Origin of the sequence: Leptolyngbya sp. FACHB-671 (genome assembly GCF_014695745.1) — a bacterium.
Lineage (GTDB): Bacteria > Cyanobacteriota > Cyanobacteriia > Elainellales > Elainellaceae > JAAUTN01.
Map to the genome: position 1 here is coordinate 1 of NZ_JACJOV010000080.1, position 167,252 is coordinate 167,252.

The 167,252-nt window shown below is 49.7% G+C and carries 152 protein-coding genes; 81 read left to right on the plus strand and 71 right to left on the minus strand.

The annotated features are described in order from the left end of the window. Nucleotides 1–90: 90 nt before the first annotated feature. The 5 genes from H6F93_RS09850 to H6F93_RS09870 all read right to left on the minus strand — a co-directional run bounded on the left by H6F93_RS09850 (nucleotide 91) and on the right by H6F93_RS09870 (nucleotide 2,946). On the minus strand, nucleotides 91–360 hold the full coding sequence (locus H6F93_RS09850; RefSeq protein ID WP_190680287.1) for a hypothetical protein: 270 nt from the start codon (nucleotides 358–360) through the stop codon (nucleotides 91–93). Then, complete coding sequence (locus tag H6F93_RS09855; RefSeq protein ID WP_190643603.1) at nucleotides 357–719, minus strand: VOC family protein; 363 nt, start codon at nucleotides 717–719, stop codon at nucleotides 357–359. The genes H6F93_RS09850 and H6F93_RS09855 overlap by 4 nt, the downstream gene beginning before the upstream one ends. Before the next feature lie 296 nt (nucleotides 720–1,015). Further along, nucleotides 1,016–1,396, minus strand: a complete 381-nt coding sequence (locus H6F93_RS09860) for a DUF2834 domain-containing protein (RefSeq protein ID WP_190680288.1) — start codon at nucleotides 1,394–1,396, stop codon at nucleotides 1,016–1,018. Nucleotides 1,397–1,498: 102 nt separating this feature from the next. Next, nucleotides 1,499–2,242, minus strand: coding sequence for a Uma2 family endonuclease (locus H6F93_RS09865; RefSeq protein WP_190680289.1), 744 nt, complete (start codon nucleotides 2,240–2,242; stop codon nucleotides 1,499–1,501). 80 nt (nucleotides 2,243–2,322) lie between these two features. After that, complete coding sequence (locus H6F93_RS09870) at nucleotides 2,323–2,946, minus strand: TetR/AcrR family transcriptional regulator (protein WP_190680290.1); 624 nt, start codon at nucleotides 2,944–2,946, stop codon at nucleotides 2,323–2,325. A 401-nt stretch (nucleotides 2,947–3,347) separates the two neighbouring features. Between H6F93_RS09870 and H6F93_RS09875 the strand changes: the two genes are divergently transcribed. Genes H6F93_RS09875 through H6F93_RS09890 form a run of 4 tightly spaced genes read left to right on the plus strand, consistent with a single transcriptional unit; the run spans nucleotide 3,348 to nucleotide 7,695 of the window. Then, nucleotides 3,348–4,577 (plus strand): HlyD family efflux transporter periplasmic adaptor subunit, encoded by a 1,230-nt coding sequence (locus H6F93_RS09875; RefSeq protein ID WP_190643600.1) that lies wholly within the window; start codon nucleotides 3,348–3,350, stop codon nucleotides 4,575–4,577. A 12-nt stretch (nucleotides 4,578–4,589) separates the two neighbouring features. Next, on the plus strand, nucleotides 4,590–5,735 hold the full coding sequence (gene devC / locus H6F93_RS09880; protein ID WP_190680291.1) for an ABC transporter permease DevC: 1,146 nt from the start codon (nucleotides 4,590–4,592) through the stop codon (nucleotides 5,733–5,735). Then, entirely contained in the window at nucleotides 5,732–6,901 is a 1,170-nt protein-coding gene (gene devC, locus H6F93_RS09885; RefSeq protein WP_190680292.1) for an ABC transporter permease DevC, read from the plus strand. The genes devC (H6F93_RS09880) and devC (H6F93_RS09885) overlap by 4 nt, the downstream gene beginning before the upstream one ends. Continuing rightward, on the plus strand, nucleotides 6,901–7,695 hold the full coding sequence (locus H6F93_RS09890; RefSeq protein ID WP_190680293.1) for an ATP-binding cassette domain-containing protein: 795 nt from the start codon (nucleotides 6,901–6,903) through the stop codon (nucleotides 7,693–7,695). The genes devC (H6F93_RS09885) and H6F93_RS09890 overlap by 1 nt, the downstream gene beginning before the upstream one ends. Before the next feature lie 99 nt (nucleotides 7,696–7,794). Here the strand turns inward: H6F93_RS09890 and H6F93_RS09895 are convergent, their stop codons facing one another. Then, complete coding sequence (locus H6F93_RS09895; RefSeq protein WP_199313608.1) at nucleotides 7,795–8,034, minus strand: hypothetical protein; 240 nt, start codon at nucleotides 8,032–8,034, stop codon at nucleotides 7,795–7,797. Between the two features lie 409 nt (nucleotides 8,035–8,443). On the opposite strand from H6F93_RS09895, the gene H6F93_RS09900 reads away from it, so the two are divergent. From H6F93_RS09900 to H6F93_RS09910, 3 genes are all read left to right on the plus strand, one after another. Beyond that, nucleotides 8,444–10,303, plus strand: a complete 1,860-nt coding sequence (locus H6F93_RS09900) for an EamA family transporter (protein WP_190680295.1) — start codon at nucleotides 8,444–8,446, stop codon at nucleotides 10,301–10,303. Nucleotides 10,304–10,345: 42 nt separating this feature from the next. Continuing rightward, nucleotides 10,346–10,636, plus strand: a complete 291-nt coding sequence (locus H6F93_RS09905; protein WP_190643594.1) for a hypothetical protein — start codon at nucleotides 10,346–10,348, stop codon at nucleotides 10,634–10,636. A 247-nt stretch (nucleotides 10,637–10,883) separates the two neighbouring features. Beyond that, a complete protein-coding gene (locus H6F93_RS09910) occupies nucleotides 10,884–12,509 on the plus strand; it encodes a hypothetical protein (protein ID WP_190680297.1) in 1,626 nt (541 codons plus the stop codon). A gap of 164 nt (nucleotides 12,510–12,673) precedes the next feature. Here H6F93_RS09910 and H6F93_RS09915 read toward each other — a convergent pair whose 3' ends face one another. Further along, nucleotides 12,674–13,813 (minus strand): DegT/DnrJ/EryC1/StrS family aminotransferase, encoded by a 1,140-nt coding sequence (locus H6F93_RS09915; protein ID WP_524537923.1) that lies wholly within the window; start codon nucleotides 13,811–13,813, stop codon nucleotides 12,674–12,676. A 327-nt stretch (nucleotides 13,814–14,140) separates the two neighbouring features. Between H6F93_RS09915 and H6F93_RS09920 the strand changes: the two genes are divergently transcribed. Then, entirely contained in the window at nucleotides 14,141–14,920 is a 780-nt protein-coding gene (locus tag H6F93_RS09920) for an ABC transporter permease (protein WP_190643592.1), read from the plus strand. Nucleotides 14,921–15,005: 85 nt separating this feature from the next. Here H6F93_RS09920 and H6F93_RS09925 read toward each other — a convergent pair whose 3' ends face one another. Continuing rightward, nucleotides 15,006–15,701 carry an aldehyde oxygenase (deformylating) gene (locus tag H6F93_RS09925; protein WP_190643591.1) on the minus strand — a complete coding sequence of 232 codons (696 nt, stop codon included), beginning with the start codon at nucleotides 15,699–15,701 and terminating at the stop codon, nucleotides 15,006–15,008. A 213-nt stretch (nucleotides 15,702–15,914) separates the two neighbouring features. On the opposite strand from H6F93_RS09925, the gene H6F93_RS09930 reads away from it, so the two are divergent. Then, entirely contained in the window at nucleotides 15,915–16,772 is an 858-nt protein-coding gene (locus H6F93_RS09930; protein WP_190680299.1) for a carbohydrate ABC transporter permease, read from the plus strand. A 44-nt stretch (nucleotides 16,773–16,816) separates the two neighbouring features. Here H6F93_RS09930 and H6F93_RS09935 read toward each other — a convergent pair whose 3' ends face one another. Continuing rightward, nucleotides 16,817–19,483 carry a PAS domain-containing hybrid sensor histidine kinase/response regulator gene (locus H6F93_RS09935; protein WP_190680302.1) on the minus strand — a complete coding sequence of 889 codons (2,667 nt, stop codon included), beginning with the start codon at nucleotides 19,481–19,483 and terminating at the stop codon, nucleotides 16,817–16,819. 35 nt (nucleotides 19,484–19,518) lie between these two features. After that, nucleotides 19,519–22,929, minus strand: coding sequence for a DUF1574 domain-containing protein (locus tag H6F93_RS09940; RefSeq protein ID WP_190680304.1), 3,411 nt, complete (start codon nucleotides 22,927–22,929; stop codon nucleotides 19,519–19,521). Between the two features lie 527 nt (nucleotides 22,930–23,456). On the opposite strand from H6F93_RS09940, the gene H6F93_RS09945 reads away from it, so the two are divergent. The 5 genes from H6F93_RS09945 to H6F93_RS09965 all read left to right on the plus strand — a co-directional run bounded on the left by H6F93_RS09945 (nucleotide 23,457) and on the right by H6F93_RS09965 (nucleotide 34,221). Beyond that, complete coding sequence (locus tag H6F93_RS09945) at nucleotides 23,457–23,663, plus strand: hypothetical protein (protein WP_190643587.1); 207 nt, start codon at nucleotides 23,457–23,459, stop codon at nucleotides 23,661–23,663. Between the two features lie 222 nt (nucleotides 23,664–23,885). Next, nucleotides 23,886–26,996 (plus strand): phosphoenolpyruvate carboxylase, encoded by a 3,111-nt coding sequence (gene ppc, locus H6F93_RS09950; RefSeq protein ID WP_190680306.1) that lies wholly within the window; start codon nucleotides 23,886–23,888, stop codon nucleotides 26,994–26,996. Nucleotides 26,997–27,116: 120 nt separating this feature from the next. Beyond that, complete coding sequence (locus H6F93_RS33335) at nucleotides 27,117–27,776, plus strand: hypothetical protein (RefSeq protein WP_199313609.1); 660 nt, start codon at nucleotides 27,117–27,119, stop codon at nucleotides 27,774–27,776. Between the two features lie 160 nt (nucleotides 27,777–27,936). Continuing rightward, a complete protein-coding gene (locus H6F93_RS09960; RefSeq protein ID WP_190680308.1) occupies nucleotides 27,937–30,585 on the plus strand; it encodes a DEAD/DEAH box helicase in 2,649 nt (882 codons plus the stop codon). Between the two features lie 750 nt (nucleotides 30,586–31,335). Further along, nucleotides 31,336–34,221, plus strand: a complete 2,886-nt coding sequence (locus H6F93_RS09965; RefSeq protein WP_199313610.1) for a glycoside hydrolase family 10-like protein — start codon at nucleotides 31,336–31,338, stop codon at nucleotides 34,219–34,221. Nucleotides 34,222–34,346: 125 nt separating this feature from the next. Here H6F93_RS09965 and H6F93_RS09970 read toward each other — a convergent pair whose 3' ends face one another. Together H6F93_RS09970 and H6F93_RS09975 are read right to left on the minus strand one after the other, a co-directional pair. Further along, nucleotides 34,347–34,766 carry a hypothetical protein gene (locus H6F93_RS09970; RefSeq protein ID WP_190680310.1) on the minus strand — a complete coding sequence of 140 codons (420 nt, stop codon included), beginning with the start codon at nucleotides 34,764–34,766 and terminating at the stop codon, nucleotides 34,347–34,349. A gap of 12 nt (nucleotides 34,767–34,778) precedes the next feature. Next, entirely contained in the window at nucleotides 34,779–36,233 is a 1,455-nt protein-coding gene (locus H6F93_RS09975; protein WP_190680313.1) for an ammonium transporter, read from the minus strand. A 340-nt stretch (nucleotides 36,234–36,573) separates the two neighbouring features. On the opposite strand from H6F93_RS09975, the gene H6F93_RS09980 reads away from it, so the two are divergent. After that, the gene (locus tag H6F93_RS09980) at nucleotides 36,574–37,155 is read left to right on the plus strand and encodes a TIGR04376 family protein (RefSeq protein ID WP_190680314.1); all 582 of its coding nucleotides are present in this window, start codon (nucleotides 36,574–36,576) and stop codon (nucleotides 37,153–37,155) included. On the opposite strand, the gene H6F93_RS09985 is transcribed toward H6F93_RS09980, so the two are convergent. Together H6F93_RS09985 and H6F93_RS09990 are read right to left on the minus strand one after the other, a co-directional pair. Continuing rightward, nucleotides 37,133–37,591: a type III secretion system chaperone family protein gene (locus H6F93_RS09985; protein ID WP_190680315.1), complete on the minus strand. Its 459-nt coding sequence runs from the start codon at nucleotides 37,589–37,591 to the stop codon at nucleotides 37,133–37,135. The two genes, H6F93_RS09980 and H6F93_RS09985, sit on opposite strands and share 23 nt — an antisense overlap. A gap of 268 nt (nucleotides 37,592–37,859) precedes the next feature. After that, nucleotides 37,860–38,102, minus strand: a complete 243-nt coding sequence (locus H6F93_RS09990) for a hypothetical protein (protein WP_190643580.1) — start codon at nucleotides 38,100–38,102, stop codon at nucleotides 37,860–37,862. A gap of 682 nt (nucleotides 38,103–38,784) precedes the next feature. Between H6F93_RS09990 and H6F93_RS09995 the strand changes: the two genes are divergently transcribed. From H6F93_RS09995 to H6F93_RS34605, 3 genes are all read left to right on the plus strand, one after another. After that, nucleotides 38,785–39,318 carry an REP-associated tyrosine transposase gene (locus H6F93_RS09995; RefSeq protein WP_190680316.1) on the plus strand — a complete coding sequence of 178 codons (534 nt, stop codon included), beginning with the start codon at nucleotides 38,785–38,787 and terminating at the stop codon, nucleotides 39,316–39,318. Nucleotides 39,319–39,683: 365 nt separating this feature from the next. Beyond that, nucleotides 39,684–41,264 (plus strand): GUN4 domain-containing protein, encoded by a 1,581-nt coding sequence (locus tag H6F93_RS10000; RefSeq protein WP_190680318.1) that lies wholly within the window; start codon nucleotides 39,684–39,686, stop codon nucleotides 41,262–41,264. Between the two features lie 133 nt (nucleotides 41,265–41,397). Next, nucleotides 41,398–41,520 (plus strand): hypothetical protein, encoded by a 123-nt coding sequence (locus tag H6F93_RS34605; protein WP_277882837.1) that lies wholly within the window; start codon nucleotides 41,398–41,400, stop codon nucleotides 41,518–41,520. A gap of 4 nt (nucleotides 41,521–41,524) precedes the next feature. On the opposite strand, the gene H6F93_RS10005 is transcribed toward H6F93_RS34605, so the two are convergent. Together H6F93_RS10005 and H6F93_RS10010 are read right to left on the minus strand one after the other, a co-directional pair. Continuing rightward, a complete protein-coding gene (locus H6F93_RS10005; RefSeq protein WP_190680320.1) occupies nucleotides 41,525–41,728 on the minus strand; it encodes a hypothetical protein in 204 nt (67 codons plus the stop codon). Between the two features lie 182 nt (nucleotides 41,729–41,910). Then, complete coding sequence (locus H6F93_RS10010) at nucleotides 41,911–42,207, minus strand: nucleotidyltransferase family protein (protein ID WP_190643576.1); 297 nt, start codon at nucleotides 42,205–42,207, stop codon at nucleotides 41,911–41,913. A 155-nt stretch (nucleotides 42,208–42,362) separates the two neighbouring features. On the opposite strand from H6F93_RS10010, the gene H6F93_RS10015 reads away from it, so the two are divergent. Further along, the gene (locus H6F93_RS10015) at nucleotides 42,363–42,794 is read left to right on the plus strand and encodes a hypothetical protein (protein WP_190680322.1); all 432 of its coding nucleotides are present in this window, start codon (nucleotides 42,363–42,365) and stop codon (nucleotides 42,792–42,794) included. 69 nt (nucleotides 42,795–42,863) lie between these two features. Here the strand turns inward: H6F93_RS10015 and H6F93_RS10020 are convergent, their stop codons facing one another. Next, on the minus strand, nucleotides 42,864–46,034 hold the full coding sequence (locus tag H6F93_RS10020; RefSeq protein ID WP_190680324.1) for an AAA family ATPase: 3,171 nt from the start codon (nucleotides 46,032–46,034) through the stop codon (nucleotides 42,864–42,866). Between the two features lie 104 nt (nucleotides 46,035–46,138). On the opposite strand from H6F93_RS10020, the gene H6F93_RS10025 reads away from it, so the two are divergent. Continuing rightward, entirely contained in the window at nucleotides 46,139–46,957 is an 819-nt protein-coding gene (locus tag H6F93_RS10025) for a phosphate/phosphite/phosphonate ABC transporter substrate-binding protein (RefSeq protein WP_190680326.1), read from the plus strand. A 93-nt stretch (nucleotides 46,958–47,050) separates the two neighbouring features. Here the strand turns inward: H6F93_RS10025 and H6F93_RS10030 are convergent, their stop codons facing one another. Further along, a complete protein-coding gene (locus H6F93_RS10030) occupies nucleotides 47,051–47,254 on the minus strand; it encodes a hypothetical protein (RefSeq protein WP_190643572.1) in 204 nt (67 codons plus the stop codon). A 94-nt stretch (nucleotides 47,255–47,348) separates the two neighbouring features. Between H6F93_RS10030 and H6F93_RS10035 the strand changes: the two genes are divergently transcribed. Both H6F93_RS10035 and H6F93_RS10040 read left to right on the plus strand, forming a co-directional pair. Then, on the plus strand, nucleotides 47,349–47,912 hold the full coding sequence (locus H6F93_RS10035) for a Uma2 family endonuclease (protein ID WP_190680327.1): 564 nt from the start codon (nucleotides 47,349–47,351) through the stop codon (nucleotides 47,910–47,912). 12 nt (nucleotides 47,913–47,924) lie between these two features. Next, nucleotides 47,925–48,356, plus strand: coding sequence for a DUF29 domain-containing protein (locus tag H6F93_RS10040; protein WP_190643570.1), 432 nt, complete (start codon nucleotides 47,925–47,927; stop codon nucleotides 48,354–48,356). 191 nt (nucleotides 48,357–48,547) lie between these two features. On the opposite strand, the gene H6F93_RS10045 is transcribed toward H6F93_RS10040, so the two are convergent. Both H6F93_RS10045 and H6F93_RS10050 read right to left on the minus strand, forming a co-directional pair. Further along, complete coding sequence (locus tag H6F93_RS10045) at nucleotides 48,548–49,825, minus strand: tetratricopeptide repeat protein (RefSeq protein WP_190680329.1); 1,278 nt, start codon at nucleotides 49,823–49,825, stop codon at nucleotides 48,548–48,550. 342 nt (nucleotides 49,826–50,167) lie between these two features. Further along, nucleotides 50,168–50,359, minus strand: a complete 192-nt coding sequence (locus H6F93_RS10050; RefSeq protein ID WP_190680331.1) for a hypothetical protein — start codon at nucleotides 50,357–50,359, stop codon at nucleotides 50,168–50,170. Between H6F93_RS10050 and H6F93_RS10055 the strand changes: the two genes are divergently transcribed. Next, nucleotides 50,352–50,567: a hypothetical protein gene (locus H6F93_RS10055; RefSeq protein WP_190680333.1), complete on the plus strand. Its 216-nt coding sequence runs from the start codon at nucleotides 50,352–50,354 to the stop codon at nucleotides 50,565–50,567. The genes H6F93_RS10050 and H6F93_RS10055 overlap by 8 nt on opposite strands. A gap of 211 nt (nucleotides 50,568–50,778) precedes the next feature. Next, a complete protein-coding gene (gene mnmG / locus H6F93_RS10060; RefSeq protein WP_190680335.1) occupies nucleotides 50,779–52,698 on the plus strand; it encodes a tRNA uridine-5-carboxymethylaminomethyl(34) synthesis enzyme MnmG in 1,920 nt (639 codons plus the stop codon). 119 nt (nucleotides 52,699–52,817) lie between these two features. On the opposite strand, the gene H6F93_RS10065 is transcribed toward mnmG, so the two are convergent. Next, complete coding sequence (locus H6F93_RS10065) at nucleotides 52,818–54,311, minus strand: SPOR domain-containing protein (RefSeq protein ID WP_190680337.1); 1,494 nt, start codon at nucleotides 54,309–54,311, stop codon at nucleotides 52,818–52,820. A 459-nt stretch (nucleotides 54,312–54,770) separates the two neighbouring features. Between H6F93_RS10065 and H6F93_RS10070 the strand changes: the two genes are divergently transcribed. Next, nucleotides 54,771–55,328, plus strand: a complete 558-nt coding sequence (locus H6F93_RS10070) for a DciA family protein (protein WP_190643565.1) — start codon at nucleotides 54,771–54,773, stop codon at nucleotides 55,326–55,328. Between the two features lie 484 nt (nucleotides 55,329–55,812). After that, nucleotides 55,813–56,130, plus strand: coding sequence for a hypothetical protein (locus tag H6F93_RS10075; protein WP_190680340.1), 318 nt, complete (start codon nucleotides 55,813–55,815; stop codon nucleotides 56,128–56,130). A 151-nt stretch (nucleotides 56,131–56,281) separates the two neighbouring features. Here H6F93_RS10075 and H6F93_RS10080 read toward each other — a convergent pair whose 3' ends face one another. Beyond that, nucleotides 56,282–57,460, minus strand: coding sequence for a TonB family protein (locus H6F93_RS10080; protein WP_190680341.1), 1,179 nt, complete (start codon nucleotides 57,458–57,460; stop codon nucleotides 56,282–56,284). A 210-nt stretch (nucleotides 57,461–57,670) separates the two neighbouring features. Between H6F93_RS10080 and petN the strand changes: the two genes are divergently transcribed. From petN to H6F93_RS10095, 3 genes are read left to right on the plus strand one after another with little or no spacing between them, the layout of a single operon-like run. Beyond that, on the plus strand, nucleotides 57,671–57,760 hold the full coding sequence (gene petN / locus H6F93_RS10085; RefSeq protein ID WP_190643610.1) for a cytochrome b6-f complex subunit PetN: 90 nt from the start codon (nucleotides 57,671–57,673) through the stop codon (nucleotides 57,758–57,760). A 41-nt stretch (nucleotides 57,761–57,801) separates the two neighbouring features. Beyond that, nucleotides 57,802–57,975, plus strand: coding sequence for a hypothetical protein (locus H6F93_RS10090; protein ID WP_190643562.1), 174 nt, complete (start codon nucleotides 57,802–57,804; stop codon nucleotides 57,973–57,975). Beyond that, on the plus strand, nucleotides 57,972–58,511 hold the full coding sequence (locus tag H6F93_RS10095) for a GAF domain-containing protein (protein ID WP_347277271.1): 540 nt from the start codon (nucleotides 57,972–57,974) through the stop codon (nucleotides 58,509–58,511). Before H6F93_RS10090 ends, H6F93_RS10095 begins: the two co-directional genes overlap by 4 nt. 193 nt (nucleotides 58,512–58,704) lie before the next feature. Here the strand turns inward: H6F93_RS10095 and H6F93_RS10100 are convergent, their stop codons facing one another. The 3 genes from H6F93_RS10100 to H6F93_RS10110 form a co-directional block, all read right to left on the minus strand. Then, nucleotides 58,705–59,952, minus strand: coding sequence for a sugar ABC transporter permease (locus tag H6F93_RS10100; RefSeq protein WP_190680344.1), 1,248 nt, complete (start codon nucleotides 59,950–59,952; stop codon nucleotides 58,705–58,707). Nucleotides 59,953–59,984: 32 nt separating this feature from the next. Then, a complete protein-coding gene (locus H6F93_RS10105; RefSeq protein ID WP_190680346.1) occupies nucleotides 59,985–60,791 on the minus strand; it encodes an ATP-binding cassette domain-containing protein in 807 nt (268 codons plus the stop codon). Nucleotides 60,792–61,061: 270 nt separating this feature from the next. Further along, entirely contained in the window at nucleotides 61,062–62,204 is a 1,143-nt protein-coding gene (locus H6F93_RS10110) for a sugar ABC transporter substrate-binding protein (protein WP_190680348.1), read from the minus strand. 1,085 nt (nucleotides 62,205–63,289) lie between these two features. Here H6F93_RS10110 and H6F93_RS10115 point away from each other — a divergent pair. Together H6F93_RS10115 and H6F93_RS10120 are read left to right on the plus strand one after the other, a co-directional pair. After that, nucleotides 63,290–65,224 carry a primary-amine oxidase gene (locus H6F93_RS10115; protein WP_190680350.1) on the plus strand — a complete coding sequence of 645 codons (1,935 nt, stop codon included), beginning with the start codon at nucleotides 63,290–63,292 and terminating at the stop codon, nucleotides 65,222–65,224. A 183-nt stretch (nucleotides 65,225–65,407) separates the two neighbouring features. Then, nucleotides 65,408–65,635, plus strand: coding sequence for a hypothetical protein (locus H6F93_RS10120; protein WP_190680352.1), 228 nt, complete (start codon nucleotides 65,408–65,410; stop codon nucleotides 65,633–65,635). 13 nt (nucleotides 65,636–65,648) lie between these two features. Here H6F93_RS10120 and H6F93_RS10125 read toward each other — a convergent pair whose 3' ends face one another. Both H6F93_RS10125 and cysS read right to left on the minus strand, forming a co-directional pair. Beyond that, complete coding sequence (locus H6F93_RS10125) at nucleotides 65,649–66,128, minus strand: nuclear transport factor 2 family protein (RefSeq protein ID WP_190643555.1); 480 nt, start codon at nucleotides 66,126–66,128, stop codon at nucleotides 65,649–65,651. A gap of 231 nt (nucleotides 66,129–66,359) precedes the next feature. Then, complete coding sequence (cysS, locus tag H6F93_RS10130; RefSeq protein WP_190680354.1) at nucleotides 66,360–67,865, minus strand: cysteine--tRNA ligase; 1,506 nt, start codon at nucleotides 67,863–67,865, stop codon at nucleotides 66,360–66,362. 222 nt (nucleotides 67,866–68,087) lie between these two features. Here cysS and H6F93_RS10135 point away from each other — a divergent pair, with 222 nt between their 5' ends. The 5 genes from H6F93_RS10135 to H6F93_RS10155 all read left to right on the plus strand — a co-directional run bounded on the left by H6F93_RS10135 (nucleotide 68,088) and on the right by H6F93_RS10155 (nucleotide 73,007). Further along, nucleotides 68,088–69,257: a CobW family GTP-binding protein gene (locus tag H6F93_RS10135; RefSeq protein WP_199313611.1), complete on the plus strand. Its 1,170-nt coding sequence runs from the start codon at nucleotides 68,088–68,090 to the stop codon at nucleotides 69,255–69,257. Nucleotides 69,258–69,272: 15 nt separating this feature from the next. Beyond that, nucleotides 69,273–69,725: a D-aminoacyl-tRNA deacylase gene (gene dtd, locus H6F93_RS10140; RefSeq protein ID WP_190680356.1), complete on the plus strand. Its 453-nt coding sequence runs from the start codon at nucleotides 69,273–69,275 to the stop codon at nucleotides 69,723–69,725. A gap of 108 nt (nucleotides 69,726–69,833) precedes the next feature. Then, nucleotides 69,834–70,625, plus strand: coding sequence for an HAD family hydrolase (locus H6F93_RS10145; protein ID WP_190643553.1), 792 nt, complete (start codon nucleotides 69,834–69,836; stop codon nucleotides 70,623–70,625). A gap of 224 nt (nucleotides 70,626–70,849) precedes the next feature. After that, nucleotides 70,850–71,626 carry an MBL fold metallo-hydrolase gene (locus H6F93_RS10150; protein ID WP_190643552.1) on the plus strand — a complete coding sequence of 259 codons (777 nt, stop codon included), beginning with the start codon at nucleotides 70,850–70,852 and terminating at the stop codon, nucleotides 71,624–71,626. 67 nt (nucleotides 71,627–71,693) lie between these two features. Continuing rightward, nucleotides 71,694–73,007 carry an aminopeptidase P family protein gene (locus H6F93_RS10155; protein WP_524537924.1) on the plus strand — a complete coding sequence of 438 codons (1,314 nt, stop codon included), beginning with the start codon at nucleotides 71,694–71,696 and terminating at the stop codon, nucleotides 73,005–73,007. Between the two features lie 166 nt (nucleotides 73,008–73,173). On the opposite strand, the gene H6F93_RS10160 is transcribed toward H6F93_RS10155, so the two are convergent. Further along, nucleotides 73,174–74,985 carry an N-acetylmuramoyl-L-alanine amidase gene (locus H6F93_RS10160; RefSeq protein ID WP_242043381.1) on the minus strand — a complete coding sequence of 604 codons (1,812 nt, stop codon included), beginning with the start codon at nucleotides 74,983–74,985 and terminating at the stop codon, nucleotides 73,174–73,176. A 100-nt stretch (nucleotides 74,986–75,085) separates the two neighbouring features. Between H6F93_RS10160 and H6F93_RS33965 the strand changes: the two genes are divergently transcribed. The 4 genes from H6F93_RS33965 (at nucleotide 75,086) to H6F93_RS10180 (ending at nucleotide 79,317) form a co-directional block, all read left to right on the plus strand. Continuing rightward, the gene (locus tag H6F93_RS33965; RefSeq protein WP_190680358.1) at nucleotides 75,086–75,910 is read left to right on the plus strand and encodes a sigma-70 family RNA polymerase sigma factor; all 825 of its coding nucleotides are present in this window, start codon (nucleotides 75,086–75,088) and stop codon (nucleotides 75,908–75,910) included. Nucleotides 75,911–75,949: 39 nt separating this feature from the next. Continuing rightward, nucleotides 75,950–76,411 (plus strand): cupin domain-containing protein, encoded by a 462-nt coding sequence (locus H6F93_RS10170; RefSeq protein ID WP_190680359.1) that lies wholly within the window; start codon nucleotides 75,950–75,952, stop codon nucleotides 76,409–76,411. A gap of 316 nt (nucleotides 76,412–76,727) precedes the next feature. Further along, a complete protein-coding gene (gene pyrG / locus H6F93_RS10175) occupies nucleotides 76,728–78,374 on the plus strand; it encodes a CTP synthase (RefSeq protein ID WP_190680360.1) in 1,647 nt (548 codons plus the stop codon). Nucleotides 78,375–78,390: 16 nt separating this feature from the next. Next, nucleotides 78,391–79,317, plus strand: a complete 927-nt coding sequence (locus H6F93_RS10180; protein WP_242043382.1) for a phosphate/phosphite/phosphonate ABC transporter substrate-binding protein — start codon at nucleotides 78,391–78,393, stop codon at nucleotides 79,315–79,317. A 202-nt stretch (nucleotides 79,318–79,519) separates the two neighbouring features. Here the strand turns inward: H6F93_RS10180 and H6F93_RS10185 are convergent, their stop codons facing one another. From H6F93_RS10185 to H6F93_RS10230, 10 genes are all read right to left on the minus strand, one after another. Beyond that, nucleotides 79,520–80,425, minus strand: a complete 906-nt coding sequence (locus H6F93_RS10185; protein WP_190680361.1) for an alpha/beta hydrolase — start codon at nucleotides 80,423–80,425, stop codon at nucleotides 79,520–79,522. 161 nt (nucleotides 80,426–80,586) lie between these two features. After that, complete coding sequence (gatA, locus tag H6F93_RS10190) at nucleotides 80,587–82,044, minus strand: Asp-tRNA(Asn)/Glu-tRNA(Gln) amidotransferase subunit GatA (RefSeq protein ID WP_190680362.1); 1,458 nt, start codon at nucleotides 82,042–82,044, stop codon at nucleotides 80,587–80,589. Nucleotides 82,045–82,306: 262 nt separating this feature from the next. After that, on the minus strand, nucleotides 82,307–82,699 hold the full coding sequence (locus tag H6F93_RS10195; protein ID WP_190680364.1) for a type II toxin-antitoxin system VapC family toxin: 393 nt from the start codon (nucleotides 82,697–82,699) through the stop codon (nucleotides 82,307–82,309). Next, a complete protein-coding gene (locus H6F93_RS10200) occupies nucleotides 82,700–82,948 on the minus strand; it encodes a DUF2281 domain-containing protein (protein WP_190643542.1) in 249 nt (82 codons plus the stop codon). Between the two features lie 74 nt (nucleotides 82,949–83,022). Continuing rightward, entirely contained in the window at nucleotides 83,023–83,364 is a 342-nt protein-coding gene (locus tag H6F93_RS10205) for a hypothetical protein (RefSeq protein WP_190643541.1), read from the minus strand. A gap of 143 nt (nucleotides 83,365–83,507) precedes the next feature. Further along, on the minus strand, nucleotides 83,508–84,836 hold the full coding sequence (locus H6F93_RS10210; protein ID WP_190680366.1) for a DUF58 domain-containing protein: 1,329 nt from the start codon (nucleotides 84,834–84,836) through the stop codon (nucleotides 83,508–83,510). After that, nucleotides 84,833–85,783: an AAA family ATPase gene (locus tag H6F93_RS10215; RefSeq protein WP_190643539.1), complete on the minus strand. Its 951-nt coding sequence runs from the start codon at nucleotides 85,781–85,783 to the stop codon at nucleotides 84,833–84,835. The genes H6F93_RS10210 and H6F93_RS10215 overlap by 4 nt, the downstream gene beginning before the upstream one ends. A gap of 28 nt (nucleotides 85,784–85,811) precedes the next feature. Continuing rightward, complete coding sequence (locus H6F93_RS10220) at nucleotides 85,812–87,032, minus strand: DUF4350 domain-containing protein (protein WP_190680368.1); 1,221 nt, start codon at nucleotides 87,030–87,032, stop codon at nucleotides 85,812–85,814. Next, the gene (locus H6F93_RS10225; RefSeq protein ID WP_190680370.1) at nucleotides 87,029–87,637 is read right to left on the minus strand and encodes a DUF4129 domain-containing protein; all 609 of its coding nucleotides are present in this window, start codon (nucleotides 87,635–87,637) and stop codon (nucleotides 87,029–87,031) included. The genes H6F93_RS10220 and H6F93_RS10225 overlap by 4 nt, the downstream gene beginning before the upstream one ends. A gap of 15 nt (nucleotides 87,638–87,652) precedes the next feature. Then, on the minus strand, nucleotides 87,653–88,150 hold the full coding sequence (locus H6F93_RS10230; protein WP_190680372.1) for a GNAT family N-acetyltransferase: 498 nt from the start codon (nucleotides 88,148–88,150) through the stop codon (nucleotides 87,653–87,655). A gap of 90 nt (nucleotides 88,151–88,240) precedes the next feature. Between H6F93_RS10230 and H6F93_RS10235 the strand changes: the two genes are divergently transcribed. Together H6F93_RS10235 and H6F93_RS10240 are read left to right on the plus strand one after the other, a co-directional pair. Further along, entirely contained in the window at nucleotides 88,241–88,399 is a 159-nt protein-coding gene (locus tag H6F93_RS10235; protein WP_190680374.1) for a hypothetical protein, read from the plus strand. Between the two features lie 303 nt (nucleotides 88,400–88,702). Beyond that, on the plus strand, nucleotides 88,703–91,336 hold the full coding sequence (locus H6F93_RS10240) for a PAS domain S-box protein (RefSeq protein WP_242043383.1): 2,634 nt from the start codon (nucleotides 88,703–88,705) through the stop codon (nucleotides 91,334–91,336). Between the two features lie 28 nt (nucleotides 91,337–91,364). Here H6F93_RS10240 and H6F93_RS10245 read toward each other — a convergent pair whose 3' ends face one another. Next, on the minus strand, nucleotides 91,365–92,354 hold the full coding sequence (locus tag H6F93_RS10245) for a stage II sporulation protein M (RefSeq protein WP_190680376.1): 990 nt from the start codon (nucleotides 92,352–92,354) through the stop codon (nucleotides 91,365–91,367). 106 nt (nucleotides 92,355–92,460) lie between these two features. Between H6F93_RS10245 and H6F93_RS10250 the strand changes: the two genes are divergently transcribed. Both H6F93_RS10250 and H6F93_RS10255 read left to right on the plus strand, forming a co-directional pair. Beyond that, the gene (locus H6F93_RS10250; RefSeq protein ID WP_190680378.1) at nucleotides 92,461–93,420 is read left to right on the plus strand and encodes a glycerophosphodiester phosphodiesterase family protein; all 960 of its coding nucleotides are present in this window, start codon (nucleotides 92,461–92,463) and stop codon (nucleotides 93,418–93,420) included. 122 nt (nucleotides 93,421–93,542) lie between these two features. Next, nucleotides 93,543–94,346 carry an RDD family protein gene (locus H6F93_RS10255; RefSeq protein ID WP_190680380.1) on the plus strand — a complete coding sequence of 268 codons (804 nt, stop codon included), beginning with the start codon at nucleotides 93,543–93,545 and terminating at the stop codon, nucleotides 94,344–94,346. 138 nt (nucleotides 94,347–94,484) lie between these two features. Here H6F93_RS10255 and H6F93_RS10260 read toward each other — a convergent pair whose 3' ends face one another. After that, nucleotides 94,485–95,945 carry a glycoside hydrolase family 13 protein gene (locus H6F93_RS10260; RefSeq protein WP_190680381.1) on the minus strand — a complete coding sequence of 487 codons (1,461 nt, stop codon included), beginning with the start codon at nucleotides 95,943–95,945 and terminating at the stop codon, nucleotides 94,485–94,487. 196 nt (nucleotides 95,946–96,141) lie between these two features. Here H6F93_RS10260 and H6F93_RS10265 point away from each other — a divergent pair, with 196 nt between their 5' ends. Together H6F93_RS10265 and H6F93_RS10270 are read left to right on the plus strand one after the other, a co-directional pair. Continuing rightward, entirely contained in the window at nucleotides 96,142–96,591 is a 450-nt protein-coding gene (locus tag H6F93_RS10265) for a DUF3531 family protein (protein WP_190680384.1), read from the plus strand. A gap of 137 nt (nucleotides 96,592–96,728) precedes the next feature. After that, the gene (locus tag H6F93_RS10270) at nucleotides 96,729–97,157 is read left to right on the plus strand and encodes an NUDIX hydrolase (protein WP_190680385.1); all 429 of its coding nucleotides are present in this window, start codon (nucleotides 96,729–96,731) and stop codon (nucleotides 97,155–97,157) included. 28 nt (nucleotides 97,158–97,185) lie between these two features. Here the strand turns inward: H6F93_RS10270 and H6F93_RS10275 are convergent, their stop codons facing one another. Both H6F93_RS10275 and H6F93_RS10280 read right to left on the minus strand, forming a co-directional pair. Beyond that, nucleotides 97,186–97,950, minus strand: a complete 765-nt coding sequence (locus H6F93_RS10275; RefSeq protein ID WP_190680387.1) for an anti-sigma factor — start codon at nucleotides 97,948–97,950, stop codon at nucleotides 97,186–97,188. 8 nt (nucleotides 97,951–97,958) lie between these two features. After that, a complete protein-coding gene (locus H6F93_RS10280; protein WP_190680389.1) occupies nucleotides 97,959–98,549 on the minus strand; it encodes a sigma-70 family RNA polymerase sigma factor in 591 nt (196 codons plus the stop codon). Between the two features lie 340 nt (nucleotides 98,550–98,889). On the opposite strand from H6F93_RS10280, the gene H6F93_RS10285 reads away from it, so the two are divergent. From H6F93_RS10285 to H6F93_RS10300, 4 genes are all read left to right on the plus strand, one after another. Further along, the gene (locus H6F93_RS10285; RefSeq protein ID WP_190680391.1) at nucleotides 98,890–99,072 is read left to right on the plus strand and encodes a hypothetical protein; all 183 of its coding nucleotides are present in this window, start codon (nucleotides 98,890–98,892) and stop codon (nucleotides 99,070–99,072) included. 61 nt (nucleotides 99,073–99,133) lie between these two features. After that, on the plus strand, nucleotides 99,134–99,418 hold the full coding sequence (locus tag H6F93_RS10290; protein WP_190680393.1) for a Uma2 family endonuclease: 285 nt from the start codon (nucleotides 99,134–99,136) through the stop codon (nucleotides 99,416–99,418). 61 nt (nucleotides 99,419–99,479) lie between these two features. Continuing rightward, nucleotides 99,480–99,611 carry a helix-turn-helix domain-containing protein gene (locus H6F93_RS10295; RefSeq protein WP_190680395.1) on the plus strand — a complete coding sequence of 44 codons (132 nt, stop codon included), beginning with the start codon at nucleotides 99,480–99,482 and terminating at the stop codon, nucleotides 99,609–99,611. 97 nt (nucleotides 99,612–99,708) lie between these two features. Beyond that, the gene (locus H6F93_RS10300) at nucleotides 99,709–102,474 is read left to right on the plus strand and encodes a WD40 domain-containing protein (RefSeq protein WP_206755720.1); all 2,766 of its coding nucleotides are present in this window, start codon (nucleotides 99,709–99,711) and stop codon (nucleotides 102,472–102,474) included. A gap of 168 nt (nucleotides 102,475–102,642) precedes the next feature. On the opposite strand, the gene H6F93_RS10305 is transcribed toward H6F93_RS10300, so the two are convergent. Further along, nucleotides 102,643–104,016: a YciI family protein gene (locus H6F93_RS10305; protein WP_190680400.1), complete on the minus strand. Its 1,374-nt coding sequence runs from the start codon at nucleotides 104,014–104,016 to the stop codon at nucleotides 102,643–102,645. Between the two features lie 359 nt (nucleotides 104,017–104,375). On the opposite strand from H6F93_RS10305, the gene H6F93_RS10310 reads away from it, so the two are divergent. After that, entirely contained in the window at nucleotides 104,376–105,263 is an 888-nt protein-coding gene (locus tag H6F93_RS10310; RefSeq protein WP_190680403.1) for a pirin family protein, read from the plus strand. 9 nt (nucleotides 105,264–105,272) lie between these two features. Here the strand turns inward: H6F93_RS10310 and H6F93_RS10315 are convergent, their stop codons facing one another. The 5 genes from H6F93_RS10315 to H6F93_RS10335 form a co-directional block, all read right to left on the minus strand. After that, nucleotides 105,273–106,691, minus strand: coding sequence for a hypothetical protein (locus H6F93_RS10315; protein WP_190680405.1), 1,419 nt, complete (start codon nucleotides 106,689–106,691; stop codon nucleotides 105,273–105,275). A 288-nt stretch (nucleotides 106,692–106,979) separates the two neighbouring features. Further along, nucleotides 106,980–108,095, minus strand: coding sequence for a Vgb family protein (locus H6F93_RS10320; RefSeq protein ID WP_190680408.1), 1,116 nt, complete (start codon nucleotides 108,093–108,095; stop codon nucleotides 106,980–106,982). A 429-nt stretch (nucleotides 108,096–108,524) separates the two neighbouring features. Beyond that, nucleotides 108,525–108,983 (minus strand): hypothetical protein, encoded by a 459-nt coding sequence (locus H6F93_RS10325; protein WP_190680410.1) that lies wholly within the window; start codon nucleotides 108,981–108,983, stop codon nucleotides 108,525–108,527. A gap of 514 nt (nucleotides 108,984–109,497) precedes the next feature. Beyond that, nucleotides 109,498–110,061, minus strand: coding sequence for a DNA starvation/stationary phase protection protein Dps (dps, locus tag H6F93_RS10330; RefSeq protein WP_190680413.1), 564 nt, complete (start codon nucleotides 110,059–110,061; stop codon nucleotides 109,498–109,500). 183 nt (nucleotides 110,062–110,244) lie between these two features. Beyond that, nucleotides 110,245–110,478: a hypothetical protein gene (locus tag H6F93_RS10335; RefSeq protein WP_190643520.1), complete on the minus strand. Its 234-nt coding sequence runs from the start codon at nucleotides 110,476–110,478 to the stop codon at nucleotides 110,245–110,247. Between the two features lie 150 nt (nucleotides 110,479–110,628). Between H6F93_RS10335 and H6F93_RS10340 the strand changes: the two genes are divergently transcribed. The 6 genes from H6F93_RS10340 (at nucleotide 110,629) to H6F93_RS10365 (ending at nucleotide 118,250) form a co-directional block, all read left to right on the plus strand. Beyond that, entirely contained in the window at nucleotides 110,629–112,797 is a 2,169-nt protein-coding gene (locus tag H6F93_RS10340) for an NAD(P)/FAD-dependent oxidoreductase (RefSeq protein WP_242043384.1), read from the plus strand. Nucleotides 112,798–112,917: 120 nt separating this feature from the next. Beyond that, entirely contained in the window at nucleotides 112,918–113,202 is a 285-nt protein-coding gene (locus H6F93_RS10345) for a DUF3303 domain-containing protein (protein ID WP_190680415.1), read from the plus strand. A gap of 466 nt (nucleotides 113,203–113,668) precedes the next feature. Further along, nucleotides 113,669–115,015: a GAF domain-containing protein gene (locus H6F93_RS34610; protein ID WP_190680418.1), complete on the plus strand. Its 1,347-nt coding sequence runs from the start codon at nucleotides 113,669–113,671 to the stop codon at nucleotides 115,013–115,015. 95 nt (nucleotides 115,016–115,110) lie between these two features. Continuing rightward, nucleotides 115,111–116,103 (plus strand): aldo/keto reductase, encoded by a 993-nt coding sequence (locus tag H6F93_RS10355; RefSeq protein ID WP_190680420.1) that lies wholly within the window; start codon nucleotides 115,111–115,113, stop codon nucleotides 116,101–116,103. Between the two features lie 109 nt (nucleotides 116,104–116,212). Further along, nucleotides 116,213–116,812, plus strand: coding sequence for a TetR/AcrR family transcriptional regulator (locus H6F93_RS10360; RefSeq protein ID WP_190680423.1), 600 nt, complete (start codon nucleotides 116,213–116,215; stop codon nucleotides 116,810–116,812). A gap of 127 nt (nucleotides 116,813–116,939) precedes the next feature. Continuing rightward, nucleotides 116,940–118,250 carry a serine hydrolase gene (locus H6F93_RS10365; protein ID WP_190680425.1) on the plus strand — a complete coding sequence of 437 codons (1,311 nt, stop codon included), beginning with the start codon at nucleotides 116,940–116,942 and terminating at the stop codon, nucleotides 118,248–118,250. Between the two features lie 114 nt (nucleotides 118,251–118,364). Here H6F93_RS10365 and H6F93_RS10370 read toward each other — a convergent pair whose 3' ends face one another. After that, nucleotides 118,365–118,904: a phycobiliprotein lyase gene (locus tag H6F93_RS10370; RefSeq protein WP_347277272.1), complete on the minus strand. Its 540-nt coding sequence runs from the start codon at nucleotides 118,902–118,904 to the stop codon at nucleotides 118,365–118,367. A gap of 247 nt (nucleotides 118,905–119,151) precedes the next feature. On the opposite strand from H6F93_RS10370, the gene H6F93_RS10375 reads away from it, so the two are divergent. Further along, nucleotides 119,152–119,877, plus strand: coding sequence for a M15 family metallopeptidase (locus tag H6F93_RS10375; RefSeq protein ID WP_190680427.1), 726 nt, complete (start codon nucleotides 119,152–119,154; stop codon nucleotides 119,875–119,877). A 5-nt stretch (nucleotides 119,878–119,882) separates the two neighbouring features. Here H6F93_RS10375 and H6F93_RS10380 read toward each other — a convergent pair whose 3' ends face one another. Further along, on the minus strand, nucleotides 119,883–120,353 hold the full coding sequence (locus H6F93_RS10380) for a hypothetical protein (RefSeq protein ID WP_190680429.1): 471 nt from the start codon (nucleotides 120,351–120,353) through the stop codon (nucleotides 119,883–119,885). Between the two features lie 117 nt (nucleotides 120,354–120,470). After that, entirely contained in the window at nucleotides 120,471–120,947 is a 477-nt protein-coding gene (locus tag H6F93_RS10385) for a TspO/MBR family protein (RefSeq protein ID WP_190643268.1), read from the minus strand. Between the two features lie 389 nt (nucleotides 120,948–121,336). Here H6F93_RS10385 and H6F93_RS33645 point away from each other — a divergent pair, with 389 nt between their 5' ends. Further along, nucleotides 121,337–121,486: a hypothetical protein gene (locus H6F93_RS33645; RefSeq protein WP_206755721.1), complete on the plus strand. Its 150-nt coding sequence runs from the start codon at nucleotides 121,337–121,339 to the stop codon at nucleotides 121,484–121,486. Nucleotides 121,487–121,707: 221 nt separating this feature from the next. On the opposite strand, the gene H6F93_RS10390 is transcribed toward H6F93_RS33645, so the two are convergent. From H6F93_RS10390 to H6F93_RS10420, 7 genes are all read right to left on the minus strand, one after another. Continuing rightward, nucleotides 121,708–122,970: a SufS family cysteine desulfurase gene (locus H6F93_RS10390; RefSeq protein WP_190680432.1), complete on the minus strand. Its 1,263-nt coding sequence runs from the start codon at nucleotides 122,968–122,970 to the stop codon at nucleotides 121,708–121,710. 37 nt (nucleotides 122,971–123,007) lie between these two features. After that, nucleotides 123,008–124,372 carry a Fe-S cluster assembly protein SufD gene (gene sufD / locus H6F93_RS10395; RefSeq protein WP_190680434.1) on the minus strand — a complete coding sequence of 455 codons (1,365 nt, stop codon included), beginning with the start codon at nucleotides 124,370–124,372 and terminating at the stop codon, nucleotides 123,008–123,010. Beyond that, entirely contained in the window at nucleotides 124,369–125,160 is a 792-nt protein-coding gene (sufC, locus tag H6F93_RS10400) for a Fe-S cluster assembly ATPase SufC (protein WP_190680436.1), read from the minus strand. Before sufC ends, sufD begins: the two co-directional genes overlap by 4 nt. A gap of 68 nt (nucleotides 125,161–125,228) precedes the next feature. Beyond that, nucleotides 125,229–125,849, minus strand: coding sequence for a restriction endonuclease subunit R (locus tag H6F93_RS10405; protein WP_190643263.1), 621 nt, complete (start codon nucleotides 125,847–125,849; stop codon nucleotides 125,229–125,231). Between the two features lie 9 nt (nucleotides 125,850–125,858). After that, a complete protein-coding gene (locus H6F93_RS10410; RefSeq protein WP_190680438.1) occupies nucleotides 125,859–126,278 on the minus strand; it encodes a retroviral-like aspartic protease family protein in 420 nt (139 codons plus the stop codon). A gap of 15 nt (nucleotides 126,279–126,293) precedes the next feature. Beyond that, the gene (gene sufB, locus H6F93_RS10415) at nucleotides 126,294–127,730 is read right to left on the minus strand and encodes a Fe-S cluster assembly protein SufB (protein ID WP_190643261.1); all 1,437 of its coding nucleotides are present in this window, start codon (nucleotides 127,728–127,730) and stop codon (nucleotides 126,294–126,296) included. Between the two features lie 26 nt (nucleotides 127,731–127,756). Next, on the minus strand, nucleotides 127,757–128,119 hold the full coding sequence (locus tag H6F93_RS10420) for a ferredoxin-thioredoxin reductase catalytic domain-containing protein (protein ID WP_190643260.1): 363 nt from the start codon (nucleotides 128,117–128,119) through the stop codon (nucleotides 127,757–127,759). A gap of 152 nt (nucleotides 128,120–128,271) precedes the next feature. Here H6F93_RS10420 and sufR point away from each other — a divergent pair, with 152 nt between their 5' ends. Further along, nucleotides 128,272–128,922 carry an iron-sulfur cluster biosynthesis transcriptional regulator SufR gene (gene sufR, locus H6F93_RS10425; RefSeq protein WP_190643259.1) on the plus strand — a complete coding sequence of 217 codons (651 nt, stop codon included), beginning with the start codon at nucleotides 128,272–128,274 and terminating at the stop codon, nucleotides 128,920–128,922. 4 nt (nucleotides 128,923–128,926) lie between these two features. Beyond that, on the plus strand, nucleotides 128,927–129,343 hold the full coding sequence (locus H6F93_RS10430) for an NDH complex assembly factor CRR9 (RefSeq protein WP_190643258.1): 417 nt from the start codon (nucleotides 128,927–128,929) through the stop codon (nucleotides 129,341–129,343). 55 nt (nucleotides 129,344–129,398) lie between these two features. On the opposite strand, the gene H6F93_RS10435 is transcribed toward H6F93_RS10430, so the two are convergent. Next, complete coding sequence (locus tag H6F93_RS10435; protein WP_190680440.1) at nucleotides 129,399–133,286, minus strand: PAS domain S-box protein; 3,888 nt, start codon at nucleotides 133,284–133,286, stop codon at nucleotides 129,399–129,401. 543 nt (nucleotides 133,287–133,829) lie between these two features. Between H6F93_RS10435 and H6F93_RS10440 the strand changes: the two genes are divergently transcribed. Beyond that, nucleotides 133,830–134,567, plus strand: coding sequence for a Uma2 family endonuclease (locus tag H6F93_RS10440; RefSeq protein WP_190680443.1), 738 nt, complete (start codon nucleotides 133,830–133,832; stop codon nucleotides 134,565–134,567). 68 nt (nucleotides 134,568–134,635) lie between these two features. Here H6F93_RS10440 and H6F93_RS10445 read toward each other — a convergent pair whose 3' ends face one another. The 4 genes from H6F93_RS10445 to H6F93_RS10460 all read right to left on the minus strand — a co-directional run bounded on the left by H6F93_RS10445 (nucleotide 134,636) and on the right by H6F93_RS10460 (nucleotide 140,129). Beyond that, nucleotides 134,636–136,981, minus strand: a complete 2,346-nt coding sequence (locus H6F93_RS10445; protein ID WP_190643255.1) for an amylo-alpha-1,6-glucosidase — start codon at nucleotides 136,979–136,981, stop codon at nucleotides 134,636–134,638. Between the two features lie 531 nt (nucleotides 136,982–137,512). After that, nucleotides 137,513–138,601: a glycosyltransferase family 4 protein gene (locus H6F93_RS10450; protein WP_190680445.1), complete on the minus strand. Its 1,089-nt coding sequence runs from the start codon at nucleotides 138,599–138,601 to the stop codon at nucleotides 137,513–137,515. 541 nt (nucleotides 138,602–139,142) lie between these two features. Further along, nucleotides 139,143–139,547, minus strand: a complete 405-nt coding sequence (locus H6F93_RS10455; protein ID WP_190680446.1) for a BON domain-containing protein — start codon at nucleotides 139,545–139,547, stop codon at nucleotides 139,143–139,145. Between the two features lie 87 nt (nucleotides 139,548–139,634). After that, on the minus strand, nucleotides 139,635–140,129 hold the full coding sequence (locus H6F93_RS10460; protein ID WP_190680448.1) for a hypothetical protein: 495 nt from the start codon (nucleotides 140,127–140,129) through the stop codon (nucleotides 139,635–139,637). A gap of 250 nt (nucleotides 140,130–140,379) precedes the next feature. On the opposite strand from H6F93_RS10460, the gene H6F93_RS10465 reads away from it, so the two are divergent. From H6F93_RS10465 to H6F93_RS10480, 4 genes are all read left to right on the plus strand, one after another. Continuing rightward, nucleotides 140,380–140,661: an acetyltransferase gene (locus H6F93_RS10465; RefSeq protein ID WP_242043385.1), complete on the plus strand. Its 282-nt coding sequence runs from the start codon at nucleotides 140,380–140,382 to the stop codon at nucleotides 140,659–140,661. A 47-nt stretch (nucleotides 140,662–140,708) separates the two neighbouring features. Next, nucleotides 140,709–141,449 carry an LmeA family phospholipid-binding protein gene (locus H6F93_RS10470; protein ID WP_190680450.1) on the plus strand — a complete coding sequence of 247 codons (741 nt, stop codon included), beginning with the start codon at nucleotides 140,709–140,711 and terminating at the stop codon, nucleotides 141,447–141,449. Nucleotides 141,450–141,520: 71 nt separating this feature from the next. Continuing rightward, nucleotides 141,521–142,042, plus strand: coding sequence for a DUF2231 domain-containing protein (locus tag H6F93_RS10475; protein ID WP_190680452.1), 522 nt, complete (start codon nucleotides 141,521–141,523; stop codon nucleotides 142,040–142,042). A 247-nt stretch (nucleotides 142,043–142,289) separates the two neighbouring features. Continuing rightward, the gene (locus H6F93_RS10480; protein WP_190680453.1) at nucleotides 142,290–142,790 is read left to right on the plus strand and encodes a hypothetical protein; all 501 of its coding nucleotides are present in this window, start codon (nucleotides 142,290–142,292) and stop codon (nucleotides 142,788–142,790) included. A 64-nt stretch (nucleotides 142,791–142,854) separates the two neighbouring features. Here the strand turns inward: H6F93_RS10480 and H6F93_RS10485 are convergent, their stop codons facing one another. Further along, a complete protein-coding gene (locus H6F93_RS10485) occupies nucleotides 142,855–143,796 on the minus strand; it encodes a PAS domain-containing protein (RefSeq protein ID WP_190680454.1) in 942 nt (313 codons plus the stop codon). Nucleotides 143,797–144,161: 365 nt separating this feature from the next. Between H6F93_RS10485 and H6F93_RS10490 the strand changes: the two genes are divergently transcribed. Then, on the plus strand, nucleotides 144,162–144,410 hold the full coding sequence (locus H6F93_RS10490) for a YlcI/YnfO family protein (protein WP_190680455.1): 249 nt from the start codon (nucleotides 144,162–144,164) through the stop codon (nucleotides 144,408–144,410). A gap of 98 nt (nucleotides 144,411–144,508) precedes the next feature. Here H6F93_RS10490 and H6F93_RS10495 read toward each other — a convergent pair whose 3' ends face one another. Together H6F93_RS10495 and H6F93_RS10500 are read right to left on the minus strand one after the other, a co-directional pair. Further along, nucleotides 144,509–144,925, minus strand: a complete 417-nt coding sequence (locus H6F93_RS10495) for a hypothetical protein (RefSeq protein WP_190680456.1) — start codon at nucleotides 144,923–144,925, stop codon at nucleotides 144,509–144,511. Nucleotides 144,926–145,035: 110 nt separating this feature from the next. Next, the gene (locus H6F93_RS10500; RefSeq protein ID WP_190680457.1) at nucleotides 145,036–146,325 is read right to left on the minus strand and encodes an inorganic phosphate transporter; all 1,290 of its coding nucleotides are present in this window, start codon (nucleotides 146,323–146,325) and stop codon (nucleotides 145,036–145,038) included. 640 nt (nucleotides 146,326–146,965) lie between these two features. On the opposite strand from H6F93_RS10500, the gene H6F93_RS10505 reads away from it, so the two are divergent. The 6 genes from H6F93_RS10505 (at nucleotide 146,966) to H6F93_RS10530 (ending at nucleotide 155,000) form a co-directional block, all read left to right on the plus strand. Next, nucleotides 146,966–147,817 (plus strand): WecB/TagA/CpsF family glycosyltransferase, encoded by an 852-nt coding sequence (locus H6F93_RS10505; RefSeq protein ID WP_190680458.1) that lies wholly within the window; start codon nucleotides 146,966–146,968, stop codon nucleotides 147,815–147,817. A gap of 16 nt (nucleotides 147,818–147,833) precedes the next feature. Beyond that, nucleotides 147,834–148,946 (plus strand): glycosyltransferase family 4 protein, encoded by a 1,113-nt coding sequence (locus tag H6F93_RS10510; RefSeq protein WP_190680459.1) that lies wholly within the window; start codon nucleotides 147,834–147,836, stop codon nucleotides 148,944–148,946. A gap of 66 nt (nucleotides 148,947–149,012) precedes the next feature. Next, on the plus strand, nucleotides 149,013–150,032 hold the full coding sequence (locus H6F93_RS10515) for a glycosyltransferase family 2 protein (protein ID WP_190680461.1): 1,020 nt from the start codon (nucleotides 149,013–149,015) through the stop codon (nucleotides 150,030–150,032). Nucleotides 150,033–150,172: 140 nt separating this feature from the next. Then, the gene (locus H6F93_RS10520) at nucleotides 150,173–152,242 is read left to right on the plus strand and encodes a GumC family protein (RefSeq protein WP_190680463.1); all 2,070 of its coding nucleotides are present in this window, start codon (nucleotides 150,173–150,175) and stop codon (nucleotides 152,240–152,242) included. A gap of 10 nt (nucleotides 152,243–152,252) precedes the next feature. After that, entirely contained in the window at nucleotides 152,253–153,644 is a 1,392-nt protein-coding gene (locus H6F93_RS10525) for an O-antigen ligase family protein (protein ID WP_190680464.1), read from the plus strand. A 342-nt stretch (nucleotides 153,645–153,986) separates the two neighbouring features. Beyond that, nucleotides 153,987–155,000: a glycosyl hydrolase gene (locus H6F93_RS10530; protein WP_190680466.1), complete on the plus strand. Its 1,014-nt coding sequence runs from the start codon at nucleotides 153,987–153,989 to the stop codon at nucleotides 154,998–155,000. Nucleotides 155,001–155,109: 109 nt separating this feature from the next. Here H6F93_RS10530 and H6F93_RS10535 read toward each other — a convergent pair whose 3' ends face one another. Beyond that, complete coding sequence (locus H6F93_RS10535) at nucleotides 155,110–155,355, minus strand: hypothetical protein (protein ID WP_190680469.1); 246 nt, start codon at nucleotides 155,353–155,355, stop codon at nucleotides 155,110–155,112. A 224-nt stretch (nucleotides 155,356–155,579) separates the two neighbouring features. On the opposite strand from H6F93_RS10535, the gene H6F93_RS10540 reads away from it, so the two are divergent. Genes H6F93_RS10540 through H6F93_RS10560 form a run of 5 tightly spaced genes read left to right on the plus strand, consistent with a single transcriptional unit; the run spans nucleotide 155,580 to nucleotide 161,795 of the window. Then, nucleotides 155,580–156,608, plus strand: a complete 1,029-nt coding sequence (locus tag H6F93_RS10540) for a glycosyltransferase family 2 protein (RefSeq protein ID WP_190680471.1) — start codon at nucleotides 155,580–155,582, stop codon at nucleotides 156,606–156,608. 4 nt (nucleotides 156,609–156,612) lie between these two features. Beyond that, the gene (locus H6F93_RS10545; protein WP_190680472.1) at nucleotides 156,613–157,662 is read left to right on the plus strand and encodes a glycosyltransferase family 4 protein; all 1,050 of its coding nucleotides are present in this window, start codon (nucleotides 156,613–156,615) and stop codon (nucleotides 157,660–157,662) included. After that, nucleotides 157,662–159,197: a lipopolysaccharide biosynthesis protein gene (locus tag H6F93_RS10550; protein ID WP_190680475.1), complete on the plus strand. Its 1,536-nt coding sequence runs from the start codon at nucleotides 157,662–157,664 to the stop codon at nucleotides 159,195–159,197. Before H6F93_RS10545 ends, H6F93_RS10550 begins: the two co-directional genes overlap by 1 nt. 37 nt (nucleotides 159,198–159,234) lie before the next feature. Then, nucleotides 159,235–160,554: a polysaccharide pyruvyl transferase family protein gene (locus H6F93_RS10555; RefSeq protein WP_190680478.1), complete on the plus strand. Its 1,320-nt coding sequence runs from the start codon at nucleotides 159,235–159,237 to the stop codon at nucleotides 160,552–160,554. Further along, nucleotides 160,551–161,795, plus strand: coding sequence for a glycosyltransferase (locus tag H6F93_RS10560; protein WP_242043386.1), 1,245 nt, complete (start codon nucleotides 160,551–160,553; stop codon nucleotides 161,793–161,795). The genes H6F93_RS10555 and H6F93_RS10560 overlap by 4 nt, the downstream gene beginning before the upstream one ends. A 345-nt stretch (nucleotides 161,796–162,140) precedes the next feature. On the opposite strand, the gene H6F93_RS10565 is transcribed toward H6F93_RS10560, so the two are convergent. After that, entirely contained in the window at nucleotides 162,141–162,356 is a 216-nt protein-coding gene (locus H6F93_RS10565) for a hypothetical protein (protein WP_190643235.1), read from the minus strand. 114 nt (nucleotides 162,357–162,470) lie between these two features. After that, nucleotides 162,471–162,695, minus strand: a complete 225-nt coding sequence (locus H6F93_RS10570) for a DUF4926 domain-containing protein (protein ID WP_190643234.1) — start codon at nucleotides 162,693–162,695, stop codon at nucleotides 162,471–162,473. Between the two features lie 30 nt (nucleotides 162,696–162,725). On the opposite strand from H6F93_RS10570, the gene H6F93_RS10575 reads away from it, so the two are divergent. Both H6F93_RS10575 and H6F93_RS10580 read left to right on the plus strand, forming a co-directional pair. Next, nucleotides 162,726–163,964: a glycosyltransferase gene (locus tag H6F93_RS10575; RefSeq protein ID WP_190680480.1), complete on the plus strand. Its 1,239-nt coding sequence runs from the start codon at nucleotides 162,726–162,728 to the stop codon at nucleotides 163,962–163,964. A 43-nt stretch (nucleotides 163,965–164,007) separates the two neighbouring features. Next, complete coding sequence (locus tag H6F93_RS10580; RefSeq protein ID WP_242043387.1) at nucleotides 164,008–165,069, plus strand: glycosyltransferase family 2 protein; 1,062 nt, start codon at nucleotides 164,008–164,010, stop codon at nucleotides 165,067–165,069. A gap of 94 nt (nucleotides 165,070–165,163) precedes the next feature. Here the strand turns inward: H6F93_RS10580 and H6F93_RS10585 are convergent, their stop codons facing one another. Further along, nucleotides 165,164–165,382 carry a hypothetical protein gene (locus tag H6F93_RS10585; RefSeq protein ID WP_190680482.1) on the minus strand — a complete coding sequence of 73 codons (219 nt, stop codon included), beginning with the start codon at nucleotides 165,380–165,382 and terminating at the stop codon, nucleotides 165,164–165,166. A 267-nt stretch (nucleotides 165,383–165,649) separates the two neighbouring features. Here H6F93_RS10585 and H6F93_RS10590 point away from each other — a divergent pair, with 267 nt between their 5' ends. After that, nucleotides 165,650–166,813, plus strand: coding sequence for a low temperature requirement protein A (locus tag H6F93_RS10590; RefSeq protein ID WP_190680484.1), 1,164 nt, complete (start codon nucleotides 165,650–165,652; stop codon nucleotides 166,811–166,813). Here the strand turns inward: H6F93_RS10590 and H6F93_RS10595 are convergent. Beyond that, complete coding sequence (locus tag H6F93_RS10595; RefSeq protein ID WP_190680487.1) at nucleotides 166,806–167,021, minus strand: hypothetical protein; 216 nt, start codon at nucleotides 167,019–167,021, stop codon at nucleotides 166,806–166,808. The two genes, H6F93_RS10590 and H6F93_RS10595, sit on opposite strands and share 8 nt — an antisense overlap. Nucleotides 167,022–167,252 lie beyond the last annotated feature (231 nt).

Sequence of the window (167,252 nt, forward strand, 5' to 3'; positions counted from 1 at the left end):
ACTCAAGAGCAGACTGTTATCCCACTATTTGATTGGGCAACTCAAATCACCCACTCTTGCTATGAAATTGGGCTAAGCTGACCACCACATTTAGTACATCTGCGTAAGTCCTGTCAAAATTAGATCGACTTGACCTGAAAGTAGACACACAAACTCCTCACCCGCAGGATGCATTTCCCAAGTATCCCAGTCACGGTCAAAGGTAAAGTGTGAAACCAGTCGCTTTCCCTTGAAGTCACCAAATTGGTTCTCTAAATCTGTGAAGAAGCGATCGCTCACAGCAATTGGAATCGTAGCACCATCTTCCCCAAGCACAACATAGGTAGAACTGATGGTGAATTGGTTAGTTTCAGGGTTCATGAGACTTGGAAATGTGGGTTTTGAATAATTCCAAAAATGTTGCCCCAGGGGTCAGTGACAGTAGCCACTAAGATTTCATCACCGACATCTTGGATATCGGTATGTGGTTTTGCTCCAAGTTCTATTAGACGACTGTGTGTGCCGTGAATATCTTCCACACCCCAATAAGCAAAATTGCTGCCGCCTGGAGTGCTGTTTGATAAGTCAGGATTGAGTCCTAACTCATAGCCACCTACGTTAAAGCCAACATAAAACGGCTGATCAAAGTAGGGTTGATAGCCCAGGATCTGAACGTACCAATCTTTGGCTTTGTCGAGATCAGCAACGTGATAAATGACCGTTCGTAATCCTAAAAGCATTCGCTTTGCCTCACTGTTGATTCAGCTTTCAGGTGAACTCGGGTTGTCTTGTGCTAGATGAAACTAATTCATTTGTACCACTCAGTCGCGGTCGCTTGCTACTTTAATTAATAGACTTGAAGTTCCGTCCTAATGTCTTAAATAAAACTTATGCCCGTCTAAACCTGACTCACATAAGTTTGAAGCTGAGTTGCAAAGGATTAATGCTGAGCCATTAAAACTTACAGCCCTTTTTAGATGAGTAAGTCATAGCGTAGGGGCGGTTCGCGAGCCACCCCTACGCTATGCACTTGACACTAGATCTCCTGCCCGAAAGCGTTTTGCTCCAGAATTTGCTCTCGGCGGTATAGAAAGAAGGGTAGAGAACAAGAGAGCCCTACTCCAAAGGTCAGTCCGACATACAGGATGAGCCAGAGGCGGGCAACATTCAATCGTTTTAACTCTACCCAGGTAAAGCAAAAGAAGGCGATCGCCGAAATAACCAAATCATCGGCCAAGGCAGTCGTAATGTTGTTTGCAAAGGTCGCCTGTAGAAATAAGGTAGGAGACAGGAGTGCATCTAGGTCTTGCAACAGCCAAAACCAGGGACAGATCGAACCCACAATTGTGAAGAGTAAATAGATCGGTTTCAAAGGGCTGGATGAACGTTTTACCGGAACCTCTGTTGATTTCAGCATCGTGACTTACCTCAATTGGGATGCTTCAATCGTGCCAACAGAAGATAATAGAAGCAATTACCTGCGAGGTAATAAGTCACACTATTTATCAAAGATACCGCTTTACACCTGATCAGGGTTGATGCCTTGTGATCGCAAGTATTCAGCTAATCTATTTGCCCGTTGCCGTTCTTGTTCTATCTGTTCAATAGCCCAAGGCAAGAGATGTCCCTTTGCATCCCACCAACGCAACCAATAGCCTCTTCGGTCTGCTTTGTCTCCGTACCAGGTTCCTAAAAACAGTTCCATTTCAGCAATCCAGTGTTGCCCTTCAGGATTAGGCATCTCTAATTCATAGCGTCCAGAATTCAGGCGATACAATTCCAATAACCCACTTTCAGGTTCAAAGATTGTGTAAGTGGGAATTTTCAAAATTTGTTCATAGAAGAACCATTTACCAGGAGGAAAGGTACGTTTGATGGAGTATTCAGCGCCATCCTCGTCAGAGAGAAATTCAATCACCAGGATGGGGAGATCTCCCTCCAAATGAGGTGTGTAGCTGCGTCGTGTTAGGGTCGCGTTAGGAGCATTGACGGCAGGCACATAGAGCCAGTCAGGTGCTTTAACTACGAGTTCACCATTGACTGTGGCGCAGAGTCCAAAGTTGGAGGCAATCAGCATTTGAGGTTGAATGAAACCCTTAATTTCAAGGCTCTCGCGCAAAGCTGCTGCTAGAAGGGGTTGTCCGCTATTGTCCACGGGTTTTTCTTCAAATTTATAGTCCTTCGGTGGCTTTTCCCAGGTGATTGTAGGAGGAGCGATCGCCCGCGAAATCTTCTGAACCGAGGGGAATGGAATGACGGCCATGAGAACTGCGTTAAGCGCAACGATGGCTTTATTCTATGATGCTTCTGTAGAATGCGCCTTAGCCTGTTCCCTTGAAGTAATTACGTCTGTGTCTGTTTGTGGTAGTCAAGCACCAAACCGACTAGGTAATGAATCAGCCGTTCTTTAGAGGCGGGTATGATCAGTTTGCCGTGCAGGACTTCCTGACTGAGGATAAAGGAAATGAGAGAGCCGAAGAAAACCTGACAGGTCATCGCTGGGTCAGGTACGTCTAGTTCAGGACTTGACTTGAAATAGGCGCTCAAAACTTCTGTACCATGCTGAATCACTTCTCGTACGTAGAGTTGAGCCAGGTCAGGAAAGCGCCCTGATTCTGCGATCATCAGCCGCACAAAGGCAATGTATTCCGGGTCATCCATACGGGCCAGGAGGATTTCGGCAAATCGCCGCAAAACTTTTTCGGGTGGTGCAGTCTCAGGCAAACCGCAGCCAAATTCCACCTGAAAATGACGCAGCACTAACCGCTCGATTAAGGCAATAAACAGTCCTTCTTTTCCCTGGAAGTGATTGTAGATGGTGTGTTTGGAAACGCCTGCCTGAGCGGCGACCCGATCCATGCTGGTTCCGGCGTAGCCGTGCTGGAGAAACACCTGAAAAGCACCTTGCAAAATCTGCTCGGGTTTGCAACTAGTCTCGGTTTCGTTGGTTGATTGATTGCTCAGCATGATTTTGAAGGCGATTTGTAAAAATCTTGAGGGCTTGGGGCATCAGAAGGAGCGATCGCCAGTCATTCTGGCAGCGGCAATTGTTAGTTGCTTTGCAGTGCAACAACTCTTCCAAGAAAACCAGTGCAGGAAGATTAATTTACACAGCTAATCTACAAAGTTTTATAGACAGAGCCAGACTGCACGGTGTAGTCTAATGGAAGGAAAGAATTACACTATACCGTGCAGTATACTCGCCTGAAGTTAGGAATCTCGTCCTCCCAGGCAAGAGACTCTCAATATTTCCTTCACAAAGAGCAAATCGCTCAAAGGTTGTACACCGTCATACGTCACTCCATCTAGCCTCAAAGAACGTAAGCCTTAATTGACGTAGCAATTAGATTGGAAAAATCTATAAATTTATGAGTGCAAGTAATGCTCAGCGCCCCTGGCAGGGACGGGGGCTATGGTTAGGAATTGCTGCATTAGTTTTGCTAGGAACAGGTTTTCTTGCCGTCAGGATGTTTCAGCAGTCTGCCCAGCAAGCCGCGATTGAGGAAACGGCTCCTGCTCCTCGTCAAGTGACAGTGGCAGCCTTGGGGCGGTTAGAGCCAGAAGGAGAAGTCGTTAACGTCAGCGGACCGCAGGGCGATCGCATCAGTGAGTTGCTGGTGGCAGAAGGCGACTACGTGCGTCAGGGTGAGATTTTGGCTTACCTAGAGAGCCATGAAGAACGGCTGGCAGAGCGTAACTACGCCGCCAGTCAGCTTGCTGAAGCTCAGACCCGTCTAGCTACCGAAGCTCAATATGGCACTGCTCAGGTCGAAGAAGCCCGCACCCGTTTAGGGCAAATTGACCGCCCGCAATCACTAGAAATTGAGGCGCAGCAAGCAACAGTGCGCCAGCTAGAAGCAGAGCTAGACCTGGCAGAAACTGATCTGGAACGATCTCGAAGCTTACGAGCAGAGGGAGCAATTTCTCAGCAGGAGTTAGACCAGCAATTTACCGAAGTTCGGCGATCGCAAGAAGAACTGAACAACGCCAGAGCTAGCCTAGTACGTCTGGAAACAGCTCGCACTCGCGATTTAGAAAATGCGCGGGCACAGGTGCAGTCTACTCAAGCCGAATCGACGCGATCGCAAGCTCAAATTGAAGTAGATTCAGCCGCGCGTAACCTGGAACTGGCAAATGCTAGCCTTGATCGCACAATTATTCGCGCTCCCAGTGACGGAGAAGTTTTGCAGATCATTACCCAGACCGGGGAAGCGATCGCTGAGACAGGCATTTTAGAGATGGGCGATACTCGCCAAATGTATGTGGTTGCTGAGGTGTATGAAACTGATGTGGGTTTGGTAGAGCTGGGGCAAAAGGCAACGATCACCAGCCGCAACGGAGCCTTTGACGAAACCCTAACGGGCACTGTTGAGCGAATTGGCACTCAAATTTTCAAAAATGATGTGCTGGATGATGACCCCGCTGCCAATGCTGATGCTCGTGTGGTTGAGGTGAAGATTCGCCTCGATCAGAGTGAACCCGTTGCCCGACTCACGAACTTGCAAGTTGACGTGCGAATTGATGTGGATGCATCCAATGGCAACTCAGCCCCATCCGTTGCCCCTGTAACCCCAACCCCCTCTCCCACAGAAGAGTAACTTGCACTACCCATGAGAACGCCTCTCGCCTGGTTAAACCTGCTGCATGAAAGGACTCGTCTGCTGGTGGCGATCGCTGGAGTCGCCTTTGCGGTACTGCTGATTTTTATGAATCTGGGCTTTTTGGGGGCACTCTCACTCACGGCAACCCAAATTTATAACCAGATGAATGCAGAAATTTTTCTGCGCTCGCCCCAAACGCTAGAGATTAGCACCACAGAACCCTTCCCCATCGAGCGGCTGTATCAGGTAGCGGGTGTGGAAGGGGTTGATCAAGTGATGCCGGTGTATGTGGGCTACCAGCAGTGGCGCAACCCTGAAACGCGGCTGAGTCGTGCCATGTTTGTCTACGGCATCAATCCTCGCGATCCGGTGTTTCGCCTACCAGAGTTGCAGACTCCAGAGGCGATCGCTGCCCTTCAGCGTCCCAATACTGTTCTGATTGACCAGCTTTCGCGGCCAGAATTTGGACCGCAAACGATCGGACTGGAAACAGAATCCGACCGCAGGCGCGTAGAGATTGGCGGACAGTTTACTCTGGGAGGCGGTTTTGCCTCTGATGGCACGCTGATTGTGGGCGACCAAAACTTCTTGCGACTCTTTACGCCCCGTACCTTAAACCGAATTGATATCGGTTTGATTAAGCTTCAGCCTGGAACGAATATAGAAGCTGTTGCTAAGACTTTGCGGGGAATGCTGCCGCAGGATGTGGAAGTGTTGACTCAAGAGGAAATTATTGGGCGCGATCGCGACTTTTGGATTGGCACCACTTCCACTGGATTCATCTTTAGCATGGGGGTAGTGGTTTCCTTCATTGTCGGCACGGTGATCGTTTATCAGATCCTTTACACCGACATCTCTGAACACATGCCTGAATATGCCACCCTCAAGGCAATGGGCTACCGCAGCCGTTACTTATTTCAAGTGGTGTTGCAAGAAGCGGTCATCTTGGCAGTGATGGGCTATGTTCCCGGTTTGATTCTTTCTTTGGGGCTGTATGAACTCACCACTAACGCCACGAATGGGGGTTTGCCAATGGCAATGAACCTTGGACGACTGGTGTTTGTGTTACTCCTGACGGTGACGATGTGTGCGGTTTCAGGATTGATTTCTGTGCGTAAAGTGATTACGGCTGACCCAGCGGAGGTGTTCTCATGAGTCTTTTAAAGCGTACTCCGCTAGCCTGGCTAAACCTGACTCACGATCGCCGTCGATTACTCACTTCTCTAGGTGGAGTAGCCTTTGCGGTGTTACTCATGTTTATGTTCAACGGCTTTAAAAATGCCCTATATGACAGTCAGGTACAGCTTTTACAGCTTTTGAATGCAGATATCATTATTACCAACACGCAAAAGTACAACATGTTTGTACCAGAGCCGTTTGCCCGTAGGCGGCTCTATCAAGCACGAGCTTTTGAAGGGGTTGAGGATGCTTACCCGCTCTATATCAATACGGCAAACTGGAAGAACGCGGAGACGAAAGCTACCCGCCCGGTTCGAGTTTTAGCCTTCAACCCACAAGATCCGGTGTTGCGCTTACCCGAAGTGCAGACACAACTTGCCAAACTCCAAGCGCCTGAAACGGTATTAATTGATTTGAAGTCCCGTCCAGAGTTAGGTCCAATTACCGCAGGTGTTGAAACGGAGTTGGGCGATCGCCATGTACGGGTAGTCGGCAACTACAGTCTGGGAACGGACTTTGCTTCCGGCAACGGCAACCTGATCATGAGTGACCAAAACTATCTCCGATATTTTGCTCAGGTTGACCCAGAAGATGAGGAACGTGATCTCAGTACGGTAGATGTTGGGCTGGTCAAAATTGCCGAAAATGCAGACCCCGAGAGAATTGCAGCAATCCTCAGTGAGAACTTGCCCAAAGATGTAAAAGTGATTACCCAAGAAGGGTTTGTACAGCAAGAACTCACTTATTGGCAAGAAAACACCAACATTGGCTTTGTGTTTAGCCTCCTAACTACAATGGCATTTATCGTTGGAATTATTCTGGTCTACCAGATTCTCTACACTGACGTATCTGACCATTGGGCAGAATACGCCACGCTCAAAGCAATGGGCTACCGAAACTTCTTTTTACTCGGTGTAGTTTTGCAGGAAGCTACAATTCTCTCGATTCTGGGCTTTATTCCAGGCTTTTGCATTAGTGTGTTGCTCTACAACGCGACTGCCGATGCAACCGGACTGTTGATGCAAATGACGACCGATCGCGCTCTTTCAACCCTGGTGGCGACATTTATCATGTGCTTGATCTCAGGGGCGATCGCCGTTCGCAAGGTTCAAGCTACTGACCCAGCGGAGGTGTTTGGATAATGGAAGCCAATGGCGCAAAACCAGTCACGCAGAAGGGAAGTGTTGCGATCGCCGATAATTCTGATCTAGCGGTACAAATCCGTCATCTCAACTACTACTTTGGTCAGGGGGAACTTCGCAAACAGGCTTTGTTTGACATCAGCCTCGATTTTCCGCGTGGGCAAATCGCAATCATTACCGGACCTTCCGGTTCTGGTAAAACAACTTTCTTGAGTCTAATTGGGGCACTGCGGACGCTACACGAAGGGAGCCTCAAAGTCATGGGACGCGAACTCGTTGGCATGAACAATAGCCAACTGGTAGGGGTGCGGCGTGGCATCGGCTTTATCTTTCAGGCACACAATCTGTTTGAATCACTCACCGCCTGCCAGAATGTCGAAATGGCCGTTGAGCTGACGGGTAGTGGCTCCAAACGAACACAGGCGATCGCCGTTTTGGAACAGCTTGGTTTAGGGCAACGAGTGGACTACAAACCCAATTCTCTCTCTGGTGGGCAAAAACAGCGGGTGGCGATCGCCCGTGCCCTAGTCAACCAACCCCAACTCATTCTCGCAGATGAACCAACCGCCGCCCTTGATAAACAGTCTGGGCGCGATGTCGTCAACCTGATGCAACAGCTAGCCCGCGAACAGAAATGCACCATTCTTATGGTGACGCACGACAACCGCATTCTCGATGTCGCTGATCGCATCATCAACCTGGTAGACGGTCGGCTTGAGTCAGATACCAGCATGACTGAGTTCGTCAGTACCCATGATCCTAAGAACCTTGATCCTCGCATGTTCATGCTTTGAGGATGGGCAAGAGGAATAGGCTGCCGTAGGGGTGGGTTTTGGCGTTTAATCTCCGCTTCATTCAGGTTTTGTCTGCTAAACCCACCCCTACCGTGTTGCTTACGCATCCAGATTGGTGAGATCAACTTGACGATTTCCTCGGTTTGGGTAGGTGCGTTCTGGCAGCAGTCCCCAAGCGGCGGCATCAGCAGCCCAGTTGCGAAAGATTTTTTGGCGAGCAAAACATTGAGCAAAGTGCCAGTTGTAAGCCTGCTTTAAAGTCGGTGACCAGTCGGACGTGCGATCAGTGGACTGAAGCGATCGCACTTCTGCCTCCAGTGCCGCTGCGTGCCGCTGCATAATTTCCTCCAGCTGATGGAAATGATCTTGAGGAACCGTCAATTTTTCAAACCTCCAGGTACAAGGGACTAAATCGGCTAAAATCCTTTAGGAGTTGCTGCAAAAGCTGATAGATTGCGGATCGTAGCTGTTTAAAACTATTAACTAAATCCCATAACTAGAATTTGGACGAGCAGAATTCACAAATCAGAGATATCATCACTTCAAATCTGGTATGAAAACCATTACAGACAAGAATTGCATCGAGCAATTGCTCCCGCTTCTATATAAAGCTTCATATTTTGAAACCTTGAAGAAAATGGGTGTAAAAGGTTTTAGCAAAGTGGCAAAATAGCTGGGCAAAGCGATAGCAGGGTTTGTAAGATTTACCCAACGCGGTTTTTGGTCAATACGCTAGAGGTTGCAACTGATGGGGCGGCTGGACAATCTACCCGAAAATTCTGGCGCGGCTGATCCGAATGCAGCGCAGGACATCCTGAACACGGTGACACAAGATTTGCGTCAGCTTCAGCAGGAGTTAGTTTCTCAATTGCATCAGGACGTGCAGCGGCTTCAGGCTGAAAAAGCGCGGCTCCAGGGCGACATCGACAACTTGCAATCTCAACAGCAAGTGGCCCTATCGCAGCAGCAGCGTGCTCAACAGCAGCTTTGGGCCAAGCAACTGGCGCAAGCACTAGCCCAACACCTCCAGGGGGCACTGGTGCAGCGAATGGAGCAAACCAACTTACCCCAGCGCGTTGGGACAAATTTGCCTGCCGCTCCAGCCGCCAATAGTCATCATGAAAATGCTTATCGGCTGTTGGCTTCTCTAGACGCAACGCTAAACCGTACCCTGACCTCATTGCGGCAAGACCTGACGAGCTATCAAAGCTCTCTATCCCAGCAAATTAGCCGGATGCACAATCTGGAGCAGCAGGGAGAAGCAATTTTAGAAGCGCTGGTCAGTCGGCTCAGTCAGCAGCTTCAGGCAGAAATTGTCAGGGAACAAACGGGAGAATTTCAACCGCCGACTGGAGGAGCGGGAACAAACGGAGACCATAGACCCCCTTCCGGTGAGCAACTTGCTCAAGGAAATGGGACTCAAGGAAATGGGAATAGTGCAGCGGGGTATCCTCGTGCCAATTTGCGCTCCTCCCATGAAGTCATGCAGTCCCCTCGGCAGCGCCCACCGTCAGTTTTGCCAGTTGCGCCATCAACTGCACCTGATCCGGCGGTTGCCCCGATGCGTCTGACGAGTCCGATGGGTCTGTCTCAGTTTCAAATTGGGCTGGCGTTGATTTTGCTCTCGACGATCGCCCTTTCCCTCCACAATGTTGTCGTTGGTGTAATCGGCAATCCAACTAGCGTTCTGGGAAGCTTTGAGCTTGGCGGATTTCTAAAGCTAGGCTTGGGCAATGCACTGCTGATTTTGCTGTTGCGGATGATGATCGTTGTGCCGCTGATGATCTGGATGGCGCAGAGGCTCTATCCGTCTGTGTGGCAGGACATTAAGAATTTTCTAACCTCTAACGATCGCCGCTTGCTGATGACGGTGATTGGCAGTGGTGGCTGTTTGTTTTTGTCGCAAGTGCTGATCTATATTGCGATCGCCGAAATTGGTCCTGGTGTTGCCGTGACAATCCTATTCATGTATCCGCTGATCACGGTGCCGCTAGCCTGGTTGTTCTTTGGCGATCGCCCTACCCTGTTGCGGTGGGTCGTGATGCTGGTCATCTCTATCGGCATTGTTCTGGCTGCGCTACCCCGAATTACTCAAACCAGTAGCGTGTCTGGAGCAGGAGTGGCGATCGCTGTTGGGTCAGGGATTGCCTTCGCCTGCTACCTGATTTCCATGCAGATTTGCTTTAGAAAGCTGCATCCTGTGCCTGTCAGCCTGGCCCAATTTTTGACCATTGGCTTTCTAGCAGCCGTCAGTCTGATTTTTCTGCCCGCTCTACCGTTGCCCGATCGCTGGTCTGCCCAAGTGAGCATCGACCAACCGTTGGGCTTTGCCATTGGCGGCATTTTTCTGGGTGTTTTAACTCTGGTTGGCTATCTTTCAAACAACTTTGGGGTGAGGTTTTTGGGAGCAGCCCGCACTTCGATTATTGCCTCAACAGGTCCAGTGCTGACTGCGCTTCTGGCTTTTCTGCTTACCCCTGGACCCTTCACCCAACTTCAAGTCGTGCAATGGCTAGGAATTATCGTGGTGACCTTTGGGGTGATTGCACTGAGTTTTGAGAGAATGTCTACGGCTCAAGCCAAATCTGTAAGACCTGTCAAAGGCTAGATTGCTGCAAATTAGGCGAAACCTGACCTCATTCGCACCTCAATGAATTTTTCTCCTGACTTTAATTCAGCCCCTTTACCTACAGCCGATACGCTCATGTTTTGGGGCTTCATTATCGGTAGCGGTATTCTGGTTGCTCAAATTTCTACAAAGCTGAGTGAACGGTTCTTTCAAGACGAAGACGAAGAGCTTGAGGATGTTACCGAAGCAGATGAGATAGGTGAAGCAGAGCAGCAAGCGGATCAGGAAAGTGAGAACGAAGAAGATGAGAATGAAGAAGAGACCCCTCAAATTGAAAGTGTTGGGGAAGATGGACTAGACAAGGATGCCTAGTGCTCGACCGCTTCTGTAAAGTTGTGCTGCGATCGCCTTGCAGATTTCCAATAATCGAAGGGGGCGTCAGTGTCATCCCGAATTCCACCGAGTTGAAGTGCTAAATTTAGCAAACAAATCCGGAGAATTACAGCGCGAAGTCGTAGCCTCTGTTAGATCAAATAGATGCGGCTGATGGGATTGGTGCAAACTACCGCAAATGTCAATCATCCTCAGTCCGAACGTTCTTACTGTTAGAGGAACACCCATGACTTCATTCAATGATAAGTTGTCTGCTTTTGAACCGCCTATCACACCTGGGACTCCTGCCCCACCGCCCCAGACTGGTTCATCTGCTGATAACCCCTCAGTGCCAGCATCGCCCGATTCGGAAGTGGCTGCCCCCCACACCACTGCTTCAGTGCCGTTACGATCTGCAGCAGAGATTGACCTACAGAAGTTTAACCAACTGGTTGGCGATTGGGCTGGAAAACCCGTCGATGATTTGAAGCGGCTGTTCACCAAGCAGGTCATCTTGGATGATCAAACAACCGTCAACTCTGAAACGATTAAAGTGCCTGGATTCATCGGCATTACAGATGATTTACAAGTACAAAATGCCAATGGACAAACCGTCTCCGGGCATGAAGATATTGCCAAGTTCTTAGATCGAGATGGGCTGTACATCTGCACCTACCAGTGGCATAAAGAACGGTATGGTGTGCCGCTAGATTTGCGTCAGCCCTTAGCCCAAGACATTTTTACCGAAGCGTTCATCAAGAATGAGGGACACCACTCTGGTGCAGTGGTACCTGCTCAGCGCAAAGACTCAAGCGGCAACTTGACCAAGTCCTACGCGACGTACAATGAGCCGGACAGCTATCACGGTGGGCTATACGGCAGCGATGGCTATGTTGCGGTGGCTCAGCGGCTAGTGTTTCCTGAATTTGTCACACCCAAACAGGCACGCGGTTACACGGATTCGATCGTTTGCTGGATGGGGCTGTTAAATCCCTTTACCCAGTTTCCTAGCAATTACAATGGCGGTGACCCGACTCGTGTTTCTAATCGGGCAGCACTGACTGAAATTTTAAAGAATAGTCTGCTGGCAGCGTTGGGAGATCCAGGGGCGATCGCCTTCTTCAAAAATCCTGCCAATCTGACCTATTGCGCTGAGTTCATATTTGTCAACCTGAACACGCCGGTCTATCCTTTCAACAAACGCGGTCTGGCAAAATTGTTGAATGGAGACGAAGCAAAAGCAGCCAAGATCTTAGAACTGCGCGATCAGCACAATAGAGGACAGTCAACTGTTCTAAGTCGTCAAACGGGCAACCCAGAATTCAAGAAGTTCCACATTCAAATGCCCGTTGTGCCAGAAGATCTGCTGCCTCTGGATGAATTGCTGGCAGCAAATGGGCAAAACGTTAAGCCAGACACGATTCCCGTGCCGCCTTTCAAAGTGTCGCAACTGATTCGCCGTGCTTTCCGCGTATTGCTCAAGCCCGAAGAGGTCAACAACGACCGGAAGCTGTCCGAAGCACGGGCAAAATTGTTCAAATCAATGGAGCCAGCCATCATTCAGCAGCTTGGGTTGGAAAACCTGCCGCCCAGCGCGCCTGAGTTGGTTGCAGTACGCCAGTTTCTTGACATCGTGGTGCAAACTCTGTCCCAGCCAGCCTCTAACCGTGAGGAATTTGACCAGCAAATCAACGGGCTGTTGGCTAAAGCGGATGAGATGTTGGTGGGAGCAGGCGATCGCGCCTACTTCGTGCCCCCTCGCATCTACGTTGATTTGGGTCAACGGGATGGCGATCAAACCATGCCCAAGGGCTGGGGCTTCCGTTTGGAGACAGTCGGTGCTTTGGTTGCTAGAGGTGTAATTAAGGGTTGATTCTGATCCGTTGAGGACTGCCGAGATCTGCAAGTTCTTATAACTTCCTGCATGAATCGTTGCGCGGCGGAGCCGCGCAACGATTCATGCTTTTAAAACAGGATTCATGCAGGAAGTCTTCTAAGAAGTTGAGGACCTTGACCTGGTCAGTTTTGGAGCAGGCGTTAATCAACCAGGCAGTCTTTGAGTGCGTAGACAACCTGATCCTGCTGCTCGCTGGAAAGCTCTGGGAACATGGGCAGCGAGAGAACTTGCTGCGCCACCTGCTCTACAATCGGAAATTTTCCAGTCTGGTCGTTTAACCTGGCAAAAACGGGTTGCAGATGCAGCGGTACAGGATAGTAAATCATCGAGCCAATGCCCTGCTGCTGAAGCTTTTGACGCACCTGATCTCGATAAAGCAACTCTGAACTAGTAGCTGAATCTTGGGTTAGCCGGATCGTGTACTGATTCCAAACATGCTGCCCACCTGCGAGCGGTTGGGGCGTAATAATTCCTGGCAGGTGTTTAAGCAGTTCGGTGTAGCGGTTGGCGATCGCCCGTCGCTTTTCATTCCATTCGTCTAAATAACGTAGCTTCAGCAGCAATATGGCTGCTTGCACCGCATCCAGACGGCTGTTTACGCCAATCTCCTCGGAGACATAGCGCTGCCGCTGTCCGTGATCGCGCAGGACACGAATTTTCTGAGCGATCGCTGCATCATTGGTTGTCACGGCTCCACCATCGCCACAGGCTCCTAGATTTTTGGTGGGGTAAAAGCTAAAACAGCCAATATGCCCGATGCTGCCAGTCTTCACGCCTTGCCATTCGGTTCCGGTGGACTGGGCACAGTCTTCAATCACAAAAAGATTGTGGGACTGGGCGATCGCCATGAGCCGAGTCATGTCTACAGGCTGACCAAACAAGTGAACTGGCATAATCGCTTTGGTGCGATCGGTGATTGCTGCCTCAACCTGATCTAAATCCAGGTTGAATGTGTATGGATCAATATCGACGAAAACCGATTTTGCTCCGGCTGCGCTGATCATTTCAGCCGTTGCGATGAATGTGAACGTCGTAGTAATGACTTCATCGCCCGCGCCAATGTCGAGCGATCGCAGCGCCAGGTAAAGCGCATCTGTACCAGAATTGCAGGCTATGCAATCCGCAGCACCAATGTAACTGGCAAACTGCTGCTCAAATTCTTTGACCGCCGGGCCATTGATGTACTGCCCAGAAGCCAGCACGTCCGAAACCGCTGTACTGGCTTCAGCTTGAAGCATTTTGTACTGCTGCGTTAAATCAAAAGGGGGAATGTGGGTCACTCGCTTACACCAGAAAATCCAAGAATTTTACGTAGAGGCGAGGTTTAGCTGCCCCTACAGCCAGAAATTAGACAAAATCTAAGTCTATTTAGAAAAGACTTGAATATCATCTTCCCTCAACTCCTAAGATTGATGAAGCCCTGTCGTTGTTTCAGGTGAAAATCGACCTAGAAGATGAAGAGAGGTCGGTGGGCAATGCCTCCCACGTATCCGACTCCCAGGTATTGGAGAGTTCTCAAGCAAGGTTGAACCCTTGTAGGGGTGAACGGAGTTTGCTCCTACCAAAGCCTTGCTAGTTGTGCGCCGTCACTTTATAGAGCTTTAACTGTGAATTCACTCATTCAACTGGATTTGGTTCAACTCAGCTGGGCGTTAGGAATGATGGCGGTCGCAATTGGTCTGTCAGCATGGCAAAAGCTGGGTTTGGAAGGCAGTTTGGCGATCGCCACTTTCCGCACGGTGGTTCAGCTTCTAGCGGTGGGTTACGTTCTCTCTTTTGTCTTTGAACTGCGCGATCCCTGGTCGGTGCTGGCAGTGGTGCTGGTGATGCTGACGATTGCTGCTGTCGTTGCCCGTAACCGCATCAGCAAAAAGGTGCCCAATCTGCTGCCAATGGTGGGCGGCTCAATTTTCGTTGGGGCAGCGCTAACCCTGGCTTACACTAACCTGGTCGTGATTCGCCCTGAAACTTGGTACGAACCGCAGTACGTGATTCCCCTAGCGGGAATTCTTTTGGGCAACGCAATGAATGCGGCGGCTGTTGCCGGAGAACGGTTTGTCAGCACGCTCAACAACAGCCAGCTTGAAATCGAAACGCATCTGAGTTTGGGTGCAAAACCCTCGCAGGCGATCGCCCACTATCGTCGAGATGCAATCAAAGCAGGCTTAATTCCTACGATTAACTCCATGATGGTTGTCGGCGTGGTGACGCTACCTGGCATCATTACCGGACAGATTTTGAGCGGAGTTAGTCCTTTTGATGCAGCGCTTTACCAGATCTTGATTATGTTTATGCTGGCGATCGCTACCCTGATCACAACGCTACTAACCATTCAAGGAATATACCGACAGTTTTTCAACCAAGCGGCTCAACTCGTGCTGCATTAACGGAGGCAGGATGAAAAAAGAAGCAGTACAAATCAAATTTGCACTGCTTCTTCACAAGAATATGATTAACGAAAGTCAATTCAATCTAAGCTGCTGCCAAACCATAAGCAGACATTCTCATGATGTCGCGGGTCGTAAAGCCAATATTGCTTAGGGCTTCGCCATAACTGATCATGAAGTCTTCGACTAACGCTTCTTTCTCCATGCCGAGTACATGAGCGTCGTCTTCAACCTGGCTCAGCATTCGCCAAACTAGAGGCAGATTTTGCCGATTCGCTTCTTCCAGTTCAGCTCTAGCAGTTTCAAAATTTGCCTTAAGCCACTCTTCTCCGAAGTTGAGGTGCAGATATTCATCCTTCACCACACCTTCAGTGATTTTGCGGGCAAAGTCATCTGCAACCGGAATGTAGATGTTGTAAGCCGAAATTGCAAAGCACTCAATAATCAAGGACTGAATCAACAGGCAGGTGACAACTCGCCCTGCCGCTGCTGCCTTCTGGAAGTTGCCATGCAATTCAGCAAAGAACTGCTGCCCAAACTCCATATCAGCAGTTACGGCTAAATTGCGACCGCAAGCCTGAAAGCCTTTTTTGTGGCGGTTTTCCATCTTTGCCAAGCTTAAAAGCTGATCTTTTAGCTCAGGCAGCATTTCAGCAAGCCGCTGGTAGTTGGCGTAGGCTTCTTCCTCGCCTTCAATTACAATCGCATTAATTCGGCTGTATGCGTCTTTATAGGTTTCGCTACGAAAATCAAGTTCTGGGCTGACTTCAAGCTGCTGCATAAGTCGGTCATCTCCTCGCTGCTGTGGATGAGTCGATCATAATTTATCGACCTCAATCAAGTCGTGAGGGCACACACGACTTGGTAACTTCTAATCTACACCCTACTGTTTTCAAATAGGAATTTACAAGCGATCGCTCCCAAGAATAGGAACATTCCATCTTTGGACAGAATTTTAGGGGATGCTTGTTATCAGTGCCCAATTCTATCACCCATGCTAGATTCAACCCCAAAGGAAGCTCAACCTAGTCTGACTAGTCTGAATGATTGGCTATCCTGGCTAAACCCTCTGCTGCTGCTCGTTGGGGCAGGAGTGGTACTGGCTCCGCTGCTGATTGTGTTCCTCACCTCGCTAACGCCACCGGGCAGCGTTGCAGGCGTAAATTTAACTCAGAGCGAGTGGACTTGGGCAAATTACCAGGAAGCCTGGAGACGCGGCAATTTCTTACTGGCGTTTGCAAACTCTACGCTGGTGGCATTGGCAGTGACCGCCTTTCAGATTTTCACATCAGCTCTGGCAGGTTACGCGCTGGCGCGGCTCCAATTTTGGGGACGACGGGCAGTTTTGCTGATTGTGCTAGCAACGCTGGTGCTGCCGTTCCAGATTTTAGTCGTGCCAATTTTTTTGGTGCTGCGCTGGGGCAATTTAATCAACACCTATGGAGCGCTGATTTTGCCGACTGCGGCAAATGGGTTTGGCATTTTTTTACTACGGCAATATTTTCAAACCATTCCGGTAGAGCTAGAGGAAGCGGCAGCGCTAGATGGGGCAAATCGGCTGCAAATTCTTTGGCGGGTGATTTTGCCGCTGGCTCGTCCAGCACTGGTGACGCTATTTTTGTTTACCTTTATCGGCGAGTGGAATGATTTGTTTAAGCCACTCGTGTTTACGACCCGACCTGAACTGCGAACCGTGCAGTTAGCGCTGGCAGAATTTCAGGAGCAGTTCACTAATGAATGGGCGCTGTTGATGGCGGCAGTGGTGATTGCGACGGTTCCAGTTGTGGTGCTGTTCTTAGTTGGTCAGCGTCAGTTCATTCGTGGCATTGCCGCAACGGGAATTAAGAATTAGGGCTTGTACTGTGTTGATGTTCAGCTTCATATAGAAGCTGAACATCAATCCTCTCTAGTCATGAGCTGGAGCGCAATTGAGACTCTTCTGTACTCAGAGATAAGCTGTACAAGCTGAGCTTCTGTGTTTTCTGTGGTACCCTGACGAGCAAGTTTCTCTAATTCTGCACACAGCTTGGGCAGCCGAATTGCACCCAGGGTTGCACTACTAGACTTGAGCGTGTGACTCGCATGACGGAGCACGATCGCATCTTTTTGGGCGATCGCCTTCTGGATCTTCTCCAACAGTTTAGGAGCTTCTATCAAATAGCAATTCACTAGCTCTACTAGTAAGTCTGGATCGCCTGCTTCGCTACACAAGGCTTCTAGAGCAGGTTCATCAATTGTTGTAGACAGCTTAAGCGAAGTCGGAAGCTGGGTGGATTGCTCAGCGGCAAGGGAAATTGGGGCGATCGCCTCAAAATAGAGATGGCACTGCTGCAAAGCCTGAACTAGCTGCTCATTCCGAATAGGTTTACTGATGTAATCATTCATACCTGCGGTCAAACAAGCTTCGCGATCGCCCTGCATGGCATTAGCCGTAATCGCAATGATGTAAGGTTGCTGCGCAGCTGACCAGCGCTGGCGAATTTGCTCTGTGGTCATTAGCCCATCCATCTCTGGCATCTGCACATCCATCAACACCAGATCGTAGAGTTGCCGAGATAGCGCATCTAAGACTTCGAGTCCGTTGTTGGCAATATCTGCTTGATATCCCAACCGCTTTAGCAAATGCAAAATCACTTTTTGGTTGACCAGATTGTCCTCCGCCACCAGGACTCGGAGTGAGTGTTGGGGCGATCGCTGAATCGGCTCTAATAGAACCGCTTTGTCGATCTGAGTCGACTCATCTGTTGCAGTGAAAACGTTGACTAACGCTTGATAAAGCTGAGCCTGTTGAATCGGTTTGTTCAGCGTAGCGGCACACTCGACCGTTGTTTCCCATCCCTCCATTGGCTTGCTTGTCGTCATCAACAGCAGCGGCAACTGATTCTGAAGCTGCTGTTGCATCACACCCGCAAGAGCCCAGCCATCGATCTCTGGCAACTGGCTGTCTAAAATTGCCACGTCAAACTGCCTTCCCTGATTGAGCAAAGCCAGAGCCTCTAACCCTGACGCAACTGCACAAACACTCATGCCCCAAGCTCTTGCCTGAAGGGTCAGGTTTTGCCGGTTGGTTGAATTGTCTTCTACAATTAGCAACCGCTTTTGAGCGAGAGGCGTAGGGGAGGGTGACTGAGCCGGGTTGGGGGCGATCGCCTTGACTCGAACCGCGCAATAGAATGTAGAACCGCTGCCCAACACACTATCTACCCAAATTCTGCCGCCCATCATCTCGCTCAAGCGCTGACTGATCGTCAACCCTAAGCCCGTTCCCCCATGCGTGCGGCTAATCGAAGAGTCAACTTGGCTGAAGGGCTTAAACAGGCGAGGCAACCGATCTGAAGGAATACCAATGCCCGTATCCTTGACTGCAAAACGGAGAGCATAGGTTGTCAGAGATGGATCGCTGTCTGACGAGGACGTGTTAGGTAGCGGACGAGCAACCACCGAGACTGTCACCTCTCCCTTTTCCGTAAACTTGACGGCATTGCCCAATAGGTTCACCAGAATTTGACGCAGTCGCGTCACGTCGCTCACGATTACTTCAGGCACCTGTGGGTCAATCAGGTAGGCTAGCTCCAGCCCTTTTTCGTTCGCTTTAGGGGCCAGCAGATTTAGCGCGCTCTCAACGCAAGTCCTCAAATCAAACGGATTTTCCTCCAGGTCGAGCTTAGCGGACTCAATTTTAGAGAAATCGAGAATGTCATTAATAATGCCCAATAGCGCTTCACCACTGTTGCGAATGGTGGCGATAAAATCTTGTTGCTGAGGGGTTGGGTTGGTATCCAGCAGCAGTTCAGTCATGCCGATCACCGCATTCATGGGTGTACGGATCTCATGGCTCATCGTGGCAAGGAAATCACTCTTTGCCCGGTTTGCGGTTTCGGCTTCCCATCGTGCCTGTTCTAGCGCTGCATTTTTCAGGATCAGTTCTGCTTCTGCCTGTTTTCGCTGAGTGATGTCAAAGATAATTCCGTCTAACCACATCAGGTTGCCCGCTTCATCCCAGGCTCCCCGCCCCTTTTCATAAACCCAACGAATGCTACCGTCTGGTCGAATGATGCGGTATTCCACTTCGTAGGGCTGTCGTTGCTGCAAGCTCTGCTGCACCAGTTGACTAATGCGAGGCGTGTCTTCGGTGTGTTCAATGCTGGCAAACGATCGCACCCGATCATCGACAAAATCAGAAGCCGGATAGCCAGAAATTTCCTCGATTACATCGCTGATGAATTCTGTCTTCCAGGTTGGATTCTGCAAACAGCGAAAGACAGCCCCTGGAATATTCGCAATGAGCGATCGAAATCTGGCTTCCTGACGCAATGCTGTTTCATGAAGGGTGTTGGGGTAGCGCCCCTCTTCTTGAGTTTTTGCCTCTGGCTGTTGCCATGCTTGCTCAGTCCGCTGAATTTCACTCATACCATTCATGCTGACTACCTCACTGCTTAGGGTTCCACAAACTGACCCAAAAGCATCGGTGTAGAGTGGATTGCGCCAGCAAATATGTTGATTTTGTGAGTACTGCTGATTTGAAGCATGAATTTTAGTGGGAATGCCGCACGGCACTTCCACTAAAATTCATACCTGGATTAAGCAACGCCAATTTTTTACTCTAAGGCTTGTGCAGGGTTTGCCCAGGGAATGAGTGGGTCTTGGGCAAGTCGCTTAGAGACTTCGTAAGCTCCATAGCGGTTGAGGTGGCTGGGGTCAGAAAAGTAAGCATGTTGCTCTAGCCAGAGTTGTCCCAGATCTCTGAAGATGAATCCGGGTTGAGACACAGATAGCTCTAGCATGTACTGCTTAAATTCTTGCTCGTAGCCTGCCCGAACTGGGTCAAGATACTCCTGAGATAAGGGCAAATTGACAAAAACAATCGGAATACTGCGCGATTGGGTGAACTGTAGTAGGGATTGCAGTGCTTCTGCCTGATTGCCCGCAATTCTAAAGGATTCGTAATCGTTGTCATAGTCTCCAGGAACTCTGGCGTATTCCTGGTAGTAAGTGGCTGGATTAAATTGAATGGAAAGGGGTAAGAAACCATCAAAATCCATCAGCCCTTGAGAATCGGCATTTGCGGTTTGAGGGCTGTTTTGCTGCTCCCCTCCCAAGGGTTCTGTTTCGGTCATCACCCCAATGGCTGTAATGGGTTCGGTTTCTGGCAGGAGGGTGCTGACCTGCTGTTGAAAGAGGGATTTGAGGCGATCGCGTTCCTGATAAACGGTCGAAACGGTTCCTACTCGCTGACTGAGCCAGCGGTCAAATGCCTGATAGTTTGCGGTCAGGGTTGCAGCAATGCCGCCTGCCTGCGGTGTGACTCCAATGCCGTTACCCGCAAATCGATAGCTGCTAGAGGTCGGGCTGGGCAAAGCGCCGCTGATCATCTGGCGATAGCCTTCTGAGGCAACAATTCCGTCGTAGGTGACATCAACGCCGCCGCTGTTGAACGCACGAGCGCCATCTGCCCACAACAGCAGTTTGGGCAATTGGTCTGGGGTTAGCATTTGCTGAAGAATCAGGTTGACCACCTGAGCGGTTGCGCCATTGACACCAAAGTTAAATATTTCAATGTCGGAGTAGCCAAGTTCTGCAAGCGATCGCCGCAGTGCTTCCGGATCAACTCCTCGCAATGCCCTGGAACTGCCAATCACTAAAACATCAGGTGGTCCGGATTCGACCAACCGCTGATGATAAAGCGCAATCTTCTGATCAAACTGTTGACTGTTGAAGGTGGGGTAGGGTGAGCCATCCGCAAAGGTTAGCGCCATGTCTGGACTAATCAGTGGGGCTGGATCGCTACTGGGTAGGTTAGCTGACCCATTGCTGGGTAAGTTGCTGGATAAACGGTTTGGCTCGATTGATTCAGGGTTAGCTTGGGTTGCTGCACTGACAAAGCTGGAAGTATCAAAAATATTCTGAGCATCTTGGTCCTGAGCATCTTCGCCCGCTGCAGGTGAAGGTTCTGCTGCATCCGCTTGTGCGTCAACAGCCACAGTTGGCAGAGTAGATGCAGGAGGAACAGCATCAGGAGATGCGGCAACGGGTGGAGTAACGGGAAGATCTGGGGATTCAAGTAATTCGGGCGATCGCGCTTCTACAACAGACGCAGGAGCCGATTGCAGGACTCGACCCAGCATCCAATCTGCCTGCACCATCAACAGCAAGCCGACCGCTCCCCAAACCAGGGCAATGCCAACTTGCCGGGCTGGGCTGGTGTCATGCAGCGCTGCGCCCTCTTGAGGAATGAAAAACTGAGAGCGCAGGAGTGTCTGCTGAACGGCTTGAACGGCTTCCTGACGTAGCTTTGTCCAGGCGGTTTGAATATCCGTCGGGGTCAGGTCTGGACGGATGATCAGGTCGTCGGAACGGGTAATCAGGTCGCCTACATACGCATCGGTTGCAGCAAACTCTGGAGCCGCTTCGGGCACCAGGCGATCGCGCAAATTAAAGTCAGCCCCATAGCTCCAGCGCGGGCGCTTTTGCCCTGATCGCCGTCCATAGACACGCACTCCGGTGATGCCGGGAATTTCTAACGGACGCAAGAAGCGAGCGATCGCTGAGCCAACCTGTTGCTGCTGTGGGCAAACCGGGGCATCGCTCATAATGTGCAGCAGATCTTGCTTGAGCAAAACCTGGAGCCGAATGCCGCCTGTTGCGAGCTGCTGGTCTAAATCGGGGTTGAGCAAGCGGCTGAGCAAGAAAGCAATTGCGGGGCGATCGCCTTGCTTAGCCAGATCAAGCGTCGATTCAGCCAGGGCAGGATGCTCCGCCGCAGGCAAATTGAGCCAGTTGACCCAGGCAGGAGCCTCCTGTCCTGGCACCTGACCATAAACTGTCGCAGCGTGAATGCCTTGAGGGGCAAGAGTCGCTAACAGGGGTCCAACAGTCGCATTAATCGCTTCCTGGTTGGGAGCCGTTTCGCCAACTGCCACCTGAGACTTCTCAGAATAGCTGAAAGACAGATGCAGCGTTGCCTCTTTTAGCGAAGCCGTCGCAACGTGAATGTTTGACTCTACCAGCGCCCGGTTAACCAGTCGGGTTATCGCCTCGACGTCTCCCCAGCGCGCCCACTCTCGCAGCATTTCTTCGGGCGGAGTCAGGTCTACGCGCAAGACCCAATCTGGTTTCGCTTCTCCCTGCACCTGAATGCTGGTCAGCGCATCTCGATATCCTTCTAGCTGCAAGTCTCGCAGTAGTTTGGCGATCGGTTCGGCAATGAGGGAAGGAGAAGGACTGTAAGCCGCTTCACAGGTAATCCAGAGTCGCTGGGCAGGGTGAGCCGGAATTGCCGTCACTGCAGCAGGAATGGAAGTGGCGGCACGGCTGGAGTAGGGGCTGGCTTTAACGTGAACTTTGACTGCAACCCCTTGAGCACTGAGGGTTTCGCTTAAATAGCGGGCGATCGCATCAGGTTGTCCTTGCTTAGCTAGACTGCGATTTGAAATGGCGATCGCCGAACGCTTTGCAGCAGAAACGGGTGGCTTCAAGACCGTCGAAGTTCGCCCTGATATTCCTGAGCCTGAGTTTGGGCTAGATTTGGCAGCGGAGGACTTGCGAACTGGCTCAGCCAGCTTGCTGGGCAGCGTCGAAAATTCAGGAACAACAGGAGCAGGTTCTAGGGGGACGGGTTGAGAGGGATGCTGCTCTTCGGGAGGGCTTTCTGGGGCAGGGGGATACTTTTCTGCTAGTAGCGCTTCAAGATGCTGGTCAAGCTGATTGAGATGAATCGTAAACGTCCATTCAGGGCGATTTTGTCCTGCAACTCGACCATCCAGTGAGATTTGGTAAATTTGCGGCTGATCAACTGGAACCAGCTTGTTCAGGTCGGTGTGTTTGAGCGATTTGACCAGGCGAATTAGGGTGTCTATTCGTTCGGTCTGAGGCAATCCTTCACAGAGAATATAGAGACTGTTGCCCCGCAGCCGAAACTGAGTCCGAACTGGGATCTCAATCGTCTGATGAAACCACTGAGCCAGGGGCGATCGCCCTTTTGAACGAGATGCGTCTACTGGATGTGCCATCAGAACGTTACGTTAGTCTTACTAGTCTTAACCGATTCAAAACTTCTAATAATCTTGCTCTCAGGGATAGCATACTCTCACGCAGGTCAATTCAACAGTTCTAAACTGACCGAGCCACGAAATCTGTACCGCTCTAGTACCGCTAACCCCCCGTGAAGCCTGGTCTGTTGCAGAATTGTTGTGAAGCTGTGCTCCATTCAGTAATCTCAACTTTTGGCAATGTTCTAGCATAGGTTTAACTACACCTTGTAGTTCCAGTCGCTTGAGCACCAACTCTTCTCTCCTTGAGTTTTCTACAGTCCGATTCCCAAGCCTTGAATAGAGGTTTTGCTTTGCTATCTAGTCTGATCTTATCGATCACGCTTCAGAATCTTGGAGAAGGCAATTGAGAATGCAATTTTTGTAAACTCAGCAGATTAACTCCAGTCGATCAACTTCGTTGACTATTTCGTAGACTAACTTGCGATCGCCCACAAATCTTTCCCTGACCATTCTTCCTCTGATAAACAGTTGGCTTAGATAATAATATGTTGAACCTTAAAATTTCTTCAGAACTTTTGCTTGGGTTAGCTACAGCACCTTTACTAGTCGGTCTATTAGCAGGTAAAGCACTGGCTGAGTTGATGCAAGATCTAGGACAGGCAAGCGAAGAGGTGTTTCGGGGCGATCGATTGCCTGTGCTTGACTTTTCTACTACTGCAGATAAATCTGACGTAGATGTAACAGAAGTCTAAATCTGCGATCGGTCAGTATTGACACATTTGGGATTGCCAAGCCTGAAGAATCTGCTATCAGGCTTGGATTAGCTTTTGATGCAACAAGCTGTTGAGTTCAATCCTCCGAATTCAGGATTAACTTATTTCGGAAAATGGCGTATACCGTTTCTTATGCTGAAAAACTAGAATTTATCCCGCTAAAACCCATAGAATTATCGAGTATTCTTGCCAGGACAGACTATGAGTTCAACACTCCACTCATCTGATGATGCTTTTAGTTCCGGCACAGCAACAGAATCAAAGGCAGAACAGCCCGTTGCGCTGACCTCTACTTCAGATCTGTTTCTACGTCATCGCCTCAAGGTCGTAGAAGATTTGTGGGAGGCTGTTCTCTTGCAAGAATGCGGTCAGCAGCTTGTCGATCTGCTGCGCCAGCTGCGGGACATGTGCTCCCCCGAAGGACAAGCTCCCGAGTCCGTCGAATCTGAAGCTTTAAAGGTCGTCGAAAAGCTTGATTTGAATGAAGCAATTCGGGCTGCTCGGGCCTTTGCGCTTTACTTTCAGTTAATCAACATCGTTGAGCAACACTATGAGCAGCGCGGACAGCAACAGCAATATCGAGCCGCTTATGAAAATGCCAATGGCGCTAGAGAGACGATTCCGGGTTTTGCTGCCGAATCCTCTCTTTTGCCACAAGCCGATGAAACGAAAAGTGGTGGACCCCAGGCAGACCTGTTAGAGAAGAGCCTGCAAGAAATTTCCTCACGGCGAGAATCTGCCAGTCTCCAGGGGCTATTCCCAAAACTGCGGCAGCTCAATGTGCCGCCTCAGCAGATCCAGCGGCTGATCGACAATTTAGATATTCGGCTCGTTTTCACGGCTCACCCGACCGAAATTGTGCGTCATACCATTCGCGACAAACAGCGACGCATTGCTAAAATTTTGCGGCAGCTTGACCAGGCAGAAGAGGGTCTACAGGCATTTGGGGTAGCGTCTTCATGGGAAGCGATAACCCTACGTGAACAGTTGACCGAGGAAATTCGCCTGTGGTGGCGCACGGATGAGTTGCACCAGTTTAAGCCGACGGTCCTGGATGAAGTAGACTACACGCTGCACTATTTCCAGGAAGTGCTGTTTGATGCGATTCCCCAACTCTATCGGCGGTTTCGCCATGCGCTGCACACTACTTTTCCACGGTTACGGCCGCCTAGCTATAACTTCTGCAAGTTTGGCTCCTGGGTTGGCTCTGACCGAGATGGAAATCCTTCTGTCACTCCACAAATCACCTGGAAGACAGCTTGCTATCAGCGCAATCTGGTACTGGAGAAGTATGTTCAGTCGATCAAGCAACTGACGAATTTGTTGAGTCTGTCCCTGCACTGGAGTGATGTTTTGCCAGATCTGCTGGAGTCGCTGGAGCAAGACCAGATGCAGATGCCAGAGGTGTACGATGAGCTGGCAATTCGCTATCGGCAGGAACCCTATCGGCTAAAGCTGGCTTACATTCAAAAACGCCTAGAGAATACGCGCGATCGCAGCCTTCAGCTTTATAAAGGCGACTGTTTCCAGGATGAAATTCCAGAAATCAACCCGGCTGCAATTTACCGCTTTGGTACAGATTTTCTGGCAGAACTGCGGCTGATCCAGCGCAACCTGGAGGAGACGGGGCTAAGTTGCAAGGATCTGGAAAATTTAATCTGTCAGGTGGAAATTTACGGGTTTAACCTGGCTTATCTAGATATTCGTCAGGAAAGCTCACGCCACTCGGATGCGTTGGACGAAATCGGCAACTATCTACAAATCTTGCCTCGCGCTTACAACGAGTTGTCGGAGGAGGAGCGATCGCTCTGGCTAGCTACCGAACTGCAAACTCGTCGTCCCCTAATTCCAACGGAACTGCCCTTTTCTGAAAAGACTTGCGAAACGATTAAAACCTTCCGCATGGTGCGAAAGCTGCATCAAGAGTTTGGAGCAGAAATTTGCCAAACTTATGTCATCAGCATGAGCCACAACGTCAGTGACCTACTCGAAGTGCTGCTGCTGGCTAAAGAAGCTGGACTTTACGATCCCTCAACCGGATCTGGTAATCTTCAGGTCGTGCCGCTGTTTGAGACGGTTGAAGACTTGCAGCGGGCCCCAGGGGTAATGCAACACCTGTTTGAGTTGCCGCTTTACCGATCTTATCTATCAGGAGGCTACAAGCAGAACGAAGAAGAGGAAGAAAGCTCAGCTTCGGTAACCCAGTCACTGTCGCTGCAAGAAGTGATGTTGGGCTATTCTGACAGCAACAAGGATTCTGGCTTTCTCAGCAGCAACTGGGAAATCCACAAGGCGCAACAGGCATTACAGCGGGTGGCTGAGCGTTACGACATCTCCTTACGCATCTTTCATGGACGGGGCGGTTCTGTGGGTCGAGGTGGCGGCCCAGCCTACGAAGCAATTTTGGCGCAGCCCGGACGCAGTATTGACGGGCGAATCAAGATTACTGAGCAAGGCGAAGTGCTGGCCTCCAAGTACAATCTGCCAGAACTGGCTCTGTACAACCTGGAAACGATCGCCACTGCGGTGATTCAGGCTAGCGTGTTGCGAAATGGCTTTGATGATATTCAGCCTTGGCACGAAATTATGGAAGAAATTGCGGCGCGATCGCGTTCTCACTACCGCAACTTGATCTACGAACAGCCCGATTTTATTGACTTCTTCCATCAAGTCACACCGATTGAAGAAATCAGTCAACTGCAAATTAGTTCTCGTCCAGCCCGACGCGGCGGCAAAAAGGATTTGTCTAGTCTACGAGCCATTCCCTGGGTGTTTAGCTGGACGCAGACCCGCTTTTTGTTGCCCTCCTGGTACGGTGTAGGCACTGCAATTCAGTCCTTTCTAGCAGAGGAACCCGAGGAAAACCTGAAGCTGTTGCGCTACTTCTACTACAAGTGGCCTTTCTTCAAAATGGTGATCTCTAAGTGTGAGATGACCCTTTCCAAAGTAGATTTGCAGATCGCCAGTCACTATGTGCGAGAGTTGACTCATCCTGAAGATCGCGATCGCTTCCAGCAGGTGTTTGATCAAATTGCTGCCGAATTTCACCTCACCCGCGATCTGGTTCTGACGATCACGGGACACAAGCGCCTATTGGATGGCGACCCCGAACTTCAGCGATCGGTTCAGCTTCGCAATGGCACCATCGTACCGTTAGGCTTCCTGCAAGTCTCCCTGCTCAAGCGTCTGCGGCAGCACAAAACCCATGCAGCTTCCGGTGTGATTCGCTCTCGCTATAGTCGGGGCGAACTGCTGCGCGGCGCACTACTCACCATCAACGGGATTGCCGCTGGCATGAGAAACACAGGCTGATTCAGATAAACGCAAAATGGATGTGTGCTATGTCAGTCGCGCATCGCACGGCTGATATGGCGATGACATGGCTTAAGATAGAACCGCTAAAATCAATCCAGCGTCATCAGGAGAGAAAAGGTGCCCCTGCCCACTCAGCGAACCTTGATCTGTACCTTTGTGGCTTTGGCATCGGGAGCGTTTGGCTTTTTGATCGGTGGACAGATGAGTGTCAACGCTCAGACCCAGCGCTGTCAAACTCAACCCTGGGGCTTGCGAAACATCTGTGAAGCCTGGGTCACTCCCGGAGCCGCGTGGCAGGGCAGCTTTACCGGACTCTGGACGGGTATGGTTTTAGGTGGCTTTGCAGGTGGGTTGGCAACTCGCAAGCCGCAGCAAGAAGCGCCTATGGATGCTGCAAATCCTTCTGTCCAGGCTAATGAATCTGCTTTGCAGGCTAATGAACCTGACACGACAACTCTAGGAAACACAGGTGTAGAAGTTCCGCTTTCCTCAGATCTGAAGCTGACTCAAATGCAAAGAGAGGTGCTTCAGTGCCTTCTGATTCTGCTGGCGGCAACTTCCGATCACCAAAACCTTCCTAAACTGCCGTCTAGTAGCTCCGCTCACGCGCAGATCCTTTCCCCCGAACTGCAGGAATGGGCTAAAGTGACGGCGCGATCGCATCCCCTAGCAACTCAAAACATCACACTGGCTCAGGCAAAACAGCTTTTGGTCGAACTGGGCTTCTCAGAGAGGGCGATCGAGCAGGCGTGGCGAATTGTGCAGGTGGGAAGTTGAGGGTAAAGACTGATTAATCTGAATCCTTTGTTTAAGTATGCACTTTTGGAGGAAGTCTCTAGAGAATGTCATCATTGAGATGAATTGATATAAGTTAAGAACGCAATTTTGCGATCGCCCCACCTTATTTCTTTGCCATACTGTGCCGGAACTTGAGCCAGTGAATCTTCAAAACTCTGTTGAACTTGATCTAGAAACATTATTTCCGTTTGAGCTGGATGACTTTCAGAAGCAAGCGATCGTCGCCCTAAACGAGGGGCGATCGGTTGTTGTGTGTGCGCCTACGGGTTCTGGGAAAACGTTAATCGGTGAATATGCGATTCATCGGGCGCTAGAGCAGGGTAAGCGAGTGTTTTACACTACGCCACTCAAAGCCTTGTCAAATCAGAAATTGCGAGACTTTCGCGATCGCTTTGGTGCGGAACAAGTCGGGCTGCTGACTGGAGATGTCTCCGTTAACCGGGATGCCCCCATTGTGGTGATGACCACCGAAATCTTCCGCAACATGCTTTACGGTACGCCAATTGGTGAAGTTGGCGTTTCCCTCACCCATGTAGAAGCAGTCGTGCTGGACGAATGCCACTACATGAACGACCGCCAACGCGGGACGGTCTGGGAAGAATCTGTAATTTACTGCCCGCCCGAAGTCCAGCTTGTCGCCCTGTCTGCCACCGTTGCCAACAGCGATCAGCTCACCGACTGGATCGATCGCGTTCACGGACCAACCGAGCTAATTTATTCAGACTTCCGCCCAGTTCCGTTGCAGTTTCACTTCTGCAACCCCAAAGGGCTGTTCCCGCTGCTCAATCGCAACCAGAAGAGCATTAACCCCAACCTTAAGCACAGAGGCAAACAACGAGGACGGCAGGATACTCCTAGTTTGGCGTATGTCGTTAGCCAGCTTCAGCAGCGAGATATGTTGCCTGCTATTTACTTTATCTTTAGCCGCAAGGGATGCGATGCTGCCGTCAACGAGCTACAGCAAATGTCGCTGGTGAATGAGGCAGAGGCACAAGCGCTCAAAACCCAAATTGATAGCTTCCTGCATCGCAACCCAGAAGCCGGTCGTAGCGGGCAGATCGAGCCGCTATATCGCGGAATCGCAGCTCACCACGCCGGAATTTTGCCAGCCTGGAAAGGTTTAGTTGAAGAACTGTTTCAGCAAGGGCTAATCAAGGTTGTGTTTGCCACTGAGACGTTGGCTGCTGGAATCAACATGCCCGCCCGCACCACGGTTATTTCTAGCCTGTCAAAACGTACCGATCGTGGTCATCGTCTGCTCAACGCTTCCGAGTTTCTGCAAATGGCAGGACGGGCAGGACGACGCGGCATGGATGAATTGGGTTATGTGGTGACGGTGCAAACCCGTTTTGAAGGCGCATCTGAAGCGGCTTATCTGGCGACATCAGGGGCAGACCCGCTAATTAGCCAATTTACGCCCAGCTATGGCATGGTGCTAAATCTGCTGCAAACGCACACTCTGGGAGAAGCAAAAGACCTGATTGAGCGCAGTTTTGGGCAATATTTGGCAACGCTACACCTGAAGCCCCAGCAGCAGGCGATCGCTGACCTTTTTGCTGAGCTAGAACACCATCAGGCTCAGCTAGCCGCCTTTGATAGCACTCTGCTTGTCAACTACGAAAAACTTCAGGAACGGCTAAAAGAAGAACGCCGTTTGCTCAAAATTTTGCAGCAGCAGGCGCAGGAAGTGCAGGCAAGTGAACTTGGCACAGCGCTATCCTTTGCGATCGCCGGAACGGTTCTCAGCCTCAAGGGAAAACACGTCCCCGTGTCGTCTCCCTTGCCTGCGGTGCTAGTCACCAAAGTGCCTGGGGCAGGTCAGTTTCCCTACCTGGTTTGCCTGGGTAAAGACAATCGCTGGTATGTGGTTACGGTTGCTGATGTGGTCGGGCTGCACGGTGAATTTCCCCGATTGGCAGGCGTAGACCACCTCAACCCACCCGCTGAAATGCCACCTAAACCGGGGCAGAGCCGCAGTGGCAATGAGGAAACAGAGGCGATCGCCACCAAAATTCCCCAACCCCCCTCTATGCTTGACGTTGCCCCCGAAATCCAGGCACAGCTAGAGCGAGTTCAAATGGTTGAGGCTCAGATTCAAAGTCACCCGGCACAGGAATGGGGTAACCCAACGGCACTGCTCAAACGGCAGCACCGAATTGAGCGAATACAGGATGAAATTGGCGATCGGCAGGGCAAACTCGGCAAACAATCCCAGCGCTACTGGCAAGAATTTCTCAGCTTGCTAGAAATTTTGCGGCACTTTGGCTGTGTCGAAGAAGTTACCCCCACTCCCATGGGACAGGTCGCCGCTGCTATTCGGGGAGACAACGAACTTTGGCTAGGGCTTGCTCTAGCATCCGGCGAACTCGACGACTTAGACCCTCACCATCTGGCCACTGCCTGTGCTGCCCTAGTCACAGAGGTATCGCGTCCTGACAATTGGATTCGCTATGATCTCTCGCCAACCGTTGAAGAAGCACTCAGCGGACTGCGAGGCATTCGTCGTCAGCTTTTTCAGCTTCAGCGGCGCTATCAGATTGCGCTACCCGTCTGGCTAGAGCTGGAATGGATTGCTTTGGTCGAGCAGTGGGCATTGGGTGTAGAGTGGGCAGAGCTTTGCACCAACACGAGTCTGGACGAAGGCGACATCGTTCGAATTTTCCGCCGTACCCTCGATTTTCTTTCCCAAATCCCCCATGTTCCCCACCTTCCCAGTGCGCTGAGAGCCAACGCTAACCGAGCGATTCAGCTAATCGATCGATTCCCTGTGAATGAGGGAATTGAGTAAGTTTGTGGTGATGCCGGATGACGAGGCTTTGCTTTGTACCCCTAGTCGCAAAGCTTTACTCCATTCCTCTTACTTAAGGCAGAACTGATTCCTTCATAGGATTTTTTAATTGCCTAAGCTACAAATTTTTTGCTGTGTGCTGCGCTCAGCAAGGTACACAGCAAAAAACTAAACCTGCTCAAGCGCAAAGCGCGGTAGGTGAAGATTACTCTAAGTGAAGATTATATGTAACGACAGGTTGCAGGGTTTTCAGCACAAAGCGGAAACGATAGGATAAGTGACGACAAGCTCAAGGCTTATTTACTCTGCTGCAATGGGAACAATCAAAAGAATTATTCACTTTGCCGCAATGAAGCGCTTAGCTTCCTGATTAAACTTTCTACCCCAGTAAAATTTTGTATCAGGGACATATCCAACTATGACTTTCCTGAAATAACTTCTCTGCCACCAAGCTACTCACAAATTTCACTGATTGTGGCTAGCTTTGTATGGACTAGTTCACCATCTAGTATTTTTGGCGGATAGACCGGTTGCCTAAATATGAGATCATCCTTTAAGCAACTTCATATTTGGTTCAATCAGTTAACTGAAGCCTAAGACCCTATTCGTGCCCTGCAGATCACCATTCCAAAACTCAATCATTCAAAAGCCCAATTGAGTTTTAGATGGATTCCGAGCGCAGGAAGCCAGCGAATTTAGCCATGCTTCTGCAAGGTGTTGACCGCATTTGGACGTGAGGAGTAAGTTTCATTGATTCATCGCTTTAGTCAGCCGCTCCGTCAAACCCAAGCGCGGCGCAACCATCGTACTGCCAGATGGAAGAGAGTTTTAGCCGGAACCTTATCTGGAACTCTGTTGTACGCTCCCACTCTGTTGTTGAGCGTTCAGGCTGGGACGGCACCCAGTTCTCGTGTAGCACAGGCACGGCGGTCGCAGCCCCTCACACTGGGCGTTGTTCGCAGTCAAGACAATGCATCCCAGTGGAATCAAGTGACAACTCGGCTGCAAGCCGCAGAACTGCCCTATCAAGTGATCGATTTGCAGCAGGTGCAGCGAGCTGCCGACCTGGAAGGCTTTACGGTAATTTTCTTGCCCAACGTCCAGACGATTACGTCGGCGCAGCTTTTAGCCTTAGAGTCCTGGATGAATCGGGGCGGCAGGCTGATCGTCAGCGGCCCGGTAGGTAGCTCTTCGTCTTATGGGGTACAGCAGGCGTTGCGATCGCTCCTGGGAGCCTACTGGGGCTTTCAGCTTGAGCAGCCTGCTGCGCTGGAGCCAACTTCTGACGCAAACCAGGCATGGGTGAATGAAGCGGAAACATCAAGCTCTGTCCTAGGAGCAGCCGTTATTCCCGATGGGTTGTCGAGTCAGACGGTCGCCACCTGGAAGAATGTTGCGGGTAATGGTTGGTTTGAGCACTCCCAATCAACGGGCGGCAGAGATACAGTTCCAGCGGTGGTGATTACAGAGCGAACCACCTTTCTAGGCTGGCACTGGGGCGGGGATAGCTCCGGCTCAGTTGCGTTGGATAGCACCTGGTTGCGGGCGGCACTGGGTCGTCATGGCGATGTCGCCTCGATGTCGGCTGAAGCACTTCCTGCCCCATCAGCCGTTAATCAACCCGATCAGGCTAACTTTCCAGCCGAGTTTTCATCTCGCGCAGAGACTCCAGCTTCCCCTATCGCTGAGATGGCTCCCAACCCCACACGCCCAGGGCGATCGCCTTCTCCTAGTCCTGTCACTCCTAACTCTTTAGACCCGGCTGAACAGGTTGCCCCCGCAGGTGTGCCGGTTGAAATGAGCGCTTTGCCGATTACGACGCTGGAGGAGATCGCCATGCGTCAGGAGCTAGAAAATCTGATTGGTCGATTTGAAAGCGCTTTGCTGTCAGCAAATTCAGCTAACAGCAGCGTCAGTCTGAGAGACGTTGATGCTGCTACGAATAGCGCTGGAAGTAATCCTGTGCTGACTGCCAGCGCCGACAGCACTGTTCTTGCGGAGAGACTGTCTAGCAGCGGTGAATCGGTCAATGAAACGGTGCGTGAAGCGCAGCAAATTCTGGAAGAGTTTCCTCAGCTTGTTGCGGCACGAGACTATGCAACTGCACGACGGCAGTGGCTTCGAGCCAGAGAAATCTTGTGGGAAAACTTCCCCACCGATCGCCCCTCAGCACAGCCCGAAATTCGCGCTATGTGGCTTGACCGAGGCACGATTGTGCGAGCAGGTTCGCGACGTGGGCTAGAGCAAATCTTTGACCGCCTCGCTGCCGCTGGAATTAATACCGTCTTCTTTGAAACGGTGAATGCGGGCTATCCCATTTACCCCAGCGACGTTGCGCCTGAGCAAAACCCACTCACCCGTCATTGGGACCCTCTGGCAGAAGCGGTCGATCTGGCGCACGAACGCGACATTGAGCTACACGCTTGGGTATGGGCGTTTGCAGCAGGCAATCGTCCGCACAACACGTTACTCAACCAACCCGCAGACTATCCCGGTCCAGTAATTTCAGCGCATCCCGATTGGGCAAATTATGACAACCGGGGCAGTATGTTTCCGCCGGGGCAGGGCAAACCCTTTTTAGATCCTGCTAACCCTGCGGTGCGGCGATATTTGCTGCGCCTGTATGATGAAATCGTGACGCGCTATGACGTGGATGGCTTGCAGCTTGACTACATTCGCTATCCCTTTCAAGACCCTAGCGCTGGTCGCAGCTATGGCTATGGACTGGCTGCTCGTCAGCAGTTTCAGCGGTTGACAGGGGTTGACCCAGTTGAGATCTCACCCAGCGATCGCCAGCTTTGGCAGCAGTGGACAGACTTTCGCACCGAGCAGATTAACTCATTTGTTGCAGATACCGCCCGCCAACTGAGGCAACGCAACCCTGACCTGGTTTTATCGGCTGCGGTCTTTTCCATGTCAGAACATGAGCGGGTGCAAAAGATTCAGCAGAACTGGGAAGTTTGGGCGCGGCGCGGCGATGTTGATCTGATCGTGCCTATGAGTTACGCAATGGACACCAACCGTCTTCAGCGGCTAGCTGGCCCCTGGTTAGACACAGACGCAGATCTAGGTTCCATCCTGGTATTGCCAGCAATTCGCCTGCTTAATCTGCCTGAGTCAGCTGCGCTTGACCAGATTCAGGCCTTGCGTGACCTGCCCGCCGGGGGCTATTCCCTATTTGCGGTTGAGAATCTGAACGAGAATCTGCAAGGCATTTTCAGCCGGACTCAGGGCGAAACTGATACCCCCATTCCCTATCGTCAGCCGTTTGCCACAGCAGTAACCCGATATAACGCCTTGCAGCGGGAGTGGAGCTATTTACTAGAAAACGGGCAGCTTTGGATGCGCGACCAGCAGCTTGAGGAATGGCGCACCGAGGCAGAAGCTCTGGAACTAGCGCTGAATGAGCTAGCGGATCAGCCCTCCCGACAAAAGTTAGAACGGGCTAGGTTGCAGTTAAACAGCTTCCGTTCTAATTTCAATCGGTGGATGTATTTGCAGTCGCTAAACCACAGCTACCGGATTAGCACTTGGGAAAACCGACTAGCCGTTTTAGATACGTTGCTGAATTATGGGGAAAGGGTGGTGATTGAGCAAAGAAATTCCTCAACGACTCAGGCTACTTCAACTCCCTGAACTAAAAAGAAGGAGGAAGGCAAAGCTTTCCTCCTTCCCTTTAAAGAATTAGGGATGCACCCCCGCGTCGCGGGGGTGCATCCCTAATTCTTTTAGTGAGAAAGAAGTAAATCAGGTTTACAGAATTAGCGAACTCTACGCTTACGAATAGCAGCAGAAGGGTGAGGACGACGATTTTTGCGGCGACGGGTTGCTGCTCCGCCACTCACTAACCCCAATAGGGCAAGCGGTTGAAAGTTGCGGCTTGCATGAGGTTTTTCAGGCTGGGTGATACTGGCAGTTGGGCGATTGCCCTCCCTCATATGATTGGCATACACCTGATCCGCCAGTGAAAGTGCGCCTGTTGCAATGACAATTCCCAAAAACATGGGATTGTGTCCAGTCGATACTCCTTTCTTGATTACAAAAGAAGCATAGACAAAGTAGAGCGAAATTAATAAACAAATAACCAGCAAAATACCAATGACAGCCGGACTGTTCGCAAAGGTGTAAATTGGACCTTCTGCTGCAGAAAACTCTTCAAAAGTCTCAAAGGGACTAATCATTTTTATTCCTCCTTACTCAGGCGCTAGCTCTGTAGAACCGGAAACTGGTCGTCCTGCGGCAGTTGGAGTAGGTATTTGCTGCGTCACATAAGACATCATGGCGTACTCTGGATAGCCCTCAACGCCTAGATCCGACAGATCTAATCCCTCGATTTCTTCTTGCCGGGAGACCCGCAGTAGATTTAGCTTCTTTAGAATCCAACTTGTGCCATATCCGGGGATGAAACCTAGCAGAACTGTGCAGATAAACGCACCCAGAATTTGTCCACCCAAATTGATTGCTGGAACTGACTCTCCTTGAGGAAATCCTGCCGCTGCAATGCCGACAACTACAGAACCAAACAGTCCAGACCAGGCATGTACCCCAACGGCTCCTACCGCATCATCAATGCCAGCTTTCTCGACGAAAAGCGCTACTTTCGGCATGATGAAGGCACCGATGAAAGCAATGATAATAACCAGAGCTGGGTGGTAGAGATCCATGCCGCCACCTGCCGAGATGATGCCAGCTAAGCCGCCTGAGATGGTGAAAAACGGATCTGCTTTAGAGGAAATGTAGGCAGCTATAATTCCTGCTGCTAGTGCCAAAGTGGTGTTCACACCAATCGATGCCAGTGTCATCGGTGTGCCATAAATAGTTGTCTCTGCAGAGTAGCCGGGTAAGAAAATTAAGCAAGCTGCGAGGAATGCATAGAAACCCACAAAGATGAGTAACAGCCCCACCATTGTTAGCGGTAAGTTGTGCGGCAGAATGGGTCGAGGATTTCCTTGAGCATCATATTTTCCAATTCTTGGACCGAGGTTGATCAACACGCCTAGCGTGAAGAAACCTGCAATCCCATGTACCACGGCAGCGCAGCCAAAGTCGTGATAGCCAAAGGAGTTAAACAACCAGCCAAAATAATTCCAACCCCAGGCGGCTCCCACAACCCAGGTGAAGCCTCCTAAGACAATTGACATGACGATGTATGCGCCAATCTTGACCCGCTCAATCAGGGCACCCGAAAGGATGGAGGCAGTCGTCATGGCAAACAGCGCAAAAGCAAACCAGAATACTCCGGTGAGATGGTCGGCTGTGTTAGGTCCAAGGGCTGGCGACCAGGGGTAAGAAGCCTCTACGTAGACCATTGCTGCGGCGATGGTTTCACTGGCTTCTGGATTTGTCCACGGGCCTAAGATTCCGCCAGTGACTGGAAATAGGGGAAAGGCATTGTAAACCCACCAGCCGAAGAAGAAAAACGCTAAACCTACGCTCGATAGCGTGATCAAGTTTTTGACCATCGTTGCCAAAACGTTTTTGGTTCTGGAGGCTCCCCCTTCGTAGGCAAGGAAACCTGCATGGATAATCAGCATGAATACAGAAGCCCAGTAGTAGTAGGATTCTGCAACAAAGGTTTCTAGAAATTGAGTTGATTTTGGCAAATCCTCAATGGCAACTTGTGCCAGAAGCAATGCATCAGAAAACATCAGCGGTTTCGCTCCTTCAAGAAATATTGGCTGGTCTGGGATTGCCTCATTTGGATATGTTTTCGCCGATGGAGAACCGATACTCCAACACCAAAACATTTCCGAAGTGAGCAAAGTTGCAACTCCAGATAGATGATTTAAAGGTTACGGTGAGTAAGTTTGAGGATTAGTTTGCCGCCATTGTTATAACAAGTTTGTAGCTGCTACTACCGAACCTAGAGAAAAAATTGCACTCTCGGATGCATGAATGGATGTTTATTCTGCTCCATTGGAATTATGTTTCAGTAGGGGTAGCTTGCTAGGATGAAGAGGCAGTTTTGCTAGCAAGGGACTCCTGATAATGAGCGTATTTGAGGATTTCAGTCGGTTTTTAGAAACTCGGCTGGAGGAGTTTCTACGCAACAACCCGCATCTGGAACTGCAAGCGTTAGAAGAAAAATTGCGGGAGCAGGAAGAAGAAACAGTTCGGTTGTTGGCAGATTTGCGATCGCGCGAAAAGCGGCTGCAAGATCAAATCCTGGAAACGGCTCAGGAAGTGCAGCGCTGGCACATTCGGATTGAGAAGGCAAAAAATGCTGGAAGAACTGACCTAGTAAAACCTGCGGAAGAAAGGGAAGCGGCTCTACTGAGTCAAGGAAACCAGCTTTGGGGACAAATGGAAGTACTCAAAGATCGCAGTAAGCAAACCATTGAGCTACAGCGGCAAATTCAGCTTCGGCGTAAGGAAGTGCAGACGAAAGTGGCAGAAGCGCAGGCAACCCGCGCCACTCAGCAAGCTGAGCAACGCTGGCAGACCACTGGATGGAATCAAGATTACAGCTTTAGCAGTACTTCTACGGCGTATGACCCACTAGAAAAAAGTTTTCAACAGTGGGAAACAGAAGAGGAATTGCAGCAGCTTAAGCGGAATATGGGGATGTAGCGGTGATGATGTCGTCGTAGCGGGTGGCGATCGCCGCCACCGACAGCAGACAACTTTCTAACTCCATCAAATCCATGTTTTCGCCACCCAAAATGCTGTGGACAAATAGGATTTGTCCCGCTTCGTCAAGCTGGAATGCACCGAACCGCATTTTGCGATTTTCGGATAGCAAAAACTGAATCAAATCAGCATCTACGGTGCTGCCAACGGTGATATGGCTGGAGGCTCTGACGATCGCCACCTCCGAGTCTTCCCAGGGATGAATCTCCCAGGGCAGCACCTCTACCTCAATCAGCGTTGTTTCTTTGTAGAGCAGATTAAACTTAGGTTCGTCTTCCAGGACATGCATTGAGTCCTTGAACATGCTGGACTTGAGGTAGTCTAAGGTGCGGTTGTAGGTCAACTCTTGGGCGTGATTGACAAATGAGATTGCCATAAGGGTGTGAGGTGCAGAGATTATATTCTTAGTTTACAAATGTTTACTTTGGTTTAACATCGCCTGGGTGGACAGAGTTTCTCACCCTACTAGACAATTTTTGGGCAACAGTTTTGAACTAGGACTGGCGATCGCCAAATAAATCATTGAAGCTCACGGGCAGCTAACCAGTTTCACCTGTGCAGTGAGTTAAGGTTTTACCTTTTGATTAACCTGCCGCTGTAGGCTGTTGTCTTAATGATTAGTGAGGCGATCGCCCTTCCTTTTTTTACCTTTCTGGTCTGCGATCGCGGGTCAAGATGCTCATCACTTCACCGGAACTGGGAGCGGGTAACAGAGGACTCCACGCTCCCGCTTCGGCAAAGCCACGTCCATGTAAATCGTGAATCGTTTCGATTACACCATTGCGTGAGCCGATGATGAGAACTCGCAGTCGTTCGCGCTCAGGGAATTGAGCAGGAGATGTGTTCTCAACGGTTGGTGAGTTGAGATCTAGAAAACACTCAGGCATCAGTTGTGACTCCGTTTAGGGTTTGCAAGGAAACCCCAAAAACCTAGCCACCCCGCACGCGCTGCCGATGAAAGTTAGCAACGCTTTTTTGACATCACAAGTCGGGGTGGCTAGGGGAGTGTTAAAATTCTCCGTTAGCCGCCAGACTGCCGTTTCAGTTTGGGGGTTAGTCGCTCATTGCTGGGCCAACAGCTTTGAGCGGCGCTAGATTTTTGGGCGTAGTGAGGTTGTTTGCGTATAAAAAGACAACCTTAGCGTGACAGCATATCTGAGCAGACGGTATCTCGTCAAGGTGGAAAGTTACAGAGTTTTTGAGGAAATGGTAGTGGCGATCGCCCTTCGCGCAGGTATTTTTGCTTGAAATTGTAAACAAAAACAGGTTTAAGAGTTTAAAACCTTGTTTTTAAATTCAAAACAAGGTTTTGCAAGTTTTAAACCTGATTTTTAAATTCAAAACAAGATTTACAAGTTTTAAATCAAGTTTTGCGACTTTAAAACCTGGTTTTTAAACTCAAAATAAGGTTTTCAAGTTCTAAATCAAGTTTTTGAGTTCAAAACCTAATTCACAAACTCAGAATCAGATTTACGAGTTTGAAATTTCCTCCTATCCCCTCATTCTCAGGCTCCGCCTGGAAATGCTGATCATGAGGCTCTGCCTCATCCTCAATCACTAGAACTGCCAATGGGACGTAGCCGCTACCGCTTTTTAGACAAACAGCCTCATTTCCTGAGCTGTACTGTGGTCAACTGGCTTCCCTTGTTTAGCAATCCAGAGTTAGTTCAAATTCTGCTCGATTCTCTCACTTTCCTACACACTCACCACCGTATTGCGATACACGGTTATGTGATTATGGAAAACCATCTTCATCTGATTGCATCCTCCAGCAACTTGTCAAAAGAAATAGGCACATTCAAATCCTTTACCGCTCGTTCTATTGTTGACTGGCTCAAGGCAAATAACAGACGGCACTGGTTGTCTCAACTTGCGTTCTATAAGCAACTCCACAAAACCGGGCTAGATTACCAGATTTGGCAGGAGGGGTCGCATCCACAAGCCCTGTTGACGGCAGAGATATTTCAACAGAAGTTGGAGTATGTGCATCAGAATCCTATCCGTAGAGGATATATCGATGATCCGGCACATTGGCGCTATTCAAGCTACCGGGATTACCTGGATCAGCAGGGACTTTTGCCGATTGTGCAGTTAGAGATTTGATGAAAGGTGGAGGCAGAGCCTCCGGGTAGCATTTCCAGGCGGAGTTTGGAAACGAGAAAACACACGCGAGTTTGAACGGGTGGAAGGGTTGCAGGTTGAAGATTGGGAGATCGAGATCTAAACGCCCTAGTTAACTTGAGTCAAAGTAGGATGGGTCAAGCAAAGCTTGCCCATCAGGATGAGTCAATTATGAGGGATGGGCATAGGCGATTACCCCAAAGGGGGAACTGCTTCGCATCGCCCTGTGCCCATCCTACATTTAATTCTGCTGCATAGAATCAGGCGACTGCCTTCTTAAACCCCATAAACCAACCTTATAATTAAGTCAAAAGCAGAATTTATCTTCGCTGAAAGAGACTGAGATTGTGGTGGAAGAAGCGCTGAAGCTGTTTTTCTCTTACTCGCATAAAGATGAAGCGTTACGGGATGAGCTTGGCAACCACTTGAAAATCCTGGAGCATCAACAGCTAATTGCAAGCTGGCACGATCGCAAAATTTTGCCAGGGGATGAGTGGGATCACCAGATCACAGTCAATCAAGATACCGCTGATATCATTCTGCTGCTGATTAGCTCAGACTTCATTGCCTCCAAATATTGCTGGGATATTGAGATTAAACGGGCTATGGAGTTGCACGATTCGGGTAAAGCTTGCGTGATTCCAGTCATTTTGAGGAGGGCTGACTGGAGAGGTGCTCCTTTTAGTAAGCTTCAGGCTGTTCCTAAAAATGCCCAACCCGTAACCAGCTTTTCTGATCGGGATGAAGCTTTTGAGTTTGTCACCCAACAAATTCGACAAGTAGTGGAAGGTTTAATCGAACACCGCAGAAAGCTACGAGAGCAGCAGCAAAAAGATATTGCGATCGCGCTCTATCGCCAGGGATTTGAAAAATTTGCAGCTGATGGTGAGATTTCATTGGGTGAGCAATTCTTGCTAGACGAATTGCAGCAAGAATTAGGGCTGACCGATGCAGAGGTACAGGCAATCAAACAAGGCATCCTCAACCCTGTTGCTAATCCTCAACAGTTAGAGCGGTATCGTCAATTGTTGATGAAAGCGATCGCTCAATACGGCTATCCGTTTAATGACAAAGTTCGGGCTGACTTGAAGCTGGTGCAGACCCATCTGAAACTGAGTGACACTAACATTGCTCAGGTTGAAGCACCGATTATTGCCCAAAAAGTAGCAGAACAGCAGGAGCAACAACGGCAACCAGAAGCCCTCAAACAACAATTTCTGGAACAGCAGAATGCAGCAGACCTGAATCTGGGGCAACCTTCTAGTCCGTCACGATTTGTAGATCATGCGGGGTCAGAAGTTGGTACGGCGGAGCTAGACAGTTTAGCTGACCTGTTTAAAGGGGAAGTTCCCGATTTGGGGATGACCTGGCAAGCAGAAGCCCTTAAACAACAATCTCTGAAACAGCAGAGCGCAGCAGTCCTAAAGCACGAGCCAATTGCTCAAGAATCTATAACTGATGACCTCAGCTCAGAACGAGGAATCGACTACACCCTGTTGCGCGACCTGTTGAAAGCCCAGAGGTGGCAAGAGGCAGACCAGGAAACTTACAAGGTCATGATTCGGGCAGTAGGCAAAAATGAGGGTGATTGGTTTGACCCAGATGAGCTTTTGAACTTTCCGTGCACGGACTTGAAGACCATTGACTCTCTCTGGGTGAAGTACAGCAACGGCAAGTTTGGCTTTAGTGTACAAAAAGAAATTTATCTGGAGTGTGGCGGCCTTCCAGACGGACAGTATCATAGGGAGGCATTTAAGAAGTTTGGCGATCGCGTTGGCTGGCGAAAGAACAAACAATGGGTTCGTGTAACATATAGCACCTCATCTGGAGAAAGGGGATACCTCCCATCCTACTGGTGGTTGTGGGTGGGAAAGGGAGGAATAGGGTATTCTTCTCTCGCATCGAGACTTGTAAACTGTAGCAGATAAACGTTTAGCAGATAAACCTAGATAGAGCCAAAGCTCAACGGCAAAACCTACCCTACGGAAGCTCCGTCTCTAAATCATGAGGTAGAGCCTCAAAGGCAGCATCCCTGGTCAGAGTTCGGGAACGAGGAGTTTAATGTTGCGACTAATCGAATTACTTTTGGGCGATCGCCACTCACAAATGAATCAGGCGACCGACCCTCATCAAGCAACCTCAGCAAAAACTGGTGAAGGCGGACTGATACCCTCATGCTCATAGTATTCTAGATAGCTGGCGTTTGCTCTGCCAGTTCCGGGGTTTTTGCTACCGTTGCGATCGCCGCTGCGGTTGCCTGATCCTTTCGCCTCAGCGCACTAAGAAATTTGCTTACCAACTTCCAAACTCCCTCACTAAGCTGCTCACCCGTCTTCTCAAAAGCTTTGGTGGCAATGAGAGTAGCGATTACTGTTGCGGTTAAAGGTTCCATCGCGACTCACATTTTATCCGTAATTTCCGTAGCCAACCTAACTTATCTTCGGGTTAGTTAAGAGCGATCGAGATCACGATATGTTGTGTTTTCAAATTCTAAAAAGGCTAGACGTACCTTACAATTCTTGCCCGTTCTGGTGATGCAATCTCGAATATGAATGATGTAAACTCTTAAATCTTTCATAGCGAGACAGCTTCTTGAAGAATACAGTCTTTCAAAAAGTAGTGCAGCGATTTTGCTGTTACAACATCTACTTTGCGGTGCAGCAGATTCTCCAAATCATGAATTAGCCCAACCGGGAACCAGGGAGTTATTTTCTCCAGTTTATAATCCACTAGAAAGTCAATATCGCTACTTTCTGTTGCTTCTCCCCGTGCAACTGAGCCAAATACCCGCACGTTGTAAGCTCCATGTTTTTCGGCAATAGCGAGAATTTGCGGTGCGAAGCAGTTCCCCTTTGGGTAATCGCTGCTCATCCAGTAATTCTTCAACGCCTAAGCCCATTTTCTCAGTATTACGGAAACTAATTGAGTCAAATTTACATCTATAAGAGTTATCGATGTTGTAATTCACCTCTGGTTTAAGTGGTGCTTCAAGGTAATTTGGTTTTATAGATGACTAGGAGCTAGGCATGAAAAATCGGATGATAGTTGGGTTAGTAGGTGCAGTTGCTTCTCTGACCATTTTGGGTCAAACGGCGATCGCCCAAACAGAATTGCGGAGTGGTGTTGTGCAGCTTGTGCAGCTCAGAGAATTTGCTCAACAAGGCACAAACACTTTGTCATACGGTACCCTGGCTGACCTTCAGGTTGACCCAAACTTTACGGGTGACTTTCAGTCTATGGTGAATACTGCTGCCGCTATTCTCGACGGCTACACGATTGTGAATCGTGGCGGATATTTCCCTGAGAATGCTGGAATTCCCCGCAACCAGCAGTTAACTCCCTCAGAGGCAGTTTATCGAGTTTATTCGCTAGACAATGGCTACGAACTTGTTCTATTTCGTACCCCAAGTGAGAATACGTCTGAGTACTTTATTCGCACGACTAGCAGTAGGTTTTAGGGAAAGGCTAAGCGCTTCTCTCAAGGTTGATTTTTCGTGCGCTTCGGGCACGAAAAATCAACCTTCTCATTAAGCCAACAGGCTTACCTGTGACCCCTGTTGCGTTTTGCAAACCTCAATGCGGGTTTGGAATGCCTCTTTGAAGTGGGGCATGTGGGTAACGGTGAGAATGCAGGCAAAGTCAGGGGCGATCGCTTGGATAGAACTAATGAGGCGATCGCATCCTGCCTCATCCTGAGTGCCAAATCCCTCGTCGATGATGAGCATTTGCAGGGCAGTGCCAGAGCGTTGAGCCAACAGTCGCGCCAGCGCTAGCCGAATTGCAAAATTGACTCGAAAGGCTTCCCCGCCAGAATAGGTTTCGTAGGGGCGAGTGCCCTGCACGTCACCAATCAGAATATCTAGCGTATCGATCAGCTTCGATGGGTTGCGGCTGGTACTTTTACGTCGTCCTGCCCGCTGCGTGACAAACTGGACGTGAAGCTGATTGGCGCTGAGTCTGCCTAGAATGCGGTTAGCTTCGGCTTCAAGCTGAGGCAGCACGTTTTCGATCATGAGTGCCTGAATACCGTTTTTGCCAAAGGCTTGAGCAAGTTCCTGGTAAACGCGATATTGCCGCTGAAGGGTTTTGCACTGCTGTTGCTGTTCCTGCTGCTGCTGTTTCAGTAGGGTGAGCTGCTGCTGTTGCTGTTCTAAGCGTCCCAGGTGCGCCAGGTGTGAATCTAACTGGGCTCGTCGATGCTGCATTTGAGCTTCGAGAGACTGCATTGCGGCGGTGCAATCAGGAATTTGGGTGAGGTGTGAGTTCAGGGTGTTGGTTTGAGTGGCGATCGCTTCTAACGCCTGCATTCTGCCCTGCAAGGTTGCTATCAGTTCACCAATACACTGCTGCACCTGGGGATAGTGCTGCTGTGCTTGCCCCCATTCCTGGTAGCGCAGTTGCCAGGTTTGCGCCTGTCGCAGAGCATTTCGCAGAGCGGTGTGTTGCTCTAAATCGTAAGCAATTTCCGCAATGTGGCGATCGAGATGATTAATTTGTTGCTGAAGAGGCGATTTAGGAATTGCTTGAATTTCACCTTCTAGCGCCGCAAGTTTGGCTTCGAGTTCCGGTTTGCGTTGGGTAAGCTGGAGCTGTCGCCGCTGTGCCTGCTTGATTTCTGCCTGCTTGATTTCTGCCCAACGCCAGCGATCGACCTGCCCCCGTGCCAGAGCATGATCTTTGTCGTCATAGTGAAGCTGCTGCACGCTCTGGTCAAGTAGCCGCAGTTCTTCTTGCAATTCGGCAGCGTAGTCGTTGGTGTGGAGCGATCGCTCGATCTTTTGCTTTTCCTCCATCACTTGCTGTAGCCGAATTTGGCTATCGGCACTGATACTGAGCTGTTCCTGCAACTGCCCTCGCCGCTCTAGCGCTGCCCCGTAGCCTGCTAGCTCCTGATCTAGGTCGCGATATTCTTGCCGCAGTACCTGAATTTCCCGCTCAGAAACCGCCAACTGTTCCCGCACGACCCAAAGCTGGTCGCGCACTTCCTTTTGCTCTGCCAGATGTCGCTCCAGAACGAGTTGAAGGTGGTGTTCATCCAGAGGGCGATCGCAAAGGGGGCAAGGAGGAAAGGGGGATTGGAGATTGGGGATTGGAGATTGGGAGAGCAGAAGGGATGGGGTAGAAGGAGCCGCGTGACCGTTTCTCCGGTCTAATTCCTCCTGGAAGCTGAGTTCTTCTATCTCTGCTACTCCCTCACCTCTTAACTGCCCTACTCCTTCTCGCCTCAGCATTTGAATTTTGTGATCCAGTTCTGCTAGCTGTAGTTCACAGTCGCGCTGGCGTTCCTGAAGGCGTTCTAGGAAGCTGCGTCGCTCCAGTCCTTTTTCGCGAACGCGCTGCTGGTAGGTGCGTCGTCGTTCTAAATGTTCAATTCTTTCGGCAACTGCGATAACAGACTGCTGGAGTTGGGGCTGGCGCTGTTGTTGGGTTTCGAGTTGGCGGGAGAGAGAGTGCAGTTCTTCTAGGCGGGCACTTAGGCGGGTTTGGATGCGGTCAAGCTGGCTCTGAACTTGCTGCCGTCGCTGTAATAAGGGAGCAACTTTGACCTGAAGCTGGTCAAGTTCACTTAACCTTAATCGCGCCTGGTTCAGCTGCTCCACAGCGGCTTTGACATCATTGGCTTTGCTCAGGGTGTGCTGAATTTCCTGCTCCTGCTGTTGCAGGGCTTCCAATTTTGCCTGCACCTGACGCAACTGATCTTTAAGTACATTCAACGCCTCGGCTTGCTGCTGCTGGAGCTTCTGCCGCTGCGATTGGGCTGCCTGGTGCGCTTGAAATTTGGCGGTTTGTCGTTCTTCTTCTGCCTGAAGTGCCTGAAATTGAGTGTATCCGGCGGCGATCGCCTCTCCTTCTGTTAGCACCAGTTCAAGCTGCTGTTGCTGCTGCTGTAAGGTCGTCAAATCTTTCTGCAATCGCTGGCAGTCTTGGCTTAGATGGCGCTGCTGTTGCTGCTGCAAGGTGAGTTGCTGTTGCCAGGTTTGGCGCTGCTGCTGCTGGTTTGTGTAATGCTGCAAACTGTTTGCATCGACTTCCTGCTGCTGCTGCATTTGAGACAGGGTAGCTTCCAGGTTGGCTTGCTCGACCGCCAGCCATTCTCCCGTTTGAAGCTGCGTTTCAATTCGTTCCAAGCTTTGTTCTAATAGCCCTAACTCGGCTTTGATTTGGCGCGATCGCTCCTTCGCCTGCTCTGCCAGGTCATCATACTGGTCTAGCTTGAGCAAGTCCGCCAAAATCTGCTTGCGCTCTCCTGGACGCTTTAACATGAATTCATCGGCTCGCCCCTGCCGCAAATAGGCAGAATTAACGAAGGTTTCGTAGTCCAGCTTCACATGCTGCAAAATCAACTGCTGCGTTGCCCGAACCCCTTTGCAGGTCAGCGCCCGAAAGCCTTCTGGAGTTTGCACCTGAAACTCTAGTGCTGTCGTTTGCCCCCTATAGCGCGTGCGAATGATGCGATAGATCTGCTGCTGACAGTGAAACACAAAATCCACCTGCGCCTCTTGAGTGCCCAGGTGAATCATGTCATCCTCAGCAATGGCGCGGCTTTGCCCCCAAATTGCCCAGGCGATCGCCTCTAGCAGCGAAGACTTTCCGGCTCCATTTGCGCCACAGATACAGGCAACATGCAGACCCCGAAAATCCAGGGTCGCCTCCCGATAGCTCAAAAAGTTTCTCAGCGTCAGTTGTTGCGGAATCATGCCGGTCAAGTGCGTTGCTTGATCTTAAATTAACAGTACGCTCGCACTTTAGTACCTCTGAACTTCAGTACATTCGCACTTTTTCCCATCATTTTCTGCAAATCATGTCAAACTCGATGCCCCATTCACTGCAAATTGCTTCCTATCTGGCTCCCAATTTGATGAGTCTTTATGCAGCGGTAGGGCAACATCTGGAACGGGCATTGAAGGTGAAGACACAGATTTGGCAAAGTGAGTTTGACCCCCTCGAAGACCCAAAATTACTGCACGACCAGATCGATTTAGCTTTCATCTGCGGCTTGCCCTTTGCCAGACGTGCTCAAGTAATGCCCGATCAATTTGTGGCGATCGCTGCTCCAGTGATGCAAGCAGAGCGTTATCAAAATCGTCCTGTTTATTTCTCTGATGTGATTGTGAGTGCTACTAGTGAACTCACTTTGCTTGATCAATTAGCAGGAAAAACCTTCTGCTATAACGATCCTGGCTCTAATAGTGGTTATAACTTGTTGCGCGATCGCCTGATGCAATCGGGATATCCTTCTCACTTTTTCGGCAAAGTAATTCAGTCCGGTTCTCATCAACACTCGATTGCCTGGGTTGCTGAAGGAAAAGTAGATTGTGCCGCGATCGATAGCACCGTGTTGGAGCAAGAATTTCGGAATTCACCGGAGCGATCGCTCCAACTACGCATTATCGAGTCGATTGGCCCATGCCCAATGCCACCCCTTGTTGCCGCCCAACGACTTGGTAACACTTTTCTTGACCAACTCCAATCTGTTCTATTAAATCCTGATGCGGAGTTACAGTCTTACATGCAACAGGTTGGAATTCGTCGTTTTGCAGCAGTGAAGAGTGAGGATTATGAGGCGATCGCTCACATGTACAACGCTGCTCTTGAAGTAGGCTACGAAATAATCTGTTGATGAATTCTAGGCATAGTGTTACGGCTCCAAAGTTTTGACCAGAATGCAAATCAGGCTTTCTAAATCATCTGGCACTCGGTAAAGGGTAAGCCCCTACTCAATCTGCTTTTGCTCTCGGTGCAAAATTCCAAACTGCCAAATATCTCTAGAAATGGCTTCTTGCAGAATAGGTTGAGCCTCATCTGTCCACTTATTTAAATGTATAAGACTGTCCGGGTTGAAGAATGGCAGGTCTAGCCATAGAGAACTCTCTAGATAGCGCTGCTTCCAGCGTACCGAATAAAATGATTGAAGCAAGTTCTCATGAGGTATAGCAATAAAAGATAGACAGCGAGTAAAAAAGCCTTGTTTATCAAAGCTTATCCCTCATTCCTATTTCCCTGGAGGCAAGATGATCCAAACTTCCACCCCCTCCCTCACCCTAGAAGCATTTTTGCAACTGCCAGAAACTAAACCTGCCAGCGAATTTATTCATAATCAAATCATTCAGAAGCCAATGCCCCCGGGAGAACACAGCACTTTACAAGGGGAATTGGTTACTGCAATCAATGCAGTTGCTAAAGCTGAGAAAATTGCGATCGCTTACCCTGAACTACGCTGTACCTTTGGAGGAGCTTCCATCATTCCTGATGTTTCGGTATTTCGCTGGCAAAGAATCCCCCGTTCTCCATCCGGTCGGGTTGCTAACCGATTTGAGCTTCATCCTGATTGGGCGATCGAGATTCTTTCGCCTGACCAGTCGCAGACCAAGGTTTTAGAGAATTTGCTGCACTGTTCTCAAAATGGGACGGAGTTAGGCTGGTTACTTGCCCCAGATGATGAAAGCATTTTGGCAGTATTTCCTGAGTCTCGCGTCAAGTTCTACCGAGGATCAGAAATGCTACCAGTCTTAGAAGGCATTGCCCTTTCTCTATCTCCTGCTGAGATCTTTAACTGGTTAGCCTTACCTGAGTAGAGGCCTCAAACGATGAAGAATCTCTATGAAAGTGATTTCTATGCCTGGACGAAAGAGCAAGCCGAATTGCTTAAGAATAAAACCTGGGAACAGATAGACCTACCCAATCTGATTGAGGAAATAGAAAGTTTGGGACGGCAAGAACGGCAGGAACTCAGAAATCGTCTAGGAGTGCTATTAGGACATTTACTCAAATGGCAATATCAGCCGTCTAATCGAGGAAATAGTTGGTTGTCAACTATCCGAGAGCAGCGCCGTGAAGCTTCTCTTGTGTTGCGAGAAAATCCCAGCCTCAAGCCTTATCTTTCAGAAGCAGTGTGCTTGGGTTACGAATCAGGAGTAGATTTAGCTGTTCGAGAAACCGGAATGGACTACGATGTGTTCCCGGCAGAATGTCCCTACACTGAGGAACAAATTTTAGAAGAGACTTTTTTACCGGACTAACATAGTGCTAGTTCCTGGAAGGTCCTAGTGATCTATTTACTTAGTGCTGATTACTTGGGTGAGAACAAGAAGGAGAGGATTTGGGTATTGAATGAGAGTGCCAATCCTGATGGATACTGGAGTCTTTTTTGCTGCAATATTAACTCATTTCACTTATCACTCCGAGCAGGTATAAATTCCGTTATTGTCATTTATCCAACAGCTTTGCTTACGGTGTATTGGGCGAAGGAGGGAGAGTAGGTAGTGCGGCTTTTTTCTGCTTGGTGCAGCGCGTGCAGGTAAATTTGTTGGAACAGGTGTCTTTGAGCATGACTGCCGCCGACTGACCAGAGGTGAGGCAAAACGGGTTTGAGGAAAGCGATCGCCCCTTCCCAATCTTTGCTAGCGTGAGCTACCATGCCGTGCGCGGCGGGTAGGGTGACATTGAGCCAGGTATTTTGCTGAGTTGGTTCTAGCGTGTGGGCGTGAGCTTCCATACTCAGCAGCATTTCGTGCGTTTGGCTAAACCAGCCGCCTCTTGCCAAAGCATAAATGTAGTGCAAATCCTGAAAGGGTAAGGCGTGTTCGTGAACGCGAGGCAGCAGGTGAGTAACCAATTTCTGCCAGCGATCGCCCACACTCATTCCCTTTAACTCCAATCTGGAGAGTAGTGCGATCGCCCCGACCTGATCTTTTGGAGTTGATTTGCGAGCGCGGCCCCAGATGTGAGTGTCATAGAGCGACAGCACTTTTTGCCTGTCTGCTTTTGCCAAGTAATACAATCCGACGTGCCACCAGTTGTGGGTATAAAGCATCGAGTTGCAATCTTCCCAGGTGTCGGACAGGCTTTCCATCCAAGCAATGCCTTCATCGATTCGCCCCTGCATTTCCATCACATGAGCAACAGCGTGGTGCGCCCAGGGGTTGTGGCGATCAAGAGCAGTTGCCTGTCTGCCAGTTTCCTCAGCTTCTTTCAAGCGATGGCACTGCTCTAGACCAAAGGCAATCATGCTGTAGAGATAAGGATGCTCAGGGTTTGCGGGTAAGGCAGCTTTAGCAATTTGAAGCAAGCCTGCTGTGTCGCCTCGATAAAAGTAGTGATATTGCCCCTGCTGCACGGAGAGTAAGTCTTGCGGAAACTGCTCAGCGATCGCCCAATGTATTGCAATCGCCCGATCGATTGCTCCTTTCGCCCAGGCTGCGATCGCTTGAATGTAAAGCTGTTCTCGCTGAGTGACCTGAGGTAGAAGGTGTTGGGCAGATTCTAGATAGGGTCTTGCCTGCTTACGAGCAGCGGCACTTTCCAGCGAAAGATAATAGGCTGCGCTGTAGGCATGGGCGATCGCACAAGTTGGATCTGCGGTAATGGCGGTGAGAATAGCGGCTTCTGCCTCACGTCCATAGGTGAGAGACTGCTGCACAAATTGGTTGATTGCGGCGATCGCCTCACTAGAATCGGTTGTAACGTCTAGCCCCTGAGCGTCCTTCAATGGTCTAATCCCTCCAAATAGTCCAACAGCAAAAACAAATTTATTAATCTACGGTAAGTCGGTCGATTTTTAGTATTTAACTTAAACTTGAGTATGTCACAGCTTCTTTACACAGGTCAAGAAAGACCAAAAAGGGAGGTAGGAACCTTGTTCCTACCTCCCTTTAGGTCCTAACCAGCAAGGCTAAAGCTACAGAGTTTGACTTAACAGAAGTTCATGAAGGATTGAGGAAGACTTTGGACAATCGACCTAAAATTTCTTGCTTTCTTCATAACGAAACAGATGTAAGCCTTATTTAAAGAGGCACCATAGAAGCAGCCTTTATCCTTACCTTATGAGAATTCAATTATTAATAGTGGGATTGCTAGCGATCGCTTCGACTAGCTGTGCCCCTAGAATTGCTACAAGTGCTACGCCATCTGCTTCAACCACGACTTCATCGGCAACTGCTGCTCTGACCTCTACTACAAATTCAGACAATCTTTCCCTTAAAGAAGAGCTAGAAGGTACCTGGTCAGCAGGCTTTATGACCATTACATTTAATTGGGAGGCTGGCACTTATTCTGGCGTGATGCTAGACGAACCATTCTCCAAAACTTTAGAGTTTGTCAGCGAAACAGGCAATGAAATTGTTTTTAAGGCAGACGGTTCTCTCATGGTGGGGCGATTCGACCCCAATGGAGAAGTGAGGCTGACTGAGAGTGCAGACAGTTCCTCAACGCTGAGACTAAAACGAATTTAGCTTGTAGTGGGTTTCAGTCAATTATCAAAACAAGTTTAAAGAAGCGCACTCTCTTATAGGGTGCGCTTTTCTCATAGCTTAAATTTAAGGAAATGAGTACAAAAGGCGAATGGGAAGAGGGACAAGGCTAATTCAGTGAAATTCCAGATAAGATCGATATCGGACTCCATAGCGATTGCAGCAATAGATTTTTGTACGCGAGACAGATAATATGCCCCATCCTCCAACCGTTGAATTTCAAGATTATTTTGATGTGGTGGTGGTGGGTGCTGGGCACGCTGGCTGTGAAGCCGCTTTAGCGGCGGCTCGCTTAGGCTGTCGTACCCTGTTACTAACGTTGAATTTGGATAAAATTGCCTGGCAGCCTTGCAATCCAGCAGTCGGTGGGCCAGCCAAATCACAGTTGACTCATGAAGTCGATGCGCTGGGCGGCGAAATTGGCAAGATAGCCGATCGCACCTATTTACAAAAGCGAGTTCTGAATAACTCACGAGGTCCAGCGGTTTGGGCTTTACGGGCACAGACGGACAAGCGCGAATATGCCGCTGTGATGAAACAGATCGTTGAGAATCAGGAAAACCTGACCATCCGTGAAGGCATGGTAACGGATCTGGTTTTGGGAGCTAACGATGAGGTAATTGGTGTCCAAACTTACTTTGGCGTAGCGTTTCAGTGCAAATCGGTGGTGTTAACCACAGGAACGTTTTTGGGTGGCGTAATTTGGGTTGGTAATAAGTCGATGCCCGCTGGACGTGCTGGAGAATTTGCAGCAGTGGGTTTAACCGAAACGCTAAATCGGTTGGGGTTTGAAACTGGGCGACTGAAAACGGGAACGCCAGCACGGGTAGATCGGCGATCGGTAGATTACACTCACCTGGAACTGCAGCCTGGGGATGAAGAGGTGCGCTGGTTTAGCTTTGACCCAGAGGTGTGGGTAGAACGGGAGCAATTGCCTTGCTATTTAACTCGCACCACTGCGGAGACCCATCGGCTAATCCGGGAGAATCTGCACCTTTCTCCGGTGTATGGCGGTTGGGTAGATGCAAAAGGGCCGCGCTATTGTCCCAGCATTGAGGACAAAATTGTACGATTTGCCGATAAAGAGTCGCACCAAATTTTTATTGAACCTGAAGGACGAGATATTCCAGAACTTTATATCCAGGGGTTTTCGACTGGGCTGCCAGAGGGGCTGCAGATCCAGATGTTGCGATCGCTTCCCGGTCTAGAAAACTGCGCTATGCTTCGCCCTGCCTACGCTGTGGAATATGACTATTTGCCTGCAACTCAGTGTTATCCCACCTTGATGACTAAAAAGGTAGAAGGGTTATTTTGTGCAGGGCAGATCAACGGCACAACGGGATATGAGGAAGCGTCCGCTCAAGGACTTGTGGCAGGAATTAATGCTGCTTGGTTTAGTCGCGATCGCCCCATGATCATTTTTCCTCGTGAGCAAAGTTACCTGGGTACCCTGATTGACGACCTCTGCACCAAAGATCTGCGGGAGCCTTATCGGATGCTCACCTCTCGTTCTGAATATCGGCTGCTGCTGCGATCGGACAATGCCGATCAGCGGTTAACCCCATTAGGACGAGAAATTGGACTGGTGGACGATCGCCGGTGGGAATTGTTTACTCTCAAGCAGGAAAACATCACCGCCGAAAAGGAGCGCCTGCACGAAACCAGAGTCAAAGAGCACGAAGAATTAGGGCGCAAGATCGCTGCCGACACTCAGCAGGCGATTAAAGGATCGATTACGTTAGCAGATTTACTGCGTCGCCCTGGATTTCACTATGCTGCCCTGGAGCATTATGGACTCGCTAATCCAGCCCTGAATCTGGCGGAAAAAGAAGGCGCAGAGATCGATATCAAATACTCTGGCTATATCCAACGTCAGCAAAACCAAATTGACCAGATCAGCCGTCAAGCACACCGACCCCTGCCTCAAGATTTGGACTATGCCAAGATTGAGACGCTTTCTAAAGAATCACGTGAAAAGCTGGCTCAGGTGAAACCGCTAACGGTAGGTCAAGCGACTCGCATTGGCGGTGTGAACCCAGCGGATATTAATGCGTTGCTAGTTTATCTAGAGATTCGTTCTCGCCAAGAACAACCTGCTGCAACAGGGATCTAACGCCAATTCCAAAAATTAGAGCTAGTTAAAAGAGGCAGGGTTTTGCCCTGCCTCTTTTAATTGATACCTCTGTGTAGCTACAAGCTATGCAGGAGGTGCTGTTGTGCTAATTGATCGAGTTAGGGTTGGTGAACTTCGGCAGAAATGCCCTGTTGCTCTAGCTCACTTGCCAGATCTTCTGCCCCAGCCCGATCGCGAAATGCCCCGACCTGAACTTGCGCCCCACCTTCTGGAGTATTGCGGACATAGGCATCACCGACGGCTTGGCGGGCTTGCTCTAAACTGCGATCGCCATTGTAAGGAGTCGTTACGTAATAGTAGTCGTCTTGGCTGGCGGCAGGAGGGCTCGCAGGAGCGGGCGCTGTCGCTACGGGTGGGGTCGCAGGCTGAGCTTGCACCTGAGGAACAGAAGGCGTTGCGGTATTTGCTTGAGCCGGAGCGCTAGCACGAGCAGGGGCTGGAGCGCTAGCACGAGCAACTGGGTTGGGACGAGCGGGAGCCGGAGCACTAGCACGAGCAGCTGGGTTGGGACGAGTGGGAGCCGGAGCGCTAGCACGAGTAGCCGGGTTGGGACGAGCAGGGGCTGAAGCTTGACTAGGAGCAGAACGCCCATTTGGGCGCATGGAGACTGTCGCAGGCACGACAGTCCTCGGCAGGGTGGGAGCCGACTGCGGGTTAGGCAGGGGTGCGGTTTGGGCAGGAGTTGAAGCTGTTGGAGAGGGGACTGCTCCTGGAGTGACGGGCACTGGAGCGGGAGCTTCACCCGTTGGCAAGGTGCTGAGCGTACTTAAATTTAATTCTCTAAATTCTTCGCTTGCCAGGTCGGGAGAGCCTGGTAGTGCGTTACTCGGCAAATCAGTTGAATCTGGGTTAGTGGCAACTTCGCCTGACAACTCTGAGTTGCGATCGCCCCCCGGTTCACCTTCACTAAAGATTCCAAGACTAGCTGGGTTCATAATCATATAGCCCAGGGTGACGCTGGAGAGCAGCAGCAGCAGCATGGAGCCAATTCCTAGCGGGGTTAACAAGCTTTGAATAAAGCTCGGCTCTTGCGGGGGAACCTCCTCCTGATCGTCCAGGCTTTTAAGCAACTCTTCAGAAGATTCTAGGTAGTCGTCTGGTCCCAGGTTAATGTCATCTGGGTTAACCAGCTTTTGGGTTGTTTCTGCCTCAGCACCAGGAGAAACTAGCCCTGACGGCTCTGCATTGGGGACAGTTGCAGCCGCAGCCGCGATCGCCAATTGGTTAGGAGTTGATGGAGGAGTCGGTGAAGGAGGAGTTGGTGAAGCGACACTCCGTTTGATCTGAGAGGGCGGTGGTGGTGGCACTGGGGAGGGCCTGCCTTTCGCAGTGGAAAGGGCGATCGCTCCAGCAGCGGCAGCCTGCGTCCTTCCCCCTTTCGCCTCCACATAAATCGTGTCCATCGGTTTAGCATCGCGGCTGCGGCTCCGCCGACTTTTAGGTTTTGTCGGTTTGCTCTTACGGGAGCGACGGTAGCGAGACAGTTCCTCCTCTAGCTGCATATCTAAACCACCCAGTGCAGTTTGCAGGACAGCGTGCAGAGGCTTAGAAGGAAGTGAAGTTGAAGATTCTTGTGAGGAACGTTGGCGCATTAAACTACTCCTGCCAGTACGTGAGTGACGACCCAGTAATACGTAAATGACTTATTCAGTGATGATTGGTTCAATGAATAATCGCAAAAGATGCCCCTGAATCTGTCTACACCGAGAAGTATCCCTGAAATAATCATTGTTAGCTTAATCTGAGCCGCTGTCAAAGATGGCGCAGCCTACAGCCCTATCTTGCGCCCAATTCTAATCCGAAATTTGGAGAGTGTTCAGATTTTTGTGTAAGTGCGGGCAGCATGCCCGCACTTACACAAAAATCAAATCAGTCCCGAAATTTGCAGCCGATTCGAGCTTTTCCAGTTAAATTAAAGCCTGATTCTCATGGAAGAAAACCATCCTGAACGGCTTGTGAGACGCATCATACAGGGGTTAAGCTTCTCGCACAGTCCAGTTTAGGGCACCAAAGGTTCAGGACTCTGTAGGCTTTGTATTAGGACTATATATATGTCGCTTAAATCTCTGCATCACGTTTTAGGTGCTTTGCAAAGCCAGGAGGGTTGGCGATCGCGACAGCAGCTTCAACAACTGCTTGCCTGTTGGTTTCAGGTGGTTGGCCCGGCTGTCGCTGCTCAGACTCGTCCAGTTTCAATTCAACGGCGGGTGCTGCATGTGGCTACCTCTAGCTCGGTTTGGGCAAATAATCTTACCTTTGAGCGACAGCGGATTTTAGAGAAATTGAGTGCTCACCTGCCCTACGCTCTTTCTGACATTCGTTTCTCTACAGCTCACTGGCAACCCTACCGGGGCAACAGTTCAATGGAGGAAGATGCATCCGAAATCTGGCAAAGACACCCTAGCCGAGTTGCTGATCCTTTTGCTGCGTCCAGGGCAAAGGCTCAGTCAGAACGTCAGGATGCAGATTCGGCATTTCGACATTGGGCTGAGGTAATGCAGACGCGATCGCAGCACTTGCCGCTCTGCCCTAGCTGCCGCTGTCCAACACCCAAGGGAGAGTTAGAGCGATGGTCTATTTGCTCACTTTGCGCCAGTAAGCAATGGTAAGCCCGTAAATTTACACACCTCTTTTTTGAATAGACCCAGAATTAACCTGCCAATGCTCGATTTTTTGAAGCAACAACCGTATTTTTTCGAGCATTTAAAGCAGAACATTTAATTACAAATAGACATCTTTAACGGTGTGCTCTCATAAAGATTAAATTCAGATGAAGTTTGGTCCTAGATTTAGGCAATTTCCCCTTTTTAGGGTAGGTAATAAATTAAAAATAAGGCTCGTCTTTCTGGTTTCCTATTGATCCCCGTGAGGTTTGAGGAAGAATTGATAACCTTATCTACTCTGTCAAAACTGATACAAAAGTTTTTAATATTTCTGAGTTGTTAACTGGAACCTAAAAATAATCTAAATTCCATTTTTTGTTCGGGATCGCTACAAACATCTCAGGCAAAGGCTTTAGAACTTTTATCTAGCTAAAACCAAACAAATTCAAAGATGAGAATGGGGGTGAAGAATAACCTCACACAAGATCCCATGGGAAAACAGGATTCTGCCATCTCAGCTTGTCGGCACTGCCAAAACTATGTGCCTCAAGGTCGGCGTGGTGGTCAATGTCGGCAGTTGGGTGTACTTGTTCACGGCGCTTGGAAGGCTTGTTCTCTGGCGATCCCACCCTTTTCTCCAGTCTGGAGTTTAGAGGATGTGGCGCTTTGGCAACCGGAGGCTTTTGAGCTCAATGAACTAGAGGCGATGCGAAGCAGTTCCTCCGTTGGGGTAATCGCCCCTGATCCTGTTCTTCCGACTTACGTTGCAAAGGTTGTTGTAGCGCAAGACGTTGTGCTTTCTGAGTAGGAAAGCAAACTTATACCCATTCTCCTTATCCCGTTTCTACATGAAGCTGCATATTTTGGAATGTGCCCCGTGTACGCGGGGCACATTCCAAAATATGCAGCCATAGAGAGAGTCAGTATTAGAGCTATATACTCGCCCGCACCGCTCATGCCTACTGAACCGATTCAGGCTGGCGAATGCTGTAATAAAAAGTCAGCGTGCGGGTGAGTGGTTGCTGATTTGCGGCAGGGGGAAGCGGCTCAAAGGGAGCAGATTGCTGAATTGCTTGGATAGCCGCTTCATCAGCGATCGCCAGTCCAGAAGGCTGCGTTACTTCCCACTCGGTCAGTTCACCTGATTGATCAACTGTAAATCTGACTTTTACAGAGCGCGTTGCATCGACGTTGACCTGAATACGCTGCCACTGTCGTTCAATCTGCTGATTCATCTCAGCCAGATAGTCTCCCCAAATCGGGTCTTGCTCAGCATCAATGCCAAATTCATTAGAGGCTGTGCGGTTTGAATTTGCGATTTGAGCAAACTCTTGTCCCAGATTCAGAGCCGCTTCATATGGGGCTGCAGTCTGATCTGCGGTTTGATCTGGGGAAGTGGGCAAGTCTGATGCGGGTGAGTTTGACGTAGGCAAGTCTGAAGTTTGTGACGGGACTGGCTGATCCGTTAAGTCCGATTCAGACGATACGGTTTGTTCAAGCGGATTGAAGTCTGGATCTGGTGCTGCAGAGTTCGGTGAGAACGAGTCAGCTTCTAGCTGCGGCAATCCTGCAAAGGCGCTGTCATTTGAACTAGCAGGTGCAATATCTGGAGCTTCAGCAGTTTCAGTAGCTTCAGGGTTGGGTGCATCGGATGGCTCTGAAGTGGGCTGTGGCGGGGTTGCTACTGAATCTGGTTTTGCTTCGCTTTCGGTTTCGGTGGCTTTCCCCTGACCGCTATTTGCAGGACTAGAAGCTGGAACAATTCTCCCTGGTGAGACGGGGGGGAGAAGCAGCGGCGCGATTGATTTGTTGTCTGTGGTGCTGTTTTCTTTTAAGGATTCTTCGATTCCGGGCTTTCCGGCTGCTATAGGCAGGTTTGGTTTCGCTTCACCGCCTGCGATCGCATCAATATTAGAGCGGCGATCGCTATTCTGCTTTGTCTCAGTTTCTGACTCTAGATAAACAAACTCAATCGGTTCAATCGGTTCCACAGCCAGGTTTGGCGGCTCAATTGGTTGCCAGGGAAAAATTCCGCCTGCCACTACACCGCCGTGAAAAGCGGCAGCTACTGCCAAATAGATTGTCAAACTCCCCCGCTGAGCGGCAAAGCGATCGCGATATTTCTGGGCTAGGCTCATGAGTTAGTGGGGGAAGCCGGTAGAGAAAACGTGTGTAGCTAACCGCTATGAAAACATGAGTTCTACCCATTTGGCGATAGACGACAGGGACGCTGAACTCTAAGGGAAGCGGCGAAAGGGCTAGCGATTTGAATTATGATAGATTCTGGAGAAATTCTGGATCTAATTCCAGATGTATTGAACCTTCACATTTTGGCTTCACATAACGCTATGGATATTTTGACTTTGGGTTGGGTTTCGCTGCTAGTCGTTTTCACGTTCTCTATCACGATGGTGGTTTGGGGCCGTAACGGATTCTAAGGATTAACAAAATCAACTGAGTTGAAAGCCAGTAATCAGCTATGGGCTTTGAAACGTCTCCTCTGGGGATTCTTGCTGTAACTGCTCTGGGGTTAATGGTTGCATTCACAGGTGGCATTGCTTACCTGACAACGATTGAATGGCGCGATCGCCGCCGCCGAGAGCGAGAAATGCGCGAGAACCAAAGTGTTTCCAAGAAGAAAAAGAAAAAGTGACCCATTCTACCGATTGGGAATTGCCTGAGTATCTGCAAGCCGTTTTTGCAGAAAATTCTAATTTAGATGCGGTGTTCGCAGCGCTAATGCCTGCTTTGTGTCAGGCGTGGCGCTGCGATCGCTGCTTTCTCTATCTTCGTAATCCTCAAACGGGTCAGGGGCGAATCACCCACTGTTGGGGCACCAGTCCTGAGTGGGCTGATTTGTCAGGCTCCGATTGGCTAGAAGAAGGCGATATTGCGAGTAAAGATCCGCTGATGGCGATCGCTTTTCGCACGGCTGAGCCTGTCTTCGTTGAAGATATTGAGACGGCTGGCCCTGAGATTGTCAATCTCGACTATGAGCGAGACGTGTTTCAGCATCGAGCGCTGATTCATGCACCGCTCTATCATGAGGGACTAATGTACGGCATTTTGGAACCCTGTGTCTTTCAGCAGCCAAGGGTATGGACGGAGGGCGATCGCCGTATTACTACCGAAATTCAAGACAGACTTGTCCCGCTAGCCGCAGCCTATGTACGGCAACAAGGGACTTAAGCCCCTTGTTCCATTAATAAGTTTGCTTTAACTCTGTAGTAGCACGTCGAGTTTAAGGTGTTGGGTTCCGCTCTGCTCCACCCAACCTACCAGCTCATCATCTGGCAGTTGTGTAGGTTGGGTGCAGCGCAACGGAACCCAACGTTCAAAGTTTGCTGCGCTACTAAAGCAACTAAACCCACTCTAATCTCAGCTATCGCCCTTTGAGCCCGGTACGACGCACAACTGCATCAGCGGTGACTGCCAGTAACAGCACGGCACCCTGAACAATATTCTTGACGCTTTGATCTTGGTTGAGTAGGTCTAGTCCGTTGTCGAGACTGCCGATTACCAATGCACCTAGAACTACCGCCCAGACGGAACCCCGACCGCCAAATAAGCTGACTCCACCAATGACGGCAGCGGCGATCGCATTCAGCAATAGGGTTGAGCTAATCTGCGTGGCAACGGCTGTACTGCGGGAAGTCATCATGATTCCACCCAGGGCTGCCAACGTGGAAGCCAGCATGAAGACAGTGATTTTCATGCGAACGACCCCAATTCCGGCGCGACGAGCGGCTTCTGCATTGCCGCCAACCGCGTAGAGGTGCCGTCCGAACGGAGTTTTGCGTAGAACGATCCAGAAAACCAGCACCAGACCTAACGCAATCATTACGGCTTGGGGTACGCCCTGGTAAGACTCAAATAGGAAGATCAGAATGATTGTGACGGCTGCTGCTCCAACAAGCTGTAGCGCTGTTTGAGAGGAATGCCGAACGGACAAACCAGCTTGCGATCGCTTGCGTCGTTCGTACCATACGCCCAGCGCATACAGCCCTAAGCACACCAGCGGAATTCCCCAGCCCAAAACTGGGTTGAGATAAGTTGGAGCAAGTGAACGAATCACCGGATCGCGCACGACTAACGTGGTTTGTCGTCCCATTACCACGAGTAGCAACCCTGAATAGGCGATCGACCCTGCTAACGTGACAATAAACGACGGCACTCGCAGCACGGCAATAAAGAATCCGTTAAGCAGTCCAATCAGTGCGCCTGCCAATAGCCCTGCTAGTATTGCTAGCCAAGGATTCCAGCCCTGATATACCGAGACTGTTGCCATGATTGCGGCGCAGGCTTGCGCGACAGCTGCTAAACTCAGGTCAATCTCACCTAGCAATAGCACTAATACTGCTGCAATACTAAGAATGCCAATGGTGACAATTTGCTGGGTTAGATTAGATAGATTTCGGGCTTGTAGGAATACGCCACTGGTAGTGAGCTGAAAGTAAATCGTAATGAGCGCCAACGTCAGAATGACGGGAATAAAGCCCAAATCACCCTGCATTAGCGATCGCAAATTAAACCGGGCACGCGAAGCGGCTGTAGCTGGCTGATGTACCAGGGCATCCTGACTGCCGGAATGATCCTGATCTTGAGGGGTGTCCCGATCCAAGCTTTTCATAAGATTAATATCCTCTGTAAGTCGTGCTATCCCTAAACTGCTGCCTCAGACGTAGCTCCAGTAATCGCGCCAACTACCTGTTCACGGGTAGCGCTGCGGACATCAAATGTGTTTGCTCGCTGTCCTAACCGCATGACGATGATGCGATCGGCGACTTCAAATACGTCATGCAGGTTGTGCGAGATCACTACAACCGCTAGACCCCGCTCTTTTAGCCGCAAAATTAGATTTAAAACTTGTCGAGTCTGAGCCACACCCAGAGCAGCGGTTGGCTCATCTAGCAGCACCACTTTCGGCTGGCGCAAGATTGTTTTGGCGACAGCAATGCACTGACGTTGACCGCCTGACAGAGAAGCTACGGCTGACCGCACTGAAGGAATTTTTACATCCAAAATTTTCAGTACGTCGAGCGTTTGGCGTTCCATCTCGGTTTCATCTAGCACCCGCAGCAAGCCAGGAACCAAATCACGGTAAGCTTCCCGTCCCAGCCAGAGGTTTGCAACCACATCCAGGTTGTCGCACAGTGCTAGGTCCTGATAAACCGTTTCAATTCCTAATCGGGTTGAGTCTTGAGGACTGCCGATGGTGACGGGTTGACCATCAATTAACGTTTCCCCCTCGTCGGGTACATAGGCACCCGACATCGTTTTGATCAAGGTTGATTTGCCTGCGCCGTTGTCACCCACTAGGGCAACCACTTCGCCATCGTAAACCTCAAAATCTACGTGCTTGAGTGCATGAACGCCGCCAAAGGATTTGCTGATATTTCTGAGCTGGAGGCGGGGAACTTTGCTGTTGACAGAAGCGCTATCCGACGTTGCCGACATTGAACTGGTCATTGTTTGTTAACCCTCCTGAGTAAGTTGAAATGAAAAGGCTTTACCCTTGCTGACTGCAAAACATAAATTCCTTCATCCTCAGAGGTAGGTTGGGTGGAGCATAGCGGAACCCAACGTTCGCCTAACCTTGTGGAACCCGACGTTTGCCTAACTTTGATGTTGTTGGGTTCCGCATTCGCTTCACCCAACCTACGGTGCCCGTTCCATAGAAGGTTTGGAAAGTTGCACATCCTTGTGATGAATACAGGAATTGAGGGTGGGGGCGAAGTCTTACGGGCAAACGCCGCCTGCGCCAGAGGGCAATCCGCTGCAAATTTCTTCTTTGCTCAAGAAGCCATCAGCAATCACAGTTTGTTCAACATTGGTGCGATCGACGATAACGGGCGTTGCTAGAACGGAGGGAATCTGTGCGCCGCCAATCACCTCAGTGGTGCCGTTGACGATCGAGCCTGTGTCTTCACCTTTGCTGAGGGCTGCGACCAACCGAGCGGTGGCGCGGGCTTCCTCAATGATTGGCTTGTAGATAGTCATTGCCTGGTCGCCTGTGAGAATGTTTTGGATTCCGGTGAGGGTTGCGTCTTGCCCAGTGACGAGAACTTTCCCGTTCAAATCTTGTGTCCGCAATGCTGCAATTACCGTATTTGCCATACCGTCATTGGCAACGTAAGCGATTTGAACATTATTCTCTTCCTTGGTTAGCACGCCTTCCATTAAGGATTGCGCTCTGGCGTTGTCCCAGTTGGGGGTGTATTGGTCAAACACGAGGTTGAGGTCGCCGCTATTGACCAGCGGTTGCAGTTTTTCGACGGCTCCTTCACGGAACAGCAGCGCATTGTTGTCGGTTTGGGAACCGTTGATCATGACCAGATTGGCTCCCTCTTGCAGACCAAAGTTACCGGCATTGAGCTGGTCTAAGATGTATTGCCCCTGTAGCTCTCCGACGCGCTTGTTATCAAAGGAAACGTAGTATGCGAGGTCGGGATCTTGAATCAGGCGATCGTAGGCGATTACGGGTACGCCGCTTTGTTTGGACTGTTGCACAATGACTGCTGCCTGTTCACTATCATTGGGGTCAACAACGAGGATGCAAGCGCCTTTGGTTAGGGCTGCGTCTGCCTGGTTTTGCTGAGTTGCGGCGTTGTTGTTGGCGTTAGCGTACTGAATGGTGACTCCGGGCAGAGCCGCTTTGATTTCTTGCTCTAACAAGGGGCGATCGTAGGCTTCATATCGAGCGGAGGAGTCTGATTCGGGTAGGAGAATGCCCACGTTCATGCAGTCTTTAGCAGCGGCGAATTCGCTCTCGGCTGCAGTTTCGGAGGTGTCGTCAGCGGGGGTGCCATTACTACAAGCGGCTAGTAAAACTACGCCAACGACAGGCAACCAGCGGCGGAAAAAGGGGTTTAACTTGGGCATGATTTAATTCCTTATTTTGGTGTAGTTTGGTTGGGCGTTTTTACCCGTTTCCTGAGCGCTTCTTGAGGAGAGGTTTGGATCAAGGACTTGGGGAGTTGGTGCTATTCCAAAAGGCTGAATGGGTGCCAATAAATTGGGAAATGCGATCGCCTCTTACAAAAACAATCGCTCAGGTTAAACCCAATCATTCACAGCGAAAACTAGCAGCACAAACTGCTTGCCGTGATGAATTCAGCAGCAAGTTAGCTTAAGCAGCTAAACCAATGCCTATAGCAAATTGCTACGGCATTATTTGCGATCGCCAACATCAGCCCAATAGAAACTACTCGGCTTGAATGAAGGCAAATTAGCAGGTATCAAGTCATCTCGAAAGTTGAAGACGGCAAATAATGCAATCGGTCAACTTAAGCTCAGAAGGGCTATGAGGGGCAGCAATGAGGCGTTGTTAAGGCGTTAAAAAGTGACAATGTTAACGGACAAACATCAAGTGACGATGTTAATGATACTTAGCAGAGTCTCCCATTCTAGCAAAACTTTTACAAACCCACGGGGGGCGGGGATCAGGCAGTTATTGCGATCGCCTCTTAAAGCTCACTTGAGAATCTACAGATTTTTTACAGTTAAAAGAGACGTTGATCTTCTAACCCAACAAGAAATCTGCAATGACAGAATCGAGGGAACCTGACAGCATAAAAACTAAAAAATCTGTATTTCCCTAGTACGAAAAGCTACTGGGATTAGACTCCACACGGCTAATTTTTGTTGAATAAACTAAGATTTTGAATTCGTTTTTTGTTCTCCCCCTTGTTTCTAAAAATGCTCTATGAATATACTTTTACTTTTGCAGATTTGAATTACTCTTGTGATCTAAGTGAAATAAAATGTAACGCGAATTGACGTATTTGGTATTCAAGGCATCAGCAATTTGTAAGCTTTAGGCAGTACCTTTATTTGCTTTTGTCTGCACCATCTCTACAGAACAATGCTGCGTAGACAGTTCTGATAAAGTTTGTAGAATCGCTACAGCAAGAATGGCACTGAAACCTGCCACAGAACGATATCTATTCGGCGAAAGATGACTCAGTATGACTACCACCCATGATCTGGCTAATGTTTCCACTTCATCTACTACACCAGTTCACCCACTGGAGCCTTTGACTCCTGAAGAGATTGCCAGAGCGGTTGCAATTGTCAGGGCAGAACGCCAGTTGAGTGATCAGTTTCGCTTTCCGGCAGTGGTGCTAAAGGAGCCACCCAAGTCAGTGATTCTCAGCTATCAACCGGGTAGCTCGGTTGAGCGAGAAGCATTTTTGATTTTGCTAGACAACGCGACAGGGGCGACCTATGAGGCGATCGCCTCCCTCACTAGCAACACGGTTACCTCCTGGCAGCACATTCCAGGTGTGCAGCCCAACATCATGCCTGATGAACTGTCGGAGTGTGAGGCAGCGGTGAAAGCCAACCCGGAGTTTCAGGCGGCGATTGCCAAGCGCAACATTCCTCTAGAGTCGGTTGTCGTTGACCCGTGGGCGATCGGTCACTTTGGTTTACCGGGAGAAGACGGCATTCGGCTATCGCGCTGTCTCTGCTACGTGCGAACCACGCCCAGCAGCAACTTTTACTCTCGCCCCATTGATGGACTTGTTCCCGTCGTTGACTTGAACAAAATGCAGGTCTTACAGATTGAAGACATGGGCGTTGTGCCTGTGCCGCCAGAGCCAGGGGAATATGCCGCCGAGTTTGTATCCCCAATGCGGATGGATATCAAGCCGTTAGAAATCACTCAGCCGCAAGGCCCAAGCTTTGAGGTAGATGGGCATCATGTGCGCTGGCAAAAGTGGCAATTTCGCATCGGTTTTACGCCGCGTGAGGGATTGGTGCTACATACCATTGGCTATGAAGATCAGGGTAAACTTCGCCCAATTCTCTATCGTGCGTCGCTGGCAGAAATGGTGGTGCCCTATGGCGATCCGCGATCGCAGCACTTTCGCAAAAATGCCTTTGATGTGGGTGAACATGGCGTAGGTGTGCTGACCAATTCGCTTCGCTATGGTTGCGATTGTCTAGGCGAAATTCGCTATTTTGATGCTGCAATGACCGATAGTCGAGGTGAAGTGGCGATCATCGAGAACGCTATTTGTATGCATGAGGAAGACTTTGGTGTGCTTTGGAAGCATACAGATTGGCGATTGGAGAGCGTTGAGGTGAGGCGATCGCGTCGTCTCGTTGTCTCTTTCTTCTGCACCGTAGATAACTACGAATACGGCTTCTTCTGGTATTTCTACCAGGACGGCACGATTCAGTATGAGGTAAAGCTGACGGGCATTCTCCTATGTGGTGCGTTAGGAGATGTTCCCAAATATGGCACGCTTGTTGCGCCACAGGTAAATGCTCTCAACCATCAACATTTCTTTAGTCTGCGGCTAGACTTTGACATTGATGGCGGCAACAACTCCGTTTACGAGGTGAATACTGAAGCCGAGCCGCTGGGAGCAGACAATCCCTATGGCAATGCCTTCTTCGCCACCTCAACCCTATTTAAGACGGAACTGGAAGCACAGCGAATTATTGATCCGCTAGCAGGTCGCTACTGGAAAGTTGTCAATCCTTCTGTGCAAAACCGTTTAGGGCAACCTGTCAGTTACAAAATCATTCCCGGTGACAATATCTTGCCGTTTGCTCATCCCGAATCCCCAATTCTGAAACGAGCTGGATTCATGACGAAACATTTGTGGGTTACGCCTTACGCCGAAGATGAGCGCTTTTCGGCAGGTGATTACCCTAATCAGCATCCTGGTGGTGAAGGTTTACCTAAGTGGACACAGGCAAACCGTTCGATTGAAAATACTGATGTAGTGGTGTGGTACACCTTTGGACATCACCATATTCCCCGTCCTGAAGACTATCCGGTGATGCCGGCTGCTTGCAGTGGTTTTGTCCTCAAGCCAGTCGGATTTTTTGATGCAAATCCTGCACTGGATGTGCCGCCATCTGAATCAAAGCACAGTTCTTGTCATTAGGATTGCGAATTCTCTCGTTACGAGGCTTTGCCTCGTAATGCCATCTAGAGGCTCTGCCTTATTCATGCAAGAGGCAGAGCCTCTGAATAGCATCCCTAGGTAGAACCTGTGGACGAGGCTAAATTTACAAACCTAGATTCAAAGATGCAAGCTCTGTAAGTCCATGGCATTCGGCAGCTATTCTTGAACTTTCAACGCTTTTGCCCGAATACCACGCCCCTACCCATCCAAGGCGATCCTTCGGGGTGCCTGCCACTAAACATTGCTAATGTAAAGGCAAACAATGCTTCTGCATCACCCCACATTGTGAATATGATGAGCAACAATGCTTCTGTATCGCCTCACATTGCTAACGTGACGAACAACAATGCTTCTGTGTCGCCTTGCCTTGCTTCTACGGGCAATAACTAACGACTCGCTAAAACTACCCCTGCCCTTTTGCTGCCATTTGCCGAACAGCGCTGTGCAGATGGGGGTTGCCTTCGTTCCAGAAAACGATTTGCTTGATTTTGCTGATTTTCCAGCCTTTGGGCGTTCTCGTTAGCGTATGGATGTAATAGCCGTGCGTGTTAAAGCGATTCACACCCGTGTAATGGGGGTGAAATCGGTTAATGACGACACAGGACACACAGGTCGCTTCGTCTGTCTCAATCGTCAGGTTGAGGTTAGTTAACTGATGCTGAGTTTTGAGACTGCTAAGGGCAGTGCGTCTTGACGCGACAAAATCGTCGGCTTTGACTCTGATCGCAGGCTCGTTTCGTAAGTCGGAGTAGTCAGCTTCGATTTCATCCAAGAAACAAGAACGAAACTGATTCCAATCTTGTAAATCTAGACTGCTGGCAAACCGATTGACCACATTGCTGATTTCGGCGTGATCGAACATCAGTTCTAGTTTGGTGTCCATTCTTTTTCCCTGAGACAGGCGGTTTAGCAGGACTCACTAGCAGTGTAATCTACTGGCAGCAGATCGTCCTTTCCTTCTCTACGAGTACAGAGTGAGCCTGTCCGGTAAATGTGAAGGGCGGTTGCCCCTCAGAAAGCAAAGTTTGCCAACGATACGATCGCCCCATTTCACTTTGGCAAAAATTCAGAATTCAATGCTTGCTCAGGAGTGTAAGGACAGTTCAGAGGAAATCTAGCTGCGGTGCCAGGTAGTGATACCGCCTGGTTGGTCAACCAGGATGATGCCTTTAGCTTTGAGTTCATCACGGATGCGATCGCTCTCTGCAAAGTTTTTTGCCTTCCGAGCTTCCTGCCGCTGTTGGATCAGGTCCTCAATTTCAGCGTCAGTTGGGGAATCGGCTTGTTGCGGCTCTGCACTGGGTTTTGCTTCCAGTCCTAAAATTTGAGCAAGGCAGACTAATGTTTGCCATTGCTCGCGGATAGTTTGAGCATCGATGCTAGCTTTGCCTTGGTGAACCAGCAAGTTTCCTTCTTTCTGTAGGGCTTTGGCTAGCTCAAAGAGGATGGCGATCGCCCCTGGCGTATTAAAATCGTCGTCCATTGATTCCTGAAAGCGTTGAACAGCTTCGCTTTCAGAAGGAATTCGCATGTACTCTGGGTTGCCAAAAGAAGAATCGTCTGTATCTGTCCAGCCCAGTTGTTTGCCGTACTGGTAGCCAAACAGCAGCCCGTCCTGGAGTGTTTCCCAGCTATTTTTGGCAGAGGCGATCGCCTCCTCCGTAAAGTCAATCGGCTTGCGGTACTGTGCCTGCAACACAAACAGCCTCAGCGCCATCGGGTCTGGTGCATCCGGTGCATCCAAAAGCTGGCGGATTGTGGTGAAGTTGCCCAGCGATTTGGACATCTTTTCGCCGCCCACGTTTACCATGCCGTTGTGCAACCAGTATTGCGCTAGCGGTTTTCCTGTAACTGCTTCTGATTGGGCGATTTCATTCTCATGATGCGGAAACACCAGGTCAGCGCCACCGACATGAATGTCGATTGTGTCTGCTAACGTTCCGTCTGAGGTTCTAAACGCTTCGCGCACCATTGCCGAGCATTCAATGTGCCAACCCGGACGACCTTCTCCCCAAGGAGATTCCCAGGCAGGTTCTCCAGGTTTGGCTGCTTTCCACAACGCAAAGTCAGACGGGTCTTGTTTCTTTTGTGCTTCGGGATCAGCCTCAACTCGACCGCTTGCCCCGGCTTTCATATCTTCGAGCCTGCGTCCCGATAGCCTGCCGTATTCGGGAAAGTTTCGCACGGTATAGTAAACGTCGCCTTCTGCAGGATAGGCATAGCCTTTTTGCTCTAGTTCGTGAATCAGACGTTTGATGCCGTCGAGCGTATGCGTGGCGCGGGGATACGCGTCGGCTTCAAGAATGTTGAGCCGAGCCATGTCTTCAAAGTAGGACTGGGTGTAGCGCTCTGCTACCTCCTGCATGGTGGAACCTTCTTGCCGGGCTCGATTCAGAATTTTGTCGTCGATGTCAGTAAAGTTTTGTACGTAGCGCACGTCATACCCGCGCCACTGCAAATAGCGCCGTACCGTATCCCAGACGATATAAGAGCGGGCGTGCCCCAGGTGGCAATAGTCATAGACCGTCACGCCGCAGCAGTACATCCGCACCTTACCGGGTTCTAGGGGCTCAAAGGATTCTTTGTGGCGGGTGAGGGTGTTGTAAAGCTTTAGGGGCATGGCAGATTAGAGAGTGAAAGGGTGGAGTAGGGAAATTGGGAATGAGGGAGTAGGTATTTTGAGAAGGACTGCAATTTAAGGCTAGCAACCGAGAACAGATCAGTGATAATGATCAGTCATAATGGAGAGTGCAGATCAAACAAAGATTCATAGATTAGTCTTTGGCGATCGCTCAGCTTTTCACCATTCTCCTAACTTTTTGACGTTTTCTACCACTGTGCCATGACATCTGTAGTCACTCCTAACCAATCTGAAACGATGGATGACCTCAAGCGAGGGTTGCCCGTCACCATCATCACAGGCTTTCTGGGCAGCGGTAAAACCACTCTCCTCAACCACATTCTGACCAACCAGGAAGGACTGAAGACCGCGGTCTTGGTCAACGAATTTGGCGAAATCGGCATCGACAACGAGTTGCTGATTACCACAGGCGACGACAACATGGTGGAGCTGAGCAATGGCTGCATCTGCTGCACCATCAACAACGACTTGATGGAAGCGGTCTACAAGGTTTTAGAGCGTCAGGATCAGATTGACTACCTGGTCGTTGAAACAACTGGATTGGCAGACCCGCTGCCTGTTGCGCTGACGTTTTTGGGAACGGAACTGCGCGATTTGACCCGACTTGACTCCATCGTTACGGTAGTTGATGCGGAGAATTACAGCCTTGACCTGTTTAACAGTCAGGCGGCGCACAATCAAATTGCTTACGGTGACATCATCCTGCTGAATAAAGCTGACCTGGTTGATGAAGCTGACCTGGATTTGCTGGAAGTTAAGATTCGTGAGGTTAAGGAAGGCGCTCGGATTTTGCGGACAACTCAGGCGCAGGTGCCGCTACCTCTCATTCTGAGCGTTGGGTTATTTGAATCTGACAAATATTTCAACTCGAATGGTTCAACGTCTGAGCACGACCATGATCACGATCATGGGCATGAAGCTCACGACCATGACCACGCTCACGAGCATCACGACCATTCAGAGTGCGATCACGATCATGGGCACTGCGCTCATGACCACGATCATGACCATCACCATCACTCAGACCATTTGGCGGTAGATGGGTTCACCTCAATTTCTTTCCTGAGCGACAAGCCGTTTGCGATCAGGAAGTTTCAAAATTTCCTGGATAATCAGCTTCCCGCCAGCGTGTTTCGGGCAAAGGGGATTCTCTGGTTTGATGAAAGCCGGGATGAGCAGGGCAAGCCGAAGCGCCATATTTTCCACCTCAGCGGTAAGCGATTCTCGCTAGACGATGATGAGTGGAAGACCGCACCGAAGAATCAGCTTGTGCTGATTGGGCAAGATTTGGATCATGAGAAGTTGCGATCGCAACTCGAAGCTTGTGTTTGTATGCCTTCTACCAATCGCGGTCGCGGTTTTGGCAGGTAGACAATCAGTAAAACTTTGCGAGTCGTCCTTCAGCGAGTTACCCATTCCCAAGTCGTGGTCGATGGTGAGGTCATCGGTCTGATTGGGCGTGGGTTGAACCTGCTGGTTGGCATTGCCGATTCTGATACTGAGGCAGAACTGGATTGGATGGCGCGAAAGTGTCTGGAACTGCGGATTTTTCCAGATGCAAGCGGCAAGTTCGATCGTTCAGTCTTGGACATACAGGGTGAACTGCTGGTCGTAAGCCAGTTCACTTTATATGGAGATTGCCGCAAGGGTCGTCGCCCTTCTTTTGACAAAGCTGCTGCCCCGGCGAGCGCTGAATCTTTGTACAACCAATTCGTAGAAAAACTGCAGCAGAGCGGCTTAAAAGTCGAAACTGGAAAGTTTGGTGCAATGATGCAAGTTTCGATTGAGAATGACGGACCTGTGACGCTGCTGCTGGAAACTCCGTCAGCGCAAGTATAAGACATATTAGAAATACTAATATATTTTTGCTGAAAAATTGTTGACGGCTTATGGATATTCGAATAGTGTGAAGAAGTATTTCACGATGATTGCTATAGGTAACATTAAATGACAGGTGTTGTAGCTTCGGGTTTGTCTCAGTTTCAGCGTTGCCGAGATCAATTCGCCCCAGCGTTAGCACCTGGTTCAACGGTTTTCTGCGATTTTGATGGGCCGATTGTAGACGTATCTGAGCGGTATTACAGCACCTATCAGCTTGGGTTAGCAGAGGTACAGGCAATCTACCAAGCTGAAGGAATAACGCTGCCAATTCGGGTTTTGAGTAAGGTGCAATTCTGGCAGATGAAGCAAGATCGGGTGCCCGACCTGGAAATTGCAATGCGATCGGGTTTGCAGCAGGCGCAGATCGATTTGTTTTTGCAGCGAGTCAGCCAAATCGTAAATCAGCCGACGCTGCTACATAAGGATCAGCTTCAGTTGGGTGTGCGCTGGGCCCTGGCAATGCTTCATGCTAAAGGGATTCGATTAGTGTTGGTGACGCTGCGCTGTCAAACGCAGGCAATTCAGATTTTGCAGAACTATGGGCTGACTCACCTGTTTAGCGCAATCTGGGGTACTCAAGACGAGACAGCAGCTTATCGCAACTACGCAGACGAAAAAACGCGGCTTTTGGTATCGGCTTTGGAGTCTTCCCAGCAAGAGAGAGCGGCTTCAGAGCTGTCGCGGTGTGCCTGGATGATTGGCGATACTGAGGCAGATATTCTAGCTGGACAGGCAACAGGGGTTCCGACGATCGCCCTCACCTGCGGTATTCGTAGTCGCACTTACCTGGAAAAATTTACCCCAACCTGCATTTACAGCGACTTGCTTTCCGCGACTCGCTATTTAATTGGAGAATAAGCAGGTTCTGTTGCTCCACTTTGATAAACAAGTTTGATAGATAAACAAGCTTGATAGATAAGAATGCTCGTCAACGTACCCTTACGCTTGGAGGGGCAAATCTTCTCAACGGCTGGAAAAAGCGATCGCCCTGATTGCTATCTGATAGCGGTAAGCTTAATATTGCTGATTTCAGCTTGATCACCCAGTAAAACCTAGGGTGGCACAGTGTAAGTGAGGAGATTATGAAGCGGCGACAGTTTGTTCGATATACAGGAGCAGTGCTGACAGCAGCAGCGACCACCGGGGCGATCGCTCGGTTTCAGCCTGTTCAGGCTCAGTCTAATGAGGCGCTTTCGGTTCAGTGGTTAGGACATACCTGTTTCCGGTTCACGGGCGGCGGACGACGCATTCTGGTTAACCCATTTCGTCCCATTGGCTGCACGGCAGGATACCGTGCTCCTCAGGTAGACACTGACCTGGTGATGATCAGCAGTCGTTTGCTAGACGAAGGAGTGGTCGAAGGCATTCCTGGAAACCCACGTTTACTAGCTGAACCAGGCGTTTACCAATTTAACGGACTTGAAGTCTCAGGCGTCAGCACTGAACACGACCGCTTAGGCGGACGGCAATTTGGCACTAACGTGGTGTGGAAGTGGAATCAATCTGGAATTAACGTCGTTCACATGGGCGGCATTGCCTCCCCAATCACCGTTGAACAGCAGATTTTAATCGGTCGTCCTGACGTAGCGCTGATTCCGGTGGGTGGTGGACCAAAAGCTTACACTCCCGAAGAAGCTGTGCAGGCAGTGCGAACGCTCAACCCCAAAGTTGTCATTCCGACGCATTATCGCACCCAAGCAGCCGACGCGAATGCTTGCGACATCGTAGCGATAGATGGATTTCTGACTTTGATGGAAGGCTCTACCATTCAACGGGTGAATAGTGACACAACTTCCATTCGTCGCTCTGATTTGCCCGAAAGCGGTACAAGAGTAACAGTCCTGAGCTACAGCTTCTAGTTCACTGACTAATAGTCATACATCACGTCAACCCCTAATTTGCACTTAATCTGCACTACCTCAGCACATGGCAATGCAACAGGAATATGCTCAGCGGCGTGAGCAATTAATGGCACGAATTGGCAAAGGAACGGCGGTGTTTCGCAGTGCGCCGATGGCAGTGATGCACAATGATGTGGAGTACAACTTCCGGCAGGACAGCGATTTCTTTTACCTGACTGGCTTTAATGAACCTCAGGCAGTCGTAGTTTTGGCACCGCACCATGAAGAGCATAAGTTTGTGCTGTTTGTGCAGCCGAAAGACCCGGAGCGGGAAACCTGGACGGGCTATCGGGTAGGGGTTGAGGCGGCAAAGGAACGGTTTGGCGCTGATGAGGTTTATCCGATCGCCGAATTGGATGAAAAGCTGCCCCAATATCTGGAAAAAGCTGACCGAATTTACTATCAGCTAGGGCGCGATCGCCCCTTCAACGACACCATTCTGAAGCACTGGCAGCGCTTGATGAGGAGCTATCCCAAGCGGGGTACAGGTCCAACCGCCATTGAAGATCCGGCTCCAACGCTGCATTCTCTACGGCAAATCAAAAGTCCGGCTGAGCTAGAGCTAATGCGTACAGCAGCAGCTATTTCAGTGGATGCTCACAATCGGGCGCGGGAGTTTACTCAGCCAGGGCGCTATGAATACGAAGTGCAAGCGGAGATGGAACACACCTTCCGCTTGCGAGGTGGAATGGGTCCCGCCTACCCTTCGATCGTGGCCTCGGGAGCGAACGCCTGTGTGCTGCACTACACCGAAAATGAGCGCCAGATGCAGGACGGTGAGCTATTGCTGATTGATGCAGGCTGCGCCTATGACTACTACAACGCTGATATTACCCGCACTTTCCCGGTAGGGGGTAAGTTTACGCCAGAGCAAAAGACGCTGTATGAGATTGTGCTAAAGGCTCAACTGGAGGCGATCGCCCAAGTTCATCCGGGCAACCCCTACGGTCAGATTCATGACACAGCCGTGCGCGTGATTGTGGAAGGGCTGATGGAGTTGGGACTGCTGCAAGGTGACATTGAGGAAATCATTAAGGAAGAAAAATACAAGCCTTTTTACATGCACCGCACGGGGCACTGGCTCGGTTTGGATGTGCATGATGTTGGGGTGTATCAGCACGGTGAAACGCCCCATAACCTGGAACCTGGGCAGGTTCTCACTGTAGAACCCGGAATTTACATTGCACCGGATATCAAACCTGTAGAAGGACAGCCCGAAGTGGACCCTCGCTGGCGTGGAATCGGCATTCGAATTGAGGATGATGTGCTGGTGACTTCAGCAGGACATGAGGTGTTGACGGCTGGTGTACCGAAGGCGATCGAGGAGATAGAGCGTTAGAAATGGGATTGTGAATTAGATCGTGTCAAGTAGGAAAAATTAAATCGGAAACCTGCTTTGGATTAGGTGGAACGCAAGCGATCGCGCACCAAAATCGAACGCCCGTTCACATACAGTAGCTTCTTGAAGGACACGAGTTGATGCTCTTTGCCCATACTACGTTTGATCATTCTTCTGATGTCTGAAACCATCCAGTAATGCCCTCTGCGATCGCCTCCGCCAACTGCTCCTGTTCCTCTGGGTCAACGATCCACTCAAATTCTGTGGGGTTGATCATGAAGCCGAGTTCTAGCAGTACGGAGGGAGCAATGCTGGGACGGGTGAGTGCCAAATTATTCCAGAAGATACCATAAGAGGGGCGATCGCGAGTTTCAACCAGATGGTTGTGCAGAAATACGGCTAGGCTGTGCGCTTGAGGGTGGTACCAAAAGGTGCCGATTCCGGCGGTGTTGGCTGCGTCACCAGAATCGGGTAGGGCGTTGTAGTGAATGCTGAGAGCGATCGCTGGCTCCAATTGGTTAATCAAATCTACTCGGTCTTGCGGATACAAGTCTGCGTCACCTTCGCGGGTCATGTAAACCGTGGCTCCGCGTGCGATTAAGCGATCGCGAATCAGGTTCGCCATCACCAGGTTTATCTCTTTTTCGGGATAGCCCGTTGGCCCACGTGACCCTAAATCTTCAGGTCCACCGTGCCCTGGATCGATTAGGATGCTGATTCCGGCAAGGGGTTGGCTTCTGTTGTTCGCTATCTCAGGTGGATGTCGCAGGGACAAGACTAAACTGGTGCCTTCATACGCCAATTCGTAGCCCCACTGCTGTTTGGTTTTGAGCTGAAAGGTGTATTGGATTTGGTCAGGGGAAATCTGCTGCCAGGCCAGCCGTTCAATTAAGGGATCATCGTTGAGTAGAATGGTGTCCGTCTGAGCAGTGGTGTTGTGGAGCGTCAGGGTAAAGGTGTCGCTGCCCTGGTTGACGCTAACGGGGACGGGCACCTGGAGCGGAAAGGTAATCTGAGTGCGATCGCTAAGCTGTTCAGCCCGAATACTGCGAATCAGCGATCGCGGTGGCACGGGACTCTCGGAAATCTGGATTTCTGTTGCTCGAATCCAGGCTCCGTAGTCGAGGCGATACCATTCGCCTTCTCGTCCGGTGACGGTGGCTCTAGTTCCGGTGGGTAGAGGGGTAAGGCGGGAATGGTCAGTGCTGGGTCCAGTACGGGCGGTGCCGGAAGCGGCAGTTACTTCCACGACCTGAAATTGCACAGGGGAAAGGATTTCTACGGTTCCAGGGGCTTGCTGGCGAACCGTTTCGCCGTTCAGGGTTAGCTCAAATTGGGGTTGCCCTAAGTTGCCTATCTGGGTTGTTGCGCCACATCCCTGATAGGTATTGGCGGTAGCTGTGACAGGCTGGTTTTGCAGCGTTAGAACGGCAGAGTTGGGCGGTAGATCGGTAGTGTTTTGGGGCAAAAGCGGAATGGTTTGATTGCCCAAGCTGACGGAAACGGTGGCGTTGGTGGGGGCGATCGCACTAAAGCAAATCGGTTCGTTGGGCTGTCGGGAAATATCCACGGCAGGGGTAAGTGATCCTTCGGCAAAGGCTGTTCCGACGGGTGCAGGCGGATCGGCGGAAACGCGATTAACCCGAATCACTAATTCCTGATCCTGGTAGCGCAAGGTAAACACGTTTTCGCCAAGCTGTAGCGGCAAGCTGGGGGCAAAGTGTCCGGCGGGGCTGCGGGCGATCGCTTCCCCATTTACCTCAACTTCACCTTCGGCTGGGGCGGTGCCAATGAGAAAGATTTGGTTGGCGGTGGTTTCGTGGTTATTGGGTGGGTAGACGACGGATAAGGGTTGGTTTGTCTGGGCGATCGCCGCTGTTCCTACCATTCCTGCCGTTCCCATGATTGACATGAAGCTGATGCCTGTACTCCACGTGAAGCTGCTGAACCTGCCCATACCTGACCTAACTGAACTCATGAGTCTGGACTATAAACTAAAAACGCACTGCTGAACGGTGAGTAACTTTTTTTTCCCACCCTACCACTATTAATCAGTAGAGTTGTTTAGCGAGAGAAGCGTGTCCGAACAAAGTGATTTGGAGTTAGTTCTTCTTTCACAGCAGGGAAATAAAGCTGCATTTGGTCAGCTAGTGTTGCGTTATCAACCCATGGCACAACGCCTTGCTACGCAAATCATCGGTGATCGAGACTTGGCTCAGGAGCTTGTGCAAGATGCAATGCTACAAGCTTATCTGTCACTACAAAAACTGAATGACCCAACCCGCTTTAAGAGTTGGCTCTATGGCATTGTTCTGAATATTTGTCGGAATGACTTGCGCCGCCGTAAGGTAATCTGTTTTTCCCTTGAGGTGACGGTAGGGAATTTGGTAGATGAGCTGCCAGTGACCGAGGGCAGTTCATCTGACCCTCAGCTAGTAGTAGAACGGGAAGAACTTCAAACTGCGTTGCTAGAAGCAGTTGATACTTTATCCCCGAAGAATCGCTCGGCAATTCTACTCTTCTACCATGAGCAGTTCAGCCTGCAAGAAGTGGCAAATCGTTTAAAGATTTCGATCAGTGCTGTGAAAGGGCGTTTACATAAATCTCGTCATCAACTGAGAGAGCAGTTATCGCTTCTTCAAGATCAAAGTCAACCTAATTCATTCCAGGAGATTCAAACTATGACTACAAATACTTCTTCTCAACCTAAGCTGGAACCCTGCTGTTCGTTTTGTCGCAAAAATAGTGAACAAGTTGATACTCTGATTGCAGGTCCAGGTGTTTTCATCTGCAATGCATGTGTTGATATTTGTAATCAAATTCTTAGTGGCAAGATTCCTCCATCTCCCCTGACGCAGGAGGAAGTTGCGAAACTGATGGATTCAGGCAAGTTGAGTGACTGAATCCAGGTTGCTCTCCCTACCGTTAACCTCAAAATTGCGATGATTATTGACCCGAAAAATGTCCCAATTAGGCAAGGTTCCAATTATCCTGACTTGTTCAAGCCAAGGGTGTCAGGACGACTAAAGCAACGGTTGGGGGATGCAGTGGGTTTGACGAATTTTGGGGTGAATCAGGTGACGCTTCAGCCTGGGGGGCAGTCTGCGCTGCGACATTGGCATACCAAGCAGGATGAGTTTATCTATGTGTTGTCAGGTGAACTGACGTTGATTACAGATGCGGGTGAGCAAATTCTCACGGCTGGAATGGCGGCGGGGTTTCCGGCGGGTGAGGCGAATGGTCATCATTTAGTGAATCGTTCTGATCAGGTGGCGGTTTATTTGGAGGTGGGCGATCGCACGCCTGATGATCAGGGGGTTTACCCGGATGATGATTTGCTGGCAAAGCACAGCGATCGGGGGTGGGTCTTTACACGCAAGGATGGAAGTGTGTTTGAGGATTAAGCTGTTGCTGTTTAGAAATTGTTGACTCTAGCTAAGTCCTTTTTTGGGGGCTAGCCCCCAAACCCCCACTGAGGGACGAAGCGCGTCCCCCAGACCCCCTCCGCAAGGGATTGGAGATGGGTGTCCTGGCGCGCTTCGCATCGGTGGGCGGCAAGGTTTTGCTGTGCTCTGTTGCATAGGTGAATTCAAAGAAAAGCTGTCTGTTTCCTGGCAATCAGAAGCGCCTATGGCACAATGAATGGGTTATGGACATGGTCTGAATTTCTTAAGCTTTGTCTACCAGCTCTGCATTTTTAATTCCTAACTTCTCACTTCTATGACTAGGTTTGTATTTGTTACGGGCGGCGTGGTTTCCAGTATTGGAAAGGGGATTGTGGCGGCGAGTTTGGGGCGGTTGCTGAAGTCGCGAGATTACTCGGTGTCGATTCTCAAGCTTGACCCTTACATTAATGTTGATCCGGGTACGATGAGTCCGTTTCAGCATGGTGAGGTGTTTGTCACGGAGGATGGGGCGGAGACTGATCTAGATTTAGGTCACTATGAGCGGTTTACGGATACGTCGATGTCGCGGCTCAATAGTGTGACGACTGGCTCGATCTATCAGGCGGTGCTCAATAAGGAGCGGCGGGGTGACTATATGGGGGGCACGGTGCAGGTGATTCCCCATATCACGAATGAGATTAAGGAACGGATTCTGCGGGTGGCGAAGAATACGAATCCGGATGTGGTGATTACAGAAATTGGGGGGACGGTGGGGGACATTGAGTCGCTGCCGTTCTTGGAGGCGATTCGCCAGTTTCGGAAGGATGTGGGACGGCAAAATGTAGTTTATATGCACGTGACGCTGATTCCCTGGATTCCGTCGGCGGGAGAGATGAAGACGAAGCCGACGCAGCATTCGGTGAAGGAGTTGCGTTCGATTGGAATTCAGCCAGACATTTTGGTTTGTCGCAGCGATCGCCCCCTTCCACCTGGACTCAAGCAAAAGCTGTCGGAGTTTTGTGATGTGTCAGCCGAGTGTGTGATTACCTCACAGGATGCAGGCAGCATTTATGAAGTGCCGCTGATGATGGAGCAGGAGGGCTTGGCACAACAGGCTTTGAGTTTGTTAAATTTGCCGCAGCGAGAACCAGAACTGACGCAGTGGCAAACGCTGGTCGCTCGGCTCTATCGCCCTAAGCACCCGATTGAGATTGCGATTGTGGGTAAGTATGTGAGGCTGAGCGATGCTTACCTATCGGTGGTGGAGGCGTTGCGTCATGCGGCGATCGCGATGGGCGGTGATCTCAACCTGCGCTGGGTCAACTCAGAAGAACTGGAAACGCATGACGCGGCTGAATATTTGCAGGGTGTTGATGGGGTTATCGTACCCGGTGGGTTTGGCACTCGTGGCATCAACGGCAAGATTGCTGCGGTTGAATATGTGCGCGATCGCAGAATTCCATTCTTAGGATTGTGCCTGGGAATGCAGTGTTCGGTAATTGAATGGGCGCGCCATGTCGTTGGGCTGGAAGATGCCAACAGTGCCGAGTTTGATGCTGAATCTAGAAACAAAGTCATCAACCTGCTGCCCGAACAGCAGGACGTGGTAGACCTGGGCGGCACGATGCGACTGGGGCTTTATGCCTGTCGTATTGCTCCCAATACTTTGGCAGACCGCCTTTACCAGGAAGAGGTAATCTATGAGCGGCATCGCCATCGCTATGAGTTCAACAACGCTTACCGCAATCTCTTCTTGGAATCAGGCTATGCCATCAGTGGCACCTCACCCGACGGACGGCTCGTTGAAATTGTTGAGCTTCCCGGTCATCCGTTCTTCATCGCTACTCAGTTTCACCCAGAGTTTCAGTCACGCCCCAGCCGCCCCCATCCCTTGTTTAGAGGTTTTGTGGAGGCGGCGATCGCCCACACTGGAACAGCCCAACTCTCCTTAGAACCCTCCCTCAGCGCTGAGCTTAGTTAATAAACGAGGTTAAGCTTTGCCGACTCCCCGCCGCCCTTCCAAAATCGATGCTAAAAAGCAGCGCTTGTTTCGTCGTCGCTTGCTGCTGGTGTCTTTGTTGATGCTGGCTCTCACCCTCGGGTTGTGGTTAAGCGGCTGTACCCACGACTCAGCCGATCCGGCTGGCAAATTGGTGGTCGGCATTATTAGCTACGACACAGCCGACACAGTAGAAAAATACGAGCGCTTTAGAGAGTACCTGGCAGGACAAACCCGCGCCATCGTAGAACTAGAACCCGCCTTTAACGAACTTGCTGCCGTTGAGCAGATTCAGCGGCAGGTCTGGTCAATGGTGTTTGCCTCACCGGGGTTGGCAGCGATCGCCATCGGCAGCCAGCAATACGTTCCCCTCTTCACCATGCAGGGCATCAACAACCTGCGATCGGTCATCGTCGTGCGGGACGAAAGCCAGATTCAAACCCTTGGCGACCTCGCCAATCGGACAATCGCATTAGGAGAACCCGGCTCCGCCGCAGGCTATTATCTACCGCTCTACGATCTGTATGGATTAACGCTAGCTGAAGTGCGTCTTGCCCCCACCCCAAAAACCATTTTGGAATGGTTAGATGAAGGGGCGATCGCTGCCGGAGCCTTATCCGAAGACGACTTTCAAAACCTCCGAAGCCAATTTCGCGACACCAAATTTCGAGTCCTGCATACCAGCCGCCCCATCCCCCCCGGCTCCGTTTTGCTAGCGCCCACCGTAGAGCGCAACCAGCAGCAGCAAATCGAAACCGCCATGCAGCAAGCCCCCTCTAACATCATCGGCGACTCCGGCTACATCCCCAACGTCCCCCTACCCGACTACAGCCAACTTATCGAACTCATCGAAAAAATTCAGCCAATCGAATCTCGCATTCGAGAGAAACCAGCAGTTTTGACGGCGGAAGGTATTAGGGGCTAGGGGTGTAGGGTATGAATTCTTAGGTGGGGGCAATGCAAAGGACCCTTGCCACCCACCGATGCGAAGCGCGTCATGCCACCCATCCTAGACCCTTGCGGAGGGGGTCTGGGGGACGAGCCCGTCCCCCAGTGGGGGTTTGGGGGCAAAGCCCCAAAAGCTTAAATCGAGAAACAGAATTCAAAAAATCGACTTCAGAACACCATCAGTCCTGCGACTGAAGACTCACCACACTTGCCCGCTCAACAAACCGCCGCACCACCTGAAGATATTCTGAACCCGCTACATCCGCCACATCATTGTGTCCCGCATTCGGCACTAACCAGATTTGCTTTGGCTCCGGTGCAGCAGCATACAGCGCCTCACTCATCGCAGAAGGCACCTGAGTATCGGCAATTCCGTGAATGAACAATACTGGCACCTGCAGCAGCTTCTCCCCAGATGAGCCATTCGCCTGTAGCTTTTGCAAAGAGTCAAATCGCTGAGTCAACAGCAGATCCAGCGGAAAAATCTCCAAATTTTTGGCATAGCTTGCCATCTGGCGCATTGAAGTAAACGAGCTTTGCACAATTAACCCAGCCGCATTAGAGTTTTGCGTTGCTAAGTTGATGGCGATCGCCCCCCCCAACGAATGCCCATAGATAAAAGTTTGCTCCGGCGAAATTCCTAATTGAATCAGATGATCCCAGGCAGCTTGAGCATCTGTATAAACAGAAGCTTCCGTTGGAAAATCGCCATCACTCTTGCCATAGCCGCGATAGTCAATCAGCAACACCGAAAACCCCAACTCGTGAAACCGGTTTGCCTGAGCCACATTTGCGCCAATGTTAGACCCATTCCCATGCAAATAGAGCAAAACCCGCTCCGACTGCGCCGGAATCCACCAGCCATGAATTCTCTCGGTTTCATCCCCATCCCCAGCAACCGGAATCCAAACCTCCTCGTAGGGCAGGTTAAACTCCCTCGGCGTCGTCTGGATATAGGGCGACGGAAAAAAGATCATACGGGTCTGCCGCATGAACAAATAAACACAAGTCGCAGTGTAGGCGATCGCCACAAGACTCGCCACAGCCAGAAAAACCTTCAGGAACGGTGACAGTGCTTTAACCATGATCCCGATTGTAATGGCTTTGGGTTTAGGGTCCAGATTACAAACTCTTCTAATCTAAAGCGTTCTAGCTGAAATTGGGGATTGGGGTCAAGGATTGGAAATCAAGGATTCCCGGTTCCCAAACCCCAGCTTGGGAACTAGCAAAAATGACCCGTTGCTCCTTAGAGCTGAGGCGATCGCTGATGCCAGGAAGTCGATTGCTCATAGCAGTAAGCAACCTCCAGCAGCAAGTCTTCACGGAGTACATTGCCAATCAGCTGCAGCCCAATCGGCAACCCCTGATCGTCAAATCCACAAGGTAAGCTAATGGCGGGTAACCCAGCTAGATTTACCGGAATCGTCATTAGGTCAGTTAGGTACATGCTCAGTGGATCAGCGGTCTTATCACCAGCCTTAAACGCGGTGGTGGGACTGGTAGGACACACTAAAATATCCACTTTCCCAAACGCCTGTTCAAAGTCCTGTTTGATCAGCGTTCGTACCTTTTGCGCTTTCAGGTAATAGGCATCGTAATAGCCAGCTGAAAGCGTGTACGTGCCGATCATAATTCGCCGCTTTACCTCTGCCCCAAAACCTTGAGCGCGAGTCTTGGTATACATCGACAGCAAGTTATCTGGATCTTTTGTACGGAAGCCATACTTTACGCCGTCATATCGTGCCAAATTTGCTGACGCTTCTGAAGGCGCAATGATGTAATAGGTCGGCAAACCATAGCGAAACTGCGGACAAGAAACAACCTGGATCTCTGCCCCCAGCGATTGCAATTGTTCTACTGCTTTTGTTACTGTCGCCTCGACTGTTGGATCTAAGCCTTGCCCAAAAGTTTCTTGGATTACACCGATTTTAAGCTTGCGTCTGGGCTTTAAGTCAGGCTTCAGCGCACTGGCATAGTCAGGAATGGGAACCTTGAGGCTGGTTGCATCCCTGGGATCATGACCGGCGATCGCCCCTAACAAAATCGCTGCATCTTCCACCGACCGACCAAACGGGCCAATTTGATCCAGCGAAGACGCATAGGCAACCAGCCCATAGCGCGACACCAGCCCGTAGGTTGGCTTCATGCCCACAATGCCGCACAACGATGCAGGCTGGCGAATCGAGCCACCCGTGTCAGACCCCAGCGCTACCACACATTCCCCGCCTGCAACCGCTGCCGCCGAACCACCCGAGGAACCACCCGGTACCCGCTCCAGATCCCAGGGATTCGCCGTCACTTGAAACGCCGAGTTTTCGGTAGAGCTACCCATCGCAAACTCATCCAGGTTCGTCTTACCGACCATCACTGCCCCTGCTGCCGTTAGCTTTTCAGTGACAGCAGATTCGTAAGGCGGCACAAAATTCTCCAAAATTCGAGAGGCGCAAGTTGTTGGAATGCCTCGCGTACACAGGTTGTCTTTGATCCCAATCGGGATTCCAGCTAGCGGCGAAATTTCCTCACCCGCTGCAATTTTGGCATCTACCTTTCGCGCCTGCTCCAGTGCGTGGTCTGCCGTCACATGCAAAAAACTGTGCAGTTTTGGCTCTAGTGCCTGGATGCGCTCTAGAGCTTCCTGCGTAATTTCGACAGCAGAACGTTCCTTATGGGTTAGCTGGCGATGCAGTTCGCGGATCGATGACATGCAACAACCTCAATTAGCGGTTCAGATTTAACAGTTTAGGGCAAGCATTCAAAGCAATTTTGGCTCACGGTCAACTTGCAACAGCAGAGCCAATCGTTTCGCCTATACGGATTCGACCTGTTTTAGCCGAAAATGCCGTATGCCAAACTTCACTCTAGTAGATTTTGAAGCCAATTAGGGGAACTCTGGTTCACGTTTAGAAATTGTTCTTGAGTAGGCGATCGCTCTCCGGATGTCAGAGTTGGAGGAATAGAAACCAAATTCAATACCAATCTGCGATCGCAAGTCCCGGTACTCTGCCAAATTCATTGATGTTGTGAGTGACGAGAGTTGCCTGAAGTGCTATGGCTGTCCCTGCGATTAAAACATCTATTTGTCCAATCGGAATTCCTTGTTGCTCTAACTGAGCGCGAATCGTAGCAGCATAAAGAGCCGCCTCTCGATCGAATGAAATTAAGCTAACGTGACTTAAAAGCTGTTGAAGTTGTTGAATGCGTTTCGTAGGAGAAGTCGATTTTGCAATACCAACTTGCAGTTCAAAGAGAACGATTGTCGGAATACCAATTTGTTGGGGAGCGACTTTAATGAAATTCTGAGCAACTTGCCCCTGACCCTTGAAGTAATAAATCAAGGTATTGGTATCCAAAACATACATTTAGAGGCTCTCCCGCAAGATGTCCTGCTCAGATACAGCACGAATGTCTTCCAGCTTCGGAAAGTCTTCGCCCCAACTTCCAGCAAGAGATTCAACTAGCTCTATCCAAGCATTTTGAGTCGCTGTATCGGTTGATTTGTTGACGTTTAGGTGTCTAGCTTGAACGGATTTAGCGAAATCTAAAATCTCACTGGCTTCATCTGGACGAAGGGCTTTGACGAGTTCGTAAATTTGTTCAGCAATGCTCATAGTTGAAACTTTGAAGGACTGATCATTCTTACTTCGATCCTATCTGCGAAATTGATTGCTGTAAAAGCTTTGCATTATCTGTAGCGCTTGAACTCACTAGTGTGGTCATCTTCTGGCTTTATGTACGGATCAAGACCATTATCCTCCCGCTCTACATTCTGAATCATTCTATCAAGCCAGACATAGGCTTCCTCATCAGGATTCTCGTAAATCACTTGATTTGCCATATCATTTACGAGAGTTAATGGCTGATCAGGTTCAAGTTCTCGATTCTGAATAATTGAGACAAAATCCGCCCATCTTTCTGCAATGATTGGATTATTCTTTATCGATTTTTTGATGCTTTGGATACCTTCTATATAACCAAGAGCGTCAAATCTTATAAGAATTGATACAGCGTTCTGGTAGTTATTCATAGTTTTTTCTCCATATTTTCTTTTTGTTTTGACACTTTAATAGAGCGTTTCGCGAAACGCCCCTACAAGAGTATCTATGTGTAGTTCAATTTGGAGAATTGGTATTACTTCGATCCTATCTGCGATCGCCCACCTTCAACCTTCTACAATTGACTGCGCGCTTTCAGTTGTAGATAGCGATCGACCAGTTGTTCCGTAATCTGATTAGCAGGTGCATCCAGAATTAACACGCCTCTTTGCTTGAGAGTTGCCAATGCTACCTGACGCTGTGCTAGCAAATCTAAAGCAACCGCACGGGCATAGGTGCCAGGAATATCTTGAGTCAAGGTGTGAGCCTGCACATCAATTTGGGGATCGCGCAGCGTGACGCAAAAGGGCAGATAGCGGGGAGCCAAGCGACCCATCGAGAGCAGCAGCTCTGACGAGGCGGTTTTGTCTACCAGATCGGTGATTAAAACGACCAGGGCGCGGCGAGTGTGCTGACTGGTGACGTGGGTGATGGCTCCAAGATAGTCGGGTTCTAGCAACACAGGGTGAATGGGCGTGAGGCGTTCGATGAGTTTGGTGAGTTGGGTTTGTCCACGTTCCGGGGGCACCCAGACCTGCATCTGCCGATCGAATACGCCGATACCGACGCGATCGCCCCGATTCAATCCCGCTAATGCTAGTGAAAGAGCTGCGTTCAGCCCCCAGTCAAATCGAGCCAATCCCTTCACCTGAGCCGTCATCAGCCGTCCCCGGTCAAGCAAGATCATCAGCGTTTGTTCTTGCTCTGGTTCCAATACGCGCAGCAGCAGCCGACTTCGACGAGCAGTCGCTTTCCAGTCAATTAGGCGGGGATCATCGCCTGTGCTGTATTCTCGCAACTCCGCAAACTCGGTGCCCATGCCCAACCGTTTTGCTCGACGAATGTTGCCGCTGTTTTGCAGGGACAGTCGCAGGGAGAGCGATCGCAGCCCTAGCAAATCAGGATAGACGGCTACTGTTTGCGGTTGAGGAATGCGCCAACTGTGCCATGCCAGTCCCCAGGCTCCAAGCTGTCGCACCTGAATATTGCCAAACAGATATTCACCTCGCTTTGCCGGAAAAACAGTGTAGGTGACTTCCTCCTCGCGGTTGGGCGGTAGCGTCAGTTCCAGCAGCGGTGGAGTGGCAGTAAATTCTGGTGGGTAAAAGTCACGGATTTGCAAGGTAGCGGGGCGATCGCCCAACTTCACTGTTAACCGAACTGGATTTTCCTGCCCAATTGAGAGCCGCTGGAGTGACTCACGAGATACCTTCACCTGACTGGATTTGACGCGCTGGCTATCCCAAAAAGCCAAGCCCAGGATCAGGACATCCCAGGTCAGGGTGAGCCCTAATGCAACCAGCAGCAACGCTGGACGGGTATTGCCACTGCCAAAAGCAGCTAGACCCAGCCCTACCCCAGTTCCAAGCAAGAGCAATTGGTAAACGCGAGGAGCAGGGATCATCGCGGCACCGCCACCTGATTCAGCAAAGAAGACACCACGCCATCCAACTGGAGTCCGTCAAGTTGGGCTTCGGGACGCAGGATCAGACGGTGACGCAGTAGGGGAGAGGCGATCGCCTTCACATCATCGGGCGTGACGTAGTCTCTGCCCGACAGCCAGGCCCTTGCCTTGCTTGCCTGAAGCCACGCCACTGCTGAACGGGGAGACGCGCCCAGCGCCAGGTCGGGGTGTTTGCGGGTGCGGTGAACCAGCCCCAGCAAGTAGTCCAGCAAATTCTCAGCGACTTGAATCGAGCGAATTGCCTGACGCGCCGCTAATACGTCTGCCACCGTTGCCAGGGGCTTTAGCTCTACCAGGTCGAGCCGCTTAGTTTGCAGCCCGGCTTGAGCATTGAGCAGCATTTGCTTTTCGGCTTTGGGTTCTGGGTAGTCCACAATTAGCTTAAACAAGAAGCGATCGAGTTGCGCTTCGGGCAAGGGGTAGGTGCCTTCAAACTCCAGCGGGTTTTGCGTCGCGATCACCCAAAACAGATCTGGCAGGGGCAGGCTTTGCCCGTCGAGCGTTACCTGCTGTTCTTCCATTGCTTCTAGCAGGGCTGCCTGAGTTTTGGGCGGAGTGCGGTTAATCTCATCTGCCAGCAGAATTTCGGTAAAAACGGGCCCTTGCTTTAGCGTGAAGTTACGCGTATTCAGGTCAAAGATGTTGGTACCCAGAATGTCAGAGGGCAGCACGTCAGGCGTAAGTTGAATTCGCCGGAAATCTGCCTTTACCAGTCGCGCCAGCGCCCGGACAAGCAGCGTTTTGCCTGTACCGGGTACGCCTTCCAAAATCACATGCCCACCTGATAGGAGTGCAACCATCAGTTCTTGAACCAGATTGGGCTGACCCACCACAATTTGGCTGAGGGCTTTACCGAGACGAATAAAGGTCGTGTTGGAGTCGTTCACAAGCTGGATTCTGATTTGAATAATTGACTTAAATAACTGAATTGGGTAGGTGACGACGCATTGTCCTCACCTTATCCAACCAAACTAGCAACTCCCGTTCGCTGATCTGAGCATGATTATCAGCTAAATCGAAGATTTCTGCTAACTCGGCGGCGGGTCGTCCGGTTTGCTGGGTCCAGGCAGCAGCAACGACCTTTGGCTCCAGTAAATCGTTGCCCAAGCCGAGCGATCGCTGCACATTCAGTTGCTCTGCTTTGCCGACCATTTCTACCACAAACTTACTAGAGTTGGCTTTTTGTAAAACGCCTGCCATTGCTTGAATGTAAGCTGTGCTGTTGTCTAGAGGGGGAGTTTCTAGGGCGATCGCTGGTCCCAACCGCCGATGTCCCAAAAACAACACCAGCAGCATGATCCCTGCCTGTACCGCCAGGAGCAACAGCGGCGTTTTTGCCAGGTAGAGGAGGATGTTTTCTGAATTTTCCTGGGCGATCGCCGCTTCATCTTTGTAGCCGTGAGAATATTCGTCCACCCAAATCGGATTACCAATTTCCGTCAGCAGTTGCGCCAAAAACTCAAAATTTCCTGGCTCATTCTGGTAGGCATTGGCAGCAAGATGGGACGAAGTAGAAAGAATGATGCGCCCCCGTCCCACTGTTTCTTGCCAGACAATGGCTCCGTGGCCATCTCTCAGCAAATCCTCAAATTCCCACTCGTTCATTCCAGGTGCAGAAAAAGATTGGGTTTGCAGCGAACGGCGGCTCGTCTCAACTTTGACACCACCTGCCGAACTTTCCAGCGTCGAACTGAATGGGGCTGCTGTGACCGTTCCCCTCACGCCTAACAGCACCAATACATTGCCCTGAGCGATCCAATCCCCATCAAACAGATTCAGAGGCAACCCACTGCTGACTTGCACCAGCGTCATTGGGGTAGCCGGCGCTGCTTGCGCTAATGTGTTATCCATCTCCGGAGCATCCATCGCTGGATCATCAACTCTGGGGAAACGAATTGGCACCGTATCAGGATTGTCAGTTCCAGGTTGCGGTTCAAGCAATTCCTCAAGCGGTCTTTGCCAACGCTGCACGGGAGTGCCCCGCTCTTGCATGTAGGCATACCAGGCTCCATAGCCATCGGGCGATCGGCTATAGGTTGAGCCTTGCATCAGGCGGCTAGTGCGGGGAGCAAAAACCAGAGTGAGCACAATCAGAACCAGCACAACGCCCAACCACAGCCGATATTTCTTGATCATGGCTGAATCTCCTGGTAAGCCTGCCAGCAGCGCTCAAATGTGTCGGATGAGATCGCAGTGTCGCTAAAGCAGAGTTGTTCATGGGTGCGAATCAGCGTTTGATAGGGCTGAGGTGGGTTGAGCGTCTGCACCAGACGCAAATATTCGCCATCGGTGCGGCTCAACTGCTGCAGGATCAGTTCTTTGTCGTTCAAGTTTTGCAGCATTGCCATGTAGAGACAGCGACAGGCTTCGCGGTAGTCTCCTTGCTGCTGGGCAGTGCGCGATCGCCCCAACCACTCTGAAATGGTTAAGATTTGGGGTTGAGCGTCGGTTGATGGAGCGGGCGATCGCCCCAGTCGCACGGCAGGATAAAGGTAAGGATTGAGCAATTTGTAAAGTTGCCAGCCTGCCCAGCCGACTAGAGCAATCACGAGCAGCCAAAATAGTCCTTCTAGCAACCAGTCAGGTAGTGACCAATCAAGGACTGGCTGACGATTTGGGTCGTTGCCAAACAGCAATCGTTCGATGAATTCTCCAACCCGTTGCTGCGCCTGCTGAAGTTGCCAACCCAGACTATTCTTCTGAAATTCGCCCGCTGTCTCAGTTTCGTTTGCTCCGACCATATTGCAACTGCTAATTTACACTAGGCGCGAGAAATATTCCTGCTCCAGGATAGACATGATGACCAGCGAATCGTAGGACTCCCCTCGCCGAACGGCTTCTCGTAGGAGTCCTTCCTGCTTAAAGCCAACAGATTCATAGACCCATCGGGCACGCTGGTTATCCTCAAACACATCTAACCACAGTCGATGCGCCTGATATTCCTCAAAAACGCGCTTTTGAATCAGCTTCAATGCTGTTTTGCCGAATCCTTTCCCTGGTTCTGCGATCACAATTCGAGTCAACTCAATGTTGCGGTGAGGAGACTGAAGCCCAGACAGGATGGTATAACCTGCGATCGCTTCTATCCCTACATCCAGATCAGTTTTAATAATCAGGTAATGCTTATCCGGGTCTTGTAAATTTTGCAGATGCTTGTCCCGACTCCAACTGAGAATAAATCTGCTAAATTTTTTACGGGCTTCTTGGCTGAGAATGAAGTCAAGGTGGCTTATAGTGCCGGTTTGCAGCTTCATAAGAAAAAGATATTACGAAGAGCGTCCAAATTTTAAGGATATTTACAAAGAGAGTTGGTTTGTATAGTTCCCAGGGGCGGATCTACTACTATGGATAGAGAAAGACAGATAAGTTCCATTCACTTCTCCATCGAAAGATGGCTGCATGAGATGAATCTAAGCATCTCACTCACCGAGTGCCACTTCTCTTCCACTTTTCCTGTGCCACTCGTCCTGTGGTTGAGCGATCGCCCTTTCCCTACAGTTTGACTCACCGTTCTTGACACTTTCTATAGGCTGCATCCAAAACAGCCTTAGAAACGATCAGAGGTCAGTTTGCCCAGCGCTCCTTTGGTTCATTTAAGTCGCAGTAGTATCTGTTTTACTTGGTTTTGTTAATCTCCCGAGTTTGACGGTTTTGCCCCATCTACAAAATTCTCAATTGGGAGAGCAATTGCTATTGAGTTCTGCTGATTTCTAATAGCAATTTCAACTGCTTCTAACCACAAGTTTTTCCAACACAAGCGAATGAAAACAACCCAGCCTCACGCGATAACGGCGAGGCCTAACCCCTTGCTTCAGCATCGCATGTTCAATGAAACTCACTACAGCGAGAAAATTCAGGCAGAAATTCAGCAGCGGTTTGGATTTGTTCCGCCTTTCTTTGCACCAGCGATGCAGAACCCTCTGGTGCTAGAAAATTTGTGGCATCAGACTCTTCAGCTTTATGTCAACAATCCACTGCCTGCCTTATTTAAGGAAAAACTTTCTGCTTATTTGTCTCGCTTTTGTGCGGTTCCGTACTGCATGATCTGCCACAGCTGTTCCCTTTTTGAATTGGGGATGGAGTCGTGCCAAATTCTAGAATTGCTGGAGTCTTCTCCCCCCATCGAAACCGAAGTTGACCAGCATTTAGACTTTTTGGCAAAACAATCTGCTCTATTAGAGTTTCCGGAGCCAAATTCCGGACTGGAAGCTAGCATCCTAACCTGCGCAATTTTTATTGCTCTGCAACATGATCGGGCTGAGTGTTGTCGCACTGAGCTACGCCGATTGTTGGGAGCGACCCTCTATCAATATCTAACTCTTTTTATTGCTTATATTAAAACCTGCCATATTTGGATGGAGTCTAATCCAAACGTGGTTTATGAGGCTGATCGACGAGTCCAGAACTACTTTAAAGATTTAACGGAAGGTGAGCCTGCACTGGCTGACTTCTTTGTGAACTATTGGGAACGGGTGCAGCGCGATCGCCAAACCTGGGCAGCACAGCAAGCGGCGATCGCCGAACGTAAACGCAGTGAGGCTGCGATGCGAGACATAGCAGTCGAAAACCTGCGTCTGGCGCGCGTTGTGGCTGCTACCTCAGAAGGCATTCTAATCACCGATCCCAACCAGCCCGATAACCCAATTATTTACGCGAATCCTGCCTTCTCTCGAATCACAGGATACGAGTCAGAGGAAATCATCGGGCGCAACTGCCGCTTTTTGCAGGGCGCAGACACCGACGCTCAAACAGTTGCTCAGCTCAGGCAGGCAATTCTTCAACAGCAAGAAATTAAAACCACACTGCTGAACTACCGCAAAGACGGACAACCCTTTTGGAATGAGCTAAAAATTTCTCCAGTTTTATCAGAAACGGGTGAACTGCTCTACTTCGTTGGATTCCAAACTGATGTAACTGAGCAAAAACAGGCAGAACAAAAAATTTGTGAACAAGCTGCTCTGCTCGATGTCGCCACAGATGGGATTTTTGTCCGTGACTTAAACCATCAAATTTTGTTTTGGAGTAAAGGTGCAGAACGGCTCTATGGCTGGAAAGCAGAAGAAATTTTGGAGCAAAATGCGATCGAGTTACTCAATCCAGTCACCACACCTCAACTCACTACTGCCTTCAAAACCGTTGTTGAAACTGGGGAATGGCAAGGTGAGTTACAGCAAGTGACTCAAACCGGCAAATCAATCATGGTTGAAAGCCGCTGGACATTGATGCGCGACCAGTCTGGGCAGCCTAGGGCCGTTTTGGTGGTCAACACCGATATTACCGAGAAAAAACAGCTTGAAGCACAGTTTCTCCGAGCACAGCGGATGGAGAGCATCGGCACCTTGGCTAGTGGCATCGCTCACGATCTGAATAATGAACTAACTCCGATTTTGGCCTCAGCACAACTGTTGCTAATGCACTCCAAAATTCAGGAGAACAAACGACAGCAGCTGTTAGAAAACATTCAAAACAGCGCTAAACGGGGTGCAACTTTAATTAAGCAAGTTCTCTCTTTTGCACGAGGTGTAGAAGGCAAGCGAACGGTGCTGCAAATCCGACATTTGATATCAGAAATTCGGCAAATCGTTCAAGAAACTTTTCCCAAGTCGATTGAGGTTCATTTAGATCTGCCGAACGATTTGTGGCTAGTTTCTGGAGATGCAACGCAACTCCACCAGGTGTTGATGAATCTCTGTGTGAATGCTCGAGATGCCATGACGGACGGAGGAATGCTGAGCCTGAGTGCAACAAATCTGTGGATTGATGAAAACTATACACGAATGAACCTAGATGCTCAGGTTGGTGCATATGTGATGGTTTCAGTCGCAGATACGGGAGTAGGCATTTCCCCAGAAGCGCTAGATCGAATCTTTGAACCCTTTTTCACCACAAAAGAGTTAGGTAAGGGAACAGGTTTAGGGCTGTCTACTGTGCTTGGCATCGTCAAGAGTCACGGTGGTTTTGTAGAGGTCTTGAGTTCGGTTGACAGTGGCACCCAGTTTAAGATCTATATTCCTGCAGTGCAGGCGGCTGAGACCCTGTTTGTCCAGGAAGATGAACCTGTGTCTGGTGAAGGTGAGTTAATTTTAGTGGTGGATGATGAGGCTGCTATTCGAGAGGTGAATCAAGCTTCGTTGGAAAGCCACAATTATCGAGTGTTAACCGCTTCTGATGGGATTGAGGCGATCGCCCAATACGTTCAGCGCAAAGATGAAATCAATCTGGTGTTGATTGATATGATGATGCCCTCAATGGACGGCATGACGGCAATTCGCACACTCAAAAAAATTGATCCGCAGGTAAAGATTATTGCAGTCAGCGGGCTTTTGTCTAACACCCAAATTCCTGAACCTGTAAACTCCAATATTCAGGCATTTTTGCCCAAACCTTACACTGCCAAGGAATTGGTGAGAACAATTCATCAAGTGTTGCAGCAAAAATAGGAGCGAAGCATTCGGACAATTACTTCCGCTATTTTCCCAAGTTGCCTGCCGAATGCTTTGCCCCTACAGGGTTTTGTTGCCTGAGATAGATCATTAACCCAATAAATAGCCCCGTCCCCACAATATATTTCAGCAAATCGGGAACTCCAGGATTGGGTGAGAAAAAGCCTTCAATGAACCCGGCAATCACCAGCATCGGCACCACACCAAAAATCAACTCAGCCGATTGCTGAGCGTAGAGCTTCAGTGCATCAACTCGACGATACTGTCCTGGAAATAGGATGGCTCTGGCAAGCAGCAAGCCTGCTGCGGCTGCTAAAAAGATGGCGGGAATTTCTAGAGAACCGTGTGGAAAAACAAATGCCCAAAACGGATAAGCCAAATTGTTTTGCCCCACCAGAGCAGCGATCGCCCCAATCAGCGCTCCATTCAGCAGCAAAATGTAGGTGGTCAGCAGTCCAGCCGTGATTCCGCCTGCCAGAGCCATAAAAGAGACTTGGATGTTATTGATCAGAATATTGGTTGAGGCAAACGGCTCAATTCCAACAATGGAACCCATCCAAAGTTCCTGGCGATCGCGCACCTGTACAATCAAATCCTGCGGCACAATCAGCGATAGAAAAGTTGGGTCTTGCCACGCCAGCCACCAGCTGACTAACCCTGCAAAAATGGCCAAAGCCGCCGCCAGCGCAATGTAACCCGCCGATCGCTGCACCGCAGCCGGAAACCCCCAGCGATAAAACTCTAAAATGGCTTGCCATTCCTGCCGCCGTGACCCCTGATAGATTTGAGCATAGCTACGGGATGCCAAACTCTGTAAATCTTGCAGCAGCAACTGTCCGACATTTTGGCTGCGGGCCCGCGCCAAGTCTGCTGATACTGAACGATAGAGGCTGGCTAACTCTCGAATTTGATGTGCCTCAAGCGTCTTTAGCCCGCGCTTCTCAACCTGGTTAAGCAAGGCATCTAGCTGTTTCCAGCTTTTTTCCCGGCGGGCAATCCAACGCTGAATGTTCATATTTTTTTACTACTGTTGGAGGCTTGTCTCAGCGTAGCTTAGGATAGCGTCAACTTCCGCCTTCACTTCTACATACGACATTATTAAAATTACGGGTAGATTGTTTATGACTGCTAACCCCAATCCTCAAAATCTGGTGCAACCGCTCGACGTCGGTAATGTGGTCAGTGCCGGAATTCAGCTTTACCGAACTCACTTTCAGCAATACATTGGCATTTCTCTAATCGCAACGCTGTGGGCACTATTGCCCTTTTTGTTGATTATTCCAATTATCTTGTTTTACACCGCAGTTCAAGCATATTACGGCACTTTAGGATTAGTGATTCCAGCTTGGATAGTCTTGACGATCTATTGTTCGGCTAAATATTTTGCTGGAGCAGGAGCGATCGCCCGCCTCGCCTTCACCACCTTAGTTAACCAGCCTGAAAGCGTGGAAAGTGCAAAAAGATATGCCAACTCTCGCATGTGGAGCTTTTGGAATATTAACTTTTTGCTGTTGCTAATGTACTTAGGAGTGTACTTTGTGGCAGTGATTGCACTACTCATTGTCTTGGCTGCAACTGGAGCATTCAGTTTACTCACCAACCCTGATCCATTCGCTCTTGCCAGCAATCCAGGACCACTGATCCTCACTGGTTTGTTTGTCTTACTCCTGGTGCTAGCAATTGTGTTTGTGTTCGTCTGGCTCAGTTCTCGACTGGCAGTTGCCGATTTGCCACTTGCAGTCGAAAGCGGCTCGAACGCTACACAATCCCTTGGACGCAGCTGGAATTTAACTCACAAAAGTGCTTGGCGAATTGCTCTAATTCTTTTTATTGCGTTTTTGATTACGATTCCTCTGCAGGCTCTAGCTCAGATATTAGTTAGCACATTTGACTCAATCCTAGCTGCCTCATTTCCACGAGAGTCTCCCACTTTTGCGCTGTTATCCTTCTCGACTAGCTATATTTTAGGGTTGGTTGCAGGTGTGTTAGTGTTACCTCTCTGGCAAGCGATCAAAGCAGTGATTTACAGCGATTTGCGCAGCCGCCGAGAGGGGTTGGGGTTAAAGTTACGCGATTCGTAATAGGACTCCTGCGTGAATGGTAGTGCGGCTTCGCTGCGCTACTATTCACGCCTCAAAAAGTGATTCACGCAGGATGTCTAATTCACTAAAGTCTAGAAATTGCCTATTCAGGACTACACACCATGCGACTTTTTAATCGAATCACACTCTTAACTCCAGAAAGTGTAGAACTGGAGTTTACCCTAGCAGGAATCGGCAGCAGAGCCTTGGCATTGCTGATTGACTATCATATTGTCGCTTTTACGCTGATTGCTTTGTGGCTGCTTTTAGCATTGATTGCAGGGCAACTGCTCGGTTACTTGGATACCTTGGGATCAAATTATGCGGATTTACCCATTTGGCTACTGGCGATCGCCATCCTTATCACTTTTGTGATCGCCACTGGCTATTTTGTCTTCTTTGAGGTGACCTGGCAGGGACAAACCATCGGCAAACGGTTCGCTAAAATTCGCGTCATTCGGGATGATGGCAGACCTGTAGGTTTATCTCAGGCAGCACTGCGTGCTCTGTTGCGTCCGATTGATGACATCCTTTTTATTGGTGCTTTCCTGATCCTATTGGGGCAAAAGGAAAAGCGAATAGGGGATTGGGTTGCAGGAACGCTGGTGGTACAGGAAGTTCGTCCAGTAGTGAAGGCAGCGATCGCTGTTTCTCAAGAGGCAGAAAAACTGGCCGCCGAATTACCTCAAATCACTGACCTATCAAAACTGTTGCCGGATGATTTTGCCGTGATTCGAGAATATCTTCAAAGGCGAAACTTTATGGAGCACAACGCCAAAAGTGAGTTGAGTTTACAGTTAGCCCGACAAGCCAGAAACTTGATTAACCTTGAAACCATTCCTGCTGGACTCACTTCAGATGAGTTTTTGGAAGCCGTTTATTTGGCTTACCAGCAACAGGAGAGAGGAATCAGGGATGAGGGATGAGAGGCTGTCTGCTTTGCTCATTACTTCCAAGTTTTACCTTGAATGCCGTTCAGGAGGCTCTGCCACTCGTTTTCAATAGACAGAGCCTCCACTTTGCATTTCCAGGCAAAGACCTTGGAACGAGTTCTTCCCTAATTCCTAATCCCCAACCCCCAGCACACAGCCACTGCGACCAGCAATCCTTAAAGCAATCCCTTGCTCTGATCGGTTGGTTTCGGCGTTTCCATGAAGTACTCGAAGCTGGTCCGGGGATAGGTTAGTTTCAGCGATCGCCAAATTAACTTCCGCAGGAGTTGTTCCGGTGTTAACCGCAACGATTATGGACTCGTTAACCAGCGATCGCACAAAGGCATACACCATTCCTTCGGTGAGCAAGACCTGATAAGAACCGGTTCGCAAGGCAGGATAGCGATGGCGCAGGGCGACCAATTCCCGATGGTGCTTGAGCAAGTCTAGATCCCAATTTGCTTCTGGGGGAAAGCTGCGGCGAGAATCGGGATCAATGCCGCCTGCCAAGCCCACCTCATCGCCATAGTAAATGCTGGGTGCCCCTGGGAAGGTGAGCAGCAGCAGCGTTGAGAGCTTCACGCTATCGACATCGCCGCCTGCAATCGTCATCAGCCGAGCCGTGTCGTGACTGGCTAGCAGGTTAAGCTGAGTGAGTTGAATCTCCCAAGGATAAAGCTTAAGCAAATCCTGAATCTTAGCCGCATAGCCAGCCGCATCCAGTGCTGGGTAGGGGTGATAGTTGGGCGATTCAACATATTGCCGCTGAACGCGATCGCCTGCTGCAAACGCAATGGTCGGGCCAGTAAACAGATAGTTCATCACGCCATCAAACTGAGTCCCGTCGAGCCACTGGCGTGAATCCTCCCACACTTCACCCACAATGTAAGCTTCAGGATTAACGGCTTTGACGCGATCGCGAAATTCTTGCCAAAAGCCTGGAGTCTTAATCTCAAACGGCACATCCAAGCGCCAGCCATCAACGCCAAATTTAAGCCAGAATTCCGCAATCTCCATGATGTATTCCTTGACGGCTGGATTGTCATGGTTAAACACGGGCAGCGCTCGGTTGCCAACCCAGCCTTCATAGTTAGCGGGGCGATCGCCATCGTAGGGAGCCAGCGGCCAACCCTGTATCTTGAACCAGTCCAGCCAGGGTGAATAGGGCCCATTCTCCAGAATGTCATTAAAGAAGAAAAAGCCTCGACTGGCATGATTAAACACACCATCCAAAACTACTTTAATGTCGCGCTCATGAGCTTTTTGGAGCAAAGTTTTGAGCGCCAAGTTACCTCCCAACAGCGGATCAACCTGGTAATAATCGTGCGTATGATAACGGTGATTACTAGCCGACTGAAAAATTGGGGTGAAGTAAACTGCATTAACTCCCAAGTCTTGCAAATAATCTAACCGCTCAATCACGCCCCATAAATCACCACCTTTGTATCCTTGTAGGGTCGGTTCTGCTTCCCAAACTTCAAACGGAACGGTTTCCAGCACTCGTCGCAAAGGCTGAAGTCCTTTGGCAAAGCGATCGGGGAAAATTTGATAGAAAACAGCGTGCTTAACCCAGTTTGGAGTTTGAATTTGCATACGTTCAATACCAGTAATGCACTGTCCACTTGCGTCACAGCCATAGTACAAAGTCTATGTCCATCAGGCAGCATCCAAGAGGTAGAAGTGGGAAGCGAGTAATTCCCTTACTCTTTCACTCCCCTATTCCCCATCCCTCCCCATTCGCTCTACGATAAACTGACAGGCAGTCTCCCTGTTTCTCCTGGTAAGAGCTATGAAAGTAGAATTTCGCGAATATGATCCGTTCGATGTATGGATTTGGCTGGAATTTAGTACGGTTCCCTCGACAGCGGAGCAGCAATATATTGAGGAAGTGTTTAACTCCTGGTTTTTCCTGGGTAAGTTGGGCGGCTTTAATGCTGAGAATCTTCAGGTACAGGATACGGGCCTGGACATCAGCTACATGGACTATGACGGGGATGTGGCTGACAACAGCATGATGGCACTGATGCACAACATGGCTGAGTTTGAATATCAGGGTAACTGGGCCCGCTGCTGGTTTGACCTGGGGACTTCTGATGCGATCGCCCTCGACATTCTAATCAATACGCTCAACCAATTCAGCAAAGATTACGTTACCATTGAGCGTCTGATCGTTGGTGGTGAAAATATAGATTGGCCCATTCCTGCTACCAAGCGATCGTCATTTGCTGATAACAATTAGATGTCGGTTGGGTAGAACAAAGTGAAGTCCAATACTTGCTGGGATCTTGGCTGAGGTTCTGTCGGGTTTCGCTTTGCTGCACCCAACCTACAACACGGTTGCCATCTACAACAGGGTTAAATGGATGAGTTTAATTAATGAATAAGCCAGGTCGGATTCGGGTGATCACTTTAGGGTTGATTCAGGATGGCGATCGCGTCTTCGTGTCGGAAGGATATGATCCCGTCAAGCAGGAAACCTTTTACCGAGCGTTGGGCGGCGGCATAGACTTTGGCGAAACCAGTCTAGATGCACTGAAACGAGAATTTCAGGAAGAACTTCAAGCAGAGTTGACGAATATTACTTATCTGGGCTGTGTAGAAAATCTGTTTGTTTATGATGGAAAAGCTGGACATGAGGTGATTCAAGTTTATCGCTGTGGTTTTGTTGAACCAAGGTTTTATCAGCTAGAGTCACTCACTTTCTATGAAGGAACTCAGGCTCATCAAGCACTGTGGGTAAAGAGCGATCGCTTCAAAACAGGAGAATTGAGACTCGTGCCGGAAGCATTTGTGGAATATCTGTAAGGCATTCGTCAGCAAGAGCTATGCACCATCAAAGACTGGTGATCATCACCGGTGCGCCCTCATGTCTTTGAGGTGCTGTTGCATCTTCTACTGTGATAGCAACCTTTGAAACCAGTTCTTCAGAACGATAGACTCTAGGTACCGTAATAGTCTGAGAGACATTACCTTGAGCATCGACGTTTAATACCTCTGTTAAAATTGCCGACTTCGCATCCACTGTGAATGGTGCCCCTTGCTCTAGTACTGTCCACAACACATACACCTTTCCGGCAGGCAAAGGCGGCAGGTTCTTGACGGTCAAGGTTGCTTCCAGGGTGTCTGGATTGACCACAACCATTGCTGAAGCATCCTCAACTGTTTCCGTTTGCAGCACATAGGTGAGTGTTTCAGATGGCATTTCGGCTTGCGTTGCCTGGAGCGCTTGCCGTAACTGATAATTGTTGATTCCCAAAGCGACAATCACCATAGCTGCCGCTGCACCCAGTGTTTGATTCCAGGGAAATCGGCTCACTGGTTTTGCCACAGTGGTGCTGGGTCTACGCTGGGCATTCATCCCGGTAGCCTGTGCAGCCATAATTGCCGAGCGCAAATGGGGCGGAGGTTGCACTTCGACTGGCGTATAAGCTGTTTCCAAGGCACTTTGCATCTGTGTTACCTCGGCAGCGATCACAGGGTCATTAGCTAAAAGCTGCTCAAATTCCATTGCCTCGTCTGCATCGAGATCGCCCAGGACATAGCCTGCGATCATTAACTGTAAGTGTTCTGAATATTCTGAAGGCATCGACCTCGCCATAGCTGTGACTATTCCATGTAAGTTGTGAGAGTTTGACGCAATTTAAGCAGTCCTCGCCGCGCTCTAGCCTTGACGGTTCCTAAAGGAATTTCTAGGCGTTCAGCAATCTCTGACTGGCTAAATCCATCGTAATAAGCCATCTTGAGAATTTGCTGCTGGCTCTCTGATAACTGCGCCAGCGCCATGCGAACTTCTTCCGATCGTTCACCCTGAAAGACGTATTCCAATGGAGTATTGGAGTCTGTTTCCTGCGGATTTCCAGATTTCCAACGTCCTAAAAAGGACAGAGTCGTATTGCGCGATCGCACCCGGTCAATCGCTCGCGATCGCGTCAAAATCGCTAGAAACGTCCTCAGCGACCCTCGCCTGGGTTCATAAGAAGTGGATCTAGTCAGGTTCAGAAAAACATCCTGGGTCAAATCCTCAGCCTCTTGAAGATTGCCCAAGACCTTAAACGCCAGCCCGTAGACGAGTCCAGCATGGCGATCGTAGAGAACGCCAAGAGCCTCTGCACGACCTGCCTTCAAAGACAGGTACAGTTCTGCATCGGTCTGACCTGATAGAGATTCTTCTGGGCTACCAGATTGCTCAGAATGCATGACGCATATTAAGAAAGTGGGCTTTGATGGGGCTACAGCTATCCTATGCGAATTGTGACTTCTAGCGATCATTTTGAGTTGTGCAAGCAAACACAACCTTAGTACGCAGTACATAGCAAATTGGACGCACTAATTTTCTAATCTCGCTAATTAGAATGATCTGACCTTCCCTGACTTTTCAATACCGACATTTGAAACTACCTCAATTAATTTAGTAAATATCAGGTTAAAGGATATCCAAAGTTCTTGAACCTGAGTTCATCCAATACATCTCGGTGCTTCAAACGAAAAAAGTTACTCTCTACACTTCGTTTGAGATATCTAATCAAGGAGTTCAATTGTGCAGCTAAACTATCGTCATCAACCTACTTCAGACAACGTTGCTATCCCCGATCGCATCAGCACTTCAGACCTTCACTCAAAACTCATTTCAACTCACTACACCCCATCCAGACGACCCAACTTAACCGCACAGTGGATCGTTGAAGACGGCAAGCTGGTCTGTAAATGGATCGTGAATTAGTTCTGACAGTGACGAAATACCTCTCAGGATAAGTAAGTGATTTAATTAAACGTAGGATGGATTGGCAAAGCGAAATCCATCGCATCACCTTTATCCTGAAAACATCTTTTGGCTAATTGAATACTCTAATTTCAGCTTGACCAAAGATCTGGAAGTGAAAACCACAGCTTATGCTCAGTTAAACATCCCAGAGTATTGGTTAGTTGATTTGCGTGGGGATCGCCTGATCGTATTTCGCTCTCCTAAAGGCAATAAATATAAGCGAGGGATAATGTTAACCTCAGAAACGATTAGCCCATTGGCTTTTCCTGATGTGGCGATCGCAGTTTTACATTTGATAGTTTGAGGCGACAAAGGCAATACAATTGGCAAGATTTACTAAATTGTCGGTTTTCAAAAATTAAGGTATGGGAAAAGCAGAAAAAGCACTCAGGCAAATTCTGGAAACCTACGGAATCAACCAAAATCAATTAGCTGTTGCAATGGGAATCGATCGCTCCAATGTGAGCCGTTGGGTGAGTGAAGAGAGATCCAACTAGGGAAGCGATCGCAAAAGTTAAAGGGAGTTAGTATATTTACTGAAATCGGCGTCAGTTCCATTACATTGAAATGAGGACTGCACGGGGTGAAAACAGCATGACAGATATCTTTATTTCTTATTCCCGCAGGGACACTCACTTTGTCAAAACACTTCATGAAGCGCTGATTCAGCTAGATCGTGAAACCTGGGTGGACTGGCAAGACATTTTGCCTAGCGTGGATTGGATGGCGGCGATTGAGGAGGCGATCGAGGAGGCAAATACCTTTGCCTTCGTGATTAGCCCTCATTCTGTCACTTCAGAAGTTTGTGGTTTGGAAATTGCTCATGCGGTTGCACACAATAAACGATTAATTCCAGTTGTTCGCTGTGAAGCGGATGCTAAAGCGATTCCACCAGCCCTGAGTGCGTTGAACTGGATTTTCTTTCGAGAGGGGGACGACTTCAACATCGGCTTGCAGAAGTTAATTCAAGCGATGGATCTGGATTTGGAGCATGTCCGTACCCATACACGCCTGCTAATCCGGGCAAACGAATGGCATCGCAAGCAGCGAGATGATAGCTTTTTGCTGCGGGGCAGTGATTTAGAAGAGTCAGAAGAATGGCTCTCTGAAAGCACTCACCGAGACCCTAAACCAACGGAGTTACAAACTCAATACATTGTTGCCAGTCAGCAGTCTCAGAGGCGGGAGGCACAACAGTGGAAAGCACTCTATGAAGAGGCACAGCGAGAACGCAAACGGGCAGAAACTGCCGAAGCCGAAGCGCTAGATGCCCTTTCTCAAGCTTTGCTTTTGGCAGGCGATCAGCTTAAAGCATTAGTTGCTAGCGTCAAGGCAGTGAAGCTATCTCAAATGACCGGGCTGCCGCCTGAACTTCAGCGCCGAATTGGGTTAAAACTGCAACGGGTTGTTTTGGAGATGCAGGAGCGCAATCGCCTCCAGGGGCATCAGGGCGATGTGCTTCAAGTGTGCTTTCGCCCTGATGGAAAGGCTCTGGCAACGGCAAGCACAGACGGCACGGTCAAGCTTTGGCAAGTTGATGGAGCTTTGCTTCACACGCTAGAAATTGACGATGTGACGCGTATTTGTTTTAGTCCTGATAGTCGGGCGATCGCCTCAGCTAACAATCAAGGAACCGTCGAGTTGTGGTCACTCAAAGGGCAAAAACTTATTTCTTTTCAAGCCCATGCCGCAAAAATTACGGGTCTTTGCTTTAGTCCCGATGGTCAAACACTAGCCTCAGCCAGCGTAGATAGCACAATCAAACTGTGGGGGATTTACGGCAACCTGATTAATACCCTGGAAGGACATCAGGATTGGATTACGAGCATTAGTTTCAGTCAGGATGGCAGCATCTTAATTTCATCCAGCGCTGACAAGACAATTCGGCTCTGGCAGCCAGACGGAACTTTAATTAGACAACTAACTGCTCACGACACCTGGGTAACCGATGCAAGCCTCAGCCCTGATCGACAAGTTCTAGCCTCAGCCAGTGCTGACAATACCATTAAGCTGTGGAACCTCGATCGCGAACCCAAAACCCTCAAAGGACATACAGCCTGGGTAACCTGTATCGAATTTAGCTCGGATGGTCAAACCCTCGCCTCAGCCAGCATCGATCATACAATTAAGCTCTGGCATCTCAGCGGCAAACTGATCAAAACCTTTCGAGGGCATACAGCGTGGGTGACAAATCTCAGCTTTAGCCCCGATGGTCAAACTCTTGCCTCCGCTAGTGCAGATCGAACAGCAAGGCTGTGGCATTTGGGGCAAGAACTGCACACGCTTAAGGGACACAGTGCCGGAATCACCAGCATTGACATTTCGAGCCAAGAAATTCTCGCATCCAGTGGCACCGATCGAATCATTAACCTCTGGAGGCTTGATGGCTCTCTCTTCAAAACCTTCAAAACCTATAGCGCCAGGGTTATGAACCTCCGTTTTAGCCCTGATGGACAAATTATTGCTTCAGCGAGTGCTGACGGAAAGATTAAACTTTGGAATTTAGAGGGTGCCTTAGTTAAGACTCTGGAAGGACATTTTGATGTAGTAAACAGCATTAGTTTTAGTCCAACAGGTCAATTAATCATCTCTGGCAGTCAAGATGGAACGGTAAAACTGTGGAATCTAGAGGGGGCACTCATTAAAAGTTTCGGAGATCATAAGGGACAAGTTTCCAGTGTATGTTTTAATCACGACGGTCAACTGTTTGCCTCAACTGGTTCTGATGGCACAATTATTCTGTGGCGGGCTGACGGCACGTTGTTGAAAACTTGGAAGGCTCATAACTCTAGAGTGAATGCTGTCTTTTTTAGCCCTGATGGTCGGCTGCTGGGTTCCGTGAGTGCAGACAATACGGCTAAGGTGTGGGTTCTAAAACAAGGTTTACTTAAAACTTTCTCTGGACATACCCAGGAACTCACTTCTGGTTGCTTTAGCCTGGACGGTCGATCGCTTGTTACTGCCAGTGCCGATAAAACGGTGAGAATATGGAGACTTCACAGCAGAAATGTCCAGGTTCTCACAGGGCACCTGTATAGTGTCACGAGTGTTTGTTTTAGCTCAGATGGTCGGATGCTAGCAAGTGCCAGCCTGGATAAAACAGTGAAGTTGCGGACATTTGAATCTGATGAGGTACAGGTTTTGGAAGAGAAGGTCTCGGTAGAAAGTGGCGATCGCCTTTCTCCTTTAGAGGTTCAACCCACTGAAGTTGAACCCTCCATCAATGTAGAGGGTTTATCAGAAACATCTATAAATCGATTGCTGATTCAGGCGAGTAATTGGTTGCAAGATTACTTAAAAACCAATCCCACTGTGGAAGAGGGCGATCGCCATCTGTGTGATGATATCAATCAACCTTGATTGATTACAGGCTTGTAGGTGCGATCGCCGCTATGCATTCTCATGTTCTAAAGCAGAGAGGCGATCGGAGATTCGAATTTCCGTTGCAGGCTCCGAACTAATGAGAGGAAAAGATGATCAGCAAGCTTTTGTACTCCAAAATCATACAAGTCTAGCAGGAAAGCAATCTCATTCTCTTGGATAAATGGCGTTTTGAGGCCATGCAACCCCGTCGAGCGTGTTGCCCAGTAATGTGGTGAAGGGAGTCACTGTACATTCAGAATATACGCCTGCACGATAGTAGGGTGAGTTTTGGATCAGTTCTAGTGCTGCTTCAGGATCTTGTTGCTGAACGAAATACAGGCGATCGCTCGGTGTGTTTGCTCTGCCATTGCCATAGAGCTGTCCTGCATAGCTGATGTGGTCTAAATGCAGTTCAAGATAGCGGAGATATCGGGGTCCAATGGTTGTGCGTAAACTCTCGGTATTAGGGGCAGTCGTACATTGAACCAGTTGAGTTTCAATGGCTTCTACCTGCCTTGGGCGACCCATCCAGTCAAGCGTAGCTTCTTGCGGAATGCCTAATTCGCCAACGTCCAATTGCACCAACTCTGGTTCAACAATATCTTCCTCTGAACTCGCCGAAAAGATGCCCCCATCTCCAACCACATAGATGCTATGGCGATCGCTTTCATTCACTCCAAAAGCTAGCGCCGTACTTCCAGTTACGCCTTGCTCAGCTGTCGCGATGGTGCGGTGGTTACCATCCGGTGACAGCACTACAACTGAGTTGAAAATGTGGGTCGTGCCGTAGAGATTCCCTGTTGCAGAAAAAGCAAAATCATCCAGCACAATTCCTGAAAAAATCACTTCTGGTTCACCTGGAGAACCATCATCCTGAATCGGAACGCGAGTGACTGTTCCCTGACCCGAATTGGTGATATAAACTGCACCCTCAAAAAGTTTAATGCCGTTTGCACCCGGAATTGTCGGCATATCAGGGTTGGGGTTAAGGCTATCATGTCGTAACCAGGGCACAACCTGTTGAGTTTGTCTGTCAAACTGCCAAACCGTCCCGGACGTAGAGTCGGCAATCAGGAAAACTCCCGGACGAAACAAGGCTAACCCATTTAAAAAGCCTGCTTCTGGAACGGCTAACTCATACTCAAGGGTGCCATCTTCTGCAAACTCAAAGATATATTGCTCCCCTGTCTCTGCATGTCCTGTCGCGATTAGGGTTCCGTTGACATCTATACCTAGTCCAGCTAGCCCAACGTCTACTTGGCTAAAGATATCTGCCTCACCATTGAAGGTGCGACGAATAATTTGTCCTGTTTTGTTCTCTGTGATGTAAATCGTGCCGTCTACATCAATAACAATATTTTCAAGAAAGTATCCCCTTGGATAAGTTGCTAATGTCCTGGCAGGAACAAGCTCAACTGGAGGCTGAGCCAAAGGTGGTGAAACATTCTCTTCCGGCTCAGAGGCTAGGGAAAACGGTGATAGCGCGATCGCCAGACCTACTGCGCCTAGCATCAGCACAACATTATTGCGAAAATTCATAGATTTACCTGATAAAAGTTATTTTTGATTACTACAGTGCTGGAAAACCCTGGCGAGATACAAGCTTGGGCTCTAGGTGTGTTTCTTAGCAAAGTAAGTCGAGATGTGGCGATCGCTAAAGTTCTTCAACTTTCCTTAAGGAAGTGAACTCATTTACTTCATTGCGGTTGAAATCCTAATCAAATGATAAGGATGAAAGCTAGCAAAATGATAGAACTCACTGCTGGTTCTAGAGTTAGGTAGAAGCCTGGTCAGGTAGCAGGCATGACGTTTATGAGATTTCCCTATGATGAACCCAGCTTTGCTAACCGTGGGATGATGGTTATGATTTTTATTTGCACCTTTACTCCCTCACTTCCATGTCAATCCTTCAACTGATCGAACCCGAGATTAAAGACTTAGGCGGATTTATTGCTCGTCGCAGTCTGCCTTATCCCAATCATCAAATGGTTGGTCCGTTTATCTTTTTTGATCAGCTTGGTCCGTCTGTATTACCTGCGGGTAAAGGCATTGATGTGCGACCGCATCCCCACATCAATCTAGCAACGGTGACTTACTTGTTTGAAGGAGCGTTGATGCACCGCGATAGTTTGGGCACGGTGCAGGAGATTCAACCAGGTGCAGTGAATTGGATGACTGCAGGAACCGGGATCGTTCACTCAGAGCGATCGCCCGATGCAGATCGTCGCCAGGAAGCTACGATTCACGGTATCCAAACCTGGGTTGCTTTGCCTGCTGAGCACGAAGAAACCGATCCCGAGTTTACTCATTATCCGGCTGAGGTCATGCCCACCTGGGCAGAAAACGGCGTAGTGATAAAACTCATTGCTGGACAGGCATCCGGCTATACCTCGCCTGTGAAAGTCTTTTCACCTATCCTCTACTTGGATATGAACCTGTCTGCCAACACTCACTTTACTATCCCCACAGATTACTCAGAACGGGCAGTTTATGGTGTGACTGAAGGGCTTAGCCTGAATGATGAACCGTTGGCTCCCTATCACCTCGCTATTTTAGAACCAGGAAGTGAAGTAATCATTTCTTCCACAGCTGATGCGCGATGTGTGGTGATTGGAGGAGAACCATTGGGCGATCACTACAAATGGTGGAATTTTGTTTCCAGCCGACCTGAGCGAATTGAGCAAGCTAAAGCCGACTGGCGTGATGGTCACTTTGCGACTGTACCCGATGAGACAGAATCCATTCCTTTACCCGAAGTGGTGACAGAGGCAAATCCTTTCTCCTAAAAGGAACCCTTACTTGGACACTTCCTGCGCCGAAAGTTCTGGCAGTGGGCAAACCCCATTGACTTCAAAGATGGCATTCCAAAACTCGCGAGAGTCGAGTTCTTTACGCTGGTGAGTGGCGATCGCCTGAAATAGCTGAGTCGTCGTCACCAGACAATAACCAAACAATTGCTGGGCTGCGCGAATGCAATTAGAGGGAAAAGGTTCATTCCTTTGCTCAGGGGGTTGAGTGTAGTATGTATTGGCGATCAGAATGCCTTTGCCGCGCCAGTTTTGGTTTAGCATCAGGTCACGCACATATTGGTCAAGCTGACGCAAATCGTTGAGTGGCAATTCGCCTGCTCTGGTTTTCACTAGTAACATTCCTTCTCGACCTGACGGATCGGTCAGGTGCATGATGCCTCCACTAGAAGTGCTATCAGCCCCAATTTTGGCATCGCTCACCTGCGCCCCTAGTTCCCGTAAGGCATCACACACAATTAGCGTCAGTGCTTCCTGGTTTTGCTCATACAGCAATCGGTTAAGGCTAGTGGTAGCTTCAAGCTGCTTTTGCGCTAAGGCGATTTCTTGCTGGAGCCGCTCAATTTCTTTTTGGCGCTCGTTTACTTGGGCAGCGATCGCCTGCTGTTGCGGCAGTTGATAGGTCGCTACCCACTCTGGCGTAGCCACGTCTACCGCTCGTCGATAGCGTTCACGCAAAATCAGGCTAATTGCTTCGTCGGCTGAGATCTCAGTCGGTGGCGGTAGCCAAACCGCAACTCCAGAGGTAAGCAGTGGCTCTACCCCAGCATCCTTTCCTCTACGAGCTGGTAACGCTCGACTGCGATCGACATAGCCTGCCCGAAAAATTAGCTTAAAGGCGATCGCTTGGTTGAAGCGAGTGTGGGCGATCGCTCCCATACCCACCTGCAAATTATTTGCCCAGGGATGCACCACTCGCAGGTAGCCTGCTAATCCCATAAAGTGAGATTTGAATGAAGGCGTAGCGTAAAAAAACCAGCGCCGTACATGCTCAAAATAGTAGGCAAACTCTGGTTTGATATTGCGAATCACCTCTCCAGAATTAAACACAAACTCAGGAGTGACGGGCAACCACCAGCTCGTAGATTGATACAAACTATTGTTGGCATCCACGCCCGGAAGCCCAATGCAAATGACTTCACTATTGGGGCTAAACAACAATCGAGCAATCTGCTGCCAGGTGGGAAGCCGTTCTGCTCTGATGCCAAAGTTAGATTGTTGCTCTAGAAATGAAACCAGGTTGAGGATGATGACATCGTAATCGCCCACGTTCAGATATCCTGGCAAATCATTCCAGGCAAACGCATCAACAGACTGCGTGTGCAGCGCTGAACCGAGTACCAGAATTCGCTTTTGAGCAAGCTGAAGGGTTCGGGGTTGAGTTGGCGCGACTGTCGATACCTGCACCGGAGTAGCTCCAAACGAAGGGTCTTAGCCAACAAATGTTACAGCATAGACTCTAATTTATAAAATTGTGACACTCAATTTTATTTTGTTTATTCAGAGAATTTTTGATATGACAGAGTAGAAGGGACGAAACGCGATCGCCCCTCGCCCCTTCAGCAGCTTTACTCCTTTCCCATTAAAAGACTAGGGATGTACCCCCGCGACGTGAGGGTACATCCCTAGTCTTTTAGTACTTAATCTTTAACCGAGAAGGGAGTAACTATAAGGCGCTATAAAATTACATCTCTACTAGTTGGACTGATGGTGATCGCCTCTCTTCCTTCCCATAAACATTGCACCCATTGCCACTAGCCCAAGGGTCAATGCAGGTTCTGGCACCACAATAGGGGAGTAGGTAATGCCGATCGGACGTTTCAAATTTGGATTTGTGGATACAAAGATAGGTCCAGTTTCACCCATACCAGGCAATGGATCGCCCGTCTCTCCATCAAACCGCAAAATTGCGCCCTGGTTGCCCTTAGTAAAATCAAACCCAACGCTGTATAACGTCCCGTTTGGGTCAAAGGTAAGACCTCCAACGAAATTGTTGCTGGGGGTTGTACCCGTGTAATTGGTTGATAGAGTATCGACTAAACTGCCCGTAAGCAAGTCATAGCGGCGAATATCATTTGCAAAATCGCTGACAAAGAGATCTCCATCTGCGCCAAACTCCAAACCTAGGAGACTCACGAAGCCAAAACTATCTGGCGATGGTGTAGGTTGTGGCACAAACACATCTGGTTCTGGTGCAGCCGCGAAAATGTTGTAGCGCAACACCTGACTTTCAAACAAGAATTCAATTCCACCTTTACCATCGGACACGCTGCCCTGAGTCGTGACGTAAAGGTTGCCATCTTCGTCAAACAACAGATCGTTTGGTCCATTTAGCCCATTCGCTGTACCCGCACCAAAAGCAAACACATCCAGAAACTTACCCGTGGTGCCATCAAAGCGCAGAATTTCATCAGAACGGAAACTGCTGACGTAGAGATTGCCGTCGGGACCAAAAGCATTGCCGTAGGGGCGGAGAAGGACTCCTCCCTGGTCAAATCTGCCTAAGAAATCTCCCGTTTTGCCATTGAACTTCAAAATTGCGCCAGAGGTTTCGGTTCCACTGCTGACATAAAGGTTGCCATCGGGACCATAGGTCAGGTCATCTGGGGACGTTAAGCCCCCTGTACCCGCAGCGATGAACTCGCCGCCAAATCTACCTGTGCGTTCGTCAAAGATGACAACGTTGTTGCCCTCCGTATTGCCAACCAGCAAAGCTGCGTTTGCGCCTGACACACCACAGGTTAGTGAAGCTAAGGTTCCTAAAAAGATAGAAGTTTGGACGCTAAGTAATTTTTGGTTAATTAAACGCATTATTTCTAGAAGGAGACAGCGCCCAATTATCCAAGCCAGTCAAAGTTATAAGTGTTTGTCGAGCTACAAATCTCTAGAAATTTACTGATGCTTCATCTTGTGTGAAGGTTATACCAACCCTCTTTCAAAGCTACATATTTTAGGACTGTCCGTGCACTTCGGAATACGGCACTGCTGATCTGATGTATGAATTTCGTAGGGGCATGGCATTGTGTTACCCGACAGAGGGAATTGAGATCCGTGAATCGTACCCGCATTCAACGACGTCCAAAACACATAGTTTTTACATAGAAACTTGCTCCGTAGATGAGTAGCTTAAAGCCAACTATATGAAGCCGCTAGAAACGTAACGCTAAGAACCCCAGATTCTCCAAGAATCTGGGGTTCTCAAATCTACCCTAGATATAGGATGAGCGTTTTCCCTTCGAGTTATTCGGCATATTCGCTGAGGAACAGCTGATAACGATAGGTACCCTGGCTGGGACCAGCAAAATCGCCAATCCAGATGCGGTAGGTACCAGCGGGCCAGGCACCAGAGACTTCAGGCATCAAGCCATTCACATCATCTGAGCAGTAGCGACCATCTGGGCCTTCAACTAGCATCGTTACATCTCCCGGAGCTTCTACATAGGCACGGAGATAGCTAAATCCTTCGTTGACGGTGAGAACGTGATCTGGAGCGTTATCAGCATCTACATAGCCACAGTCAGAGGTAGAACGACCGCCTCCAGACATGCCTGTACCGATTTGGGGGTCAGGCAAGAAACCAGGAGTCAGGCTGAACGAACCGTAATCCTGAGCTTTAGCTTGTTGTGGTAGAGCGAAAACAATGCCAGCACTCAAAGCACAGGTGGTTAAAGCGATCGCAGAATTCTTGAGGATGTTCATAGTTCGGGAAGGTTGTCTTAAGAATCAGGTGTTCATGATTAATAGCACAGTAAAAAACAGGTGGGTGTCGTTTGTTACAATTGCTGCGTGATGATTTGGTTAAGCAGCTTGAAGCAAACGTGAAGCTGAAAAGTCAAACTGTTGACCATCTTTTTGCAGTTAGAGTTTGAGAATAAGTTGAACTAACGCAATTCGAGATGTTCCTTCTTTTGACTTTTAGTAGATGGTTGATTGTCCTGCTGTGCTATTGATATTGGGAACTACACTGGCTACCAGAGCTTTTCCGGTGGCGTAAAACATCCAATAAAATTGCAGTTTTATGCAATGCATTAGAAGAGATTTAGATATATTTTGGAAGAAGAATTATTTTTTATATAAAGGCTTGTTAAAGTCTTTATCTACATAAAAAAATACTGAGGAAGCGATCGCCCCTCAGTATAGATAAAGTATTGTTCTATTCAGTTAACAGATAAATATCTTGAACTCGGTGTAATTACGGTTAACCGAGAATCGGCTATTTGCTCTTTGCTTTGACTTTCTCTTGGATAGTAGCCCCATCCTTGCTGGTAGTCTCAGAAGCCTGCAGGTGAGCTTCCAGGAACCAAAGGCGCTTATCGATTGTGCGGGAAACCTCGGTGTAAAGGTCAGCTGTATCGGCATCCCCTAAGTCGTCAGTTTGGGCGATCGCTTCCCGCAAAGACTTAGCATAAGGGGCAAAGCGATCAGCCAGCGCCACAATGTGGTCTTTCCCGCTTAGAATGTCAAACGGATATTCTGCCAAGGTTGACTGATTGGCAGCAACGCGAGCCGTTCCAAGCGCCAAACCGCCCAAGGCAGTAACCCGCTCAGCAAACATATCAGTGTACTCTTCCAACTCCGTGGCCATCTCATCAAATAGCTCATGAAGCTGATAGAAGTCCATCCCTTTAACGTTCCAGTGAGCCTGTTTGACCTGAGTCTTGAGATCGAGTGTAGAAGCCAGGGTCTGATTTAGAATGGCAATGACTTGAGTACGAACCTCAACGGAAATATCAATGCGAGTCGGATAGAGAGTCTGGCTACGACCATTAGTACTCATACGCCTGTGTCCTGGTAAGACGGTTAGATCATCAACATTAGTCGAAAAGCAGGCGTTGACGAAACCGTATGCTTAGAGGACGTAGGTCAAGGAGCAATCTTTCTTTTAGTAGGGGCTGATAGGGAGGTGGGAGTGATAGGGTGATGCGTTTATCTACTCCGTTATCCTACTTCCCCACTTTATCTACGGGAGGCTTTCCCAAGCCTGGGCAACAATTTCACTTAGCCACACCCTGCTTTGCCAGTCGAGTAGGCTGTCATCCGCTAAAACTTCGGCTCTCAGATCTTCTAAAGATTGCCCCTTAGATCGAGCCACGCCGATGACTCCAGCGATCGCGGCTGCAATTAATTCTTCATCTACACGCTGCTGTCTAAGAGCAACAACTTCTTGAGGGCTAGCCGGAATGGGATAATTCATAGCTGGTTAATAAAACGTTCACTCCTTTAACAAATATGAGAAACCTGTAAAGTTTTTTAAGCTATTTCATGGTAATCGGAAGTGTAGCGCACTTTCAGACTTTGTCAACCTGCTTTCAGCATTAAACTGATTGGAGTTAATATCAGCGAAATGAAAGAGATTCTTTATATCGAGATCCCCACCCCTAATGTTGCGGCTGTTCGAGCGTGGTTGCAGCAGCAGTTTGAATTTAAATCTGGAGAAAAAGTCATCACTCCAGATGGCTTTTGCCTTCGATATCCTAAAGCTACACTTCAAGCTGCATCCCTTTCAGAAACGACTGAAAAATTACCATCTGAGCTTTCTGTTTTTGTTTGGTCCGTTCAGCGAACGACCTATCTAAAGGTGTTTCGCTGGGCAAGCCAGCCAATCGCGGATGAGCGGCTGATGGTGCAGCAGTTGACGAAAGGATTGCGGGTTCAGTTTCCCAATCAGTATCCGGTGCCTCCGGCGATCGCCCCTGAACAATCTATTTTTGAGGCGTTAGCGGCAAACTACCCCAAAACAGTGAAGTACTTCCAGGACATGCCCAACGGGGAATATGACCTGAACCGAGCCTATTGGTGGGAACAGCGCTGGCGGGAAGGCGTAAAGAATCCGAAACAGCCCAAACAGGTAATCTTTGCAGCGTCAGAAGGACAAGGTCAACAGGATGCTGAAACTGCCCATCAGTCGTCTACAGAATCTCCTCCTTACGATTTAATTTATATTGGCGGTGCGCTTGGGGTGGTTCATGCTGCAGTGATGGCGCGGTTGGGCTACCGGGTGCTGCTGATCGAACGGCTGCCGTTTGGTCGAATGAATCGGGAGTGGAATATCTCCCGCGACGAGTTTCAAAGCCTGATCGACCTGGGTCTGTTTACCCCCGCCGAGTTTGAAAGCATGATTGCGCGGGAGTATGTAGACGGGTTCCACAAGTTTTTTGATGCAAACAATCCGCCCCAGTGTAAAGCCCCCGTTTTGAGAACTCCAACGGTTCTAAATGTGGCGCTAGACACGGAAATACTGCTGCGGCTGTGTGGCGACAAGCTAAAAGCTGCAGCTGGCGAAATTTTGGATGAGACAGAGTTTATTCGAGCAGAGGTGGCGGGCGATCGCGTCACCGTTCTAGCTAAACACCTGCCGACTCAGGCAACCCAAAAGCTAGAAGGACGACTACTCGTAGACGCAATGGGCACAGCTTCCCCGATTGCCTGGCAGCTTAATGGCGGACGAGCCTTTGATAGCGTTTGCCCAACTGTCGGAGCCGTGGTTGAGAGCGGATTTGAGCCGCAGGTCTGGGATGCTCACTATGGCGATGTGCTGAACAGCCACGGCGATATTTCACGCGGACGACAGCTGATTTGGGAACTGTTTCCCGGAGCAAATGATGAGTTGACGATTTATCTATTTCACTACCACCAGGTGAATGCCGAAAATCCCGGTTCGCTCCTGGAAATGTATGAGGATTTCTTCACCATTCTGCCGGAATATCGCCGCTGCGACCTGAGCAAACTGAAATGGCGGAAGCCAACCTTTGGCTATATTCCAGGGCACTTCAGCACGAGTGGCAGCGATCGCCAAATTGCCTTCGATCGCCTCGTTTCGATTGGTGATGCTGCCTCTTTGCAATCGCCTCTTGTGTTTACCGGATTCGGTTCTCTTGTGCGAAACCTGTCCCGCCTCACCGATTTGCTCGATACAGCGTTGCGCCATGACTTGCTCAAAGCCAAACACCTGAACCAGATTCGCGCTTACCAGAGCAACATTTCTGTCACCTGGCTATTTTCCAAGGGCATGATGGTGCCGACAGGTCAATTTCTGTCGCCGCAAAAGGTTAACGCTATGCTGAATACCTTCTTTGGCATTTTGGCAGGCGAATCGCCCACTGTGGCAGACAGCTTCATCAAAGACCGGGGAAGCTGGCTTGACTTTAACCGTATGGCAATCAAAGCTGCCTGGAGAAATCCGTCTCTGCTGCTGTGGATTTGGCAGCTTGCAGGCGCAAAAGACCTGGTGCGCTGGCTTGGCAGCTACCTCAACTTTACGATTAGCGCTTTGATTAGCTGGCTATTTCGCTGGGTACCTGGCTTTGCCCAACAGATTCAACCCTGGCTAGAGCCTCGCTATCCCGCAGTTTGGCTGTGGCTGCTAGCCCAAAGCTATGCCCTTACTTACGGTATGGGGCGACCGCTTGCACGGATTAAGGCGGGGGGAGAAGAGGGGCGATCGCTCACACCTTCCACTTCCCTCAAGTCAGTAGCCGACGTCAGCTCAACCAAAGCTAAATTTGACCCCTAAAAGGTGCCTCAACCTAAGCAGTTCTGAATTAGTTGTGGAATGATGTGTTGTGAGAGATGCACCTGAGAAGGGTGTGCTCACAACACTTTTGAGATCGCTGTAGAACCTGGGAACTACTGAATGCTGTTCATGATTGTTGAGCGATTCAAAGACAACGATATGCTGCCAATCTATAAGCGTGTCCGCGACGAAGGCAGAATGTTTCCTGAAGGACTTAAATACATTGATAGCTGGGTAGAGCCAAATTTCAGCAGATGCTTTCAACTCATGGAATGTAATGATCTGCGGTTGATCCAGGAATGGATTCTGAAGTGGCGTGGTTCAGGCGCAATTTTTGAAATTGTCCCAGTCGTAAGCAGCAAGGAAACTCAACAGGTTGTTAGTCCATTTCTTGATCACTTATGAACCGGTCTGAAATATCAACCCTTCGCCCAAATAAGTCTATCTAAATTGGGCAGCATCCTCGGCTCACGTTAAGCGTTAAGTAAGTATCGCTTCATCGTGAATTTCTTATGAAGTCCTCAGTAATTTTCAGGAGATCATAAGTAATCTAGATAAAATTTTCACAGTGTTTTCCCTTATTCGGTCGATCCTTAATTCTGGTGGCTGTTTAGGTCGTCCTATTAAAGGTAAGTAGGAACGGTTTAGGGAGCTGGTTATCTACTCGTCTAACTCAAATAGGAGCACCGTATCGCGGCACACAACCTGAGTAGCTAATGCCAGGAAAGATTGTGCTGTCTTCAGGGTGTACAGGAAAATCCAAAGCTTTTGCAACAGCAAGCTCAACCATTCGCGGCGAACTTCTTGGGCAAAAGCTGCACATCAGAGCCTTTACGCATTTACCTCTTCAATTCAAAGGAAAGCGATCGCCATGCCTAGAAAAACTATACTCATTCCGCTAATAGGATGGATTCCAAAATCACCAGGCGCGAAGTTGAGAGGTTTACTTTATCGAGGGTTATTTGCTGAATTAGGAAATGGCTGCGCCATTCGAGAAGGCGTAGAGTTCACTGCTCCTGAGAGCATTGAGATTGGTAGTAATGTTTTGATTGAAAGCCGAGCACGTCTTGATGCAGCCGGTGTAGATAGCAAGATTACGATTGGTAAAAAGTCTTACATCAGGCAAGACGTACACATCAAATGTATGGGGGACAATCATCAAATTTTAATTGGAGAACAAGTCAACATTGATCGCGGGGTAGACATCAGAGGAAGTCGGGCAAACTGCCGAATTGAAATCGGTGACAGAACGTACATAGCGCCTTATGTCTGCATTGCTGGTCCTGGTCCAATTAAAATCGGTCGCTACTGCATGATTGCCTCCCACACAGGAATCTATGCTAATCAACATCGATTCACCAATTTGGAGCGCCCAATTCAGGAGCAGGGAGTGACTTGCAAAGGAATTGTAATTGAGGATAATTGCTGGATTGGCAGCGGTGCCAGGATTTTGGATGGGGTCACTATTGGTGAAGGCAGTGTGATTGGTGCCGCGGCAGTTGTGACCAAAGACATTCCCCCCTATTCCATTGCAGTGGGTGTACCCGCAAAGGTAGTTTCTAGCCGCAAGCCCAAGGAACTAGTTGCAGCACCCGCTAGCCAAGACATGCACTATCGTGATCTAAGCTATCTGCCCGCATCGCTCCAAGCTGTGGTGGCTGAGACCGAAGAAGTTTTTAAGTTGATCAGTGCCGATCGCGAGAAAGGTTTTGAGTTGCTTCAGCAGCACATTAAAGCTTCTAGCCATACAGTTTTTGGAGAGTCAGAAGATTTTCTGCTACAGCATTTCCTGCACAACTTGCTGCATAGCGTCTGTCAGATGTTGGAGGTAGAGACGGCAACCGTTCTTTTAATCAGAAAAGATGAGCAACGACTAGCCATTCAAGCCACGCTTGGGTTAGAAGAGGAAATTTTAGAGAAAATTAGAATTCCGTTAGGACATGGCTTTGCAGGACAAGTTGCTGAAACGGGCGAACCTGTCGTTGTGGCAAACTTGTCGGACATTGAGGTTGTCAGCCCTGTGCTCCGCACTAAAGGGCTGATATCTATGCTAGGAGTGCCTTTGCGCATTAAGGATGAGGTTCTTGGAGTCTTCCATGTTGGTACGTCCTGTCACCGTCCGTTTACCGGCGATGAGACGAGGCTCCTGAAATTTGTTGCTGACTACATCGGCTGGGCAATCGACCGTTTACAGACTTTGAAGATTGTTGCTTTGTAGCGATCGCCCTGCTCTGACACTTTAAAAATGACAGATATCGATTTTTGTCAATCGTCATGCGATACTGTTTCTATCACGACAGTGGAGAAATCGCTATGCAAATGCGTCAGATTGGAAACAGTTCGCTATCGGCGATTGGCTTGGGCTGCATGGGCATGTCGGGTATGTATGGTCCCGCAGACCGAGAAGAGAGCATTGCAACGGTTCATGCTGCACTCGATGTAGGAATTACGCTGCTGGATACGGGTGACTTTTACGGCATGGGACACAACGAACTGCTGCTGCACGAGGCTTTGGCTGGACGGCGGCGAGAAGAGGTGTTCATTGCGGTCAAGTTTGGGGCGATGCGATCGCCCGATGGTAATTTCATTGGGTTCGATGGTCGCCCAGCAGCCGTAAAGACTTCGCTTGCCTACACCTTGCAACGTCTGGGAACCGATTACATTGACCTTTACCAACCCGCACGGCTTGACCCAACAGTACCGATTGAGGAGACAATTGGGGCGATCGCCGAAATGGTGCAGGCTGGTTATGTGCGGCAGATTGGCTTATCAGAGGTCGGTGCAGACACAATTCGACGTGCCCATACGGTTCACCCAATTACCTGGCTGCAAATCGAGTATTCTTTGCTAAGCCGCAGCATTGAGGCAGAAATTTTGTCAACGGTGCGAGAATTGGGCATTGGTGTCACGGCGTATGGCGTTCTCTCACGGGGGCTGTTGAGTGGTCGCTGGTCAAAGGAGCGCTCGCAAACAGCACAAGATTTTCGCAGCCACCTGCCCCGCTTCTCTGGCGAAAATCTAGACCGAAATTTAACCCTGGTAGAAGCACTGCGCGAAATTGCTCAGGCTCAAGATGCAACGGTGGCGCAGGTGGCGATCGCCTGGGTCTTGGCTCAAGGCAATGACATCGTTCCGCTGATTGGAGCCCGTCGTCGTGATCGCCTCCAGGAAGCGTTAGGCGCTTTAGATCTAAACCTGAGTGCAGAACAGCTGTCTCAGATCGAGATGGCAATTCCTCCGGATGCAGTAGCGGGCGATCGCTATGATGCAGGACAGATGGCTATGCTAGACAGTGAAAGACGCTAAAAGCAAATTCTTACCAGGCTTGTTCAAGGGAGATAAAACCAGAATGACATTCTGGTTTTATCTCCCTATTTAAGTTCTAATAAAGTTCGCGATCGCATAGAAAAGCAGCATGAACGACTCAGCCTTGACTTCAGATCGAATTCTTGACGTAGCAGAAGATGTGTTGCGCCGCTATGGTCCCAGCAAGGCAACTGTGGTGGATGTCGCACGAGTGCTAGAGGTGAGTCATGGCTCAATTTATCGGCATTTTTCGAGCAAAGTTGCCCTTCGCGATGCAGTCGCCGCACGATGGCTGCACCGAGTCTCTGCACCGCTAGCCGAAATTGTTCAAGAACAAGGAACTGCGGCTGAACGGCTACATCACTGGCTAGAACGGTTAATGTCGCTCAAGCGGCAAAAAGTATTAGATGATCCGGAGCTGTTTGCGACCTATCATGCGATCGCTCAGGAATCACGAGAGGTCGTGCAAGCCCACGTTGATGAGCTAATTGGACAACTCACGCAAATTATTAAACAAGGCATTTCTAGTCAACAGTTTCAGGCTTCTGATCCGCATCAGGTCGCTAGAGCAATTTTTAGTGCGACTGCCCGGTTTCATCATCCGGCTCATGCTGCTGAGTGGAGCGATCCGGGCATTGACGCTGATTTTGCTCAAGTGTGGAGTCTGTTGCTAGCAGGTCTTACATCAAGAGATCTGGCAAAAAGCTAATTTGCAAACAGATTAATTTGTCCGTTTGCTGAAAAACTGCAAACAAGTGCGTAAATACCCTTATATTTAATTTTGATTGAGTTTGCTTGCGTTTGATGCTGCTATCTCTTCGGTGTGAGGTCAATTAATGCGCCGGGTCGCATATCTACTCGTTATTCCAGTGGTTGCCATAGGCATGGTAGCGGGTTTGTCTGTTGCTAACCCCCCCTTAGCGCTGGCTCCCCCGATCGAAACGCCCTATGCTGAGCCACCCGAACTGCCCACGGTCGAGTCGTTGGAGCAACTTTATGAGATGCGCGATCGCCTTCAGGCTGACTTGGATCAGGCTTCGGTCTTTCCCAATGGCGATGAAGCAGGAATCTTTTCGCCACCCACCGCAATGCTGCAAACGCTTCAAGCAGTAGAAATTCGGATTCAGGTTGAGGAGACGGCCAAGCAAAACTGGAACCAAGCAATTCGTCTAGCAAATCAGGCGGTTACAGCGCAGCAGCAGTCTGACGGTTCGCTAGAAGCGACAGAAAAACTTTATTCTCTCTGGAATGATTCGGTTAGCTCGCTCAAGTCGGTGCCAGAGCAATCCTTTTTGTCTCAAAACGCTAGCGAAAAGGCTGAGGAATACGAAAACTACCTGAAACTCGCTTCCTATAACTACGACACGGCTCGTTCTGGCTACCTGGAACCGATCGCTGAAAAGACGGGACTTGGCTCAGATCGAGTTCACATCACGGTCTGTCGTGCAGCCTCGCGAGAATGCCGCCGCTTGAATGGCAGCGCACCGCCCGCCAGTCCCGCCAGCCTAATCAAAGTGCCAGTGGCGATCGCCGTGATGGAAAAGGTCAACTCCGACAACATTGATCTTGATACGCCCATTTCGATTAGCCGAGGAAACTACACCGAAGACGCATCCGACGTTTGGGTGGGGTCAGAATACCCACTGCGACAAGTCCTGTTGCGGATGATCGAACATAGCAGCAACATTGCCACAAATCAGCTCATTGATTACGTGGGACGCGATCGCATCAACCAAATTTTGAGCGATCGCGGTTACCGAGTCACTCGCGTCAATACCAAACTCGTTGGCGAACGCACTTATCCAGCTAATGCCGGCGTTGGCCCAAATCAGATCAACACCGATGAACTGACTGAAATGATGGTGTCGATCTACAACAAGGAGAATCCGGGTGATGATGAGCTGATCAAGACGCTAATGAGCCAGGATGATCTGGTGCTGGGTCATCAGGGCTTACGAAACTCGAAAGCCTTCTGGATGGGCGAAAAAACTGGGCAAAACTCGAAGGCGTTAGGTACAACCGTTGCCTTTATGCTGGACGATGAATACTACGTCGTTAGCATCGTGCTAGATTACAGCGGCAATGAACGTGCTATTCGGGAAACCGTGAATGCGATCGCCAACCACATTGACAAAAACGGACTTTAAGCAAGCTAGTTTCTCGTTCTGCTCGTTACCAGGCAGAGCCTTAAAACACGCATCCCCAGGTAGAACCTGGGGACGAGGGTATAGGGAAAAGATTGGCTTGTTTAAGCGCTCTGCCTAAGCCAATCGCTTTTCCAGGTATTGCCCGATCATCTGTTGCTCACCTGCGCGAGAAATGATCGTTTGGCGAGTGCGATATTGCTGACCAACCAGCTTCAGCTCCTCCTCGAACACAGAGTCTTTGTACTCGGTTCTCAGACAAAGCGTTTCTGGATTTGGGAAATAGAACTCAGCAGTAACGGGCTTAGAGGTGGCAAAGCCGCGATCGCGATATAGCACATCGCCCAGCGCACCAAATAGCGTCAATCCTTTAGACTGCTTCTTACCCGATACGGAGTCCGCACTATCCCACGTTACCTCAGCCCCACAAATCATCGAGTGGCGATCGGACAATTCATGCAAATCTGCCAGGTGAGCCAGTTCATCACAGCCCTGTTCCAGAAAGCGGATGGTGATGTTGCTAACCATCTCCTTCGTTTCGCCATCCGGTAAGGTGTAGTAGCGACGTTCTGAGCGCCACTGACCTACCGAGCGATGAAAAAAGTTGCTGATCAGCGATTCGCCTGTAGTAGTGGTAGACCTTGAAGATACAATCACCTGATTAGTTCCTTCCGTAGAATAATTTGGTCAGAAAGCAAGTACAGTGTTTGGGGACAACTGTCAGCATTCTGTTAATTTTCTTAATGTTAGTCGCACAATTCCATGATAGCAATGGTTCATAGGCAGATGTGCCATCCTCGTACACTATGCCCAGGGGCAAGCTTGAAAGTGAGGTTAAGCTGGACCTCAATGCCCCGTCTGCAGCTCCCTTTGGTCTCGTCCGTGTCGTCCGCACAGGTCATCCATGAAACCTTATCAAAGAATCCCAATTCTGGAATGCGGAGAGCCACTGCTCCCGATTCCAATGGAGCTGTTTGCTGTAGAAGATCCCCACCCCTACGTCAAGTTATCTGCGCCTTATGGCGGCAAGTCTCCCTACTCTGTGCGCCAAGGTGTATTGGAAGGATTGATCAGAGCGCAAGACTATCTGCAACAGCTACATCCTCAGTGGCGTATTCAAATTTTTGATGCTTATCGCCCGATCGCCGTGCAGCAGTTTATGGTGGATTACACTTTTGCTGAAACTGTTCAAGCACAAGGCTTTCGCCTTAATCAGCTAACCCCTGAACAGCGTCAGGCGATTTTAGAACAGGTCTATCAGTTTTGGGCTGTCCCCAGTGCTGACCCAAAGATGCCTCCGCCCCACAGCACGGGAGCAGCAGTGGATGTGACGTTGGTAAACGATCAGGGCCAAGCTGTAGATATGGGTTCTCCGATTGATGAACTGTCTCCTCGCTCTTACCCTGACCATTTCATGAGTGCTTCAACCAAGGAAGATTCACGGCAGCAAAACCTGCGCGAAACCTTTCACCGCAACCGTCAGCTTCTCCGTAATGCAATGATTCGGGCTGGGTTTCGGCAGCATCCTCACGAGTGGTGGCACTTTTCTCAGGGAGATCAGATGTGGGCCTGGCTAATGGGTTTGGAAAGCCTGGACACCATGATAGTGGCTCGCTATGGGTCTGTCTGATTGCCCTATGGTGCTGTCTGATTGCCTTGTTGTGCTGGAGCTCTGCCGCTGCAGTAGCCGTTCACCTCATTGACCAGATTGGGTTCTTCAGCGATCGCCTGCTGGAGTGCATCATAAGCTTGCTGAGCAGCCTGATTGTCCTGCGCGTTTACCGCCTCAACTAGGTTGCGGGTTGAGTCGCCCGTGTTTGTGTAAAGCGTGACGAATCGTTCTTGGTAAGTTTGAAGCTGCTCATCTGTAACCTCAATTGCTTGCAGGTTTGTCTTTGCCTGGTCAGCCGTATCTGCAATTCGCAGAAAAGCGGCCGGATCGTCCGGACTGGCATTCTCGGTGATTGCCTGCACCTCGGTCACCGCTTCATTGGCAACTTCAATCAACTGATTACACTGGGCTATTTTGTTTTGGCTACAGCCGATCGCGAAAACTCCCAGTGCAGTAGACAACACAACAACAGCTCGATTACGCGAAAAGAGCATCTAGATTCTCCTGGGTATGCATCAACGGGGGCTTTAAAAATTAAACCAGGACTTAGGCAGGGATTGGGGATTGGGAATTAGGGATTGAGAATTAAAGATTGGGAATTAGGGATCGAGCTATGCATCTTGCGGATTGAGGCGCATCAGTTCCCAGGTGGTGTAGGTGCCAATCGGGCTCCACAGCAGGTAAGGCAACAACAGAGCAGATGCCCAGACAGAAATAGGCAATACCAAAATTGCCAGAATTAGTCCCAGGAAAAAGCCCGTGCCTCCAATGAAGGTTCCTGCTTTGAGGCTCTTTAGAGTCAACATCACCGAGTTGTAGGACAGGGTCACTAATTCCAACAGCAGATATAGCCCCATGAGCAGCCAAGTTTTGCGGCTACCGGGATCATGTTCCCAGACGATGTAAGCAGACCATGCGCCGCAGATAAAAACAGTCGTCCAAATCAGCGGAATCAACGGTTCAAATGTCAGCCAATAGGGACGACGCAGCCGAGCAAACCATTTAACGCCACTTGGTGGCACGATTGATCCGCCAGCTCCTCCTAAGATCAGTGCAATTCCTCCAATCACCATCCAAGATTTAATCATTATCCTCACCCTTAGCGGCACGATGCTCCGCGTTGTCTAAGCTACTACTGTAGAGATAGCTCGAATTGCACAGCTATCTTTGCAGGTTTGAGAGGTAGCTGTAATCAATCTCTAGAGGTGTCGTAAGGATGCAGCATTGATAGATGATTTTTGTTTAGAAGCAAACTTGGAAGAATGTAACTTCTCACAAATTCAACTAGCACTCCAAGGGAATGACCTCAAAGCGATCGCAGACAGTCTCAGAGCAGCGCAGAATGATTCATACCGAATCCTTCAATGGAGTAGCGGTAGCGGTAGGGACGAAGCATTCGGTCACAATCTCTGCAACTTAATCACAATCTTCCGACCGAATGCTTCGCCCGTACATAGAAATAATAGCTCTTGACAAAGTGGCTTCCGTATCAGCGGCAACAATGCGGAATGACAAAGGAGCAATGCGGAATGACAAAGGAGCAGTCGAAAACGATTGTGGAGAAGTATGCAGCGGATTTGGGGCGATCGCTGAAGTTTTAGAAAGCCGGATAGAGGAGAGGGCGTAGCATTCGGCAAATAAACCCTGAAATAATCCAGAATTTCTGCCCGAACGCTACGCCCCTACGGGTTGCTTGTTTGGAAATAAATTGGAGGCGGATCTTCTCTTAAAAGACTTCTAGTACACAAGATACCTGCAAGAGCAGGTTTAGCATCAGAGCTATCGCTAACTGCAAAGCTTCTGGCAAACCGCCCCTACCCAAGGGTAAATCCCTTCGTAGAAATCTTCTTAGCCAAAAATTCCGCTAAAGAATTCGATCGCTTCCTTGAGGGACGTGATAAAAGTATCAATTTCCTCGCGGGTGTTGTAGAAGTAAAGACTTGCCCTAGCGGTGGACTGTGCCCCGACGTGACGGTGCAAGGGCTGGGTGCAGTGATGCCCGGCTCGGATGGCGATCCCTGCCTGATCGAGAATGGTAGACAGGTCGTGTGGGTGGACGCTTCCGGCAGTAAAGGCAGACAAGGCAGCTCTACCTTCACCTTTTGAATCTGGCTTAGGTCCATAGAGCATCAGTTCAGGAATTTGCTGAAGCTGCTGGAACAGATAGGCAGTTAGCTCGGCTTCATAGGCATGAATTTTATCCATGCCCAGGCTAGAGAGGTAATCTACAGCAGCACCGAGGGCGATCGCCTCAGCAATGGCAGGAGTTCCAGCTTCAAACTTGTGGGGCAGATCAGCATAGGTGGAATGATCAAAAAATACGTCCGCGATCATTTCGCCACCGCCCAAGAAAGGAGGCATGGAACGCAGCAGGTCTAGCTTGCCGTAGAGGAAGCCGATTCCGGTAGGGGCACACATTTTGTGTCCTGATGCGACTAACCAATCACAGTCCATCGCCTGTACGTCTACAGTCATGTGCGGGACGCTCTGGCAGGCATCAATCAAAACTTTTGCGCCGTAGTGGTGCGCCAGTTCCACAATTTCCTTGACTGGGTTGATGCAGCCGAGCGTATTGGAGACGTGAACGACCGAGACTAATTTGGTTTTATCAGACAGCAGAGACTTGAAGTGTTCCAGGTCAAATTCTTGCGTCTCGGTTAGCTCAACAAACTTCAGCACGGCTCCGGTGCGCTGAGCCAACAGTTGCCAGGGAATCAGGTTGCTGTGATGTTCCATGACGGAGAGGATGATTTCATCTCCGCGCTGCAAGTTGCTGTTGCCCCAAGCGTAAGCAACCAGGTTGATTGCTTCGCTAGCGTTGCGGGTGTAGATGATTTCTTGACGAGAGGCAGCGTTGACAAAATTAGCCACTTTGTCTCTTGCGCCTTCGTAAGCATCCGTAGCGCGAGAACTGAGGGTATGCACGCCGCGATGCACGTTGGCGTTGTCATGCTGGTAGTAGTGCTGAAGGGCGTTCAGCACGGCCACTGGTTTTTGAGACGTGGCAGCGTTGTCCAGGTAAACGAGTGGTTTGCCGTGAATCTCTTGGTGCAGGATGGGGAAGTCGGCACGAACCTGAGCAGCGAGGGTCTTTTCTTGGGTGAAGGTCATGGATCGGGTGTGTGAGGTAGGGTGTGGGGTGTGAGGGTTAAGGGATTTGAGTTTTAAGAAAGTGGGTGAGGGTGTCCTGGAGGGAAGCGATCGCCACCTGCTCAACCACTTCAAAAGCAAAGGCGTAGACTAACAGGTTACGGGCGCTGGCTGCGTCGATGCCGCGGCTTTGCAGGTAGAAGACTTCATCGGCATCTAGCTGTCCGACGGTAGCTCCGTGGGTGCACTTGACGTTGTCTGCAACAATTTCGAGTTGGGGCTTAGTGTCTATCCGTGCTCTGGGCGACAGCAGCAGGTTGCGGTTAAGCTGCCCGGCATCGGTAAGCTGAGCGGACTGCGGCACAAATACTTTACCGTTGAAAACGCCGTGAGCCTTGTCGCCAACGATGCATTTGTGCAATTGACGACTGCTGCCATGAGGCTTGCTGTAGGCGATCGCACTATGCGTATCTGATAGTTGGTCTTGCAGGGCGATCGTCAATCCATTTAAGTGAGTTTCCGTCTGCTCCCCAGTCTGGAAAATCTCCGGATTGTGACGAGAAACCTTTCCACCTAAACTGATAGCAGTGCAAGTGTAGCGTGAGTCCCTTGCCTGAGAGACTGCCGTTTTGCCAATGTGAAAAGCGGCTTTGCTTTCACGCTGAATGCGGGAGTGATTGACTTGGGCATTGGCCTCTACCCACACTTCAGTGACGGAGTTAGTGAAATAAACGCCTTCATCCAGTCCAACGTACTCCTCAACCAGCGTTACGGCACTGTTAGGTTCAGCCACGACCAAACAGCGAGGCTGGGAAAAAACTGGGGAAGCGGCTGCGGTTGAGAGAAACAGTAGGTGAATCGGAGTCTCTACCACCAAGTTTTTGGGTGCCCAAATAATCGCAGCATCGGTAAGGTTTGCCGTATTTAGCGCAGTGAAAAGTTCTGCGGCTCCTGGCTGTTTACCTAAATAGTGAGAGAGGCGAGACTGAAGGGCAATCGCCTCTTCCTGCTTCCCTGCCAACAATTCTGATAAGCTGCCCACATACAAATCCTTGGGCAACCCTTTCACCGAGGATAGGTGTGGCTGATACACGCCATTCACAAATACCAGTCGGCTCTCTGCGGCTTCAGGTAATGTAAAAGGTGCAATTTGCTCTGAGCTAACCGAGGACTGAGAAGTGCGTGCCTCAAAGTTAACCTGTAGCAGTGAGGATAGATCCGTAAATCGCCACTCCTCATCGCGAGTTGTGGGAAATGCCTGCTCCTGTATCAGAAGCTTGGATTGAGACCGGAGCGATCGCAACAGCTCTAAATCCGTCTCCGGGCTACCTGTTTGATCTAACAGGCGCAGCAGATAGCCGTCGCGGTTAAGGGGCGATCGCTGCATTACCTCGTTATTACTCGAAGAAACCTGAATACTCATCGTCCTGCCACCTCAGCCGCTTCTGCCTCTAGCACCCAGTCATAGCCCCTGCTCTCCAGTTCATGAGCCAACTCCTTCGTGCCTGTGGTGACAATTCTGCCGCCTTCCATCACATGTACAAAGTCAGGCTCAATGTAGTTGAGCAAGCGCTGATAGTGAGTAATCAAAATCGTTGCATTATCTGGCTTAGCAAGCTGGTTTACCCCATTGGCGACAATCTTTAGTGCGTCAATGTCTAAACCAGAATCAGTCTCATCCAGAATCGCTAGCTTTGGCTCTAGCATTGCCATTTGCAAGATCTCATTACGCTTTTTCTCACCACCCGAAAAGCCCTCATTGACGCTGCGGCCAAGGAAGCTGGGGTTCATCTTGACAACTTCTAACCGCTCTCGCACCAACTCATCAAAGTCAAATGCATCCAGTTCTTCTAAACCTTGATGCTTACGACGGGAATTGTAGGCAACTCGAAGAAAGTCCAAGTTACTCACGCCAGGAATTTCTAACGGATACTGGAATGCCAGAAAAACGCCCGATCGCGCTCGATCTTCTGGCTCTAACTCCAGCAGATTTTCGCCCTGAAACAGGATTTCTCCACCCGTTACGTCATAGCTCGGATGCCCTGCCAACACTTTGGAAAACGTGCTTTTACCGGAACCGTTTGGACCCATGATGGCGTGGATTTCTCCTGCCTTGACTTCCAAATTTAGCCCTTTCAAAATCTGATTGCCATCTACTTCAGCCGTCAGATCTCGCACTGAAAGAATCACTTCACTGTTTTCAATAATCACGCTAAAAACCCCTCATCGACTGCCATTCGTTCAACTAAGTAAATTCAATAAATCTATGACTAGCTCACCTATAGCTGACTAATCCGCTTCAAAATTCTGAATACGTCATAGAGTCCATTTGTCCGATTTAGAATGCCGAATTGATCGGAAGTTGCGTATTGAGGCACTTCTCCTTGCACCAGCTTGACGAACGTAAATGTACTGCCAGTTGCAATTAAACCAAATCCTGGTTTGTCTGGATTGGGGTTAGCTAACATGTAAGCTAAAAGCTGCGCTAAACCTGCGTCTGTGGAGAAGGAAAACTCCTTTGACTCGATCGCCATTAGCCAAAACTGCTCTTTCAGCAGCAAGATATCGATCTGCCCACGAACAATTACGCCTTCATCTTCAGCTTGAATTTCAACTGACTTCTCAGCTTTGATGTGAAAAGGCGGAAGATAAAAATCTGCCAGAAACAATAGCGGACCCAGGACAGAAATTTGAACTGCTTTTTCCAAAACAGGTGGATAGTTTAGCAAGTTCAAATAACCTGCTTTCACCTTGTCTAGAAACTGCCTTTCAACATCTGTAATTTCGGGTAATCCTACTTGCCATTCCCTAAAGAACTGCTCATCTTGAGCTAACTCCAACTTGAAGTGATCAATCAGGTGACGCAGATCAATTGTTCTTGCTTGTAAGGTCTGAACCATCTTGCCAACTCACTTCAGAAACTTTCGGGCAATGTCGGGACTTTTAGGATTGACAATCAGCACTTCTCGTTTTGGGTCAACTAATACATCCAAATCTTGCATCGGGTGCGCTCCAAGTAAGACATCTGGTGAGTTCGGTACTACAATCGCGTACTCAACTGTCTTTCGATTCTCAAACCTGAGTTCTACTGGCCCAACTACATCAAACTGAGCCACAGAGCCATCCGCTAACTCTGCCTGCTGCTCATCGACTTTTGGTAGATCCAAATAGTCTCTAACGGCTGGAGTGATTGACAGCATCGAGGCACCACTATCTACTAAAGCTCTGACGATTATCCGTCTAACTCGGTTCTCTGGGATGTAACCCTCACGAAAAAGAGCCAGATCATCCCCACGAGTCAATTCAATTTCAGCGTAAGTGATGCCCATTGTTGCTGATCTCACTTAGCCAACGCTGCCTTCTAGTTTCAGGCTTAATAGGCGGTCGGCTTCGACGGCAAACTCCATTGGCAACTGGTTAAACACATCCTTACAGAAGCCGCTGATCATCATTGAGATTGCGTCTTCCAAAGAGATGCCCCGTTGAGAGAAGTAGAAGAGCTGATCTTCCCCAATTTTGGAGGTAGAGGCTTCGTGTTCTACTTTGGCGGTGTTGTTTTGCACCTGAATATAAGGGAAGGTGTTTGCTCCAGCAGTATCGCCAATTAGCATCGAGTCGCACTGGGAATAGTTGCGAGCGCCTTCGGCTTTAGGTCCGATTTTGACCAGACCCCGGTAGCTATTCTGCGATCGCCCTGCCGAGATTCCCTTCGAGACAATCGTACTGCGGGTATTCTTGCCGATATGCACCATCTTGGTGCCCGTATCTGCCTGCTGCATATTATTAGTGAGTGCAACAGAATAGAACTCACCGACTGAGTTATCCCCTACCAGCACACAGCTTGGATACTTCCAGGTGATTGCAGATCCGGTTTCTACCTGTGTCCAGGAAATCTTGGAGTTTACGCCCTGGCACAAACCGCGCTTGGTGACAAAGTTATAAATGCCGCCTTTGCCGTTTTCATCGCCAGCAAACCAGTTTTGCACAGTGGAATATTTGATTTCGGCATTATCCAATGCCACCAATTCCACTACAGCCGCGTGAAGCTGGTTGGTGTCAAACATGGGAGCCGTACAGCCCTCCAGGTAGCTCACCGAACTGCCTTCTTCGGCAACGATCAGCGTCCGCTCAAACTGTCCCGAATCGCCGTTGTTGATTCGGAAGTAGGTGGACAACTCCATCGGACATTTAGTGTTCTTGGGAATGTAGACAAAAGAGCCATCGCTGAATACGGCTGAATTCAACGCTGCGTAATAGTTATCGCCTACAGGAACCACACTGCCCAGGTACTTCTTCACCAGGTCGGGATGGTGCTGGAGCGCCTCTGAGATCGAGCAAAAAATCACGCCCTCTTCAGCCAGCTTTTCCTTAAACGTGGTAGCGACAGAAACGCTATCAAAAATTGCGTCAACTGCCACGTTCGACAACCGCTTTTGCTCAGATAAAGGAATGCCCAGCTTCTCAAAGGTTTCCAACAGCGTCGGGTCAACCTCATCCAGACTGCCCAGCTTGTCTTTCTTCTTGGGCGCTGAGTAGTAAACAATATTTTGGTAGTCAATCGGTGGATATTTCACCTGGGGCCAGGTTGGCTCAGTCATCTTAAGCCACTGACGATAAGCTTTTAGGCGAAACTCCAGCATGAACTCTGGCTCTTGCTTTTTCGCTGAAATCAAACGAATCACATCTTCGCTTAGCCCACGCGGAATCGACTCCGACTCAATATCCGTGACGAAGCCGTACTTGTAAGGCTGGTTAACTAAGGATCTAACCGTTGCAGTCATCGGGGGTGTTCTCTCTCAACAAACAATTAGTATTGGCTAGTCGTAGCCCGGATTTCCTCAAAGGTAATTTCTTGTTGGTCGCCTGCGAAGTCGTTATCCGGGGTTAGAAATAACATGCAGTGGCACTCTTTGCGCTCTCGCATGGGCACACAAGGACAGTTCCAGTAGGCGGCAGCGGCTTCTGCCTCTTTATCTTCGTAGTGACGGCACGGACAGAGGGGCGCACCCAGATCATCTTTATGCTTGGCTAGCCCTTCGATCACGACAGCAGTCACACCCAGGTCGGCACAGAAATAGGTGCCAGTCCGTTTTGCATAGGTTTCAGAAAAGTGCCGCATGGCTTCGAGGCTCTTCTCGGTGGCTTGGGTAGGTTTCTCAGATGGATTCATTTGATAAAGCGACAGGTCAGCCGAATAATTCTATAATTAAAACAACATTTTTGTTGCTTAACTTTATTGTAGGGTACTTTAGCAACATCAAAGTTGTCAAAGTCTATTTTAGGCTTTAAATTGATTTGTCTCAGCACTCCGTTAGGAAGACGATGGCAACCACGCAGGAACCTTCCACTAAACAAGACATCCTGAACTATCTGCTAAAGCAAAGTCAGGCTAGCGCTCAGGAATTGGCTGGCGCGCTTAACGTCAGTCCACAAGCGATTCGCCGTCACTTAAAGGATTTAGAGTCCGATGGCTTAATTGAGCATGAGGCGATCCAGGCGAGTATGGGTCGTCCTAATTTTGTTTATCACTTGAGTCGGGAAGGGCGCGATCGCCTGCCTGACCGCTACGACGAATTTGCCCTCTCCCTGCTCAACACCCTGGCAGAAACCGTTGGACACGACCAGGTCGGCACCATTCTACGCAAACAGTGGGAGCGCAAAGCTGAGGAATATCGAGAGCGATTGGGGACAGGCTCGATCGCCGAACGGGTTGCGAACCTGGTCAAGCTGCGTCAAGCAGAAGGCTACATGGCAGAGTGGTATGCCGTTGACGATTCAGAGAGTGCTGCTAATTCTAAATTCATCGTCACTGAATATAACTGTGCAATTTCTCATATTGCCGAGTCCTTCCCCAGCGTGTGTGGGCATGAGCTAGAAATGTTTGCAGCGGCATTGCAAGATTGCATCGTTGAGCGGACTCACTGGTTGGTCAATGGTGAGCATCGCTGTGGTTACTTGATTCAGGGAAAATAGCAGTATGAATGATTCGCCAGAACCAATGCAGTTCTTAACGCCAGAGGAATCGGCTGAGGTCGATCAGGCTTTGCTGACTTCGCGGGATAAGTTTTTGACGCGGGTGGCAATCTATTCACTGCGATCGCTCAAACAGCTTTCTCAACAAACTGGGCTAGCGGTTGAAAACATCACAGCTCAACAAATTGCCGACTGGGTTGAAAACGATGAGAGCCTGCGGCGAGAAGCAGCCGCAAATGAGTCTTTTGGACAGTTTTTTACGCAACTGGTGTTGTCCTCACTCAAACCGTTACGTCAAGTTGCAGAGAGTGAGGGAAAGGCGATCGCCGAGCTCACACCCTCTCAGGTCATTGCCTGGTTTGAGCAAGAAGCAAAAGCCAAAGTTGGACAGGAGCTAAACTCACAACAACCAGACGGTTAGAAGCTGCATTAGCTCAATAACCAATCACCAAAAACCAGTAACCAAAAACTAATGATTAACGATCAGTAACCAATGCCACAATTGCTCCCACCAAAACACCTGGTTCAACAGGTTTAGCGATGTGCTGGTCAAACCCAGCTGAGCGAGCAAGCTGCTGATCTTGTTCGCTGGCGTGGGCGGTGAGCGCGATCGCCGGAAGCTGTCCGCCCTGAGCTGGGGCTAAAGTTCTGACCTGGCGGATCAGCTCATATCCATCCACATTCGCCATACCGATGTCGCTGAGTAACAGATCTGGCTGAACGGCGGCGATCGCATCTAGAGCGGCCCGGGCGGAGGCAACTGCAAACACCGTTGCGCCGTATTTTTCCAGCATGAAGGTCAGAAATTCGCGGGTATCTGCTTCGTCATCCACCACCAAAATTTTTAGGTTTTGCAAACTGGGGAATGGCTCAGACCGTTTAATGGGCGATCGGATTTCTGGGGCAGAAGCCATCAATGGAATTCGCACAGTAAACGTTGCCCCTTGCTCTTCCCCAGGGCTGGCTGCGGTGACGGTGCCACCGTGCAATTCAACCAGGTGCCGCACAATCGCCAATCCGATGCCCAGTCCGCCGTGCCGCCGGGTGATGGAGCCGTCCGCCTGCCGAAAATAGTCAAAAATGTAGGGCAAGAAATCAGCGCGGATGCCCTTGCCCGTGTCGCTTATCTGAATTTGAGCATGAGCGTCACTGCACCCCAGTCGAATCGTCACCCGTCCACCTTCAGCCGTGAACTTAATTGCATTGGACAGCAAATTCCAAATGACCTGCTGAAGCCGATTTGCGTCGCCTATCACCCAATATTGGGAAGGTTGAATGTTGAGTTTTGAGTTTTGAGTTTTGAGGGAATCCAGCATTTCATCCGCCGGATGACTCGCCGTGGACTCCAATCCAAAATCTGTAATCCAAAACCTAAAATCGATCGATTTTGCATCGGCTGCAAGCTGCATCGTTTCCATAGCTGCCTCAATCACAGGCACTAGGTTCACTGGAGAAACATCAAGGCTGAGTTTGCCGCGCAAAATTCGAGAAATGTCTAGCAAATCTTCGATCAGCTGCGTTTGCAGATTGGCGTTGCGTTCAATCGTTTCAACTGCACGGGCCACGGTAGAGGGATCGAGGTGACGGGTTCGCAGCAGTTTTGCCCAGCCTAAAATCGGGTTAAGGGGCGATCGCAATTCATGGGAAAGAATCGCCAAAAACTCATCCTTGGCACGGTTTGCCGCCTCTGCCTCTGCCCGCGCTGCCTGCTCGCGCGCCAGCAGTTCCTCCCGTTCTACCTCCGCCTGCTTGAGTGCGTGAATGTCAGTAGCAGAGCCAATCCACCGGATCAGTTTACCTGCATTGTCTTTGAGCGGCACTGCTCGACCCATAAACCAGCGATATTCACCATCGTGTCGTTGTAGCCGCAGTTCTACCTCAAATGGCTCTTTGGACTGTTTGGCTTGCCTCCACCGTCGTCGATGGGCACGAAGATCATCTGGGTGAATCAGTTGCGCCACAGCACCCGATTGATTGAGTTGATCCAGTCGGGTGCCTGTGTAGTCAACCCAGCGCAAGTTAACATAATCGACCTGCTCATTTGCACCAGCAGACCAGACAAAATCAGGCACTGCCTCTCCTAACGTGCGGTAGAGCAATTCACTTGCCTGAAGCGCCTCTTCTGCCCATTTGCGTTCGCTGATGTCTTCGACAATTCCGGCAATGCGATACAGGTGTCCCTGAGGGTCGTAGATCGGAAAGATTCGTTTATGTACCCAGCGAGTTTCGCCATTTGGTTGGACAACGCGAAACTGTTCGTCAAACTCGGCTCGCGCAAACCCCATCAGTGCTGCTCGAATCCGCGCCTGGTCGTCAGGATGAATGGCATCAAGCCAGCCCTGAGAATTTGCGTAAAGCTGCTGAGGCGATCGCCCCCAAACCTTCTCATAGGAAGGGCTGACGTAAATTACTTGTCCTGGGGAAACATCGTTGAATTCCTCGTAAATAAAGAAGACAACATCAATGTTTTCAGCCAGTTGCCGGAATCGTTCCTCACTTTCTCGCAGAATTTGTTCTGCCTGTTTCCGTTCAGTAATATTTGTCGCGGCTCCGGTCAGCCCTACTACATTCCCCCCTGGACTGCGGAGGGGCTCCAACGCCACATCATAAGTCGTGATTTGCCCGTTGATTTCTATCTCTACCTCGGTACGTGCCCGGATTCCTTGCTCAATCACCGATCGCTTAATTGCTGTAACCCGCTCTGCAGTTTCTAATGGCAAAATCTCTCGATCGGTTTTACCCAGAATGAACTCGGCTGCCATATCCGGGTGAGGATTATAGATCCAGTTGTGACGCAGCTCTAAATCTTGGGAAAAAACAATAATCGAGCTTCCCTGAAGCGCCACCCGAAAACGTTCTTCACTTTTACGCAGCGCCTCTTGAGTCTGTTTGCGATCGGTAACATTTTTGAAATACAGCGAAAATCCATTGTTTGAAGGATAGCCCCGAACGCTAAACCAGGCGTTAAAAGGTGGGTAGTAGCCTTCATCCTCAACGGTAATTCCCTCTGACATGGCTTGCTTGCAAAGCCGACCAAAGTTAGTGTGTTCCAAGTCTGGAAACTCTGCCCAGACATTTTTGCCTAATAGTGCTTCACGAGTGCAGCCGAGATTTCGCGCTCCCTCCGCATTGATGTAGGTAAACCGCCACTCTCGATCGACTGCAACAAACCCGTCCGTAATGCTTTCAAGAATTTGAGAGACTTGCTCTCTGGCACTTTCTGCCTCCGAGCGAGCGGCTTGTTCTCGCCTGAGCAACTCATCCTTCTCTAAATTAGAGTTTTCTAAACAGGCGTTTGCTTCAGAGAGGGAATGATTGAGTCGAATCAACTGCTCAGACATCTGCGCTCGGGCTTCATATTCGCTCAGACGCACCCGCTCAACTGCCAACGCTACTTGACTGGCAGCTCGTTCGGTGATGGCCGTGCCTACCAGTAAACCTACCGCACACTGTACGAGCAGACTCAGCGTGTGAACACTCAACACCTCTTCAGGAATCGGAAACTGGTCTAGCGCGAAGGCATCCCCGTAGCTCAGCAAATAAGACAGGAATGTCACCAGTACACAGAAGCTGGAGGTGAGAATTCCACCTGTTGCCCCAAATCGAGTTGCTGCCCACACGATTGGCACAAAACTGAGAAACGAAAATTGCTGAAACACCAAAACCGCTTCACCCGTTTTCCAAACGGTCAGTAAAGCTGTACTGATCAGCACAGCGAGAATCGGAAGAGCTTCTAGCCAAAAACTCCGATAACGGGGAAGCTGCAAGAGGTGTACGGGTTCAGATGAGTTGGCAGACGAAAGCAATCCCCGTTGCTGCAATAGAGGAGTTAATAAAAGCAGCAAGGCGGGGGTAACTGAGAAAGCCCCCAGTGCGTTACCTAGCCACCACAACACAATGCCCTGGGAGAAGCTAGTTTCTGGCAATCTCTGCAATGTGCCTAAAAGTAAGCTACTGAGTAGGGCTGTAAGAATGCAAGCTGAAAGCGGCACGCTGAGAATGAAGGCAGCTGCATCTTTGAGTCGTTTAAGCGTAAGCGAACCTTGCCAAGCGTAGCGATAAAGCATCCAGGCAACCAGCGGCTCAACTGCATCTGCGGCTCCAACTAAGCTGCTCCAGCCTGTGTGTCCCCACAGCGGCGCAACCATAATGCCGGCTGCACCTGCCAGAATTGCACCAATCGGGCCAAACCAAAAAGTGAGAGCGATCGCCACTCCCGATGGCACAAACCAAAGAGAAAGCGAGGGCTGAACCCGATAAACCAATGCGATCCAGTGAGCCACGAACAACGCCAAAATCCCTACTAAAACTACAATCCACCAGCGGTGCTGATTCGCAGGAGCGGTATTTGGAGAAGAAAGCATAGGATTCCAAGGGGCGCGACTGCTGAGCTAGATTTATTTGGCGATGTTCCGACACAAAGTCGTCAGCGCCTCGCTACCTCTAGCGATCGCGCCGACCTGTGCATAAAGATATATTCCGATGCAAATCGAAAAAAATCTTCCCCACTAGGAAACAATCCGATATGTAGATTAGACAAACTTATCGGTTGGATAATATAGAACGCGATGCTAAAACAAGGTGATAGTGAGTGATGGTGAGAGGGTGGGAAGAGCACCTCTAACCCCTTACCTTTAACAGGTGATGTGTTTGGATATTGGTTTGATTTTGGGGATGATCAGTGGCAACAAATCAATGTTGTTTCAATTACTGAGAAGGCTGGCAAAGGCAAATATCCTAAAATTACTCAACGAGTAGGAGCCCGTCCTCCCCCAATATGTAAACTTTGACTAACGCATGGCACGACTGCATTTAAGGACTGACAGAGCCTGTAGTTCTTGACGAGTACGGGCGATCGCCTTCCGCTAAACTGAGATATACATACACGGATAAAATAACCTGCGCTTATGTCTTCCCCAACTGCTGAATCCGTGCAAGCCGTTCTTGAGGAAGCGAAAACAAACGGTGTTTGCTTTCCTCCAGGAGACCTCTACAGTAACGAACCTCCCTTGGAAAGTGACCTGCACCGCGATCAAATTGATTTGTTGATTCGTCTGCTCCGATGGTATTGGCAGCAGCGACAAGACTTCTACGTTTCAGGCAACCTTACGGTTTACTACAGCCCTTATCAACGCAAGTCAGAAGATTTTCGCGGTCCGGACTTCTTTGTGGTGCTGGGCACAGAACGTAAGCCACGCAAGAGTTGGGTCGTATGGGAAGAGGAAGGTAAATACCCTAACGTCATCATTGAACTGCTCTCAGATTCGACCGCCAAAACCGACCGAGGCTTGAAGAAACAAATTTATCAAGATACCTTCCGCACCCCGGACTACTTTTGGTTTGACCCAAACACACTGGAGCTTCAGGGTTTTCATCTTCTGGATGGGCAATATCAAGACCTTCAGCCTAATCAGCAAGGTCAATTGTGGAGTCAACAGTTAAATCTCTACTTGGGTATTCATAATCGTGAACTACGCTTCTTCACCTCAGAAGGGCAACTGATTCCTACCCCAGAAGAAGCGGCACAGGCATCTAAAGCAATAGCGGAGGCGGAACGGCAACGGGCTGAAGCAGAACAGCAACGCAGTGAAAAACTAGCAGCAAAGCTACGGGCACTAGGCATCGATCCAGATGCAGAAGCTTAAGGCTTATATCGTTTTTATCCAAGGCTTAATTTTGAGGCGTGCCCCCGCACAGGGGGCACGCCTCAAAATTAAGCCTCAATGACAACTCGCAGGTTGCCTCGCTTCTTAATTACCCGGCAGGCGGTCGCACTTCCCGATCGCTCAAACTCTAGATCTAGTAACGTTTGCCCGATTCTGAGGTTGTGCAGTGACAAATGGTTGATCGACTCTGGCAAGTTGGGGTCAATTACCCGCACATAGTTGTTTGCTGCGTCGGGTACCAGGTTAATCATCATTTGTAACAGTTGGAAAATCGTGCCAGTTGCCCATGCCTGAGGTGAACAGGCAACAGGATACTGCACAGGCCCGCTGTCATCGGTGCGATCGTAACCGCAGAATAGCTCTGGCGGACGCTGGTAGGGTTGTTGTAGTGTCATATCTACTAAACCCTGAGCAACTTCTAACGCCTGATCGACGAGTCCTAGCGATCGCAACCCCTGCACGATCATGCCGTTGTCGTGTGGCCAGACAGAGCCGACATGATAGCCCATTGGATTGTAAGCCGGAGAAAGGCTGCTGAGGGTACGAATGCCCCATCCGTTAAACATATCTGGCGCGTGGAGCCGCTCTGCTACACTCTGAGCTTTTTCAGGGGTGAGAATGCCCAAGTTTAAGCAATGACCTGGGTTAGAGGTGATACTGTCTACAGGGTTGCCGTTCCCATCAAGGGCGAGCGCACAGTAGTCCTGATCGGTTAACCAAAAGTCCTGATTAAACCGAGCTTTCAGATCTCTGGCTTCTTCCTGCCAGCGGTCTGCCAGGTCGAGCCGCTTCTTCATGCGAGCAATCTCGCTCAGGCGAACTTTAGCCGCATACACATAGGCTTGAACTTCGCAAAGAGCGATCGCCCCAGTTGCCAGTTCTCCCTTGCGATTGACGATGCAGTCATTCGAGTCTTTCCAGCCTTGATTGGCTAATCCTCGCTTAGACCGACGGTTGTAGCTGAGATAGCCCGTTTCCTGACAATTAATGTCAACCCATTCCATCGCAGCTAATGCGTTTGACCAGAGACGATCCAGGGTTTCCCGATCGTGTGTCCAGGCATAATGTTCGGCATAGAGCATCAGCCACAACGGAGTTGCATCGACAGTGCCGTAGTAAGGCGTATGAGGAACTTCGTGGCAACGAGCCATCTCACCCAGACGTAACTCGTGCAAGATTTTACCGGGTTCCTCTTCACGCCAGTCATCGTCCGTTTTGCCCTGATATTGAGCCAGGATTGTTAGCGTTTCTTTGGCGATCGTGGGGTCGAGGATCAGCGTTTGAGAGGCGGCAATGATTGAGTCGCGCCCAAACAGCGTTGAGAACCAGGGCACCCCAGCTGACAAGATTTTGCCCTTGCCAAAGGTTTGCCGCAACAAGTAAACATCTTGCTCTGCCCGCTCAATCACCTGGTTAAAGCCCCGGTTGTCAGTGCGGATTTGAGTTACTAGCGATCGCCAGCTTTGCTCTTCTAACAACTCTGCAGCCTTGGCCTGCATCAGCGTCATCGGTACACTCACCGTTGAGACATGTCGGTTGTTAGTCAATAGCTGCAGCCGATAGCCTAACCGCTGGGTCTCATGAGACTGAAGCTCTAGCTGCCAAATTGCCGTAAATCCCTTAAAGGAGTCGGGCTGGCGATGGCAAAACTGAATGCGGGACTCCATCAAAGCGCCATCTAGCCCTTGATAGGCGATCGTTAGCTCCTGTGGAGGGCGATCAACATCACCATTCCAAGGAATGTCTTGCGTTCGCGCCAGCTCTTCCAGCATCGCCAACTCTTCAGCAGAAGCCCCCCGAAAGCGATCGCCCACATTCGCTAGCACAGGTAGCTCAGTAGAAACAGTTTTTTCCTCTGGAGTCTGCACCAGACACAGCAACTGTCCCCGGTTTTCTCGGGCAGAACCCCGCACCTCAAACAAGTCAACAAAGTCAGCACCGAAACTCAAAGTCAGTTCAAATTTGACGGGACGGGTGCTGTAGTTAGTAATGGTCAACTCTTCAAACAGACCGCCATTCAGCACAATATCTCGCTGAATGCCAATAGTTTCTGCCCGAATACCGCTATCGAGATTGGGGTTCGCACACAATACTGAAAGGGCAAATCCCTTGCGGGCATCGCTGCTCAGCAAAATGGGTGCCCGTCCTTCAAGCTGCAATTCCAGACGGCTGAGAAATCGCGTGTCTCGACAAAACAATCCCATGCTGGTGGTTTGTTCGTTAACCAAACATCCACCGATGTTGCCGATCGTATCGGTTATTAGAAATAGGTCATCGTCTTTGAGCGTTAACGTTGGCTGAGGACGTTCTACAAGAACGCAAGGCCACTCTGGAACAGCAGCCTGGTCAGCAGGGATAAAAGTTCTACCGTCGATTTCAAGAATATCTGACATCCTTCCTACTTCAATTCTGGGGTCAAGGGAGTGATCGTAGCTTAGGAAGTCAGGCCAGAACTGCACTGTAAACGCTTAAAAATGCTTCTACACATCGCGTTAAGTGACGGGTCCAAACAGAATTAAACCCATCAGCTTTAGAACCATTGACTTATCCCAGGCTGGTCTAGTGAACCACAAAGCAGTGCAATCGTTAGGACATATAATCCCAGGAGATATGGAGATGTCATGCAGGATATGAAAACTGCATGACGGGTGTTGCAAAGTTTGTGAGTGGGTCTGTTGGTTAATACCAAGACGCTCTATCAGGAGTGCCACAAAACCATAGTTCACTCATACCTTATTCTGCCAACTCAGTACACCAGCTGCCACCCTGCATCCCCCTATAGCAAGATGAATTAAATAATTTCTCAAGATCTGAGATTTATAGTGGCTTAAATAGAGTGATTCAAATACAGTGACTCGAACCTTAAAAGGGGCTTGGCATTGCCAACCCCTTAAAGAAAGCCGTCACGTGCTAAGCGTGAATGATTAGCTAACGCTATATTTGCTCAAACGGGGTAAGCTGCGAGATTGCCCATTTTTTGCAAAGCGGACTTCTAGAATCTGCTGATACACCGCTTCGTAACCATCTACCATACGTTGAACGCTAAAGTTGTCTGCGATGTGTTGACGACAATCGGCACGATTTAACTGGGGAACTGAGTCAAGCGCTGCTACACATTCTTCTACTGTGTGACACAGGAAACCCGTTTTGCCATGAGCAATTACTTCTGGAGCTGAGCCAAGATTTATCCCAATTACAGGTGTTCCAGAAGCCATTGACTCAATCATTACCAGCCCAAACGGTTCTCGCCAAGTGATGGGGAACAGGGTCGCGACGGCTCCTCCCATTAGAGCATTCTTCTGAACGTGATTGAGTTCGCCTAAAAATTCAATCTGTTTGCCGTCAATGTGTGGCTTAATCGCTTCTTCGTAATAGTCCACATCTACTCGATCGACTTTTCCGCCTATTTTTAGGTGCCAACCTGTTTGTTTAGCAATGGCGATCGCCAAATGCGTTCCCTTCTCGGGAGAAATTCGTCCTAAAAAGGCCAGGTAAGGCGGGTTATCAGGTTGAGCATAAAATTTGTAAGTATCCAGCGCTACTCCGTTGTAGACGGTAGCGACGTAGTTAAGTCCTAGTCTGGCTTCTCGCTGAGCATTGGAGATGCTGACGTAAGGCTGGTTTTTAGCGTGAGTAAATAGTTTTTCGTTGTCGGGCGTAAAAATGCCGTGAAGGGTATGAACTGTAGGGGTCTTCACCAAACCCGTATAAGGAATAGCACTGCAACCCATGTGAGAGTGAATAACATCAAACTGGTTTGCTTGTTCGTATACTCGCCCCAACTGCATCATCTCGTAAACACCAGGTTCTTTCACGGTCGAGTCCAACCGTAGCGCTCTAGGATGAACAGACTCTAACTGAGCCAAGCTAATAGAATCACCTGATGCGAACAGGGTTACTTCGTGACCCCGACGTACTAATTCATCCGTTAGTAAGCTGACAACCAATTCTGCACCCCCATAAGCGGGGGGCGGCACCCTTTCCCATAAAGAAGCAATTTGAGCAATTTTCATTGAATTAATCTCCTAAAAATAAAGAAAGTTAAAACAAAGTAGCTCTATTCTATTCAGGTCTATCCCTTACCCCATCATGCTCGGGAGCTATAACCATAGACCAAAAGGAATGGAAAAACGGCTTTATGAAAGACTATGCGGCAACTGCATTAAATCCTTGCGCCACCTGCATCAAACTAGACTCTTTATGCCTTGGGATACAGATACGGCTCTTGTTTTTAGCTGACAATTGATAGGCTGTTCTTCTCTAGCAATTCAAGATGAACTCGAACTCGAAAACTGAACAGAGAAAGCCTTCTGAGGCGGCACTTAATACTAACAGTGACAGTTTTGATTTTGATCTATGGTCACGAGAAGTGAGAAGTCAGTTATTGGCATCTCTGCGAAAGAGAACGATGCGAGAGCAAGAAGAGCGGTAGAGTTGCATCACTACTACATTCCTTGCTTAAAGCATTCCTTAATCAGGTAAAGCATTGGGTAACTCTATTTTTATGGAGATGGTAGTTGCTCAAATGCCTTACTTATTTGCTTTTCTAGTGGTTCAAGGGGCGATCGCCACCTGGTCAGTTTCGATTTGTTTCACTCCATCGATCTGAGCCGTGATTTTTACAACTTTCTCTAACACTGACTGATTGGGTGACTCTCCTCGAAACTCGATCATGTTGCCTCGTTGCACGATTTGTAAACTCTCAACATCTGCAACTGAGCTTTGATCCAGCGCTAAAGCCACCCGTTTTGCTAACCCACCCTGGTCAAATTCTCCCTCTAAACCCATGTTTTCTGGTAGGGGTGGCGGGGTGTGCATTCCTGCTTTCTCACGCAAATCGCGGTCATACTGTCCTGTAAGCCCTGGACTCATTTGCCCTTCATAGTGAGCTGGGCGATCGCTAGCAGAGTGCTTATCTTCTGCGACCTTCTCAACGATCAGTCTTTCCATCCAAGTCATGACTTGACCTCCTTTTCAGATCCTTGCGGCATAGCCCAGCGCTTGCTCAATTCCTAGAGGGCATGTCTAGCCGCTTAAGCAGGTTTACTACTGCCGCACTAACTCTTCCGCTTTGGCAAATTCGTCTCTATCACCCACAAACATCAGTAAGTATTTGTGAGAAAGATGATCCCGGTCAGTTGCTACACCTGACTTAGGCACGTTTACTCCAGCGAGGGCAGCGATTAATCCTCCGGCGATCGCTCCGATGCCTGCCCCTGCAAAAATAGCACCCCATGAAAAGGGACCAGAGTTGATAAACGCAACAGGGCTAACCGCTTTCATATTCCCTGCTCCCAAACTTAGTAGCAGACCAACTAGCGCTCCTAGTATTGTCCCAACTAAAGCACCCCCTCCAGCACTTTCAGCGGCTTTAGTGTCTTGAGCCGGAGGATTTGGGTCTAGAGCTTGAGTTTGGATAAAAACCTGATCATTGGAAAAACCTGCTTTGAGTAGTGCGTCGCGAGCAACTTCTGCTGATTGCTGCTGCTGAAAGACCCCCACAGTATGCTGTAGCCTTTCCGTTGGGCTTTGACTCGTCATGATCGTCCCCCTCGTATCCGTACTGATCCTAGTGATCCCGTTCTATTTGTCTTCAGTTTGTGTTTTGTTCGCTACAAAAACTTCAGGCCACAGCAGCAAAAGACAATTCGGTTAATCCTTCTTTGGGTAGAACACATCGCTTTAATTACTAGACAAACTATCACTCAAAAAACCTAGGTGAAGCGCTCTATCTAATCTGTCTTGAGAACGAGGAGAGTTAGATTTAGACATTCTAGACTTGAGCGTAACCTTGGGAATCTATAAAGAAGTATTAGCTTCACTCATTGCTCAAGAAGAACTAGGAATAAATATAGGAACCGTAATGTTTTTAGAGAATAAGCAAACAGGAGATCTGGTTGAAGTGCTTGATCCAGAAGCTTTGTTTAACCCTGTAAAAGATTCAATCTCTGCTCAAGTGCAAGCTGGACAAGAGGAACAAGAGCCGGCTTCAATTAGCAAAGAAAATTTGAAATTTCCTTCTGGTGAAGAGTTGCCTCGCTGCTGGGTCGATGCAGATTACCGAACCAACTAACTGTTTTTGAACTGTACTATTTTTTGAATTGCATAAGGTTAGAACGCGTGACCAAAGATGATAGAAGCCTTGAAGGACAAGCATTAGGCAAGGCTGCTGAGATTGGCATTAAAAGCCAACTAGATGAAGTCCAAGAAGTGAACGTCGATGTCGATGCACAGGCTCTTGGACTCGCTCAAGGAAAGGTAGATTCTGTCTCCATCAAAGGCAAGGGAATGGTGATGGAGAAAGACCTGCGGGTTGAAGATATGGAGCTTCAAACGGACAGTGTTTCAATTAACCCACTTAGCCTTGCTTTCGGTAAAGTCGAATTAACTCGCCCAGTAGATGCTTCCGCTCACGTGGTTTTGTTGGAAGAAGACATTAATCGGGCGTTCAATTCTGAATACATTCAGAGCAAAATGCAAGGGCTGGATGTACATGTAAACGGAAAGGTGACAAAAGTTGATTTTCAACAGGTCGATTTTCGTTTGCCTGATTCTACTAAAGTCGCTCTAAGCGCCACCATTTTAGACAAGGAAACGGGTGAGAGTCAGCCTGTCGCTTTTACAGCAAAGCCAGAAATTGGTGAAGGTGGGCAACGAGTTGTTTTGACACAAGTAGAATATCACGATGGTAAAGATCTTTCACCAGAGCTAACAGAAGCACTTTTGGAACGCTCTGCTGAATTACTAGATTTACGTAATTTCGAACTAGAAGGTATGTCCTTCCAAATTCAAAAGTTAGATATTTCTGAAGGTAAATTAGCGCTTCAAACAGCAGCCCGTGTTGAGCAGTTTCCTTCATAAGCCGTTGTAATTCACTACTGTGAATTTGCAATTCCACGCTTTATCCATCGTTTTACACTAGGAGAATCAGCATGACTCAAACGCCTAACATTCCGCCAATTATTGAGAGCGATGAGAGAGAATATCGTGATAGCGGTGTGCCTAGCACCGTGGCGATCGCCGGACACCCTATTCATCCTGTAATTGTGACTCTTCCAATCGCATTTTTAGTCGGTGCGTTTGCGACGGATGCTGTGTATTGGTTGGTGGGTGATGACTTTTGGGCAAGAGCTTCTTTCTGGCTAATTGCTTCGGGTCTAGTAACTGGAATTGCTGCAGCCATAACCGGAATGTTAGATTTTCTAAGGATTGGACGAGTTCGTAAGCATAGTGCAGGTTGGGCACACATGGTTGCGAATGTGGCCGTGTTGGTGCTGACCATCATTAATCTAGTGCTGCGCTGGAACAATGTAACTGGGGCAGTTCTACCAGCTGGGTTAATCCTGTCGCTGATTGTTGCAGCCCTGTTAGGCATCAGCGGATGGTATGGGGGTGAACTGGTCTATCGCCACAAAATTGCTGTAATTGGCTATGGCGACCCTGAAGGACCATAAAGGCGAGCGGTACGGGAAACACCAAGGTTGAATCAAAGGTTGAGTGGAAAAGGGGAAGGATTAGTCCTTCCCCTTTTTATTTACTCCCTTCCTAGTTAGAGATTAAGTACTAAAAGATTCAGGGATGTACCCCCGCTCAGCGGGGGTACATCCCTGAATCTTTTGGTGGAAAAGGAGCGATTGAAATGACTGGCGCTATAAAAGTACACTTTCTAAAAGTTTAGTGCTGGAGCTTCAGGAAGTTTTTATGGAACTATTTACAGGAGTTTTGAGTGCTGTAATTGCTGCAATTGTGTCTCTCATCATCGCGCTCATTTCCTTTGTGACTAACAAAAATACTTTAAGGTCAGAGCGGGAAAAGTTTGAGCGAGAGCTGCAAAGAAGTATGACTTCTAAGCTATATGATTTAAGACTCGAAATGTATCCAGAAGCGATCGCCATCACCGATGGGTTGCGAAAATCACAAATGGCTGCTCAACAAGCACATTTATCTGAAGCTTATTTCAAAGACATTCTTAAAAAGCTTGATGAATGGCATGGTGCCAGAGCATTTTTGTTGTTATCGCGTAGTGCAGTGGATACCCTTTACACTTTACGTAGAGTTTTGAGAGAAAAACCTGAGATGGAGGGGCAGTATTCAAAAGAGCAGTTAGAGAAAATCTGGAAAGCCAAAGGCGCGTTTCGGAGTGCTTTGCGTTCTGATATTCAGTTTTTGTATGAGGAAGAAACAGAAGTTCGGGATGATTAAATAAAGAGATAAACTTAAGAATTAAGAAATTGCTCCGCTGAGGTACTTCCTTGTTTCAACTGACTTAAAAAGTCAGTTGAAAGGTATTGTTCAGATCGAACGCAGTGCCAATTAAAGCAGGGCGACTGTTGAATTCAGCCCAGGTTGCTATTATCTCTAAACAACGAATTTCGCCCACTTTCGTCATCATTTCTAGCTCATGACGAAGAAATATAGGTTTACCGAGTTGGATTTCTAGCCTGTTTGCATAAGCAAGCAGATCAGGATCAACTAAATCCCAAAGTTTCATAGTGTGGAGTTCTGCTTGGGTGTAGCCCGTCAACTGTTCCGTAGCTGGGTTGACATAGCAGAACTGTTCGTCTTGATAGATAAAAATGGCAGATGTAGCTGTCTCAGCTACTGCCCGAAATTTTGCTTCACTTTCTTGCAGCGTTGCCTCTATTTGTCTGCGCTCAGTAACATCACGTGCTACAACATAGAGCGCCAGCGCCCCTTTAAATGAAATTAGGCTCAGTCTAACTTCAGCTTCTATCCAGAATCCATCTTTGTGACGACACGATTGTTCTGTGATGAGGCAGTGCTGTTCCAGCAGCAGATGATAAATTTGCCGGTCGATTTGCTGGCGATCGCCTTCCACGATATCGTACAAGTTTAAGGGTGATTCCTCAGTCTGGTCATATCCCAACCACCGCTGAAAAGCTAAATTAGCTTGCAAAACTTGCTTGGTATTTAGGTCTACTATGCAAATGCTTTCCGAAGCTGGCTTATCGTCCTGATTTAAAGAATGTTGGTCTGGACATTTCAAGGAGGTCTGATGAGCCCCATACACAAGTTTTGCCAAAGCTTGTTTGGCGGCTTCGGCTGACCGGAGACGCAACAATAGCTGCTCCAAAATCTGGCACTCAGTCTGGAATATGCCTAACTCAATCACGGGTTCTCCTGATGCTGAGATCACGGGTAGTGCAAACTCCTGAAGCCTGTTAAAGGGTTCAAGGGACTGACTCAATAATCTGCCCCGATGTTCCTGAGTCAGAAAGCAAAAGGGGAACAGGAAGACTGTGGGAGGAGGGAGACTGTAACATTTATTCCTTCAGGGCTCATAACAGACAAAGCACGAAGCAGGTAATTCCCGTCCTAACAAGGGGCTTAAGCTCTTTATAGCTAAAGGCTGACGCGTGGGTCTGTTCTTAACAAATTTACAAGCCCATTCGGATTAGGTTGTAGATTCCGTGAAGTCTTTATACAAAGCTGGCTTAGCCCGCTTTGGGCTGATACGTTTTAGGTAGGGGAATCTATCGTCTGGCGCTGTAGGAGCCTACAAGCTGAGCAGAGTAAACGGTTTTAAAGTTTGAACAATAAACTTAAGTAAAAATGGCTAGTAAGTTAGTAGCATTTAGACTGCCAGACGATGTCGTACAGGCGATCGAACTTGAAGCTAAGACAACTGGAAAAGACAAAACAGCAGTTGTCGTACAGGCGCTCCGACATTTCTTTGATTTGCCTTCTGCATCAGAGTCCAACCGGGTAGAAGGACTTCAGCAACAGATGAATGAGCTTCAGCAGAAGGTGGAAAGGTTGACCGAGCAGCTTAGCAATACGACTTTATCTCAACTGAAGTAACTGGCGCTGTTGCTTAACCTACATCCAGGGCTGATTGTTTGAATGAAAAAAGGGAGACGGGGCCTTGCTCCGTCTCCCTTTTTTCAACCTGTTCCTTTCTAGTTCTCTTGCACGATCGTGAGCGTGTATGGATGGTTGGACTGAGTGCGATCGCCCACAAACACGGAGTAAGTTCCCTGTTCCCACACGCCAGGAACTTCGATATTGCCACCAGAATAGCTATCCGCCAAGACACACTGATTGCGTCCACCCGGACCTTGGATTAGTAGGGTTGGCTGTCCTTCACTTTGCAGGGTAAACCGCAGGGAGGCATTTTCCCCGGTCACTCTCACAACCTCGTTGGGTGTGCTAGCAATAAAACCACACTGGCTGGATTGCGAACCGCCTGATGAGCCTTGGCTAACCGCTTGACCAGAGGAGATCGGAGTTTGTACATCTGCACGAGCAACTGTTGCAGCGGTGAGGGTTGCTAGTAGAGCAGCAGGGATAACCAGAGCTTTCATTAGTAGTTTCATGTGTTCAACCCTCCAATGGGGCTTCAATATCTGTATCCTAGCGTTGTAATTTTTATAACCTTGTTCTTTCTGTGACAGTTCCTCAACTGAACAATATTAGCTTTGAAATCTCACAAGTTCAATTTCTGGAGGACCGTAAAAATAGCGATTGATAGTCCAGCGGCAGCAGGAATTGTAACAAGCCAGGCTAAGGCAATCTGGCGCAGGGTGCCAAATTGAATAGAGGAGTCCGGCGATCGCCCTCGTTGTACCAGTCCAATCCCTACGACCGCACCCACTAGAGCATGGGAAGTAGAAATCGGCAAACCCAGTCGAGATGCAAGTAAAACAGTGGTTGCAGTCGATAATTCTGCACAAAAGCCAGCACTGGGCTGAAGCGGAATGATGCCTTCGCCAATGGTTTTGATCACGTTCTTGCCGAATACTGCCAATCCAGCCGTGATCCCAATGCCACCCAGTACCAAAATCCAGGTCGGAACGCTGAAATCGCTAAGAGGAATGCTGCCTGTGCGGTGAATGTAAACGATCGCCGCCAGGGGTGCAACAGCATTCCCTACATCGTTGGAGCCGTGAGCAAAAGCAACGAAGCAAGCGCTGAGAAATTGGAAGCGAGCAAGTTGGGTTTCAACTGGGTTAGGGAATGGGGAGTGGGGAGTGAAGATCGGGGATTGGGGTCCAGGGGGTGCGGATTGGGTGCGGGTTTTGAGTTGGTTCCAGGTGATGAGGGTGAGGCTGGCGGTGGCGATCGCCCCAACCATCAGCGGCAGATCATGGGACGGGAGCGGTAATGCTTGAAATTGTGGTAGACGAAAAATGGGTGGGAGAGCGATCGCGCTAAAAACGCTGACTAGAGCAGCACTGAGCCAGGGAATCCATTCATAAAGCTGCTGGACTGGGTTGGATTGCGCCAGAATCCAACGATAAATCAGGGTGTAAAACAGTGCGCTGACCGAGCCACTAATTGCTGGGGTCAATATCCAGGTAACGGAAATGATACCCAGTGAGCCCCAATCTACGGCTTGAGTGCCTGCTGCTAGCCAACCAAATCCGGCGATCGCTCCTACAACGGCGTGAGAAGAAGCAACGGGTAGCCCAAATGTTGTTGCGACTTGTAGCCAGATGCCACAGGCAATTAACGTTGAAGTCATTCCCAGTAGCAGCACATGGGGATCAGCAGCAAACGTAGCGGGATCAACAACTCCCGTAGCAATTGTGTTTGAAACATTTCTGCCAAATAGGACTGCGCCGGTGAATTCGAGAATTCCGGCGATCGCCAATGCCTGCCGCAGGGTTACTGCCTTTGAACCAACAGACGTTCCCATCGAGTTGGCAACATCGTTAGCACCAAGGTTCCAGGCGACATAAAAAGCGAGAACGGCAGTTAGACCAAGAAACAGCATGTTAAGTGAACCAGACCAGCTTAACTCCCTTCAAACTCTCGCCTGTAGCGCCCCTCGTATAACTTAGCTTCATCAAAAATTTATACTTGAGCCCGATAAAACCTTGTGCTGAAAAGAGTTTGATCCTAATTTCTGCCAATTTTTGCCTTCCCTGAGATTCAGCCTAGGGTAGGATGTTGTGCTTTTTTCCGCTTGTTACAGTGCGGTTGTTAACTTAACGTTACGTGAACGTCATTTGGAAATAATCTGCCTTAGTAGGTTTTGTAGCCCACTCATAGCCCATTGTTAAACGCTGGTCTTGACACTATCTTTACACACGGATACAACCAATGTTATACACGTATAACGCCTTGACTTTGACTGACTGTTAGACCTTGTTTGGTTTTAGGTCAGAACTCAGCCCCCGATTCAGCGTTGTTTCAGTTAGGGAGTTCAGTAGATACAGCGCCAAGGAGTTGCAAAGTCAAAATTCAGTTTGAGAACTGAAATGGCGGTCGGATTTAGGGCAATTATCGCCAGCATTCTTCAGCCCTGATTGGAAGGATAGCTAGTGACTTCTAACCCTAAATCAATCACCTGAAGATTCGTCACAATTGCACACCCCTGACTGCTCACCCTTTAACGAGTGAACTTTTTTCATATGGCTATTTCACACGTTCACCCTACTGTCGTAGCGCTGCCAGATGTGACTGACGCAGAGGCGTTACCAAACCTGGATGTACATCTACTAGGTCGTCGAATTACCTGTATGACAGCGACAGCAATCGTTGGAGCGATTCATAGCGCCTGTGTTGAGCAGAGAAAAATTACGGTGGCGCACTCCAATGTGCATGGGTTCAATTTATCCATGCAGCTACCCTGGTTCTACAATTTCTTGCAAAGTGCAGACATCGTGCATTGTGATGGCACGGGGATTTTAAAGGCAATCCGGATTATGGGAACGGAGCTACCGATTCAGTACCGTGTCTCCTACACTCAGCTATTGCCGAAGCTTTTACAGCATTGTGACCAGCATGGGCTGTCTCTTTTTCTGCTGGGTTCTGAGTGTGAGCATTTGCAGAAAGCATTGGAGAATGTGCGGACTCAGTACCCCAACATTCGGCTGAGCGGTCACGACGGCTATTTCGACATGAATGACCCTGTTGAGAATGATTTAGTGGTTGAGCAGATCAATCGAGTCAAGCCCAACGTTTTGTTAGTGGGAATGGGAATGCCGCGCCAGGAAAACTGGATTCGGCAGAACCGTCATCGGCTTTCGACCAATGCGATTTTGGCGGGCGGTGCAGCAATTGATCGGCTGGCAGGGATCGTTTCAACCTGTCCTACTTATCTCTCTGATGCTGGACTGGAGTGGCTTTATCGGTTGTGGCACGAGCCCAAACGGTTAGCGACGCGCTATTTGCTGGGCAATCCTGCTTTCCTGATGCAGATTGCTTTGGCGAAGGTGCAGGTACGTCCGGCTGAGGTTCTGGTGATTCAGTCTCAGCAATGACTTTCATACACATGAGATGAAAATTCTCCAGGCAATTTATCAGTATCAAACGGGTGGCGGCTCGCTTCAGGTTGTTGCGGACTTAGCAACTGCTGCCCGCTGTAGTGGACATGAGGTGACGGTTTTAGCCAAAGATGCTGATGTGTCGGAGGCGATCGCCGCTGAGCGTTTCTTTACAGGCAACAAACTTCTAGACGGTTGGCGGCTCTGGCAGCGACTACAGCGCGAGAATTACGCCATTGTGCATGTCCACGATCGCTACTGTTCCCTGTTGTTGCGGTTGATCCCCCAGGTGCCTGCTTCTGTGCAGACCAACCACATTGCCTATCGCACTCGCCGTCGCCTCACCCGCTTTGCTGATTGTGTGGTGGGTTGTTCTAAAGCAATGGACCGACACCATGCGGGGTTTTTTCGTCTGCCGCCGGAGCGACGGGCACTGATCCCCAACGGTGTCTATTTCCGTTCACCCAACCTAGAACGCGCTGAAGCACTGCGTCAGGAATTACCTGCATCATTGCGATCGCGTCAAATTTGCTTAACGGTGGCTCGGCTTTCAGAGCAGAAGGGTCATGCTTATCTGTTGGAGGCGATTGCCCAGCTTCCACACTCCCTGCGTGAATCTTGGTGCTTTGTCTGGGCAGGGGACGGTGAACTCAGAGAAACTCTGCAACTCCAGGCAAAACAGCAAGGCGTTTCCCAGGACATTGTATTTTTGGGGCAAACTTCAGAGGTTTCAGAATGGCTCTCTCTCGCCGATGCCTTCGTGCTGCCGTCTCTGTATGAAGGTTTGCCTCTAGCGCTAATGGAAGCAATGGCAGCAGGTTTACCCTGTCTCGCAACAGATATTGACGGTAATCAAGAATTACTACATCAGGGTGAAAATGGCTGGCTATGCCAAGTGCGTGATCCCAAAGCTTTGGCTAATGCACTAGAGCATTTGCTAACGGATGAGGAATTGCGATCGCGCCTCGGCAAGCAAGCTCAAGCCGATTACTGGAGCCAGTGGACCTTTGATCGCACCTGGCAGCAGTACGAAGCGCTTTATCAGCGGTTAGCGTCTAGAAGTCGGGGATTGGGGGTTAGAGGTTGGGGATTGGGAAAGATCTCCAGCCCAACCTCCAGCCCCTAGTTCTTTCTTCACGAAACTTTATTGAGATTTCACCGTCTCTTCAGCAGAAGTATCTGGATCACTGCAATGCCTAATTCATCTGAAGCGTCCAGCGATCGCCTTCCCAAGTTTAGCGTCGTGATCCCGGCGTACAACGCCAGTCCGTTTTTGATAGATTGTCTCAACTCGGTGTTGGCGCAAACCGACCCAGACTTTGAGGCGATCGTGGTCAACGATGGCTCTACGGACAATACGGCTGAGATTGCGGCAGAATTTGCCCAGCGAGATCGGCGGATTGTTCTGGTTAGTCGAATCAACGGAGGGTTGGCGGCTGCCCGTAACAGCGGCATCGCGGCGGCAAAAGGTGAACTGGTGGCGTTTCTAGATGCAGACGATCGCTGGTGTCCTGAAAAATTGGCGGCTCACCGTCAGGCGATGGATAGTGACCCTAATGCATCGGTGAGCTATGACTGGGCAGCGTTTATTGACGTAAAGGGCGATCGCACGGGACTTCACATGAGCCAAGCCCAGATCAACCTGACCCACGAAGCACTGCTGCTCAAAAATTATCTAGGCAATGGCAGTACAGCCGTGGTGCGACGGTATGTGCTAGAGCAAGCCAATGGATTTGACCCCAGCCTGCGCCGGATGGTTGACCAAGAACTTTGGGTCCGCCTGAGTTTTTATGGACATCGGTTTCATCTCGTTCCTCAAACGCTAACCGAATATCGAACGCATCCAGGCAGCTTCACGGCAGACACTGAGCGGATGCTGCAAGGGCTGGAGACGTTTTTGCAGCAGATTGCTGTTTATGCGCCCGATAGCGTTGAGCGGTTAAGACCCCAAGCGATTGCCTTTACCCATCGCTGGATGGCTCGTGCTGCTTTTGTTGCTGGAAACTACTCCGCCGCAAGGCAACACGCCCAAGAATCATTGAAAGCTTCGCCTAAAGTCCTGTGGCATGATCCCCGCGCACCGATTACTTTTGCGGCGATCGCCGTTCAGTCTGTCACGCCTCAACCTGTATTCAACCAATTCCTACAGCTGGGACATCAGCTTACATCACGCTGGTTTCAAATGCGATCAGGAGGGCAGGCAAGGATTTAGGAAATGTTATTGATCGTTGGTTTTGAGTATTCCAACCTAAAAAACAGGAATAAATGCCTATAGCAGGATGTAAAAACTCAAGTTCAATGATTTGATACTGCTCAGTCCTTCTACTCCGAGAGGTGGAATAGGTTGCCGTGATGACAGATTGGTCTTTTTCTCAGCGTCCATCTATCCCAGTTCGGGTGCTGCAAGCGATTAACAAAGAGCGCGTGCCATTTCTGCTCACGCTGACCCTGCTCTTGGGAGTGGGAACCGTGCTAACGCGCCTGCCTGAACGAGTTTATGAGTCAAAGTCTACGCTGCTCATTCAGGCTCCGGCGACGAGTACCCGGTTAATTAGTCCAGGAGAGCAGCCTACGGTGGTAGGCGAACTAGATGCCGTGGGCGATCGCGTCAGTCCAGTCAACAACCAGGTGGCGCTGCTAAAGTCTCGCCCGGTGTACGACCTGGCTTTAGAACGGTTGAACTTGACTTCCTCGGATGCGCCCTATGGCAATCTCCAGGTAAAAGGAGTGGAGGGAACTGACCTGGTCGAGGTGTCTTACCAGTCAGACTCGCCGGAACTCGCTGCCGACGTGGTGAAAGCTGTGGTTGAGGTTTACATGGAGCAAAACCTCAGCGCCAACCGGGAACAAGGTTCTCAAGCCCGCCAGTTTATCCAAAGTCAGCTAGACAGCTTACAAGGTGAGCTAGCCCAAGCCCGCGATCGCCTGGAGAATTTTCAAACCAGTAGCGGATTCCTTGGCACAACGGTTGAGACGGATGCGATCACAGAATCGCTCAGCGAATTTGCCAGTCAGGTCGCCGCAGCACGGGCAGAGCTTTCTGCAACGGAGCAAAGAATTGCCCAAATGAGAACTCAGCTTTCGGGCGATCCGTTGACGACGCTGAATGCAGCCGGGGTGAGCCAAGATCCGGCTTACCAGGAATTGCAATCGCAGTTGGTTGAGGCGCAGGGGCAACTGGCTGACTACGAGAATCGGTTCACCGAGAATGACCCCTATGTGGTCAGCGCCAGGGAAAGACGCGATCGCATTCAAGCCTTGATGAACCAGCGGTCAGAACAGTTATTAGGACAACAGACGCCTCAGCAGCCCGTTGACCCAATTCGCCAACGCTTGGTCGAGCAGTGGTTTACGCTTCAGGCAGAGCGATCGGCTCAGGCGGCACGATTGGCTCAACTAACTCAGCAATATAACCAGCTTCAGGCGCGTTCTCGCCAGTTACCGGAGCTGATTAAACAGCAGTCGCAGCTTCAGCTTGATGCAGAACTAGCAGAACAGGAATATCGCACCTTTGAGCAGCAATACACCGCGACTCGAATTGCCGAACAGCAAGAAGTCAGCAACGTGCGCGTGGTCGAGCCTGCTGCCGTGAACAACAACCCGATCGCCCCCAATGACAAACTGCTGCTAGCGCTGGTGGTAGTCGTGAGTACGGCGATCGCCCTAGCGCTGGTTTGGCTGTTGCGATCGCGCAGCGATTCCCTAGAGGAAACCCGGGATCTGAAGCAAATTTTGCCGCTACCGATTTTGGCAACCATTCCTCGACGTGGCAATGGCAGATTGAACCATGAGGAATCGCTAGACCACCAGCCACTCTCACATAGCTATCGCTTGTTGCAAGCTCACATGCGAATGCTGCCGCAGCAGGTACGGGCGATCGCCATCTGTAGCTGGGCACCGCAGGAAGGGCGATCGTCGGTAGCACACAACCTGGCGCTGGTCGAGGCAAAGTCGGGTCATCGAGTCCTACTGGTTGATGCTCATCGTCGGCCCAGTCCTGCTTATGCTCCATTGCTAGCTGCGAGGGCCAATGACACAAACGGCTCTCCTTCCTGGCAAAGCACTGTGCAAAAGGTGCTGCCTGGGTTTGATGTGCTGCCTCAAGTTACTGCCAGCCTGACGACCAACTATCGAGACTGGCTGGTACTGCTGGATCAGGCACGGGAGCGCTATGACCTGGTGATTTTAGACTGTCCGCCTGCTTGCCAAAACGCCGATGCCGCTTTGCTTGCCTCCCTTTCAGATGGCGTACTGTGGGTGGTTTACCCCGATCTGCTGGGTCGTCAAGGCGTGGAAGCCGCAGCGGAAACCCTGCAAACCTGGAGTACTCGCCTGTTGGGGCAAGTGGTGATTGGGGTAGAAGAACCCTTGCCTACCGCAATGTCCGACTCCAGCCGCTATTTGGTTGGTAGCGAAGTTTGAGGGAGGCACGATGAGGCTTAGCCCAGAAGATCTACCCTCTAAAGCGCTGCTGAGCTCTGTTGCTTCGCCGGTTTGGATACCGCAAGCCAGGGTGGAGCGATCGCACACTGATCTCTTCTCTGAAAAGCTCGTCTTCTGGACGATCGCCCTGGTGCCGCTGTGGTGGATTTTAGGAATTCAGGTATTTGTCTACCCAACGGTGGGCTGGTATTTGCTTTATCGCAGTCTTCAGCGTCCTAGTCGTGTTACCTTGCCATTTGGCTGGCAGATGTGGTGCCTGTATGCGGGCGTTTGGCTGGTGGCGATCGTCCTCAACCTGTGGACGGGTGGCGCAGAACTAGGACGCAGCGTCACCGCAACCGGGTCAATCCTGGGTGTGTGGCTGCTGACGGTAGCAGTCTGGTATGCGATGCGGCAACTGAATGTACGCTATCGCGTCATCGTCCGAGCGATCTGCATCGTCGGTGTTTGTCAGCTTGCAGCGGTTGTGTTTGGCGAGATTTACAAGCAGCTGACAGGCAGCATTCCTGAAACCCAAAGCTTACTGATCACGCTCGTACCGTCCATGCCTGCCGATATCTTTTTTGAAGCACGGCTCTATAACTATGAGCAACTAGAATGGGACGCTGAACCCGTCACGCGATTGCGGTCTTTCTATTATTGGGCACCGTTGGCGGGCACGATGAGCATCTTTGTCTGCATGGGGTCTTTAGTGGAGCGCGATCGCCTGCTCCGCTGGCTCAGCATTGCCGGAGGACTCATCACCATCCTGCTAGCTGCCGGACGCGCTGCCCAGGTGGGCATCGTTCTTGCCGGATTCATTGCCATCTGGCTAGGCAGTCGCGAAGGCAGACGAGCCTTACTGTGGTGTGCTCCCGTTCTGGGAATTGCCTCGCCCATCATTCTCAGCAAGCTGTACGACTACTTCTTTAACTACCGCAGCGACTCCACCTCTGGACGATTAGCCCTCTATGAGGAAACCTTTCAAGCATTCACTAACTCACCCTGGATTGGCTTTGGCGCACAGGGACACTCTCAAGTGCTAGATGTACCGCTGGGGTCGCACTCCCAGCTTTATTCCACGCTTTACCAAACGGGGCTGATTGGCTGCTTTGTCCTAGCCGTTGCCTGGATTGCCATTAGCTTTTCTATCTATCGCCTGGTGCGTCAGCAGCCTAGCCTTTCCCCCACCCTCGGAGCTTGGGCTGGCTTATCCCTCGCCATGCTGACCGGGGAACTAGCCGCCGCCAGCGTCACCGTCTTTGTCTTTGCCGCCTGGCTCGGCTGCGCTTGGAACTGGGCAGATCGACAAGTGCAGCAGGTACCCTGGTCAGCCGCTACCCTTGCTGAGCCGCTGACTCCTTGGGAGAGCTTTAGGCGCTGGTGGGGAGGGAGTGGCTAGGGGCTGGGGGCTAGAGTTGGTTTTTCCCTGGTCAACTCGTAGGTTGGGTTGAGGCAAGAAACCCAACAGCACGGGTTACCATGCGCTCACCCATCCTACTAGTGCGGCAAGTCTAAAGCGTTGGGTTTCGCTTTGCTCCACCTAACCTACAGTTCTTCTCAACTTATGCAGCTTGCGTAGGTTGGGTGAAGCGCAGCGGAACCCAACATCTTAGGCTAGACATGCTACTACGCCTTCCTAACCATCCCTATTCTTCTCCCTAGCCCCCAGCCCCTTCCTCTCCCCCTAGCCCCCAGCCCCCGGCCCCTAACCCCTTTGTAACTACCAACCGGAGAACTCTAAATGATCAAACGTAGAGTAGCCCTGGGACTTTTAGGTGGAGCGATCGCCGGACTGTCGGCTCAGTGCCGTACCAGTCAGCCGCTCGTGCAAAAATCCCTGGCGCAAACTGTTCAATCCCTTTCCCCAACAGCAGAGTTTCTCGGTCTGAATGTGGGTACAGAACTCAACTGGACAAACTGGCGCGACAAACTGCTGCCGCTTTACCAGTCCGCTGGAATCCGCTGGCTGCGGGTGTGGTACAACTGGGCGACGCTAGAATCTGTGCGCGGTCGATATGACAGCGAACTGACGCTGGAGTCTTTGCAGCTAGCCAAAAACATGGGCTTCAAAATCCTGTTTGTCGTTTGGGGAACGCCAGCCTTTGCCGGGAATGGTGAACTGAGTGCCGTACCCAATGCCACCGACTGGGTGCGCTACTGCAACTGGCTGAGAAGCAACATGGCAGGGCTGGTCGATGCCTGGGAAATTGGCAACGAACCAAACCTGGACAAATATCACCAGGGAACTCCCGCTAGCTATGTGCAACTGCTGTCGAGTGCCAATCAGGTGTTGCGTCAGTCAGCCCCGGTGATCGCGGCTGGCCCCAGCGGCGCGTCCACCGAAGAATATTGGCAGGCGTTGCTCGATAGCGGGCTAGAGCAGCATTGCGATCGCGTCAACATTCACCCCTACCGCGTTCGCTCTGACGAAGTGATCGAAGTCGTCGATCGCTTCCTACGTCGCGTCAACAAACCGCTCTGGATTACCGAGTTGGGACGCTCTACTGATGACGGTGGCGAACGGCTCAAAGCGGAATTTCTCACTAATGTCATGCCCCGTTTGTCACAACGGGCGGAGAAAGTCTTCTGGTATCGCAGCATTCAAGGTGAAGGACTGCACCCCATGAGCTACGGCTTGATTGAAGCAGATGAAGACTCCGGCAGGGTCAAAACCTTGCCTGCCTATTCTGCCTACAACCGCTACGCTCAAGCGCTGACGACTAACGCCACACAAGCAAACCTGTCACAGCCATAAAACGACCTCCCTAGCTCTTGTCCAGCCCCGGCTTGAGCAAAACACCCATGCCCTGTCCAGCAGCCCTAATCAGGAAAGAGTTAGGAGATGAAAGCCGATTGCAAGTTCATCAACACAACCTCATCTTTTGACACCACTTGAATCTAAAGATGTTGCGGATTTGCGTAGGGGCGCACCGCAGTGCGCCCTTACAACGAGGAAAAATAACCAACGACCATTGCTGAATTGCTCCCAACCATTGCTGAACCATTCCCGACCATTGCCGAGCTGTTCCCGACCACTGCCGAATCATTCCCAACCCTCGCTGAATCGTTCCTGACCACTGCCGAATCGCTCCCGACCACTGCTGAGTCATTCCCAACCACTGCTAAATCGTTCCTGACTACTGCTGAATCATTCCCCACTACAGAAAGATCATTCTTGATCCCGTGTAGCAGTCCCGTAGGTTGGGTGGAGCGAATGCGGAACCCAACAAATCCCAGACCCATGTTGGGTTTCGCCATGCTTCACCCAACCTACTTCTGAAACTTCCCTATTGATAGATTGAGACGACAGGTTGAGACAACGTAGGTTTCTGTAATGACAATGCCACCCGACCCATTTCCCCATCCTGTGCAGTCCCAGGTAGGTATTTCTATCCAAATGCCGATGATTTCGGTGATTGTTCCGGTCTACAACGGTGAAGTTTTGCTGCCGCTTTTACTCCAGTCACTTTCCCGGTTGGAATATCCATCAGACCATTTGGAAATTTTGATCGTGAACAACAACTCCAGCGATCGCACCGCCGAGATCTTGGCTGAATTCCCGTCTGCTGCTTCCTTCACTGCCCTATTTGAACCGAGTCCCGGTGCCGGAACTGCCCGCAATGCTGGAATTCGACAGGCGAAGGGAGAGTTTTTGGCTTTCACTGATGCTGATTGTGTCGTCGATTCCAACTGGCTCAAGGACTTGTTGGCTGGCTTCACCGATGCCACGATTGGTGCAGTTGCAGGCACGCTCAAACCGCACACGCTGACCCATCCGGTGGAACGCTATGAGGCACTGCGGCTCAACTGTCCGGGACATCGGGCAGTCCATGTGTTTTTGCCTACCGCTGTAACCGCCAATGTGATGTATCGGGCAGACGTGTTTGCCCAAGTTGGGACATTCTTGGAATGTACAGGCGGTGAAGAGACTGACTTGAACTGGCGAATGCAGACCCAAACACCTTACCGAATTCACTTCTTAACGGAAGGCGGACTGGTCTGGCACCGCTACCGGGCTGACCTGAAAGCATTTTGCCGCACCCAGCGCTATAAGGCTCGCACGCTAATTGACTTGCATCGCCGCTGGAACTTGCACGTGCCGACTGGACGAAAGGAGCTATTTAAGGCGGCGATCGCCCTTCCCAACTTCATCCCCAGTGTGATCAAGCACAGCTTGAAGCAGCGCGATCGCCTCTTACAGGAACCGGGGCGTGTACTCTGGGAGGGCATTTGGGAAGCGAGGCTGGATGTCTTAGTGCCGTGGGAGCGCTACCGGGGAACTCGGGAAGGACTGCGGCTTCAGGCACCTCCAAGTCAGTCCACCTCTCAAAACATTCCTATGCAGCAACTGTCAGGAGGGTAAACCGATGGCACTGCCCGTCACACCTACGAAACCCGTAGCGATCGATCGGACAAATCCGAAAATTCTGCACATCGTCGGCGACAAAAAAATGGGTGGCGTGAAGTCTACCTTGGGCGGCTTAGTTAACTCTGAGCTGGCAGAGCTGTTTGACTTCACCGTTTCCTCGATCGCTTCCGAACCAACGCTAAGGGAAAACTGGCGATCGCAGCCCGATTTGATCGTCTGCCATCACCCGCTGCGGCTTAAGGTGTTGCCCCACTTGATCTTGATGAAATGGCTTAACCCTCATGCCAAAGTGCTGATCCATGAACATGGCTATTCTCAAGGCTACGAAACCTATAACGTGAACGCGATCGACCGTTTTCACACCATGCTCAAAATCTTCTACGGGCTGGCTGACCAGGTTGCTGCTATCTCCCAGGCACAGGGAAACTGGATGCTGGAAAATCGGCTAGTCGCTGCCGAAAAGCTCAAAGTGATTACCCAATGTCCGCCGCTCCAGCGCTTCTTTGAAGTTGCACCCAAACCCGTTGGAAAATCTCTGGTTTTAGCTGCCTACGGTCGCTTCTGCGAACACAAAGGATTCGACGTTCTGATCAAAGCGCTTCAGCAAACTTCCGATCTTCCCGTCCAGCTTAAGCTTGCTGGAGAAGGACTGCTCGAAGCCGAATTACGCCAACTGGCAGCAGGGCTACCCAATGTGGAATTTGTTGGACGAGTAGACGATGTCCCTTACTTCCTGCAAACCTGTGATGCAGTCGTGATCCCCTCTCGCTGGGAGGCGTGGGGTAACGTTTGCCTGGAGGCAAAAGCCGCAGGCAGACCTGTAATCGCCTCAGACGTAGACGGCTTAACCGAACAGGTGCAGAACTGTGGACTATTAGTGCCGCCGGATGATCCCATCAAACTGGCAGAGGCGATCGCCCACCTCGTTTCCCTTCCTGCGGAACAGCTTGAAACCTGGGGACGTAACGGTCGCAATGCAGTCCAGGGTAGCAACGAACGCTACCTGGCAGAGTGGAAAGCTCTCTTTCAGGAGGTGCTAGCAGGCTGATGCGAAAAGATGCGGCTAAAACTCCTGAACAGAATCCAAATCAGTACTTTGAAACCGAACACCTGAAAGCCAACATCAAGGGGCGATCGGTGCGGGGCGGGGCGATTACGATGGTGTCGCAAGCCTGCAAGTTTGTTTTGCAAACTGGCTCAACGGTAGTGCTGGCGCGGTTGCTGACTCCCGAAGACTACGGACTGTTTGGCATGGTTGCCGCTGTGACGGGCTTCATTAGCCTGTTCAAAGACCTGGGTTTATCAAAGGCGACCGTGCAGCGGGAAACGATCAACCAGGCGCAGGTGAGTACGCTGTTTTGGGTGAATGTGGGCGTGAGCTTGCTGCTGGCGTTTGTCACGGCTGCTATTGCTCCGGCGATCGCCTGGTTCTATGGTGAGCCGCGACTGATGGGGATTACGCTGGTGTTGGCGATCGGCTACTTCTTCGGTGGGCTAGCCGTACAGCATCAGGCATTGCTCAATCGTCAGATGCAGTTCACCGTCCTGGCGATCATTGACATTGCAGACATGGCGGTCGGCGTTCTCGTCGGCGTAGTTGCCGCCCTGATGGGATATGGCTTATGGGCACTGGTATTCATGCAGTTGGCAATGGGGTTTACCAACACGATCATGAGTTGGGCTGTTTGTGGTTGGCGACCCAGCCTGCCTTCCCGCAAAGCAGGCGTTCGCTCCATGCTCGCCTTTGGCGCAAACCTGACCGGCTTCAATGTGATCAACTACTTTGCCCGCAACGCTGACAATGTTTTGATTGGTCGCTTTTGGGGAGCGCAACAGCTTGGACTCTACACCAAGGCATACCAGCTCTTGCTAATGCCGCTCTATCAGATCAACGCTCCCCTCACCCGTGTTGCAGTTCCCGCCTTGAGCCGTCTAGCCAGCACCCCCGAGCGCTACCGCCAGGCCTACCTGAAGATCCTGGGAGCCGTCTGCATTCTCACCATGCCGCTAATTGTCTATATGATTGGCACCGCTGACTGGCTGATGACTGTGGTGTTGGGTCCGCAGTGGGTCGAAGCAGGTAAACTGTTTGCACTGTTGGGCATCGTTGCCTGGACGCAGCCTGTTTCCAACACAACCGGATGGCTGTTTGTCACTCAAGATCGCACTCGCAAACAGTTGCAGTGGGGTATGGTGGGCAGCACGTTGTCGATTATTGCGATCGCCGCTGGGCTGCCCTGGGGTGCAATGGGCGTAGCCGCCTCCTACTCGATTAGCGGTTTGTTGATTCGCACGCCGCTGCTATTCTGGTTTGTCGGTCAAGAAGGCTTCGTTCGCACGGGTGACCTTTACCGCACCCTTGCCCCCTTCGCCTTCTCCGCGTTGGGAGCGTTATTGGGAATTGGCGCTTTGCGTTACTGGGTGGAAGTGGCCAGTCCTCTGTTGGGGTTAATCCTTGCAGCAGCCATCACCGTTATCACTACCGGATCAATTTTGCTGGCAATGCCTGCTGGACGTGCTGCCGTTCGAGATTTTCGAGATTTGTTAATTCCGCTGCTTTTCAAGAAGAATAAACCGATTTAGTTTTGGAGAATTCTGCTCAATCCACAAGGAGCCTTCGATGAAAATTCTCATCACCAACGTCGTCATGTTGAATACCGGAGATGCCGCCATTTTGATGGGGCTGATGTCCATTCTCAAGCAGGCGTTTGGCGCTGATGTGGAATTCGTGATTTATGACAGCAAGCCAGAAGTCTCCAGCAAATATTATCCGAAGTTAACCTTCAGACGCTGGGTTTACCTGGATCGGCGCAAGTTTCGCCAACTGGGGGGGTGGAGCGATCGCCTCCAGCAAATCAACCAAAACTACGTCCTCTTTGCTGCCTGGTGTTGGACGCATGGCTTCAAGCAAATTACCAAAGCCTTGCTCTCTCCCAACGAACTCAGAGCCTTAGTGGAATATGCTTCTGCCGACTTAATTGTGAGTACAGGCGGGACGTACCTGGTCGAGAACTATTCCCTGGAAAAACGTATCTTTGACTTTCAATTTTCTTTGCTGCTCAAAAAAACTCTGATGCTGTTTACGCAGTCTCTAGGTCCATTTAACAATCCGGTTTATCAGACAGAGCTACAAAAGATATTTAACGAAGCAGCTTTGATTTTGCTGCGCGATCGCGCCTCCCTCAAACATCTAGAAGAAATTAAGGTTGATACTCAGAACAGCCACGTTAGCTCTGACGCAGCCTTTGCTCTGGCCCAACCGGAGGCAATTCAAAATCCTCAATCTGTACCCAAAAACTCTTGCCTCAAAGTTGCCATTTCATCTCGCCAGTGGTCGCACTTCAAACACATTGATTCTAAATTTGGGATGCGAAAGTATCAGGAATCGCTCAGCAAGGCAACCGAATATTTGGTTGAACAGCACGGAGCCGAAGTCACCTTCCTCTCAACCTGTCAGGGCATTCCTCAATACTGGACAGACGATTCTAAAGTGGGTGAAGAAATTGCCGCAATGGTGCCCGACTCCATTCGGCAACACGTCCAGGTAGACCATCAGTTTCGCCCTCCCGAAGCTCTGCTAGAACAGCTAAAAACCTATGACTTTGTCATTGCCACCCGAATGCATATGGCAATTCTCGCTCTAGCCGCAGGAACTCCCGTGCTGCCGATCGCCTACGAATTTAAAACTCGTGAATTGTTCGACCGATTGCAGCTAGGCAAATGGGTTCACGACATCGAACTGATTGAGCCAGAGGAGTTTACGCAGTCCGTAGAAGCGTTTATCCAGGCAATTCCTGAGATTCGTCAAACTCTGGCAGTGGGCGTAATCAAGGAGCAGCAGCAGGCATTGGCAGCAGGGGCGATTGCCAAGCAAGCATTAGAGAAATGGCAATCCAAACAGGGGAATCCGAGCGGTGGCAATCTAGGAGGTAAATCATGAGCGGTAAGCCCATGAAATTTGCGTTCGTCGTCGGACAATTTCCCGTCATGTCCGAAACCTTCATTCTCAACCAAATCACAGGACTGATTGATCGGGGACATCAGGTAGACATTTACACTCCCCAGCGTCGAGCTGCATCCGTTATGCAAACCGATGTTGAAAAATATAGTTTGCTGGCGCATACCTACAGCCCAATTCCGATGCCATCCAGCTTACCGATGCGGTTGGTTCAGGGACTAAAGTTGATCGCAACTCACTTTCCCAAAAATCCTAAAACCGCTGCTAACCTACTCAACGTTGCAAAATATGGCGGACGCGCTGCCTCACTTTGGCAGTTTTACACTGCCGCCCCCCTGCTCGGACGTGGCCCCTACGACGCGATTCACTGTCACTTTGGCCCATCAGGATTGAAAGGAGCCTTGTTGCGAGAACTAGGAGTCTTGCAAGGCAAACTGATCACGACCTTTCACGGCTCTGACATTACTACTTATTTGAAGGAGAAAGGCGATCGCGCCTACGACCCACTTTTTCAGGTAGGAGACCTATTCCTCCCGATCAGCGAACACTGGAAACAGCAATTACTTAAACTGGGCTGCGATGAACGCAAAATCGTCGTGCATCACATGGGCATCGACTGCGACAAATTTTCCTTCGCATCCCGAATTCTGAAAGAGGGCGATTCCATTCGCCTAATCACCATCTGTCGCCTCGTTGAAAAAAAAGGAGTCGAATATGGCATTCGCGCTGTCGCCCAACTCGTCAACACTCACCCCCACCTCAGAGCCCAGCTCGAATACAACATTGCAGGCGACGGTCCGCTCAAAGCCAACCTGGAAAACCTGATTCAGGAATTAGAAGTTGGTGATACCGTCAAACTCTTGGGTTGGAAACAGCAGCAAGACCTGATTGAACTGCTCGACCAGTCCCACATCTTGCTTGCCCCCAGTGTCACTAGTCACGATGGCAACCAGGAAGGCATCCCCGTTGCCCTGATGGAAGCCATGGCCAGAGGACTACCCGTGATCAGCAGCCTACACAGCGGCATTCCTGAACTGATTGAAAACGGCAAATCCGGCTTCCTCGTCCCCGAAAGAGATGTTGACGGACTCGCTGCCAAACTAGACCACCTGATTCAACATCCCGAAATCTGGCCCGACCTTGGCAAAGCCGGGCGCATTCACGTCGAGCAGCACTTCAATATCAAAAAGCTGAACGACCGATTAGTTGAACTTTCTCAGTAAACTCAATACTCAATAAAGGAGGTTGCCGTGTCCCCTTGAACTTTTTAGAGCTTGGTAGTTAGGCATCAATAGACTTCATCATGGGAGCCAAGGTTAAGCAATAAAATGAATTCTTCCTCTTCCTCAGGATTCTCCACGAACTCAAACAAAATCCGAAGCTTATAGTCGATTGAGCAAGACCAAATACCAGATAAATCTCCTGTCAACTTATGAGTTTGCAACTGAGATGAAATGGATCTTCAGCAAGCTGATTTAACGTTTGCTCGATCAAGGGGCGAAGCTGAGGATTTCGCTGAATCAAACGCTTGAAAACACGTAGAGATTTTGGCGTCCACCCAATTGCTCTCAATCGTCCAACTCCGCCAAGAAATCAGTAACCGTTCCAAACTGAACATTTCCCTGAGCATACTCTTGACGAACTTCAGAAACTTCCTGCACCAAGACCTTCTGCCGATGACTTGCCAATCGCTTATGCAAAACATCCAAAAGCATTTCTTGATCTTCTATTGACAGTGCTTCTACAGCATCGATTGCTTGTTGAAAAGAAGTTTTATGTGTCATAGCCTACAGCCAATCAGTTGTCATAAATAGAAAAAACTTGTTTTTATCAAGTCTAACCTTATGAGCAATCGATACAGAGAAGTTAATTAATTCGCAAACAGCTTCATCTAATGCTCAGGTATTCAAGATCTCATTATTCAGGAGCGGTTGAATTTGTGACTCAGAAACAATAAGTACTGCTATGGTTTCTCCTACAGAATTAAACACCTCTAAACTGTAGCCATCTTCCCCATCTTTTACCAGGTGATGCTCTATCACTGTCGCAATATCGCCCTGTTTCAGCTTGTAGTGTGGAAAATCTTCCTGTAGTGCCACCCGACTAAACAACTCAAATGCCATCACTTAACCTCCTTATCTAGATCAAGCACTATGAGAATCGCCTTTATCGTCAATCGTTTCCCTCTTCTCTCAGAAACTTTTATCCTGAATCAGATTGTTGGCTGCATCGATCGCGGTCACGAAGTAGATATCTATGGCATCAAACCCGCCGACCTATCCAAACTGCATCCCGATGTTATCCAATACAACTTATTAGAACGAACTCACTATCGCGATCGCATTCCCCAAAATCGGGTCAAAGAAATTGCCAAAGGGATAAAACTGCTGCTGGCTGACGGGTTTAAGAATCCGGCTGTGGCTTGGCGATCGCTCAACACATCCATATACCGCGAACATCCCGAACTACTCTCCCTGCTCTACGCCACGATGCCCTCACTCGGTAAACCACCCTACGATATCATCCACTGCCAGTTTGGCAACCTGGGCTTATTGGGAATGGCGCTGCGAGACATCGGTGCGATTCAAGGAAAACTGATCACCACCTTTCGTGGAAATGATATCAGCGAATACGTTCGGCAACATGGTGAACATGTTTATGATCAGCTATTCCAGAAAGGTGACTTTTTTCTCACTAACTGCGACTTCTTCAGAAATCGGTTACTCAAACTCGGCTGCGATCCCGAAAAAGTGCTGGTTCATCGCTCTGGGATAGACTGCGATCGCTTCTTCTTTCAGCCGCGCAGCCTTTCCCCCGGTGAACAGGTTCGCATTGTTACCACAGGGCGACTGGTGGAGAAAAAGGGGATCGAGTATGTAGTGAGAGCGATCGCCAAATTGAGCAAAACTCATCCCAACATCAAATACGACGTAATTGGTGATGGTCCGCTGAGAGAGAGCCTCCAACAATTAATTCAAGACTTGAACGTCAGCAAATTTGTTGAACTGCTGGGTTGGAAACAAGAACGGGAGTTAATCGAAATCCTCGATCGCTCCCACATCATGGTTGCCCCCAGCATCAGTAGCCGGAACGGAGATCAGGATGCGCCCGTCAACGTGCTTAAAGAAGCAATGGCGATGGGCTTACCCGTCATCGGCACCCAGCACGGCGGCATCCCAGAATTAATCGAAGACGGCAAATCTGGCTTTCTGGTTGCCGAACGTGATGTTGATTCCTTAGCAGATCGCCTGGAATTCCTGGTGACGCACCCAGACCAATGGATAGAGATGGGAAAAGCTGGGCGTGCCTACGTCGAAACTCACTACAACAAAGAAACGCTGAACGATCGCCTCATTGAAATCTACCAAAGCGTGAAATCTACCAGCCCATGATGTCTTAACCTCAACCCTAACTCTACTGCCTTCAGTGAGAACTATGCCTGGAACCACCTTTTACCCCGTTAGCCGATTTGACAAGATCGCTCCCATGCAGCTACATCTATCCATGTGCCTCAGCATGGATACCCGCACAGCCTTAGAAAATAGTCTGACTAAAATGGTGCAACCTAAAGTTTCAGTCATCGTACCGATTTATAACGGCGAACAGGACGTGCCCGATCTGGTCAAATGCCTCCAGGCACAGACCTATCCTGCCGATCGCGTCGAATATTTGCTGGTTGATAATGCTAGTAGCGATCGCACCGCCGAGATCATCAAAGCCGCCGAAACCGAATCTCAGGAACGGGGCATTACCTTGCGCTACATCAGCGAAACCGATATTCAAAGCTCCTATGCTGCCCGCAACAAAGGCATTCGAGCCTCTACCGGAGAAATATTGGCTTTCACTGATGCCGACTGTCGCCCCAAACCGAACTGGCTAGAGTCACTGGTCAACGCTTTTGAAGGTGAGAAGGTAGGCTTAGTCGTCGGGGCGATCGAAGCCCTGCCCGGTCAATCACTTTTGGAACAATACGCTGCCCGCAAAAAAATTCTGTCTCACGAAAGTGCTTTGGTGCATCCCTTCTGCCCCTTTGGGAAAACCGCAAATCTGGCTACTCGCCGCACAGTGTTATCCGAAGTCGGGCTGTTTCGCTCTCACCTAACCACAGGCGGTGATGCAGATTTTTGCTGGCGAGTGCAGCGTCAAAGCAACTGGAAGTTTAAGTTTACGGAGAAGGCGATCGTTCAGCACCGTCACCGCACTACTTTCCCTGACCTAATCAGCCAGTTTCGCCGCTACGGTCGTTCTAACCGCTACCTGCATGAACTGCACGGAATTGACTTGATGAAAGAACTGAAGTTCTACCAATACGGCTATCGGCTCAGCCGCTGGTTAGTCAAAGAGCTTCCCTGGGCAGGCATTAAAGCACTGCTGGGTAAAGCCGCTCTGGTTGATCTCGTCATTCCACCTATCTACTTGATTACCGTTCGCGCTCAGGTAGAAGGACAACGAGAGGCAAAACTACCAGAAAAGGCCCTACAAATTGAATACCTGTAACATCATTTTGCTCCGGGTTTAGCTTTGTGGAGCTTCATTCGTTTTCAGTTGAAGTTGTTGGGGTTCCTCAATCGACAGCCTTGATCAGTAGCTTCTATTTCATCTGCTGTACCAGTTTGATATCAGGCTGCTTACGCTGAGCAATCTGAATCAAAAGGCGTAATGCTTCATTTACTGCTGCATCATTGGGAAAAGCTTGGGCAACATCAGGGTCTAACAACACCAAATTCGTCCCAGAACGATATCGCTCGACATACTTACCCCCTCCCTTCATCTGAGTGAAGTCATACTCAGGACGCAATTCGTCGTCCATTTCGTTCTCAACTTCCTTTCAAATTCCATTTGCAGAACTCTTCATAACTGTACTGAAGCAATGGGAGTAGATAACCAATGAGGCTGTTAGTTTCCTTCGTCAAGCTAGCCTGGAGGAGTAGCGATCGCCCTAAAAATTGATACACAAAAGTCAGTGTAGAAAGCGCTATGCCATCCCAACAGACAGCGCTATAGTTGAGCATATTCATTGCGTTTATGAAGCGCAACATAGCTCAGCCCAATAGACCCACCAGAGACTTTGGTTTTTATGAAAGCTTGGTTCCAACCTCCTCGCCTGCGGGTTGGTAAAGATAGCGAACAAGAACGGCACGCGACCTGGCTAGAGCTGTTCTATGACCTGGTGTTTGTTGTTTCAGTCTCGCAACTGGCGCACAACTTGGAGGAAGACATTTCACTACCAGGCTTTTTCAAGTTCATCTTTTTGTTCATTCCAATCTGGTGGTCGTGGATTGGTACCACCTTCTACGCCAATCGGTTTGACAACGATGACATTGGGCATCGACTCATTATTGCCGGACAGGTTTTGGCGATCGCCGCTCTTGCTGTCAATGTGCATGGCGGTTTGGGCGAGAGTTCTGTTGGGTTTGCGCTCTCCTATGTCGCTAGCCGTTTGCTTTTGATTCTGGAGTATTTACGAGCGGGATACTACATTCCCTCTGCCCGTCCGCTTACCACTCGGTTTGCCGTGGGGTTTTCGATTGGAGCCGCTCTCTGGGTCGTATCAATGCTAGTCGCCCCTCCGTGGCGCTTTGTCCTCTGGGGTATTGGTTTGGTCATTGATTTTGCTACCCCCATGTTGTCAAGGCAATTGCAGCTCGGACTTCCTCCTCACCCACAACATCTTCCAGAAAGGTTTGGACTGTTCACCATTATTGTGTTGGGTGAAACCATTATTGCGGTTGTGAATGGGTTAGCTGAGCAGCATTGGGACATCAGTAGTGCGATCGCCGCCTTATTTGGGTTTAGCATCGCGTTTAGCCTGTGGTGGATTTATTTTGATAACTTAAGTGGCTCGGTAATGCGGTTGGCGGAGGATGCATCTCAGTTTAGACTCTACCAAACCTGGATCTATACTCACGTTCCGTTTGTGATTGGTTTAGTCGCAACGGGAGTAGCGGTAGAGCATGTGATAGCAGGTGAGGCTGGGGTCGCTCTACCAACCGCAGAACGCTGGCTGTTGTGTGGTTCACTAGCACTTTGCTTCCTGGCGCTATCGCTCCTGCACCGCTCAGGAGGATTGCTGCACTGCAAAGCTCGCTCCAGATACCGACTGGGTGCTGCGATCGCCCTTATTGTGCTGGCTCTAATTGGTGTGGGATGGTCGCCGCTGATTCTGATTGTGCTGGTGGCGATTGTTTGCGCGATACAGGTAGTGCAAGACTTATATCAAGGCCGACCTGCACTCACTTGAGTAAGGGCTGCATATTGATGAAGATGCTCAACAATTCGTGCGTCTGCTTATCAGCAAAACATCCTGTAGAACTATAGAAGTGGCGATCGCTCTCAAACGATGGAAGTAAATAGCTAATGAGTCCGTTGGTTTCCTTCGTTGAGTCAATCTGTAGGAGTGGCGATCGCAGTGAGGAGCAATTCTTATTGGGATTCGCGCAAACGCTCAAGCTCCCAGCATATCTAACTTTCAGCTTTTTAATTCAAGATAAGGTTGAAAGCTTTAGGCTTGAAAAAGTGACAGGCACTGTGATCCGCGCAAACTAACTTCAAAAGATACACCTAGTCATACGGAATCCGGCTGTGGAGTAACACTATAAGATAGAAGGATGGGACGTACAATTACACTGGCAAAACACCTCAGTCGTGAGGAATTAAAAACTCGCTATCAAAACAGCAGT

Bases quoted from the DNA above. Each gene is read 5' to 3' on its own strand.
- H6F93_RS10580 (WP_242043387.1), top strand. From the start codon at position 164,008: ATGCCTGGAACCACCTTTTACCCCGTTAGCCGATTTGACAAGATCGCT.
- sufB (WP_190643261.1), bottom strand. From the start codon at position 127,730: ATGACTGCAACGGTTAGATCCTTAGTTAACCAGCCTTACAAGTACGGC.
- ppc (WP_190680306.1), top strand. From the start codon at position 23,886: ATGAGTTCAACACTCCACTCATCTGATGATGCTTTTAGTTCCGGCACA.
- H6F93_RS10570 (WP_190643234.1), bottom strand. From the start codon at position 162,695: ATGGCATTTGAGTTGTTTAGTCGGGTGGCACTACAGGAAGATTTTCCA.
- H6F93_RS34610 (WP_190680418.1), top strand. From the start codon at position 113,669: ATGCCTAGAAAAACTATACTCATTCCGCTAATAGGATGGATTCCAAAA.
- H6F93_RS10495 (WP_190680456.1), bottom strand. From the start codon at position 144,925: ATGAAACTACTAATGAAAGCTCTGGTTATCCCTGCTGCTCTACTAGCA.
- H6F93_RS10420 (WP_190643260.1), bottom strand. From the start codon at position 128,119: ATGAATCCATCTGAGAAACCTACCCAAGCCACCGAGAAGAGCCTCGAA.
- H6F93_RS10530 (WP_190680466.1), top strand. From the start codon at position 153,987: ATGATCAAACGTAGAGTAGCCCTGGGACTTTTAGGTGGAGCGATCGCC.
- pyrG (WP_190680360.1), top strand. From the start codon at position 76,728: ATGACTAGGTTTGTATTTGTTACGGGCGGCGTGGTTTCCAGTATTGGA.
- H6F93_RS10055 (WP_190680333.1), top strand. From the start codon at position 50,352: ATGACCATTACATTTAATTGGGAGGCTGGCACTTATTCTGGCGTGATG.
- H6F93_RS10525 (WP_190680464.1), top strand. From the start codon at position 152,253: ATGAGGCTTAGCCCAGAAGATCTACCCTCTAAAGCGCTGCTGAGCTCT.
- H6F93_RS10320 (WP_190680408.1), bottom strand. From the start codon at position 108,095: ATGCGTTTAATTAACCAAAAATTACTTAGCGTCCAAACTTCTATCTTT.
- H6F93_RS10235 (WP_190680374.1), top strand. From the start codon at position 88,241: ATGGATAGAGAAAGACAGATAAGTTCCATTCACTTCTCCATCGAAAGA.
- mnmG (WP_190680335.1), top strand. From the start codon at position 50,779: ATGCCCCATCCTCCAACCGTTGAATTTCAAGATTATTTTGATGTGGTG.
- H6F93_RS10230 (WP_190680372.1), bottom strand. From the start codon at position 88,150: ATGAAGCTGCAAACCGGCACTATAAGCCACCTTGACTTCATTCTCAGC.
- H6F93_RS10385 (WP_190643268.1), bottom strand. From the start codon at position 120,947: ATGATTAAATCTTGGATGGTGATTGGAGGAATTGCACTGATCTTAGGA.
- H6F93_RS10305 (WP_190680400.1), bottom strand. From the start codon at position 104,016: ATGAATTTTCGCAATAATGTTGTGCTGATGCTAGGCGCAGTAGGTCTG.
- H6F93_RS10270 (WP_190680385.1), top strand. From the start codon at position 96,729: ATGAATAAGCCAGGTCGGATTCGGGTGATCACTTTAGGGTTGATTCAG.
- H6F93_RS10155 (WP_524537924.1), top strand. From the start codon at position 71,694: ATGGCAATGCAACAGGAATATGCTCAGCGGCGTGAGCAATTAATGGCA.
- H6F93_RS10480 (WP_190680453.1), top strand. From the start codon at position 142,290: ATGGAACTATTTACAGGAGTTTTGAGTGCTGTAATTGCTGCAATTGTG.
- H6F93_RS10195 (WP_190680364.1), bottom strand. From the start codon at position 82,699: ATGTATGTTTTGGATACCAATACCTTGATTTATTACTTCAAGGGTCAG.
- H6F93_RS10410 (WP_190680438.1), bottom strand. From the start codon at position 126,278: ATGGGCATCACTTACGCTGAAATTGAATTGACTCGTGGGGATGATCTG.
- H6F93_RS10310 (WP_190680403.1), top strand. From the start codon at position 104,376: ATGTCAATCCTTCAACTGATCGAACCCGAGATTAAAGACTTAGGCGGA.
- H6F93_RS10090 (WP_190643562.1), top strand. From the start codon at position 57,802: ATGGGCTTTGAAACGTCTCCTCTGGGGATTCTTGCTGTAACTGCTCTG.
- sufD (WP_190680434.1), bottom strand. From the start codon at position 124,372: ATGAGTATTCAGGTTTCTTCGAGTAATAACGAGGTAATGCAGCGATCG.
- petN (WP_190643610.1), top strand. From the start codon at position 57,671: ATGGATATTTTGACTTTGGGTTGGGTTTCGCTGCTAGTCGTTTTCACG.
- H6F93_RS10475 (WP_190680452.1), top strand. From the start codon at position 141,521: ATGACTCAAACGCCTAACATTCCGCCAATTATTGAGAGCGATGAGAGA.
- H6F93_RS10075 (WP_190680340.1), top strand. From the start codon at position 55,813: ATGGGAAAACAGGATTCTGCCATCTCAGCTTGTCGGCACTGCCAAAAC.
- H6F93_RS10280 (WP_190680389.1), bottom strand. From the start codon at position 98,549: ATGCATTCTGAGCAATCTGGTAGCCCAGAAGAATCTCTATCAGGTCAG.
- H6F93_RS10430 (WP_190643258.1), top strand. From the start codon at position 128,927: ATGAATGATTCGCCAGAACCAATGCAGTTCTTAACGCCAGAGGAATCG.
- H6F93_RS10560 (WP_242043386.1), top strand. From the start codon at position 160,551: ATGAGCGGTAAGCCCATGAAATTTGCGTTCGTCGTCGGACAATTTCCC.
- H6F93_RS10335 (WP_190643520.1), bottom strand. From the start codon at position 110,478: ATGAATTATCCCATTCCGGCTAGCCCTCAAGAAGTTGTTGCTCTTAGA.
- H6F93_RS09905 (WP_190643594.1), top strand. From the start codon at position 10,346: ATGAATTTTTCTCCTGACTTTAATTCAGCCCCTTTACCTACAGCCGAT.
- H6F93_RS09940 (WP_190680304.1), bottom strand. From the start codon at position 22,929: ATGGCACATCCAGTAGACGCATCTCGTTCAAAAGGGCGATCGCCCCTG.
- H6F93_RS10455 (WP_190680446.1), bottom strand. From the start codon at position 139,547: ATGACTTGGATGGAAAGACTGATCGTTGAGAAGGTCGCAGAAGATAAG.
- H6F93_RS09945 (WP_190643587.1), top strand. From the start codon at position 23,457: ATGTTGAACCTTAAAATTTCTTCAGAACTTTTGCTTGGGTTAGCTACA.
- H6F93_RS09980 (WP_190680314.1), top strand. From the start codon at position 36,574: ATGAGCGTATTTGAGGATTTCAGTCGGTTTTTAGAAACTCGGCTGGAG.
- H6F93_RS10170 (WP_190680359.1), top strand. From the start codon at position 75,950: ATGATTATTGACCCGAAAAATGTCCCAATTAGGCAAGGTTCCAATTAT.
- H6F93_RS09860 (WP_190680288.1), bottom strand. From the start codon at position 1,396: ATGCTGAAATCAACAGAGGTTCCGGTAAAACGTTCATCCAGCCCTTTG.
- H6F93_RS10405 (WP_190643263.1), bottom strand. From the start codon at position 125,849: ATGGTTCAGACCTTACAAGCAAGAACAATTGATCTGCGTCACCTGATT.
- H6F93_RS10010 (WP_190643576.1), bottom strand. From the start codon at position 42,207: ATGAGCAGCGATTACCCAAAGGGGAACTGCTTCGCACCGCAAATTCTC.
- H6F93_RS10260 (WP_190680381.1), bottom strand. From the start codon at position 95,945: ATGCAAATTCAAACTCCAAACTGGGTTAAGCACGCTGTTTTCTATCAA.
- H6F93_RS10365 (WP_190680425.1), top strand. From the start codon at position 116,940: ATGCGCCGGGTCGCATATCTACTCGTTATTCCAGTGGTTGCCATAGGC.
- H6F93_RS09870 (WP_190680290.1), bottom strand. From the start codon at position 2,946: ATGCTGAGCAATCAATCAACCAACGAAACCGAGACTAGTTGCAAACCC.
- H6F93_RS09925 (WP_190643591.1), bottom strand. From the start codon at position 15,701: ATGCAGCAGCTTGAAGTCAGCCCAGAACTTGATTTTCGTAGCGAAACC.
- H6F93_RS10080 (WP_190680341.1), bottom strand. From the start codon at position 57,460: ATGAGCCTAGCCCAGAAATATCGCGATCGCTTTGCCGCTCAGCGGGGG.
- H6F93_RS10245 (WP_190680376.1), bottom strand. From the start codon at position 92,354: ATGAACATTCAGCGTTGGATTGCCCGCCGGGAAAAAAGCTGGAAACAG.
- H6F93_RS10265 (WP_190680384.1), top strand. From the start codon at position 96,142: ATGAAAGTAGAATTTCGCGAATATGATCCGTTCGATGTATGGATTTGG.
- H6F93_RS09910 (WP_190680297.1), top strand. From the start codon at position 10,884: ATGACTTCATTCAATGATAAGTTGTCTGCTTTTGAACCGCCTATCACA.
- H6F93_RS10585 (WP_190680482.1), bottom strand. From the start codon at position 165,382: ATGGACGACGAATTGCGTCCTGAGTATGACTTCACTCAGATGAAGGGA.
- H6F93_RS10200 (WP_190643542.1), bottom strand. From the start codon at position 82,948: ATGAGCATTGCTGAACAAATTTACGAACTCGTCAAAGCCCTTCGTCCA.
- H6F93_RS10025 (WP_190680326.1), top strand. From the start codon at position 46,139: ATGTCAAACTCGATGCCCCATTCACTGCAAATTGCTTCCTATCTGGCT.
- H6F93_RS10500 (WP_190680457.1), bottom strand. From the start codon at position 146,325: ATGCTGTTTCTTGGTCTAACTGCCGTTCTCGCTTTTTATGTCGCCTGG.
- H6F93_RS09930 (WP_190680299.1), top strand. From the start codon at position 15,915: ATGCTAGATTCAACCCCAAAGGAAGCTCAACCTAGTCTGACTAGTCTG.
- H6F93_RS09895 (WP_199313608.1), bottom strand. From the start codon at position 8,034: ATGCAGCGGCACGCAGCGGCACTGGAGGCAGAAGTGCGATCGCTTCAG.
- H6F93_RS10125 (WP_190643555.1), bottom strand. From the start codon at position 66,128: ATGGACACCAAACTAGAACTGATGTTCGATCACGCCGAAATCAGCAAT.
- H6F93_RS10015 (WP_190680322.1), top strand. From the start codon at position 42,363: ATGAAAAATCGGATGATAGTTGGGTTAGTAGGTGCAGTTGCTTCTCTG.
- H6F93_RS10550 (WP_190680475.1), top strand. From the start codon at position 157,662: ATGCGAAAAGATGCGGCTAAAACTCCTGAACAGAATCCAAATCAGTAC.
- sufR (WP_190643259.1), top strand. From the start codon at position 128,272: ATGGCAACCACGCAGGAACCTTCCACTAAACAAGACATCCTGAACTAT.
- H6F93_RS10100 (WP_190680344.1), bottom strand. From the start codon at position 59,952: ATGAAAAGCTTGGATCGGGACACCCCTCAAGATCAGGATCATTCCGGC.
- H6F93_RS10105 (WP_190680346.1), bottom strand. From the start codon at position 60,791: ATGACCAGTTCAATGTCGGCAACGTCGGATAGCGCTTCTGTCAACAGC.
- H6F93_RS10145 (WP_190643553.1), top strand. From the start codon at position 69,834: ATGACAGGTGTTGTAGCTTCGGGTTTGTCTCAGTTTCAGCGTTGCCGA.
- H6F93_RS10545 (WP_190680472.1), top strand. From the start codon at position 156,613: ATGGCACTGCCCGTCACACCTACGAAACCCGTAGCGATCGATCGGACA.
- H6F93_RS10435 (WP_190680440.1), bottom strand. From the start codon at position 133,286: ATGCTTTCTTCTCCAAATACCGCTCCTGCGAATCAGCACCGCTGGTGG.
- H6F93_RS10390 (WP_190680432.1), bottom strand. From the start codon at position 122,970: ATGACCTTCACCCAAGAAAAGACCCTCGCTGCTCAGGTTCGTGCCGAC.
- devC (WP_190680291.1), top strand. From the start codon at position 4,590: ATGAGAACGCCTCTCGCCTGGTTAAACCTGCTGCATGAAAGGACTCGT.
- H6F93_RS09985 (WP_190680315.1), bottom strand. From the start codon at position 37,591: ATGGCAATCTCATTTGTCAATCACGCCCAAGAGTTGACCTACAACCGC.
- H6F93_RS10040 (WP_190643570.1), top strand. From the start codon at position 47,925: ATGAAGAATCTCTATGAAAGTGATTTCTATGCCTGGACGAAAGAGCAA.
- H6F93_RS10275 (WP_190680387.1), bottom strand. From the start codon at position 97,950: ATGGCGAGGTCGATGCCTTCAGAATATTCAGAACACTTACAGTTAATG.
- H6F93_RS10565 (WP_190643235.1), bottom strand. From the start codon at position 162,356: ATGACACATAAAACTTCTTTTCAACAAGCAATCGATGCTGTAGAAGCA.
- H6F93_RS10115 (WP_190680350.1), top strand. From the start codon at position 63,290: ATGACTACCACCCATGATCTGGCTAATGTTTCCACTTCATCTACTACA.
- H6F93_RS10150 (WP_190643552.1), top strand. From the start codon at position 70,850: ATGAAGCGGCGACAGTTTGTTCGATATACAGGAGCAGTGCTGACAGCA.
- H6F93_RS10005 (WP_190680320.1), bottom strand. From the start codon at position 41,728: ATGGAACCTTTAACCGCAACAGTAATCGCTACTCTCATTGCCACCAAA.
- H6F93_RS10360 (WP_190680423.1), top strand. From the start codon at position 116,213: ATGAACGACTCAGCCTTGACTTCAGATCGAATTCTTGACGTAGCAGAA.
- H6F93_RS09865 (WP_190680289.1), bottom strand. From the start codon at position 2,242: ATGGCCGTCATTCCATTCCCCTCGGTTCAGAAGATTTCGCGGGCGATC.
- H6F93_RS10555 (WP_190680478.1), top strand. From the start codon at position 159,235: ATGAAAATTCTCATCACCAACGTCGTCATGTTGAATACCGGAGATGCC.
- devC (WP_190680292.1), top strand. From the start codon at position 5,732: ATGAGTCTTTTAAAGCGTACTCCGCTAGCCTGGCTAAACCTGACTCAC.
- H6F93_RS09850 (WP_190680287.1), bottom strand. From the start codon at position 360: ATGAACCCTGAAACTAACCAATTCACCATCAGTTCTACCTATGTTGTG.
- H6F93_RS10520 (WP_190680463.1), top strand. From the start codon at position 150,173: ATGACAGATTGGTCTTTTTCTCAGCGTCCATCTATCCCAGTTCGGGTG.
- H6F93_RS10070 (WP_190643565.1), top strand. From the start codon at position 54,771: ATGTCGCTTAAATCTCTGCATCACGTTTTAGGTGCTTTGCAAAGCCAG.
- H6F93_RS10445 (WP_190643255.1), bottom strand. From the start codon at position 136,981: ATGTCAGATATTCTTGAAATCGACGGTAGAACTTTTATCCCTGCTGAC.
- H6F93_RS34605 (WP_277882837.1), top strand. From the start codon at position 41,398: ATGTTGCGACTAATCGAATTACTTTTGGGCGATCGCCACTCACAAATG.
- H6F93_RS10185 (WP_190680361.1), bottom strand. From the start codon at position 80,425: ATGGTTAAAGCACTGTCACCGTTCCTGAAGGTTTTTCTGGCTGTGGCG.
- H6F93_RS10440 (WP_190680443.1), top strand. From the start codon at position 133,830: ATGTCTTCCCCAACTGCTGAATCCGTGCAAGCCGTTCTTGAGGAAGCG.
- gatA (WP_190680362.1), bottom strand. From the start codon at position 82,044: ATGTCATCGATCCGCGAACTGCATCGCCAGCTAACCCATAAGGAACGT.
- H6F93_RS10300 (WP_206755720.1), top strand. From the start codon at position 99,709: ATGACAGATATCTTTATTTCTTATTCCCGCAGGGACACTCACTTTGTC.
- H6F93_RS09875 (WP_190643600.1), top strand. From the start codon at position 3,348: ATGAGTGCAAGTAATGCTCAGCGCCCCTGGCAGGGACGGGGGCTATGG.
- H6F93_RS10380 (WP_190680429.1), bottom strand. From the start codon at position 120,353: ATGCTCTTTTCGCGTAATCGAGCTGTTGTTGTGTTGTCTACTGCACTG.
- H6F93_RS10325 (WP_190680410.1), bottom strand. From the start codon at position 108,983: ATGAACATCCTCAAGAATTCTGCGATCGCTTTAACCACCTGTGCTTTG.
- cysS (WP_190680354.1), bottom strand. From the start codon at position 67,865: ATGCCCCTAAAGCTTTACAACACCCTCACCCGCCACAAAGAATCCTTT.
- H6F93_RS10160 (WP_242043381.1), bottom strand. From the start codon at position 74,985: ATGAGTTCAGTTAGGTCAGGTATGGGCAGGTTCAGCAGCTTCACGTGG.
- H6F93_RS10515 (WP_190680461.1), top strand. From the start codon at position 149,013: ATGCCTAATTCATCTGAAGCGTCCAGCGATCGCCTTCCCAAGTTTAGC.
- H6F93_RS10355 (WP_190680420.1), top strand. From the start codon at position 115,111: ATGCAAATGCGTCAGATTGGAAACAGTTCGCTATCGGCGATTGGCTTG.
- H6F93_RS10250 (WP_190680378.1), top strand. From the start codon at position 92,461: ATGACTGCTAACCCCAATCCTCAAAATCTGGTGCAACCGCTCGACGTC.
- H6F93_RS10065 (WP_190680337.1), bottom strand. From the start codon at position 54,311: ATGCGCCAACGTTCCTCACAAGAATCTTCAACTTCACTTCCTTCTAAG.
- H6F93_RS09900 (WP_190680295.1), top strand. From the start codon at position 8,444: ATGGGGCGGCTGGACAATCTACCCGAAAATTCTGGCGCGGCTGATCCG.
- H6F93_RS10460 (WP_190680448.1), bottom strand. From the start codon at position 140,129: ATGACGAGTCAAAGCCCAACGGAAAGGCTACAGCATACTGTGGGGGTC.
- H6F93_RS10345 (WP_190680415.1), top strand. From the start codon at position 112,918: ATGCTGTTCATGATTGTTGAGCGATTCAAAGACAACGATATGCTGCCA.
- H6F93_RS10450 (WP_190680445.1), bottom strand. From the start codon at position 138,601: ATGAAAATTGCTCAAATTGCTTCTTTATGGGAAAGGGTGCCGCCCCCC.
- H6F93_RS10210 (WP_190680366.1), bottom strand. From the start codon at position 84,836: ATGATCCCTGCTCCTCGCGTTTACCAATTGCTCTTGCTTGGAACTGGG.
- H6F93_RS10590 (WP_190680484.1), top strand. From the start codon at position 165,650: ATGAAAGCTTGGTTCCAACCTCCTCGCCTGCGGGTTGGTAAAGATAGC.
- H6F93_RS10220 (WP_190680368.1), bottom strand. From the start codon at position 87,032: ATGATCAAGAAATATCGGCTGTGGTTGGGCGTTGTGCTGGTTCTGATT.
- H6F93_RS10510 (WP_190680459.1), top strand. From the start codon at position 147,834: ATGAAAATTCTCCAGGCAATTTATCAGTATCAAACGGGTGGCGGCTCG.
- H6F93_RS10295 (WP_190680395.1), top strand. From the start codon at position 99,480: ATGGGAAAAGCAGAAAAAGCACTCAGGCAAATTCTGGAAACCTACGGA.
- H6F93_RS10205 (WP_190643541.1), bottom strand. From the start codon at position 83,364: ATGAATAACTACCAGAACGCTGTATCAATTCTTATAAGATTTGACGCT.
- H6F93_RS09975 (WP_190680313.1), bottom strand. From the start codon at position 36,233: ATGTTTTCTGATGCATTGCTTCTGGCACAAGTTGCCATTGAGGATTTG.
- H6F93_RS09855 (WP_190643603.1), bottom strand. From the start codon at position 719: ATGCTTTTAGGATTACGAACGGTCATTTATCACGTTGCTGATCTCGAC.
- H6F93_RS10490 (WP_190680455.1), top strand. From the start codon at position 144,162: ATGGCTAGTAAGTTAGTAGCATTTAGACTGCCAGACGATGTCGTACAG.
- H6F93_RS10035 (WP_190680327.1), top strand. From the start codon at position 47,349: ATGATCCAAACTTCCACCCCCTCCCTCACCCTAGAAGCATTTTTGCAA.
- H6F93_RS09970 (WP_190680310.1), bottom strand. From the start codon at position 34,766: ATGATTAGTCCCTTTGAGACTTTTGAAGAGTTTTCTGCAGCAGAAGGT.
- H6F93_RS10540 (WP_190680471.1), top strand. From the start codon at position 155,580: ATGACAATGCCACCCGACCCATTTCCCCATCCTGTGCAGTCCCAGGTA.
- H6F93_RS10255 (WP_190680380.1), top strand. From the start codon at position 93,543: ATGCGACTTTTTAATCGAATCACACTCTTAACTCCAGAAAGTGTAGAA.
- H6F93_RS10050 (WP_190680331.1), bottom strand. From the start codon at position 50,359: ATGGTCATAAAGCCTGCTGACCAGGTACCTTCTAGCTCTTCTTTAAGG.
- H6F93_RS10375 (WP_190680427.1), top strand. From the start codon at position 119,152: ATGAAACCTTATCAAAGAATCCCAATTCTGGAATGCGGAGAGCCACTG.
- dps (WP_190680413.1), bottom strand. From the start codon at position 110,061: ATGAGTACTAATGGTCGTAGCCAGACTCTCTATCCGACTCGCATTGAT.
- H6F93_RS10505 (WP_190680458.1), top strand. From the start codon at position 146,966: ATGGCTATTTCACACGTTCACCCTACTGTCGTAGCGCTGCCAGATGTG.
- H6F93_RS10225 (WP_190680370.1), bottom strand. From the start codon at position 87,637: ATGGTCGGAGCAAACGAAACTGAGACAGCGGGCGAATTTCAGAAGAAT.
- H6F93_RS10135 (WP_199313611.1), top strand. From the start codon at position 68,088: ATGACATCTGTAGTCACTCCTAACCAATCTGAAACGATGGATGACCTC.
- H6F93_RS10020 (WP_190680324.1), bottom strand. From the start codon at position 46,034: ATGATTCCGCAACAACTGACGCTGAGAAACTTTTTGAGCTATCGGGAG.
- H6F93_RS10575 (WP_190680480.1), top strand. From the start codon at position 162,726: ATGAGAATCGCCTTTATCGTCAATCGTTTCCCTCTTCTCTCAGAAACT.
- H6F93_RS10340 (WP_242043384.1), top strand. From the start codon at position 110,629: ATGAAAGAGATTCTTTATATCGAGATCCCCACCCCTAATGTTGCGGCT.
- H6F93_RS10535 (WP_190680469.1), bottom strand. From the start codon at position 155,355: ATGACTCAGCAGTGGTCGGGAGCGATTCGGCAGTGGTCAGGAACGATT.
- H6F93_RS09990 (WP_190643580.1), bottom strand. From the start codon at position 38,102: ATGCCTGAGTGTTTTCTAGATCTCAACTCACCAACCGTTGAGAACACA.
- H6F93_RS10110 (WP_190680348.1), bottom strand. From the start codon at position 62,204: ATGCCCAAGTTAAACCCCTTTTTCCGCCGCTGGTTGCCTGTCGTTGGC.
- H6F93_RS09890 (WP_190680293.1), top strand. From the start codon at position 6,901: ATGGAAGCCAATGGCGCAAAACCAGTCACGCAGAAGGGAAGTGTTGCG.
- H6F93_RS09995 (WP_190680316.1), top strand. From the start codon at position 38,785: ATGGGACGTAGCCGCTACCGCTTTTTAGACAAACAGCCTCATTTCCTG.